This is a genomic window from Thermogemmatispora carboxidivorans (genome assembly GCF_000702505.1).
GTDB lineage: Bacteria > Chloroflexota > Ktedonobacteria > Ktedonobacterales > Ktedonobacteraceae > Thermogemmatispora > Thermogemmatispora carboxidivorans.
On record NZ_JNIM01000001.1, the window covers coordinates 3,456,342 to 3,687,027 of the forward strand.

182 protein-coding genes, 1 other RNA gene and 2 pseudogenes (1 of these 185 running past the window's edge) are annotated in these 230,686 nt (G+C 60.8%); 92 read left to right on the forward strand and 93 right to left on the reverse strand.

The genetic code is table 11. The features are described 5' to 3' along the window. The first annotated feature begins 205 nt into the window (after positions 1-205). Together tyrS and mtnP are read left to right on the forward strand one after the other, a co-directional pair. A complete protein-coding gene (gene tyrS / locus N688_RS13525; protein WP_052891498.1) occupies positions 206-1,462 on the forward strand; it encodes a tyrosine--tRNA ligase in 1,257 nt (418 codons plus the stop codon). A 123-nt stretch (positions 1,463-1,585) separates the two neighbouring features. Then, complete coding sequence (gene mtnP / locus N688_RS13530) at positions 1,586-2,458, forward strand: S-methyl-5'-thioadenosine phosphorylase (protein WP_052889771.1); 873 nt, start codon at positions 1,586-1,588, stop codon at positions 2,456-2,458. A 137-nt stretch (positions 2,459-2,595) separates the two neighbouring features. Here mtnP and N688_RS13535 read toward each other — a convergent pair whose 3' ends face one another. Both N688_RS13535 and N688_RS13540 read right to left on the reverse strand, forming a co-directional pair. After that, positions 2,596-4,062 carry an extracellular solute-binding protein gene (locus N688_RS13535; protein WP_052889772.1) on the reverse strand — a complete coding sequence of 489 codons (1,467 nt, stop codon included), beginning with the start codon at positions 4,060-4,062 and terminating at the stop codon, positions 2,596-2,598. A 19-nt stretch (positions 4,063-4,081) separates the two neighbouring features. Then, positions 4,082-6,331, reverse strand: a complete 2,250-nt coding sequence (locus N688_RS13540) for a TIR domain-containing protein (protein ID WP_081838835.1) — start codon at positions 6,329-6,331, stop codon at positions 4,082-4,084. 404 nt (positions 6,332-6,735) lie between these two features. Here N688_RS13540 and ffs point away from each other — a divergent pair. The 7 genes from ffs to N688_RS13570 all read left to right on the forward strand — a co-directional run bounded on the left by ffs (position 6,736) and on the right by N688_RS13570 (position 13,382). Next, positions 6,736-6,835: signal recognition particle sRNA small type (gene ffs / locus N688_RS22360), an RNA gene on the forward strand. A 324-nt stretch (positions 6,836-7,159) separates the two neighbouring features. Further along, the gene (gene dnaX, locus N688_RS13545) at positions 7,160-9,370 is read left to right on the forward strand and encodes a DNA polymerase III subunit gamma/tau (RefSeq protein WP_052889774.1); all 2,211 of its coding nucleotides are present in this window, start codon (positions 7,160-7,162) and stop codon (positions 9,368-9,370) included. 12 nt (positions 9,371-9,382) lie between these two features. Continuing rightward, positions 9,383-9,679, forward strand: coding sequence for a YbaB/EbfC family nucleoid-associated protein (locus N688_RS13550; RefSeq protein WP_052889775.1), 297 nt, complete (start codon positions 9,383-9,385; stop codon positions 9,677-9,679). A 3-nt stretch (positions 9,680-9,682) separates the two neighbouring features. Further along, positions 9,683-10,309 carry a recombination mediator RecR gene (gene recR, locus N688_RS13555; protein ID WP_052889776.1) on the forward strand — a complete coding sequence of 209 codons (627 nt, stop codon included), beginning with the start codon at positions 9,683-9,685 and terminating at the stop codon, positions 10,307-10,309. Between the two features lie 354 nt (positions 10,310-10,663). Beyond that, positions 10,664-11,776 (forward strand): recombinase RecA, encoded by a 1,113-nt coding sequence (recA, locus tag N688_RS13560; RefSeq protein WP_420341018.1) that lies wholly within the window; start codon positions 10,664-10,666, stop codon positions 11,774-11,776. A 449-nt stretch (positions 11,777-12,225) separates the two neighbouring features. Further along, a complete protein-coding gene (locus N688_RS13565) occupies positions 12,226-12,987 on the forward strand; it encodes a glucose 1-dehydrogenase (RefSeq protein ID WP_052889778.1) in 762 nt (253 codons plus the stop codon). Continuing rightward, the gene (locus N688_RS13570; protein WP_052889779.1) at positions 12,984-13,382 is read left to right on the forward strand and encodes a hypothetical protein; all 399 of its coding nucleotides are present in this window, start codon (positions 12,984-12,986) and stop codon (positions 13,380-13,382) included. Before N688_RS13565 ends, N688_RS13570 begins: the two co-directional genes overlap by 4 nt. A gap of 196 nt (positions 13,383-13,578) precedes the next feature. Here N688_RS13570 and N688_RS22860 read toward each other — a convergent pair whose 3' ends face one another. The 7 genes from N688_RS22860 to N688_RS13600 all read right to left on the reverse strand — a co-directional run bounded on the left by N688_RS22860 (position 13,579) and on the right by N688_RS13600 (position 19,805). Beyond that, complete coding sequence (locus N688_RS22860; protein ID WP_156025419.1) at positions 13,579-13,752, reverse strand: hypothetical protein; 174 nt, start codon at positions 13,750-13,752, stop codon at positions 13,579-13,581. A 107-nt stretch (positions 13,753-13,859) separates the two neighbouring features. Then, positions 13,860-14,891 (reverse strand): zinc-binding dehydrogenase, encoded by a 1,032-nt coding sequence (locus tag N688_RS13575; RefSeq protein WP_052889780.1) that lies wholly within the window; start codon positions 14,889-14,891, stop codon positions 13,860-13,862. Positions 14,892-15,207: 316 nt separating this feature from the next. Continuing rightward, complete coding sequence (locus N688_RS13580; RefSeq protein WP_052889781.1) at positions 15,208-16,035, reverse strand: sulfite exporter TauE/SafE family protein; 828 nt, start codon at positions 16,033-16,035, stop codon at positions 15,208-15,210. A 112-nt stretch (positions 16,036-16,147) separates the two neighbouring features. After that, entirely contained in the window at positions 16,148-16,648 is a 501-nt protein-coding gene (locus tag N688_RS13585) for a hypothetical protein (protein WP_052889782.1), read from the reverse strand. 83 nt (positions 16,649-16,731) lie between these two features. Beyond that, on the reverse strand, positions 16,732-17,916 hold the full coding sequence (gene sat / locus N688_RS13590) for a sulfate adenylyltransferase (protein ID WP_052889783.1): 1,185 nt from the start codon (positions 17,914-17,916) through the stop codon (positions 16,732-16,734). A 166-nt stretch (positions 17,917-18,082) separates the two neighbouring features. Further along, positions 18,083-18,679, reverse strand: a complete 597-nt coding sequence (cysC, locus tag N688_RS13595; RefSeq protein WP_052889784.1) for an adenylyl-sulfate kinase — start codon at positions 18,677-18,679, stop codon at positions 18,083-18,085. A 127-nt stretch (positions 18,680-18,806) separates the two neighbouring features. Beyond that, positions 18,807-19,805 (reverse strand): hypothetical protein, encoded by a 999-nt coding sequence (locus N688_RS13600; RefSeq protein WP_052889785.1) that lies wholly within the window; start codon positions 19,803-19,805, stop codon positions 18,807-18,809. Between the two features lie 496 nt (positions 19,806-20,301). On the opposite strand from N688_RS13600, the gene N688_RS13605 reads away from it, so the two are divergent. Together N688_RS13605 and N688_RS13610 are read left to right on the forward strand one after the other, a co-directional pair. Beyond that, a complete protein-coding gene (locus N688_RS13605; protein ID WP_052889786.1) occupies positions 20,302-20,547 on the forward strand; it encodes a hypothetical protein in 246 nt (81 codons plus the stop codon). A 622-nt stretch (positions 20,548-21,169) separates the two neighbouring features. Beyond that, positions 21,170-21,391: a hypothetical protein gene (locus tag N688_RS13610; RefSeq protein WP_052889787.1), complete on the forward strand. Its 222-nt coding sequence runs from the start codon at positions 21,170-21,172 to the stop codon at positions 21,389-21,391. A 287-nt stretch (positions 21,392-21,678) separates the two neighbouring features. Here the strand turns inward: N688_RS13610 and N688_RS13615 are convergent, their stop codons facing one another. From N688_RS13615 to nifS, 4 genes are all read right to left on the reverse strand, one after another. Continuing rightward, a complete protein-coding gene (locus N688_RS13615; RefSeq protein WP_202901923.1) occupies positions 21,679-22,524 on the reverse strand; it encodes a 2-oxoacid:ferredoxin oxidoreductase subunit beta in 846 nt (281 codons plus the stop codon). A gap of 2 nt (positions 22,525-22,526) precedes the next feature. Next, the gene (locus tag N688_RS13620) at positions 22,527-24,311 is read right to left on the reverse strand and encodes a 2-oxoacid:acceptor oxidoreductase subunit alpha (RefSeq protein WP_052889789.1); all 1,785 of its coding nucleotides are present in this window, start codon (positions 24,309-24,311) and stop codon (positions 22,527-22,529) included. 1,516 nt (positions 24,312-25,827) lie between these two features. Beyond that, complete coding sequence (locus N688_RS13625; RefSeq protein WP_052889790.1) at positions 25,828-27,000, reverse strand: aminotransferase class I/II-fold pyridoxal phosphate-dependent enzyme; 1,173 nt, start codon at positions 26,998-27,000, stop codon at positions 25,828-25,830. A gap of 354 nt (positions 27,001-27,354) precedes the next feature. Further along, complete coding sequence (gene nifS, locus N688_RS13630) at positions 27,355-28,509, reverse strand: cysteine desulfurase NifS (protein ID WP_052889791.1); 1,155 nt, start codon at positions 28,507-28,509, stop codon at positions 27,355-27,357. Between the two features lie 373 nt (positions 28,510-28,882). Between nifS and N688_RS13635 the strand changes: the two genes are divergently transcribed. Then, on the forward strand, positions 28,883-29,485 hold the full coding sequence (locus N688_RS13635; RefSeq protein ID WP_052889792.1) for a GNAT family N-acetyltransferase: 603 nt from the start codon (positions 28,883-28,885) through the stop codon (positions 29,483-29,485). A gap of 92 nt (positions 29,486-29,577) precedes the next feature. On the opposite strand, the gene N688_RS13640 is transcribed toward N688_RS13635, so the two are convergent. Both N688_RS13640 and larE read right to left on the reverse strand, forming a co-directional pair. Then, positions 29,578-30,333, reverse strand: a complete 756-nt coding sequence (locus N688_RS13640) for a hypothetical protein (protein ID WP_052889793.1) — start codon at positions 30,331-30,333, stop codon at positions 29,578-29,580. After that, positions 30,305-31,234 (reverse strand): ATP-dependent sacrificial sulfur transferase LarE, encoded by a 930-nt coding sequence (gene larE, locus N688_RS13645; RefSeq protein ID WP_052889794.1) that lies wholly within the window; start codon positions 31,232-31,234, stop codon positions 30,305-30,307. The genes N688_RS13640 and larE overlap by 29 nt, the downstream gene beginning before the upstream one ends. Before the next feature lie 224 nt (positions 31,235-31,458). On the opposite strand from larE, the gene mocA reads away from it, so the two are divergent. The 3 genes from mocA (at position 31,459) to N688_RS13660 (ending at position 33,900) form a co-directional block, all read left to right on the forward strand. After that, on the forward strand, positions 31,459-32,133 hold the full coding sequence (gene mocA, locus N688_RS13650; RefSeq protein WP_162179560.1) for a molybdenum cofactor cytidylyltransferase: 675 nt from the start codon (positions 31,459-31,461) through the stop codon (positions 32,131-32,133). 63 nt (positions 32,134-32,196) lie between these two features. Continuing rightward, positions 32,197-32,616 carry a tetratricopeptide repeat protein gene (locus N688_RS13655; protein ID WP_052889796.1) on the forward strand — a complete coding sequence of 140 codons (420 nt, stop codon included), beginning with the start codon at positions 32,197-32,199 and terminating at the stop codon, positions 32,614-32,616. 243 nt (positions 32,617-32,859) lie between these two features. Further along, positions 32,860-33,900, forward strand: a complete 1,041-nt coding sequence (locus N688_RS13660; protein ID WP_052889797.1) for an SIS domain-containing protein — start codon at positions 32,860-32,862, stop codon at positions 33,898-33,900. Positions 33,901-33,984: 84 nt separating this feature from the next. On the opposite strand, the gene nagA is transcribed toward N688_RS13660, so the two are convergent. The 4 genes from nagA to N688_RS13680 all read right to left on the reverse strand — a co-directional run bounded on the left by nagA (position 33,985) and on the right by N688_RS13680 (position 41,221). After that, positions 33,985-35,181 carry an N-acetylglucosamine-6-phosphate deacetylase gene (gene nagA / locus N688_RS13665; protein ID WP_052889798.1) on the reverse strand — a complete coding sequence of 399 codons (1,197 nt, stop codon included), beginning with the start codon at positions 35,179-35,181 and terminating at the stop codon, positions 33,985-33,987. 565 nt (positions 35,182-35,746) lie between these two features. Continuing rightward, positions 35,747-36,991 (reverse strand): NAD(P)/FAD-dependent oxidoreductase, encoded by a 1,245-nt coding sequence (locus N688_RS13670; protein ID WP_052889799.1) that lies wholly within the window; start codon positions 36,989-36,991, stop codon positions 35,747-35,749. Between the two features lie 364 nt (positions 36,992-37,355). After that, entirely contained in the window at positions 37,356-39,296 is a 1,941-nt protein-coding gene (locus N688_RS13675; RefSeq protein WP_052889800.1) for an ABC transporter ATP-binding protein, read from the reverse strand. Beyond that, complete coding sequence (locus tag N688_RS13680) at positions 39,293-41,221, reverse strand: ABC transporter ATP-binding protein (protein ID WP_052889801.1); 1,929 nt, start codon at positions 41,219-41,221, stop codon at positions 39,293-39,295. The genes N688_RS13675 and N688_RS13680 overlap by 4 nt, the downstream gene beginning before the upstream one ends. Positions 41,222-41,556: 335 nt before the next feature. On the opposite strand from N688_RS13680, the gene N688_RS13685 reads away from it, so the two are divergent. Further along, positions 41,557-42,570, forward strand: coding sequence for a helix-turn-helix transcriptional regulator (locus tag N688_RS13685; RefSeq protein WP_052889802.1), 1,014 nt, complete (start codon positions 41,557-41,559; stop codon positions 42,568-42,570). 64 nt (positions 42,571-42,634) lie between these two features. On the opposite strand, the gene N688_RS13690 is transcribed toward N688_RS13685, so the two are convergent. Then, entirely contained in the window at positions 42,635-43,267 is a 633-nt protein-coding gene (locus N688_RS13690) for an RNA polymerase sigma factor (protein ID WP_052889803.1), read from the reverse strand. 175 nt (positions 43,268-43,442) lie between these two features. Beyond that, positions 43,443-43,784, reverse strand: a complete 342-nt coding sequence (locus tag N688_RS13695; RefSeq protein ID WP_052889804.1) for a hypothetical protein — start codon at positions 43,782-43,784, stop codon at positions 43,443-43,445. Positions 43,785-44,166: 382 nt separating this feature from the next. On the opposite strand from N688_RS13695, the gene N688_RS13700 reads away from it, so the two are divergent. Then, positions 44,167-45,927 (forward strand): bifunctional lysylphosphatidylglycerol flippase/synthetase MprF, encoded by a 1,761-nt coding sequence (locus N688_RS13700; protein ID WP_052889805.1) that lies wholly within the window; start codon positions 44,167-44,169, stop codon positions 45,925-45,927. Between the two features lie 165 nt (positions 45,928-46,092). On the opposite strand, the gene N688_RS13705 is transcribed toward N688_RS13700, so the two are convergent. Beyond that, positions 46,093-47,010: a cytochrome c oxidase assembly protein gene (locus N688_RS13705; RefSeq protein ID WP_052889806.1), complete on the reverse strand. Its 918-nt coding sequence runs from the start codon at positions 47,008-47,010 to the stop codon at positions 46,093-46,095. Between the two features lie 224 nt (positions 47,011-47,234). On the opposite strand from N688_RS13705, the gene thiL reads away from it, so the two are divergent. Next, complete coding sequence (thiL, locus tag N688_RS13710) at positions 47,235-48,269, forward strand: thiamine-phosphate kinase (protein WP_052889807.1); 1,035 nt, start codon at positions 47,235-47,237, stop codon at positions 48,267-48,269. Here the strand turns inward: thiL and thiE are convergent, their stop codons facing one another. The 12 genes from thiE to N688_RS13775 form a co-directional block, all read right to left on the reverse strand. Further along, entirely contained in the window at positions 48,270-48,968 is a 699-nt protein-coding gene (gene thiE, locus N688_RS13715) for a thiamine phosphate synthase (RefSeq protein ID WP_052889808.1), read from the reverse strand. Then, entirely contained in the window at positions 48,968-49,804 is an 837-nt protein-coding gene (gene thiM, locus N688_RS13720; protein ID WP_052889809.1) for a hydroxyethylthiazole kinase, read from the reverse strand. The genes thiE and thiM overlap by 1 nt, the downstream gene beginning before the upstream one ends. After that, positions 49,804-50,631, reverse strand: coding sequence for a bifunctional hydroxymethylpyrimidine kinase/phosphomethylpyrimidine kinase (gene thiD, locus N688_RS13725; protein WP_052889810.1), 828 nt, complete (start codon positions 50,629-50,631; stop codon positions 49,804-49,806). The genes thiM and thiD overlap by 1 nt, the downstream gene beginning before the upstream one ends. Positions 50,632-50,700: 69 nt before the next feature. Further along, positions 50,701-51,405 carry a thiaminase II gene (tenA, locus tag N688_RS13730; protein WP_081838838.1) on the reverse strand — a complete coding sequence of 235 codons (705 nt, stop codon included), beginning with the start codon at positions 51,403-51,405 and terminating at the stop codon, positions 50,701-50,703. A 507-nt stretch (positions 51,406-51,912) separates the two neighbouring features. Next, positions 51,913-52,272: a hypothetical protein gene (locus N688_RS13740; protein ID WP_052889812.1), complete on the reverse strand. Its 360-nt coding sequence runs from the start codon at positions 52,270-52,272 to the stop codon at positions 51,913-51,915. A gap of 221 nt (positions 52,273-52,493) precedes the next feature. Continuing rightward, the gene (locus tag N688_RS13745) at positions 52,494-53,855 is read right to left on the reverse strand and encodes a DUF4331 domain-containing protein (RefSeq protein WP_052889813.1); all 1,362 of its coding nucleotides are present in this window, start codon (positions 53,853-53,855) and stop codon (positions 52,494-52,496) included. Between the two features lie 40 nt (positions 53,856-53,895). Further along, positions 53,896-54,204 carry a twin-arginine translocation signal domain-containing protein gene (locus tag N688_RS13750; RefSeq protein ID WP_162179561.1) on the reverse strand — a complete coding sequence of 103 codons (309 nt, stop codon included), beginning with the start codon at positions 54,202-54,204 and terminating at the stop codon, positions 53,896-53,898. A 175-nt stretch (positions 54,205-54,379) separates the two neighbouring features. Beyond that, positions 54,380-55,183: an SDR family NAD(P)-dependent oxidoreductase gene (locus tag N688_RS13755; RefSeq protein ID WP_052889815.1), complete on the reverse strand. Its 804-nt coding sequence runs from the start codon at positions 55,181-55,183 to the stop codon at positions 54,380-54,382. 18 nt (positions 55,184-55,201) lie between these two features. After that, a complete protein-coding gene (locus N688_RS13760) occupies positions 55,202-55,690 on the reverse strand; it encodes a hypothetical protein (protein ID WP_052889816.1) in 489 nt (162 codons plus the stop codon). Positions 55,691-55,750: 60 nt separating this feature from the next. Further along, positions 55,751-56,356: a TetR/AcrR family transcriptional regulator gene (locus tag N688_RS13765; RefSeq protein WP_052889817.1), complete on the reverse strand. Its 606-nt coding sequence runs from the start codon at positions 56,354-56,356 to the stop codon at positions 55,751-55,753. A 252-nt stretch (positions 56,357-56,608) separates the two neighbouring features. Further along, entirely contained in the window at positions 56,609-59,107 is a 2,499-nt protein-coding gene (locus N688_RS13770) for a DNA gyrase/topoisomerase IV subunit A (RefSeq protein WP_052889818.1), read from the reverse strand. A 57-nt stretch (positions 59,108-59,164) separates the two neighbouring features. Further along, entirely contained in the window at positions 59,165-61,342 is a 2,178-nt protein-coding gene (locus N688_RS13775; RefSeq protein ID WP_081838840.1) for a DNA gyrase/topoisomerase IV subunit B, read from the reverse strand. Positions 61,343-61,708: 366 nt separating this feature from the next. On the opposite strand from N688_RS13775, the gene N688_RS13780 reads away from it, so the two are divergent. The 3 genes from N688_RS13780 (at position 61,709) to N688_RS13790 (ending at position 65,197) form a co-directional block, all read left to right on the forward strand. Then, a complete protein-coding gene (locus N688_RS13780; protein ID WP_052889819.1) occupies positions 61,709-63,079 on the forward strand; it encodes a helix-turn-helix domain-containing protein in 1,371 nt (456 codons plus the stop codon). A 251-nt stretch (positions 63,080-63,330) separates the two neighbouring features. After that, entirely contained in the window at positions 63,331-64,065 is a 735-nt protein-coding gene (locus N688_RS13785; protein ID WP_052889820.1) for a zinc ribbon domain-containing protein, read from the forward strand. Positions 64,066-64,150: 85 nt separating this feature from the next. After that, positions 64,151-65,197 carry a YihY/virulence factor BrkB family protein gene (locus tag N688_RS13790; RefSeq protein WP_081838841.1) on the forward strand — a complete coding sequence of 349 codons (1,047 nt, stop codon included), beginning with the start codon at positions 64,151-64,153 and terminating at the stop codon, positions 65,195-65,197. Here N688_RS13790 and N688_RS13795 read toward each other — a convergent pair. From N688_RS13795 to N688_RS13810, 4 genes are all read right to left on the reverse strand, one after another. Further along, positions 65,163-65,477 (reverse strand): DUF3307 domain-containing protein, encoded by a 315-nt coding sequence (locus N688_RS13795; protein ID WP_052889822.1) that lies wholly within the window; start codon positions 65,475-65,477, stop codon positions 65,163-65,165. The genes N688_RS13790 and N688_RS13795 overlap by 35 nt on opposite strands. 114 nt (positions 65,478-65,591) lie before the next feature. Beyond that, positions 65,592-67,259, reverse strand: a complete 1,668-nt coding sequence (locus N688_RS13800; protein ID WP_052889823.1) for an O-antigen ligase family protein — start codon at positions 67,257-67,259, stop codon at positions 65,592-65,594. 318 nt (positions 67,260-67,577) lie between these two features. Continuing rightward, complete coding sequence (locus N688_RS13805) at positions 67,578-68,450, reverse strand: FTR1 family iron permease (RefSeq protein ID WP_052889824.1); 873 nt, start codon at positions 68,448-68,450, stop codon at positions 67,578-67,580. Between the two features lie 266 nt (positions 68,451-68,716). Beyond that, complete coding sequence (locus N688_RS13810; protein ID WP_052889825.1) at positions 68,717-69,421, reverse strand: metal-dependent transcriptional regulator; 705 nt, start codon at positions 69,419-69,421, stop codon at positions 68,717-68,719. 417 nt (positions 69,422-69,838) lie between these two features. Between N688_RS13810 and N688_RS13815 the strand changes: the two genes are divergently transcribed. The 10 genes from N688_RS13815 (at position 69,839) to aroF (ending at position 81,453) form a co-directional block, all read left to right on the forward strand. After that, complete coding sequence (locus tag N688_RS13815; protein ID WP_052889826.1) at positions 69,839-70,576, forward strand: histidine phosphatase family protein; 738 nt, start codon at positions 69,839-69,841, stop codon at positions 70,574-70,576. A 550-nt stretch (positions 70,577-71,126) separates the two neighbouring features. Next, the gene (gene trpS / locus N688_RS13820; protein ID WP_052889827.1) at positions 71,127-72,170 is read left to right on the forward strand and encodes a tryptophan--tRNA ligase; all 1,044 of its coding nucleotides are present in this window, start codon (positions 71,127-71,129) and stop codon (positions 72,168-72,170) included. A 77-nt stretch (positions 72,171-72,247) separates the two neighbouring features. Next, on the forward strand, positions 72,248-73,828 hold the full coding sequence (trpE, locus tag N688_RS13825; RefSeq protein ID WP_052889828.1) for an anthranilate synthase component I: 1,581 nt from the start codon (positions 72,248-72,250) through the stop codon (positions 73,826-73,828). A gap of 91 nt (positions 73,829-73,919) precedes the next feature. Beyond that, positions 73,920-74,483, forward strand: coding sequence for an anthranilate synthase component II (locus N688_RS13830; protein ID WP_052891501.1), 564 nt, complete (start codon positions 73,920-73,922; stop codon positions 74,481-74,483). A 133-nt stretch (positions 74,484-74,616) separates the two neighbouring features. Next, positions 74,617-75,672 carry an anthranilate phosphoribosyltransferase gene (gene trpD / locus N688_RS13835; RefSeq protein WP_052889829.1) on the forward strand — a complete coding sequence of 352 codons (1,056 nt, stop codon included), beginning with the start codon at positions 74,617-74,619 and terminating at the stop codon, positions 75,670-75,672. Between the two features lie 74 nt (positions 75,673-75,746). Next, positions 75,747-77,213 (forward strand): indole-3-glycerol phosphate synthase TrpC, encoded by a 1,467-nt coding sequence (gene trpC / locus N688_RS13840; RefSeq protein WP_052889830.1) that lies wholly within the window; start codon positions 75,747-75,749, stop codon positions 77,211-77,213. A 69-nt stretch (positions 77,214-77,282) separates the two neighbouring features. Beyond that, positions 77,283-78,545, forward strand: coding sequence for a tryptophan synthase subunit beta (gene trpB / locus N688_RS13845; protein WP_052889831.1), 1,263 nt, complete (start codon positions 77,283-77,285; stop codon positions 78,543-78,545). A gap of 20 nt (positions 78,546-78,565) precedes the next feature. After that, positions 78,566-79,450, forward strand: a complete 885-nt coding sequence (gene trpA, locus N688_RS13850; RefSeq protein WP_081838842.1) for a tryptophan synthase subunit alpha — start codon at positions 78,566-78,568, stop codon at positions 79,448-79,450. 143 nt (positions 79,451-79,593) lie between these two features. Then, the gene (gene aroH / locus N688_RS13855; RefSeq protein ID WP_052889832.1) at positions 79,594-79,971 is read left to right on the forward strand and encodes a chorismate mutase; all 378 of its coding nucleotides are present in this window, start codon (positions 79,594-79,596) and stop codon (positions 79,969-79,971) included. A gap of 405 nt (positions 79,972-80,376) precedes the next feature. Further along, the gene (gene aroF, locus N688_RS13865; protein WP_052889834.1) at positions 80,377-81,453 is read left to right on the forward strand and encodes a 3-deoxy-7-phosphoheptulonate synthase; all 1,077 of its coding nucleotides are present in this window, start codon (positions 80,377-80,379) and stop codon (positions 81,451-81,453) included. A 221-nt stretch (positions 81,454-81,674) separates the two neighbouring features. Here the strand turns inward: aroF and N688_RS13870 are convergent, their stop codons facing one another. Together N688_RS13870 and N688_RS13875 are read right to left on the reverse strand one after the other, a co-directional pair. Continuing rightward, positions 81,675-83,558 (reverse strand): alpha/beta hydrolase, encoded by a 1,884-nt coding sequence (locus N688_RS13870; protein ID WP_052889835.1) that lies wholly within the window; start codon positions 83,556-83,558, stop codon positions 81,675-81,677. Positions 83,559-83,665: 107 nt separating this feature from the next. After that, positions 83,666-84,169 carry a zinc ribbon domain-containing protein gene (locus N688_RS13875; protein ID WP_052889836.1) on the reverse strand — a complete coding sequence of 168 codons (504 nt, stop codon included), beginning with the start codon at positions 84,167-84,169 and terminating at the stop codon, positions 83,666-83,668. Positions 84,170-84,669: 500 nt separating this feature from the next. Here N688_RS13875 and N688_RS13880 point away from each other — a divergent pair, with 500 nt between their 5' ends. The 8 genes from N688_RS13880 (at position 84,670) to N688_RS13915 (ending at position 94,666) form a co-directional block, all read left to right on the forward strand. Further along, positions 84,670-86,502, forward strand: coding sequence for a DUF6585 family protein (locus tag N688_RS13880; RefSeq protein ID WP_052889837.1), 1,833 nt, complete (start codon positions 84,670-84,672; stop codon positions 86,500-86,502). Between the two features lie 147 nt (positions 86,503-86,649). Continuing rightward, positions 86,650-87,612 carry a hypothetical protein gene (locus N688_RS13885; protein WP_156025421.1) on the forward strand — a complete coding sequence of 321 codons (963 nt, stop codon included), beginning with the start codon at positions 86,650-86,652 and terminating at the stop codon, positions 87,610-87,612. A gap of 345 nt (positions 87,613-87,957) precedes the next feature. Next, positions 87,958-88,818 (forward strand): AAA family ATPase, encoded by an 861-nt coding sequence (locus N688_RS13890; RefSeq protein ID WP_052889839.1) that lies wholly within the window; start codon positions 87,958-87,960, stop codon positions 88,816-88,818. Positions 88,819-88,830: 12 nt separating this feature from the next. Next, positions 88,831-90,276, forward strand: coding sequence for a vWA domain-containing protein (locus N688_RS13895; protein ID WP_052889840.1), 1,446 nt, complete (start codon positions 88,831-88,833; stop codon positions 90,274-90,276). A gap of 102 nt (positions 90,277-90,378) precedes the next feature. Next, positions 90,379-90,696, forward strand: coding sequence for an XdhC family protein (locus N688_RS13900; protein ID WP_052889841.1), 318 nt, complete (start codon positions 90,379-90,381; stop codon positions 90,694-90,696). A gap of 87 nt (positions 90,697-90,783) precedes the next feature. Beyond that, positions 90,784-91,551, forward strand: a complete 768-nt coding sequence (locus N688_RS13905) for an XdhC family protein (RefSeq protein WP_052889842.1) — start codon at positions 90,784-90,786, stop codon at positions 91,549-91,551. Positions 91,552-91,690: 139 nt separating this feature from the next. After that, the gene (locus tag N688_RS13910) at positions 91,691-92,950 is read left to right on the forward strand and encodes an LCP family protein (RefSeq protein WP_052889843.1); all 1,260 of its coding nucleotides are present in this window, start codon (positions 91,691-91,693) and stop codon (positions 92,948-92,950) included. 273 nt (positions 92,951-93,223) lie between these two features. Beyond that, positions 93,224-94,666 carry a protein kinase domain-containing protein gene (locus N688_RS13915; protein ID WP_052889844.1) on the forward strand — a complete coding sequence of 481 codons (1,443 nt, stop codon included), beginning with the start codon at positions 93,224-93,226 and terminating at the stop codon, positions 94,664-94,666. A 72-nt stretch (positions 94,667-94,738) separates the two neighbouring features. On the opposite strand, the gene N688_RS13920 is transcribed toward N688_RS13915, so the two are convergent. Further along, positions 94,739-95,821, reverse strand: coding sequence for a homoserine dehydrogenase (locus N688_RS13920; RefSeq protein ID WP_052889845.1), 1,083 nt, complete (start codon positions 95,819-95,821; stop codon positions 94,739-94,741). A 244-nt stretch (positions 95,822-96,065) separates the two neighbouring features. Further along, positions 96,066-98,390 (reverse strand): murein biosynthesis integral membrane protein MurJ, encoded by a 2,325-nt coding sequence (gene murJ, locus N688_RS13925; protein WP_052889846.1) that lies wholly within the window; start codon positions 98,388-98,390, stop codon positions 96,066-96,068. Positions 98,391-98,795: 405 nt separating this feature from the next. Here murJ and N688_RS13930 point away from each other — a divergent pair, with 405 nt between their 5' ends. Then, positions 98,796-100,073, forward strand: coding sequence for a mannose-1-phosphate guanylyltransferase (locus N688_RS13930; protein WP_052889847.1), 1,278 nt, complete (start codon positions 98,796-98,798; stop codon positions 100,071-100,073). A 92-nt stretch (positions 100,074-100,165) separates the two neighbouring features. On the opposite strand, the gene N688_RS13935 is transcribed toward N688_RS13930, so the two are convergent. After that, the gene (locus N688_RS13935) at positions 100,166-100,540 is read right to left on the reverse strand and encodes a hypothetical protein (protein WP_156025422.1); all 375 of its coding nucleotides are present in this window, start codon (positions 100,538-100,540) and stop codon (positions 100,166-100,168) included. A 316-nt stretch (positions 100,541-100,856) separates the two neighbouring features. Between N688_RS13935 and ggt the strand changes: the two genes are divergently transcribed. Next, positions 100,857-102,524, forward strand: a complete 1,668-nt coding sequence (gene ggt, locus N688_RS13940; protein WP_052889849.1) for a gamma-glutamyltransferase — start codon at positions 100,857-100,859, stop codon at positions 102,522-102,524. 243 nt (positions 102,525-102,767) lie between these two features. Then, positions 102,768-104,567, forward strand: a complete 1,800-nt coding sequence (gene pepF, locus N688_RS13945) for an oligoendopeptidase F (protein WP_052889850.1) — start codon at positions 102,768-102,770, stop codon at positions 104,565-104,567. Positions 104,568-104,673: 106 nt separating this feature from the next. Here the strand turns inward: pepF and N688_RS13950 are convergent, their stop codons facing one another. Beyond that, positions 104,674-105,738 (reverse strand): alpha/beta fold hydrolase, encoded by a 1,065-nt coding sequence (locus N688_RS13950; RefSeq protein WP_052889851.1) that lies wholly within the window; start codon positions 105,736-105,738, stop codon positions 104,674-104,676. Positions 105,739-106,149: 411 nt separating this feature from the next. Here N688_RS13950 and N688_RS13955 point away from each other — a divergent pair, with 411 nt between their 5' ends. Next, the gene (locus N688_RS13955; protein WP_052889852.1) at positions 106,150-106,929 is read left to right on the forward strand and encodes a hypothetical protein; all 780 of its coding nucleotides are present in this window, start codon (positions 106,150-106,152) and stop codon (positions 106,927-106,929) included. A gap of 153 nt (positions 106,930-107,082) precedes the next feature. Here N688_RS13955 and N688_RS13960 read toward each other — a convergent pair whose 3' ends face one another. The 3 genes from N688_RS13960 to N688_RS13970 form a co-directional block, all read right to left on the reverse strand. Beyond that, positions 107,083-107,916 carry an endonuclease III domain-containing protein gene (locus N688_RS13960; RefSeq protein WP_202901926.1) on the reverse strand — a complete coding sequence of 278 codons (834 nt, stop codon included), beginning with the start codon at positions 107,914-107,916 and terminating at the stop codon, positions 107,083-107,085. A 129-nt stretch (positions 107,917-108,045) separates the two neighbouring features. Further along, positions 108,046-109,017 (reverse strand): thioredoxin-disulfide reductase, encoded by a 972-nt coding sequence (trxB, locus tag N688_RS13965; protein WP_052889853.1) that lies wholly within the window; start codon positions 109,015-109,017, stop codon positions 108,046-108,048. A 179-nt stretch (positions 109,018-109,196) separates the two neighbouring features. Next, positions 109,197-111,155, reverse strand: coding sequence for a glycoside hydrolase family 15 protein (locus N688_RS13970; RefSeq protein WP_081838843.1), 1,959 nt, complete (start codon positions 111,153-111,155; stop codon positions 109,197-109,199). A 577-nt stretch (positions 111,156-111,732) separates the two neighbouring features. On the opposite strand from N688_RS13970, the gene N688_RS13975 reads away from it, so the two are divergent. Beyond that, positions 111,733-112,074, forward strand: coding sequence for a hypothetical protein (locus N688_RS13975; RefSeq protein WP_052889854.1), 342 nt, complete (start codon positions 111,733-111,735; stop codon positions 112,072-112,074). A gap of 210 nt (positions 112,075-112,284) precedes the next feature. After that, positions 112,285-113,457, forward strand: a complete 1,173-nt coding sequence (locus tag N688_RS13980) for a DUF1786 domain-containing protein (protein ID WP_052889855.1) — start codon at positions 112,285-112,287, stop codon at positions 113,455-113,457. A gap of 144 nt (positions 113,458-113,601) precedes the next feature. Here N688_RS13980 and N688_RS13985 read toward each other — a convergent pair whose 3' ends face one another. Next, on the reverse strand, positions 113,602-114,168 hold the full coding sequence (locus N688_RS13985; protein WP_052889856.1) for a helix-turn-helix domain-containing protein: 567 nt from the start codon (positions 114,166-114,168) through the stop codon (positions 113,602-113,604). A gap of 406 nt (positions 114,169-114,574) precedes the next feature. Further along, positions 114,575-114,898 carry an SCP2 sterol-binding domain-containing protein gene (locus N688_RS13990; protein WP_052889857.1) on the reverse strand — a complete coding sequence of 108 codons (324 nt, stop codon included), beginning with the start codon at positions 114,896-114,898 and terminating at the stop codon, positions 114,575-114,577. A gap of 384 nt (positions 114,899-115,282) precedes the next feature. Here N688_RS13990 and N688_RS13995 point away from each other — a divergent pair, with 384 nt between their 5' ends. Continuing rightward, positions 115,283-115,792 (forward strand): 6-pyruvoyl trahydropterin synthase family protein, encoded by a 510-nt coding sequence (locus N688_RS13995; RefSeq protein ID WP_052889858.1) that lies wholly within the window; start codon positions 115,283-115,285, stop codon positions 115,790-115,792. A gap of 19 nt (positions 115,793-115,811) precedes the next feature. Here N688_RS13995 and N688_RS14000 read toward each other — a convergent pair whose 3' ends face one another. Then, positions 115,812-116,909 (reverse strand): patatin-like phospholipase family protein, encoded by a 1,098-nt coding sequence (locus N688_RS14000; protein ID WP_081838845.1) that lies wholly within the window; start codon positions 116,907-116,909, stop codon positions 115,812-115,814. A gap of 341 nt (positions 116,910-117,250) precedes the next feature. Between N688_RS14000 and N688_RS14010 the strand changes: the two genes are divergently transcribed. From N688_RS14010 to N688_RS14020, 3 genes are all read left to right on the forward strand, one after another. Beyond that, positions 117,251-117,958, forward strand: coding sequence for a hypothetical protein (locus N688_RS14010; protein ID WP_052889861.1), 708 nt, complete (start codon positions 117,251-117,253; stop codon positions 117,956-117,958). Between the two features lie 36 nt (positions 117,959-117,994). After that, positions 117,995-119,014 (forward strand): hypothetical protein, encoded by a 1,020-nt coding sequence (locus tag N688_RS14015; RefSeq protein WP_052889862.1) that lies wholly within the window; start codon positions 117,995-117,997, stop codon positions 119,012-119,014. Between the two features lie 146 nt (positions 119,015-119,160). Further along, positions 119,161-120,144, forward strand: coding sequence for an NAD-dependent epimerase/dehydratase family protein (locus tag N688_RS14020; protein WP_052889863.1), 984 nt, complete (start codon positions 119,161-119,163; stop codon positions 120,142-120,144). A 123-nt stretch (positions 120,145-120,267) separates the two neighbouring features. On the opposite strand, the gene N688_RS14025 is transcribed toward N688_RS14020, so the two are convergent. Then, positions 120,268-121,371, reverse strand: coding sequence for an aminopeptidase (locus N688_RS14025; protein ID WP_052889864.1), 1,104 nt, complete (start codon positions 121,369-121,371; stop codon positions 120,268-120,270). A gap of 243 nt (positions 121,372-121,614) precedes the next feature. On the opposite strand from N688_RS14025, the gene N688_RS22865 reads away from it, so the two are divergent. Beyond that, on the forward strand, positions 121,615-121,980 hold the full coding sequence (locus tag N688_RS22865) for a hypothetical protein (RefSeq protein WP_052889865.1): 366 nt from the start codon (positions 121,615-121,617) through the stop codon (positions 121,978-121,980). Between the two features lie 142 nt (positions 121,981-122,122). On the opposite strand, the gene N688_RS14035 is transcribed toward N688_RS22865, so the two are convergent. From N688_RS14035 to N688_RS24000, 7 genes and pseudogenes are all read right to left on the reverse strand, one after another. Next, the gene (locus tag N688_RS14035; protein ID WP_052889866.1) at positions 122,123-123,010 is read right to left on the reverse strand and encodes a class I SAM-dependent methyltransferase; all 888 of its coding nucleotides are present in this window, start codon (positions 123,008-123,010) and stop codon (positions 122,123-122,125) included. A 21-nt stretch (positions 123,011-123,031) separates the two neighbouring features. After that, the gene (locus tag N688_RS14040; RefSeq protein WP_052889867.1) at positions 123,032-123,922 is read right to left on the reverse strand and encodes a class I SAM-dependent methyltransferase; all 891 of its coding nucleotides are present in this window, start codon (positions 123,920-123,922) and stop codon (positions 123,032-123,034) included. Between the two features lie 21 nt (positions 123,923-123,943). Then, positions 123,944-124,834: a class I SAM-dependent methyltransferase gene (locus tag N688_RS14045; protein ID WP_052889868.1), complete on the reverse strand. Its 891-nt coding sequence runs from the start codon at positions 124,832-124,834 to the stop codon at positions 123,944-123,946. 21 nt (positions 124,835-124,855) lie between these two features. Then, the gene (locus N688_RS14050; protein WP_052889869.1) at positions 124,856-125,746 is read right to left on the reverse strand and encodes a class I SAM-dependent methyltransferase; all 891 of its coding nucleotides are present in this window, start codon (positions 125,744-125,746) and stop codon (positions 124,856-124,858) included. Between the two features lie 98 nt (positions 125,747-125,844). Beyond that, positions 125,845-126,231 (reverse strand): cupin domain-containing protein, encoded by a 387-nt coding sequence (locus tag N688_RS14055; RefSeq protein ID WP_052889870.1) that lies wholly within the window; start codon positions 126,229-126,231, stop codon positions 125,845-125,847. Between the two features lie 24 nt (positions 126,232-126,255). Next, entirely contained in the window at positions 126,256-127,353 is a 1,098-nt protein-coding gene (locus tag N688_RS23605; protein ID WP_052889871.1) for a hypothetical protein, read from the reverse strand. A 240-nt stretch (positions 127,354-127,593) separates the two neighbouring features. Then, positions 127,594-128,574: pseudogene (locus N688_RS24000) on the reverse strand (AfsR/SARP family transcriptional regulator); the annotation flags it as partial. A gap of 1,145 nt (positions 128,575-129,719) precedes the next feature. Between N688_RS24000 and N688_RS23870 the strand changes: the two are divergent. Beyond that, positions 129,720-130,316 carry a tetratricopeptide repeat protein gene (locus N688_RS23870; protein ID WP_156025423.1) on the forward strand — a complete coding sequence of 199 codons (597 nt, stop codon included), beginning with the start codon at positions 129,720-129,722 and terminating at the stop codon, positions 130,314-130,316. A 139-nt stretch (positions 130,317-130,455) separates the two neighbouring features. Here N688_RS23870 and N688_RS14070 read toward each other — a convergent pair whose 3' ends face one another. The 3 genes from N688_RS14070 to N688_RS14080 form a co-directional block, all read right to left on the reverse strand. Next, positions 130,456-131,325: an FAD binding domain-containing protein gene (locus N688_RS14070; protein WP_052889873.1), complete on the reverse strand. Its 870-nt coding sequence runs from the start codon at positions 131,323-131,325 to the stop codon at positions 130,456-130,458. Between the two features lie 150 nt (positions 131,326-131,475). Further along, entirely contained in the window at positions 131,476-133,830 is a 2,355-nt protein-coding gene (locus N688_RS14075) for a xanthine dehydrogenase family protein molybdopterin-binding subunit (protein WP_052889874.1), read from the reverse strand. Positions 133,831-134,176: 346 nt separating this feature from the next. Then, positions 134,177-134,683, reverse strand: coding sequence for a (2Fe-2S)-binding protein (locus N688_RS14080; protein WP_052889875.1), 507 nt, complete (start codon positions 134,681-134,683; stop codon positions 134,177-134,179). 680 nt (positions 134,684-135,363) lie between these two features. On the opposite strand from N688_RS14080, the gene pncB reads away from it, so the two are divergent. The 8 genes from pncB to N688_RS14120 all read left to right on the forward strand — a co-directional run bounded on the left by pncB (position 135,364) and on the right by N688_RS14120 (position 146,744). After that, complete coding sequence (gene pncB, locus N688_RS14085; protein WP_081838848.1) at positions 135,364-136,761, forward strand: nicotinate phosphoribosyltransferase; 1,398 nt, start codon at positions 135,364-135,366, stop codon at positions 136,759-136,761. A 198-nt stretch (positions 136,762-136,959) separates the two neighbouring features. Next, positions 136,960-137,772 carry a hypothetical protein gene (locus tag N688_RS14090; protein WP_052889877.1) on the forward strand — a complete coding sequence of 271 codons (813 nt, stop codon included), beginning with the start codon at positions 136,960-136,962 and terminating at the stop codon, positions 137,770-137,772. 152 nt (positions 137,773-137,924) lie between these two features. Then, positions 137,925-139,196, forward strand: coding sequence for a 3-keto-alpha-glucoside-1,2-lyase-like domain-containing protein (locus N688_RS14095; RefSeq protein WP_052889878.1), 1,272 nt, complete (start codon positions 137,925-137,927; stop codon positions 139,194-139,196). A 190-nt stretch (positions 139,197-139,386) separates the two neighbouring features. Then, positions 139,387-140,958 (forward strand): MiaB/RimO family radical SAM methylthiotransferase, encoded by a 1,572-nt coding sequence (locus tag N688_RS14100; RefSeq protein WP_052889879.1) that lies wholly within the window; start codon positions 139,387-139,389, stop codon positions 140,956-140,958. A 63-nt stretch (positions 140,959-141,021) separates the two neighbouring features. Beyond that, positions 141,022-141,837: a tetratricopeptide repeat protein gene (locus tag N688_RS14105; protein WP_052889880.1), complete on the forward strand. Its 816-nt coding sequence runs from the start codon at positions 141,022-141,024 to the stop codon at positions 141,835-141,837. A gap of 275 nt (positions 141,838-142,112) precedes the next feature. Next, positions 142,113-143,816, forward strand: coding sequence for a PucR family transcriptional regulator (locus tag N688_RS14110; protein ID WP_052889881.1), 1,704 nt, complete (start codon positions 142,113-142,115; stop codon positions 143,814-143,816). A 460-nt stretch (positions 143,817-144,276) separates the two neighbouring features. Further along, positions 144,277-145,050, forward strand: a complete 774-nt coding sequence (locus N688_RS14115) for a metallophosphoesterase family protein (protein WP_052889882.1) — start codon at positions 144,277-144,279, stop codon at positions 145,048-145,050. A gap of 68 nt (positions 145,051-145,118) precedes the next feature. Next, positions 145,119-146,744 carry a serine/threonine-protein kinase gene (locus N688_RS14120; protein WP_052889883.1) on the forward strand — a complete coding sequence of 542 codons (1,626 nt, stop codon included), beginning with the start codon at positions 145,119-145,121 and terminating at the stop codon, positions 146,742-146,744. A 70-nt stretch (positions 146,745-146,814) separates the two neighbouring features. Here N688_RS14120 and N688_RS22875 read toward each other — a convergent pair whose 3' ends face one another. Next, a complete protein-coding gene (locus tag N688_RS22875) occupies positions 146,815-147,087 on the reverse strand; it encodes a hypothetical protein (RefSeq protein WP_156025424.1) in 273 nt (90 codons plus the stop codon). A 399-nt stretch (positions 147,088-147,486) separates the two neighbouring features. Here N688_RS22875 and N688_RS14130 point away from each other — a divergent pair, with 399 nt between their 5' ends. Further along, entirely contained in the window at positions 147,487-149,304 is a 1,818-nt protein-coding gene (locus N688_RS14130) for a serine/threonine-protein kinase (protein ID WP_052889885.1), read from the forward strand. On the opposite strand, the gene N688_RS14135 is transcribed toward N688_RS14130, so the two are convergent. The 6 genes from N688_RS14135 to N688_RS14160 all read right to left on the reverse strand — a co-directional run bounded on the left by N688_RS14135 (position 149,258) and on the right by N688_RS14160 (position 158,011). After that, positions 149,258-150,397, reverse strand: coding sequence for an L-threonylcarbamoyladenylate synthase (locus N688_RS14135; protein ID WP_081838850.1), 1,140 nt, complete (start codon positions 150,395-150,397; stop codon positions 149,258-149,260). The two genes, N688_RS14130 and N688_RS14135, sit on opposite strands and share 47 nt — an antisense overlap. Positions 150,398-150,575: 178 nt before the next feature. After that, positions 150,576-151,094 (reverse strand): NUDIX hydrolase, encoded by a 519-nt coding sequence (locus N688_RS14140; protein ID WP_052889886.1) that lies wholly within the window; start codon positions 151,092-151,094, stop codon positions 150,576-150,578. Between the two features lie 239 nt (positions 151,095-151,333). Continuing rightward, positions 151,334-153,727, reverse strand: coding sequence for a protein kinase domain-containing protein (locus tag N688_RS14145; RefSeq protein WP_052889887.1), 2,394 nt, complete (start codon positions 153,725-153,727; stop codon positions 151,334-151,336). Positions 153,728-153,905: 178 nt separating this feature from the next. After that, positions 153,906-154,838: a DedA family protein gene (locus tag N688_RS14150; protein WP_052889888.1), complete on the reverse strand. Its 933-nt coding sequence runs from the start codon at positions 154,836-154,838 to the stop codon at positions 153,906-153,908. 91 nt (positions 154,839-154,929) lie between these two features. Continuing rightward, positions 154,930-156,711, reverse strand: coding sequence for an MptA/MptB family glycosyltransferase (locus N688_RS14155; RefSeq protein ID WP_052889889.1), 1,782 nt, complete (start codon positions 156,709-156,711; stop codon positions 154,930-154,932). A 133-nt stretch (positions 156,712-156,844) separates the two neighbouring features. Beyond that, on the reverse strand, positions 156,845-158,011 hold the full coding sequence (locus tag N688_RS14160) for a mannosyltransferase family protein (RefSeq protein ID WP_052889890.1): 1,167 nt from the start codon (positions 158,009-158,011) through the stop codon (positions 156,845-156,847). A gap of 968 nt (positions 158,012-158,979) precedes the next feature. Between N688_RS14160 and N688_RS14165 the strand changes: the two genes are divergently transcribed. From N688_RS14165 to N688_RS14205, 9 genes are all read left to right on the forward strand, one after another. After that, positions 158,980-160,614 carry a Na/Pi cotransporter family protein gene (locus N688_RS14165; protein ID WP_052889891.1) on the forward strand — a complete coding sequence of 545 codons (1,635 nt, stop codon included), beginning with the start codon at positions 158,980-158,982 and terminating at the stop codon, positions 160,612-160,614. A 429-nt stretch (positions 160,615-161,043) separates the two neighbouring features. Further along, complete coding sequence (cmr1, locus tag N688_RS14170; RefSeq protein WP_052889892.1) at positions 161,044-162,111, forward strand: type III-B CRISPR module RAMP protein Cmr1; 1,068 nt, start codon at positions 161,044-161,046, stop codon at positions 162,109-162,111. 21 nt (positions 162,112-162,132) lie between these two features. Beyond that, entirely contained in the window at positions 162,133-164,265 is a 2,133-nt protein-coding gene (cas10, locus tag N688_RS14175; RefSeq protein ID WP_052889893.1) for a type III-B CRISPR-associated protein Cas10/Cmr2, read from the forward strand. Then, positions 164,249-165,439 (forward strand): type III-B CRISPR module-associated Cmr3 family protein, encoded by a 1,191-nt coding sequence (locus N688_RS14180; protein WP_052889894.1) that lies wholly within the window; start codon positions 164,249-164,251, stop codon positions 165,437-165,439. The genes cas10 and N688_RS14180 overlap by 17 nt, the downstream gene beginning before the upstream one ends. 1 nt (position 165,440) lies before the next feature. After that, a complete protein-coding gene (gene cmr4 / locus N688_RS14185; RefSeq protein WP_052889895.1) occupies positions 165,441-166,412 on the forward strand; it encodes a type III-B CRISPR module RAMP protein Cmr4 in 972 nt (323 codons plus the stop codon). Positions 166,413-166,462: 50 nt separating this feature from the next. After that, the gene (gene cmr5 / locus N688_RS14190; protein ID WP_052889896.1) at positions 166,463-167,038 is read left to right on the forward strand and encodes a type III-B CRISPR module-associated protein Cmr5; all 576 of its coding nucleotides are present in this window, start codon (positions 166,463-166,465) and stop codon (positions 167,036-167,038) included. 294 nt (positions 167,039-167,332) lie between these two features. Further along, positions 167,333-168,403 carry a type III-B CRISPR module RAMP protein Cmr6 gene (gene cmr6 / locus N688_RS14195; protein WP_052889897.1) on the forward strand — a complete coding sequence of 357 codons (1,071 nt, stop codon included), beginning with the start codon at positions 167,333-167,335 and terminating at the stop codon, positions 168,401-168,403. Positions 168,404-168,846: 443 nt separating this feature from the next. Beyond that, on the forward strand, positions 168,847-170,601 hold the full coding sequence (locus N688_RS14200) for an aldehyde dehydrogenase family protein (RefSeq protein WP_081838854.1): 1,755 nt from the start codon (positions 168,847-168,849) through the stop codon (positions 170,599-170,601). Between the two features lie 335 nt (positions 170,602-170,936). After that, a complete protein-coding gene (locus N688_RS14205; protein WP_052889899.1) occupies positions 170,937-171,347 on the forward strand; it encodes a nuclear transport factor 2 family protein in 411 nt (136 codons plus the stop codon). 185 nt (positions 171,348-171,532) lie between these two features. On the opposite strand, the gene N688_RS14210 is transcribed toward N688_RS14205, so the two are convergent. Further along, positions 171,533-173,002 carry an outer membrane protein assembly factor BamB family protein gene (locus tag N688_RS14210; protein ID WP_052889900.1) on the reverse strand — a complete coding sequence of 490 codons (1,470 nt, stop codon included), beginning with the start codon at positions 173,000-173,002 and terminating at the stop codon, positions 171,533-171,535. Positions 173,003-173,562: 560 nt separating this feature from the next. Here N688_RS14210 and acs point away from each other — a divergent pair. Then, positions 173,563-175,503: an acetate--CoA ligase gene (gene acs / locus N688_RS14215; RefSeq protein ID WP_081838856.1), complete on the forward strand. Its 1,941-nt coding sequence runs from the start codon at positions 173,563-173,565 to the stop codon at positions 175,501-175,503. A gap of 140 nt (positions 175,504-175,643) precedes the next feature. Here the strand turns inward: acs and N688_RS14220 are convergent, their stop codons facing one another. Then, the gene (locus N688_RS14220; RefSeq protein ID WP_052891507.1) at positions 175,644-176,585 is read right to left on the reverse strand and encodes a U32 family peptidase; all 942 of its coding nucleotides are present in this window, start codon (positions 176,583-176,585) and stop codon (positions 175,644-175,646) included. A 107-nt stretch (positions 176,586-176,692) separates the two neighbouring features. After that, positions 176,693-178,234: a carboxylesterase/lipase family protein gene (locus N688_RS14225; protein ID WP_052889901.1), complete on the reverse strand. Its 1,542-nt coding sequence runs from the start codon at positions 178,232-178,234 to the stop codon at positions 176,693-176,695. 446 nt (positions 178,235-178,680) lie between these two features. On the opposite strand from N688_RS14225, the gene N688_RS14230 reads away from it, so the two are divergent. From N688_RS14230 to N688_RS14245, 5 genes and pseudogenes are all read left to right on the forward strand, one after another. Next, the gene (locus N688_RS14230) at positions 178,681-179,640 is read left to right on the forward strand and encodes an MBL fold metallo-hydrolase (protein WP_052889902.1); all 960 of its coding nucleotides are present in this window, start codon (positions 178,681-178,683) and stop codon (positions 179,638-179,640) included. Positions 179,641-179,859: 219 nt separating this feature from the next. Further along, positions 179,860-180,645, forward strand: a complete 786-nt coding sequence (locus N688_RS14235) for an SDR family NAD(P)-dependent oxidoreductase (RefSeq protein ID WP_052889903.1) — start codon at positions 179,860-179,862, stop codon at positions 180,643-180,645. Between the two features lie 305 nt (positions 180,646-180,950). Continuing rightward, positions 180,951-181,289 (forward strand): annotated as a pseudogene (locus tag N688_RS24005) (DUF1634 domain-containing protein); the annotation flags it as partial. An 87-nt stretch (positions 181,290-181,376) separates the two neighbouring features. Beyond that, positions 181,377-182,201: a sulfite exporter TauE/SafE family protein gene (locus tag N688_RS24010; protein ID WP_052891508.1), complete on the forward strand. Its 825-nt coding sequence runs from the start codon at positions 181,377-181,379 to the stop codon at positions 182,199-182,201. 384 nt (positions 182,202-182,585) lie between these two features. Further along, complete coding sequence (locus tag N688_RS14245; RefSeq protein WP_272945041.1) at positions 182,586-183,500, forward strand: DMT family transporter; 915 nt, start codon at positions 182,586-182,588, stop codon at positions 183,498-183,500. 228 nt (positions 183,501-183,728) lie between these two features. On the opposite strand, the gene N688_RS23200 is transcribed toward N688_RS14245, so the two are convergent. Together N688_RS23200 and N688_RS14255 are read right to left on the reverse strand one after the other, a co-directional pair. Next, a complete protein-coding gene (locus N688_RS23200; RefSeq protein WP_052889905.1) occupies positions 183,729-184,379 on the reverse strand; it encodes a hypothetical protein in 651 nt (216 codons plus the stop codon). A gap of 264 nt (positions 184,380-184,643) precedes the next feature. Then, on the reverse strand, positions 184,644-185,423 hold the full coding sequence (locus tag N688_RS14255) for a DeoR/GlpR family DNA-binding transcription regulator (protein WP_081838857.1): 780 nt from the start codon (positions 185,421-185,423) through the stop codon (positions 184,644-184,646). A 389-nt stretch (positions 185,424-185,812) separates the two neighbouring features. Between N688_RS14255 and N688_RS14260 the strand changes: the two genes are divergently transcribed. Next, positions 185,813-186,061, forward strand: a complete 249-nt coding sequence (locus N688_RS14260; RefSeq protein ID WP_052889906.1) for a hypothetical protein — start codon at positions 185,813-185,815, stop codon at positions 186,059-186,061. Positions 186,062-186,212: 151 nt separating this feature from the next. Here N688_RS14260 and N688_RS14265 read toward each other — a convergent pair whose 3' ends face one another. Next, positions 186,213-188,618 (reverse strand): heavy metal translocating P-type ATPase, encoded by a 2,406-nt coding sequence (locus N688_RS14265; RefSeq protein ID WP_081838858.1) that lies wholly within the window; start codon positions 188,616-188,618, stop codon positions 186,213-186,215. Between the two features lie 202 nt (positions 188,619-188,820). On the opposite strand from N688_RS14265, the gene N688_RS14270 reads away from it, so the two are divergent. The 6 genes from N688_RS14270 to N688_RS14295 all read left to right on the forward strand — a co-directional run bounded on the left by N688_RS14270 (position 188,821) and on the right by N688_RS14295 (position 195,504). Beyond that, positions 188,821-189,465: a hypothetical protein gene (locus tag N688_RS14270; protein WP_052889907.1), complete on the forward strand. Its 645-nt coding sequence runs from the start codon at positions 188,821-188,823 to the stop codon at positions 189,463-189,465. Between the two features lie 381 nt (positions 189,466-189,846). Then, positions 189,847-190,632, forward strand: a complete 786-nt coding sequence (locus N688_RS14275) for an electron transfer flavoprotein subunit beta/FixA family protein (protein ID WP_052889908.1) — start codon at positions 189,847-189,849, stop codon at positions 190,630-190,632. 14 nt (positions 190,633-190,646) lie between these two features. Further along, on the forward strand, positions 190,647-191,618 hold the full coding sequence (locus tag N688_RS14280; protein ID WP_052889909.1) for an electron transfer flavoprotein subunit alpha/FixB family protein: 972 nt from the start codon (positions 190,647-190,649) through the stop codon (positions 191,616-191,618). A gap of 145 nt (positions 191,619-191,763) precedes the next feature. Then, on the forward strand, positions 191,764-193,905 hold the full coding sequence (locus N688_RS14285; RefSeq protein ID WP_052889910.1) for a (Fe-S)-binding protein: 2,142 nt from the start codon (positions 191,764-191,766) through the stop codon (positions 193,903-193,905). A gap of 389 nt (positions 193,906-194,294) precedes the next feature. Continuing rightward, entirely contained in the window at positions 194,295-194,783 is a 489-nt protein-coding gene (locus N688_RS14290) for an Hsp20/alpha crystallin family protein (protein ID WP_052889911.1), read from the forward strand. 181 nt (positions 194,784-194,964) lie between these two features. After that, on the forward strand, positions 194,965-195,504 hold the full coding sequence (locus tag N688_RS14295) for a DoxX family protein (RefSeq protein ID WP_081838859.1): 540 nt from the start codon (positions 194,965-194,967) through the stop codon (positions 195,502-195,504). Between the two features lie 201 nt (positions 195,505-195,705). Here the strand turns inward: N688_RS14295 and N688_RS14300 are convergent, their stop codons facing one another. The 3 genes from N688_RS14300 to mutS form a co-directional block, all read right to left on the reverse strand. Beyond that, complete coding sequence (locus N688_RS14300) at positions 195,706-197,181, reverse strand: MFS transporter (RefSeq protein WP_052889912.1); 1,476 nt, start codon at positions 197,179-197,181, stop codon at positions 195,706-195,708. Between the two features lie 524 nt (positions 197,182-197,705). Further along, the gene (locus N688_RS14305) at positions 197,706-198,860 is read right to left on the reverse strand and encodes an acyl-CoA dehydrogenase (RefSeq protein ID WP_052889913.1); all 1,155 of its coding nucleotides are present in this window, start codon (positions 198,858-198,860) and stop codon (positions 197,706-197,708) included. Between the two features lie 170 nt (positions 198,861-199,030). Then, positions 199,031-201,847 carry a DNA mismatch repair protein MutS gene (mutS, locus tag N688_RS14310; RefSeq protein ID WP_052889914.1) on the reverse strand — a complete coding sequence of 939 codons (2,817 nt, stop codon included), beginning with the start codon at positions 201,845-201,847 and terminating at the stop codon, positions 199,031-199,033. A gap of 332 nt (positions 201,848-202,179) precedes the next feature. On the opposite strand from mutS, the gene N688_RS14315 reads away from it, so the two are divergent. Continuing rightward, positions 202,180-202,554 (forward strand): lipopolysaccharide assembly protein LapA domain-containing protein, encoded by a 375-nt coding sequence (locus tag N688_RS14315; protein WP_081838861.1) that lies wholly within the window; start codon positions 202,180-202,182, stop codon positions 202,552-202,554. A gap of 294 nt (positions 202,555-202,848) precedes the next feature. Here the strand turns inward: N688_RS14315 and N688_RS14320 are convergent, their stop codons facing one another. Then, positions 202,849-204,282 carry a hypothetical protein gene (locus N688_RS14320; RefSeq protein WP_052889916.1) on the reverse strand — a complete coding sequence of 478 codons (1,434 nt, stop codon included), beginning with the start codon at positions 204,280-204,282 and terminating at the stop codon, positions 202,849-202,851. Positions 204,283-204,330: 48 nt separating this feature from the next. Beyond that, on the reverse strand, positions 204,331-204,957 hold the full coding sequence (locus tag N688_RS14325) for a hypothetical protein (protein WP_162179563.1): 627 nt from the start codon (positions 204,955-204,957) through the stop codon (positions 204,331-204,333). 203 nt (positions 204,958-205,160) lie between these two features. On the opposite strand from N688_RS14325, the gene N688_RS14330 reads away from it, so the two are divergent. After that, positions 205,161-206,972: an MptA/MptB family glycosyltransferase gene (locus tag N688_RS14330; RefSeq protein ID WP_156025427.1), complete on the forward strand. Its 1,812-nt coding sequence runs from the start codon at positions 205,161-205,163 to the stop codon at positions 206,970-206,972. Between the two features lie 114 nt (positions 206,973-207,086). Here the strand turns inward: N688_RS14330 and N688_RS14335 are convergent, their stop codons facing one another. From N688_RS14335 to nusA, 10 genes are all read right to left on the reverse strand, one after another. Continuing rightward, the gene (locus N688_RS14335; protein WP_052889919.1) at positions 207,087-208,454 is read right to left on the reverse strand and encodes an FtsW/RodA/SpoVE family cell cycle protein; all 1,368 of its coding nucleotides are present in this window, start codon (positions 208,452-208,454) and stop codon (positions 207,087-207,089) included. Between the two features lie 199 nt (positions 208,455-208,653). Then, positions 208,654-209,100 carry an FHA domain-containing protein gene (locus tag N688_RS14340; RefSeq protein WP_052889920.1) on the reverse strand — a complete coding sequence of 149 codons (447 nt, stop codon included), beginning with the start codon at positions 209,098-209,100 and terminating at the stop codon, positions 208,654-208,656. 12 nt (positions 209,101-209,112) lie between these two features. Then, complete coding sequence (locus tag N688_RS14345; RefSeq protein ID WP_052889921.1) at positions 209,113-209,967, reverse strand: FhaA domain-containing protein; 855 nt, start codon at positions 209,965-209,967, stop codon at positions 209,113-209,115. 17 nt (positions 209,968-209,984) lie between these two features. After that, a complete protein-coding gene (locus N688_RS14350) occupies positions 209,985-210,923 on the reverse strand; it encodes a bifunctional riboflavin kinase/FAD synthetase (protein ID WP_052889922.1) in 939 nt (312 codons plus the stop codon). A 143-nt stretch (positions 210,924-211,066) separates the two neighbouring features. After that, positions 211,067-212,026: a tRNA pseudouridine(55) synthase TruB gene (truB, locus tag N688_RS14355; protein ID WP_052889923.1), complete on the reverse strand. Its 960-nt coding sequence runs from the start codon at positions 212,024-212,026 to the stop codon at positions 211,067-211,069. Further along, complete coding sequence (locus tag N688_RS14360) at positions 211,993-213,051, reverse strand: DHH family phosphoesterase (protein WP_052889924.1); 1,059 nt, start codon at positions 213,049-213,051, stop codon at positions 211,993-211,995. The genes truB and N688_RS14360 overlap by 34 nt, the downstream gene beginning before the upstream one ends. Continuing rightward, positions 213,048-213,491 (reverse strand): 30S ribosome-binding factor RbfA, encoded by a 444-nt coding sequence (gene rbfA / locus N688_RS14365; RefSeq protein WP_081838862.1) that lies wholly within the window; start codon positions 213,489-213,491, stop codon positions 213,048-213,050. The genes N688_RS14360 and rbfA overlap by 4 nt, the downstream gene beginning before the upstream one ends. A 21-nt stretch (positions 213,492-213,512) precedes the next feature. Then, the gene (gene infB, locus N688_RS14370; RefSeq protein ID WP_081838863.1) at positions 213,513-215,963 is read right to left on the reverse strand and encodes a translation initiation factor IF-2; all 2,451 of its coding nucleotides are present in this window, start codon (positions 215,961-215,963) and stop codon (positions 213,513-213,515) included. A 535-nt stretch (positions 215,964-216,498) separates the two neighbouring features. After that, positions 216,499-216,852, reverse strand: a complete 354-nt coding sequence (gene rnpM, locus N688_RS14380; protein WP_202901930.1) for an RNase P modulator RnpM — start codon at positions 216,850-216,852, stop codon at positions 216,499-216,501. A 255-nt stretch (positions 216,853-217,107) separates the two neighbouring features. Then, positions 217,108-218,268 (reverse strand): transcription termination factor NusA, encoded by a 1,161-nt coding sequence (nusA, locus tag N688_RS14385; protein WP_081838864.1) that lies wholly within the window; start codon positions 218,266-218,268, stop codon positions 217,108-217,110. A gap of 797 nt (positions 218,269-219,065) precedes the next feature. Here nusA and N688_RS14390 point away from each other — a divergent pair. Beyond that, on the forward strand, positions 219,066-220,010 hold the full coding sequence (locus tag N688_RS14390; RefSeq protein ID WP_052889926.1) for a cysteine hydrolase family protein: 945 nt from the start codon (positions 219,066-219,068) through the stop codon (positions 220,008-220,010). Between the two features lie 84 nt (positions 220,011-220,094). Here the strand turns inward: N688_RS14390 and N688_RS14395 are convergent, their stop codons facing one another. Further along, a complete protein-coding gene (locus N688_RS14395) occupies positions 220,095-220,772 on the reverse strand; it encodes an MEDS domain-containing protein (protein WP_052889927.1) in 678 nt (225 codons plus the stop codon). Positions 220,773-221,215: 443 nt separating this feature from the next. Between N688_RS14395 and N688_RS14405 the strand changes: the two genes are divergently transcribed. From N688_RS14405 to N688_RS14415, 3 genes are all read left to right on the forward strand, one after another. After that, positions 221,216-221,509 (forward strand): hypothetical protein, encoded by a 294-nt coding sequence (locus tag N688_RS14405; protein WP_052889929.1) that lies wholly within the window; start codon positions 221,216-221,218, stop codon positions 221,507-221,509. 590 nt (positions 221,510-222,099) lie between these two features. Beyond that, the gene (locus N688_RS14410; protein ID WP_052889930.1) at positions 222,100-223,212 is read left to right on the forward strand and encodes an alpha/beta hydrolase family protein; all 1,113 of its coding nucleotides are present in this window, start codon (positions 222,100-222,102) and stop codon (positions 223,210-223,212) included. Between the two features lie 31 nt (positions 223,213-223,243). Then, complete coding sequence (locus tag N688_RS14415) at positions 223,244-223,576, forward strand: hypothetical protein (RefSeq protein ID WP_052889931.1); 333 nt, start codon at positions 223,244-223,246, stop codon at positions 223,574-223,576. A 345-nt stretch (positions 223,577-223,921) separates the two neighbouring features. Here the strand turns inward: N688_RS14415 and N688_RS14420 are convergent, their stop codons facing one another. From N688_RS14420 to N688_RS14430, 3 genes are all read right to left on the reverse strand, one after another. Continuing rightward, positions 223,922-224,752 (reverse strand): phosphosulfolactate synthase, encoded by an 831-nt coding sequence (locus tag N688_RS14420; RefSeq protein ID WP_052889932.1) that lies wholly within the window; start codon positions 224,750-224,752, stop codon positions 223,922-223,924. Between the two features lie 168 nt (positions 224,753-224,920). Beyond that, positions 224,921-226,309, reverse strand: coding sequence for an MmgE/PrpD family protein (locus N688_RS14425; RefSeq protein WP_052889933.1), 1,389 nt, complete (start codon positions 226,307-226,309; stop codon positions 224,921-224,923). A 67-nt stretch (positions 226,310-226,376) separates the two neighbouring features. After that, positions 226,377-227,261: an IclR family transcriptional regulator gene (locus N688_RS14430; protein ID WP_052889934.1), complete on the reverse strand. Its 885-nt coding sequence runs from the start codon at positions 227,259-227,261 to the stop codon at positions 226,377-226,379. Between the two features lie 197 nt (positions 227,262-227,458). Between N688_RS14430 and N688_RS14435 the strand changes: the two genes are divergently transcribed. From N688_RS14435 to N688_RS14450, 4 genes are all read left to right on the forward strand, one after another. Further along, the gene (locus N688_RS14435; RefSeq protein WP_052889935.1) at positions 227,459-228,295 is read left to right on the forward strand and encodes a hypothetical protein; all 837 of its coding nucleotides are present in this window, start codon (positions 227,459-227,461) and stop codon (positions 228,293-228,295) included. A 233-nt stretch (positions 228,296-228,528) separates the two neighbouring features. Further along, entirely contained in the window at positions 228,529-229,296 is a 768-nt protein-coding gene (locus N688_RS14440; protein ID WP_052889936.1) for an ABC transporter ATP-binding protein, read from the forward strand. Positions 229,297-229,396: 100 nt separating this feature from the next. Continuing rightward, positions 229,397-230,359 (forward strand): ribokinase, encoded by a 963-nt coding sequence (locus N688_RS14445; RefSeq protein WP_081838866.1) that lies wholly within the window; start codon positions 229,397-229,399, stop codon positions 230,357-230,359. A 325-nt stretch (positions 230,360-230,684) separates the two neighbouring features. Next, positions 230,685-230,686, forward strand: partial view of a glycoside hydrolase family 10-like protein gene (locus N688_RS14450; RefSeq protein ID WP_162179564.1) — a 2-nt sliver only. The gene runs 1,657 nt beyond the window's last position; a 2-nt sliver of its 1,659-nt coding sequence is all that appears in the window; its start codon straddles the right edge of the window (only 2 of its three bases are visible, at positions 230,685-230,686); the stop codon falls past the right edge of the window.

The following is a 230,686-nucleotide window of genomic DNA, read 5'->3' on the forward strand; positions in this document are numbered from 1 at the left end:
GCCTGTCTCTCGTCTTAGAGTATAGCGCGCTCTGTATTAGAGCAACGTTTGCAATCTATAAGAATTCTGTTAGAAAAGTTGATAGTAGTCTTATCAAACTCAACCTCTCGACGCCACCCGCGCTTTCTGTTACAATGCAGGCAATACGCAAGTCATCTCATCTCACCAAATCAGTCAGAAGAGGAAGGGTGCAGAAGACGTGACGGTGAAGCACTCACCAGAGCCAGCTGAGATCGAGCGGGTGCTGAAGCGCGGCGTGGTACTGGTGGAGAAAGAGGAAGAGCTGCGGCGCCTGCTGCTGGAAGGCAACCGTGGGGAGCCGCTGCGGGTCAAGCTTGGCGTTGATCCCAGCCACTATGAGTTGACCATCGGGCATGCGGTGGTCTTTCGTAAGCTACGCCAGTTCCAGCGCCTGGGCCACAAGGCCGTGGTGGTGATCGGCGACTGGACGGCCCGCCTGGGCGATCCGAGCGGACGTGAGAACGCGCGCAAGCCGCTGAGCGCCGAGCAGGTCAAGGCCAATGCCGCTACCTATCTCGACCAGTTCTACCGCATCGTCGATAGCGAGCAGACCGAGGTACGCTGGCAGAGCGAATGGTTCGATCAGTTCACGCTGGCCGATGTCATGCGTCTGCTCAGCTACAAGACGGTAGCCCAGATGCTGGCCCGCGACGATTTCGCCAAGCGTTTCCACAGCGGCATCGAGATCTCTCTTTCGGAGCTGATGTATCCCCTCTTGCAGGGCTACGATTCAGTGGCGCTGCGCGCCGATGTGGAAATCGGCGGGACCGATCAGACCTTTAATTTGCTGGTGGGGCGTGAGCTGCAGCCAATCTTCGGCCAGTCCCCGCAGCAGATTCTCACGGTTCAGCTGATCGTGGGCCTGGATGGCCAGCTGAAGATGGGCAAATCGCTGAATAACTACATTGCCTTGACAGCTCCACCCAACGATATGTACGGCAAGCTGATGTCGCTGCCCGATCAGGCGATGAGGAGCTACTTTGAGACGCTGACCGATGTCCCCGACGAGGAGTTGGAAGAGATGAGCCGCAAGATGGCCGAGGGGACACTTAACCCAATGGTAGTCAAGCGCCGCATGGCCCGCGAAATCGTGAGCGAGTTCCACGGTCCCGAGGCCGCTCAGGCAGCGGAGGAAGCTTTTATTCGCCAGTTCTCCCAAAGACAGCTACCGGAGGAGATGCCCCAGTATCCGCTGACGGAGCCGGTCAATATTGTGAGCCTGCTGGTGGAGGCCAGGCTCGTTCCCAGTCGCAACGAGGCCCGTCGCCTGATCCAGCAGGGTGGCGTCAGCCTCTTCCCCCACGGCGCTACCAGTGAGGTCCAAAAGATCGAGACACCCGATTTCATGGTGCCTCCCAATGAGGGCGCCGTACTCAAAGTCGGCAAGTTGCGCTATCTGCGTATTACTTCGCCTTCTCCCTCTTCTTCAGTCCAGTCTTGAGAAAGTGCGAAGCGAAGATGGCGCGGGCCTGCCAGCACAGCCAGCGCTGGAAGGCTCAGGACCGACTCGACCTGACCTGACTTGACTTGATGATTTCTGCCTGCAAGGAGGAATGCGATCGCTATGCCACAGGCAACCATTGGGGTGATTGGCGGCAGTGGACTGTATCGTATGGAGGGAATGACCGATCTGGAAGAGGTGGCGGTAGAGACACCTTTTGGCCCCCCCAGCGATGTGATCACCATCGGCAAGCTGGAAGGGGTGCCAGTGGCCTTCCTGCCGCGCCACGGACGGGGCCATCGCCTCAGCCCCAGCGAGATCCCGGTGCGCGCTAATATCTGGGCCCTGAAGAGCCTGGGGGTGCAATGGGTGATCTCGGTGAGCGCAGTCGGTAGCTTGCGCGAGCACATTGCCCCCCGCGATTTGGTCGTTCCTAACCAGCTCTTCGATCGCACGAAGAGCCGCGTGAACTCCTTCTTCGAGGGTGGCCTGGTGGTTCATTGCACCTTCGCTGAGCCGTTCTGTCCCACGCTGAGCCAGCTCCTGCTGGAGACCGCCCGCGAACTCGGCGATGTGCGTGTCCATGAGGGCGGGACCTATGTCTGCATCGAGGGTCCCCTCTTCTCAACGAAGGCGGAGTCTCTGGCTTACCGCAGTTGGGGCATGGACATTATCGGCATGACAGCCTTGCCCGAGGCCAAGCTGGCCCGCGAGGCGGAGCTGTGCTATGCGACCCTGGCCTGTGTGACCGATTACGATTGCTGGCACGAGAGCGAAGAGTCGGTCTCGGTGGAGCTGGTGGTCCAGAATTTGAATGCGAATGTGACGAATGCGCAGCGCATCTTGCGCCGCCTGGTCAGTAAGATTCCTGCCGACCGCAGCACGGCGAGCTGTGATTGCTCCCAGGCGCTGGCTTCGGCCATCATTACCGACCGCGCCGTTATTCCCGAGGCAGTCCGCGAGAGGTATCGCCTGCTGATCGAGAAGTATCTGTAGCCAGCCAGTGGCTGCATTTGTTCGGAGCGCTCGCCTGCTTGCTTCGCTCTCTGTCCGACAGTCTGGCGCCAGCGAATCCTCTGGCAGCGCAGGCCGCGCTCCATCTTGCTCCCGACTTTCTGCTGATGTCTGAAACCCTAGCCAAGGAGGGCATGGAGATCTCTCTCTAGCAGGGCAATGGCTTCGGCAGGACTGTGCTCGCCCCGCAAGGCGCTGTAGACTGCTGTCTGCACAGCACTGGAAAATTGCGCGTACTGCGTCAGGCGCGGACGTAACTGCCCGCGCTCTTCAATCATTTCCCGCAGGCCGTTGTAGAAGGGCAGGTTGGCTTGCAGCTCAGGATCGTCATAAATGGCCTTCAGGACCGGCAGGTAGTTCTGGCTGCCGGCGAGGGCTTTCTGGGCGGAATCACATAGGAGCCAGCGAGCAAAGGTCAGGGCGGCTGCTTGCTCTCGCAGAGGGGTGTGAGCATTGATAGCCACCTGCCAGCCGCCGATACAGGGGCGGGTTGCTCCTGGCAGGGGATAGACAGCTACCTGGTGGGCATGAACCTGCGATCCCAGCCCACGGACATCGAGCTGGTTGTAGGCATAGGGCCAGTTGCGCATGAAGGCTGCAATCCCTTGATTGAAGTGAGCAATCGTCAACGGCTCATCCAGTCCCTGCATGCCTCCAGTACTCTCCAGGGACTGCAGCGGGGTAATGGCGCCCGGACCCTGGACCCACGAGACCATGTCCCTCAAGGCTTGCTCTAATTGATCTCGATAGCGCTCAACGACCACCTGATAGGCTGGCCGCCTGTCTTGCTGATCACTGCTCTCAGCGACCAGCTGAGCGCCGTAACCTGAAAAGACTTCCAGAGCATTGCAGACAAGCCCTTCATAGCGAGCGTTCTGCCAAAGATATCCCCAGCCTGGGAGAACAGCAGTGACGGACTGTTTGGCTTGCGCCTCGCGGGCCATCGCGCTGAGCTGCCTCCAGGATGAAGGCGGCAGGCTCTCGCCCGTAGCATAGGGAATATCGCTGCGACAGAAGAGCAGACCTACATCACTATGGAGAGGTAAGGCCCACAGCCGCCCTCCAGTAGTGGGATAGCTGGCAGCGGTAAGAGCCGTCTGTAGGTACTGCTCGCCATCGCTCTGACAAAGCAGCTCATCGAGAGAAACGAGCCAGTGCCGCTCTGCAAATTCGGCAGTATAGATGATATCGAGTGAGAAGACCTGCGGGGCCTCTCGACCCGCTTTGAGCTGCTGACGTAGCCACTGGTGATAGTCGTCAGTGCTGTTTTCTTGAGCCACTAAGGTGACTTGCACTCCAAAGCCTAACGCATTGAAGGTGTCAACCAGCGTTTTAAAGATCCCTTTGGGGTCCGGTTCAGAGGACCAGAAGATCTGCGTGGGTGAGGAGGAGTCGACTCCTCCCGTCGGCGAGCAGAGGGCAACCTGCGAGACACAGGTGCCCATGATCGGCTGGGAAACGTTACCGGAGATGCACGAGGAGAGCAGGGACCACGTCCCCCCAGCGAGCGCGGCCAAAAGCTGGCGCCGGCTCCAGCCTTGCTCGAGCTTCGCGCTCAGGCCCGGCAACTGCGGCAATTGCTTCATGGTTTGGCTCCTGCGAGAATTAGCTATAGCGCCCACTGATGAGCATTTCCTGCTCGGTATAGGGACCGGACTGGGCGGGAGACGGCCCAGGGACAATTTTGAGGACGAGCACCGCTTTATCGATGGGATAGCCATCGGGACCAAAAGCGATCTGACCACTGATCCCCTGCACCGGCAGCGCCGGGCTGATGCTCTTCAGCTCCTGCAGAAGCGTGCTCCCCGGCCCTTCCCTCTGGAAGGCGGTGAAGACCACAGTGAGCGCATCATAGGACAGAATCACTTCGCTCTCCTCGCGACTTTTGCCATAGGTGATTGGTCCTTCGCTCTGTCCCGGCGGGCTAAATTCGTTGAGATAGTCTGCAAAGAAGGCCGGCAGCCGTTTGTCAGGCAGGAAGTAACTATATTCATCGGGGTAGGCAAAGCTCACAAAATGCAGCCCGACCAGAGCCGCGCGATCTCTAGCTGAGAGGAGATCCACATAATGATAGAGGATGTCTGTCCCCAGGACGACCAGATGAGAAGAGCGCTGAGAGGCAAGGGCTTTCTGCAAAATGACAGCGCTGGGGGCCGCCCCAATAAAGACAAGTGCATCGTTCGTGCGCGTGATGAACTTGAGGCTATCTTGTATCCCCCCGGCAGAGTCACCGGTGTACGCCTGGGAAGGATAGACTTGCTGCTGACGATTGGTGAGGCTCTGCAGATCATGAGCCAGGGCCTGGGCAGAAGGTAGATTTTCATCATAGATGACATCAGGATTATGTGCTCCAATATGCTGCATATAGGCCACGAGGGCGGCGGCTTCGCTCTGGAGCGAGGGCACAACGCTGAAAAAGTTAGGGAGCAGGCCGCTCAGATCCGTCGGGACCGAAGCAACAATGGGAACCGGCATATTCGACAGCAGCTTCAGCAGGTCGCTGCTCATACCTTCCTGCACCACATCATCCCCTGCCAGCCCGAATGGCCAGCCAATCAATGCCAGAGCATCCAGCCCTTTCGCCAGGAGACACTTCTGAGTCAGCCTGGCAGCTTCCAGAGCCGTCTCAGCGCTATAGCCACTATTATCGATGAGAAGGACCAGCTTCATCCGATGCCCTTGATCGCTGTTATACTCCTCTTGATAGACGAACGCCCCCTGCAGAATAGCTCGACTTTGAAGGGCATCCTGCTGCGCATAGAGATCCCCTCGACGCGAGAAATGTACTCCCACCAGCAGGGAGAGATGCGGCTGAGAGAAGTAGAGCAGGTTCTCACTATAGATACCAGCTTCGGCATCTGTGGGATCAGTTCTACGAGCCAGCAGAAAGTAGGTCCGAGCCTGGCTCATACGGCCCGCTCTGAGGAGTGCCGCCGCCTGCAGCTTGGCGCTGACTGTCAGACCATTGCCCTGGTCAAAGACCGATTGCCCGACGCTGATCCCGACACAATCGCCAGCTACCAGCTCAGTAGTCAGCTCCACTGCGCCAGGCATACCTGTCCGGCTGCAGGCTGTAATCGTCGTAGCAATCTTGCCCGTGCGGATCTCAGTTGCCGGACGAGAGGTACGCAGAGCCAGATAGCCGATAGAGACGCTGCATATTAATAAGATGAAGAGAGCGAGCGGAGCCACCACCTTCCAGGCGGCGAACTGCCTCCAGCGCTTCCTGCTCTCCACAGGAAGGGCTGGTTGTATCTCAGCTGTAGCCCCAGATCCGCCTTCTACGGCAGCCGTCTGCTCGCGCGGCAAGACAGGCACCTGCGCCGATTTTTCTTCACGAGCAAACGCCGATACCCCACCTTGGAGCGACTGACGCGCTGGCCTGCGCTCGATCAGCATCCTGATCTCTTCGGAGATTTCTTTGAGCACCTTATCACGCTGAGACGCTTTCAGAGAGGCCAGCGCCTTCTCAGAGCGTGGCAAGAGCTGGCAACGTTCGAGCAACGGTATGCCTTGACGAGGAACTTCTCTGGCCAGAATGGGGATAAATCTCCAGTCGTTCGCCGGCAAGCGCTCCTCGATCAGCTGCAGTTCAAACCGATGATCTTGCAGAAAGTCGGGACCGATCAAGACAATGACGAGGTTCGCCTCCCCGATGCGCCGCCGCAACACAGCACGCCAGTCATGGCCAGCCGGCAACTCTTTAGGGAGATCACTCACGCTGATCTGGTTCGCAGAGAGGTGCTTGATCAACCGGCTGGCGAACTCCCTATCTTCCTGAGCATAGCAGAGGACAGGGCGAAGTGAAAGGGCAGCGGTAGACAACCCGGAGGATAAGCTTCCCTGATCTCCCATAGTAGGACCTCCGCAGCCTTGCAGCAGTACGCAGCGGTAGGCCGGCCCGGCAGCGGGTCAGCGCGGACGAGACATCCTTGATTCCAATATCTTTCATTGTACAAGAAGATCGTCTTATTTTCCATAGAGTCATGGTGAAGTTTACACTGTAACAGCGGCCAGCTCGCTCCTGGACTGAGCAGCAAGCAAACCAGCTCAGCAGCAGGGCAACGAGCACGCAAAGAGAGAAGCACCTCACGAACGGCCAGAGTCATGCCTCCCATGTTGGGACGCCACTCACCCACTATCAATCTTGACAAGAGTCCTGGGACAGGTGTACAATAAGCACTGGTCCGCGAAGGCAGATCCTGCAAGAGAGAACGAGCGGAACAGACCGGTTTTCTCCCCGCCCTGCCGCTCGGCGCAATTGGGTCCTGCGCGGCAGATGTCTGTGAACCCCGCCAGGTCCGTGAGGAAGCAACGGTAAATGGACCTCTCTGGGTGTCGCAGGGTTGCCTGATTGCGCTGAGCGGCAGGGCCGGGCGAAGGCCGGTTTTCTGTCTGTCTGGCGCTTCCGTCTGCCTCACACGCGCATCCGTTCTGTCCTTCGCCCGACGGCACCACCTCTACCGCTCCGCGGTATGTTGCCCTTGTCGGCGCGACGCGACATGACGTGCAGGCCCACCTGGCTGGTTCTTTGCTTCGATTTGGATCAGCACCAGCACCAGCACCACCAGGCCCGAATAGCCAGGCCAGAGCCGTTCTTGCTGGAATTTGTGAGAAGTATGCCCGGAGCGGCAGGCTGAGAGGTCGGTTGCAGAGGGGACGATCCGCACGAGGATACTGCATATGAGTTCACAGGCGCTTTATCGCAAGTGGCGTTCCCAGACCTTCGAGCAGATGGTTGGCCAGGAGGCCGTTGTCGAGACGCTGAAACACGCCCTCAGCAGCGGCAAGCTGGCCCACGCCTACCTGTTCACCGGGCCCCGCGGCACTGGCAAAACAACTACCGCCCGCCTGCTCGCGAAGACCATCAATTGCCAGCACCCCCGCAACGGCGAGCCCTGCAATGAGTGCCAGCAGTGCCGCGAGATTACCGCTGGAACCTCCTTCGACGTGATTGAGATCGATGCCGCCTCAAATCGCGGCATCGATAATATCCGCGAGCTACGTGAGAAGGTCATGGTCCGCCCTACCTCCGGCAGGTACAAGGTCTATGTCCTCGACGAGGCCCATATGCTGACGACCGAGGCCTTCAATGCCCTGCTGAAGACGCTGGAAGAGCCGCCGGAGCATGCAATCTTCGTGCTGGCAACCACCGATATGCATAAGATGCCGGCCACGGTAATCTCGCGCTGCCAGTGCTTCTATTTCAAGCGTTTCACAACTCGCCAAATTGTGGAGCACCTGCACTATATCGCCAGCCAGGAGGGGGTGACGCTGGAGAAGGGAGCCGCCGAGCTGATCGCGCGCGCCGCTGCTGGTGGGATGCGCGATGCCCTCAGCCTGCTGGATCAGGCGATTGCCTACTCGGGAGAGCGGGTCACGCTGGCTCAGGTGCAGGCGATGCTGGGCGTGGCCGACCCGCAGGCTATCGAGAAGCTGGTGCAGGCAGTGGCGGCAGGCGAGAGCGCTGCAGGTCTCCACCTGATCCATCAGTTGGCCGAGGATGGGGCCGACCTACGCCAGGTCAATGCCCAGGTGGTGGAGTACTGGCGCGCCCTCATGCTGGCCCGCGCCGGGGCCTCCCTGGCGGAGATTCTGGATCGCAGCGATGAAGAGATCCGCCAGATCCAGGAGCTGGCGCGCCATTTCTCGCTGGAGGAATTGACAGGCTTCGCCCGCATCTGCGCCCAGAACGAGCTGCTTCAGAAGGGCCTGGGGACACCTCAATTGGCTCTGGAACTGGCTTTCCTGGAATGCCTGGAGCTGCGCCGCCGCGCCCAAACGGGTGAGATCCTGCTGCCAGCCACTGGCTCCGCCGGGCAAAGCGCCATGTCGCCTGCCCCCTCTCCCAGCGCACGCCCAGCGTCGCCATCCCTTCCTGCAGGACGCAGTGAGGAAGAACGCGGCGAAGCCAGCCCGTTGCGCCCATTCTTACCCCCCTCGCGCTCGACGACAGCGGGCAGCGGGCCCTCCCGTCCCGAGGCCGGTCTCCCTCCTTCGTCTGCCGCTAGCAGTACTATAGGAACAGCCGCCCCAATGGGAACGGCAACGCCAGCCTCTGCACCAGCCTCAGCCACCGCCGCCAGCCGTCCCGGCTCCGGCGCTCGCCCGCTCTCTGGCGGCTCTCCGGCAGCAGCCTCAGCCAGCGGTGGAACGTTGACGCTGCAGCAGGTGCAACAGGCCTGGGAAACCATCCGGCGCCGCGTCAGTCAGAAGAACCACAAGGCCGCTTCCTGCCTCCAGGACTTCCACGTGGTGGCCGTAGAACAGCATGGCGGTCCGCCCATAGTGGTCATTCAGGCCGAGCATCAACCACACTTTGATTTTCTCAACCAGGGTAATCGCCATAAGCCGGTAGAGCAGGCTCTGGAGCTGCAATTTGGCATCAAATGCCTGGTACGTCTCTTGCCTCCAGGCCAACCAGCAGGTTCGCCCCTCTTTGGACGCGCCGTGCTGCGCCGTGATCTCGCGCCCCCGGTCAGCGCCAGCTCCCCCCAGGACCAGGGAGCGGAGGCCCCAGAGGCGGAGACAGAAAAGCCTCAGTCAAAGGCAGGTGGTCCCGAGGCTTCCAACCTCTCCCCCCTTGCCAGAAACGGCACGGTGACAGAAAATGAAAGAGGTGGCAGACCCGAGGCAGAGGAGGCTTCCATCGAGTATGCGGCGCCAGCAGGCCAGCCACCGGAGCCTCCTGCTCCCAGCCACCCTTCTACCATCGCCGAGAACCGACCCGAGCACGCAGCCCCGGCGACCAGCGAGCCTCGACCCCAGAGCAATGGCTCTTTGCCCCCGCCGGATGGATTGCGAGCGAGGGCAAGCAGCGACCCACGGGTGCAGGAGGTCATCAAGACCTTCAACGCGGAAATCGTCGACATCGACCTTGAAAATAGCGAGTGAGGAGCTTCTCTTATGAACATGCGAGAAATCATGAAGGCCCAGCAGCGTCTGCAGAAATTGCAGGAGGAACTCGAGCAGAGTCAGTTTAGTGGGAGTGCAGGAGGCGGCGCAGTCATGATCACTATGAAGGGCAACTACGAGATTATCGCCGTCAAAATCGATCCCGAGGCGGTCAATCCCGAAGACATCAGCGAGTTGGAGGGGATGCTGCTGGCGGCAGCCAGGGATGCCTTCGGCAAAGTGGCTGAGGCGCAACAGAAGATGTTCAGCACGCTCACAGGCGGCATCAAGATTCCGGGATTGTTCTAGGCCATGAGCGAGCTGGCTCCCCCTGTTGCGGCCCTCATCGAGGAGTTCTCAAAGCTGCCGGGCATTGGCATCAAGACTGCACAGCGCCTGACCTTTTATGTGCTGCGCAGCCCTGCCGATCAGGCACGCCGACTGGCCGAGGCCATTTTGCGTGTCAAGGAAAGCATCATTTACTGCTCGCACTGCTTCAATATCACGGAGCACGACCCCTGCAGCATCTGTGAAGATCCTCAGCGCGATCGCCAGCTGGTCTGCGTGGTCGAGGAGCCGCTGGATGTTCTGGCCCTGGAACGGACCGGGGCCTACAAAGGTCTCTACCACGTGCTACATGGCGCGCTCTCTCCCCTGGAAGGCATCGGGCCTGATAATCTGCGCATCAAAGAATTGCTCGAACGCATCAGACACGAGGAGATTCACGAGGTCGTGCTGGCCACCAACCCCAACTTCGAAGGCGAGTATACGGCTAATTACCTGGTCTCTCGCCTGAAAGAGCTAAAGCCAGAACTGGCCCCCCGCCAATTGAAAATCACGAGCCTGGCCCGCGGCTTGCCCATCGGCGGCGACCTGGAATATGCCGATGAGGGGACCTTGCGCCGCTCAATTGAGGGACGCCTCGATCTCGGCGCCTGAAGCAGGCCAACGCTTTCCGTTCCGCTCGCTTGTTGACTTTCTTTGACAGATGTTCTACACTCATGCTGACCTTGCTCTTTCTCTTCTAGCTCGCCCGAACCTGGAACGAGCCAGAACTAGCAGACGTCAACAGGGATCAGTGGAGAAGGAGGATACGAGCAGCACAGCAAGAGCAATTGCTCAGAGCGAAGAGGGAAGGAAGCCGCCTCTTCCGCTTTCTGACCCTCACGAGGGAAGATATTCTGTGAGAGCGAGAACAGCAGGAGGTCATTCGATGCTGCCCGCGATTACCTCTCACATGGCAGGGGCATCGGGCCGCTTGTGGTTGGATATAGCACGAAAGGTGGCACTATGATGACCAGGAAAGAGAAGATGAGCATCGCTTCGGGCACGAATAGTAGCGCCCCGGCCAGTGAGCGGGAGCGCGCGCTTGAACAGGCTGTCCAGCAGATCGAGCGTCGCTTTGGGAAAGGGGCCATTATGCGCCTGGGCGAAGCGGCTCACGCTCAGGTGGAGGCAATCCCCACGGGGTCGATTGCCCTCGATCTGGCAATCGGCGTGGGCGGCGTGCCTCGCGGTCGCATTACGGAGATCTATGGCCCGGAGTCTTCGGGAAAGACAACGCTCTGCCTGCATATCATCGCAAATGCTCAGCGCGCCGGCGGCTATGCCGCTTTTATCGATGCGGAGCATTCGCTCGATCCAGCCTACGCCGCTCGCTGCGGAGTGGATATCACCAATCTCTTGATCTCTCAGCCGGATTCGGGCGAGCAGGCCCTGGAGATTCTCGACGCTCTGGTCCGCAGTGGAGCCGTGGATGTGGTGGTAGTGGATTCGGTGGCCGCTTTGACTCCCCGCGCCGAGATCGAGGGCGAGATGGGCGATTCCCACGTCGGCCTCCAGGCCCGCCTGATGAGCCAGGCCATGCGTAAGCTGACGTCGGCTATCACGAATTCGAACGCGGCAATCATCTTTACGAACCAGCTGCGCGAAAAGGTGGGTGTGATGTTCGGCAACCCGGAAACCACTTCCGGTGGCCGCGCGCTGAAGTTCTATGCTTCGGTCCGCCTGGATATCCGCTCAACGGATACGATTAAGGTCGGCCAGGAAGTGATCGGTCGCCGTACCCGCGTGCGCGTGGTGAAGAATAAGGTGGCCCCTCCCTTTAAGGTGGCTGAGTTCGATATTATGTATAGCGAGGGTATTTCTCGCGAGGGCGGCCTGCTCGACCTGGGCCTGGAGATGGGCCTGGTGAAGAAGAGCGGCGCCTGGTTCACTGTGGGCGATATCCGCCTCGGTCAGGGCCGCGAGAACGCGAAGGAGTTCCTTCGCCAGAATACGGATGTGGCCCAGGCTCTGGAAGAGCAGATTCGCAGCAATATGCTGTCGTTCCGCGGCGGCGAGGCCGAGCCGCTGGAGGATGGCCACGCCGATGAATCTCCGGCAGAGGCGCTGGAGGAGCTTTGAGTCTCTCCCGGCGATGAGTGCATGAGGAAGATGAGGTGAGAAGCAGCTCGATCGGTCGGCTGACCTCAGCCCGAGAGCTATGCATGCCAACCGCTCTGCCGCCGTTCTCTCTTTGCGGCTGGCTCTCTGGCCTGGTCTGCTGTTCTGGTTCGCCTGCTCTCTCACCACACAGCACCAGAGTGGCGCGGGCGGCGAAAGCAGATGGGGCCGTCCGCGTTTTGCTGTTCCTGGCAGGCAGGCAGGCAGACTGAGAGACTGGGCAACCAGCTCTTACCTTGCCTATCTCCATTGCGCTTGTCGCTCGCCCGCCTTCCTGCCGGCCCGTTCCGCTCAACTGGCCCTGCTCTCTGCGACTGGCTGGTCGCCCGACCACGCCCGCCCTCTTGGGCAGAGGCAAGCGCGAGAAGAGCCAGCCAGTCAGTATGCAGTTTGTATGACGAGGAGGCTCTATGGGACAGGTTCGCTTCGACTTTAGCGGCGAGGTGGCGCTGATTACCGGTGGTTCCCGCGGTCTCGGCCTGGAGATCGCTGAAGCCTTCGGTCAGGCCGGCGCAACGGTGATCATTACGGCCCGTCGCGAGCAGTGGCTCGCGGAGGCAGAGCGCCACTTGAAGGAACAGGGAATCACGGTCTCCGCCCAGCTCTGCAACGTAGCCGAGGCTGAGGCCGTCGAAGCTCTGGTCCGCCAGAGTTTGGCCCTCTATGGGAAGATCGATGTGCTGGTCAATAACGCCGGCCAAACCTGGGGTGCGCCCGCTGAGGAGATGCCCCTGGAGCGCTGGCGCCAGGTGCTGGAGACGAATGTGACAGGAACGTTCTTGATGTCTCAGGCAGTCGGGCGCCATATGCTGGAACGCCAAAAAGGCTCGATCATTAATGTGGCTTCGATCGCTGGTCTGAGCGGCGAGCAGCTACGAACGGCGGGCTATAACGCCAGCAAGGCGGCGGTGATCAATCTGACGCGCTCGCTGGCTGTGGAGTGGAGCGGACGCGGGGTGCGCGTCAATGCGGTGGCCCCCGGGATGTTTCGCACCCGGATGACGGAGGCCGTCCTGGAACGGGCTGAGAGCTATATTGCGAGTACTACGCCAATGGGCCGCATTGGACAGCCGGGCGAGCTGGCTCCAGTCGTCCTCTTCCTGGCTTCCGAGGCGGCCAGCTATATCACTGGCCAGGTGCTGGCCGTGGATGGAGGGCGCAGCGCTCAGTGAGCGAGGAGCTGATTCTCCCAACGCTGCGCTGGCTGCCGGAGGCGAAGAGCTGGCAGCCTTTCCGCGGCCTTCAGCCCTGTGACTGGCCACCCGAGGTGGAACCCGAGCGCCTCCCTCGCCCGGCCTATGCAGTTGGGACACGCGTCTATTTCGAGTATGTCGGTCCCCGTCCCTGGGAGGGCGTCATTCAGCTGATCGAGCTGCCCGGCGGTCACTACCAGCCTTGGGAGGATCTCGCTGCGCTGATCGCCCGCCGCTACTATCGGTCCGCGGCGATCGTCTATCTGATCCAGGCTCGCGGCCACCTGCGCCTGGTACGTGCCCCGCGCATTCTCGGCCTCTCAACTGGGAGCGAGCTGCGTCCTTTGCTGGAACATGGCTATGAGGATTTCTGAGCCAGGCCAGGGCAGGATGCTGTCCGCCTCAAGGCACCTCACGCCCCTTCCTTCACAAATATGAGCCGCAGTGGGCAGCTGACCTGGTCCTTCTGACAGGGCTGCCCACTCGCTGTGCCTCTGGATAGGCTTCCTCTATGGGTCCTCTCACGCTGGCCGCTGCTCAATGGGCTGGCTGGCCGGCAAGAAGCTATCCTTAGCTTTCGTGCTCGCCCAGCAAGCGGCGCACAATGAGGAAGGTGATCAGGGCACTGATGACCGTGACCGCCAGGACCAGGATAATGGTTAGCCGCTGGTCCTGCTGCTCCTCCTCTGGCTGATCGACGATTTCGATGGGGCGGCTGCTCGCCTCACCTGTTGTCTGTGTCATGACACTGCTCCCTTCTGCTCTGCTTGCCTCTCTCTCTTTGGGCTGGTGAGGATCGGACTGCTCACTGTCCTCGCTCGCGCCTGTGGCACCCTGCCGCAGCTCCTTCCTCAATCGTTGGGAAGGATGACAAGCTTGCCAAATTGCTGGCGCTCCTCCATGAGGCGCTGGGCTTCGGCGATGGCGCTCAGGGGATAGGTGCCATGCACCACTGGTTTGAGCTGACCGCGCACCACGAGCTTGAGCACCTCGGCCAGGTCGTGGCGCGTGCCTCCATAGGAACCAATGAGAGCAATCTCTTTGATGAAAAGCAGCCAGACATTCGTTTCGGCCACATCGCCGCTGGTCGAGCCGCAGGTCACCAGGCGCCCCTTGCGCGCAAGGCAGGCGATGTCTTGCTGCCAGGTATCTTTGCCAATGTGATCGACGACAACATCGACGCCCCGCTTATTGGTGAGGCGTCGGATCTCCTGCACCAGGTCTGTCGTCCGATAGTTGATGACCTCGTCGGCCCCCAAAGCTCGCGCTCGCTCCAGTTTCTCGTCTGAGCTGGCGGTGGCAATGACCCGCGCTCCGCAGAGCTTGGCGATCTGAATGGCCGCGCTGCCAACGCCGCTGCCAGCAGCCTGGACGAGCACATCCTGGCCCGGCTGCAGCGGGGCCCGGCTGGTGAGCATGTGCCAGGCGGTGATGGTCGAGAGGGTCACCGCCGCGGCAGAGACGAAGTCGAGGCCCTCTGGCAAGGGAACGATGCTGGAGGCGGGCACACGCACATATTCCGCAAAGCCTCCTTGACTGGCCAGACCAATGATGTCACTGTTGAGACAGAGCACTTCTTCACCCGAGCGACAATACTCGCAGCGGCCACAGAAGAGGTACGGCGCCACTGCCACCCGCTGGCCTACGCTCAGCCCGCTCACGGCGTCCCCCAGAGCGTCAATCTCGCCAGCGATCTCCGAACCACAAATATGGGGCATCGGGGCTACTCTGGTTCTCCCACGGCGTGAGTGCAGATCAAGATGATTCACTCCGCAGGCCCGAACTTTGACAATGACGTCCTGGGGACCGGGCACCGGGTAGGGTACTTCTTCGATTTGCAGGACCTCCAGGCCACCGGTTTGGTGAAAGACTGCGGCTTTCATGTTGCCTCCCGTTGGCAAGAGATGGGTATTTGCTACGTATGCAAGCTATGATGTATTGTACCTCATTCTCTTGCTTTCGCCCAGATTGTGCGCATCTGGTAATGCCCGCTCTGCCAATCTCAGCAACTGCTCCCAGCCCGCCTGGAGGAAGACCGGCAGCACGCTGGCCCGTCTGTCAGCTTTGTTCGCCCCCAGGGGGAGCGCAGAGACGCAGAGAGAGAGGGAGGGAGGGAGGGAGGCACGGCAGTGGCGCTGGGCCTCCCTCCTCTGGGTTTTCTCCGCTACGTCGTCTGCAGCAGGGTTGTCGCCCGCTTTTTTAGATCAGCTTTAAACCTGAGACGGCCAGGACGATGGCCAGGACAGGATTGAGCACTTGATCGGGGATAAATTTACTGAGCTTGCTGCCAATGTAGACGCCGGGCAGAGAGCCGAGCAGGAGCAGGCCAACGATCTCCCAGTTAATCGAGCCGGAGCTCAGATAGCCCACCATGCCGGCTAGCAGGAGGAGAAAAGCCTGAAAGATGTCGGTGCCAACGAGCTTCTTTGGTCCCAATTCAGGATATAAGAAGGCCAGGGTGACGATAATCAGGGTGCCGCTGCCAACGGAGGTGAGTCCTACCAGGAAGCCAACAAAGGCCCCAGCCAGGATCAGGAGCACCCGCCGGTACCAGGATGGACGACCTGCCGCTTCTTCGCTCCCTTCACTTTGCCCCGCCTCTATGGCCGCCTTTTTGCGCTCGCGCGCTCTCCGCTCGGCATAGCGCAAGAGATAAGGTCGCGCTAGCAAAAGGACAGCAACCAGCACCAGCGTGTAGCCAATGGCATGGAGCAGAATGGTATTGATCAGGTGACCGTAGTGGGCGCGAATGTATTGCACAAGCAAGACGCTGACAAGAATGGCGGGCACACTTCCACAGGCCAGCCAGAGGGCGGCGCGAAAGTCGATCTGACGCTGACGCGCATGGATGATGGTGCCAAAGCCCTTGGTAATGGCCGAGTAGGTCACATCCGAGGTCACAGCCCATAACGGGGGAACACGGAAGAGCAGGATCATGATGGGAGCCAGAAGCGAGCCTCCCCCCATACCGGTGAGGCCGATGAGGAAACCGACCATCAGCCCTGCAAGCGATATGCGAAAATCCATCAATATACCTCCCACACAGGTAACTCAACCAACGCTCGATACCACGGATAGCCTGAACTATGCTGGCTGGATACCCTGCCCTACCCTGACAGAGAAGATATCTCGCTTCCCGTCAGCAAGATCCGGCGCCCGGCGCCCCAGGGATCTCTTGTAGGGTTGTCGCTTTGTCTTCTCTACCGATCAACCTGGCAGCAGACTGAGCGGCCCGCAGCCTCTCCTGATGGAAGATGAGAAGAGGCAGAGCCAGAGGAAGCAGCGAGAGAAGGGCAAGCTGCGGTAAGGCCTGCTGACTTCCTGGCTGCTCCAGTGGCGCCTGACCTTGTCGCCAGCGCTGACCCATAATGAGGAGCGCATACAGCAGGAGGGCCAGCTCGTTCAGGGCCACCCCCAGGAAAAAGCTGGCGCCGGCCAGCACCAGATAATGAGAGAGGGCCGGATGCCGCACTGTCAGCCGCCCGAGGAGCCAGAGGCCAGCGGCGGTGTAGCCACCAGTGGCCAGTACCAACTCTGCCAGAATGAGGCGGGCACCGTGGACGGCCATCTCTAGCGTCAGAAAGCGCCGCAGCGATGGCAGCCTGCGATCTCCATCCGAGTTCGATCTCGCTGCAAACATCTCTCTTTCCTCCGTCTCCTTGCTCCTGGCTCCTGACCGCTTGCTCCGCTCGATCACCCCCTTGTCAGGTGCCGGCCTGCGGGCTAGCGGCTGGCACCTTCCTCGCTCCGCTCGCGCATGGCCTCGATCAGAATGCGCGCCACTTCGGGCCGCGTGAATTCGTGCGGCGGCATCTGGCCAGCACGCAGCATCTGGCGCACTTTCGTGCCGCTGAGAATAACATGCTGGCTACTGTCATGAGGACAGGTTTTTGTCGAGGCCATGCCCTCACAGGCACGGCAATAAAAGGTATGGTCAAAGAAGAGCGGCGTGATGCCGAGCAGCTTCGCATCAAATTCGGCAAAGATGTGATGGGCATCGTAGGTTCCATAATAGTTGCCGACGCCGGCATGGTCACGCCCCACAATGAAGTGAGAGCAGCCGTAGTTCTTGCGCAGAATGGCGTGAAAGATCGCCTCACGTGGACCAGCGTAGCGCATGGCCGCCGGGAGCACACCGAGAATGACACGGTCGGCAGGATAGTAGTGCTCTAGCAGCACTTCGTAGCAGCGCATGCGCACAGCGGCGGGAATGTCATCGTCTTTGGTAACGCCGACCAGGGGGTGCAGATAGAGGCCATCGACGATTTCGAGAGCGCATTTCTGAATATATTCATGGGCCCGATGAACGGGATTGCGCGTCTGAAAACCGACGACGCGCCGCCAGCCACGCTCTTGAAAAAGGCGCCGCGCCTGCTGCGGCGTGTAGCGATAAGCGGCGAAGGTCTGCTCTGGCAACGTCAGGATACGCACGCGCCCCCCAAGGAGAACGTCGCCCTGCTGGTAGAGGGCTTTGACGCCGGGATGTGCCTCATCATCGGTGCGATAGACGCGCTGTGCCTCGCGCTGCTTGTCATAGCGATACTTTTCTTCAAGCGTCAGTATGGCCTGCGGCAGGCCACGCTCATCAACGAGAGCCACCTCGCTGCCCTCTTTGAGGGGCGCGGCCCGCTCAGGATCGGTGGCCAGGGTAATAGGAATGGTCCAGGGAAGGCCGTTGCTGAGGTGCATCTCTGCGACGACGCTCTCGTAGTCGGCCCGCGTCATGAAGCCGCGCAGGGGACTGTAGGCTCCCACAGCGAGCATTTCCAGGTCCGCCAGCTCGCGGGTCCCGACGGGCAACTGGGGCAGCCGGCGCGCCCGCTCGCTCAGCTCCTGGCTCTCGCTCTCGTCAACAAGGTTGATAACTAGCTCGCCCCCATGAGGGGCAATCAATCCATCCTCTGACATCTGCCGTTTTTCTCCTGCTGCTTGCTCTCTACTGCTACGCTCTCAAGACGGGTTGTCGCTCTCTTCCTGAGCGGCCCGGAGCCGCCTCCATCTCTGCTTTTGCCCTCCTTCCAGTGGAGCAGACCGGGCCAGCTCCCAGGGGGAGTGCTGGCTGCCCAGTCAAGGCTTAAGAGGCCAGGCTCTCGCCGGAGCGCCCCACCGGGACCGCCTCTTCTGCAAACTCTGGCTCCAGATAGCCCAGCTCGACCAGGCGGGCAAAGATGCGCGCCACGCTCTGCTCCAGCGCCTCGCGGTCCGTTTCAATGACCAGCTCGGGCTGCTCCGGCTCCTCGTAGGGATCATCAACCCCAGTGAAGTTTTTGATCTTGCCCTCGTCGACGAGACGGTAGAGACCCTTGACGTCGCGCGCACGGCAGACCTCCAGCGGACACTTGACGTAGATCTCGACAAAGCGCCCGATCTCGCGCCGCGCCCATTCGCGCGCCTCGCGATAGGGCGAAATGGCCGCCGAAATACAGATCACGCCGTTGCGCGTCAGCAGCTTGCAGACAAAGGCAATGCGCTTAATGTTGGTATCGCGGTCCTCGCGACTGAAACCCAGACCCTTGCTCAGATGGGTGCGTACCTCGTCGCCATCCAGCACCTCGACGTTGCGCCCCCGCGCCCGTAAGCGCTGCTCGACTGCGCGGGCCAGGGTGCTCTTGCCCGCACCAGAGAGACCGGTAAACCAGAGTGTAAAGCCGCTATTGCCATTCGTTGTCATGAGCCTCTGCTCTCTCCTTTTTTCTTGTTCGTCTTCTTGCTCTTCGTATTGTTGCCTCTGAGTGACCGCTGTCTCTGCTTGCGGATCAGGAAAGACTGCTACCGGGCCGGAGGCCAGGCGTGCCCTCCTACGCCTGGGTCCTGGCCCCTGTGAGCGATGGCTGAGACTCGCGGGCGACCTCTTGCAGGACGAGAGCCTCGTAGAGGCGCCACTCTGGATCGAACTGGATGGCGGTCAATTCGGCGGTACCGCTGCTGCCCGCACGCAGAACCACACGCGACCGCTTCCCATCAACCAAGACCCAGGTCTGCGAGCGCGGCTCATAGCTGCAGTCCTGGAGCCAGTCAGTATCGGCATCAACCACAGCCTCGATGCTGGCCCTGCTTCTAGGATGAGTCAGCCGGGCCAACAGCGCCCGCCCACCAACGGTATCGGCTACGGTGAAGTGCTCGGCATCCAGGATGCGCACCGAGTGAGGATGATCCAGCCCCTCCAGCACTGGCTGCCATTCACCGCTCTGGCGATCGATGGCGATCACCATCCCTTGATGGAAGAGCGAAGCTAAGATGGCCCCCGTGGGATGCTCCGCGACAGAGTTGACATGAGTGGTCTGACTGAGAGTGCCATATTTCTCTTGGCGATGGTCACGCGCCTTGTCAAGCTGCCGCAGGGACCCGGTAGGAGTATGGGTGAAACCGTGATCGGTGGCCCACCACTGCCACAGAACTTCACCTTCGCGGCTGACCTCTACTACGAGATCAAGACCGGTGCTGGCTACCAGATAGCCGCGCGCGCTGCGCGAGATGGAATGCAAGGCGTTGAACAGGGGCAGCGAGATCACGTCACGGCGCAGCTCGCGCAGCAGCGGATCGACTTCGTGAATGCTGGTGGCGGTGGTGACCAGAACGCCCCCATCGGCGGGCACCAGGCCCGCCGCCATGCTGAGCGGCAGTGTGCGCTCAATGTTTCCATCAACAACCAGGCTGAGAAGCCCCCCCAGGTCCTCGTTGGGCTTCTGCAGACTACCACGCACCGTCAACGGACAGGCAAGCTGCTGACCCGTGTCGGCCCAATGCTTTTTGAGAGCCGAGTGTTTGGTTGAGATGCAGCTGACGAGAAGGTTCATAACCGTGCTTCTCTCCCTTTCTGGCCCTGCTCAGCAAAGTCTCTCTCGGGCAAGGACCATGTGAACATGACGTCATGATGACCGATCATAACAAGCACAGGCGGGCCACCGCGATCAGCGTCTCCGGCGGAGCATGGGCACAAAGAGGACCGAACCAATGCCCGGCCTGACCCGGCTCGGTCCGGTCCCCTCTGGCACCATCGCCGCACGCACGCTTTGTTCTTCCGCCCCACCTTTTACGTTGCCCGCTTTGTTGATTTTGTCTATCAACAATGTCGAGTACATCCGTTGTTACTATACTACTGTAGAGGATCGCACCTTGTCAACCCTAGGGCCGCTAGAGCAGAGCAGGCCCAGCCGGCGAGCCAGCCCGGGCCTGGACCTTGACGCTGCGCCAGACACGCGCTATCATCGGAGAGGCTACCAGAGAGCTATGAGGAAAGTATCAACAGACTATCAAAAGATTGCAAAAGATTGGCAGGCGTAGAGACGGAAGATGTTGAACAAGCTACGGGGTCGCAATCTCGCTCATCCTGGCTGCCTGCTGGGGACGACGCTTGGGTTAACGCTCGGCCTGATTCTCGCGGCAGTTTTGGCGGCCAGCTTTAACGTGAATATCAATGTGGACCTGGCCATCTGGTTTGGCCTGACGGTAGTGCTGGGGGGAGTGGGCTGGATTATCGGTGATCGCCTCTCTTCGCGCTTTCCAGCTCTTGAAGAAGAGCAGCCGCCACGGACCTGATGGGGTCGCCCTCCGGCCCAGCGCTGCTTATCTGCTTGACCTCCTGGTCTCTCCTCTCACGAAGCGAAGGGCGGACTGGCCCGGCCCGCAGTCATACAGGCTCACTCAGGTCTCGCCGTGGTGGCAAGTGGGCAAACCAGTTACCGCCAGGCGGTCAGGCTGCAGCAGGCTAGCAGGGAGGCTGGCGCCTGGCGATATTTTGTGGTATAGTTGTTTCTAACTACAAGGATCTCTCGGTTCCACTGCGCCTACCAGAGGTGAGGCATCAGGCAGTGAGTGAACCGCCTTCCTTGCCAGCAAGCTGAGCAAAGCCGCTCCAGCGCTCGGGCAATGACGCACAGTGCGTATCGTCGTTGACCGGCTCCGTATCACTGTGGTACCGATCGATCGATCGATCGCTGTGGTAGCTCTGGTACCGTGGTGGCCTCCGTGGCGGCTCCTCCGCTGCCCATCCTGGCGGCTTCCCCGGCCCTGTTCGCCACCTGCCACTGACCACCGCTACGGGTCCGTCCCTTTTGTTTCGGTCCGATAATCTACTGCTTCTTGTCACCTTTTCCCCTTCATGCCAGAAACGATGCGTAGCAGTGACGTGTCTGCCCGACACGGTCCAGGAGGACAAGCGATGTCAAAGAATGAGTTCCATCAGCCCGTTTCTAGCGATTCGGCCCCTCGGGGCAGCCGCTGTGAATGGTGTGGTGAGCCAGCGGAGCGGCAGCTCACAGCCATTGGCGGCCTCTACCACAACGACGGCGGCCTCTTCTGTCGTCCCTGTGGTGAGAAGTTTATCCAGGCAGTGCTGAACTCGCTGCAGTTTCCCGGTCAGTTTGGTCTGAGCGCGCGCTAGCGAACGAACGAGTCGTTCGGGCCATCCTCAGGGCCACCCAGGCTAGCCCGGCCTGGCCTGTCTTGTCCACCCTTTACAGTACCACAGTCCGCCGTTCGCAGGCAGGGAAGGGTCTCTCACTTTTTCGTGGAGCCTTCGCCTGCTCCTTGCTCCCCATCCTTACCCTCAGTGGACTGCAGATAAAGAGGACGCGCCTGGCAGAATTTGAGCCGGCGCGTCCTCGGGCCATCCTTCTCCGCGCTGCTGGGAGCGGGAGCGAGCAAGCTCAGGCAGAGCGGGAGACAAGGCTAGGCGTAGCGCTGAATGTATTCCTCGATGCGGAACTCACGAGGTGCAACGACCTCACGGGCCACGCTTTCCATTGTTGGTCGCTCCTCGCGGTAGAAGAGGCCGATATACTGCTTCTCGCTGTCGAGAGCATATCCCAGGGCTTTGAGCCGGTTGCTCGGATCGTGCTCCTCCGGCAACGGCGCTACAGCGGCATCCCAGGCATCGAAGGTATTATAGAAGGTTGGGCAGGGGCTAAGCACATGCACGAAGGAGAAACCTCGATGCAGGGTAGCCTGCTCGATCAGGGCCGCCAGCTCCTTGGGGCGAGCGGAGTAGCCGCGGGCCACGAAGCTCACGTTCAGCGAGAGGGCGGTCGCGACCGGGTTAAACTGCGAGGCCAGCAGGCCATAGGGCGACGACTTCGTCTTGTGGCCATGCGGGGAGGTTGGCGAGGTCTGCCCTTTCGTCAGGCCATAGGTCTCGTTATCCATCACGATGGCCGTAATATCGATATTGCGCAGAGCGGCATGCACCAGATGGCCCACGCCGATGCTGAAGAAGTCGCCATCGCCCCCCACCGCAATCACTGTCAGGTCAGGGCGGGCCATCTTCAGGCCCTGGGCGACCGGGAGAGCGCGCCCGTGCACGCTATGAAAGCCGAAGGTGCGAATAAAATGGGGGAAGCGGCTGGAGCAGCCAATACCCGAGACAACCACCGTCTGATCGACCGGCAGCTTGAGGGCGGCCATGCTGCGCAGCGTCGCGTTGAGCACGCCAAAATCGCCGCAACCCGGACACCAGGTCGGCTTGACCTCGCTCTTGTAGTCCTTGAGCGTGAGCGTTGGAGTGGTTGACTGAACCACGGCTAACAAACCTCCTCAATGGCCCGCAGGATCTCGCCCGCGGTGAAGGGAATGCCCCCGAATTTATTGACACGAATCGGCTGCAGGCCATACCTGGCCCCGAGCAGATTGGCCAACTGGCCCGAGTAATTGCACTCAGGCACGATGACTGTCTTGACCGAGCTGATGAAGTTGCGAAGGGCGCGGTCGGGCAACGGCGAGAGAATGCGCAGGTGCAGCGAGGCCACCTTGTAGCCCTTGGCGCGGGCGCGGTCCACCGCTTCCTGAATGGCCCCCTCGGTTGATCCCCAGCCGATCAGCCCGATCTCAGCGTTGCTGTCCCCATACGGCTCCGGCTGTGGCAGCTCCTGGGCCGCTGTCTCCAGCTTGCGAAAGCGCTTCTGCATCATGGCGGTGTGGTCTTCCGGCTCATAGTCGGGATGACCATGCTCGTCGTGCTCCAGGCCGGTGGCCGAGTAGGGGATCGCCCCGGGGCCGGGGACAGTCATGGGTGAGATGCCGCTGGCGGTATAGGCATAGCGCGCGAAGCTGGCCGCCAGGGCTGCCGCCGCTTCGTGCTTGCCATTGCTGCTGGCGCCATTGGCACCATTGGCACCGTTGCTAGCCGCCTTGCCATACTCAAGGCGGCCCTCGATGGTAAAGGGCTGAAAGACGCTGCGGTCGACGCTCTCGACGCGGGCCGTCAGCGACTGATCCGTGAGGAAAATGACCGGCATCTGGTAGCGGTCAGCCATGTTGAAGGCCAGACCCATCAAAGTGTAACAGTCAGCGACGTTGGCTGGCGCCACGATCAGGCGCGGGGTGTCGCCGTGACCGCCGTAGAGGGCAAAGCTGAGGTCGGCCTGCTCCATCTTGGTAGGCATGCCCGTGCTGGGGCCGGCACGCTGGGCATCAACAATGACCGCTGGTAGCTCAGCCATCGAAGCCAGCCCGATCAGCTCGGTCATCAGGGAAAAACCGGGTCCCGAGGTCGCCGTCATGGCTCGCACACCTCCAAAGGAGGCCCCCAGGACCGCCGCCAGGGCGGCCATCTCGTCCTCCGCCTGCAGGAAGGCGCCTCCTACCTGCGGTAGCTCCTTGGCCAGCGCTTCCATGATATCGCTGGCCGGCGTAATCGGATAGCCCGCGAAGAAGCCACAGCCCGCCGCCAGGGCACCCGCTACGACCGCCTGGTTGCCGTTGAGGACAACTCGATCGGCCTTCTCTACAGGGCCAAGCTGGTAAGGGTCCCGCTTCTCGATCTTCTCACGAACATAGCGATAGGCGACGTCTAGCGCCAGGCGATTCTTCTCCATCAAGATGGGATTGGCCTTGCGGGATTTGGAAAGACGGGACTCGACTACCTGGAGCAGGGCCTCCAGCGGTGGCCCGAAGAGGCCAGCTATGGCCCCTAGCATGACCATGTTCTTGGTCTGAAAGAGCTGCACTTCCTTGCGCGCTAGCTCATTGAAGGGCACGGCATAGGTGATGAAGTCGTCGCTCTCGGGCGTAAAATCGCCAGGATCATAGACCAGTACTCCCCCCCGGCGCAAATCGCCAATATTGCGGTCGTAGGCCTCTTTGTTGAGACAGATCAGGACGTCCGCATAGTCCCCCATCGATTTCACCGGGCGATCGCTGATACGCACCTGGAACAGGCAGGGACCGCCCAGAATCTCCGCCGGAAAGGTGCGGAAGGTGAAGACGTGATAGCCCCAGCGCGCGGAGGCGAGCGCCAGGATGTCACCGCCCGAGATGGTCCCTTCGCCCGACTCGCCACCAATCCGAATCGTCACTTCATTCTCCATTGAATGCCCCCTCTAAAAATTCAACCGCGCCCTGTGCACAGAAATGGCGCGGCCTTAAAAAGCGCTCCCGGGATTCCACAGAGTGCTCGCAACTAACAGCGATCGCTCTCTGCTCTCGTTCCGGTCTGCGTCTGCTCGACTGCCTTGCACTCAAAACAGGGTGCTTTGCCGATGGCACGACTCCTGTGTTCACGATGCTGCTGCTTACTGCTGAATCCGCCAATGCACTCGTCGCTGACTGGCTTGGCCTGGCTTGCCCCCTCTCATTCATTGACCTTTATACCTTGAACGGGCAGCCAGCCTTTGCTGTCTCTACACTTTCGATATTATAGCACAATGTGGACCGTACGATGTATCGATCCGTGGCAATGCTGGTCCAAATGTCGCGGGGCCTTGTGGACTTTTCTGGCTTCTCCCTCTTCCCAGCGAATCCCAAGTATGTTACAATAATGGACGCAAGGGCCCATAGCTCAGCGGTTAGAGCAGCCGGCTCATAAGTGCGCCGCTGTGCTCTACCTGTCTCTGCTGCGCAGTGCAGCACCACTGGGACCTCTGTGGTTAAAGCCTGGCCTGACCCGATCCCGAAAGGGTTAGGGGACAGCAGCATGGCCAGAAAAGTACGGCTCGGGGAAAACTGCTTACCCCGCTCCGTGCAGCGAGGCCGTATATGGTGAGGAGGGACTTCCGAACCCGAGATGTGCCCGCTCAACCACCCGTGCGATGGCAGGATTGCGCACGTTGCCCGATTTGACGACCGTGGTTATGAGGGTCGTCAAGGGTCCCATCGGGCTGATGGTTGGTAGCCCGGCACGTCGTAAGGGCACCTACGTACGGACCGAGACAGGTAGGGAACTGCGGGATCACCTGCCAGGATACGGGCGGGCTTCCTACCCGCCAGCGCCAGGGTCGCTGGCACCACCCGTGTCCTCTGGTGACGGAGTGCCCATAGTACTCAAACGATCGGGGTAATGCCCGATACAGGGGGAAGGGGCACAGGGCGCTCTGGCTCACCATGACGGTGGCTCCCCAGCCACGGTCTGTGGCGAGAGAGCGCCTGGAGAGCCGTGTGCGCCGAAAGGCGCACGCACGGTTCGGGAAGAGATGACTTCGCTCAGCACTGGCTCGATCGCTCGCAAGCCAGTTGCGAGCCACGGTCGTCGGCTTCACCCGGTTGGTCCCTGGTTCGAATCCAGGTGGGCCCACTTTCATTCTGGCTTGCTGCCGTCTGGCAGCCGGCTTGCTCCGGCTGCTCTCCCATTCCGACCATGAGGAGGGCCGCCCCCTCTCTTCTTCTCTGACAGCGGCCTTAGATTGTGAGCGCTCTCCGGGCCCAGCTCCGCGACCTCTTTGGCCTTCCCTGAACACCTGCACGCAGCTACTAGGAGAGGATGAAGATACGATGGAGGAAGAAGAGAGCGGAACAGGTGAAAGCAGAGAAGGTGAACTATCACAAGGAAACGCCCAGACAGGGGACACGCCCCCAAAAAGGAGGGGCGTGGTCTGTACGACCCCACCCCTACTGGTGACGCTTCAGGAAGCGCTCCATACGCCGTAGCGCCTCTTCTAGCTGATCATAAGCGGCGCAGTAGGCAGAGCGCACATAGCCCTCTCCACAGGCCCCAAAGGAACTACCGGGTACGACGGCAACGCGCTCCTCTAGCAGGAGCTTTTCGGCAAATTCCTCGTCACGCATACCGGTCTGAGCCACACAGGAAAAAGCGTAGAAGGCCCCGCGCGGCTCACAGGTCGGCAGGCCAATGCGGTTCAGGCCGTCGACAAACATCCGGCGTCGCCGCGCGTATTCGGCGTGCATAACCTGGACATCTTCTTCACCGTGGCGCAGGGCCTCCAGAGCGGCGATCTGAGCAACGGTGCTGGCGCACATAATGGCGTATTGATGCACTTTCAGCATGGCCTCTAGCAGGGTGGCTGGAGCCGCTACGTAGCCAACGCGCCAGCCTGTCATCGCATAGGCTTTGGAGAAGCCATCGAGCAAGATGGTGCGCTCACGCATGCCCGGCAGCGACGCCATGCAGACATGCTCAGTGTCATAGACCAGGCGACTGTAGACTTCGTCGACAACTACGTAGAGGTCGTGCTCCAGGGCCAGACGCGCGATCCCTTCCAGCTCGGCCCGCGGAATGACAGCCCCCGTCGGATTGTTGGGGTTGCCAAGAAGAATTACTTTGGTGCGAGGCGTGATCAAAGGCGCGATTTCAGCGGCCCGTACGGCAAAGTCATAACGCGCATAGGTCGGAACCGGTACGACCACGCCTCCCGCAAAGAGAATAGCCGCCTCGTAGGCGACGTAGCCAGGGTCAAGCGAGATCACCTCATCGCCCGGATCAACCAGCGCACGCATCGCCAGATCAACCCCTTCGCTGACGCCTACGGTGATCAGGATCTCTCTCTGCGGCTCATAGTGCAGACCGTAGCGACGCTGCAACATCGCAGCGATCTCTTCGCGCAATTCAAGGGTTCCATAGTTCGACGTGTAGTGCGTCTCTCCACGTCTCAGGGCTTCAATGCCCGCCTGGCGAATATGTTCCGGCGTGACAAAATCAGGCTCGCCTACCCCGAGCGAGATCACATCCGGCATGCTGTTGATGATGTCGAAGAATTTGCGAATGCCGGAGGGTTTGACGGCCCGCACTCGCTGTGAGAGCGCTTCGCGTTTGAGTGTGTCCATAATCAGCTGCCTATCCCTTCTTGTGCACACATGGAGGCCAGAACTGGCAAGCAACGCCCGCGGTTGCCTGCTCACTCTCTGCCAGGATCATCTGCCAGGCGGATGATCCCGCAGGTGCCTTCGCTGTCAGCGTCCTGTTGCCTCTGCTGTTTCCACTGTAACATAAACGGGCCAAGGAGACAACGCCTCTCCGCTGGACCTGCCCCAGATGGTCAGGGGCGCCCAACGTTGTTCTCTCTGCTGGCTGGTCCGCTCGGCCCGCTCTCTGGCATGCTTCCACTCTGGCAGAGCGAGCACGGCGCCTTATCGGCTGCTTCTTCCTGCGCTCGCTCGTTGCCGGCAAGCCGCCAGGGCTTAGGTGGCCAGGCTACGCAGCTTCTCGACAATGCCGGGCAGAACAGCGAGGACGGTTTCGATGTCTTCTTCGCTGTTGTCCTTGCCCAGCGTCAGGCGCAGGCTGCCGCGCGCCCACTCAGGCGGCAGGCCAAGCGCCACCAGCACATGTGAGGGTTCCACCGAGCCAGAGGTGCAGGCGGAACCGGTCGAGGCGGCAATGTTGAGCAGGTCAAGGTTGAGAAGGATCGATTCGCCCTCGACTCCCTCAAAGCAGAAGCTGGCATTGTTGGCCAGGCGCTGCGTCGGATGGCCGGTCAGGCGACTGCCCGGGATACGGCCAAGGATGCCGTCGATCAGACGATCACGCATGGCCCGTAGCCGCGGCTGAACCTGCTCCAGCTCCTCGTAGGCCAGGCGTAGAGCAGTAGCTGCCCCAACGATGCCAGCCACGTTCTCGGTCCCAGCTCGCCGCCCGCGCTCCTGCGAACCTCCTTGCTGCTGCGGCAGCAGCCGCACCCCCTGGCGCACATACAGGATGCCTACGCCCTTCGGTCCATAGAATTTGTGGGCCGAGAGCGAGAGCAGGTCGGCGTTGAGCGCCTTGACGTCGAGCGACAAGGCCCCACCCGCCTGGACAGCGTCAATGTGGAAGGGGACCTTGCGCTGCCGACAGATGCGCCCGATCTCTTCCACTGGCTCGATGGTACCGATTTCGTTGTTGGCATACATGATGGAGACGAGCACGGTCTCATCGGTTATGGCTCGCCCCACAGCATCGGGGTCGACAAGACCATCCCCGTCAACCGGTAGATAGGTAACGTTGAAGCCAAAACGCTCTAGATAGTGACAGGTGTGCAGGACGGCATGATGCTCGATGGATGAGGTAATGATGTGCTTGCCTTTGTTTCGCGCGGCCAGGGCGACGCCTTTGATGGCCAGATTGTCGCTCTCTGAACCACAGCCGGTAAACACGACTTCGGTGGGCCGGCAGTTGAGCAGAGCGGCAATCTCTTCGCGTGCCCCGTCAATGGCTTGCATGGCCCGCCGCCCCAGGGTGTAGATGCTGCTGGCGTTGCCATAGTCGCTGGTGAGATAGGGCAGCATGGCCTCCAATACCCGCGGGTCAAGGGCAGTCGTGGCCGCATGGTCAAGATAAATGACTCGCTCTGGCATAGATGACGCCCGCTCTTCCTTCAGTTGAGTCTACGATGTCGGCCTCTCTCGCTCTACCATCGCCAGCCAGTCGCTAGCAAGCCGTAGGCTTGTGCGATGGTCGCTTTCATTGTATCATAGGGCTATTCCGCTTGGCTGTCGATGACAGTGGGCACCCCGACAGCAGCCTCGCGTGACCTGTCGGCCCCCATCTCTTGCTCCTCAGCTTCCGATGGGACGCGCCCCTTGTCCTGCTTCTCCACACCGTCACTACGCGGCTCTCCTGGCAATGGTCAGTCAGTGGCACAGATTGAAACAGATCGGCACAAGTGATGAGTGGAGCTTGAGCCAGCACTCTCGTTAGCTGAAAGATCTAAGAAAGGAGTAAGAGCCTATGCCAGAAAGAGAATTTATTACACTCATTCCCACCTTTGAGCAGCTAGAAGGGAATTTGGTGATCATACGCCCCTGGGAGGAGAGCGATGCCCCCGATCTCTTCGCAGCAGTTCAGGAGTCGCGCGAGCACTTGCGCCCCTGGCTACCTTGGGCCGACCAGTATCAGCGCATCGAGCAGAGCTATGAGTGGATCCACCATCAGCAGGCGAGCTGGCTGCTACGAACAGTGCTCTCCTGCGCAGTCAGAGAGAAGGCTGGTGGCAGGTTGCTTGGAGGACTCGGCATCCATCCCCACGACTGGCAACTTGGCATTTTTGAGATTGGCTATTGGTTGCGCCATGACGCGACTGGGCACGGCTACATGACGGAGGCCGTGCGTCTGGCTACCGAGTGCGCTTTCGAGCGCTGGCAAGCCAACCGCATTGTGATCCGTTGCGATGAGCGTAACGAGCGCAGCGCTGCTATCCCGCGCCGCCTGGGTTTCGTCTTTGAGGGCTGCCTGCGCAACGAGGCCCTCGCTCCCGACGGCCAGCTGCGCAATACGCTGGTCTTTGCTTTGACACCGGCGGACCACTGGCAGGCCAGCCAGTACAGTAAATGAGGAGCGGAGAGGGGTCGGCAGCGACCTCTCTCCTTCCGGCTGGGCCCCTCAGTACAGCTCAAGGCAATGCCGCGCACGATCGTCGCCCACCACTAGAGGCTGCCCCAGTTGTAGACGGTGTCCGGTTGCACGTGCGGACTGTTATAGGCCAGGGTGATGAGTTCGTGAGCCTGCAACTGGAGGCTGTGGAAGTCGCCTTGATAGGGCTTGCCATCGACATAGACACTCCAGCCGCTGGCCTGGTCGAGCTGGCTGGGAAAGCCGCTGCCCAGCTCAGCAAACTCGTTTTTCCAGATATCGAAGAACTGCCCGAGGGTAAAGCGTTCGTTCTGCGGCGCCTCAATATGAATAACGCCTGTGGTGTCATGAGTATGAAGCCAGTAGATGCAGTCGCTGGCGATGCCCGTGTTGGCCGGCAGCTGCACGGGCTGACCGTTGATGTAGATCGAGAGATGGGCGTGATAGTGTACAGCTACCTGCTCACTGGCATCGCAGTAGACTTGATCAACTGGCGGATAGGCGGCGTCAACAACTGGGCGCCCCTGGCTCTGCTGATTTTGAGCCTGACCCTGGGAGCCGGTCCGAATCAGGAAGTAGACCCCGCCTCCCAGAAGCAGGAGAAAGATGACGACGACGCCGACAGAGAGGAGCAGCTTGCGGAGCTGGGCTTGCTGATGCGCTCGCATGCGCTGCTGTTGCTCTCGCCGCCTGCGCTCCTCCCGCGCTTGCTTGATCGTTAGATCCTGCTTCCGCTCTCCCACCTGTGACCCTCCCTGTGGGCTGCCCGGACCGGCCCCCGCCGTGCGCCTCACAATACCGCTAGCCTGCTGAGCCTTCCTTTTGCTCATCGTTCTTCTCCTGATGACCCTCCATCGTCGGCCTCTTCTTCTTGAAGAAGCCCTCATTCAGGCTGCCGCTGCGAAAGCCGAGAAGATCGAGGGTGACATAGAGATAGCCGAGACGGCGCAGACCCTCCGTGACCTGGCGGCTCGTCTCCTCTTCGATCAGACGGGGCATGTCCTGCCGCTCGACCTCAATGCGGGCTACGACCCCGTGGTGGCGCACTCGAACCTGACGCAAACCAAGCTCGCGCAGGAGCTTCTCCGCCTGATAGACCTTCTGCAATGTCTCAATGTCGATGCGTGTCCCATAAGGAATGCGCGAGGAAAAGCAGGCCAGCGCAGGCTTATCCCAGACGGATAGACCCAGCCAGCGGGCCAGGGCCCGAATCTCGCTTTTGTGCAGCCCCGCCTCCAGTAAGGGACCACGCACGCCGAACTCGCGAGCCGCGCGCTGCCCTGGGCGAAAATCGCCCTCATCGTCTTTGTTAACCCCATAGGCTACATAGCGCAGGCCATGCTGCTGAGCCAGGGCCGTTAGATGAGTGAATAGCTCCGTTTTACAAAAATAGCAGCGATTAGGCTTGTTGGCGAGATAGCGCTCATCCTCAAGCTCATGGGTCTCAACGGTCAGCACTCGAATGCCCAGGTCACGCGCCAGTTGCAGCGCGGCCTCGCCCTCTTCAGGCGCATAGGCAGGCGAGAGCGCCAATGCGCCAAGCGCTCGCTCGCCGAGCTCGTCGTGGGCTACCTTCAAGAGCAAGGTGCTATCGACGCCGCCGGAGTAGGCCACCAGAACCGACTCCATCTTTCTCAGAATGGCCTGCAAGCGTTGATATTTCTCCAGTGTGGCGGCCCCAAGCTCAAGAGCCGGCACACGTTCATTCTTCGCCGAGGGAGTTGTGAGCATAGAACTGCTATTGTGCCTTTCTTGGATCTCCCACCCTGGGGGGAACGCCGGCGCTGGCCATCCTCCTGTCACTGGCAACGGGGTCAGCCGCGTTCCTCGCCGAGCTGTTGATGCTATACTATAGAGCAGTATTGTATTGAAGATCTCGGCTGCGCGCGGTCAAGTGCTATTATAGCATGGCCGACAAGCCTGAGCCGAACACCAGAGACTGCGAGGAGGCCATCGTGAGCGAAGAGCCAGTGTGCGCCGCCATTCTACTGGCTGCGGGCACTTCTAGCCGTATGGGTGGGGGCCGACATAAGTTGCTCTTGCCCCTGGCCGGGCGCCCGCTGGTGCGGCACAGCGTGGAGGCCATTCTGCGGTCGCAGGCCCGCCCCCTGGTGATTGTCCTGGGCCATCGCGCCGAGGAGGTGCGGGCGGCTCTGAGCGACTACGCGGCTCATCCGGCGATCGAGCTGGTCGTCAATCCCGCCTACGCTCAGGGGATGAGTACTTCGCTGCGCTGTGGCCTGCAAGCCCTGCAGGCTCGCACCGCCCGTCTAGGAGAGCCTGCGCCCGCCGGCGCCCTGATCTTTCTCGGTGATCAGCCCTTCATCTCTGCCGCGCTGATCGATCGGTTGATCGTCAGCTGGCGCAGCTCTGGCCGCCGCCTCACGGCTCCCAGCTATGGGGGGCGACGTGGCAATCCTGTGCTCTTTCCCTCAGACCTCTTCTCTGAGTTGGAGCAGGTGGCGGGCGATGAGGGCGGGCGCCGCGTGCTTGAGCGCCATCGTGCTGAGTTAGTTCTCGTCGAGATAGAGGAGGCGCTGGCTTTCCACGATGTTGATACCTGGGAGGCCTATCAGGCGGCCTTAGACGCTCAGTCAGGTGAGGGTGAGGAGAGCACCCCTCAGCACTAAGCTCCAGGAGCCGCCGTCAGTTCCAGTGGAACACGTGCCTGAGAAGGAGAAGGAGGGTAGCAGATGTGCAAGGAGTCCGACGAGCACACACAGTCCCAGGATTCAGCCCACGCGCAGGCAGCTTTCTGGCTGAGCTACGCCCGCGAGCTGTGGGGAGCGATTCGCTATCCCGAGGCTCTCGCTGCCGTCGAGCGGGCCTTAGCTCTGGCGCCCGCTGATCCCGCCGCCTGGTATCTGCGCGGCGCCTGTCTCTGCCTGCTGGCCCGCCACGAGGAGGCCCTGGCCTCTTTCGAGGAGGCCCTGCGTCGGGATCGATGCTATGTCCCCGCCTGGGATGGAAAAGCCTGGGCATTGGGCGTGCTCGGGCACCGCGCTGAGGCTCTGGCCGCCGTCGCTGAGGCTCTACGCCTCGATCCTGACTATCTGCCAGCCCGTCTGCGCAAGGCGCGTCTGGAGGCTACCGCCGGGGGCGAGACCGACTAAGCGACCGGCAAGAGGACGAAGCAGGCCGCTGGGCCGAGGGAAGATGGTGGGCAAGCGGCCCACAACGTGGTAGGATAGAGGCGAGGTGGCTGATGGCCGGGCGAAGCCTCGCCCGCCCGCGCCCTGAGTGAGCCAGCAAAGGAGGCTGGGCCACCGCCATGCCTGCCCGCAGGCAGGCCAGACCGCTTGACTCAGCGAGCTAGCTACCCGAATCCGACCACGAGCAAACGGAGAAGTATCTGCATGTCCTCATCATTGCTTGAGCAAGAGATCCGCAGCCAGCCCGAGGTCCTCGCCCGCCTGCTCGAACGGGAGCGCCCCCACGTCGAGGAGATTGTCGCCTCCTTGCCACCGTTCACTTATGTCCTGATCGCAGCCCGGGGATCATCGGACCACGCCGCACTCTACGCGAAATATGTCTGGGCGGCCCTGGCCGGCCATACTATTGCGCTGGCCACGCCCTCGCTTTATACCCTCTATGGCCGGCCCCCTCGCCTGGATGGGGCCCTGGTTGTTGGTATTTCACAGTCGGGTCAGTCGCCCGACATTGTCGCCGTGCTCGAAGAGGGCCGCCGGCAGGGTCGTCCGACGCTGGCTATTACCAATGATGCCAGCTCCCCATTGGCTCACGCCGCCGACCATGTGGTTGCGCTCCACGCTGGACCGGAGCGCAGCGTTGCCGCTACCAAGACCTATACCGCCCAGCTGACAGCGCTCGCCCTCTTCGCCGCCGCCTGGAGTCCCGAGCCAGCCAGCCAGTTGACTGCCTTAGAGGCCCTGCCTTCCGCCGTCGACCAGGTGCTGGCGCAATCCGCAGAAATCGCCCGCCTGGCTGAGCGCTACCGCTATATGGATCGCTGTGTGGTGATCGGGCGCGGCTTCAACTACGCCACGGCCTTTGAGCTGACGCTCAAGCTCAAAGAGCTGACTTATGTCATGGCTAATGCCTATTCTTCGGCGGACTTCCGCCACGGCCCGATTGCCACGGTCGACGCTGATCTGCCAGCCATCTTGATCATGCCGCGCGATGCAACCTACAGCGATATGCGCGAGCTGGCCGAGGAACTGGGACGCCGCGGCGCAGAGCTGCTGGTCATCTCGGAGGAAGGTGAGGCCCTGGCCCAGGCTCGCACCCCCTTGCCCCTGGTGAGTGGCCTCCCGGACTGGCTGAGTCCCGTGACGGCTATTGTCCCCGGGCAGATGCTGGCCCTCCATCTGGCCCTGACCCGCGGCTACAATCCTGACGTGCCGCGCGGCCTCCAGAAGGTCACGCTGACGCGCTAAGCCAACTCCCTCCCTTCACCCGCCTCACCTGACTAGACAAAGCAATGCCCCGGCGCTTCTCCGGGGCATCCTTTGTCTTGCCGTCTATTCTAGCAGGCGGGCCAGCCGTCCACGCCAGGACTCGCTGACGAAGGCCAGCCGCCCCCGGCAGAGAACCGCCTGCAGCGCGAGTGCCCGATCGAATATGAGGAGGTCGGCCTCGTAACCAGGCTGGAGCCGCCCCTTGCGCTCGCCGACGCCAGCGGCCAGGGCGGGATTGTAGGCCAGCATACGGGCAGCATCGCGCAAGGAGAAACCAAGCAGCTGCACGACGTTGCGTAAGGCCTGCTCCATCGTCAGCACGCTCCCCGTGATGGTGCCATCCGGCAGGCGCGCCGCCCCATCGATGACAGTGGCTCGCTGCCCTCCAAACTCAAAGGAGCGCTCCGGGCTGCCCGCCCCACAGAGAGCATCGGTAATCACCACGGTACGCTCCGGCCCCAGGGCTTTGACCAGCGCCTTCATGGCCGCGGGATGCACGTGCACCCCATCGGCGATCAGCTCGCCGCGTACATGACTCGCTTCAACCAGGGCGCCCAACGGCCCCGGCTCCCGATGATGGAGAGGGCGCATGGCGTTAAAACAGTGGGTGACATGACTCACTCCCAGGGCAAAGGCCCGCCGCGCTTGCTCGTAAGAAGCATCGGAATGCCCCAGGCTGACCGTAACCCCCGCCTCCAGGAAGCGGCGGATCATGGCCTCAGCGCCGGGCAGCTCGGGCGCCAGGGTCACCAGCCGGAGATGGCCGCGGGTCAGTTCCAGAATGCGCTCAGCCTCCGCCTCGCTGGGCTGGCGCAGCCACTCGGGCTGGTGCGCCCCCCGGCGCGCAATGTTGAGATATGGCCCCTCTAAATGGATACCCAGCGGCTCAGCTACCGGCTCCTGACTGGCCTCACAACGCTCAATGGCCTCTACCGCCGCCTTCAACTGCTCTGCCGGCAGAGTATATGGCACCCCAATCACCCCAATCAGAAAGGCCGTGGTCCCGCTGCCAGGGGCCCAACGGGCATAGGCGCAGATCTCGCTGGCATCCTCGCTGCTCAGATTGAAGCCGCCTCCCCCATGAGTATGCACATCGATGAAGCCCGGCAGCACAATGGCATCCTCAGCCTCGATAACTACGTCCGACTCCTCCCCTCCGCCCAGCCGCTCAATACGCCCATCGGCAATCGTCATGCTGCTGTCAGACAGCTCGGCCAATGCATCGACAAGATGCGCGCCTTGAAAGGTAAATCTGCCCAAATACGTACTCCTTCACTGGTTCAGCGATTTGACACTGGTATCTCACACTGTGGAGTACTCCCAGGAGAAGAGAACTTTTCTACCTGCGACCACAGTATTATATAAAACGCGAACACGCCTGCAATGAAAGGCATGTGTACGCGCTTGTACGCTCTTGCCACCTGGCGCACCGTCGCTCGCCGGCAGAATGCAGCCAGGTGGCTATGTGATCTATACAACTATTCATTTGTACCTCCAGGCACAAGAGTACCAGGAGATGAGCAACTTGGCAAGTCCATTCACCTGCTCTGGCTTCTGGAGAAAGCACGGAGTGCCCGTTAAGCAGCAGGGCGACGTCAGGGGTAATAGCAGTAGATCAAGGGAAACCGGCGGCTGGCCTATGGAGAGAGACAGCCCAGCATGAGAAGAGGGATCGGAGAGAGGCAACAGGCCCAGACGTCGGGCAGGGGCCTGGCTCATGACTGCCAGCGTAGAGACAACACGTGCCTGCCCGCCCGACGTCCTCACTTCAGCGAGGAATGCGCTCCTCTGCAGAGGGAGGCAAGAAGAGGCATACCGCGCCTCATCAGCGGCTCACTGCGGAGACCACCTGCTCGCCGGCGCGCTCGCCCAAGACCATCCCGGGCAGCATTCCCAGAGCGCCCAGTCCTTCGATAGCCAGGGCCGGGGCCACTGCTCCCACAGGATGCAACTCGGGGACCATCTGCGGTGTGACCTCCAGGTCCACAGCCCAGGTGTAGGCCGGTTCCTGCTCTGCCAGCTCGGGCAGCCAGTGATAGGTTAGCTCCTTGAGCCGGCAATGGTAATGGGCGTCATTGCGCGTGACCCCGGCGCGACCGTAGCGACCACCAGTCACGGTGAGCCGTCCCTCGCCCGCCCTGAAGTCCGCGTAAGTGTAGGGCAGGGCATCCCCAAAGACGGGGAAATCGGGTGGCAGCTCGGCGCGGAAGGCCAGCGCATAGAGACGCGCATTGGGGCGAGCGCCCGGGCCTACGGCCAGGATCAACCCTCGTGTCAGTAGCGTGCAGCCGTTGGCCAGATGCAGGCGCCAGCCACTTGCTCCGCCAGGCAGAGGTACCTCCTCGTAGGAGATCACTGGAGCGTTGCCGCGCAGTTCAACGCCAGCACGACGGGCGCGTCGCGCCAGATGCGCCAGCAGGGTCAGCGGATGCACGCGCGCCTCATCCGGCAGCCAGAGGGCCGCATAGACAGTGCGCACATTGAGTCGGCCCCCAGTGGCTTCCGCTACCTGGGCCGGGGTCCACAGCTCAGCGCGCAGGCCCATACGCAGCCGCAGATGGACCTCGCGCGCCAGGTTGCGCGCCCCGCTGATGGTCTCGGCCAGGCTTAGCGAACCAGTCAGATGCAGGGAGAGCAGCGAATCGGGAAGAGCTGCCTCTCTCATCAGCGAGAAGAGAACTTCGGTCGTGGCAGGCCAGAGGGCAAGCGCTGGATGCCCTGCAGGTAGGGTCGTCAGGTCAGCATTAATGCCAACGCTTAAGATGCCGGCATTGCGCCCACTCGTACCACACCCAATGAGCGCATTGCGCTCCAACACCAGGACACGCGCGCCCGCCCGTCGGGCACTCAGGGCCGCGCTTAAGCCGGCAACACCGGCCCCAATCACTACGACATCCAGCGGTTGGGCGGGAGGGCCTTCATCAACACTGTCCGGAAGGCGCAACTCTGCTCGGACAACAGGATCAAGGTCTTCCCACCAGGGGATAACAGATTGAGGAACAGGAGTGGTTGGCGGGACTACAGTCGTACGTCGATCAGGATCGGCTTCAGTCTGCGTTTCAACTCGCATAAAGCTCCTTTTCACAAGGGCAGTAGCGCGGCAGTACGTGACGAGATGCGCATCACCGTCCTCCCAAGGGCGGAGCAGCCCAAGCGAGACAACGACGGCGGCACGCTACAGCATGCCCTCTGAGGAGCAATGCGTCAGGAGCAACCAGGCTCATCCCGCAAGGTAGCCGGCTAGCGGAGGAGAAAAGCCGCGCGGCTCCTGGGCGATGGCGGTCCTGCACATCCCGGGCAGGCCACGCTACCACCTGACAACCATCCTATCTATGATTGATGATAAGAAGCTCTCCCCCGCTCTGTCAAGCCGGCACGGCCCGCGCAGCCTCCTGCTCAGCTCTTCCCTTCTCGTTGTACAGCTTTCACCTTTCTTATCGACCAATCTCGCTTGAGGAGACAGACCTTTCCTGCAGCTGATCTGGCGCATGATGTCGGGTAGTTTCAGCCCCTTCGGGGCTGGTGGTCTCGCGAAAGCCCATTGCATAGAGCCTGGCATAGACGCCGTTACGGGCCAGTAGCTCCTCGTGCCTACCCTGTTCGATCACCTGACCTTGCTGGAGCACGACGATCAGGTCCGCATTTTTGATGGTCGAGAGGCGATGAGCAATAACAATGGCCGTACGTCCCTGTAGCAGGCGCTGGAGCCCCTGCTGGACGATCATTTCGGTCACGGTGTCGATATTGGCCGTGGCCTCGTCCAGAATCAGGATGCGCGGATCAGCCAGCAGCGCCCGGGCAAAGGCGATCAGCTGCCGCTGGCCCATGCTCAGGTTGCGCCCACGCTCGCGAATCGGCGTCTCGTAGCCCTGGGGAAGACGTTCGACCAGGTCATGCAGGCCCACAGCCCGCGCCGCCGCTATGACCTCTTCATCGCTGGCTTCCAGCCGACCGTAGCGGATGTTCTCCTTGACGGTCCCCGTGAAGAGAAAGGGGTCCTGCGGCACGACGCCAATCTGCCGGCGCAGCGAGGACTGCGTGACGTCGCGTACATCATAGCCATCGATCAGGACGGCTCCCCCCTGGACATCGTAGAAGCGCGTGATCAGGCCAGCGATAGTCGTCTTGCCAGCTCCGGTCGGTCCGACAATCGCCACAGTCTGCCCCGGTTTGATGTGCAGATTTAGCCCGCGCAGCACCGTATAGCGGGGCGTGTAGCCAAAGGTGACGTCGCGAAATTCAATCTCTCCCCGAATCGGCGGCAGCTCACGGGCCTCCGGCCTGTCGGTAATCTCCACCGGAATGGAGAGGATCTGATAGATGCGCTCGGCAGCCACAGCAGCCCGCTGGAGCTGAGTGTATTGCATGCTCAGCTCCCGAATGGGATCAAAGAAGCGGTTAATGTACAGCGTAAAAGCAACGAGTACGCCAACCTGCAGGGACCCATGAGCGACTTCCATGCCGCCATAGACCACCACGAGGGCAATAGCAATTGCCGCCACGACCTCGACCAGCGGCAGCACGAGCGAGGAAATACGGTTCGCTTCCAGATTGGTATCGCGATTGTAGGCATTCAGCTCGTCGAATTCGCTGCGGTTGCGCCCTTCGCGCGCCAGGCTCTGGATGACGCGCATGCCTGAAATATTCTCTTGCAGTGTGGCATTGACAAGCGAGATGGCCGCTCGCGTGCGTCGGAAGGAGCGCTCGGCATGACGCGACCAGAAGGCGGCGATGATGAACATGACCGGCAGCACGGCGAAAGAGAGCAGGGCCAGCCAGGCATTCATGGCAAGCATGGCCCCGATGATGCCCACGAGGGCCACCAGCGAGCCGAGGATGGAGAGCAGACCGGAGCTGAGCATGCTTTCCAGCACATCAATGTCGCTTTGCAGGCGCGACATGACGCGCCCAATCTGGGTGCGATCGTAAAAGCTCAGCGAGAGCTGCTGCAAATGCTTGAACATGTCGGAGCTGAGCAGATAGAGCACCTGCTGCCCTGCCCAGGACATGGTCCAGATCTGCCAGTATTGGGCCTGCCACATCACCACGTTAACAAGCAAGAGCAGCAGGCAGACCAGGGCCAGGCCTCCCAGGTCGCCACGCGTAATGAAGTGGTCAATAGCCACTTCGATCAAATAGGGGTTGGCGAGGTTGGTCGCAGTGTAGATGAGCATCAGCAGGATGCTCAGGAGAGCCAGGCCCTTGTAGCGGGCGAGATAGGCCCCAAAGAGGCGAATGGAGCGCCAGTCAAAGCGGCGCGTCTCGCTTTCATCGGCACTGGCCAGCGTATTCTCCTCCCACAGGAGACGTCGCCGCCGCTCCAGATAGGCGCGACTGCTTTGGTGTCGCTCGGCTGACCGCCGTTGATCCTTCATCTCGTCCCTCCTCTCCGTGGACAACAGCTTTCTTGCGTCGCGGCCTGGAATGCCCTTTCCTGATCGACTTGAGCTGTGTTCGCCAGCTGGTCAGCAGGCTGCTGATGGCGATAGCGCTCCTCAAATTCTTCCTGCTCACGCAGCTGCAGGTCGTAGAGGCGGCGATAGAGGCCGTTGCGCGCCAGCAGGCTTTCATGGGTGCCGCGCTCGACAATGCGACCGCGCTCGAGCATGAGAATCTGATGGGCATGCTTGATGGTGCGCAGGCGCGAGGCCACTACGAAGGTGGTGCGTCCGCGCATCACCGCCTCCAGAGCCTGCTGAATCAGATATTCGGTCTCCATATCCACGCTGGAGGTCGAGTCGTCCAGAATGAGGATGCGCGGATTGAGGAGCAGGGTGCGCGCGATGGCAATACGCTGCTTCTGTCCCCCAGAGAGGGTCACGCCGCGCTCGCCCACCCAGGTATCATAGCCATTGGGCAGGCTGCAGATGAAGTCGTGAATGCGGGCAATCTTGGCGGCGGCGATGATCTGCTCCTCGCTGACCTCTTCGATGCCATAGGCAATGTTTTCGCGCAACGTCGCATTGAAGAGAAAGACGTCTTGCAGAACCAACCCTACCGAACGGCGCAGCGAGGCGAGTGTGATTTCACGCACATCCTGGTCATCGATGGTGATGCGCCCCGCACCGACATCGTAGAAGCGCGGGAGCAGATGCAACAGGGTGCTCTTGCCAGCTCCGGTGGCTCCGAGGATGGCGATGATCTCTCCTGGCCTGGCCTCGATCGAAATATCGTGCAGAACCTCCTGCCCACCGGCGTAGGCAAAGGCGACATGCTCGTAACGTACATGGCCGCGCACTTCCCGCAGCTCACGCGCTCCAGGTGCCTCTGTAATGGCGGGAGGGGTGTCGAGAATCTCGAAGATGCGCTCCGCCGAAGAGATGCCTCGCATGAACCAGGTCACCATAAAGCCCAGAGCGCGCGTCGGCGTGCCCAGCACCAGGACATACTGGGTCACAGCTACCAGGGTGCCCAGACTCAGCTGATGCCCAATCACCGCTACGCCCCCTACCCAGACGAGCAGCACCGTGATCAGGTTGAGAACCAGCACCATCAAGGGTTGATTCCAGGCCGAGAGCCGCATGGCTTCCAGATTGAGCTCGCGCAGCTTGCGATTCTGCCGATCGTACTTCTCGACCTCGAAAGGCTCACGGGCAAAAGATTTGACGACGCGCATGCCACTCAGACTCTCTTGCATAATAGTGCCAAGCACGCCGTTCTCTTGCTGAACCTTCTCCCAGAGCGGGCGCAGCCGCTTGCCTACCTGAACAGCCAGCACCATCAAGAGGGGAACGCTGATGAGCGTGATGAGAGCAAGAAAGATGTCGAGCTGGAGCAGCAGAATGGCCACGGCGCCAAAGGTGACAATCGCGACCAGGGCACGCAGCAAGCCCAAGGGGATAAAGTTGCGCACCCCCTCAATATCAACGGTCAGACGCGACATGAGCTGTCCCGTCTCAGCATCGTCGTGGAAGGAGAAGTCGAGCCGCTGCAGGTGGTCGTAGACCTGGTTGCGCAGGTCATAGGCAACCTGACAGGAAACGGCTTGCGAGAGATAGCTCTGGCCGTAGGAAAAGAAGCCACGCAGCGCGCTGATGAGCAGGATGGCAGCGGCGGCGAGCAAAAGACTGTGAAATTGCCCTCCGCGAATGCCTACGTCGATGACCCAGGCCAGCAACCAGGGCACCACAAGGGCCGCCACGGTGGCCAGGACCATCGAAACGACCGCCCCCAAGGAGGCAAGCCAGTAGGGCCTCAGCAGACCAATGATCCGTTTACAGATGCGCCAGTTGCTTCTCCACCATCCAATATCGATGAAAAAGAATGTTTTGGGCATCGATTCGGTAACGATCGCCGACATGAGAAGTGTTCCTTTCTGGTCTGGCAGGCATCAACAGCAATAGGTGAGGATTTCTATCGGACAGGGCCGCCAAGGGCCGCACCGCCTGATCAGGAGACTCGGGTGTGCTGTTCCTCCTGGAACAGTCTAGGTGCCTATAGCTGACAGCAAGGTGTCAGTCTTTCGCTCAATCGGGAAGGGGGGGGCGAAATTCACCGCGCCTGGGGAGAAGCCTGACGCTCTCAGCATTCGCTTAAAGCCAAGAAAGCGGTATATAGAGTATGAATCTATTTAAGTGTACGGAGTGTTCCGTATTATCCCTTGTCTTTTCAGAAGGACCGTTCCATACTAGAAGTATGCAGAAGATAGAGCGCTTGCTGGCGATTACTCTGCTCCTGCAAGCACGCGGGAAGATGACGGCCCAGCGCCTGGCGAGCATTCTGGGAGTCTCAGCACGCACCATCTATCGCGACATCGATGCCCTGTCGCTTGCGCACGTCCCCATTGCGATGGATTACGGCCCGGGGGGCGGTTACTATCTTACAGGCAACTACCATTTCGATGCGACCCTCTTTACGCGCGAGGAAGCGGTTTCGCTGGTGCTCGGCGTGGACATGGCCGGCAACTATAGCCTCTTTGCCGACGACGATGGCCTACACCGGGCCTTGTTTAAACTGGAGGCCGCCCTGCCGGAGGAGTATCGCGCCGATATTAAGGCGGCCCGCGAGCATATCTTGTTTGATACGACGGCCTGGGATGGCGATGGGACAACGAGCGCATTTTTGGAAACGATTCGTCATGCGGTGCTGACCGGGCGCCGTCTCGATCTGCTTTATCCCTGGACGACCCGCCAGGCGATGCCAGCACTGCGCTGGCTACGGGTCGATCCCTATGGCCTGGTCTATAAGGGGCTGACCTCACGTCAGATGCGCACCGGTGTCTGGTACCTGGTGGCCTTCTGCCACGCAAGTCAGCAGGTTGAGACCTTCCGCGTCGGCTATATTCAGGATCTGCGTGTTCGCCAGGAGCGGATTCAGCCACCACCGGATTTTGATTTGCAGACCTACTGGAAGGAGGCACGGGGCCATCTGGCCGAGGCTGAGCAGCCGCTGACGGTAACTTTGCGCGTTAAGGCAGCGGCACGCTACCGCTTACGCGGTAACTATACGGTGCTACGGGAGGAGGCTGATGGCAGTGTGCTGGTACGTGTGCCACAGGAGTCGCTACAGGAGGCTGTCGCTTACGTGCTCTCTCTTGGCAGCGAGGCCGTGGTGCTCAGTCCGACACGCCTGCGGGCAGCGGTGCTGACTACGGCAGAGCGGATTGCCGCGCTCTATCGCGAGGAGGTGAAGGACGCTTCGAATTTTTAGCTGCTCGATCGATCGGCTGGCAGCTCAGCCCGTCTACCTGGCAGGCCGCTTCCTCTCCGGCCTGTCAGGAGGGGGTGCCGGCTCGTACCTGTCCGCTGAGGGAGGCACGCAAGAGAGGCTTGGAACGCTGGAAATAGGTCTTGGCCGTGGCTTCGGGCATGCTGAGCGCCTGCCCTATCTCGGCAAAGCTCAGCTGGGCTGTGTAGCGCAGCAGCACAACCGCCCGAAAACGGGGCGGCAAACTGTGAATGGCCTCCAGGAGCAAGCGCCGGAGATCATGACGCTCGGCCAGCTCTTCGGGTAGGGGACGCCCGTCCGCGATGCTCTCCACGGCAACAGGTAGCTCTTCCCCTTCCTCTCCCCCACTCTCTAGCTCGGAAAAGGTCACCGCCCGCTTCCTCCTCAGCTCGTCAAGACAGCGGTTGCGCGCGACTTGAAAGAGCCAGGGCTTGAGAGGGACGCCCAAATGGAGGCCAGGCAGCGAGAGATAGAGCTGAAGTAGCACTTGCTGTAAAATATCACAGGCTTGATCGTAATCGCCTAGAAAGTGACAAATGAAGCTGAAGAGCGGGCCACTGTAGCGCTGGACGAGCGCTTCAAAGGCTTTTTCGTCTCCCTCCAGAGCACGCTGGGCCAGGTGGCCATCGCTTCCACGCTTTCCTCGCCAGAGGCTCTCTTGTTGCTGGTCTATTTGCATACACCATTGCCTCGCTTTCGTTCTTCCTGCTAAACAGGGTAGCCTCTCCTGCCAGAGATGACAAGCGCCGCAGCAGCGGATAAGCTCCACTGTAGGTTTCTCTAAGCAGAAACTAACCTTTGCCGGCTCAGCTTATCCCCCTGATCTGCCCGCTCCGCAGCAGGACCACCCAGGGCTAGGAACGCTCGCCCTTCTCTTTCGTCTGCCCGCCACGGCGCCCCGGCGCCAGTTCGGTGAGCAGAGCGGCTAGCTCCGGTAAACGCTGCTCTTCGAAGGCAATATCAGCCCCTGCCGGATAGGCCTTTAAGGCCGCTAGCAGGACGAGGGCCAGGGCCTCGTTGTCAAGCCGCAGCTGCTGCACTTCGCTCGCGTCACTCTCCCCGTCCCAGTAACGGAGATAGCCTAGCCGCTGCTCGTAGTGCTCCAGTCGATCGAGCAGATGAATCAGACTCCATTGCAGGGTAAGGCCGTCCCGCTTCGCCGCTTGCACCAGCCTGCTGAGAAGTGATAAGTTCATGTTCCCTCCTTTCTCTCTATTTCTCTGGCTGTTTCGTTTATACTAATCTTTTCTTTTATGCAGTATATTCTTAATCAGCATCTGATGCAAGCAAACAGACAGTACGAGCAAAGACCGATCGGCCAGGGAAGAGCTTTCCGGCTGGGTGCGCGCTCCAGAACTCCTAGCGACTGCAACTTTTCTCTCCGCTCCCACGTCTAACTCTAGCGGAAGGAAGAGAAGAACCTGAAAGGATTAAACCGACTCTCCTGGATATACCTCTCTCCAGGCGCCTTTCAGGTGGCTTACAGCTGGCCAGCATGGAAGCGGCCTGCTTTAGTTTTTCATGCAGAACAGGCAAATCGATCGCTCAGTCTAGAAGAGAAGTTGAAGAAGGAAGGTTATGTTAGGGGTTGTTTTTCCTCGCCGCATCGCTGCTCGCCGACAGCTTCGCCGCCTGAGTCGCCTGGGGATTGTCGCGGTGATTGGTCTGGTAGGGTTGGTTGACATGCTTTCTCTCTTTATGCCCGCTTTGGCCGCCTGGGATATTCTTCCCAATGCCTGGCTGGGTGCGTTCCCGGTCTCTCATCCGCACATCCATCCTTTGACGGCGGTGATAGGCTTCTTTCTGCTGATGCTCTCCTATGGTCTGGCGCGCGGCAAGCGCCAGGCCTGGCTGGTTACCCTGGTCTTGCTTCTGCTCTCGGCCTTATTGCTCCATCACCCTCATGGAGGCTTGTCGCTTCCTTCCCTCGTGGTTCTGGGGCTGACCGCGCTCTTGGGTTGCTGCTCCCCTCTCTTCCAGGCTCGTAGTGACCCTCCTTCGATCTTCCGCGGCTATCTGGCGCTGGCCCTGGGGTTGGGCATCGTCTTTTTCTATACGCTCGGCGGCTTCCTGACCCTCTACAGCGATTTCGAGCCGTTGATCGACCGCTGGGGCCTGGAAACGGTCCTTTTGGGGCTGCTGAGCCGTGCTCATCTCCATGTCCCTCGTGGGACGCCGGCTTTTCTTTTTGCGCGTGCGCTTCCGCTGCTGTGCATGAGTGCTGTGGGCTATGGGATGTGGCAGATTTTTCGCCCGGTGGCGGTGGCTTTGCTCTCGGAGAGCGAGGAACGCCAGCGCGTTGAGGAACTGGTCCGTCTCTACGGGCAGAATTCGATTTCCTATCATTTGCTGGTCGGTGAGAAGTCCTTTTTCTTTGGGGACTCAGGCCGGGCGGTGATTGGTTTTGTGCTCCAGGGAACGACGGCGGTGGTGGCCGGTGATCCTGTGGGGCCAGAGGCCGAGTTGCCTGAGCTGATCCGGCAGTTTTTGGCTTTCTGCGAACGCCAGGATTGGACACCAGTCTTCTGGCAGGTGCGGGCCGAGCTGGCCCCTTATTATCGCGCCGCCGGTCTGCATTTGCTGAAGATCGGTGAGGATGCCATTGTTGAGTTGCCCTTCTTTTCGCTTCAGGGCGGCGCGATGGCCAACCTGCGGACGAGTGCGCGCCGCGCTGAAAAGGCCGGGTTGACGGTGGTCTTCTATGAGGGACGTGTGACTTCCTCTGAGCATGTGACGCAAATGACCCGGATCTCCCGCGAGTGGCTCCAGCAGAAAGGCGGCACGGAGATGGGCTTTAGCATGAGCCGTTTCCATCCTTTTGAGACGTCCCCTCAGCTCTATGCCCTGGCCGTCGATCAAGCAGAGACAGTTCAGGCCTTTGTCTCCTTTGTGCCAATCTATGGACGCCGGGGCTGGGCCTTAGATCTGATGCGCCGCTCTTCTCAAGCGGTTCCTGGCACTATGGAGTTGCTACTGACGCGCTCGCTCTTTTTCCTGAAGGAGCAGGGGGCAGAGGTTGTCAGCCTGGGACTGGCCCCCTTGAGCAACTGCAATCAGGAGGAGGATGAGACGCTGCTGACAGCGAGCATCAGTTTCCTGACCGGGCGCCTCTCTGGCCTGACCGGTGGCCCCTCACTCCTGGCCTTTAAGAAGAAGTTCCAACCGCGCTGGGAGAGTCGCTATCTGGTCTATCCAGAGACGCTGAGTCTGCCTAAGGTGGGGCTGGCGCTCTACCGCGTCCATCAGCACGATGGCTCGCTGATGCTGGCTCTTCTGCGCTCGTTGCGTCCACACCTGCGCCCGCAAGGGGTGCCAGCCCTGAAACGCGGCAGCGCTTGAGCAGCCTCTTACGCTGGCTGGCCTCCCTCTCAGGAGATCAGTTCTGGAGAGAGCGCCAGCAGCGCAGGGCCGTGGAGCAGTGAGCTGGTTGAGGAGAGGAGAGGAGAGGCTCCAAGGTTTGTCAACCCTCAACCAGCTTGCTGCCAGGTCGCGCGCCCGCGCTGGTCACTCCGAGGATGTCGAGCCAGGCGCCGGCGCTGGCTGCTGCTTTTCTGACCAGGCTTGCTTGTGCTCTTCCGCCTCATATACCTGCTGCAGCTGCTGATCACGTATCCTGGCTTTCTCTTCAAGGGCGGCCAGCCAGCGAAAGAAGAGCGGTGTCATGACGATCAGGTCTACGAGGCCCGGCACGAGTAACATGGCCCCAGCCGCTTCCTGGTCGCTGAGTGGGGCCATGCGTGGATGCGGCTGTCGGGCATAGATGGGGTAGAAGATGGCTCCCGAGAAGACCAGCAGGAAGGCAAAGATATCAATTGGCTGGCCATCGAGAAAGGCGTAGAGCATCTGGGCCGGGTAGCTGAGACGTCGCTTTTCGTCTACAGGACCGAGCAGCGGCCACCAGTTGAGGCAGGCTAGCAGCAAGAGGAAGATCAGGGCGAGATCATAGAGTAGGGCTTGCTCGCTGGTTATGAGATAGAGCGGCGGCAGATGCCAGAGAAGGAAGAAGCCGTTATAGAGGAGAGAGGCAGGAAAGGGGCGCGTCAGCCAGCGCAGCAGAGCAGGCCCGTTGGTCCGCTCCTGACTCTCGCGCAAGTGGAGCCGCCCAACCAGAGCAGTCGGCAGCGCGAGCAAAAGGAGAGGGGCGCAGATGGTGCTCAGGACGATCACCTGCAGCATATGCATGAGAAAGAGCTGGTTCCGGGCCAGGCGATCGATGGGAGTCACCAGCACCACGAGCATGGCGACAATGGCGAAGAGGAAGGCCAGCAGGCGCCAGCGCGCCTGGCCGGGGTGCTCCTCGGGCTGAGGTTGGGGCTGCCGCAGCTCCCGCCAGAGAGCTGGCAAGTAGCCCAGGCAGAGCAGCAGTGCAGCAATGAGCGCTGCCATGTGCCCCTGCTCAAGCAGAGTAATGATCGCTTGCATAAGCTGTCTCTCCGTGCGGTAAGGCTGTAAAATAGAATAGCTGTTCTCTACCAGAGACTATAGCGCATCCTGGCCAGAGAGCGTACGCTCTCTCTCTTCTGCTGCCTGAGCTGCCTGTCAGGTTGCTGCCATTCTCGCTCGCTAGCGGTATCGGTAGCAGGGGAAGAGAGGAGCAGCGACAGACAACTGATGAACAGAGAGAAGCCTGGAGGTACTGCTCAGCGATGTCCGCTGCGTCCTGGAGCGAATTTGAGTTGATTGCCCGTCTAACTGCCGGCCTACCCTTGGGCGAGGAGGTGGTCGTTGGCGTTGGAGACGATTGCGCCGTCCTCGATCTTGGTGGTTCGCGACTCTTACTGTTGACCTGCGATAGCCAGGTCGAGGGAGTGCATTTTACGCTGCGCACTTCCTCGCCGGAGGAGGTCGGGCACAAGGCCCTGGCCATCAATCTCAGCGATATCGCGGCAATGGGTGGTGAGCCGCGCTATGCCCTGGTCTCTTTGCATGTGCCGCGCCATTGCCCGCTGGAGGTCCTGGAGGGTCTCTATGCCGGCCTGCGCCAGGAGGCGACTGCCGCTCGGACCTTGATTGTCGGCGGCAACGTTAGCGGCACCGGGGCTGCGGAGACGCTGGCGCTCGATATCACCTTACTTGGAGAGAGCGAGCGCGGGCGGGTACTGACCCGCGCCGGCGCCCGCGCTGGCGATACGATCTTCGTGACCGGGTCGCCAGGCGATTCGGCGGCTGGCCTGTATTCGCTGCTCGATCCAGACCATCCTTATCCTCCGGCGGCCTGCGAGCGGCTACGCGCCGCCCATCGTGTGCCGAAACCTCGCCTGGCCGAGGGGCGCCTGCTGAGTCAGCTCGGCCCCCAGATTGTAACGGCCCTTATCGATGTGAGCGATGGTCTGAGCGGCGATCTGGGCCATATTTGTGAGCGCAGCGGCGTGGGAGCCTGCATCGAGGTAGCACGCCTGCCCATCTCAGCGGAGCTACGAGCGCTGGCCGCGACCCTGGGGCGGGACCCGCTTGCCTGGGTACTGCATGGCGGCGAGGACTATGAGCTCCTCTTTACGGTCGCGCCGGGCTACGAGGAGGCTGTCCAGGCTCGTTTCGCCGCCGCGGGCGCGGCTCCCATCACCCCCATCGGCCAGGTTACGGAGGCAGCCAGCGGCCTCCGCCTGCGCTGGCCAGACGGGCGGGAGGAGCCGCTGCCAGTACAGAGTTGGGATCACTTCGCCTCGCCCGGCCAGCACTAGCTAGGTCGCTTCCCCGCTCAGGCCCGCCGCAGCTCGCGCTGTCTTGACCTGCTCGGCGATAGCCCGCGCGGCAGCGGCGATGTCCTCAGCGGCGACAACGGCAGTGATTACGGCAACGCCACAGGCACCCGCCGCTATGACTTCTGGAGCCTTGGCCGCCGTAATTCCGCCAATGGCAACCAGCGGCACTCGATAGCGGGCGCCAATCGCTCGCAGCAGCTCTGGGCCGATGGCCGGGCCAGCATCGGCCTTGCCGCGCGTTGGATAGATCGGGCCCACACCCAGGTAGTCCGCTCCTTGCGCTACCGCTTGCGCGGCCTCTTCGAGACTGCCCGCCGAGACGCCGAGGATGCGCCCGGGGCCGAGCAACTTGCGCGCCAGGGCGGCAGGCATGTCATCCTGCCCCACGTGAGCGCCGTCGGCCTCCACCGCCAGAGCCACATCAATACGGTCGTTGACAATCAGCAAAGCTCCATGACGACGGGTCAGCTCGCGCAACGCCAGGCCCTCCTCGACCAGAGTGCGCGTGGTTGCCTGCTTATCGCGCAGTTGGATAATCGTGGCTCCACCAGCCAGGGCCGCCGTGGCCACGGTCAGCATGTCACGCCCCCGCGACCACTGGCGATCGGTCAGGACGTGCAAGGCGAGGCGCGGAACCAGCTCTTCGCTCGTCAAGCCACAGGGGAATAGCTCCGCCATCAGCCGATCACCTTCACTTTCTGTCCACGACGGATGGTCTCCTCGTCAAGAGCGGCAATGGCATCGATCAGGTGAGAGCGGAAGGTACCTGGGCCAGCTGCCTTCTGAGCAGCCAACTCACCAGCCAGGCCCAGGGCGACGAGAGCGGCGATGCTGGCCTTCCAGGCATCCGCTTCGACGGCAAGAAAGGCCGCTACCAGAGCGGTGGCCATGCAGCCGCTACCGGTGATACTGGCAAGCCGGGGATGGCCGTTGTCGACGTAGGCCAGGCGCCGACCATCGCTGATGATGTCGCGCGCTCCAGTGATTGTCACGCAACAGTTAAACTGGCGCGCCGCCCGCTGGGCGACGCTTTCCCGCTCCTCGGATAGCGAGATCGACTCGACGCCGCGCGTTTCGCCCTCCACACCCAGCAAGGCCCCGATCTCGGAGGCGTTGCCGCGCAGAGCCGCAATGCGCAGCTCCCGCAGCAAGCGCAGGGCGCTCTCGGTGCGCAGGTGTGTGGCCCCGGCACCGACGGGATCAAGGACAATGGGGATCTGACGCTCGTTGGCTCTCCGTCCCGCCAGGAGCATGGCCTCAATCTGCTCCGGGGTGAGGGTGCCAATGTTGAGCACCAGAGCACCGGCAAGATTGACCATCTCTTCCACTTCTTCGCGCGCATGGGCCATCACTGGCAAGGCCCCTATGGCCAGCGTGACGTTGGCGGTGTCATTCATGACAACCATATTGGTAATGTGATGCACCAGAGGCTTACGGGTCCGAATGGCTCCTACCAGGGACGCCAGCCCTTCTCGCTCCTGTGCCCCGGTATATTCATCTTCTTGTCGCTGCATCAGCGTACCTCTTCCTTTTCCTTCTTGCTCTGCTTCCACTGCCAGAAGTGTTCGGTAGGCCCATGACCGCGCCCAAGACCTGGAGCCTGCCGAATAGCCTCGGTCACATAGCGTTTGGCTTCTGCCACGGCCTCTGCTACGGAGAGGCCCCGCGCCAGGAAGGCGGTGATGGCCGCCGAGAAGGTGCAACCGGTGCCGTGGGTATGGCGCGTCTCGATGCGCTCGGCACGCAATTCGCTGAAGCCGGTCCCGTCAAAATAGACGTCGATCGGGGCATCGAGGCGATGGCCTCCTTTGACAACCACGTGGCGCGCTCCGAGATCGTGAATGGCCCGGGCCGCCTCGCGCATCTCCTCTAGCGTCTCGATGTGCCGCCCAGTGAGCATCTCGGCCTCCGGCAGATTGGGCGTCACAACCTCCGCCAGAGGGAGCAGGACACCGCGCAGGGCCGCGACGGCCTCGGGCTGCAGCAGCGGGTCCCCGCTTTTGGCCGCCATAACAGGATCAACAACCAGACGCAGTTTCCAGTGAGCGACGCTGCGGGCGACAACTTCAATAATGGGGGCCGTCGCCAGCATGCCGGTCTTGGCAGCGTCGGCACCGATGTCTTCGAGCACGGCATCGATCTGGGCCTCCACCAGCTCCGGCGGCAGCTCGAAGGCGGCCCGCACTCCCAACGTGTTCTGGGCTGTGATGGCCGTGATGGCCGTGAGACCATAGACCTCCAGGGCGGCAAAGGTCTTGAGGTCGGCCTGAATGCCAGCCCCAGCGGAGGAATCCGAGCCGGCAATGGTCAACGCCCGTGGGTGTCGTTGCTCCTCACTCATAATCTCCCTCGCGCTTCTTTTGTCTTGATCATGCTTTCATACTCCGAAGGCACTCTCTGCCGTTAGCGCTCAGGCTGGCCACTGCTCTTGCCGCCAGGCCATTTCCCAGAAGAGCCATTCATAGCAGGTGCTGATGCGAAAGATCTCGTAGAGACGGGCCACGGCCTCCGCCGGCAGACGCTCAGCGTGCAGATCCAGGCGCTCGCGCAGCCAGCGCCCTACGGCATCGAATTCGGGATCGGCGTAGGTGCGCAGCCAATCGGCATAGGGATGCTCGGGAGCCGGCAGCTTGTTGCCTGTGAGATGGGTACCCACCTCGGCGTAGATCCAGGCACAGGGCAGCATGGAGGCGATGATCTCGGGAAGGGTCCCACTGGTGGCAACCGTCAGCAGATGGCGGGTGTAGGCGTAGTTAGTAGGCGCCATCGGCGTGGCTGCCATCTGCTCAGGCGTCAAGCCAAAGCGCTCGCCGTAACGGCGGTGCAGCTCCTGCTCGACGACGAGAGTGTTGAGCAGGAGACGGCCAAACTGCTCGATCTCAGCGTGATCCTCGCTGCGGGTCGCGGCAAAGGCGAAGCATTTGGCAAGGACGTCGAGAAAGAGGGCATCTTGCCGAATATAAAACTCGAAATTAGCCCGCGGTAGGGAACCGTCACCAAGGGCGACCACAAAGGGATGTTGCAGCTGGCGCTGCCACAGAGGGAGAACACTCTCACGCAGACGCGCGGAGAGACCGTTTCCCGCAGGCGTCGTGGTGGTTTCAGCGGCAGACATGACGACCTGACCTCCAGAAGGCGAACCGATCACGCAGGGGGAGAGCGTTCAGGCCAGGAATCGCCAATGAGGGGATGAATGGAGGAGAAGAAAACTATGACGGCTGCTGCCAGGGCCACAGTTTTCCAGATCACCCGCGTTCCCTTCGCTGGCATTACCCAGATCAGGTCGGTTCAGGGTCCCCCACACACTCCGGTGGTGTTCTCAGCCTGGCTGCACCAAGCTCCCCTAGCGAGTACAGATGCGTCGCCGAACGAGACGATCGCTCGCTCCAGGCGCAATCTCGGCCTTTGTCTCTTGCGCCTGGACCTTCCTCTTGCTGGCAGATGGCAACCAACCCGGTTCTTCGCTGTAGGCAGGCACACAGGCCAGCGGAACAGCTCACACTAACCGCCGCAGCAAGCACCGATCATCTTGACGCTTCTTCCACCGCCAATTATAGCCAAGCAGCAGCGAAAGTGCAATGCCGCCTTCTGGTGGCACTGGTTTCGCTTGGCAGCTTACCCACTATGACGGCATCAGTGGCCTGGGTGTGCTTGCCGGTTGCTGCTGTCGCCAATCGACCTCGTTGACGCAACCGCCTTTGATGGTCACCGTACCCGCCGCCTGGCCATCGAGGTTCCACAGGGTATAGATGCCGGCGGGCAGAGCCGCAAAGACGGCGGCGAAGAGCTGCTTGCCGTTGAAGTGTCGCTCCAATACTGCTGTGTGGGTACGCCGCTGCGGCTCCTGCACGGGACTCACCTCGATCTCTTGGCCGCGCAGCTCGGGATCAGTATAGAGGACCAGAGCCCCAACTTCGCCGCCAATCTCCAGCACCACTGGTTCGCTATGAACACGCTCAAAAAAAGACTGACTTTCCTCCATCTCTTCTCACCATCCCTCCCATCATCATTGCTATGGTGGATCTGTCACCAGTTACTGCGCTGACAGTGCCATGCTGTGGACCAGCCGGGCGCCTGGCTCGCCCGGCTCAGCCGAGCCATGAGGCTAGCCCCGGCTGCTGGCACAGGACAAGATGGGCGGCCAGCCACGCTCGGCGCCCGGCAGGCTGACCGGGGCCTCTCCCGGGCGGACCGCCCTGGCTTTCAGCTCGCCGGAACATCAAAGCCACTCTTGGGTGTGGCTAAATAAGGAAAGTGCTTTAAGTAGTTGGTACGCGGGGAAACACCGCCCGTGAGCTTGGAGACAGCGGCATCAGGCATGTACTGGTGATCAACGAGCGGATAGGTGGCGCCGGCCACGGCCCGCAGCTCAATGGTCACTACGTCGTCGAAGACGCGCCGCCCATTGGGGAAGCCGGCCAGGTCACCGCCGAGAATACCAAAGACGCTCGGCTTGCTGGCTGGCGGAATGGCCACATTCAGTCGCAGGAGGTCAGCGGGCTTCGGGCCGGTGAAGTTCTGGAAGCCGTCAATGAGGCCAGCAGGAATGCCTGTGAGCAGAATGGCTACCAGGTCGGCTCGCGGCGCCGTCAGTGCCTGCAGGTGAGGGAAGACACCAGGATAGAGGACGGGCAGCAGACGCGCTACTTCTGGATGCTCAACGTATTTGACAAAGGCAGTGTCATCTTTCGGGGCCAGGCGATTCCAGAGGTTTTTCTTGCCCAGGGGGACAATGACCTCGTTAAAGAGAGGATTACCCAGGCGCGAGACCTGCACCCAGGGTCCCGTATGGGTCGGCTCCTGCCCGCTATCGTGCAGGGTCACTTTCTGGCGACTGGCCGAGGCCCAGACCCCAATGACGGAGTGCGGGTTTTTATGATCGGTGGCCGCATAGCCCTCACGGGTCAGGCTGGATTTGGGCACCTGCAGCGCGATGCTGTGCACATTCAGATCTTTGGTAGCATCGACCCCCGGCTGCGGAGGCCGTGGGAAGAGATGCAGATTCTGTAACGGGCGAATGTCGAGCAGATCGAAAATAGCGCCCAGGTCGACATAGAAGCCTTCGTTGCGCTGACCGGCGAAGACCTGACCCCCACCCGGCAACTGATGAATGGCCGCTTTAGCCAGCTCTTCGTAGTTGGGGGTCGAGAGTGGCCCAATGTTGCAGGGCGGACAAGCCAGGTGGCGCCCCAGCACTCTGGTGGTGCCGCCCTCTTCGACGCGCGTCACCGTGTAGAACTGGCGCCGGTTCCAGTTGGGGCTGTCGAGCGCAGTGATTGGCCCCGTATTGTAGAGAAAGGTATCGGGATTGCGCACCTCCGTCTCAAAGCGAAATTGATAGGTGATATCGGCCAGAGCGTCACCATCGTTGTCAATGTGGATCTCGTAGAGGACGTCGTCGCCAAACTCGTAAAAGTTGGGGCCTCCGGCTGGCTCCTGAAGTGGAATGTAGTTGGCGATCAGCGTGACTGTCTCTGGCCTGTCTGGGCTGACAAAGGCATAGACGTCAGTGTTGTCAGCAACCGGATCTTTGGCAATCTCTGGGGCTTCGCGATGCGATGACATTGACCTTACCTCTCCTTCCTCTGCCACATGCAGGCGATAATCATGGCTGCGCGGCCCTCTTGAGGAGATGGGCGACCAGCTGCGGATCACGATAGGTGATCTCACGTGTGCCAGTCAGGATGCTCACCTCTCCCGTGCTCCGCTGGCGTACATGCAGCACCAGGGGCTCGGCGTTCTCTGAGACAGAGGCCAGGTCGGGAGCTGCTGCCCGGTCTGCGCCTACGACACCGGCTGCTGCTGGCTGCGCTTCGACCGGCTGCGCCACAGCAAAGGCCCCGACCAGGGCGCTTCCGGTGGCCACGCCGACGGAGGTCCGCTTGAGAAAACTGCGCCTTGTCATTCGCGGCATGGTTATCTCCTCACTTTGCCTTGCTGGTTCGTTCGGTTCGACCCCGCTGAGCGCCCGCTCCTCATAACTTGCTATCGTCATGAGGAGCAGGTAACAGCTCGTGCATATAACCGCTTCGCCTTTGAAGCCGGTTTGGTCTTTACCTCAGTATAGGGAGGGGCAGAATTCATCTCTATCAAGTAAGTGCCTCTCCTAACGGCATACTGGCACAGATGCGCTCGCTGAGCGACGGTAGCCAGCGCTCGAGCAGGAAGAGCAGACGGAGAGACCCAGCTAGAACCCGCTGCCTCTGACCAGCAGCAACGGCTCGCAAGAGCAGCTCTGCACAGCGTCCGGCCTCCATCTTCGTTCCATGCTCGTGCCAGCGCGGTAGGCGCTCTGGCGAGAGCTGCTGGCCTGCTCCGGTCGCCGTTGGCCCTGGGTAGATAGTGAGCAGACGGACACCGCTACGCCGGTACTCACGACGTAGCCCCGTCAACAGGGCATCACCAGCCGCCTTGCTGGCCGCATAGGCACTCGCCCAGGGAAAAGCCAGACGCGCCATCGGCGAGGAGACACTGACGATTGTCCCCTTTTCCTGCTGCTGCTCCATCAGGGGCAGAAGCTGCTGCAAGAGGAAGAAGAGACCGTAGAAATTGGTGGCCATCATCTCTTCCAGCTCCGCCCTGCTGATCGCCTTCAGCGGCCCGAGATACTCAATGCCGGCACAGTAGATGGCCAGATCAATGCGCCCCGTACGCTCCCAGACCCAGCTCAGCAGGTCCACCACCTGCTGACAATCGCGTACATCGATGGGACGAGTCAGAAGCCGGGCCGACACCCCCGCCTCACGCTCCAGCATAGCCAGGCGCTCCGGCGAGCGCGCCGCGGCGATCACCTGCGCGTCAGCGGCCAGCAGCCGGCGGACCAGGGCCGCGCCGATTCCTCCGCTGGCCCCCAAGACCAGCACGACCTTGCCTCGGAAGCTCGGCTTTTCCATGTCGCTTCTCCTTCCCAATCAACGGCCAGCAGCCAGGTCTAGCGGCCAGGCCAGCAGGCCGAAAGAAAGCACCAAGGCCCCAATGGAGAGCAGCACCAGCTCACGCCGCTCGCGCGCCCCGATGGCACTTCCCCCTTCGCCGGCGGCACCTTTCTCACGCCGCTGCCTCTCAAGCCAGTGCAGACGACGATCGATCGAGAGTTTGCGCAGGAGCGCCAGGGCACACAAAGCCGCCCCCGCACTCAGTAGGAGGTACTGGCCCTGGCCACTGAGCAGGGCCTGCCAGACAAACAGCCCAAGGAGGAGCAGCGCACAGCACAGCGCCAGCCCATTGAAACGGCCCCATATCTGCAAGCGCAACCGATCGCTCAGCTTGACCTCCAGAGCGGAACCGGCTTCCCTGAGCACGCGCAGCAGGGGCGGACGCACACAGACAGCCATGATCAGGCTCCCACCGGCCAGGATAGCCAGCAGGAGCCGTTCAACGAGGACCAGCCACAAGGTCATCTCAACACCTCATTAACATCGTTAACAAAAAGAACAAAGTTCACCATACTTCAAAAAAAATTAGCGTGCGGGAGCCTGTTCCCAGGAGCGCAGCAGATCGCGCACGGCCCGCGTCAGGAGTTGCTTAGCGCGGGGAGGGCCGCCGTAGATCAGGTGGGCCAGGGCGAGGCTCACCAGGCCATGCAAGGTTGCCCAGAGGATATCGACGGCGTCATCCAGGTTGCGCAAGGTCACGGAGCGGGCCAGGCTCCAGTCTGCCAGAGCCGACCGCACCAGGGCAAAGGTAGCTTTGGCCTCTTGCACGTTGTGCAAGCCGCCCTGACGCAGGCTAAACATCAGCTCATAGAGCGTCTGATTGCGCCAGACGAAGCCCCAATAAGCTGTAGCAATATGGAGCAGCCGCTCCTCGGGGTCCAGCACCCCAGCGACAGCCCGGCGTAGCTCCTCCAGCAGCTGGGCAAAGCCCTGCACCAGCAGCGTTTCTAGAATGGCCTCCTTATCCTCGAAATACTTATAGAGTGCGGAGGGGCTATACTCGATGCGCTCAGCCACCCGACGCACCGTCACAGCTTGCCAGCCCTCCTGCGTCGCAATCATCAGCGCCGCCTCCATAATCGCCTGGCGCATGGCCTCGCGCTCGCGCTCCCGCCTCTCCTTGCTGCCCACGCTGCGCCCTCCTTTCTTCTTTCACCAGGAAAGATAAACTAAGTTCACCAAAAAGTCAAGCGTTCTCTTTCAGAAGGATGGCGATCGACAAAATTGCAGGGCCCCTGCGGCTAACGGCAGCTCGCCGCTCCTGCAGGGGCCTTGTACGGCGGGAGGAGAGCTGATCAGCTTCGAATGGGGGATGTTCCAGGCTCCTGGCTCTCCTTGATTGCAGGCACCCGCCCAGTCATTGGTTCTGCCAGTCCCATTCCTTCAGCTCTCCTGGACGGACGGCAAGAGCACAGCGGCCAGCAATTGGCCCTCGACCAGGCGCTGGGCGGGTCCGCTGCGGCCCAGCAGGGGGATTTCCTGAGCGTATAGGACCCGCGTCTGTTCGCCTCTGTTCGCTCCTTCTGGGCGCCAGACGAAGAGCAGCTGATCCGTGGGCTGAACCAGCAGCGTTGTCAGCAGCTGATCGCCCGGAACGAGCGTCAGGCTGGCCACGCCTGCTGTTGCTCGTCCGCGCAAGGGCAGCTCCTCCAAGGCCAGCCGCTTCGCGTAGCCTTGCTCGCTGAGGAGGAGCAGGGCGATCTCTGTCGACACTCCTCCTGGCTGCTCCGGCTGCAGGCAGGCCGCGCTCACCAGGCGCGAGCCAGCGGCCAGAGTCATGGCCATCACTCCCTGACCACCGCGGCCCTGGGAGCGCAGACTCTCATCGGCAAAGCGCAGGGTCTGCCCGCTATCGCTACTCACCAGATACTCGCCGCCTGCCCGGACCACCAGGGCCGCAGCCACCGCGTCGCCTTCCGCCAGCTTCATATCTTGCAAGCCCTCTTCATCTACTGTGCGATACTCGCTCAGCGGTGACTTCTTCACCTTCCCCTGGCGGCTAAAGGTCACCAGATAGCGATCTTCCTCGTGTGCCGCTAGCGCGAAGAGCGCCACTGGCTCCTCTTCTGGATTGAGGGCCAGCAAACGAGCCAGTGGCTCACCGCGGGCCGAGCGCGTTGCCTGTGGCAGACGGAAAGCCGGCACCTGGAAGACGCGCCCACTGGAGGCAACGCAGAGCACAGCATCCTGTGAGTAGCCTGGTAGGATCTGGCGCAGCTGCTCGTCGCCACGCACCGGCCCATAACGCTCCGTCGAGCGCGCGCCATAGGTCCCAGGCGGCAGAGCCTTTACCGCCGCCGCGCGCGTCAGCACCAGCGTCAGGGGTGTCCGCTCATAGAGGGGCAGCACTTCGCGCACCGGCTCATCTACGCGCGCCTGGGCGTCCACGACCGTGCGGCGCCCATCGCCGAAGCGACGGATCAACTGCTGCATCTCTCGCTTGAGTTGCGTCACCAGTGCTCTTCGATCGTTCAAAAGGTGCTCCAGCTCAGCCACCCGCGCCTGCAGCTCTTCGCGCTCACGAATGTACTTCTGGGCGTCCAGGCGCGTCACCTGGGAGAGCGTCATCCCGGCGATCACCTCCGACTGGGCCGCCGTCAGCTGATAGCGCTCCTCGATGGCCCGGCGCGCCGCCGCCCGATCCTCGGCCTGCTGAAAGAGGCGCACGATCTCCTGAGCGTTGGCTGCGCCGATGATCAGTCCCTCCAAAACGTGCAAGCGCTCGCGGGCCTTGCGCAGCTGAAACTGCGCGCGGCGTGTCAGCACGTCGATCTGATGGGCATTCCAATAGTTGAGCAGCTCCAGCATGCCCACCTGGCGCGGCTGGCGCGCCGGCTGCATCGGCTCCCCGAAGAGAAAGACCATTTGGAAGGAGAGCGACACTTGCAGATCGGTCTCCTGATACAACTGCGTCAGCACGCGCGCCGGATCGGCATCTCTTCGCAGATCAAGGACAATGCGCGTGCCCTTCTCAGCGTCGCTCTCATCGCGCACATCGGGCAGCAGCCCCTCAACGCGCCCGGCATTGATGGCCTCAGCAATGGAGACCTTTACTCGATCGCGTCCCACCGGCGGAATCTGCACAACCACCAGCGAGCGGCTGCGGGGCGTCTCCTCAAGCCGTACCTCGGCTCGGATCACGATGCGTCCCTTGCCAGTGGTGAAGTAATCGCGAATGCCATCCAGGCCGATCACCCGCCCACCCTGGGAGAAATCTGGTCCCTGGATGATCGCCATCAGCTGCTCGACGCTCATTTCGGGCTGATCAAGCAGGGCGATACAGGCTCGCAGGACCTCGGCCAGATTATGGGGCGGAATATTGGTCGCCAGGCCAACGGCGATACCGCTGGAAGGATTAATCACGGGCGGCAGGCGCCCGGGCAAATAATCCGGCTCCAGGACCTTGGGGTCCTGCTTATAGGTCGGGTGCAGCGGCACCGTCTCGCACTCCAGATCGGCCATCAAGGCTTCGGCCAGCGGCGAGAGGCGCATCTCTGTATAGCGGTAGGCCGCGGGGGCATCGCCATCCTCGCTGCCCATATTCCCCTGGCCCTCGATCAAGGGATAGCGCATCGTAAAAGGCTGGGCCAGGCGCACGGCGGCCTCATAGACCGAGGCATCGCCATGCGGATGGTAGTTCCCCAGAATCAGCCCCACCACCTCAGCGCTCTTGACCGTCGGGCGGTCCGAGCGATAGCCGGCCTCGCGCATCCCGGTCAGAATACGGCGCTGCACCGGCTTGAGACCATCGCGGGCATCCGGCAGCGCGCGATCGGTCACCACCGACAGCCCGTAGGTGGCGAAGGCGCGCGCCAGCAGGACCGCGAAATCTTCCTCACGAATCGTCCCCTGCTCAACCGAACGATCAGACATGCGTGCCATACGTCTGCCTATCCTTTGCTCTGTCTCCGTCATCGACCGGTCCCTGTCTTCCTACCGCTAGACATCGATCTCTCTGATCTTGCGCGCGTGCTCAGCCAGAAAGCTGCGACGAGCCTCGGCATTGCGATCCTCCATCAATTCGGCCACCAGCTTCGAGGCCAGGACCGCATCTTCCAGCGTCACGCGCTTGAGCGTGCGCTGCGCCGGATCGAAGGTTGTATCCCGCAACTCCCGGGGATTCATCTCCCCCAATCCCTTATAGCGCTTGAACTCCAGGCCCTGAGCTTCGGGATGGGTCGCCAGAAATTGCTGACGCGCCTCGTCGTCGAGCAGCCAGACGACGCGCCCCCTATAGCGCACCGAGTAGAGCGGCGGGCAGGCAATGTAAACATGGCCACGCTCGATCAGCTCGCTAAACTCCTGATGGAACAGCGTCAGCAGCAGGCACTGAATATGCAAGCCATCGACATCGGCATCGGTCGCAATGATGATGCGCTGGAAGCGCAGCCTGGTAATATCGAAGGCATCGCGCGTCCCCGTGCCGAGGACATTAATGATGGTGCGAATCTCCTCGTTGCGGAGAATGCGCTCCAGATCGGCCTTGGCCACATTCAGGGGCTTCCCTTTCAGCTTGAGCACGGCCTGGTACTCCGAGAAGCGCCCCTGACCAGCGCTCCCTCCAGCGGAATCCCCCTCGACAATGAAGAGTTCAGCCCGCGCAGGATCGTTGGTATTACACTTGAGAAACTTGCGCGAAAGCGAGGTATCGATAAGTTCGCCATTCTTCTTCTCGCCGCTGCGCGCCAGCTCCTCGACCAGCTGAGCTTCGTTGCGAGCCTTTTGCATTTGTTGGATCTTCTTGATCCACTCTTTGCCGGCAGCAGAATTGCGCTCAAACCACTCCTTCAGTCCCTCATCGACGATCGAGCGCACAATGCCCTCAACCGGGGCATTGTTGAGGCGGTCCTTGGTCTGACCCTGAAACTGGGGGTTGCTGAGCTTGACCGAGATGACCGCATTGAGACCTTGTTGAATGACCTCGGGGCGGAAGCCCTCCTTGTCGCGGCTCTTGATGATCCCCCATTTGAGGGCGTAGTCATGGACCACGCGCGTCAGGGCCGCTTTGAAGCCAGTTTCATGGACGCCACCATCGCGCGTGCGCACGGCATTGGCGTAACTGAAGAGCGTCGTTTTAAAGCCGGTCGTCGGCTGTAGGGCTACCTCCACCTGGACGCCATCGCGCTCACCGGCAATGGCAATCACCTGCTTGAAGAGCGGCTGGCCACCCGCAGCACCCCCGGCGGCCAGGTCGCGCACGTAATCGGGCAGGCCCTCACGCGAATAAAAGAGATAGTTCACCTGCTGCCCACTGCTCTCATCCCAGAGATCGAGATGGAAAGCCACCCCGCGATTGAGATAGGCAGCGGCCTTCAACCGACTCTGGACCGCTTCGGGAGCGTAGTAGGCATCGGCGTCGAAGATGCTCCGGTCGTAGAGCCAGCAGAGCTGCGTCCCATGCAAGCGCGGATCACATGGAGTGATCTCATGGGGAAGCGCCAGGCCACGCTGGAAGCGCTGGCGAAACTGCTGTCCGTTGCGCCAGATGGTCAATTCCAGCTCTTCGGAGAGGGCATTAATCACGGTGGCCCCGACTCCGTGCAGGCCGCCAGCGGTCTTGTAGGCCCCTTCGGCAAATTTGCCGCCCGAGTGCGGCACGGTCATAATGACGGTCGCCGCCGGCAGCGTTCGGCCCTGATAGGTCATGGGATCAAAGGGCATGCCGCGCCCCTCGTCGCGCACCATCACCCGGCCATCGCGCTCGATGCGTACCCAGATATGGCGCCCATAGCCAGCCACGGCCTCATCTACAGCGTTATCGAGAGCCTCCCAGAGCAGATGCAACAGCCCAGAGGTTGAGGTCGAACCAATGTACATGCCAGGCCGATGACGAATAGCCGTCAGCCCTTCCAGCACCTGGATATTTGCCGCCGAGTAGCCAGCCGGATCACCGCCAGCCGAGCCTTCCCTGCTCCTTCCTCGGCCCCGCCCACGCCGCTCCCCATCCTGAAACGCTCCCTCCTGCTCTTCGACCTGCTCCGCCCGCGCGCCCGACGCTGGTTGCAGCTGCTCCTCGGTTTCTGTGTCAACTGTACCTACTGAAAAAAGTGAAAGTTGTCCGTCTATTCCTACAGGTTCCCCTGTAGGAACAGCGCTAGCCCGGGGGGAACGAGTCATCTGAGAAAGTTCCTCTCTTGCCTTTGCTGTTCTTGCCGAGACAGGATACAGCCTTGTTTGGGGAAAGTCAAGGGGGTTTTGGACCAAAAGTTCTAGCTCCCCTCCCCCCAGCCTTCGCCCGCTTCCCGGCACCAGTCTAGAAGAGGTGAAGGGAGAGCGGTTCCCGGTAAGAGCGGGGAAAGCAATGAGCACAGTCAGTACGATCAGCAGGTTGATTGAAATTTTGACCGTCATTGATTATAATCGTTTTACATTTAAAAGGGTGTCGCATTATGCCTGGCGACTCGCGCCAAGCGAGCTGTTCCCGGGCGAGGGCGGCAGAGCCGAGCATTGTGAGATTGATTACGGGAAGGACGGAAGGAACGTATGGCACGTCCAGCCAAGCGAGTATCTCCTGACACGCTAGGAGGGCGTATCCGCGCAGCACGGCAGAGCCTACGCCTCTCGCTGGCGGATGTCGCTGACGGTCGCTACAGTACCAGCCTGATCTCTCAAATCGAGCGCAACCGCGTCGAGCCTTCACCGGAGAGCCTGAGCTTCCTGGCCGAGCGGCTGAATCTGCCCCTGGACGATTTGATGGCCCTGGTCCAGCAGCAGCGGGAGTCAGAGGCCGAGGCCAATCGCTACAAGGAAAACGAGGAAAAACTGAATCACGCTCTTCGCTTGCTAGAGAGCAAACATGTGAAAGCAGCGATGGAATTGGTTATGACCATCAATATCGAGCATGCTCCTCCCTCGTTGCGCTGGCGGCTCTATGCTCTTAGGGGACAGTGCTTCTTTAGCCTGCGTCAGTTCGTGGAGGCCCAGCGGCAGTTTTTCCAGGCTGCCGCTCTGCGCCCCGAGCGGATTCCAACGGAGCAGGTGCATGAGGCTACCTTGCTCCATCTGCATCTGGCCGCTACCTGCCGTGAGCTGGGCTATCTCGACCTGGCCAACGATCACTATGAGACGGTGCTGAAGCTGATGCAACCAGAAACCCCCATCCACTACGTGGCCGAAGCTCACTGGGGGATCGCTCTGGTTTCGTTCGAGCGCGCCGATACCCACCGCGATGATCAGCAGTGGCCCGCTGAGTCCGAGCGACTGAAGTACCGCGCCCTCCACCATGCCGAGAACGCTCGTACGCTTTATCGCTCGATCGGCGATGAGATCAACGAGAGCTTACTGAGCTGCGAAATCGCGCTGATCTACCAGGGCCTGGGCCGTCTCGATGAGGCTCGCGCCTGTCTGCGTGAGGTACTGGAGAAGTGGCAGCCGCAAGTGGCCGCGACCCCACCCACAGCGAAGAATAGCCTGGAGGAGCGCCGTCAGAAGCGCGAGGCTAATGTGGTGGCGGCGGCAGCGGCCTATCTGGCGAGCCTTGAGCTGCAGTGTCAGCATTATGAGCTGGCCCTGGAGTACGTTCGCCAGGCTCACGAGGCGGCACGCAAAAGCTATACGCTGCGCCGCGCAGAGGCCTATCTGATCGAGGGCCAGATCCTTGAGGCATTAGAGCAAGAGCAGAATAGACCGATCAGCGGCGAGTCCGGGGCCGAGCGAGCTTTTCGCGCGGCTATCGAGGAGCTGAAGCCTACCGATCGTATGGCGGCCCTGATCCATGCTCACGATCTGCTGGGACGCCACTTGTTGAAGCGCGGCAGAATTAAGGAGGGCGAGTACGAGCTGGATGTGGCGCGTGCTCTGGCCCAGACACGCCGTCAGTGGCAGGAGCTGCTGGCGATCACCGATGAGCTGTGAGTAGGGCACGGCGCCAGGGGGAGATCCTCCGGCACCGCTCAACGCTCACTGGCGCAACTTCCTCCAGGCGCCAGTCGTAGATTCTGTAGCAAGGTCCAGCAGGAAGCGGGCGCTGGAGCTGCCCGGCTGACAGACTGGGCCGCGCGTCGTGACGGGCATCGTTCGTTCGATAGAAGCCAGAGCATACAGAGGATCAGCAGCAAGCAGTCTGCCCCTCCTGACTCTAGGGCGCGCATCACGGGGAGGTTCATATGCAGAAGCCAGTGACTGGACAGTATGAATGCCAGCATCGTTCGCTGCCAGTGCCGGGGCTGGATGCCTGGACTGCACGGGTCGATCGCCTGACGCTGTTGCCCAATGGACGCTTTGTGCTGTTCACTCAGGAGCGCTCGCGCCTGGCCCAGGCCGCTCAGAGCCTGCTGACCAGCTCAGGCACCGGCGCAGGGCCTGCTGTGAGCCAGTCACCCGCAGCGACGCGGCACGAGGGTCAGTACGTCTGCCAGGAGCGTCGGCTGCTGCTGCTCTTTGATGATGGGAACCGCCTGGAGGGCCAGTTTGCCTGGAATGGTGAGGGGGTACAGCTCGGACAGGACTTCTTCCAGAAGGTTTCTGACAACACGCTTTTCCCTCCTCCCCAGCGCCTCAAGCAGGAGATGGAGGAGTTGGCCAAGGGACTCAAGGTAGCCGCCACGCTGGGCAGTCTGGCTGTGAAGGCCGCCAAGGCCCTCCAGAGCACTCAAACGAGCAGCCCTGCTCAGCGCCCTCTGTCTTCACCGCCCTCTCCGACAGGCATGGGACCATCCGCTGCCCCTTCTGCCGCTCCACCACCTGCACCTCCAACAGCTCCCGGCTCGTTTCCCTCCCCCGCCGCTGATAGCCAGAGCCAGGCTGCGGCTGATAGTGAAACCTTTTTCTGTGACCAGTGCGGGGCCCGCGTGCGCCCAGGCAAGCGCTATTGCGGACAGTGCGGCTCCCTCCTGCCCTGACCCGGTCCGCGCTGCGCCGCGCTCTTGAAACAGAGAGGGCCTTTCTGGCGTGAATAGACTGGGAGCTTTTTGCTGGAGTTTGTAGATGACTATGACAACGGAAGGTGTCTCTGAAGGGAAGCAGCAGCATCGTACGAACCCAAGAGCCTCCAGCCATGCCAGATTGGAGAAGATCGTGCAGCGTGCTCAGGCGTTTTTTGTCAAGTTCAATAATGACTGGGTCATGAATCTGGCAGCAGCTCTGGCCTTCAACTTGCTGACCGCAATGGCCCCGCTGGCCGTGGCGCTGCTGGCCCTCCCGGGCCTGTTACTGGGCAAGGCCGAGGTCCGCATGTACCTCAGTCAGGTCATTCTCTCAATCTTTCCGCGGATGACGGCTTCGCCCGAGCTGATCGATGCCCTGCTGCGTCAGCTCAATCGCGTCTCCGGCCCCCTGGGCATCGTCTCTGTGCTGATCGCGCTCTTCACCGGCTCACGCCTCTTTGTTCTGCTCGAGGGCTGTTTCGGCATCATTTACCGACGGCGTCCACGTGCTCTGCTACAGCAGAACCTGATGGCCCTGGGCATGCTCTTGCTCTTCGCCGTACTGACTCCGCTGATGGTCCTGGCAGCCAGCCTGCCCGCCCTGGTTATCTCCTTCCTGAAGCAGACCCCGCTCGGTCAGGTACCCGGCAGCGGCTTCGCCTTTAGCCTGGGCGGCTTGCTGGGTGGCCTGGCGATCTCCTGGGTCTTCTTTCTGACGATCTATACCTTTGTGCCCAATCGACGCATCCGCTGGCGCTCAACCTGGCGCGGCGCCTTGCTGGCCGCCGTGCTGACCCAAATCTATCTGTCTCTCTTCTCCCTCTATGCCGCCCATTTTCTGAACGGCCTGGGTGGCCAGATCGGTTTTGCCATTATTCTGGTGACTTTCTTCTACTACTTCGCCGTGATTCTCTTGCTGGGCGCTGAGGTCAACGCTTTCTTTGGCGAGAAGATTCGCTCGGCCCCCGCCGACCTGGTGACGCTGGTGGCCGCCAGCTTCAGTCAAGAGGTCGCCACACCAGCTGAGCCAGCTCCAACCCCTACCCCCTCCAGCAGCCTGATTTCATCAGGGACTAGAGACCCACAAGAACAATCAGGACAATCGTGACGAGGTGCAGCAGCTGGTCGCCCCAGATGGAGGGGATCAGGTGGTAGCGCGCCTTGAGGGCATCAATGATCAGATGGGTGGTGAGGAGTAAAACAATGGCCAGCATGGAGGGATGGACAAAGAGGACGAAGACCGCGGTGTACGTGGCGCAGTGATAGAAGGCAACTTCCCAGCTCTTGCCTTTCTCCTGCGCCATCCAGCTGCTCTGGAAGGCGAAGTCGCCAACAAAATGGCAGGCTAGCCAGGTAAACAGCGTTGACAACAGACTAGTGATAACCATCGGCCATCCCCTCTGAGCTGAGCTAGAGCAACAGTGCTCACCTTTTCGATCTAGCCTAGTGCCAGAGGGGATGACCAGACTATGACCTGGCTCGCATCCCAGGAGTGAACTGGCTTACATTGCCCGTACAGAGGCGCTCTGGCTCCGCCAGGGCGTCTTTGACAGGACGCGCAACAGAAGCAGAGCCAGCACCAGTATCCAAAAGCAGAAAGCCAGGTCCTGCTCCAGCAGCGAGCTATCGACCATCCCCTGGATCAGGGCGGCCACCATCGCACCGCCAATGCCGAGCGTGCCCCAGACTAACCAGGGATCAGCCTCGGCCTGGCGATAGAGGTGCCCCAGAATACGGAAGAGGAGCCAGAAGAAGAGAACCAGGACCGCCAGGAAGGCCAGCAGGCCCACAATGCCAACGCTGACCCAGATTTGCAGGAAAATATTATGCGGATGAGAGAGGTCCGGCTCGTAGCGCAAGCCGGTGGGCTGATGCGTCTGTGGATCGGTGGTGATCCAGTAGTGATAGAGATTGGTGCTGTGGCAGACATTGTTCAGGCTATAATGACAGAGCCAGTTGTCAAGACCGTAGCCCGTGATAGGACTGTCTTTGATCATGTGAAGAGCGCTCTCCCACAGATAGAGACGCTTGGTGAGCGTGCCAATGCCCTGGGCGTTGGCATGTCGCTCCAGGAGGTAGCTGCTGATGTTGCTATGGAAGCAGAGGAGTCCAAGCCCGGCCAGGAGCGTCAGCCCCAGCCCACAGATCAGCAAGAGACGGCGATCGGCAATGGCACAGGCGATAAGAAAGATAACCGCTCCCGCACAGGCCGCCCAGGCACCGCCAGAGCGCGTGAGATAGAGGACAAAGACGAGAGGGAGACAGAGCGCAAGAGTCAAGAGGCGACAACGCCAGGAGGCCAGGAAGCCGCTGGTGGTCACACGCGGCATGAGCATCAGGGCGAGCCCCATCGGCAGGGTATAGTCAAAAAGCAGCCCCACGCTGTTGGCACTCCCATAGACAGTGTTGATGCGCGGGAGATCGCTGAGGCTGGCACCGTGGGCCAGCAGATCAAGATACTGCCCTATGCCGAGGAAGGCAATCAGCAAGCCAGTGGCGAAAAGCGCCAGCAACAGCCTGACCAGGTCCTGGCGTGTGCGTAGACAGCAGAGGGCTAGCAGGAGATAGACTAACGGATCAAAGACCTCTTCGCGGAAAGCCCGGAGCGCTACCGTACGGTTATAGGCGATGACAATGGAAAAGGCCGCGGCCCCCAAAAAGAGCAGGATCGGCCACAGAAAGGGACCCAGGCGGGCCCGCAGTTCGGACCAGGTCAGCCAGTAGGGCCAGCGCCGCCGCCACACCAGCGCCTGGATCACGATGACAGTAGCACAACTCCAGAGGGCAATCTCCGCGGCACTAAAGCTATAATGGCTAAAAACCGTCTTTTGTTGTAAATAGAGAGGGAGACTGAGCGGCAGGAGGGCGATGGCCATCGCTGGACGATACCAGCAGAGGATCATAAAGACGAAGAGGAAAGGCAGCGTCGCCAGCGGGGAGAGATGGAAGAATGGCCCCGATCCCAGATGGGAATTGCCCGCATAATAGTAGAGGGCCATCGAGAGCACCAGGCCAGCCTCCAGAAGACGATCAAGCCAGAAAGGCGATGGAGCGCGGTGAGCGAGAGTGCTGGCAGAGGGAGAGCTTGCCCCAGGCCCCCCCGCTTCAGCCAGCCTTTCTCGCTGGGCTTCGATCTCTGGTGCGTTGGAAGGAAATACTTTTTCGCTCATTTTTAGACAAAACCTTCTCTATATTCCGGGTTCTGCGTGCTCCCCATAGCTATACATCGATAGAAAGGGCCCATTCGTCGCACTGTAACCAACTGAGCTGGTCGGGAGCGCAAGAGGTAAGAGAACAAAGAGGCACCCCTGCTACTCGTCTGCTCGCTTCTGGCAGACAGGAGCAGGGGCAGCGAGTTCAACGCTCCCATTGTAGCATATGCGTGCCGGAAAGCAGCCGTCTACGCTAAGAATAGCCGACTCGGGTGAGCACGGTCCCCGCCGCAGCGTGGAGGAAACGAGCAAAGAGGGCGGCCAGGCTGTCGCCACTCAACGCGAGGCGCTTTGAGTAGCTGTTTCGGCAGGCAGGGTCTGCGACGGTTGCGCAGGGGACTGCGGGACAGGCTTGCGCGTCAGGCGCCAGAAGAGCGCCCCAAAGACGAGCAAGAAGGCAACATAGACGAAGGTCTGCAGCAGCGTTGGTGCATCGCTGTAGCCAAGCACGCCATGCAGCAAGCTGCCCAGTGTGCTCTCTTCGCTCAGCCAGCCGCTGCTATCCCAGAGCACTGCCGTTCCAAACGGCAACCAATGCAGCTCCTCCTGCATGGTTTGGACAGCATTGCCCAATAAGCCAGCAGCGAAAAAGAGCAAGAGCAGCCCCATGACCCGGAAAAAGCGACGATAGTCGAGGCGGTAGCCCAGACGATAGATCAGGAAGCAGAGGGCCACGGCCAGCGCCAGGCCAAGCAGCGCCCCCAGCATCAGTAGTGGAGCCTCGTGCGTCTGAAGAGCGAAGGCCAGGGTAAAGAAAGCTGTTTCCAGCCCCTCACGACCGACCGAGGTGAAGGCCAACAGCCCCAAAGCCAGACCTGAGCTGGCCATACTGGCCTTTGTCATCATCTCACGCTTCAAAGTGCGGCTATGGTGCTGCATCCAGAAGGTCATCGAGGTCAGAAGCACCACCGCCACCAGGTAGGCCACGGTCTCAAAGACCGCCTCAAACCAGGTGCCATCGTAGATGCGAACCGTGACATATAAGGCCAGTGCAGCGAGAAAAGAGCAGAGGACGGCCAGCACCACCCCGATCCAGACCGCGCGTGCCTGGCGCATCAGCTGTAACTGGCGCAGAGCTGCCAGAAGGATGCTTACAATCAGGCTGGCCTCAAGTCCCTCGCGTAGATAGAGAATGGTAGTCGCCAGCATCGAAGAGTACTTTCTCCACGTTTCGCTGACAGCGCAGCGAGCAAGTCAACGCTTTTCCTAATCCCTTCCGCCACGTTTCTAAATCCGAGCATTCTCCTCGGATATGAGTCTATTCAGATGATAGCACTCGCTGCAAGCCACGGTCAAGGGATGAGCCCGCTCGCTGTCCAGGCCAGCCAACCGCACCCGACCTCTTCCCCCTTCCCCCACCCCAGCCCTGAACAGGGCTGGGGACCATCCACCTCATGAGAGACGAACGAGCACTTCTAGCGGGTGACCCAGATCTTGGGCGCGATGGATTTCATGATGGCCACCTCACGCCCATCGACCATCAGGACAGCACTCTCTTCGCTATCGTCAGGATTGAGCTTGCGTCCCTGGGAAACCACGGTCAGGCGCGTGCCCGGCGTCAACCCGCGCTGGTGGAGGTAGAGGATCAGGGCCGATTCATCCTCAACCACCTCTGAAATGAGGAGAATCGTCGCCGTCTCGCCCGGGGCCAGGGTGGAAAGCCGCACGGCCCCACTGTCACTGAGATAGGTCCGCGCGTTGGGCACAAGGCCAGGGATGGGATTGCCATGCGGGCAGGTGGTTGGCTGCTTGAGGTTGAGAATGACTTGCTCCTCAAATTTGCCTGAGATGACGTGCTCCAGACGACAGGCTTCTTCATGGACCTGGTGCCACTCCATGCCCAGAAGATCGACCAGGAAGCGCTCAGCAAGCCGGTGACGCCGCAATACGGACTCGGCGATCCGATAACCCGCTTCGGTGAGACGTACCTGCCGCTTGCTGTCCATCTCTACGTATCCATCACGGACAAGCCGCTTAAGCGTCTCAGTCACCGTTGGAGGAGCCACGCCAAATTTCTGAGCTAACCTTGCTCCAATGACTGTCTCTCCCTCCATGCTCATGTTATAAATCGTTTCCAGGTATTCCTCGACAGTTTGACTCACTGATTCTGCGGTCTTCATGATCCTTCTGTTCCCTTTGCTGCTGGCCAAAGCTCGTGCAAATGGCGATACTACCCCGTATGCAGTATAGCATATCAAGCAGGCGGTGCCAAATCAACGGCTGCTCCCTGCCGGCGGACCAGGCCGGGCCGCCAGCGGGTGCCTCTGGCAACGATAGAGCATCATCGGTCTCTCTATCCATCTCCTTCTACCAGGATAGGGAGACAGGCAAGCCAGCGCTCCTGCCTGTTGCGTGGAGTAGCCTGAAGGTCCTGTCATAACCTCAGCTGCCGAATTTTGGACAGCAGCCTGCTTCGTGTGGTACGATGAGAGCGGGAGCTGCCTCCGTCGCCCTACCCTTCCACGGCGCTAAGGCGCGGCGGACCGGCTCGTCTGCGGTTCTTGTACCTTGTGAGGAGATTCTACCAAAAGGAGCGAATGAGTAGTAGTACAGTATTAACCAATACAATCTATCTCGTACGCCACGGAGAGAACCCAGCCAATCTGACTAAGGAATTTTCCTATCGCCTTGTTGATTATCCCCTGAATGCCAAGGGTCTGCTGCAAGCCAGGCAGACCGCCGATTTTTTTCGAGACCAGCCCATCGATGCCATCTACGCCTCACCGCTGAGGCGCGCGCGCCAGACCGCCGAGATCATTGCCGAGGCCCTGGCCCTGCCTGTGACCCTGCTAGAGGAATTCCGCGAGATTAATGTCGGCGATCTTGAGCGCCACCCCCCAACCATCGAGCAGTGGAAGCTCCACGACCAGATCATTGCCGATTGGTATAGTGGCAACTACCTGAGACGCTTTCCCGAGGGAGAGAACTTTCTGGAGCTCTTGCAGCGTATCCGCCAGGGCCTGCGCAAGGTCATCGCCGGCCAGGGCGGACGCCGCATCATTATCGCCGGGCACGGCGGCATGTTCACGGTACTGGTCAAGTCCCTCTGCTATAATGCGGATCGCGCGCCAATCTATCATGGGGCAATGAACAACTGCGCGATCACGGAAATCGAGCTGCATGCCTTCGAGGAGGTACTCGTCGGCAACCTGCGCCTCTGGGCCAGCACCGCTCACCTCTCCGGCCAGGCCGCCGAGCTGGTCCCCGGACAGCTCCAGTACGCCGAGAAGCCCTTGGCCTCACCGGTTTCCGAAGGGCTGTCTACTGCCCCTTGACAGAGCCTGACCCGGTCATCTATACTCTTACCTGGATACCAAGGCGATAACAACGACATACGATCAGCGACGAGCAGGAAGAGTATACGGCTCCGCTGCGCACCAGAGAGTCGGGAATGGTGGAAACCGATGCGGCAGCAGTCGTAGAATGGGCCTGTGAGCAGGAGTGCGAACCTCTCCAAGGAGAGTAGTAGCTGGCTCCCGGAGCGTCCCCCGTTATCGAGGACAGGGTATCAGAGTGTACCCGGCAACGAGGGACCTTGTCCGCTGTGGCCCGCACAGAATGCCCAGCGACACGGCGGCGGCAACCGCTTGCCCTCTCTAGCTTGCTGGAGAGAGGCCTACAAAGGGCGGGCGCCAGGGTCTGAAGAAGGGTGGTACCACGAAAGCTTCACGCTTCTCGTCCCTGTGACGAGAAGCGTTTTTTATTGGTTCGCTCCGTTCCACTCAGTCAGTCAGTCAGTACGCTCTGAGCCAGACCACGGGCCTCACCCCGGCAGTTGGACCAGTCACGAGGTGTGGCTCTCAGGCCCCGCTGGAGGTCTTTTGTATGACGACGATTGATCACGATCAACAGGTACAGACGAGCAGCAGCAGTGCACCACCGCTGAAGAAGCGCACCTTCTCCGGCATCCAACCAAGCGGCGATATCCACCTGGGCAACTACCTGGGGGCAATTCGCAATTGGGTACGAACCCAGACAGAATATGACAATATTTACTGTATTGTCGATCTGCATGCCATTACGCTGCCCATCGATCCCCAGGAGCTGCACCAGAATATTCGCCAGCTGGCTGCCATCTATCTGGCTTGCGGTCTCGATACGCGCTACTGCAAGCTTTTTGTACAGTCGCATGTGCGCCAGCATGCCGAGGCGAGCTGGATTCTGGGTTGCTTCACGCCGATGGGCTGGCTGAATCGCATGACCCAGTTCAAGGCCAAGGCCGGCGAGAACCAGGAGACGGTCGGGGCAGGTATCTACATGTATCCGGTGCTGATGGCCTGCGATATTCTGCTCTATCAGACGCACCTGGTTCCTGTCGGCGAGGACCAGCGCCAGCATCTGGAGCTGACGCGCGATCTGGCTCAGCGCTTCAATCATCTCTACCAGCAGGAGGTCTTTACGATCCCGGCGCCGCTCATCCGTGAGGTTGGGGCCCGCATCATGTCGCTCACCGATCCGACCCAGAAGATGAGCAAGACAAACCCTAACCCCAACTCGCGGATCAACCTGCTCGATGACCCGAAGACGATTAAGCAGAAGATCGCTCGGGCAACGACGGATTCGCTGCGCCTGATCCGCTTCGATCCCGAACGGCCCGGGATCAATAACCTGCTGACGATGTATCAGGCCCTGACGGAGCGATCGCGCGAGGAGATCGAGGCGGAGTTTGAGGGCAAAGGCTATGGCGAGCTGAAGGCACGCCTGACAGAGGCTGTGGTGGCTACGCTGGAGCCAATTCAGCGCCGCTACGAGGAGTATATGCGTGATCCAGCAGAGCTGGAGGCGATCTTGCAGGCCGGAGCCGACGCGGTACGCCCGATTGCCGAGGCGACCTTGCAGCACATGAAGAATGTGATCGGCCTCGGCTAGCCTCGGCTCAGGTTTCACACTCAGGCCGGCGGCGCCGCCGAGGCGCTCCGGGGAAGAAGGAGAAGAAGAGGCTGCCTATGTTTTCGCCATCTCTGGACGAAGTGCGTTCCTTGCGCCAGAAGCTGGAGGCCGAGGGGGAGATGACCAGCGGCAGGATTCCGCTGGTCCCCCTCTATCGCGATGTGCTGGCCGATACAGAGACGCCGGTTTCGGCTTACTGCAAGACAGCTCGCGGCCCCTATACGTTTCTGCTGGAGAGCGTGGAGGGCGGCGAGCGCATCGCTCGCTATTCGTTTATCGGCATCGATCCGTACCTGGTCTTGATCCAGGGTGAGCAGGAAGCCACGCTGCGCTATCTGAGCTATGAGGATGGAACTCAGCGCTGTCGCTCGCTGGTCCGCTTGCCTTCTTACGATCCACTCCGGCTGATTGAGCAGGAGCTGGGACGCTATCACCTGCTGAGACCGAGGCAAGAGGGCAATGATGCTTTGCCGCGCTTCTATGGCGGCGCCGTGGGATATCTGGCCTATGAGGTGGCTTCTCGCTTCGAGCGGCTCCCTGTGCCCTCCGCCGATGAGCTGGGCCTCCCCCTGGCTATTTTTAGCTTTACGGAGACGGTGCTGGCTTTCGACCATTTGAAGCATCGTCTGCGCGTGATTACGCACCTCCATCTCGACGCATCCGACCTGGAGGCGGAGTATAACCGCTGCCTGCAGACGATCGAGGGCGTGGTCGCTCGCCTGCAGGAGGAGCTGCGCTTGCCCGCCGAACCTGAGCCGATCTATACCGGGACGCCAACGGTGACCTCTAGCTTTACGCGCGAGCAGTATGAGGCGATGGTGCGCCGCGCCAAGGAGTACATCGCAGCGGGCGATATTTTTCAGGTGGTGCCTTCCCAACGCTTGCGCCGCCCGGTCAACGCCGCACCGTTTACGGTCTATCGAGCGCTGCGTACGATCAATCCCTCCCCGTATATGTTCTATCTCGATCTGGAGGACTTTGTGGTGCTCGGCGCTTCCCCTGAGTTGTTGGTGCGCGTCGAGGAGGGCGAGGTGACTATTCATCCGATTGCCGGCACTCGCCCCCGCGGTAGCGATCCTGAGAGCGATCGCCTGCTGGAGGAGGAGCTGCGCCGCGATCCCAAGGAGCGCGCTGAACATGTGATGCTGGTCGACCTGGGCCGCAACGATGTGGGCCGCGTCAGCCTGCCCGGTAGCGTTTCTGTGAGCCAGTTTATGGAGATCGAGCGCTATTCTCATGTGATGCACCTGGTCTCAAATGTGGTCGGGCGGCTGCGCCCCGAGCTGACTCCTTTCGACGCTTTGCGCGCTGGCTTTCCTGCCGGGACGGTGACCGGAGCGCCGAAGATTCGGGCAATGGAGATTATCAGTGAGTTGGAAGGGATGCGCCGCGGGGTCTACGCCGGCGCTGTCGGCTACTTCAGCCACTCGGGGAACCTGGATACGGCGATCGCTCTGCGTACTATGGTTATGAAGAACGGACATGCGTATATCCAGGCAGGCGGCGGCGTGGTGGCGGACTCCGATCCCGCCGCTGAGTACCAGGAAAGCATGAATAAGGCTCGCGCACTGCTGCGCGCTGTAGAGACGGCTGAGGAGATGGCTCGCACGCAACACCCTCGTTATGCTCACACCTGACCTGACCTACCGCCAGCCGGGCCGCCGCTTCCTTTGCCTGCGCTCGCTGACGCTGCCGGTCTCTGTCAGGAAGAGAGGAGAGGCGCAAGCAATGATCTTACTGATCGATAACTACGATAGCTTTACTTACAATCTTTATCAGTATCTCTCTGAGCTGGGGGCCGAGGTGCTGGTCCGGCGCAATGATCAGATGACGCTGGAGGAGATTGCCGCCCTGCAGCCAGAGCGCATTGTGATTTCGCCCGGCCCCTGTACTCCCAATGAGGCCGGTCTCTCGTGCGAGATCATTGCCACATTTGGGCCGCGCCTGCCGATTCTAGGCGTCTGCCTGGGCCATCAGGCCATCGGCCAGGTCTACGGTGGCCGCGTCATCCGCGCGCCAGAGCCGGTGCATGGGAAGACGAGCCTGATCTATCATCGTGGTCAGGGCTGTCTCCGTGATCTTCCCAATCCTTTCGAAGCTAATCGCTACCACAGCCTCATCGTCGAGCGCTCCTCTCTCCCGGCAGAGCTGGAGATTACCGCCGAGACGGCGGATGGCTTGATTATGGGCCTGCGCCACCGTCGCTATCCCGTCGAAGGGGTGCAGTTCCACCCCGAGTCGATTATGACAACGGTCGGCAAGGACCTGTTGCGCAACTTTCTCACTCGTTAAGCTCAGGCGCCCCGCCAGCCTTCGCGGCGCGTTGGCGGTTGGGCGTCTGGGTGAAGCTGCTGAGCCAGGCGCTCAGTCAGGTAGAAGACCAGCATTATGACAGGCTGGCTAGCACAGAAAAGAGGTGCTCCCGATGATTCGCGAAGCCATCGCGCAAGTTGTTGCCGGCGCTACGCTCAGCGAGGAGGAGGCGGCAGCGGTGATGGAGGAGATCATGTCGGGCGTGGCAACCCCCTCCCAGATGGGGGCTTTTCTGACCGCTCTGCGTATGCGTCCCGGAGGTGAGGCGCCCCAGGAGATCGCTGGCCTGGCGCGCGTGATGCGCGAGAAGGCGCTGCACGTCCACCTCCGTGAGGAGGTGGCCATCCGAGCGCTGGATACCTGTGGCACAGGCGGCGATGGAGCCGGTACCTTCAATTTTTCGACTGCGGCAGGCATCCTGGCTGCTGCCGCCGGGGCCCACGTGGCAAAGCACGGCAACCGCTCGGCGACGAGCCGCTGCGGCAGCGCCGATGTGCTGGAGGCCCTGGGTGTGCGCATCGATTTGGGACCAGAGGCAGTGGCGCGCAGCGTTCAGGAAACGGGCTTTGGCTTTATGTTTGCCCAGACCTACCACCCGGCCATGAAGCATGTCGGCCCAACGCGCCGCGAAATCGGTATTCGTACGGTCTTCAATATTCTCGGCCCGCTGACGAATCCGGCTGGCACTCGTTATCAGGTGCTGGGCGTGGCCGATGGCTCCCTGCTGCGCAAGATGGGGGAGGTCTTGCTCCTGCTGGGCTGCCGTCATGCGCTGATTATCCACGGCGAGGATGGCATTGATGAGTGTTCACTGGCGGCGCCTACGCGCGTCTGCGAGGTACGCGAAGGGGAGGAGCTGCGCGAGTATGTGATTACGCCCGAGGAGGCTGGCCTGACGCGCTGCAGCGATCGCCACCTCTTCCAGGGGGGCGATCCTCAGCAGAACGCGGAAATGCTACGCCGCTTGCTCAGTGGCAAGATCGATGGTCCGCTGGCCGACATGCTCTATTTGAACACGGCGGCGGCCCTGCTGGCGAATGAGTGCGTCTCTTCTCTGGCGGAAGGGGTCCGACTGGCACGCAGCACGGTGCGCGAGGGCCGGGCCAGGCGCAAGCTGGAGGAGGTCGTGGCTTGCTCGCAGTCGCTGGCCACCACCAGTGGCCTGTAGACCTGCTCCGCTGCTTTCCAGCGGCAAGCCAGATCAGACTACGGGGAAGGCAGAGACGAGGGAGGAGATGAGCGATGTTTCTTGAGCAGATTCTGGCCCGCACGCGCCTCGATTTGGAGGAGCGCCGGCGCCTGCTTCCTTTGGAGAGCCTGCAAGAGCGGGCAGCGGCCCAGCCCCCGGCGCGCGATTTCGCCACCGCCCTGCAGTCGAGTGCAAGCGAGCATGGGCTGCGGCTGATTGCTGAGATTAAGCGCGCCTCTCCCTCGAAGGGAGCGCTGGCGCCCGACCTTGATCCGGTGGCTCTGGCTCGCACTTACGAGGCTGCCGGGGCGGCAGCGATCTCGGTCCTGACCGAGCCGCATTTCTTTCTGGGCGCTCCCGAGCACCTGATAGCGGTTAAGGAGGCGGTGAGCCTGCCTGTCCTGCGCAAAGATTTCATCGTGGATGAGTACCAGGTCTATGAGGCGCGCGCCTGGGGCGCCGATGCGCTGCTGCTGATCTGCGCGGCCCTGAGCGCTGAGGAACTGGCGCGACTCCTGCAGCTCACGCGCCGACTTGGGATGGAGGCCCTGGTCGAGGTCCATAGCCCGGCGGAGGCAGAGATGGCCGTGGCCGCAGGGGCGCGCGTGATCGGGGTCAACAGCCGCGATCTGGTGACTTTCAGTATGAACCCGTTCTTGATTCGCGAGCTGCGCCGGCTGCTGCCTGCCGATTGCATTGTGGTAGCCGAGAGCGGGATTCATACGGAAGCCGATGCGCGCCGCTTGCGTCGCTACGATGTGCAGGCCATGCTGGTGGGCGAATCGCTGGTGAAGGCCGGCGATGTGCGCGGACAGATCAGCCGGCTGCTGCATGGGGCCAATCACGGTCTCCAGGTGAAGATCTGCGGCCTGCGTCGCCCGGAGGCCCTGCGGGCAGCTCTGGAGAGCGGCGCCGATTTGCTGGGCCTGATGTTCTACCCGCAGAGCAGACGCTATCTGGCACCGTCGCAGGCTCGGAACCTGCTGAGTGAGGCCGGCTATCTGGCTCTGGCCGAGCAGGGCCAGGCAGTGCCTGATCTGGTCGGGGTCTTTGTGAATGAGGAGAGCCAGCGGATCAATGAGCTGGCCGAGGAGTTGGGCCTGCACTTTGTGCAGTTGCATGGGGGGGAGTCGCCGGAGTTCTGCACCAGCCTGCAGCGCCCGGTCATCAAGGCGCTGCCGGTGCACGGTCCCAACTCCCCGGAGGAGGCGCGCCGCTATGCGGCGGTCGCCTGGCGGTTGCTGCTCGATACGCCCACGGCGAGCTATGGGGGCAGCGGTCAGATCCACGACTGGGAGCTGGCGCGGACGATCGCCGCTGAGACCCCGGTCTTGCTGGCCGGCGGCCTGACTCCCGCCAACGTTGTTGAGGCCATTGCTACCGTTCGACCCTGGGGCGTTGATGTGAGCAGCGGCGTTGAGAGCAACGGCGAAAAGGACCCGGATAAGATCCGCTCCTTTATTGAGGCCGTGCGCCAGCACAGCCAGCAGTTATCAGATCTCCAGGCCATCAGGCAGTGAAGAAAAAATCATGCTCTCACTGCAGAGTAATCTCATGTGCTATCAGTTCACCTAGCGAGATAGAAAGAGATGCAGCAACATCTAGAACAGCAGGAGCATAAGACGTCGGCAGCAGAGCCGTATCAGCATGGGGCCTATCCCGACGCTCGCGGGCGCTTCGGCCCCTATGGGGGCAGGTTTGTGCCAGAGAGCTTGATGCCCCTCCTGAGCGAGCTGGAGGCGGCCTATCGCGAGGCACGCCATGACCCAGCCTTTGAGGAGGAGCTGCAGGAGCTGCTGCGCTCGTTTGTGGGCCGCCCGACGCCGCTCTATTATGTGCCGCGCTTCTCGCAGTTGGTGGCCCCAGGCGTGCGCGTCTATCTGAAGCGCGAGGACCTGGCCCATACAGGGGCCCATAAGATCAATAATGCGCTGGGACAGGGCCTTCTGGCGAAACGCATGGGCAAGCGGCGCATCATCGCCGAGACAGGAGCCGGTCAGCATGGCGTGGCCACAGCGACGGTCTGCGCCATGCTGGGACTGGATTGCATTATCTACATGGGCGCCGAGGACATCGAACGCCAGTCGCTCAATGTCTTTCGCATGCGCCTGCTCGGCGCCGAGGTCCGCTCGGTTGAGAGCGGCAGCCGCACCCTCAAGGACGCCATCAATGAGGCGATCCGTGACTGGGTGACCAACGTCGAGACGACCTTTTATGTGATCGGCTCGGTGGTTGGACCCCATCCCTATCCCTTGATGGTGCGCGATTTCCAGTCGATCATCGGACGGGAGGCGCGCGAGCAGATTCTGCAGCTGGAGGGTCGCCTGCCCGACCTGATCGTGGCCTGCGTAGGCGGCGGGAGCAATGCGATGGGGATCTTCTACCCCTTCGCCGATGCGCCCGAGGTGCGTCTGCTCGGCGTTGAGGCGGGCGGCCAGGGCCTGGCTACGGGCCAGCATGCCGCCACCCTGGTGGCAGGCCGTCCGGGTGTACTCCACGGCGCCTTCAGTTATCTGCTCCAGAACGAGGATGGCCAGGTACTGGGAACGCACAGCATTTCCGCCGGCCTCGACTATCCCGGCGTCGGCCCAGAGCACAGCTATATGAAGGATACGGAGCGCGCCAGCTATGTGGCAGCCGATGATGCCCTGGCTCTGCGCGGCCTGCAGGCTCTGAGCCAGAGCGAGGGGATCATTCCCGCCCTGGAGCCAGCCCACGCCCTTGGTCACCTGCTAGAGATGGGCGCACAGGGCGAGCTGGCTCCTGGCAGTCTGGTCATTGTGAACCTCTCGGGACGCGGCGACAAGGATATGGCGACCGTGGCCCGGGAGTTAGCGGTCAAGATCTCATAACATGCTAGTCGAGCAGAACCATGCAACAATCACAGCAATCTGAGACAAGCGAGCGCCATAAGGGTGAGGCGCTGCCAGCTCAGCGCATTGGGCAGGCTTTTGCCCGGGCCAGCCGCGAGGGGCGCTGCGTGCTGATCCCTTACCTGATGTGCGGCTTCCCTTCGGTGGAGCAGAGCCTGGAGGCGATCCTAGCGGCCATCGAAGGCGGAGCCGATCTGATCGAGCTGGGCCTGCCTTTCAGCGATCCCCTGGCGGACGGTGCCACCATCCAGCACGCCAGCCATCAGGCGTTAGAGCAGGGTATCAATATGGCCGCCTGTCTGTCGATCGCGCGTCAGGTGGCGGCTCGGAGCAGCGTCCCTTTGATTCTCATGGGCTACTATAACCCGTTGCTGGCCTATGGCGTGCAGCGCTTCTGCCGCGAGGCTGCTGGCGCGGGCGCCTGTGGACTCATCATTCCCGATCTGCCGCCCGAGGAGGCAGGGCCGCTGCTGAAGGCCGCTCACGAGGAGGGGCTGGCGCTGATTTTCCTCGTGCCGCCGACGACGCCGGACGAGCGCATTGCTACTATTGTGCGCATCGCTGCCCAGGAGCCGCGCGGTTTTATCTACTGCGTCTCCCTCAGCGGGGTGACTGGTGCGCGCGCTAGCCTGCCGCCCCATCTGCAGAGCTTCATCGCCCGTGTCCGTCGGCAGAGTGCCCCTTATGGTCTTCCCTTAGCGGTCGGCTTTGGCGTCTCGCGCCCGGAGCACGTGGCGGAAATCGCAGGTTACGCCGATGGGGCGGTCGTTGGCAGCGCCCTGGTCAATCTGCTGGAGCGCCATGCCGCCGATAGGGCAGCCCAGCGGACGGCGGTCCGGGACTATATTCGCAGCTTGCGTGAACGCACTGCTCGTCTGCCCTGACGCCTAAAGGCGTTCGCCGCGCCTGGCGGAGCGCTTCACAGTGCTTGCGGCTACCCTTTACAATAGAAGGCGTGCCTGCTCGCCCCTCAGCGCTGAGCGCGAGAGCAGCAGCAGGTCGCCGCCATTCTTGCCATGAAAGGGTGATGGGCGTGTACTGTCGAGGCATCCGGGGCGCAACGACGGTCGAACGCAATGATCGTCAGGAGATTCTGGCCGCCACCGCCGAGCTGCTCCAGTTGATGGTGGAGTTGAATCAGATCCGGAGTGAGGATGTCGCCAGCGTTATTTTCAGCGTGACCGATGATCTGGATGCCGTCTATCCGGCTCAGGCCGCACGGGAACTCGGCTGGACCGAGGTCGCTTTGCTGTGCGTGCGGGAGATTCCAGTGCCGGGCAGCCTGCGCAAGTGCATTCGCATCCTGCTGCACGTCAATACTGAGCGTAGTCCCGCAGAGCTGCGCCATGTCTATCTGCGCGGCGCTGTGCAGCTGCGCCCAGAGTTCAGCGTCGAGCGCTCCTGAGCAGGCATCATTCGCAGGCGGCTCCAGCCAGGTCAGCCTGGGCAGGGGTGCTGGTCTGTTCATCCTTTCCATCTCTGCCTTGCTCTCTTTCCTCACTGGCTTCGATCATGACGACGATGGCGTCGCGATGGAGGAAGGGAAGCGCTGTGTGGCCAGGGCAGTTCCTCTTGCCGGTCGGCTGCTGAGAGCAGCAACCGGCGATCAGCCGATCCAGCCAACCAACTTACGAGCTAGCCAGCCGGTGGATCAGGCCAGGCTTTAATAACAGAGAGCAAACACACTGAGTTGACTACTGACTGAGCGGGAAGAAGCGCGGCCCGGTCAGGGACCCGCAGATGGGAACGCGCTTCTATCCAGATCTCGAAGCCTGCATATGTCTGCCGAAGAATGAAGGAGCCACGAGTCATGATCGTTGTAATGAAGCCTAACTGTAGTGAAGCTGCTATTGAGCACGTCCTGCGCTTTCTGGAGCAGGAGGGGTTCACTGGCCATCTCTCGCGCGGTGTGGAGCGCACAGTGATCGGTGTGATTGGCTCGGTCAACGTGCAGAATCCTCCCGGCAAGGGGATGATTACACCGGCCCTGGGCGAGGCTCTGGAGGCTTTTCCCGAGGTAGAGGGGGTCTTCCGGGTCTCGAAACCGTACAAACTGGCGAGTCGCGAATTTCATCCCGATGATACGGTTGTTGAGGTGCCGGTCGCCTGCGTGGCGGGCGGCACGGTCTCCATCGGCGGCCCCTCCGTGGTGATGATGGCCGGCCCCTGTACGGTAGAGAACGAGAAGCAGCTGATGACAACCGCCGAGGCTGTGCGCAAGGCGGGCGCAGTAATCTTGCGCGGCGGGGCCTTTAAGCCTTCAACCTCCCCCTACGGCTTCCGCGGCCTGGGTGAGGAGGGCCTCAAGCTCCTGGCCAAAGCCTCGCGCGAGTTTGGCATGGCCGTGGTGACCGAGGTTATGACGCCAACCGATGTGCCGCTGGTCTGCGAATATGCCGATATTCTGCAGATCGGTACGCGCAACATGCAGAACTATATGCTTCTCGATGAGGTCGGACGCACGAAGAAACCAGTGCTCCTGAAGCGGGGCATGGCGGCGACCATTGAGGAGTGGCTCCTGGCAGCTGAATATATTCTTTCTCAGGGCAATCGCGAGGTCATCCTCTGCGAGCGCGGTATTCGTACCTTTGAGAAGAGCACACGCAATACAATCGATCTGAGCGCAATCCCCCTGGTGAAACAGCTCTCGCATTTGCCGATGGTAGTCGACCCGAGCCAGGGGACAGGCCGGCGCGACCTGGTGGCGCCAATGACGCTGGCCGCTGTAGCTGCCGGCTGCGATGGCCTCTTGATCGAGGTTCATCCCAGTCCCGAGGTCGCGCTTAAGGACGGCGCTCAGTCGCTGACAACCGAGCAGTTCGCGGAGCTGATGCCGCGCGCAGAGGCGGTGGCCCAGGCCATCGGGCGTTCGTTCGTGACAGCTTAAGTAAGGTCCCTTCTCAGGTCCCTGGCTGACCAGGAGGAAGGAAGCACGGCCCGCGCCCTGAGCAGAGCCAGAGGCGACGAGGATCGGCTACCAGGATCAGAGGAGAGGGGGCTTTCTCCCGTTCTCAGGAGAGGCGCGGGGCGCGCTCGCGCTTTCAGCGGTTGCTGGAGCGTGCCCCACGCCTTTTTCGTTGGGCCTGAGACGATGGGCCTTATCGCCTCTCAGCTAAAGTTTGGTTCACCCATGCTGGAAATGCAGGAGCTGATCGGCTGGTCCTGGGGGTTGTCAAGGAATTGCTCCATGATCAGATTGGCACACGAGCCAGTTAGAAAGACACCGTGGCCAGTCCCCGGGAAGACAAAGAGGTAGCTGTGGCTGAGAGTCTTCTGAGCCATCAGAGCGTTGCTCGTCGGCGTGATTGGGTCGTACTCGCCGGAGAGAATCAGCGTCGGCAGACTGCTTGTGACGGGCTGCTTCTGCTCAGGCGGCACCGCCGGAACGTTCCAGAGCTGGCAGACCTGATAGTCGGCCCGCAGGCCATCCTGCATGCCAGGCTGCAGCTCGGGATGGAGCACGGCTACGGCTTTGTCCAGCTCTTGAGGAGAGGTGTAGCGCATGTCTTCGCCACACTCAACCGAGTAGTACATGCCATAGCTGACGTCATTGGCCAGGAGCAGCTCACCATAGGTTTCGGAGATCAGCGTATACTGACCATGATCAACCTCGCTAATGGCCCGCGGCAGGTCGGGGATAAAGCTGGTCACGTAGAGCGAGGTAAAGACCCACTGGGCGAAGCTATCGCCCGTCAGCAGCACAGGACCATACTGGAGATCATTGAAGGTCACCGGATGAGCGTTGAGACGATCGACCAGACGATAAAAGGTGGTGGCCAGATTGGGATAGCTCTCGTTGCAGAGGGCGTCTTTCTGGCAGCCGTTGAAGAGCGTGTCAAAGGCGTGCTGCATCGAGGCTGGCAAGGAGGTGAAGAGGTTGCTCTGCGTAGGAACGGTCGAATCGAGAATCACGCTACGCAGGTCCTGCGGGAAGAGCCGCATGACGGTGAGAGCCAGGCGCGTGCCGTAGGAGACGCCGTAGAGGTTCACCTGCCGATAGCCGAGGGCATGGATCAGATCGTGAACGTCCTGGGCGTCAGCGATAGTGGTGTAGGCACTCAGGTGGATGCCTTCGGCGGTGAGCCGATCGCGGCAGGAGCGCATGGCCTGTAGATATCCCGTATCATTGGCCTGGCGGCTGAGATTCTCATCCTTGGTGCTCCGGTTGAAGCTGTCCACTTCGCCACAGTAGAGCGAGGGCGAGGAGTAGCCCGTGCCACGCTGGTCAAAGAGAATGAAGGTGTGCCCCAGTGTCACGGCTTGCAAGTTCGCCTGACTGATGTAGGGGCCGAGTTCGCTCAGGGTGGCCCCTCCAGGCCCACCAGAGAGATATAGGAACGGGGCGGTATCAGTCTGGGTAGTGCTGGCTTTGAAGACGGCCACCGCCAGATGAATGGTGTTGCCCTGCGGCTGACTACGGTCTTCAGGGACAGTCAAGACTCCACACGTCACGTCCCTCCCCTGGACAATACCCATGCCAGGCTGAAAAGGGCAGGGACCCTGACGGAAACTGCCCGTGGTCACGGCACTTGCTTTGGCCGTTGGCTGCGGCTTCGTCACGCTGCTGCTCCCACGGACCACAAGCACAAGGGTTGCTAGCCCGCCGGCGAAGAGAACGAGGGCAATCAGCAGGACGAGAATAATAAAGCGCCAGGGACCTGGTGGACGCGACGGCACCATCGGCGGAACAGACGGCGCTTGATCCGTGATGAGCGGTGGCCCCTGTAGCCCAGGACTCATAGAGGGCGGTATGGGCCTCGCCCCACGCTCAGGCACCAGAGGCCCGTACGGCCCGCTGGCTACTCCAGGCCCAGCCGGCGGCGCTACGGGAGCAGCTGGCCCTTCACGAAAGAGCGGATAGATGATGTCGTTGCGCTCCTGGTAACGGAGACCGGGTGGCGAGTACTCGTAATAAGGAGCATCACTATAAGGTAGCTGGGCCTCGTCTCTCTCATGCGGCTCTTTCTCAAACGGTGAGGTCTGCTCTGTCATCAACACACCTTTCTAGCGCAGCCCGGCAAGGCTACCAGGCTCGTGGCTGAGTGAGTGAGCAGCAGGGACAAGCACGGCTCTGCTCTCTAAATGCCTCTCTCGCTTGCTCACGGGAAGTTGCTTTCGCTCCCCCCTCCCCCTCCCCACCCATCGACCTGACTTGCTCGCCAGGCAGCCTGCTCCTGCTGCAATTGGAGCAGTTCACGCTCAAGTTCAAAGATCTTTTGCTGAAGTAGCTGCTTTTGTTGCTGTGGTTGCATTAAGCGCAGATCTTCAATGGCCTTGTACCCCCAGCGCAGGAGACCCCGAGGCACAAAGGCGGCGCTCATATAGTATTGCGTGCGCACATTGGCGAGGTAGGCATTGAGCTGCCTCAGATCCAGCTTCAGCGCCCGCAACTGGAGGCGTAGCTGCTGAATGCGCTCACGATAGGGATCTTGCCGGCGGCCTCCCCGGCGCGGCTGCAGCCTGCGGCCTTTCTCCAACGGCCTGGCCAGCTCAGGACCTGGGGTCAACAGCTCCGCGACGTTGGCCCCTTCCAATGGCGCACCACACCAGGTGCAGAAACGAGTCCCAGCCGCCACGGCTGTACCGCAGCGAGAGCAGAACATGCTATCGTCTCCTCTATTTGTTTCAGTGTTTCATCGGCTCCAGGCCGGCATTGGCGGATTTCTGGTCTTCGATCAAGGTCATTATAGCAGATGCTGCCGCGAGGGGGAACAGCAAGCCGCCAAGGAGTCGCGGAGGAGATCACGCTGCTCGTGTCGCTCTCTTCTAATGAGTCCTTCTTTGCAAGATTATTGGATTGGCTTACCCTTTACCCGCTTTTCTCGGGCTGATTGACAGTTTTCGTGCCTCATACTATACTCCTTTAACAGATCTTTTCTGCAAAACACATGGCCGTCGTCTAGAGTCACAAGCTGGAACTTTCCAGGGACAGGGGCAACTATCGGCGCCTTTACCTCAAGTTGTGCCCTCCCAAGGAGGCACGACAGTCGCTTCTCCTTCCTCTTTTCGAGGTGCTCGCTTCACTCCGAGCACGGAGAGTCTCTGGTCTAGGCTTTGGTCGACCGCTGTCGCATTCTTGGTGAGAAAAAGGTAGCTATCAGCAATGCCGGCGACTGCGCTAACTCAACGCTTGCAGCACGAGCAGCTTTTACTCTATGAATATCAACTTGGCGAGCTTATCGCGGTCATTCACAATAGAAAAATGAAAGTATTATATTATGTACTTTTATATTATACAATTTTATGGCTTGTAATTTTATTTTTGATAATTCCACTAACTTATATTGTCTATCTAGTGCTGACTCACCTGTATCCAGATCCCAGCCAGGTGCCGGCAGCGTGGCATGGGATCTATCAGCTCATCACCTCTTTTTGGAGGGATGGGTGGACAAGCACTATCAATGTGCTACTGACACTCATCAATATATGTCATGTACTTTGGTTATACCAAGGGTCACAGCGGACCAGGCTGCTGGTGGGCACTCAGGGGCTGCTGCTGATCAAAGGCAAACGGAAGCAGGCCCTGCGTTGGAGCGAGGTCCAGGAGCTTCATACCCACAACGGGCTGGTAACCTCGCTGGTGAGCCAGACGGGGACGAAACTGAGCTGGAGCCCCTGGGTTCTCAGCTCTCCCAAGTCCAGCAATGCGCTGCTGATTGAACAGGTGAGCAATGCGCTGCTGCCGCAGCTGCGAGAGCGCTTCGCTGCTGGTCAGCGCCTGTTCTTTGGTGATATCGAGGTGGATCAGGCCGGGCTGCATAGCCAGGGTCATGAAAGTGTTCCCTGGACCAGGCTGGTCGATGCGCGTCTGGAAGGTGATCAGCTCTTCCTCTACTACGACGGCAATTGGCGCCTCTATCCGTCGGATAGGAGGCGAGCCCTGGCCGGCCAGGCGCCTCAAGAGCAGCGCGAAGCCACCGCCGAGCGCCTCACCTGGGAGAAGCTCATAACCCCCTTCGATCGTCCCAATCTGCCCCTGTTGGTGCGCCTGATTCAGGAGGTGCTGGGCCAGCAAGAAGCGAGCCAAGGGTCCGCCATCCCTCGCGAGCCGGAACCGGAACCGGCGCCACAGTCCGGCCCGGACAGCGTGCTTGTGATGGCGCTGGTCTCCGCGGAGCAGACAGCATCTCGCCAGCCGCAGCAGGCGGCTGCCGCTCGCGCCTGGCAACAGCGGAACCGCCGCTATATCATCCTGCTTGTGGTCATCCTCTTTGTCCTGCCCGTCGCCCTGACAGGTGCGCTAGTCGGCGGCCTGGTTCTTTTTCAGCAGCATCAAGAGGCCGTCCTGCGCGCCCAGATCAGCGTCCTGGCCCACCGCCCCTACTCTACCCGCGTTCCCGGGCAACACTGCGCCAGTGGCCCGGGCCGCTGGCTCGACGATCCTCCACCTTCGATCTTCCGCTGCCTGGCCGAGGGCTTAGAGATCATTCAGCCCAATACCTCTTACGAGGCTGGGACCTTCTTTTCTTTTGACCCAGAGGACCAGGACTACCGCGGTCTGACCGGCGATGTCTTCCCTGCTCACTATCAGATGCAGGTCAACGTGACCTTTGTGGAAGACCCTGCTGATGCCTGCGCCTCACTCTGGGTTCATGTCCAGAAGGATGGAGGACATCAGGAATTCGATGTCTGCGCCGACGGCTCCTGGCTCGCAGGACATTGCGACACCTCTTGCGAACATTTCACCTTGCTCGCCCGAGGAGCGCTGTCAGCCCCCGCCCCCTTCGCGACTATCTCCATAGAGGTATGGCCTGACGAGCAGCGGCTTTTCGTCGATAGCGCTTCCGTCACAACCATCTTCGATAGCATGTATCGGCGCACTGACTCGCTGGCCCTGCTGGTCTACAATGGGACACCAGACTCAACCCAGGAGGTCAGTGCAGTCTTTTCAGATTTCAGCAATATTCCTCTACCTTCTCCCTCTTCCGCAAGCTAGACTAAGCTCCAAAGGAACAGTCTTCCCTGGGTCCAGCTAGAGGCTAGACCCTCTCCGGCATTGAAAGCAAGGACGCTGGTCCTGGCAGTCAGGCTTTCACTGCTTCCCGCCGAGGGCAAAGCGCTTGTATGAAGGAGATCTACATCTATGCGTGATAGACCTCCCATTCAGCTCAGCCTGGAACAAGAACAGGTGCTTCAAGAAAATGGCCTGGGTCAGCCTCTACTACATGAAAAAGCTACCACGGCCACTTTTATCGTTTTCCTTTTATGTTTATTGGTAACTGTAACTCTAGCGATCCTACTAGCATTGACTTTTCTCATTCATTTTCTATCTACCCATTTTATATGGGAAGAGCTTGGATTTTGGCGATTTTTGCTCTCTTCTGAGCTGCTGGTGGAGGTCGCTAGCGACCTATGGAAACAGCCTCTGATCCCCCTCATCTTCGGAGGACTATTGTTACTAGAGCTGACAGGAGAAACGATCACTCTGGCTGCCCTCCTTCGCCTGGAGGTGCTGGTCTGCTCTCACGGTCTGCTCAAACAGCAAGGAAAGCTACAGGAGTTTCTCCTCTGGAAAGATGCGCGTGCTCTTTACACAACACATGGACAGGTCACCGGCGTCGGAGGATTAGAGCCAGAGGAGAAGCGAAGCAGTCAGGATCAAAATGGAGAACGCTCTGAGAGCAAGGCCGAGGATGAGGATGAAGATGGCATTTTCTCCTGGCCTCTCACTGAGGATCTGGGCCGAAGCCTTTCCTGGCCACTCAGCTTCTGTACGTATGAATTGAGCAATCACATAATCCATAAAATGGAAGAATATCTCTTACCCTTAATGAAGGAGCGGTTGGGAAGAGGCAAGCCGGTCGCTTTTCTCGTGGGCGACAAAGTCCTTGTCGTTGACCAGGAAGGCATACGGTATGAGGGGGAAGAGCCGGTTTTCTGGGCAGAACTGGGAGATCTGCGCTTGCAACGCAGAGGACAGCTCTGGCTGTTCCGTCATGGGCGCTGGCAGCGGTATCCTCGCCGCTGGAGCGCCTCGCAGGCAAACCTCCCCCTGCTAGTTCCTTTAGTCCGCAGCATTCTCGCAGAGCGGCGCCAGGGCGGTTAGCCTGGCCCGTAGCGGTCAGCACCCGGAGTCTGGCGCATGCCACCAGGGTCCAGCCTCTTCCTTGACGCTTTTCGCCTTTGCAACATACAATATGGTGTACCGCAACAGCAACCCGGCGCCTGTCTGCTCACTGGCTGATCACTGATCGATCACGTTGGCCGGTGAACAGCGGTGCCCTCTGATCAGTGGCCGCCCGTCGGTCACGTACGCCGCGTGCCTGCCTGTCTGCACGGCTCCATAGGCGGCATCAGAGGCTGATCGTTTGCTTATGGGAGGCTCTCGTTGAACCAGGAACAGCAGTCACTGGCACTTCCCTTTTCGTCAATCGAGGATGTGCAACGGGCAATGTTTGCCCGACGCTATGTTGCTGATCGCAGTCTGGCCACAGCAGTGTTCCTGGCCCTCAAGCGCCGCAAGCCGCTGCTGCTTGAAGGCGAGCCGGGCGTCGGCAAAACCGAGGTGGCCAAGGTCCTGGCCGATCTGCTGGAGACTCGCCTGATCCGCCTGCAGTGCTACGAAGGGATCGACATCAGCACGGCGGTCTATGAGTGGAACTATACGCGCCAGATGCTCTATATCCGCCTGATGGAGGCCAGCGGGACTACACGCCAGGAGGAGCTGAAGGAGATCTTCGGCCCCGACTTCTTGATCAAGCGCCCCCTGCTCCAGGCCATCGATTCCGCTAACGCCAAGGCCCCGGTCCTCCTCATCGATGAGCTAGACCGCAGCGACGAGGAGTTTGAGGCCTACTTGCTTGAGCTGCTCTCGGATTTCCAGATCACTATTCCTGAGATTGGCACGATCGCGGCCCAAGAGCCGCCAATTGTGGTGATCACGTCGAACCGCACACGTGAGATTCACGATGCCCTGCGGCGACGCTGCCTCTACTATTGGATCGATTATCCAACGCTGGAGAAGGAATATTCCATTGTGCTGGCGCGCATGCCGGAGGCACCCGAGTACCTGGCAAAGCAGGTCTGCGCCTTCGTGCGCGAACTGCGCGCGCTCGATCTGTTTAAGGCCCCCGGCGTTGCCGAAACACTGGATTGGATCGCTTCGCTGCTGGCGCTCAATCAGCTGGAGCTGGTTGAGGGAACAGTGCGCGATACGCTCGGCGCTCTGCTGAAGTATCAGGACGATGTGCTCAAGGTGGGCGGGAGCAATCTCGGCAAGCTGCTTGAGAAGGCCCGCAGCGCGAGCTTGTGACCGCAGGTGCCTATGGATGCCCACAATTTCGAGCGCCTTGACGATCTCTCGTTTTTCAACAGGGAAAGGACTGGTCCCTCTCCTGACACACCCAAGCCCGGACAGGACGGCCTCCGCCCCATCGCTGCCTCAGGTGCAGCGGCAGCCCTGACGCCTCCGCTCTCTCCCAGCGAGCTGGAACGCGGCGAGCGCTTGCTCTACCGCCTGACTGAGTTCGGCCACCTGCTCTGGGAATCGGGGATCGAGGTCGGTCCACAGCAGCTGCTCGATCTGGCTGAGACGCTCAACGAGATCGATATTACGAATCCAGGCGATTTCTACTATACGCTGAAATGCTCACTCCTGACCCGACACGAGCAGGAGACGCTCTTCGATCAGCTGTTCAATTACTACTGGCAGAGCCGCGATCGCCAGAATCGCCCGCCTGATCCAGGCCCGACCCGCCGCGACGATCGCCAGATTCGTCTGCCTCCCTCGGAGCGCAAGCGCCTGGCCGAGCACCTGAACGCCGATAGTCAGCAGCGCGAGCTGCGCATGGGCGAGCGTGAGAGCGAGCGTCGACGCCTGCTGGATGAGCAGGCCGGCGAGCATGAGGACGATCAGGCCCCTCCCCAGGGCACAGCCTACAGCGCCCTGGAGTTGCTGCGCAAGAAGGATTTCGAGTCTTTCACCTGGGAGGAGGTTCAGGAGGCCAAGCGCCTGATGGCCGAGATGCGCTGGAACCTGGGTCTGCGCCCAACGCGCCGCAAGCGTCCTGTGCGCAAAGGCGACTACCCCGATATGCGCCGCATCGTGCGACGCAATCTGAAGTACGGGGCAGAACTGCTTGAGCTGACCTGGCGCGAGAATAAGGAGAAGCCACGCCCCCTGGTGATTATCTGCGATATCAGCGGCTCGATGAGCCTCTACTCGCGCTTGCTACTTCACTTTATCCATACCATTTCGAATGGGCTGCTGAACGTCGAGGCCTTCGTCTTCGGCACGCGCCTGACGCGCATCACGCGCCAGCTGAAACGGCGCGACGTCGACGACGCGGTCCGCGAGGTCTCGCGCACGGTGCAGGACTGGTCGGGCGGAACGCGCATCGGCGAGGCACTGCATATGTTTAATCAGCAGTGGGCCAGGCGTGTTTTGGGCCGCGGCGCAGTGGTGCTGATCATTAGCGATGGCTGGGACCGCGGCGATGCCAACTTGCTGCGCGCCGAGATGGACCGCCTGCAGCATAGCTGTCATCGCTTGATCTGGCTGAATCCTTTACTCGGTTCGCCCGACTATCGCCCGCTGACGATCGGCATGAAGACGGCCCTGCCCTATATCGATGACTTTCTGCCAGCTCATAATCTCGATAGCCTGATTCATCTCGGTAAGCTGCTTGAGCGTATTGATGATCGGCGCCCGGCCCGCACGCCCGCGGCTCGCCGCGAGGCCGTGAAGGTCTGGCAACGCCCCACTTCGTAAGTCGGACGCCCTTCCCTCAGCCGCCTGCTCGCCAGAGGCAGCAGGCGTGCACGGTGGGCGCCGCTACAGACGCCGTCGAGTTTTTTTGCGGAGGTGTTCCCTATGCGCGATATTCTGCCGGATGTTGAGCGCTGGCGGGCGCGCGGCGAGCGCGTGGCCGTGGCTACGGTTGTCTCGGTAGCCGGTTCGGCTCCTCGCCGGCCCGGAGCCAAGCTGGCCGTCAGCGAGAAGGGAGAAATCAGCGGCTCCGTGAGCGGCGGCTGCGTGGAGCCAGCAGTGATCGAAACCGCTCTGCAGGTCATCAAGGACGGCAAGCCCCAGATGCTGGAGTTCGGCATCAGCGAGGAGGAGAACTTCGAACAGATCGGCCTGGCCTGCGGCGGGACGATCCATGTCTTCGTTGAGCGCCTCGACTGGTAGTGGATAGATGGCAAGCGAGCGGGAAGCGGGAGTACGGCGGAATGAGGCCTTTCCCGCGAGCTACGCTTGCATAGGAGTTGGCCCCTTATGAGTGGTCTCTATGAGGAACTAAAACAGCAAGTGGCGCAGGAGCGCGGCGTGGCTCTGGCCACGCTGGTGCGCTCCTCTTCCGGCCAGGGGATCGGTGCAAAGCTCCTGGTTTTCCCCGATAAGCGCTTTCATGGCTCCTTTGGCTTCCCGGAGTTGGAAGCGCGCGTTGTCGAAGACGCCGAGCAGGCGATTTGGATCGGAGAGCCAGGCACGCGACTCTATACTCTGGGAGAAGAGACCTTCGAGGTCTTTATCGAGGGTTTTCCTCCTCCTCCACGCTTGATTATCGTCGGCGCCGGCCATATCGCTATCCCTCTGACAACCTTCGCTCGAACGCTCGGCTACCGCGTGGTGGTGATCGATGCACGGGCGGCCTTCGCTACACGTGAGCGTTTCCCTCACGCCGACGAGCTGATCGTGGCCTGGCCCGACGAGGTTTTGGTCAGGATGGATCTCAATCCTTCGACGGCGGTCGCCATCCTGACGCACGATCCCAAGTTTGACGAGCCATCTCTTAAGGTGGTGCTCTCGCGCCCGGTCGGCTATGTCGGAGCCATCGGCAGCCGCAAGACCAGCCAGGAGCGCAACGAGCGCCTCAAGCAGCAAGGCTTGACCGACGAGCAGCTGAGTCGCATCCACGCGCCCATCGGCCTGAATATCGGGGCCAAGACCCCCGAAGAGATGGCCCTGGCAATTATGGCCGAGATCGTCGCCAGCCGCTATGGGAAAGATCGCTCAGCTATTCTGGACTGGTCCCGCAAATAGAATGTGTAACTTCCCGGCGGTCGCTACGTTTCTATCAGAGAAAGGGGGTTTGCCTGCTTCTCTGTAGGTAGGCTGTGCTAGGAGGAGAAAGGTGGCAGTGCTGCAACTACAGAAGCACTAGTCATGAGAAGGAAAGAAGATGCCGGACTATCCCTATGATCCGCATGAAGATCTGACAGAGCCAGTACCTCCATCTGCCCCGCCTCCCGCTCGCGGCGGCCAGGGGAAGTTGATCATAGGTGGCTTTCATAATGCAGCTGGGAACCAGACACAGGGCAGGCGCCAGCCACCACCTGGCTACCAGGGCTATCGAGGGGGAGTCTCCACTCCTCCGCGCCGACCTGGAACTGAGTCTTATCCGGGCAGCTACCCGGTAACAGCTACTCCCGCTCTTCGCCCACGCCGCTCTTTCCTGCGCCGGCGTGGCTGCGCCATCGGCTGCCTTTCTCTGCTGGTGGTGGTAGTGATCCTGGCGGGCTTCTCGATCTACGTGCTCCAGCGCGTCCTGGCTTTTGGCTCGGCCATCTCAACACAGGCCCCGCTGAGTACCCAAACAGGCTTTATGAGCACTTCAGATCGCGTCAACCTCCTGGTCATGGGCTTCGGCGGAGGCGACCATCCTGGCGCCTACTTGACCGACTCGATGGTGCTCATGAGCCTCATTCCTTCCACTCAGCATACGACGCTCATCTCGGTCCCACGCGATCTGTGGGTCCAGGTCCCTTCCGGCTCCGGCCACTACGGTAAGATTAATAGCGTCTACGAAGTGGCTTCGAATAATAACCAGGACCCCGTGGCGGGCGGCAACGCCGCCGCTCAGAAGATCTCGTTGATCACCGGTCTCAATGTCAAGTACTGGATGACGATCGACTTCAACGGCTTCCGCGACTTGATTAACGCTATCGGCGGCATCGATGTCTATGTCCCCGATTCGTTCACCGCCCTCTATCCAAAGAACGATGATCCGAACGTCGATGCAAGCTGGATCAAGGTGCATTTCTCCAAGGGTATGCAGCACATGGATGGCGAGACGGCTATCCGCTATGCCCGCGCCCGCGAGTCGCTGGACAATCCCGCCGAGGGGACCGATTTCGCTCGCTCTGCCCGCCAGATGATTATCATTAAAGCGGTGATCAGCAAGGTGAAGCAGTGGTCAACCTGGCCTCACCTCTTCGATGCGATGGATGCTTTGAAGCATACCATCTATACGAATATGTCCCTGACCGACCTCGGCCTCTTCTCGCTGAAGATGGATCTCAATCAGGCCCACCGCATCGGCCTGAGCAACCAGAATGTGTTGGTCGACTCTCAGTCAGCGGACGGGCAGTACATTCTGCTGCCGGCAAACAATAACTGGCAGCTCATTATTGACTACATTCGCAAAAATCTCTATAACTAGAGAGAGCACCATTCGCTGAGGCGGAAGGAGCAGCCCCGGGTAGACACTCTGTGGGCTGCTCCCCCGCCTGCCGGCGGTTCCGGCAGGCCAGGCCCAACGGCCAGAGCAACAGCACCACTCAGAAGGCGTATCCTCGCTGGCCTTTCTCCTCCGCCGGCTCTGACCGGGACAAAGAGGTCACAGGTATAAGCTGGCCTCCCCTGGCAGTCAGGCCAGCCTGGCACTAGAGCAAGCGCGAGCTATTGCAGAGAAGAGCAGAAGGGGCACAAGGTGATGACACAGCAGTTTTCTCGCCTGGTTGCTGGCGTCTATCGCATCGGGCAAGTCTTCACCCGCGCAGGCTCCACAGTCACCAGTTGTACAGCTTATAACCGCAATACGAACGATGTGGTGGGCTTGCATTTGCTCGCTCTGCCGCCGACCTCTGCCTTCGCTCCTCAACAGTTACAGAGTCTCTTTGCGCTGCTGGAGCGGCGCCGCCAGGTGCATTCACCAGCAGTGCTGCCTCTGCATACCTGGGGCCTCGATGGGTCATGGCTCTATCTGGTAACCGACCCGCCGCGTGGGGTTAGCCTGCGCTACCTGATGGACCATGAGCAGATCGATTTGCAGCGCGCGTTAGAGATCGTGCGCCAGCTTCTCAAGGGCGTTGAGGTGCTCCAGACTTACGGCTTTATGGGCCTGGATCTTCGTCCTTCTTTCATTACGGTGCAGGTCATTGAGTTCCGCGACTATGTCCAGCTCGACGACCTTGGTCTGCGCCCGCTCATCCACGCTCTGGGTCTGGGAGCCAGCCAGCAACCGGACGATATTGGCTTCTTCGATCCCCGCTATCTGGCGCCCGAGGAGCTTCAGGGGCAGCCGCCCGGCCCCTGGAGCGATGTCTACCATGCCGGCCTGCTGCTCTTCGAGCTGGTGGCCGGTCGCCAACCGTTCGTCGGGCGCACTGTTGCAGAAACCGCCTTTCTCCAGACCAGCGCTCCGCTCCCAAGTCTGGAACTGTACCATCATAATACGCCAAATGTGGTGCAGGCCCTGCTAGAGCATGCCCTGGCCAAGCAACCAACCCAACGCTTTGCTTCGGTCCAGGCTTTCTTGAATGCTCTCAACGCTATCCAGATGCCACCTCCCCCCGAGCGCGTCCCCGCCTTCGGCGAGATTACCCTGCTGGCAGGGGCCGAGCCGCCACCCTCTTCCGCGACTCGCGAGATAGCGGCCATAGAGACGGCTAACGATCCCTCCCTGGCCCAGACCCTCCTTCAGACCCCCCAGGGCAAGGCCAGCCTTCGCAGCGAGGACTCCGAGGAGGGCGTGCTAGCCTATCTCTGCTTTGAAGGGGGCGAGCGTCCGCTGCGCCTGCCGATCAGGGGACGCAATGTCGTTGTCGGACGAGCTGATCCACGCCGCCACTTGTATCCCGACCTCGACCTGACGCCCCTCGACTCCCAGATGGTGGTCTCGCGCCAGCACGCCCGTATCCACTTCGAAGAGACCTTCTTCTATATCGAGGATCTGAAAAGCCACAATGGAACCTGGCTGGGTGGGCTGCGCTTGAAGCCGCTCAAGGCCGAGCTGCTACAGCATGGCGACCATCTGCGCTTCGGCTCACTCGAATGCGTCTTCCGCGTGCCAGGCCAGCCCGACCCACCACGGCCCGGCCCCAGGTCCGAGCCACCAGCCAGGCCACCGCTCAAGCCAAAGCCGTCGGGCAGCTAGAGAGCGGAGAGGGAGCACGCTCTAGCGCAGCACAGGTCAGGCCCCCGTCCGCCGGCCCGTTCGCCAGGTTGGCTACGTTCGAGCGATAGCCAGCAGATCGGCAAGCAAACCCTGAGCCGTCTGGCGGCGACCTGCCCCGGGACCGATCACGGTCACAGAGTCAAGGGTGTCGCACTCAATCGTGAGGGCATTCATGACGCCTTCGACGCGAGCCAGAGGATGCTCCAGCGGGAGGGCCACAGGCTCCACTCGCGCCTCTACAGGCAGGGTCGGCGTCTGGACAGAGGGAGAGGCAGCGCTGACCTCCACTTTCTCGCGCAGGCGCAAGGAAGCCAACAGCTTGATGCGACGCCCCTGAGCCTGGGCGGCGCGGACCTCCTCCGGCGTCACTCCTGTGATACCGCGACGCTGCACCTGCTCGGCCCGTAGCGGTAGCCCGAAGACCAGGGCAGCCAGGATCAAGGTTTTGGCCAGGGAGTCATAGCCTTCCACATCCGCACTGGGATCAGCCTCGGCGTAGCCAAGGCGCTGAGCTTCAGCCAGGGCCTCCGCATAGCCACGCCCCTGGCTCATCGCCGTCAGAATATAGTTGGTGGTGCCATTGAGGATACCTGCGAGCGCGCGAACGCGAGCGCCGGCCAGTCCCTCCCGGAGTGTGCTCAGCACCGGGGTGCCAGCCATGACCGTGGCCTCCATACGCAACTGGACCCCCTTGCGCGCCGCTAAAGCCAGAAGCTCGTGAGCGGCCAGGGCCACCGGTCCCTTATTGGCCGTAATCACATGCATACCCTGCTCCAGTGCCTGGCGGATATGGCTTAAGCCCGGCTCTCCATCGCGCAGATTCGTCCCCGTTACCTCGACCAGGACATCGGCCCCAGTGGCCGCCAGCCCTTCGCGCACCGTCGGCCAGCGCTTCACTTCTGTCGCTGCATAGGCTGTCAGCGGCTGACCACTGCCCGCGACCCTGAGCAACTCCGCCTCATCCAGGCCCTCAGTCCGGGCCAGAAAGCCTGAGCGAGCCGTCGCCACCGCCACCAACCGAGCATCCAGACCATAGGCGGCTCGCAGCCAGTCCCGCTTCTCTCGCAGCAACTCGGCCAGCCCCTGGCCAACCGTGCCGAAACCAATGAGGGCAAGACGCAGTTCCTTTACCATTGCAGTCACACCCTGTCAACCTTTCTTGTTTGTTTGCTTGTCTGCTTGCTTGTCTGCTTGCCTCTTTGAACCGAGTGCCCTGGTTCCTGGTCTCGGCCCGCGCGAGTCGGCCAGCTTACGACCCTTCTCCCGCCGACCTCGCCCCTTGTGCAAGGCGATCGCTTGATAAGGGGATCAGCCTGCACCTGGGCGAGGGACAGAGGGAAGCCAGGCGGGACCCAGCGGAAGACCGCTGGCTGACCAACTAGATCCAGGACAGCTTGAAGCGCGCCAGCAGGCGTCGCAGGGGACCAAGCAGCTCGATCTGCCCATCGATCTTGAGCAGGCGCGCCGCTCGCAGATAGACCAGAATACCGACCGCCATCTCGATGAGCAGCTTCACCAGAGCGACCAGGACCTGGATCAGGCCCCCATGCGTAATCATCGGGCGCGTTGGATCGGTCGTATTCAGCAGGAAATCCAGCAGCAGGCGGACCAGGAAGACCGCCAGGCCCATCAGCCCGGTTGCTAAAAAGACCCGGCTCAAGAAGGCTCCCAGGTCGCGGGTGATCAGTCCACCGATGCGTTGATGGATCAGGCAGAGAAGGACCGTGGCCTCCAGCAGGCCAGCCACCGAGGTTGAGAGCGCCAAGGCTCCCATTCCCCAGGCTGCCCCCCACAGGCGGGCGAAAGCGTTGATCAACAAGAGACCGAGGGCAATCTTAAAGATAAACTGGCCAACACTCACAATCACTGGCGTCTTGCTATCGCGCAGGGCATAGAACGAGCGCGTTAGAATCTCGACCGCAGCCTGGCCGGCCAGACCAATGGCGAACATCGACAAGGGGATGGCCGTAATTTCGGCGCTCTCCAGACCAAAAGCGCCGTGTTGATAGAGCGTCTGAATAATGGGCAGCGCCAGCACAATCAAGCCCAGACTGGAAGGAATCGACAAGAAGAGGATGCCGCGCAAGGTCTCCATGACGATGCTGCGCGCCCGCTCCAACCGCCCGCGCGCGACATACTCGGCGATCGTCGGGAAAGCCGCCGTCGAAATGGCCATGCCAAAGATGCCCAGCGGCAGCAGCATCAGCGAAAAGCCGTAGTAGTACGCCGTGATAAAGCCAAGGAGCGTCTGCTGCCCAAGCGAGCCAGCGACCACCAGCGTTCCCAACAGCAGGATCAAAGCGCGATCGACAAAAGTCGTCGTTGAGAGCATCGCAGCATTGATAATGCGCGGGATCATCTGGCGACCGATTTGCTGAACGCCCGGATGACGCCAGTCAAAGGAGGGGCGGAAACGCATGCCGACGCGCGACAACCCAGGAATCTGAATACCAACCTGGAGTAAGGCCCCCAGGACTACGCCGGCACTGGCACAGTAGACGGCCACCATCGAATTGCGATGGCCAATCAGCGCCAGAAACATCCCCGGCAGCAGACCGACGATCAGGCCAACGTTATAGAGCACGGTCCCCAAGGCATAGAGCGTAAAGTGCTGCTGCGCGTTGAGAACCGCGCTGACGATGACCCCACTGCCGAGAATGACAGCCTGGAAGAGCATGATACGTGTTAAGGCTGTAATCAGACTCAGCTCGCCCGGGCTGACGTTGGGGTTATACAGCGGTACAATCTGATTGGCAAAGATGAAGCCGATCAGAGCAATAATTAACATAATAGTCGTGGCCAGCGTTAGAGCCGTATTGGCAACATGCCAGGCCGTCTTCTCGTCGCGATCGCTCACCATGTAGCGCGTAAAGACGGGAATGAAGGCTGAGCTGAGAGCACCGCCGGCCACAATGTTAAAGATCGTATCAGGCAAGAGAAAAGCCTGATAGAAGGCTCCAGAGGTCGGATCGGTTCCAAAGACAGCCGCAAACATCGAGGAGCGCAGCAACCCCAAGACGCGACTGGCCACAAAGGCACCAGTGAGAATGAAGGCCGCGTTCCGAACCTGCACGCGGCGGATCATCGCCGTATCCTGGGCCGATTCGGAAGCAGGCTGTAAAGCGGGAGCCGAAGGCGAAGCGGTAGCAGGCGCCACCGAGGCCGAAGCCGCCGGGCTGGCCACCAGCGGCTCCTGAACCTGAAGTTGGGCCTGAGCCTGCCCCTGACTCAGGCCACCACTGGCCCCACCAGCCTGATCGTCCAGGGTTGACGGGGAGAGCGGCGCCAGGTCACCCACGCGGCGCCTGAAGACCTTGCGCTGAATCAAATCGCTCAGATCCGGTTGCTGCACACGCCGCTGCTGCCGACGCAGACGCTCCTCGCGCAACTGCTGAAGGCGCGCCTGACGCAAGGCCGGCAACGGCTGCGATGGCTGCGGCACATTGGCGTAGAGATACTCCATCCCCTGCCCATAGCCCAGCGAGCCCCCCATATCCGGCAGATGCTGCTCGGGATACGAGCGCCCCGGCTGGGCCCCTACCCTACCACCAGAAGGCACCTGGGGAGGATAGACTGGCTGCTGCGGCGGGAGCGAGGCAGGTGGCAGATTCACCCCTGACGTTCCTGCGGCCCCTGCCCCCAGTTGCTCCTGATCATACTGCCAGCCATAATAAGGAGTTGGCTTGTTGCTTTCTTCTGCCATCCAGGTGCTATTCCTCTTTTTCGTGGATCACATACTGTTTCTTCCTGACAGTCCTGCCGTCGTTCTCGTGCGGCTTCTTTTAGAGAATAACAGGTTAGGCAGACAAGTCAAGCCCTTGAACTGAGCCATAGCGGGGACTTCCCCCAAATGGGGGAAGCTTCCCCTCTCCTCGCCCCTGGAGGCTCGCGTGGTAGAATTGTCCCCGGTAGGATGTGCCTTTCTTGAGAGCGCACTCGTTCTGTTGCTATGATAGGACATCTCCTTGAGCGAGCAGCAAGCAGATGGCGGCGGTTAGAGATGGCTCAGTGGCAAGCAAACTAGCTCTCTGGCCTCTTGCTTTCTTGTCGCTTGAATCGGCAAAGACCCCTGTGCGTGGGTACCATTCTGAGCAATCGAGGTAGATAGATGGAAGACTTACACGCTGTCATCCTGGCGGGCGGCAGCGGGACACGACTCTGGCCGCTGAGTACCCCCGAGTTTCCCAAGCAGTTCTTGCCTCTCCCGGGAGGCCGCAGTATGATTCAAGAGACGCTGGCGCGGGTGACCACCCTGGTGCCGCCAGAACGGGTCTGGGTGGTCACCGGGCGAGCCTTTAGTGAGCTGGTGCGCCAGCACCTGCCGGAGGTGCTTCCGGGACAGATCCTAGAGGAGCCGGTTGGGCGCAATACGGCTCCTGCCATTACCTGGGCAGCCTCTTTGCTGGCTCGTCGCTCCCCGCGAGCCGTGATGGCGGTCTTTCCCGCTGATCATGTGATCACGAAGCTGGAGCCGTTCCAGCGGGCGATCCGCTTCGGCTATCAGCTCGCTCAACGCGGCTACCTGGTAACCTGGGGCATTCGACCCACCGAGCCCGCCACTGGCTACGGGTATATCCGCTTCGCTTCCCCCGTGGCCGACGGCTACGGCCACCAGGCTTTCAGCGTGGAGCAGTTCGTCGAAAAGCCTGATCTGGCGACAGCTCAGCGCTATCTTCAGGACGGACACTACGTCTGGAATAGCGGTATGTTTATTTGGCAGGCTGCCACGATCCTGACAGAGGTCGGCCACCACCTGCCGGCTCTGGCAGAACAGATGACAGGCATTGTAGAGGCAACGGGCACACCCGCGGAGCGGAGCGTGTTGGCAGAACGCTGGCCCTCCCTGATCTCCATTTCGATCGACTACGGCGTGCTGGAGAAAACCGATCGGCTGGTGGTGATTCCGGTCGATATCGGCTGGAGCGATGTGGGAAACTGGGAGCAGTACGGGGCGCTCTACGATGCCGATGGCAACGGTCTACGCGGCGTCGGCCACCACTTTGCTCTTGGCAGCCAGAATGTCTTTGTCTACAATACGACGCAGCGGGAGATCTATACGATTGGCCTGGAGGATGTGATCGTGGTGGCCCTTGACGATAAGACTCTGATCTGCCATAAGAACCAGGTGCAGCGCGTGCGCGAGCTGGCCGAAGCCCAGCTGCTTCAACGTTCCAGCACAACCACTGCTCGCAACGGCCACCAGCCAGGACCAAGGCCCGCCTCCGCGCCCTCGTCCTTGCCGGCGGCCCCGACGGAGCAGAGCGGTTCCTCCCTCAGCCTCGACCTGGCAGCCACCGATTCCCCTCTCATGAGGCCAGAGGAAGTAGCACCAGGTGCAGACCTTGAGCTGGGGGGCTCCGCCGACCAGAGCCAGCCGACAAGCTGATCCCGCAGCCTCCCTTTCGGCTCCTTCTCCTTCTTTCGCTCCATCAGACCTATCTCGGGGCGGGGCCTCAGCCAACCTGGACTACCCCGCCCTTAGTCGCGCCGCTCGCCATATTCACGGTAGCGATAGCCACGGTAATAGCGATGGCGATGACGCCAGTGACGATAGGTCACCAGATGCCAGATGGTGAGCAGAACGGCGCCACCGATGATGGCCTGGGCCAGGGCAATCGGCTCACCGAAAATGGTCACTTCGCTGCCAATGCGAAAAGGCAGGAGAATGGCAATGAGGATGCCAATAAAGGCACAGAGGACAGCCCCTAGAATGCCATAGGGGAGACGCCAGCCAATGATCGTTTCCGCCACGATTCCAAGGAGTACAGCAAGAACGAAATAGATTAAGTGGGCCAGCGTCACGGTGAAGAGTGGTTGGGCGGCAAGGACGGCCAGAACTGCTGTTGATGACACGGTAGCCTCCTGGTTAGAGATGGCGCTCTTCAGCAGGCTCATGATAACGGGACAGGGCTGCTCCGTCAAGTCACCGTCCCTTTGCTTCGCAGAAGCGCTTGCCACCCCCCTCCTCCGCGCTATGCTATAATGGGTAGCAGGCAATGGGTCGGCCAGCGTTTCTCGACCGGTCGCCTGATGCTCTATTTGGCCTGTGCTCGTTCGTTTGCGAAGTGATGGTAGGTAAGCTTGCCTCGCCAACCAGGCTGGCTGATTGGCCTGCACAGAGCTTTAGCTGGTTGGTGAAGGCGCTCGGTGCGAAAGGCGATCTCCTGTCATGCTCTCCGATCAACCCGTCTTTGGCTCACATGCCATGATCTCCTGCGCTCATTACCTGGCGACCCGGGCAGGTTTGCAGGTGCTGGAGCGCGGCGGGAACGCCGTCGATGCCGCAGTCGCTGCCAACGCGGCAATGACGGTTGTCTATCCGTCAACCTGCTCAGCGGGCGGCGATGTTTTTATGCTGATCTGGGAGGCGCGCAGCCGACGTCTACATGCCCTCAACGGCAGCGGGCGCGCACCACGTGCCCTGACTCCCGAGTATTTCGCCGCCCACTCGCTGCGGGCGATTCCAGCGATCGGCCCGCTCCCGATTACGGTTCCGGGGGCAGTCGATGGCTGGTTCGAGGCCCTGGAGCGTTTTGGTCGGCTGCCGGTCGAGGAGGTCTTTGCTCCGGCCATAGCCTACGCTGAGGAGGGCTTTCCAGTCTCGTCGAAGCTGGCAGGCTGGCTGGAAAGGGCCGCCGAGACGGTGTTGCAGCGCTGGGAGGCGACGGCCCGCGTCTTTCTCCCTGGAGGCCGACCCCCAGGCTGCGGCGACATCGTGCGCCAGCCCGATCTGGCACGCACCTACCGCCTCCTCGCACGCGAGGGCCGCGAGGCGTTCTATCGCGGACCTCTAGCGCGGACGATCGTTGACTACGTGCAGCGCTGCGGCGGAGTGCTGAGCCTGGAGGACCTCGCTAGCCATCGTTCGGATTGGGTAACGCCGCTGTCAACAACCTATCGCGGCTACGAGGTCTTTGAGTTTCCTCCCAACTCGCAGGGCCTGACGGTCCTGGAGATGCTCAATATTCTGGAGGGCTATGACCTGAAGGCGCTCGGTTATCAAAGTCCTGAGACGCTGCACCTGATGATTGAGGCCAAGAAGCTGGCCTTTGCCGACCGCGATCGCTATCTCTCAGATCCGGCTTTTGTGGAGATTCCGGTAGAACGCTTGCTGAGCAAGGCATATGCGGAGCAACTGCGAGCACGCATCAATCCAGAGCGCGCTTCCTTCCATGTCGAGACAGTGAGCGAACCTGAGCGCGACGGCGATACAATGTATCTGTGCGTGGTTGATAGTGAGGGCAACGCTGTCTCGCTGATCCAGAGCCTTTTCTACAGCTGGGGCAGCGGGATCGTGGCCGGCGAGAGCGGGGTACTGCTGCACAACCGCGGTGCCTATTTCTCTCTGAACCCGCACCACGTGAACTATCTGCAACCAGGGAAGCGCACGATGCATACACTGACGCCAGCTCTGGTCTTGCGCTCCGGTGAGCCGTTTCTGGTATTAGGGACAATGGGGGCGGATGCCCAGCCACAGATTCATGTGCAGCTGCTGACGGCAGTGATCGACTTTGGGCTGAATATTCAGCAGGCGATTAACGCCCCACGCTGGCGCAGCGGCCTCTTGCTACAGCAGGGCGGACACCGACAGCTACTACAGGGACAGCAAGGCGCCCATCCAGTCGAGGAACGCGCGGCCAGCGAGGTGGTGGCCCTGGAGCAGCGCTTTTCAAATGCGGCGGCGCTGGGCCTGGAGGTGCTGGGCCACCGGGTGGCGACCTGGGGACCGTGGGAAGACGATATGGGCCATGCTCAGGCGATTCTGATTACGCCCGGCACCCAGGTGCTCCAGGGCGCAGCAGATCCACGCTGCGATGGCTTAGCCCTCGGCTGGTAGCTTTCTCCCTGGCCGGACAAGGTTGGCGCTGGCACACCAGCCTTGTCCCTGGCTCGCTCGCCCTGCGAGCAAACCCTGCTTTGCGTTTGCGCTCCCTGAGCTGGTACCCGTGCCCCGGCCCGGCGCGTTTGAGCCTGGCTCAGCTCTACCCTTCCTTCGCACTCACCACTACGCGCGTGTGCCAATTTTCTGTTACAATGAGAACACTTTCCTGAGTTTATGGTCCCTTTTTGAGGAGGCGAGATGCTGCAAACCTGGAAGAAACGTAGCGATATTCCTAAAGAGTATACGTGGAATTTGGAGAGTATCTTCGCAACTGATGAGACCTGGGAACGCGAGTATCAGGAGCTTCAGAAACAGCTGCCGGATCTGGAAGCCCTCAAGGGGAGACTGGCCCAGAGCGGCGAGGCTCTCCTGAGCGTGCTGCGCCAGCGCGACGAGTTCTTCGAACGGCTGGAGACGCTGCTGGTCTACGCTTCGATGCGTAAGGACGAGGATACCAGTAATAGCCACTACCAGGGGATGTACGACCGCGCCCTTCAGCTCTACGTGCGCGCGTCCACGGCAATCTCTTTTATTGAGCCGGAGATTTTGGCCGTACCCCAGGAGACGCTTGAGGGCTATCTGCGCGAAACTCCCGGCCTGGCCCTCTATGAGCATCAGCTGCACGACCTCAATCGTCAGCGCCCACATATCCGCTCCGCCGAGGTGGAGGCGGTGCTGGCCGCCGCCGGTGAGATGGCTGAGACGCCAGATGCGATCTTCACGATGATCGATAATGCCGATCTGCACCTGCCGACTATCCGCAATGAGCAGGGCGAGGAGGTGGAGCTGACCAAGGGGAACTACCTGGTCTATATCCGCAGTACGGATCGGCGCGTGCGTCAGGAGGCTTTCGAGGCGCTCCATGGGACCTTCCTCAAGCAGCGCAATACGATCGCCGCCACCCTGGCCGGACATATCAAGACGGATATGTTCTACACTCGACAGCGTGGCTATCGCTCGGGCCGCGAGCGCGCCCTGGCTCGCTACAATATCCCTGAGAGCGTCTACGATATGCTCATCGAGACGGTCAATGAGGAGCTGCCGCTGCTACACCGCTACCTGCGCCTGCGTAAGCGCATGCTTCAGCTCGATGAGCTGCATATGTACGATCTCTATGTCCCGATCGTTAAGGAGACGCTGCAAGAGATCTCCTACGAGCAAGCTCGCGATACGGTCATTGCTGCCCTCGCTCCTCTGGGGGAAGAGTACATCAGTGCCCTCAAGCAGGCTTTCAGCGAGCGCTGGATCGATGTCTTCGAGACGCCCGGCAAGCGCGGCGGCGCCTACAGCGGCGGCGCCTATCGGACACGCCCCTTCATCTTGCTCAATTTCCAGGGCAACCGCGATAGCATGTATACCCTGGCCCACGAGCTAGGGCACTCGCTGCACTCGTATTACACGCGCCGCCATCAGCCTTTCGTCTACGGGGACTACACGATCTTCGTGGCCGAGGTGGCCTCGACGTTGAATGAGACGCTGCTCACCGAGTACCTGCTCAAGACAACGGAGAGCCGCGAGGAGCGCCTGGCTATCCTCAATCATTCACTGGAGGATTTCCGCGGAACGCTCTACCGCCAGACGATGTTTGCCGAGTTCGAATATCAGCTGCATCAGTTTGCTGAGCAGGGTGAGCCGCTGACGGCGGATACGCTGAGTCGACTCTACCACCGCCTCAATGAGAAGTACTACGGGGCCGAGGTGGTCATCGATGACTTGATCGATATCGAGTGGGCCCGTATCCCCCACTTTTACTACAATTTCTACGTCTATCAGTATGCGACCGGCATCTCGGCAGCCTGCGCGCTGGCTCAGCAGATTCTGGAGCAGGGGGCGCCGGCGGTTGCTCGCTATCTGCAGTTCCTGCGCTCCGGCTCTTCGGACTATAGCATTGAGCTGCTGCGACAGGCCGGGGTTGATATGACGACGCCGGAGCCGGTGCGCCAGGCTTTGCGCCTCTTCGAGGCCCATCTCAGACAGATGGAGGAGCTGATCGGCTAGCCAGGAAGGCCGGCGCTCTGGCGGGCGCAACTCGCTGCGCTGCACCTGGGCGCCGCCAGGCCGCCCAAAACGGGCCGCCAGACGGCGCGCTGCTCCCTCTGCCCTGCTAGGGATGGGCGGCAATGAAGTCGCGCATGGCTTCTAAGACCTGCTGCGGCTGCTCAATATGCGGGGAGTGCCCACAGTTGGTTAGCTGGAGTTCGTGATAGCTTCCTCCCTGCTGGCGATAACGCTCCAGGAGCCACCGAATCTGGGTCTTCATGGGCTGGGGCGGATATTGCTCAGCCCCCGGCCAACCGGGGACGATGCCGAGCTGCCCAAGATAGCCGAGGTCGAAGAAGGAGGTGTCTGAGACGATCTGGTCGTCGGCGCCATGAATCCAGAGAATGGGCGGCTTGGGACTGAGATCAACCAGCGCCGCTTGATTGAGATAGGCGGGAGAGAGAGCATTGTTGACTCCCTGACGGCCAGGAGCAACATAGGGCCAGTTCGGCGACGGCAGGGAGTCGCCCGGATAGTTGCCAGGCCCGGTGCGCGTCGAGAGGATGGCGCTGACGTAGATCTCTTCGCGCTCGGGCGCCACACGGAACGGCGGCTTGAAGTAGAAGTTGTTCATAACGGCCCGCGGTGAGCCTTGCTCGGCACTGCGATCGCCAGCCGCAAGACGCTGCACGAATTCAGCGTTGGCGGTCCCGCCTCCGCTACCGGCAAAGTCCGGCCAGACCGGGCGCCCCTCGGCGTCGCGCGTTCCTCCAAAGCCAAAGGGCGAGCCGGTCGCCTCCAAAATGAGGCCGCGTAGCCGGCCAGGGTAGTCGATGGCATACTGCATGACTACATTGCCTCCGAGCGACCAACCGAGCAGGTGGAAGCCGCTCAGTCCCAGGGCATCCGCGAAACCAGCCAGGTCGTCCGAGAGATCGCGAACGCCACGAGTGGCATCGATCGGTAAGAGCTGGCTGTCGCCGTAGCCCCGCATGTCGGGCGCATAGACATGGTAACCAAGCGCTGCCAGGGCCAGCATGAGGTCCTGGAAGAACAGGGCTGAGGAACAGTTGCCGTGGACAAGGACAAGCGCCGGCCCTTCGCTCCCAGCTTCGAGATAGGCAATCTCCAGACGCTCTGTGCTGCAACGCCTCTGGCTGATCCCAGGCAGGAGGACTGAGGTGGGCATGGCTGTGATGGCCTCCTTTACTCCAAAATATGAAAGGTGAATCATCTATCAGTAAGCTTACCCCAGCCGGTACCCAAAATCAAGCAAGTCGCTTGGGGCTGGTGGGCACAAGCGCGTTGGCTTGTCTCTTTCTCCACGCAATGTTTGAGGTCGCAGTCCTGCTCCTGCTTACCTGGCCGCCCGTCAGTCCGGTGCGCTATCCATCCCTGGCCAGATGTGCTATACTTAAGTGCGAGCGACGGGCTTCGCGCTTGCGCTTATGTGCTATGGTATTTGGTAAGGGGAGTTCCTTCTTTCTTTCTTTCTTTCCAGGCTATTCAAAGAAGCAAGCTTCGCTCACTAAGAGCAACGTGGGCCGCTCCGGTTTCCGTTGCTTAGTGAGTGCGATCTGAAGCGAGGAACAGGAGCTGTATGGACAGGTCTCCTCAGACTGCCGGCTCGATTGCCGATGAAATTCACGCGACCTTGCTCGACGTTGAGGGCGAGGAAGGGGAAGAGCATATCCATACACCCGGGCCGAGCTATTGGCCACTGTTGTTGGCCGTGGCGGTGGCTGCGGTCTTCTTTGTGCTGCTCTTATTGAACAGCGCCCCCTTGCTCTCGCTCGGGCTGGCGCTGGTGGCAGGCATTTTTGTGATTGCCTTTATGGTCGGTTGGGGAATCGAGGACCCCTTCAAGTCTCTGCCGCCCATCTATGTGCCCGCGCCCGCTGAGGCGCGCGATCGCTCGCCTTTCAAGCTGGGTCTGGACGTGGTCGATGCCCGTGGCAGCTGGCTTGGAACCATTCAAGCCCGCTTCCCGACCTATCTGCTGGTTGAGCGTGGGCGCCTCTTCCCCAAGGTCTACTATGTGCCGCGTCAGGCGGTAACATCCCTGAGCGATGACGGTGTAGTGCAGCTGAATCTGAGCGAGGCGGATCTGCAGCGCATGGGTTACAATCGGGTGCCTGATGATCTCTATAGCGAGTCGCCCGAGCCAGATGTGCCGCGCGTGCGTGGTATCCCGCAATTCGGCAGGCTGCCGCTCTCTCCTGCTCAGACCGGTCATTATCTCTACGGCGCTCGCTGGCCCGGTATCAACACGGATGCCAAGAACTCGTACCATCTGGATGAGATCCAGCCCGACCCCAGCGAGTATGTAACTGAGGGCTATCCCGTTTTGAACCATGCCCCCGCAGGGAGCGGCAGCTAGTTCGCTCATCGCCCTCAACCCCTGTGTAAGCAAACCCTACGCCGGGCGACCGCTGTGGTCGCCCGGGTTTGTTTTGCGTGGGGAGAGCTATCCGCTTTACTCTCTCCCCTCAGCCGGAAGGAGGGGTGTCCCAGCTCCCTCCCTCCCTATCGGTCAGGTCCCTTCCGTTTGGCCTTCCTGCTGTACCTCCCGGCTCTGCTTGGGGCGCGCAGCCGCATAATAGAGGCAGAGATCACGGAGAAAGCACTGGTCACAACGCGGTCGTTGAAAGAAGCAGCGACGCTGGCCGTGCCAGACGAGACCTTTGTGGAAGTTGTAGATGGTGCGTGCATCGGACGGCAGCAGGGCTTGCAATACGGGCTGTGCTTGCTCGGGAGTGAGTCGGGGCGGGATGAGGCCCAGGCGGATAGAGATGCGATGGACGTGGGTGTCGACGGGGAGCACTGGCAGGCGGCAGCTAAAGAGGAGGACGCAGGCGGCAGTCTTGGGTCCGACGCCCTCGAAGCGACTGAGCCAGGCGAGACTTTCCTGGACAGGGAGGCTGCAGAGGAAGTCAAGATTGAGAACGCCGCGCTCAGCAGTGATCTGGCGCAGGATGGCCTGCAGGCGCGGCGCCTTGACTTCTGGCCAGTTGACGACGGCAATGGCTTGCTCCACGGCTGCCGTGGGAGCGTCACGTACCGCTGCCCAGCTCCCGAATTGCTGGCGCAGGCTCGCATAGGCGGCGGCTGTCTGTTCGTCGCGCGTGCGATGCGAAAGCAAGACATCGACGAGCTGGCTGAGTGGGTCCTTGCTGGACCAATCCGGCTCACCGTAGTGTTCGACCAGCCGCCGCGTGATCTCCTGAACCCGCAGGCACCGGGCAGCCTGGTCTTGACTCTGCTCCGCTACCCTCCGCTCCTCCAAATCTGGGGGCTGAGGCGTTTCGCCGAAGAGCGCCTGGCGGTAGAGCGCAGCCTGCTGGCTGCGCCGCTGCTTCTGCTTCACGGAAATTGGTCCTTTCTCGCTTCCTCGTTCGCTTGCCCCAGAAGCCTGGAGACGCTTAGGATAGGCCTGGCCGCCCGATCCAGAGGGAGCAACGGCCAGGCCAGGCGAGACGGCAGGCTATGAAGCTGGCTACTCGCCCGAGGTGAGGGCTTCCTGCTGGCTCGCCTCCTCGCCCTCGTGGGCCTGGCTCTCTAGCCAGCGCTCCAGATCGATGGCAGCCCGACAGCCGTCGCCGGCAGCAGTGACCGCCTGGCGATAGCGGCGATCCGTGACATCGCCAGCGGCAAAGACGCCCGGGATATTGGTCATGGTGTGCTCAACAGGGATAATGTAGCCCAGCTCATCCATCTGCAGCAGGCCACGGAAGAGGTCGGTATTCGGCTGATGGCCGATGGCCAGAAACAGCCCCTCGACGGCCAGTGTCTGCTCGTCGCCCGTCTTGACGTTGCGCAGGCGCAGGCCGGTCACTGAGTCCTCGCCTAGCACCTCGACCACTTCGCTATTCCAGATAAAGCTGATCTTGGGATTCTTCAAGGCGCGATCCTGCATGATCTTGCTGGCACGCAGGGTATCGCGACGGTGGATGACGGTCACATGGCTGGCGTAGCGCGTGAGGAAGAGGGCTTCCTCCATTGCAGTGTCACCCCCGCCGACCACGGCCACCTCTTTCTCTTTAAAGAAGAAGCCATCACAGGTGGCACAGGCGCTGACTCCGCGTCCCTGCAGACGCTGCTCGCTCGGCAGTCCCAACCATTTGGCACTGGCGCCGGTGGCAATGATCACTCCTCGGGCCAGGTAGCTGCCCGAATCGCTGGTAATCACAAAGGGGCGGCGACTGAAGTCGACAGCGGTCACATCTTCAGGCAGCATCTCAGCCCCGAAGCGCCTCGCCTGCTGCTCCATCTTCTCCATCAGGGTCGGCCCCAGAATACCTTCTTCAAAGCCGGGGTAGTTCTCGACCTCGCTGGTGAGCATTAATTGCCCACCGACCTGATAGCCTTGAAAGACCAGGACCGAGAGATTGGCGCGAGCCGCGTAAATGGCCGCTGTGTAACCCGCCGGCCCCGAGCCGATGATAATTGCGTCGTAGACCTTCGCCATAGACGATATGTACTCCGCTTCTGACAAACTTATCTCCCTGACCGTAGGAAGGAACGCGACAAGTTCACTTGTGAAAACACGAGAGGGAGGGTCTTTTATGCCCCTCTTCTCTCCAGCCCCGGCTCAGCCAGCCAGATAAGCCCCAGAGCAACCCGCCTCGCCTTGCTTCAGGCCAGACTTCAGAGACGCTCGGGCGGTAGCGACAGCCGCTCAGTATTGAGCCTTCCCTGGGCCCGATTGAGGGCAGCGTCGATGTTGGTGCAAGCCGTGATGAGCGAGAGATGGGTGAAAGCCTGGGGGAAGTTCCCCAGGGCTTCGCCACACAGCCCGACTTCTTCGGCATAGAGGCCAACATGGTTGCTGTAGGTGAGCATCTTCTCCAAGAGCAGGCGCGCCTCGTCGAGTCGCCCGCAGCGCGCCAGGACTTCGGCCAGCCAGAAGCTGCAAGGACTGAAGGTGCCTTCCTGACTCCCCAGGCCATCGTCGGCAGCCCGTCCAGGATCATAGCGGTGTACGAGAGAGTCGCTGGCCAGCTCGCGCTGAATGCGCTCGATGGTCCTGAGCATGCGCGGCTCGTTCGGTCCCGTGAACTTGACGATGGCCATGAGCAAGGCGCTGGCATCAACCGCCTCGCTTCCGTAATACTGGACAAAGCTCTGCCTGCGCTCGCTCCATCCCTTGTGCATAATCTGCTCATAAATGCGGGCACTGGTCTCCATCCACTCGACCATCGGCGCTGGCCAGCCACGGTGACGCGCCAGGCGCAAGGCTCGATCAAAGGCGACCCAGCTCATGACGCGCGAATGGACAAAGTGCTGGGGGCCACCGCGTACCTCCCAGATGCCTTCATCAGGGTCATCCCAGTGATGTTGCAGCCATTCCAGCAGGCGGCGGAGATTCTCCCAGAGATCGTACGAGATCGTGCTATAGCGATTGAAAATGTAGATGGCATCCATCAGCTCGCCATAGACATCGAGCTGCTGCTGCTTGTAGGCGGCGTTGCCGATGCGAACGGGGCGACTCTGGCGATAGCCCTCCAGGTGATCCAGGGTGTACTCAATCAGCTCCTGCTCGCCGTTGACGCCGTACATGGGCTGGAGCGAGCCGTTCTCTTTCAGCTCGTGGCAGCGTGCGTCAAGCCACTGCATGAAAGCCTCGGCTTCCTGGGTGAAGCCAAGAGTCAGCAGGCTATAGAGCGTAAAGGCAGCATCGCGCAGCCAGGTATAGCGATAGTCCCAGTTGCGAGCCCCACCGACCGTTTCGGGGAGGCTGGTCGTCGGCGCGGCCACAATAGCCCCCGTGGGGGCATAAGTGAGCAACTTGAGCACCAGGGCCGAGCGCTGCACCATCTCGCGCCAGCGCCCCTGGTATTGGCACTGGGAGAGCCAGCGCCGCCAGAAGCTGAGCGTGCGTTGAAAGGCTTCATGATAGCGACGCGATGAGACATGTTGTGGGCCAAGGTCGCCGCGCCTGGCGCTCTCGAGCAGGAAGTAGGCTGATTGGCCAGCATGCAGGGTAAACTCTGCGTGCACCCCCCCCTGTCCATCCTCGCTCAGCGATATCGTGCTGGCCAGCCCCAGGGACAGCCCATCGCTGTGGAACACTGCCCCCTCGGGCGAGAGATGGATGACGTGCCCGTCGCGGGCATAGTTGAAGGCGGGACGACAGACCAGCTCGAATTTGAGCGAGCCGCGCACCACGGTCACGGCACGATAGAGATGATGCTGATGCTCGGCGCTGCCGGGCACCTTCACCGGCATGAAGTCGGTGATCTCGCCTACTCCATCGACCGTGAGAAAGCGCGTCAGCAGAATGTTGGTCTCTGGAATATAGAGCTGCTTCTGCCCCATCGAGGCGTGATCGTGCGGCGGTGGCGCAATGCGAAAGAAGCCACCTTTTCGCGCATCGAGCAAGGCGCCAAAAACACTAGGGGAATCGAAGCGCGGAATACAGCACCAGTCGATCGAGCCGTTTTTGCCGACCAGGGCCACCGTATGCAGGTCTCCGATGATCGCATAGTCCTCAATAGGTAAATAGGTCGCTGGGCGACCATCTGCCGTTTTTGGCTGCTCAAGGCGACCTCGTGACCGCACGGGCGGTGCTGTCTCTCCTCCGTGGTGCGACTTTGCCTGTTCCATGCCAGAGTCCTTTCGCGCCATCATTGCTTTCTAGCGACAGGGTATGGTATACAGAGAAAGCTATGACTTCGCAGCGCCCAGCAGCGTCAGGCAGCCAGCCAGCGCTCCTGTAGCCCGGCAGAAAACTGCTTCGCTTCGCTGTCGGCGCGTCGCGCTTCCCTGTTGCTCTCTGCTGGTATGCATTGTACCACAGGGGAACAGCGGATCTGCTCAGGCTCAAGTCCTGGCCCAAGCACTTCTGAGACAGACTGGCGCCGCAAAGATGAAGAGCGAGCGGGCGACAACGTCGTGCCCCCTCGCTCGCTCGATCGGGAGAGGGACCGGTGTCAGCAAAGAGCAACATCATCGAGCACGGCAGGAACCTCTACCTTTATAAAGGGCAGAGCCGGGTCGATCTGCTTTTTTGATCTCTCTAGCAGAGCAAGGCTATTGGACGGGTGGAGCGGTCGCCAACACCAGGCCGGTAGCAGAGAGTCGAGCAGCTACTGCCTGGTCCGGCTGAGAGAAGAGAGGGCCTCTAGCAGGTAAGCAGACAAGCAAGCGAACAAGGAAGGAAGGAAGGAAGGAGAAGAGGAGCATGGCAGATCTGGCGTCCGTACCTGACTTTGAGATGGTAGCTACCTGTATCGCAGAGCGCTTTGAGCGCATGCGCCCCTTGATGAGTCAGTGGGCGGATCTGGCGCGCCTGGCAGTCCAGGGGCTGCCTCACGACCGGGCGCGTCTGGCCGAGCTGGAGCGCCGTCTTAATCAGCTACGTGCGGAACTGCGGACGTTTGTGCTGGTGGCGTCCGAGCATTTTTCCGATGGGCAGCTGGCTGCCTTGCGTAAACAGGCCCGCATGAGCAAATCGGCCTGGCGCTCTTTGAAGAAGGTCCGCCCGATCACCACGCGCTCCGGCTTCACACTGCTCAGTTTCTAGCTGGCCCGGCCCGGCAAGGATGCCGGCGCTCGCTCGCACGACGCGCTCTTTCCGACGCCGAGATGCTATACTGAATTGACGCGCCGCCTCTCTTCATGCGTCACGAGCAGCGCCAGGTTGCTCTACTCTCGTCCTTTTGTACAGTGGTGCGTTTCCTTTGGTTGTCCTTTCTTTCTAAGGAAGAGGGCAGAAAGGGGGCTCAGGTTTCGTATGGCACCTGCAGCAGCACGCGTGCTGGCGATCGATATCGGCACGGGAACACAGGATATCCTGCTCTTTGAAAGTGGCAGGACAATGGAAAATAATGTGAAGCTGGTAATGCCTTCGCCAACGGTGATTGTGGCCGAGCGCATTCGTCGGGCGACGGAGGCGGGCCGGCCTCTGCTGCTGACCGGGGTCACGATGGGCGGTGGCCCTTCGCACTGGGCAGCGCGCGACCATGCTCTGGCCGGCTATCCGGTGGCGGTGACCCCCGAGGCGGCGCGCACCTTTGACGATGATCTGAACGCGGTGGCGCAGATGGGCTTTGAGATCCTCAGTGAGGAGGAGGCCACCCGGCAGGCCCTGCGCCCGGATGTGGTCCATATTGAGCTGCAGGATCTGGATGCGCAGGCCATCGTCCAGGCTTTGCGCACTTTCGATGTTGATCCGCGAGTAGATGCCCTGGCCATCGCCGCCTTCGATCACGGGGCCGCTCCGCCGGGCTATAGCGATCGGCGCTTCCGTTTCGAGTTTCTGGAGCGCATGATCCGTCGCTCGCCAAGACCAGCCACCTTCGCCTATCTGGCAGACGAGATTCCTCCGGCACTGACCCGTCTGCAGGCGCTCAAAAGGAGCGTCGCCCGCTACGTGGAGTACAGCGGTTCCAGGCCGAATCTGCCGATACTCGTGATGGATACGGGAGCTGCGGCAGCATTGGGAGCCTTGGAAGATCCGCTGGTTCGCCAGCAGACCCAGAGCCTGCTGTGTAACATCGGCAATTTCCATACGCTGGCTTTCCACCTGGTGGAAGGGCGTATCGTCGGTCTTTTTGAGCACCATACCGGCGAGATCAGCCGGGCACGCCTGGAGGAGCTGCTGCAGAAGCTGGCCGCTGGCACACTGACCAATGATGAGGTCTTCGACGATAGCGGACACGGGGCTTTGGTGCTGGAGCCAGCACGCCCAGGCGCGTCGCCCACTTCCTCTTCGGAGCCGCCGTTTCTGGCGGTCACCGGTCCCCGCCGCGAGCTGCTGCGCGGCTCGGCACTGCCTCATTACGAGGCAGTACCGCATGGCGATATGATGCTGGCCGGTTGCTTTGGTCTGCTGCGCGCCCTGGCCGAGCGCGTGCCCGAGTTGGCCTCAGCGATCCGGCCCGCGCTATTGAACGAGAGGGGCTGACCCGTGGCAGACCAGATGGACAGCTCAAAGAAGGACCTGTAGCGCGCTGAGCAGAAGCGGTCTGACACGGAGGCAGACAGGCCAACTGGCGAGAGGAGGAGAAAAGGAAGGGGGAGGAAGAAAGAACAGGAGCGGAGAGCTGCATCAGGGAGTCAGACCACTCTCGGGAGTCTCGGCGCTGGAGGAGTGAGCGGATGCTTCGGCCTCTGAGGCTGGCGTGGGTAAAGGAATTGGCCCCTTGCTGCGCTGCCGACGACGGCTCCTGCGGCGAGGAGCGGCTTGCTCAGGGTCAGCATTGGGGTCGGCGCGTTGATCGAGGATGCGGGCCACTTTTTCGCGGATCAAGGTAATCTGGGAGTAGACGGCCTGGCGTGACTGCTGAAGCTTGCGGGCGATAGCGGAGGGGCGTTCACTATTGGCCAGATAGCGACAGATGGTAGCCTGTTTCTCTGTCAGATCGACATCGGGGTGAGAGAGCGCAGTCCGAGCCAGATCGACCAGTTCGCCATAGCGCCGGCGCTTATACTCATCGAGGTCCGCCGGAGAGAAGAGCCAGCGATCAACGACTCGTACGCCGGGGATGCGTCCGGCCTCTACAAGATGCATAAAGTGCCAGTAACTCAGATCGAGTTGTTTGGCGGCCTCGTGGGTAGTCAACATACCATTCAGATGCTGCAGGTTATAATGCAGTTCATCACTCCGCAGGGCCATCTTGGACGCCTTTCTCCACCTGGGATGCAGGTTATCTTGTCTTCGTCTCGCCTTCGTACGCTGGTGGTCAGCGCTAGCAAGCAGCAGGCAAGATACAGTTGCTCATGGTGAGTATACCATACCCAGGGAGGGTTAGCAAGGCATAAGGAAGGGAAGCCGCCTCGGGAGAACGGTGAGGCGAGCGCACGGACGAGGGCAGGAGAAGATCACAGAGCTGAGCAGCGCAGGAGGCGCTTATAGTGAAGAACACCTCGGGTCCATGAGAAGCCTCTCATGGGACCAAGGTGTCTCAGCCGGGAGACGCCGTGTGAATGAGCGCCTCTGCTCGTTGCGTTGCTCTGTTTTTTTTGGCTGCGCGCAGCGGACAGCGGCTTAGCTCAACCGGAAATAGAGCCGAAGCCTTCGCTTAGCGAGGCCGATTGAAGAGATTCTGCAGGCGCATCGCCAGCATCATATCGCCGCTGATCTTGATCTTGCCAGTCATGAAGGCAGTCGTGGGATCGAGCTTGCCCTCAACAATGGAGGCCCAGTCTTTATCACTGACCGTGAGGGTGATGTCGGGCTTCTCTACGCCGCCCTTGATCAGCTCGGCCTGACCATTCTCCACTTTGATAGCATAGACGCCGGGATCATCGCCAGTGATGTTCCACTGGAAGGTCTTATTCAGCCCACTCGCGGCTGACGGATTGACGTTCTGAACCATCGCATCGAAGATTTCAGCAGTTGTCATTGGTGCACTCCTTCTTTGCTCTTTCGCAGGGAGTTACCCTAACTGGCACTGGTTACAGTATAGCAATGGCCCACAAAGAATTCCAGGCAACTGGCTAACAAAAACGCTCGCTTGCCCAGGTGAATAGCTCACGCTCGGGTCTGGAGTAGGGGGCCAGTCCGAGGAGAGGGGGCAGAGCGTGCCTCTTGCCAGGGGCGGAGCTTAATGGTATCGTGTCCCTGGCTGGTCGACATATCCAGGGCGTGCAGCGGAGCGCCGGCCTCAGTGCAGGGCCGGGCAGGAGTAGCGCCAGCCTTGCAATCTGTCGCTGTTGCAACGGGCAGGACCCGCGACGGCGGGCCTGGCCTGTCGGCAGGGAGGGAGGGAAGACAAGAGAGATCCACTATGGCTAGTGCAAGTAGTTTTAAGGTGAAGGTGGAGGGCGGCTATCTCCAGTTTAGTGCCGCCCACTTCATTACCTACGGCGGGAAGTGCGAGCGCCTCCACGGCCACAATTATGGCGTCACCGTGGAGGCGGAGGGGACCCTCAACGAGGATCAGCTGGTCTTCGACTTCACGATCCTCAAGCGCCTGACGCGCGAGATCTGCCAGCGCCTCAACCATCGCTTCTTGCTGCCGATGAAGAATCCGCAGATCGAGCTGATTGCCTCCGCCGATGAGTGGGAGATCCGCTTTCGCGAGAAGCGCTACGTCTTCCCACGGTCCGACGTGGTGGAGCTGCCGATCGATAACTCAACCGCGGAGCGGCTGGCTGAGTATATCGCACAGGAGCTGCTGGAGGCCCTGGCGCCCTACAATACGTTGAATGTGCAGACACTAACGGTGGGCGTTTCGGAGGCTCCGACGCAGATGGCCTGCTACCGCCTCGATCTGCGGGGACGTCTGCCAGGCTGAGACGCAGCGCCGGGCTGGTTCAGGCTCTGGCCCCTGGACTTGCCTGCTCTGCGGGCAGCCCGGCAAAGAAGCGCTCTGCGGCGATCCGGCCCTGGCGATAGAGCGCCTCGATCTCGCCGCGACTCAGGTCGAAGCGCGTGGCCCCGATCTTGCCAACGGGGATGCTGATGGCGTGGATGGCTCCCATTCCACAAGCACGCTGCTCCAGGGCAAAGCGGTCATGGGCCGCAAGCATGGTCTCCAGGAGGGCCTGACTAAAGGCCACCAGGTTGCTCAGCGGCAGGAAGATCGGCTCCTCTGGCCGATCTGCGTCTTTATCATGACCATCCCCATCGTCCTGGCTGTCGCCCTCGCAGAGGCGAAAGCCCAACAGCGGGCGGGCCAGTTCCCCATCTGAGGGGAGCAGGGCGAAGAGGGGGAAGCCGCTGACGAGGCCGCCATCGACGATGTAGCTGAGTCCGCCATCGGGACGCTGGAGAGTGACTGGCACATAAAAGAAGGGGATGCTCGCACTCATGCGTACGGCCCGAGCAATGTCGAGCTGGTCGGGGTCGAGGCCATAGCAGGCGCGCTCGCTGTGCAGGTCTTGAGGCAGACGCAGCAGGCGCCGACGGCTGACGTCGGCAGCGACCACGGTCAGCCGATACGCCGGAGAGTAGTCGACCGCTGGCTCTTTTGCTGGAGGCAGACGCAGGTCGCCGAAGCAGCGCAGGCCACGGGCTTGTAGCAGCTCACGCATGAAATGCTCTAGCTCAACGCCTGTGTGGAGGCCGAGCTTGAAGAGCAGACGACTGACCTGGTGGAGATGCAGGCGGTCGTCGGCAGCATCGTCGGCAAAGCGACGATAGTCAATGGCTCCCATGATGGCATGTAGCTCGGCAGCACTGTAGCCAGCGGCAACCAGGGCGGCGATCATGGCACCGGCTGAGGTGCCCGCCAGACGGTACCAGCGATAGCCGCGCTCTTCAGCAACGGCTACGGCCCCGATGTGAGCCAGTGCCCGCATGCCACCACCTTCGAAGACGGCGTCGGCAACCAGAGCAGGGCGATGAGCCGGGCCGGAATTGGGAACACTCTGAGAGCGAGAAGCAAGAGGAGTGTCGGGAGTATTAGACATGTTGGGGAGGACCTCCAGAAGATGAGGTTGTTGTGCGCGCTCCAGGACGCGCTGGCGAGGAAAGAGGAATGGTTTGATCAGGAGAGCAGTTGTGTCTTCAGATGGACGCTCTCTAGAATAACTATACACTGATTTCAACAGAAAAGAAAAGTCTCTGGACGGGCACGAGTGCAGCGATGCTCTAGCCTTTCCATCCCGAGTATTACCAGAGTGCTATCTTAACGGTTTTTTTCTATGCAAGGCCCCCCAGGCCGTGATAGAATGGCAAACGCAGAATCGCGAGATCGCGCCCACTGCAGCCAGGGGAGTGTCTCACCCTCGACGAGCAGGCCCTGAAGCCAGTGTCTCTCTCGCAGGCTGACACTCACTGGGCTGCCGTCGCGCTGCAGATGCTGGTTGTGAGCGGAGTGAGACTATGGGATGGGCTTCGAGATCGTTTTCCCCGTGCGACGACGAAGACGACGATGGATAAGGTCTATTATCTTGATTTGCAGACCCTCCTGGACTATCTGCAGGGGCAATCTGCGATTCTCTCAACGACGGTGAGCGTCCCTTCTGTGCGCGGCACCTGCCAGGGCCTGGTTTTTGTGAAGGAGGGGACAGTACTGGAAAGCCTCATCCAGGGGCCGAATGGTACGCTGCTGGCAAGCGGGGCCAGGGCTTATGCACTGCTAAGCAGCCGCGATCAGTGGCAGGTGCGTATTCAGCCCGATGTCGAGCAGGTGCTGCGCTCCCTGGTAGGCCCCACTCTGCCCGAGCCGGAGCCGCGGCCAGGGCCAGGACCGAGGCCGACTCAGGCCGCGCTTCCTCCCGCCTCTCCTGTCTCGCCTCCTTCCCTCTCGCTGACGCCGGTCCCCCGACCGCTGCGCCCGCTCGACGCCCAGCTGCTGGCGGGCTTCAGCATGCGCCAGCGTTTCGTCTTGCGCCTGGTTTTTACGATGGTGAATGGCGAGCGCTCGGTCGAGCAGATCAAGGCACAGTTGAATCTCTCGTCGGCGGTGGTTGAGGAAGCGCTGATGACGCTGCGCACTCTGGGTGTGATCAGCTAAGCTCAACGCTGTAGCTTCGCTACGATGGAGGATGGTATGAATTCCCTGTTGGCCTGGTGGTTCCACCTGACGCTCCCCAGGCATCTGCCGGAAACAACGCCGGCTGAGCGTGAACGTGCCCGCTATGCTCGCTTAACCAGCACGTTCGCTCTGGTGATCGCCCCGCTCGGCCTGCTGGCTTTTATCTACGGAGCGCTGACTTCTCTGAATCCGATCGCTCCCTGGATCGAGGGCGTGGCTTGCTTCTGCGCTCTGGCCTCGCCTCTGCTGAACCGCTGGGGCTTTACCTATGCCGCCGCCTCCTTGCTCGTGCTGAACTCGATGATCAACTCGGTGGGAAACCTGATTACGAACCCTCTTGATCCGGTCTACGTGGGAATCTTCAGCGCGCTGGTGATCCCGGTGGTGCTTGCCGGGGCCTTGTTGCCCCCGGTGGCCTCCCTGCTGACAAGCTTCCTGAACAGCGCCGTTATCGTCGGCCTGACACTCTTCCAGCAGCATACGCCCGAGTACGATCGCTGGCTGCGCCTGGGTTATGGCTCCATTATGATCGCTTTGCCGATCGCCCTACAGCTGATCGTGGGTATCATCACCTATGTGATTATGCGCTATCTGATTGCGACGATTCGCCGCGCCGATCGGGCCGAGGAGATTATCGCTCTGCAAAAGGAGATTACAGAGTATCAGCGCCAGCGCGCTCAGGAGCAGCGCCAGCTTGAGGAGGGCATCGCTCAGATCGCTCAGGTCCATGCGGCGGTGGCCAATGGCAATCTTGAGGCCCGCGTGCCCACCGGTCAGGAGGGGGTCCTCTGGCAGATCGCTGTACCGCTCAATAATTTGTTAAACCATGCCCAGCAATGGAAGCGCAATTCCGATTTGCTGGAACAGACCTATACGTTGGCTCATCAGTTGGTGCGCTATTTGCAGCGCTGCCGCTTGCAGCAGACGCCGGCGGTCTTTACGCAACCAACTGGTACGCCTCTTGATCCTATTCTGCCAGAAATTCAGTACTTGAGCGAGAAGGCTAGCAGACCGAGCCGCACGTCGTCTCTGTAGTGAGCCGACGATGGTGGCTGGCTGGCTGGCTTCGCTCGCTCTGCGCGCCCGTGCGCCTGACTTCTGTCGGTGTGCCGTGGCGCGTTGCGATTCTTAGAGCTTGTTGGTTGCAGCTTGCTATTTAGCTGGAAGGAGTCTTTGCTTGTATGCGAGTCCTTGTGACGGGCGCTTTTGGCAATATCGGTTTTAGTACGGTGCAGGAGTTGCTGCGCCAGGGCCATACGGTCCGTTGCCTCGATCTGCGTACGAAAGGTAACGAGCAGAAGGCGTCACAGATTAGCCGTGAGGCGGGCGCGCGGGTGACGATCCAATGGGGCGATATCCGCTATCGTGAGGTGCTGGCTGAGGCAGTGCGCGATCAGGAGGTGGTAGTCCATCTGGCAGCCATTCTGCCGCCAGATATCTATGAAAAGCTAGAGCTGGCTTATGAGGTGAATGTGGAGGGGACGCGCAATGCGATTGAGGTGGCACGGCAGCAGCCCCGGCCTCCGCGCTTTCTCTTTGGTTCAAGCCTGGATGTGTTCGGCTACACGCAGGATCAGCCGCCGCCGCGCAAGGTGACCGATCCGGTCCAGGCAACCGACGATTATACGCGCCATAAGTTGGCAGGGGAGGCAATGCTGCAGCAGTCCGGCTTGACTTGGGCGATCTTCCGCTTCGCTGATGTGCCCCCCTTGGGACCGCGCCCGATCCATCCGATTATGTTCCGTATTCCTCTCGATACGCGCCTGGAGATGCTGCATACGTTCGATGCCGGGCTGGCGGTGGCCAATGCGGTGAGCAGTCACGAGGTCTGGGGGAAGATCTGGCTGATCGGCGGCGGCCCCTCTTGTCAGGTGCGCTATCGCGATTATTTGAACCGCATGCTGGAGGTGATGGGGATCGGTTCGCTGCCAGTGGAGGCTTTCGGCCACGAGCCGTACTGTACGGACTGGCTGGATACGAGTGAGAGTCAGCGGGTGCTGCGCTATCAGCGCCATTCCTTCGAGGAGATTATTCAGGATGTGGCAAAGTATGCGGCTCCGCCGGCCCCGGTGCGGGCGCTGATGCCGCTGCTGCGCCCGATGGTGCGCCGCCAGATGCTGAAGCTTTCTCCGTACTGGCAGAAGACCCAGGCTCCTTCGGCCTGAGTCGAGGGCTGAACAAGCTCCCGAAGCCGCTTGAGGCGCGTTTGCTGATTGCTCCCGTTGAGAAGAGCAGGCAGGCCAACGCGCCTCTGGCTGTTCTCGGGACCACATCGGGCAGGTCTGGCTTTAGATGAGGATGCGCCCGTCTTTCAGGAAGAGGGTGTCGTCAACCCAGACTTCGCCGCCCTTGCGCAGGTCGCAAATCATGTCCCAGTGCAGGGCCGAGCGGTTCTGTCCCCCTGCTTCGGGGTAGCTGGCCCCCAGGGCGAGGTGAATGGTGCCGCCGATTTTTTCGTCGAAGAGGATGTTGCGCGTGCTCCGCTGAATATTCCAGTTGTTGCCAAAGGCAAATTCCCCAGCAATACGCGCTCCGCTGTCGATATCAAGCATGCGCAGCAGATAGTCTTGTCCCTGGCGGGCGCTGGCTTCGACGACTTTGCCGCCGGCGAAGGCCAGGCGGATGCCTTCGACAAGGCGCCCGTCAACGGTACTGGGCAGGTCGAAGGTGATGGTGCCTTCGAGGCTGTCTTCGACGGGACTGGTGAAGATTTCGCCGCTGGGGAAGTTGCGCCGCCCGTCGCTGTTGATGAAGCGCCGCCCAACCACGGAAAGGGTCAGGTCGGTGCCTTCGCTGAGGACACGAATGCGCTCTTTCCCTTCAAGCCAGGCAACGAGACGCTGCTGTTGCTGCGAGAGGTCCCGCCAGCGGGCGGCAGGATCAGGATCGTTGAGAAAACAGGCTTCGAAGACGAATTCTTCGAATTCGCTCAGGGAGAGGCCGGCGTCCTGGGCATAGGCTTCGGTGGGATAAAGGGTCAGGCACCAGCGATAGCTGCCCCCTTGCTCGCGCTGCTGAAGGCGGTTTCTGATGGCTCCCTGGGCTTTGCGCCGTCTGGCCAGGCGGCCTGGGTCGAGAGTGGTAAGAGCGCTGGTGTTGCTCTCGGCTTCGATTCCCAGGCGAGCGGCAATGCGTTCGGCGAAACCTTCGAGGAGCAAGGGGGTGTTTTGTAGCTGGTCGTCGTTGCCTTCGCGTAGCAGTAGCTCCTCCAGTCTGTCCAGGTTGAGCAGGGACAGGGGATACGCTCCAGCGCGCAAAAGCTCTCGATAGACGTTCTCGATCAGGGGCGCGGCCAGGGGCGTGGATTGGATGGCGACAAGCTGACCTGGCTGCACCTGGAGGCAGTAGTCAACCAGGGTCCGCGCCCAACGGACCAGTCGAATGTCGTGCATGTGGCTTTCCTTTCTTCTTTTCCTCGCACACGTCTTGTTTCTGACTGATGATGATAGCATAAGGTCAGAAGACCAGCCAGCGCAGCCGAGCGCAATCTCTTGCCGATCCCAGTACTGCCGTTGGAAAGGCTTGGAAGATTACAATGGGGATTCGTCTCTCTTTAAGAGAGGAAGCTGTTTTCTGTCATGTCTGGCAACAGTGCTATTGTTGTTCTCAGAGCAGAAAGGAGCGGTAGAAACCAGATGAGCATTGCCATTGTAATTCTTGTGCTTGCCCTGATTTCCCTGGGACTGGCTGTCATCAGCAGCTTGCTGCAGCGACGGAGGCACGGCCCGGCGGCGTGTGCTGGTGTTGGGCGAGGCAGCACTCTGGAGGAGGAGGCGATCGAGACAGGGGGTGATCAGCCGGTCAGCGGCAGTGTGCATAGCCACCATCGCCATGCGCCGCATCCAGAGACATCGCTGCCGTCACATTCGTCGGGTTCTCACCATAGCGGTCATGCCGGCGGTCACTTCGGCGGTCATGCCGGTGGCCATTTCGGCGGTCATACTGGCGGTCACTTCGGCGGCCATTTCGGTGGGGACGCTGGTGGTCATCACGGCTTCTGAGTCTGCTCTGGGAAGGGGGAAGCGTTGAGGAACGCTTCCCCCTTGCTCAGGAGGTTCCTTTTTCGCTGATTCTGAATCGAGCCGAGCTGGTCGCCTTGCAGCCCACAGGAGAGGTTCTGCTGTCGCCACTGCCTGCCTGCCTCTAGCGGGGCTTGTGTCCCCAGACCGTCAGCAGTGTGTAGAGGCCACAAAAGTCTTCCTGCTGCACTTCTGCTGTCGCTTGCTGGGTCAGGTGCCTAAGCTCTTCGCTTGTAGCTACTCCCATTTTGATCAAGAATGGTTGGATCAGCTCCTGGAGCATCAGCCAGTCTTTGAGCATTGGATAGTAGCCTTCGGTCCCCATCGAACACTCAATGGCGCTGGCCCGCAGCTTCACCTCGCGAAAGCCGGCCTGGCGCACCAGCCGCGGCAGCACCGGCGTGATCCCAAAGTGGCGCCCGTCTGCCGAGAAGCTCTGGCCCGCCTTCTTGAAGGCCTCCGTCAGGAGAGCGTTGAAGCGCTCCGCAGCTGGGCTGTTCGTCAGGCCGGACTCGGACTCGGTGAGCCGGATCACCCCACCCGGCTTGAGCAGACGCCGACACTCGGCCAGCAGCTTCGGCCAGGCCCCCGGCAGCATGAAGCCTAACAGCAACCGCCCGTTGACCAGGTCAAAGGTGGCATCGGGGAAGGCCAGCGGCTCCATGATATTCATCACCTGAAAATGGGCGTTCTGCAGCCCCCGCGACCAGGCCTGCGCTCGCGCATACTCGATCACCGCCTGGCTGATGTCGACCCCGATCACTTCCACTTTGGGATAGGCAAAGGCGAGTTCTAAGGCCCAGCCTCCCGGGCCGCAGGCCAGGTCGAGGACGCGCCCCCCTTCGGGCAGCGGCGCCCCTTCTGGAAACTCCGGCAAGAGACCCCCCATTCCACGGGTCAGCATCTGGTCCTGATGCATCAGACGGGCCAGCTCACCCGCATTCTCCGAATCGATCACATAGGTGTTCTGGCCCTCTTCTGGCACGCTGTTCTTCTCGGCAGAGTCCATCATGCCTCTCTTCCTTGCTCTCCTCTAGTCCTGGGGCGCGTATCCCCAGACCGTCAGCAGCGAGTACAGCCCACAAAACTCCTCTTGCTGCATTTCCGCCAGCGCCTGCTGGCTGAGAAGTCGCAGCTCTTCTTGAGTGGCGATCCCCATCTTGATCAGAAACGGCTGACCCAGTTCGAGGCCCATCAAATAATCCTTGAAGACGGCATAATGGGCCTCAGTTCCCATTGACCACTCGACGGCGCTGGCCCGCAGCTTCACCTCGCGAAAGCCGGCCTGGCGCACCAATTTAGGCAGCACCGGGGTAATGCCCACCTGGCGCCCGTCTGCCGAGAAGCTTTGACCCGCCTTCTTGAGCGCCTCGCAGAACAGCGCATGCAGACGCTCCAAAGCTGGGCTGGTGGACAATGGTAGCTCCGCCTCTGTCAGCCGGATCACCCCGCCGGGCTTGAGCAGACGCCGACACTCGGCCAGCAGCTTCGGCCAGGCCCCCGGTAGCATGAAGCCTAACAGTAACCGCCCGTTGACCAGGTCAAAGGTGGCATCGGGGAAGGCCAGCGGCTGCATGACATTCATCACCTGAAAATGGGCGTTCTGCAGCCCCCGCGACCAGGCCTGCGCTCGCGCATACTCGATCACCGCCTGGCTGATGTCGACCCCGATCACTTCCACTTTGGGATAGGCAAAGGCGAGTTCTAAGGCCCAGCCTCCCGGGCCGCAGGCCAGGTCGAGGACGCGCCCCCCTTCGGGCAGCGGCGCCCCTTCTGGAAACTCCGGCAAGAGACCCCCCATTCCACGGGTCAGCATCTGGTCCTGATGCATCAGACGGGCCAGCTCACCCGCATTCTCCGAATCGATCACGTAGGTGTTCTGGCCCTCTTCTGGCACGCTGTTCTTCTCGGCAGAGTCCATCATGCCTCTCTTCCTTGCTCTCCTCTAGTCCTGGGGCGCGTATCCCCAGACCGTCAGCAGCGAGTACAGCCCACAAAACTCCTCTTGCTGCATCTCGGCTACAGCAAGCTGAGCCAGATGTTCTAGCTCCTGGGGGGTGCCCACCCCCATCTTGATCAGAAATGGCCGAATGAGTTCGAGCCCCATCAAATAATCCTTGAAGACCGGATAATGGGCCTCAGTTCCCATTGACCACTCGACGGCGCTGGCCCGCAGCTTCACCTCGCGAAAGCCGGCCTGACGCACCAATTTAGGCAGCACCGGCGTGATCCCAAAGTGGCGCCCGTCTGCCGAGAAGCTCTGACCCGCCTTCTTGAGCGCCTCACAGCAGAGTGCCTGGAAGCGCTCCAGTGCAGGGCTGGTCGTTAATGCTGGCTCGGCTTCGGTCAGCCGGATCACCCCACCCGGCTTGAGCAGACGCCGACACTCGGCCAGCAGCTTCGGCCAGGCCCCCGGCAGCATGAAGCCTAACAGTAACCGCCCGTTGACCAGGTCAAAGGTGGCATCGGGGAAGGCCAGCGGCTGCATGACATTCATCACCTGAAAATGGGCGTTCTGCAGCCCCCGCGACCAGGCCTGCGCTCGCGTATACTCGATCACCGCCTGGCTGATGTCGACCCCGATCACTTCCACTTTGGGATAAGCGAAGGCGAGTTCTAAGGCCCAGCCTCCCGGGCCGCAGGCCAGGTCGAGGACGCGCCCCCCTTCGGGCAGCGGTGCCCCTTCTGGAAACTCCGGCAAGAGACCCCCCATTCCACGGGTCAGCATCTGGTCCTGATGCATCAGACGGGCCAGCTCACCCGCATTCTCCGAATCGATCACGTAGGTGTTCTGGCCCTCTTCTGGCACGCTGTTCTTCTCGGCAGAGTCCATCATGCCTCTCTTCCTTGCTCTCCTCTAGTCCTGGGGCGCGTATCCCCAGACCGTCAGCAGCGAGTACAGCCCACAAAACTCCTCTTGCTGCATCTCGGCTACTGCCTGTTGCTCTAAGCGCTCTACATCGCTCTTATCGAGGCTCTCCATCTTCATCACAAAGGGCCTCATAAGTTCTAAGCCCATCAGCCAGTCTTTGAAGACCGGATAATGGGCTTCGGTTCCCATCGACCACTCGACGGCGCTGGCTCGCAGTCGCACGTTAGCAAAGCCCGCCTGCCTCACCAATTTAGGCAGCACCGGCGTGAGACCAACATGGCGCCCGTCTGCTGAGAAGCTCTGGCCCGCCTTCTTAAGAGCATCGCAGAGCAGTGCCTGATAGCGCTCCAGTGCAGGGCTGGTCGTCAACGTCAGCTCAGTTTCCGTCAGCCGGATCACTCCGCCAGGCTTGAGGAGGCGCCGACACTCGGCCAGCAGCTTCGGCCAGGCCCCCGGCAGCATAAAGCCAAAGAGCAGCCGCCCGTTGACCAGGTCAAAGGTGGCATCGGGGAAGGCCAGCGGCTGCATGACGTTCATCACTTGAAAGTGGGCGTTCTCCAGCCCACGCGACCAGGCTTGCGCGTTGGCGTATTCAATCACTGCCTGGCTGATGTCGACCCCGATCACTTCCACTTTGGGATAGGCGAAGGCCACTTCCAAGGCCCAGCCTCCCGGGCCGCAGGCCAGGTCGAGGACGCGCCCCCCTGCGGGCAGCGGTGCCCCTTCAGGAAACTCGGGGAAGAGGCCGCCCATGCCCGCGGTGAGGATGCGATCCTGCAGCATCAGGCGCGCTAACTCACCGGTATTCTCAGAGTCAATCAAGTAGGTGCTGCGGCTACTCTCCAGCTCTTTACGATGCTTCTCTTCAAGAGCCATCGCCGTTCTCCTCTGTTTACTCCCTTCTAGGCAGCGGAACACTGTTCCATTAGAATTTGCCTGACAACGATAGTGACGAGTCAGCTCGCGCCATTGCATTACGGCTGATCTACTTCGATGCCAAAGCAGAGAAAGCGTAGTGGAAGCGAGCCAGCATTTGTAATCTCATGAGGCAGCAGAGGAGGGACAAGTAGACAGTCTCCCTCTTTCACCGTGAGTGACTGCTCACCAAGCCTCATCTGGCCTTCCCCTTCCAGTAGATAAAATACCTCTTGCATCGTTTCATGGGCGTGGCTGTGGATCGTCTCGCCGGGAGCAACCTCCACCTCATTGACAAAACACAGGGTTGAGAGCGCCTCTTCACGGTAAAGAAGGACCCGCTTGAGTGCCCCATGACGGGTTGGCTCCAGCGGGACAGCCTCTCTCGCCCGTCTGAGAGGCTGCGGGTGTTTTTGAGTGGGCGAGGAATGGTTTTGACCGGTCATAATTGCTCTCCTCTCACAACGCTCTCAGAGCAACTGATAGCCTGCTGAGTAGGCGATCGTTTTCCCTTCTTGCAAGAGGGAGAGGAAGCCAGCATCGCCGAGCTGCAGGCGTTGCTCAGCTAGCCAGATGAGACGCGACAGCTTTCCCAAGAGGGTTGGATAGTGATCCTGAACTACAAGAATCAGGCGCTGGGCCTCCTCGATCGCTGCTGCAGGATCAAGCAGAATGAGACATTGAGCACGAGAAACTTGCATAACCAGGGACTCAAAGCCGGGCAGCTCGATACTCAGGCCGTCCCACTCTTGGAAAAGCTGGTATGCGAGACGTGCAGCTTGCTCCCGGCGAGCTAACGCCAGCGGTTTGTGCAGATGAAAAGCAAGACGCTTGTAGCCTTCCCCCTGCATATAGGTAACCTGATTGAGTGCTTTGGCTCGTTCACTGCCAGGAAGTGCAAGCACGCTGCTGCGAGCGGCGTCTAGCCGCTGTAACCACAAGTTCTCATCACCACGGGTAGCAGCGAGATGAGCATACTCACACAGGAAATGGGTCCAGAGGGGAGACAGCTCTTGCCCCTGAAGCAACTGGAGGCCTTCTTGACACGCCTGCTCAGCCTCTTCAAAACGCCAGAGCACACGCTGATGCCTCCCACGGCGAGCAAGCAACTGCGCAGCTTGAAGGCGCTCCTTGTCCTTCTTGAGATTGCCAGCACGTAGAAAACGCCCCTCCAGTTCATTGTAGAAGGCAATGAGCTGTGGAGCACGTTGGTACCAAGAAAGTACATACTCCAGAGCACACGCCATAAGTAACCCAAGGCGTAACTCCCAAGAGGCCATTGCCGTGTCATCGCGCAGGTCGGGAGCAGCTAGCCAACGCTCATAGAGACTTTGCGTTACAGTCAATACATATTGATGCTCTCCCTGCTGCAAAAGCTTTTCTAGAGAGTTCAAGAGCAGGTACAAGAGATCCAAATCAAGAGAAGCTTTTGAGAGGGCAACAGGCTGTCTTAGCTCCTTACTAGCCTGGAGAAGCTCGCTAGTCCCAACCGCTCCGGCCCCAAGGGCCACCACCATGCGCTGCAAGGCACGAAGTAATTCTCGTCGGGCATAGTCGAATGAAGGCATGTCCTGGCTCTCCTCTCTCACCCCTCGGAGGTGCTGAGATTCAACGCTAGCGGGCGCAGCTGAACAGGAGGATTGCCACGTGGAGGGCCCACCGAGGATAATTCCGGAGCGACCAGTCGGCAATTCGTCTGATCTCTGGTGTGCCTGGCTGGTCCGCAGCCGAAGATGAGGCCGAAGATGAGGCACTGCCAACCACCGCACCAGAGGACGCGCGCATAGGTAAGCCACAAGCTCTTCGGTCTGAGGCTCTGGACGGCGACCCGCTCGCCCTAGCGCTTCCTGCAGACGGCCATAAGTTATTTCAATTTCTTGATATGCTCCTCTCTCTCCTAATAGTTCCACAAGTAATCTAAAGACATCTTCATTTTCTGGCTGCCTTTCCAGGAGGAGGCGAAGATAGAGTTCAGCTTGAGCAATTCCCCCTTGATGCAGATAGCAGCGCACGAGTGCCTGAACGCACTGGCTCAGGAGGCCTTCGAGCAGTTCACGCCTTGCTTCCAGCCAGGGAGCATAGCAACCGGCCAGGAAGACACCCCGTCGCCCGAGCTGAAAGGCCCGTTCCCAACAGACTAAGGCTAAACCTGGCTCTCCGAAACGTTCAAAACGACTGGCCTGCTCCATATACCATAAAAATGCATCGACATCCAACCAGACAGTCGGATAGGGAGCTATACGATAGGCCCTGCTTACACCAGCCTGCTCTAACCAAAATAATCTATCAGGTTCAACTTCTGGCACTACAGACCTTAATAGACAGCGCAGGCGAGATGCCGTATCATCGAGCCGAGCCGCCGCCTTGCGAGGAGAATAGTCTCCAAAGAGCCACTCCTGCAGGTCTTCACGTGTGGCTAGCCGCTCCGGCTGGCACAACAAGGCAGCCAACAGCGCAAAAATATGCTGATAGCTGCTTAGGCTCTTTCTGCGAATCCCCTTCTGCTCTCCCTGAGAGAGGACACGACTGGACCACACCCGCCTAGGAGCCTGCTCCGGCCCTTGCACCGTCAACCGACCGAAGGTGCGTAGCACAAGCCAGGACTCCCTCCGCTTCTGTCCTACCGAGTCTCCCCTGGGCTGGACCTCGATGCCGTTCTTCTCTTCCATTCTGCGAGAGCCCTCCTCCAGGCACCTGGCAGTAAAACTGAACCTGGCCAGCTGTGATTTTCCTCTTCTGAAAAACCTTTTACACAAGAGTATATAAATGCTTTTTCTAAAGTATACCATCCATTCGCTTACGGCGCCAGATGCCGCACAGGCTCAAGAGAGAGTTCAGAGAAAGTCACAGCTGGCCACGAGATGTTACCAGAAAAGCTAGAGATGGGTATAAAGAACAGACAGCAGCGCACAAGAAGCTTACACGCCCAGGCTCCAGGCAGTGATAGCTTCTTCCTCTGGTACTCCCAGCTCCGTCATCCTGGGCTACTTGATCCGTGTCTGGAATGAACAACGCGAGACAATCTATAAACTTCGCTCCGTCGATCATCCTGAATACAGGTATATCATGATAACTACGGTAGCAAAAGCCATTCTCATAGCGTACTGGTGAACTGAGCATATGCTAGACTTTCATTGATCAGAAAAATTTTACATAAATGAAATTAAAACACCAGGAGGAACCGAGAGAAGAGACCCTGGAGCCAAGCTATCTTTGGCAGCAGGACGGCTTCAGAAGGTAGGAATACAGAAAGGAGAGCGGATCTATGCTTACAGCGAACCCTTGCCAGCCGCCAGATCACCAGTCGCCTCACCTGGTTGGCCTGAGAGACCAGGCCCAGATGAGCAACACCAGTCCCCAGTTCCGTGCAGCTTCATTGGCAGAAGAGAGCGACTATGCATCACAGTCCCACCACCTCGATTCTCTGACCAGGCTTGGCAGGCAGGCATTCCAACAGGGTCAGTTAGCAGAGGCATTGCGCATCTTCGAAGAAGCTTGGAAGCTAGCAGTATCTGCCCAGTTGCCAGCTGAGGCAGCAAGGCTACAGGGGTGGTGTGGCTTGATCTACCGCCGCTCCGGTCGCTCGCGACTGGCATTGCAAGCCTATCAGAACGCCCTATCTTTCTACAGAAGAGACCCTGATTCTCGCTGGTCTGCCTTCCTGATAAGCGAGATCGGTCAGGCGCTGCATCTACAAGGGCGCCTCTCAAAAGCTTTCCTTTACTGTCTGGTCGGCTTGCGCCTTCATCTCCAGCTTGCAGAACAGAGCCGGGGCAACGCTCTCGCGATAGGGATGAGTCACGCTGCGCTTGGTCTGGTCTGGCACTCCTTTCGAGAGCTTGCCCATGCCGAAAAACACTTTCACGCAGCCCTTACGTACTATCAGCAAGCTGCCTACCAACCAGGAATCGCTACCCTCTTCTATTATCAGGGGTTGATCGCTCTGGCCAAGACTCAGCTTAAACAAGCAGCAGAGCTATTCCAACAGGCGCACATGCTGGCAAGGGATTGCAAGGGCGATGAAGAAGTTGCCTTGCTCATCGAGCATGGCTTAGGCCGTCTTGCTGCCTGTAAAAAAAGCTGGCCAGAAGCGATAAGCCGTCTCCGCAACGTCTGTGAAGGCGCTCAACGCCTCCAGAATCGCTATCTCCAGGCACACAGCTTCTTGGAGATGGCCGGAGTGCTGCAGCACTCCGGCCAATATGCAGCGGCCAACCACTATTGTCTTCAGGCCCAAGCACTTGCCAGGCAAGAGGACTATCACCTGTTGTTGGCCCACAGTGAGATTCTATTAGGCGACCTTCTCATGACCCAGGGGCAAGTCGCTCAAGCTCTCGCTCACTACCGCGAAGGGTGCTCTTTGTCGGCCCTGACCGAGGCTCAGACGCATCTACAGGCCAGGCAGCGACTAATTGAAGGGCTGTCGTCTGTATCGCAGGGGTTTGGAAAGAGATCAGAAAAATTCTGCCAACAGCAGAAGCAGATCACTGGCTCCTCTTTGCTGGAGGGCCAGGCTGACGAAGGTTTGTGACTGAGATCAAGCCCTTACAATAAGAGGACCCTGAGCGGAGCCTGCTCGGGCTGGCCCGCCCAGGGTCCTCAAGTCCCGCGCCCAGCCAGTCGTGGACCAGTGGCGGGGGGACAGGAGTCGCCGTTTTAGATGCCGATGCTTAGCCGCGCGCGCGCTCGGCAGCCTTCAGAATAGCACGGCGCGCCATCACAGCGGCCATCTGCGCCCGATACTGCTTCGAACCGTGGATATCCTCCATCAGCTCCAGGCCCTCAGCGGCATGGCTGGCCGCCTCGGCCACCGTCGCCTCATCCAGCTGCTTGCCCACCAGGGCCGCCTCCACCGTCGAGGCCCGTGTCGGCATCGTCCCCGCCCCCGTAATCACCACACTGGCCGCCGTACAGGTGCCATCGGCCCCCAAGGTCACCACCGCCGCACAGCCGGCGACCGCGTAGTGCGACGCCTTATTGGCCAGCTTGGTATAGGCGCTGCCCGTGCGCGCCGGCGGCAGCGGGAAACGAATCTCCGTCACTATCTCGCCCGGCTCCAGGGCCGTCGTGAAGGTCCCCAGGAAGAAATCATCCGCCGCGACCGTTCGCTCCCCATTGGGGCCGCGCACACGAATCTCCGCCCTCAGCGCGCGCACCGCCCCCGGCATGTCCGCCGACGGATCAGCATGCGAAATACTGCCGCCGATCGTCCCCCGATTGCGCACCTGCGGATCACCGATCACCGAAGCACACTCGGGCAAGAGGGCAAAATGCCGGCGCAGGACCTCCGAACGCTCAATCGTCGCATAGGTCGTCAAAGCCCCGACCGCTACCGCTCCCTGCTCCTCTCGAATATAAGAAAGGCCAGGAATGCGGCCAATATCGATCAAGTGGGCAGGCTGGGCCAGGCGCAGCTTCATTGTCGGAAGCAGACTATGGCCTCCGGCCAGCAGCTTGGCATCATCACCGTACTGCGAGAGCAGGGCAATGGCCTCATCCACCGAGGTCGCAGGATGATACTCAAAAGCGGCAGGAATCATCAGACATCTCCTCCTCGCATCGTACGTCAAGGCAGAGGGCGTGCAGGCCAGCCAGCCGGATCAGGCGGCCCCTTGACCGGCCCGCACCCGCCCGCCCTGGCCTTCATCATCGACGTTCGTCAGGGCAAGAGCAGCAGCCACCAACGCGCTTTACGCCTGCGGCTGGGCCTGCTGCTGCTGGATAATCCGCCAGATGCGCTCAGGCGTCAACGGGATATCGACATGTGGCAGACCGAGCGCATCGGCCACCGCCGCGGCCACCGCTGGTGTCGCCGCGATGGTGCCGGCCTCGCCCACGCCCTTGACCCCGAGCGGATTATACGGTGTTGGCGTCACCGTATGATCCAGCTCAAAAGGCGGCAGCTCCGAAGCCAGCGGCATCGCATAGTCCATAAACGTCGACGTCAGCAACTGGCCATTCTCATCGTAGACCACGCCCTCAAAGAGCGCCTGCCCGACCCCCTGAACGATGCCCCCGTGGATCTGGCCCGCCACTAACAACGGATTCAACTGGCGCCCACAGTCATCGACGGCCACATAGCGCCTCAGATGCACCTCGCCCGTATCCTTATCGATCTCCACAACGCAGATATGCGTCCCGAACGGGAAGGTACAGGCTTCCGGCTCAAAGAAGACCGTCGTCTCCAGTCCCGGCTCAATCCCCGGTGGCAGCGTATTCGAGAAATTGGCCGCCGCCGCCACCTCAGCGAAAGTCACCGCCTTCTGCGGCGCCCCAGTCACCGAGAACCTGCCATCCTCCAGCGTCACATCCGCCGGGCTGGCCTCCAGCATATGGGCGGCAATCTGCTTCATCTTCTCCTTCAGCTTCTGCACCGCATTATAGACCGCCGTCCCGCCCACCGCCGTCGTTCGGCTGCCGTAGGTGCCGCGCCCCTCGGGCGTCGAATCGGTATCGCCGTGCAGCACCAGCACGCGCTCAATCGGAATGCCAAACTCATCGGCGGCAATCTGCGCAAAGGTCGTCTCCTCGCCCTGCCCATGCGGCGAAGCCCCCGTATAGATCAAGACATCGCCGCTCTGATCGACACGCACCCGCGCGCTCTCATACAGACCAAAGGGGGTCAAGCCCTTGGGACCAATGCCGCAGATCTCCACATAGGAAGAGATGCCGATCCCCATCAGCTTCCCCTGGGCCCGCAGCTGCGCCTGCTCGGCCCGCAGCTGCTGATAGCCGATCAACTGCATGGCCTTCTCTAGAGCCAGCTGATAGTTGCCGCTATCGTAGACCGTCCCGGTGGCCATCTTATGCGGGAACTGCTCCGGCTTCACAAAATTGATCATGCGCACCTCGGCAGGATCTTTGCCCAGGGCATGAGCCACCAGATCAACAGCTCGCTCCGCGATATAAGCCGCCTCGGGCCGACCCGCGCCGCGATAGGCATCGGTCGGAGCCTTATTGGTAAAGACAATATCGCAACTGCCATAGGCCACCGGGATATCGTAGCAGCCGCAGATCATCGGCAGCGTAAAGGCAATCGCGATCACATCCGTAAAGAACTGCAGGTAAGCGCCCAAGTCCGAGACCACATGGACCTTCAAGCCCGTGATCTTTCCCTCGCGGGTCGCCGCCACCTCCACATAATCGATCTGGTCGCGCCCGTGGATCGTCACCGCCAGATTCTCGCTGCGATCCTCGATCCACTTGACCGGGCGGCCCGTCTTCATGGCCGCAAAGGCAGCCAGGGCCTCTTCAGGATAAATATTGAGCTTGCAGCCAAAGCCACCACCGACCTCGGGCACAATCACCCGGACCTGATGCTGCGGCAGACCGAGCTGCTCGGCCAGGTAGTTGCGCAACAGGTGAGGAATCTGCGAAGAACTCCAGACAGTCAGCGTGCGATCCGCCTTGCGGAACTCCGCCACTACCCCGCGCGTCTCCATCGGCGAGGGAGCCAGCCGCTGATTAACTATGCGCTGCTTGACCACAACGCCGCCGTTGGCCTGGGTCTCGGCAAAGACACGGTCGATCTCATCGGTCGGGGGATGCACCGAGGCGGCCACATTCGTCCCAAACTCCTCATAGAGCAAAGGCGCATCGGGCTGAGCCGCCTTCTCAGGATCAACTACCGCCGGCAGCGGCTCGTAGTCGACCTCGATCAGATCGAGGGCATCGCGCGCCCCGTAACGGCTCTCGGCGATCACCACCGCCACCGGATCGCCGTAGAAACGGACCTTGCCCTCAGCCAGCGGCCCACGTCGGCCCATGCCATTGGTGATGTGCGGCGGCAACGGAGCCGCCACCGGGATAGAGCCAACTACCCCCTTGAGGTCCTGAGCCGTATAGACCGCCACCACGCCCGGAGCCTGCCTGGCTGCCTCCGTATTGATGCTGCGAATGCGCGCATGGCCATAAGGACTGCGTAAGACAGCCATGTAGAGCATGCCAGCGAGCTTGAGATCGTCGACGTAGGTCGCTTGACCGGTGATCAGACGGGGATCTTCGCGCCGCTTAATCGGCGTACCAACCAGTGCAGCAATACCCATAAGCAACCGTTCCTTTCTCCTCGTAACAGGCAACAGAGACGTCTAGAGGAGACCTGGCCAGTTCAACCCAGCCAACACAGCCCGCCTCGCCCCACGCGGAACGAAGAGGCGGACGGCCTGCAGACAGCGCTGTCTGAACCAGGTAAGCACGCTTCTTGTTGCTGGATGACTACGTGAACGCCAGTAACGACTGTCGAGCACCGCCGAACCTCGCTGGAGCAGCGCCAGCGCGGCTGGCTTTGCCGGGTCAAGGCAATGCATGGGGTTGAGAACCGGGCCGGGCCAGCCCGATAGCGGGACGCCGGCTCAGTGCAGCAGAAGAGAGGCCAGGAGAGCCTGACTGACGCTACTCGCTGGCACCGACGGGCTGCGAGACGCCAGCCTGCAGCTTCTCCGCCGCATACTGGACAGCCCGCACAATATTTTGATAGCCTGTGCAGCGGCAGATATTGCCCTCTAGACCCTTACGGATCTCCTCCTCGCTCGGCTTGGGGTTGGTCTTCAGCAACTGGTAGGCCGCCATGATCATGCCCGGCGTGCAGAAACCACACTGCAGCCCATGCTTCTCCCAAAAACCTTCCTGCAACGGATGCAGCTGTCCCTCCGGAGCCAGGCCCTCAATGGTCGTCACCTCACAGCCGTCCGCCTGCACGGCCAGCACAGTACAGGACTTGACCGCCTCACCATTGAGGAGCACGGTACAGGCCCCACACTGCGAGGTGTCACAGCCGATGTGCGTACCCGTCAGGTCCAGCACATCGCGCAAATAATGCACCAGCAACATGCGCGGTTCGATCTCTGAACGGTATTGCTGACCATTCACAGTCACCGTGATTTCGCGCTTCGTCGTCATTGGTGATACCCTCCATGTGGTCGGTTTCATCAGGCCCGTGAATGAGCTTCCGCCCTCAGTTCAGTATACAGGGGCCTGGAACAGCATAGGACCATAAGGGAACAGCTCGTGTCTGTGCATTGGACTGCAGCCAGAGAAGCGGATGGCCTGGGCGCATGAGCCATCGGCCCAGCCACAGGGCCGCAGGCGCTCAGATGCCCCCTCCTCGCTCGCAGACAACTCACTCCGGATGCTTGAGAGTCACGGGGAAAGGATCAACACAGGGCAGGCTCGCCAGATCGCTGCCCCCCTGCCCCTTCATCGTTGCGGCTTCTCCTTCCTTTCTCGCTCCTTACACACGCCCAGAGAGAACGACCTTTTGAGCACCTTGCACGCCCGAGTCGCTCACCGGCCCCACCCCACACCTGCGCCCGCTGAGGCTTGCACTGGACCGCAGGCCCGCAACCGCGGGAGAGAGCCAGGGCAGCTCCCTGCAGAGGCCACAACACGCTTCAGAGAAGCGCGCCAGACCGGTAAGAACTCGTTTCAACTGACAGATAGAGAGTAGCATACGAATGGGCTGAGTGTCAATCGACACCAGGCCCACAAAGCCGATTCCTTGCCCCTCCCCCGCTCGCTTGTGGTACAATATCCCTGATTTTTAATAGGGTACAAAGTACACTAACTGAGGAGGGCTTCCGATGCATCGCCGCGCCCCCAGTGTGCACCCGGGATTAATGACTGACATGTACCATCCAGACGCTGCCTATGTGAGCTGGCGCACCGGTCGCAACGGCCTGGCCACCTTTGACCTCTATACGCGCTCCGCCCCCTTCGGCGGCGCTTATCTACTCGTCGCCGGCCTGGAGGCCGCGCTCGAATTCGTTCAATCGTTCCGCTATACCGAAGAAGAGCTGACCTTTCTGGCGCGCATCCGCGACTATGACGCCGCCTTTCTGGACGAACTGGCCAATCTACGCTTCACTGGCGAGATCCTCGCTATGCCAGAAGGATCAATCGCCTTCCCCAACGAGCCGATTCTGCGGGTGACGGCACCGTTCCGCGAGGCGCTCCTGCTAGAGGCCGGCATCTTGCAGGCCATCAACCTGGCGACCCTGATCGCCACCAAGGCCTCGCGCATTGTCTACGCCGCCCAGCAGGGCCAGCCGCGCCGCGTGGCCGAGTTCGCTTTCCGCCGTGCCCAGGAGCCAATGACCGTGGCACGCGCGGCCTACATCGGCGGCTGCGCCAGCACTTCATTGCTGAACGCCGCCTATGAGTTCCGCCTGCCTGCGACTGGCACGGTCCCCCATGCTCTGATCGAGCTGTTCGACAGCGAGGAGGAGGCCTTTGAGGCCGTCGCCCAGGCTTACAACCGCTATACGCTGCTGCTGGATACCTACGATCCGCGCCGCGCTATTCACACGGCGATCGAGGTGGCCCTACGTGCTCAGGAGACCCTGGGTCATACGCTGGCCGCTGTGCGCATCGATAGCGGCGACCTGGTGGCCGATAGCCTCTATATCCGCGAGCAGCTTGATAAGGCGGATCTACAGCACGTACGCATCCTGGCCAGTGGCGACCTGGATGAGTGGAAGATTCTGGAGCTGCTGCAGGCCGGCGCCGCCATCGATGCCTTCGGCGTCGGCACAGCCCTGGGGAGCGGCTCCGGCTCGGTCGAACGTGGGATCGCCGGCGGCTCGCTCGGCGCGGTCTACAAGGAGGTCTGGTACGTCGACGAAAACGGCACGGAGTACCCCAAAGTCAAGCTGGCCAGCGAGAAATCGACCTGGCCAGGCAAGAAAGAGATCTATCGCCACCCCCAGTGGGAGGAGGACGTAGTGCAACTGGCCCATGAGCCAGCCCCAGTCGGCTACCATCGCCTGCTGAAGCCTGTGATGCGCAATGGCGAGGTCGTGCCCGGCAGTCTGCCCCCGCTATCAGAGATCCGTGAGCTGGCTCAGCAAAACCTGGCCTCCCTCCCCCAGAAGTATCGGGCTCTGACGGTGCAGGAGCCCTATCCCGTGCACTTCAGCGAGGGACTGCAGGTGCTGCGTCGTCAGGCGGCCCGCATCGTTGGCGTCGAACTGCCCGAGTAGAGCCAGCCAGCCTGCCAAGACATAAACAAACAGCCAGGCGGGCTGTCATCACGATGGCGGGCCGCCTGGCTAGGACCTGGCAGTAAGCGCTACTGCTCTCTCCTTCCGGTGGGGTATAATGCAGGGGAGCCAATCCTCACGAGGGGGCTGAGGGGATGGCGGGAGACGGGATCATTGATCAGGAAAGAGGGGGAGAGCATGGCCGAGAGCGCCATCGAGCCGCCAGAGCAGGCAGCCTGCCAGGAGGCAGCGCCGGTAGAGGGGTCGTCGACAACGGCGAGAGACCTGGGAAGCGAGCAAGCAGAGACGGTCGTGTGGACGCCAGGCTTTATTGTGGTTTTCGCCCTGACGCTCGGCCTGGGCCTGAGCGCAGAGTCTCTCTTGACCAACGGCTGGCAGGCCTACCACTACAGCGGTAACTGGCCCCAGCTTGCTCATCTCGGGGCTTTGTTGCTGCTGTGGCTTGTGCTGCTGGTGCGCGGGCGCACGACCTGGGTACGGCTGGGGGCGATCTTCGGCTGCCTGTGGGCCTGCTTTGAGGGCCTCAATCTGCTCTTTAATTTGCGCGCCCAGCCGGGGGCGGTCGCCTATTTGAATGCTTCGGGCAATCTCTCCTTGCTGGGCATGTACCTCTGCTTCGCCACGGAGCAGGCGCGGGCCCCTCGCTGGGACACCTGGTTCTTCGCCCTGGCTCTGGTGGGAGGAAGCTGTATCGTCCTGACCGATTACCTGCTGACCGCCGCCGACCAGCGCTCTTCGGTGACGGTCGCCAACGCCATCGCCGCCCTGGCCCTTTGGCTGGCGCTGCTGATCTGGTGGCTGCGCCCCGTTTGCTGGCGCCTCCATCCAGGGCCAACCTTCCTCTGTGGGCTTCTCCCCCTCATCATCCTTCTCCTCTCTATTCCCGGGATCACCAACAGCTTCAATAATCTTTTCTTTCTGCAAGTAGCGGATCTCTCCTTGCTCCTGGGCGGCCTACGGATTCTGCAGGCTCAGCGCGTTCGTTCCTGAGAGATTCCGCAGACTAGCCAGCCACTTCCGGCTTGCCCGACCGTTTTGGAAGGAGAGAGCGCCGTGAGGAGGCAGCAAACGCAAACGTTTCGCGCCACGCCTGCCCGGAGGGCGTGCACTCAGCAGGAGGTAACCAGGAGGTAACAGGCAAGATGTCCCTACAGTCTGAGCCACAGCGGGCCGACGATCTCTATGCCACCCTGGCCATTAGCGCAGAGGAGGCCAGAACCGGCACCAGCCGCATGCTCACTCTCCCCGACGGGCGCCAGCTCCCGCTGACGCTCCCGGCGGGTGTGCAATCAGGCCAGCGTCTTAGCGTTGCCAACCAGGGACGGCGTCGAGAAGACGGCAGCTACGGCTCGCTCCAGCTCACGATCATCGTGCTGCCCGGGCCACCCCTGGGCGGACCAGGCGGACCCTCCTCAGAGGAAGAGGTCCCCACCCAGCTTGCCAGCGATCGGCTCCAGTCAGCGGCTCCTGCCGCGCTCGTCTCCTCTTCCTCAACGATGGGGCAGACGGCGCCCCCACCTCCCCATACGCCGGGGCCCCTTCCACCGATCTCGTCGTCTCCATCGCTCGCCCAGCAGTGGTCGGCCCCGGCTCAGGGCAAGGGTACCAACCCGCGCCGTCGCCTCTGGCTGATCGCGACCGTGGTCATCTTGCTCATAGTGATCAGCAGCGCGGTTCTGCTGGGCCTGCATCAGCAGCAACAGACCCAGGAGCAGGCCCGCGCAACAGCCACCAGCCTCGCCGCTACCGCCTCTGTAGCGACCAAGCAGGCAGGTATTAAGGCCAGCGCTGTGGCTCAGGCCACGGCTGACGCCCAGGCAACCGCTTCGGTCATCGCCGCCTATCCCAATCCCTACCCTTCGGGTGGCAGCAAGCTGGTACTCTACGCCCCCTTGAGCGATGCGCGCAACAGCATCGGCTGGGAAACCGGTGTCCATTGCATCTTCCGCTCCGGGGCCTATCACGTCGTGAGCCAGGACCCCCGCTACTTCGATCACTGCAGCAATGGCATGAGCTACAGCGACTTCACGCTCGAAGTCGAGATGACCATCGTGGCTGGGGATCAGGGCGGGCTGCTTTTCCGGGGAGCAGATATCGATAACGACCACTATTATCTCTTCCAGGTCGGCACCACCGGCATCTATGCGCTTTTCGCCTACACCGGCGGCGACGATGTCGATGAGCTGACGCGCGGGATCGCCCTGAACTACCAGCGCGGCCTCGGCCAGACCAATCTCCTGGCACTCGTGGCTCGCGGCAACAGTCTGACCCTCTATCTCAATCACGATCCCGTGGTGCAAATCAGCGACGGACACTATCGGGCCGGACAGCTGGCCCTGCTGGCTGTGCCACTCGTCGATGGCGGACAACCAACAGATGTGGCCTATCGCCATCTCAAAGTCTGGACTTTCTAAATCCCATGTGAATGGTGTATAATACCCAGCCAGGAAAAAGAGACTGATCCGGAAAGCAGGGCTACCAGCCAACCAGCCAGCCAGCTAACACAGGGTAGGCAGGTAGAGGCGAGAGAAGCAGCCAGAGGATGCGAAGAACCGAAAGAAGCATGCATGTAAAGCCTTGAGGCTCGGAGAGGGACGATCCATCATGACCACAACTGCCACCATTCCCAAGGGGAAGTACCACATCTGGACGGTCGGCTGTCAGATGAATCAGGCCGACTCGCAGCGCATTCAGAGCATGCTTGATGAACTGGGGTGGGAAGAGGCGAGCCTGGAGCAGGCTAATTTGGTCGTACTCAATACCTGCAGCGTGCGCCAGGCCCCCGAGGAGAAGGCCCATAATCTGCTGGTGCGCCTCAAGCAGATGAAGGAACGGCGCAGCGATCTGCTGATCGCTCTGATGGGCTGCATGATCGGCAACCAAAAGACCATCGACGAGCTGACGCGCCGCTATCCCCATATCGATCTGCTCTTCAAGGTAGAGCAGGCCGATATCCTGCCGCGCTTCCTCGAAGAGCGCTGGACGCCTATCTCCGGAGCGGGCTGCCTGGATATCGAATATCAGGATGAGAGCGGCCAGCTGCATCAGCTCCAGCCGCTGTCGTGGGAAGCGGAGGCGGAGGAGCCCTCCCGCCAGAGCCAGCCGACGCCGACCATCGCCACCTCGCTCAACCGCAGCGGGCAGCGCACGGTCCTGCCAATGGCGATCACGCCACGCCCCGGCGAGCGCGTGGCCCATTATCCGACGAAGATCGAGGCGCGCTATGTGGCGCCTACCGCCTGGCTGCCGGTGATCTTGGGCTGCAATAAGGTCTGCACCTACTGCATCGTCCCCTACCGCCGGGGCCGGGAGCGGAGTCGGCCACTGGAGGAGGTCTACGCTGAGGCCCAGTCGTTGGTGGCCAAGGGCGCCCGCGAGCTGACGCTGCTCGGCCAGACCATCGAAGCCTACGGCCTCGATCTGCCCGGTCAGCCCGATCTGGCCGACTTGATGGAGAAGCTGAGCGAGATCAACGGCCTCAAGCGCATCCGCTTCATGACCTCCTACCCGCGTCACATGACGGATCGCATGATCCAGCGCATGGCGGCCCTGCCCAAGGTCTGCGAGCATGTCAATATTCCTGTGCAGTCGGGCGATGACGCCGTGCTGCGCCGCATGAAGCGCGGCTATACCATAGCCGAGTACCGCGAGCTGATCGCCAGGCTGCGCGCCTGGTGGCCCGGCGTGACGCTCTCGACGGATGTCATCGTCGGCTTCTGCGGCGAGAGCGAGGAGGAGTTTCAGCATACGCTCGACCTGCTGGAGGAGATCCGCTTCGATGTGGTTCACGTGGCCGCCTACTCACCTCGCCCGGGCACGGTGGCGGCCCGCTGGTCCGACGATGTGCCGCTGGTTGAGAAGAAGCGCCGGCTGCACGCCGTTGAGGAACTGCAGGCCCGCATTGCGCTGGAGCTGAATGAGCAGTACGTGGGACGAGTGGAGGAGGTGCTGATCGAGGAGAGCAATACGCTGCATGGCCGCCGTCAGTGGAAGGGCCGCAACCGCGGCAATAAGCTGGTCTACTTCCCTCCCGCTGATGACGAAGGACATCTGTCCTTCCACGATGGACGCGAGGCGGGCGTCGATCTGGAGGCGCTGCACCCCGGCGACCTGGTGCAGGTGCGCATCGAGCGCGCTACGGCCTGGTCCTTGCAGGGTTGCGCCGTTGCGGTATAATAGGCGGGCCAGGCCCTGGCCCGCGGCATTTCGCAATTCGTTCGTAGATGGAGGTGGCTTCTGATGACGCAAGCGCTATCGGCGGAGGAGAAGGCCCGGCTGAAGAAGCAGTGGACGGAGCTGGCCATTCAGCAGGCCCTGGCTAGCCAGTGGCAGGAAGCGGTAGTCACGAATAAGAATATCTTGAACCTCTTCCCAAATGAGGCCGAGGCCTACAATCGCCTGGGCAAGGCCTACCGCGAGCTGGGTATGTACGCCGAGGCCCGCGAGGCCTACTCACAGACGCTCAAGCTCAATCCCAATAACACGATCGCGCGCAAGAATCTGGAACAGCTCGCTTTGATCCAGGAGGATCAGGCCCGCGTCAATGCCGCCACTGTCGCTATCGACCCGGTGATCTTCAATGAGGAGCCAGGCAAGCGGACGACCACCGACCTGCTCAACCTGGCCGAACCCCAGGTGCTTGCCCGCGTCAGCACTGGCGAGAAGGTCCAGCTTGAGCGCGACGGCCATGCGATCTACGTGCACTCCGCTACAGGTGAGCGAATCGGCCAGATTGAGCCGCGGCTGGCTAACCGCCTGATCACCTTGATGGAGCACGGCAATCGCTATGAGGCCGCGATCTCAACACTGGATAACAACCACGTCCGCGTGGTGATCAGCGAGTCCTATCAGCACCCGAGCATGGTGGGTACGGTGAGCTTCCCGGCTCAGGCCGGTGGCGAACTCGTCAGACCGTACACCAAGGACAGTATGCTGCGCTACGACCGCGATGAGGAGGATGAGCTGCTCAGCGAGGACGAGTACTACGAGGGCACTGAGGATAGCGATGAGTACGGCGACCTCGATTTCGAGTCTGGCAGCGATGTCGAGGAGTAAAAAAAGGAGAGCAAGCCCGGTCACCGGTCGCCGTTCCCGCGATTTCTGCTCTTAATCCGTGAATCTCTTCTATTATCATCTCTTGCAAGAAAACGCTGATCTGGAAAGAGGTCCTGCTCGCTATGAATAAGCGTAAACGAGTCGCTCAGCGCAAACATCGTATGAAGGAGAAGAAACTCAGGGAGAAGCGCAAGGCTCAGCGAGCCAGCGCGAGTGCGGCTGCGAATACGGCGCGGCGGTAACGCCGCGCTTCCCTGTTGTATGGAGGCGCTGCGATGACTAGCCCGTCCCCCACTTCGGCGGCGACGGTGCGCAACGTGTTAACCTTGCTCGCTTCCCGCGATGCCCAGCTGGTGGCCGGCGCCGAGGGGCTGGAGCGTCGCGTGACCTGGGCCTTGCGCATGCGCGCCCGCCTGCCGGCTTTTGAGAGTATCCGTGGCGGTGAGTTGGCTCTGCTGAGTTTGACCCAGTTGCGCCGCCTCGATGAGACGCTGCCCCATCTGCTGCAGACGCTACATCGGGAGGGGATCGCGGCGGTGGCTGTGGCCGCCCCTTCGATTGAGGCCCTCGGCCCAGAGGCGGTGGCTGTGGCCAATCGCTTGCACCTTCCGCTGATCTACCTGCCGGCCTCGGCTCCCTTGGAGGAGATTGTACGCGAGGTGATTACCTTCGTGGCCAGCTTCCGCAGCGAGCTCGAGCGTCGCGCTACGGAGGTGGCTCACCAGCTGATGCAGCTCAGCGTACAGGGCGTCGGTATCCAGGGCCTCTGTGAGTATCTGGCGCGCGTGACCGGCAAGTGGGTGGTGGTCCAGGACGCGGACTACTCGTCTCGCTGGCAGGTGGCTCCTCCCGCCGCCCAGCCAGAAGGCATGCTCCCTATCAGTCTGCCTCCTCTCCAGGACGAGGACGCCCTCCGCCAGGAGGGCCTGGCGCGCGTCGTGGTCCCGATTTTGATCCGCCACGAGATCGTCGGCTACCTCTCCTTGATTGGCCGAGAGCAGACCTTCGATTATCAGGAACGCCTCCTGCTCGGCCAGGTCTCCCCTATTCTGGCCCTGGAGTTTGTGCGCGAGCGCGAGCGCAGCGAGGTGGAGAGCCGCTATCAGCTGGAGGCTTTTTTCGATGTGGTGCAGGGCAACTACCAGCAGCCGGAGGAGATGCAGGCCCGCGCTCGCTTGCTGGGCCACGATCTGACTCCTCCCCAGGTGGTGGTGGTCTTCGAGCTGTCTCCCCAGCAGGCAGCTCCCCTGGCCGGAACCATCGCCGCCGGCTGGAGCCGCCGCGTGCGCGAGGAACTCTTGCGCTCCTGGCCCTCAGCCTGGGTGGTCACGGAGCAGCAGCGTGTGACGGCTTTGCTGCCACTCAGCGACCTGCGCACGGGGGGCAGCGATTCGCGCTCCGATCATGAGCTGGAACAGGCCCTTTTCTCGCGCCTGGAGCGGGTACATGGCCGGATTCAGCAAAGCACCAATTTTCTGAAGGGAGAAAGCGCCTCCGCTGGCAGCTCTCGCCCCCCAACGCGCCATGAGAGCGATCCCCCCTATTCGGTGGGCGTCGGGCGCATCGCTCAGCAGATCCAGGGTATCGGACAGTCCATGCGGGAGGCTCAGCAGGCCCTGGAGATCGGGCGCCGCCTCTTCGGCGAGGGCCGCCTCCATTCGTTCGCTCGCCTCGGAATCTACCGCCTCCTCTTCCACCTCTATGGCCACGAGGAGCTGACGGCTTTCTACCGCGAGACGCTCGGCCCTCTGCTGGAACATGACAGCCGCGGCGGCGAGCTCATCGAGACACTGGAGTGCTTTTTCCGCTGTAATGGCAATCTCAGCGAGGCAGCACGCGCTATGCATATGCACCGCAATTCGCTGCTCTATCGCCTGGAACGCATCGAGGAATTGCTCGGCCAGTCCCTTGAGGATTCAGAGCTGCGCCTCTCTTTGCAGATCGCGCTGAAAATCCGCTATATGCTCCAGGAACACTAAGCTTTACTTCCAACCAATTTTTTTCATAACCTTCTTCGCCTCATGCACTTGTTCGCGCTCTTCCGTGTCAGGTGTCTCTCCTCACCCCGGCAGGAATCTCAGCCATAGCCCGATAGTCTGGAATAGCTACCAGACAGCTACCGATGTGCTATCCTTTACAGAGATGTACCATTGTGATATGCCTGACCGAGGCGAGATCGAGCAGGACCGCCGCACCGCGCCGCTGGGTGCACAGGATTTTTCGGGGGCGCTGGTCGGGCTTCCCGCCAGGTGGTGAGAAGAGTAGAAACCAGCCAGGGCTACCCTCCTCTCGCAAGTGATCGCTGTCGCGTCGCAGCCGGCACATTGCTACTTTCTCTGATCGCATCATCGGTTCTGCTTTCTGGTAAAAGCTGCGTTCTTCTCTAGAGAAGACCTTGAGTTGACTGAACTGAGCTACAGCGAAGAGAGGACTTCTGGCATGCGCATTGCGATTTTGTCGGATATTCATGGCAACCCGATTGCGCTGGAGGCTGTGCTGGCCGATGTCCAGAGGCAGGGGCCAATCGATGAGTACTGGATTCTGGGCGACCTGGTTGCCATTGGCTATGATCCCGTGGCCGTGTTGGAACGGGTGACGAAGCTGCCACGGGTGCGTTTTACGCGCGGGAATACCGATCGCTATGTGGTGAGCGATGAGCTGCCCATCTCGATCGAGCAGATTCGGGCGCAGGGCCGCCTTGAACTGTTGCCCAAGCTGCTGAGCACGGTGAAGAGTTTTGCCTGGACCAAGGGCTATTTGACGGCTACGGGCTGGCTGGATTGGTTGGGCCGCCTCCCCCTGGAGCAGCGGCTGACCTTGCCCGATGGGACACGCTTGCTCGGGGTACATGCAGCCCCCGGTACCGACGATGGCCCCGGCATCCATCCCCGTTTAAGCGAGGCCGAGCTGGAGGCCCTGGTGAAGGAGTGCAATGCCGATCTGATCTGTGTTGGCCATACCCATATCCCGCTTGATCGTACGGTGTCCGGGGTGCGCGTGGTGAATCTGGGAAGCGTGAGCAATCCGGTGACGCCAGAGCTGGTGGCCAGCTATGCCATTGTGAAGGCCAATAATAGCGGTTACCAGCTTCAGCTACGGCGCGTTCCTTATGATCGGGAGGCTGTGATGGAGGCAATCCGGCGCGCTCGTCATCCGGCGAGCGATTATCTGCTGGGTTTTATGCGCGGGGAGTTTGTGGCAAAGCAGGGCTAGCCGCGGCTGGCCTGCCCAGCTCCCACCCTGGATAGGGAGCTGATCACCACTATGCAGGAAGAGGAGCAATGACCGACTACAGCGGCCTGCAGTTCGGCCATTATCGCCTGGATCACTTACTCGGGGCCGGCAGTTTTGCCCAGGTCTATCTGGCTACCCATGTGCACTTGCAGACCCAGGTCGCGGTCAAGGTGTTGCACGCAGCGCTCGGCCCCGAGGCAGTCGAGCAGTTCCGCCGCGAGGCGCGGACGATTGCCGCTCTGGTGCATCCGCATATTGTGCGCGTCCTCGACTTTGGGCTGCATGAGGGACACCTGCCCTATCTGGTGATGGACTATCTGCCCGGCGGCTCGCTGCGCCAGCGCTTCCCGCGTGGGAGCCGTCTGCCGCTGGCGCTGGCTCTGAGCTACGTGCGCCAGGCGGCGGAGGCGCTGCAGTATGCTCACGAGCGACGCATCGTTCATCGGGATGTGAAGCCGGAGAATATGCTGCTGGGTGAGGATGGTCTGCTGCGGTTGGCGGATTTCGGCATTGCGACTATCCTGGAGACAACGGGGTCGCTGAGCCACTCTGTGAACGGCTTGGCTGGCAGTCAGGATCTGGCGGGGACAGTGCTCTATATGGCGCCGGAGCAGATTCAGGCCCACCCACGCCCGGAGAGTGATCAGTATGCGCTGGCGGTGGTGCTCTATGAGTGGCTCTCTGGAGCACCTCCTTTTACAGGCAGCTTTGCCGAGGTAGCGGTGCGCCATTGCACGGTGCTGCCCCCATCGCTGCGCGCTCGGGCACCGGAGGTGCCTGCAGCGGTGGAGGAGGTCATTCTGCGGGCTTTGGCCAAGGATTGGCGCGCCCGCTTCCCTTCGGTGCGCGCTTTCGCGGAGGCGTTGGAGCAGGTCAGCGGGGTGGCTGTGCTCATGGCCGGCGCCAGCGCGCCGCTGTCTTTGCCGGCGTCGGGGGGAGGCCTCCTTTCAGCTGGGAGCGCCGCGGCCCTGCCAACGGAGCAGGCTCCCGCTGCTTTTTCGTATTATGCTGAGACAGGGGCACCTCCGCCGCGCCTGCCTCCACCTCCAATGGCCCTGAATTATTTGCCACTGGTGCGTGGTCCAGTCGGATCGAAGCAGCTTCTCTATCTGGCTATCTATGCTGTTGTGTTGATTGTGCCGTTCTTGCCGTTGTTGTTCCTGCGCCCACCTTTGCAGACGCTGGGCCTGCCGCTCTGGCTCTATACGGCGATCGGCGGCTCGCTGGTGGGCAGCGGCACATTGCTGGCTGGGGCACTGTGGGGAAGCTGGCGCGGGGCGCTGGTGAATGGGGTCTATGCGCTCTTTCTGGCGACGATGAGTCTGACAGGGCATTGGTTGTCATTTTCTCCATTTCTGCTCATGCCTCCGATAGCGGCGCTGCTGACTGGCTGGATTTATGAGCGCCGTACGCTACGAGGCGTGGGGCGGGCGCTCTTAGCTTTGCTGCCAGGCGCTTTGCTGCTGGTGCTGGGGCCGCTGCTGGGCAATCTGATGGGGAAGACAGGCATGGCCGAGGCCACGCTCGCCTTGCTGGTGACGTTGGCCTCGTTGATCCCTGGTCTGACGAATGGGCTGTTGTGGAGTGTGCTGGCGTCCCTGCTGGTGATGCTCCTGGTCGGCACAACGGTTGAGATGGCCTTGCAACGATGGCTAGAACGCCAACAGGGCTGAGTGCCCAGGGAGAAGGGGACCACTGTTCTGCTCCTGCTTCCGGCCTACGCCCGTCTCTCCTTCTGCCCCCTCACCACACCGGCAGCTCTAACCCCAGATAGGCCATCGCTTCCTCCCTCCTGTAGACGTGCAGCCACAGCCTTCCCTCCTCCAGCTCCTCCACCCTCGCCCCCGGCGTCCCCTCCAGCCGCTCTCTCCCCCAACGCTCCACTACCTCCGCACTGTACAGGTTCTCCCTGTACAGATACTTGATCTCCACGCACTCATCCTCTCCCCGCGGCAAGGACCGCTCCGTCTCCTCCACTAGATATACCACCAGCGGCCTCCAGTACCGATAGAGCAACAGAGGAAGAACACTTTGCCAGGCTTGTCGCATCAAAAAAAATTGTATCTCTTACTTAGAGGTATTCTATAACCACAGAGGGGGAAAAGAAAGAGGAAGATCATGAGATACTATCTATATCTGGCCTCTGGAACATGGGAAGCGCTACCCAAGCAAGGAATGGCTTCAACAGCTCGGGCACGTCCTCCAGCTGGAGGGAGAAGATAAATCCACTCTGGAGCTATTCACACAAATGATAGAAATGCTCTCGTGATAATGGAATAACGCTGACTAAGGTGGGATGGTGCCCCGCTATCATTATGAAACGATATCCTACTGCTAAATAGGCAACTTGACAGTGAAGATGAGAAGTTGATACACTACTGGCGGGATGGGCTTTCAGCAGGAGGGAAACGAGCAATGACTGATTACAGCGGTCTGCAGCTGGGGCACTACCACCTGGAACGCTTGCTAGGTCAGGGTTCCTTTGCTCAGGTCTACCTGGCCACTCACCTTCACCTGGGCACGCAGGCAGCGATCAAGATTCTGAACCAGGTGGCCAATCAGGAGGCGATCGAGCAGTTCCGCCGTGAGGCGCGAACCATTGCCGCCCTGGTCCATCCACATATTGTGCGCGTCCTCGACTTTGGCCTGCACGAAGGGCACCTCCCCTATCTGGTAATGGACTACCTTCCCGGCGGCTCACTGCGCCAGCGCCATCCAGCCGGCTGCCGGCTACCGCTCCTGGTGGCTCTGGACTACACGCGCCAGATCGCCGAGGCGCTGCACTACGCTCATGAGGCTCGCTTCGTCCACCGCGATGTCAAACCCGAGAACATGCTGGTTGGCCGCGACGGCGGTGTGCTGCTCGCAGACTTTGGCATTGCGACCATCGCCTCCAGCACTCGCCTGCAAAGCACTCGGGATCTGGCGGGGACAGTGACCTACATGGCCCCCGAGCAGATTCAGGGCTATCCTCGCCCAGAGAGCGATCAGTACGCGCTGGCCGTGGTCCTTTATGAGTGGCTGGTCGGTGCTCCCCCCTTTGCTGGTAGCTTTAACGAGATCGCGGCTCAACATTGCATGGCGCCGGTGCCCTCGCTCCGCCAGTATGTGCCAGAGATTCCGCCGGATATCGAAGTGGCCATTCAGCGCGCTCTGGCCAAGGATTGGCGCGCGCGCTTCTCCAGCGTGAAGGAGTTCGCCACCGCCCTGGAAGAGACCACGATCGAGACCATGCGTGGCTCCGCTATTGACAGGTTTCTCTCTTCCCCCGCATCGCTGATGGCCTCTGGAATCATTCCAACGGAGAGCGTGCCTCTCAGGCTTCCGCCCCCAACCAGTCTTCAGCAGGAGACTACCCCTTACCTTCTACCCCCAGGTCACCTTTCTTCCCCCTCCCCCGCATCTCGCCCCACACCGTCCCACGGTCGAGGTAAGTCAGAAGCCCGCCTTTCCCGGGACAGCCGGACACCGCGCCAGGCGCGCCGGCCTTCACGCTCAGCCGCCATGATGGTTCCCTCGCCCGCCTCTGCTGCCAGCTGGGTCCCGCGGTCGCTGCCTCCGCCGCCTTTCCCTCTCAACTACCTGCCGCTCACACGCGGCAAAGCCACACTACGTCAGGTCGTCGGCATGCTGCTCTACGTGCTGCTGGCCCTCGATCTTACCCTACCACTTTTCTTGTTGGCTTACCTGTCTCCTTCTACGACCAGGACTGCACCGGCCTGGGCCGTGATCACTCTGGTGGCTATGCTATTGCTGTTACCGGCCATCCCTACCCTGGCAGGGAAAATCTTCGGAAGCTGGCGCGGCGCCCTGGTGAGCAGCCTTCTCGCCGCAGCGCTCTGGGGCCTCAATAGCCTCTTGCTAGCAAACCGCTTTTTCCCAAGCACCTGGCAGAGCGCCGTCGCCCTGGCCGGCGGGCCCCTGGCGTCTGTTTTCACCGGCTGGCTAGCCCGGCGCTCTCACTTCCGGTCCTTTGGCCAGGCCTGGCGCTCTCACTTCGGCGGTTTGCTGATCATGCTCGCCACGCTCACTATCGGTCTTTTCTCCAGTCCCTCTTTTACCCAGCCGTCGTCACAGTCGAGCCAACTGGCCGAGGCGTATCTCAGCCTGTACTGCTGCATTTTTCCCATCTGGCTGCTACTAACCGCGACCTGCGGGATGTTGCTAGAAATGCTGCTTCAGAAGCTCACCGAACTCCTTCAGTCGCGCCTGCGGAGGGATCAACCCGGATAATCCGCCCACCCGCCGCACGTCGCAGGCGGTCCTGTATCGCCAGCCCCAGGCCCACGGGTCGAAAGCTGCGACAGAGAATGACGTCGACAGCCGCCTCCTCCAGCGCGCGCAGGATCGCAAAGAGGGCCGCCGCCACCTTCTCCGGCTCCTCCAGCGAGGCTGGCGCACGCACCAGCGCCCCACCTTCCTCACAAGGGCGCAGCGCCTCTCTATCCTCAGTCGCCGCCAGGATACCAACCCGCTCGCCACGCTCCAGGCGACGCAGCGCCTCCGCCACAAGGGCCGCACGCTGAGCCTCATCTTCTCCCTCGAAGAGCAGCAGAGGCGCCGTCGGCGAATAGTGCACAAGCAATTGACCAGGCGAGCGCTGAGCCTGTCCCTCCTCGCGCTCGCGTTTGTCAGAAGCCGTGGTCCGCGGCGGCAGAGGTGGCTCTATCTCCGGCAGCACCTTGCGCAGAGCCTCCAGGCTGGTGCCACCGGGGCGCAAGATACGCGGCACCGATGAGCAGAGATCAACGACCGTCGACTCAACGCCGACCGGGGTCGGACCGCCATCTAGAATGAGGGGTACACGCCCACTAAGATCCGCCAGCGCGTGCTGGGCCGTCGTCGGGCTGACATGTTTGAAGCGGTTGGCGCTGGGCGCGGCGATGGGTCTGCCGGCAGCCCGAATGAGCGCACGCGCTACGGGATGGCTCGGCATGCGCACGGCCACCGTCTCCAGGCCCGCTGTAACCAGCCGCGGCACCTGCTCGCCACGCGGCAGAATCAGCGTCAATGGCCCCGGCCAGAACGCTTCGGCCAGCCGCTGCGCGCGTTCCGGAACAGCGGCAGCCACCCGCTCTAGCTCTTCTACCTGTGCTATATGAACAATCAGCGGATCAGTCAACGGTCGACCCTTGGCGGCAAAGATCCGGCGGGCTGCCTCTTCCCGCAAAGCGTCGCCACCCAGACCGTAGACGGTCTCGGTTGGGAAGACCACCAGTTCGCCTGCGCGCAGCAGCGCCGCCGCTCGCTCAATGACTGCGGCCTCGGGCTGCCGCGCATCAACAGGGACCACCTCAGTAGAGACTGCCTTGATATCGTCTGCCATGAGTACCTGAGCAACCACCTTCTTGATAGAAGTCAGTGCTGGCTTCATTACCCACAACCAATAAGGAAAGAGCCAGCTAACATGCTCAATGTGCCGTGCCGTTGGACAAGGCGCATGCCCCCCTGATACTACGAGCCATACCGCCGACTGCCGGCGACGAGGCCGATCAGAAGGCAGGCTAGCGCCCTCGCCCAGGCTTCAGCTCCCGCTTTGACTCTGGCCCTTGCCCATCGCTTGGCTGACTGGCGAGAAAACGCTCATAGTCGGCGAAGATAGCCCGCGTGCCTTCGCCCAGGCGGCGCAGGGCCTCTTCACGCTCCAGCCAGAGCGGCTCCCCCTCCATGCTCGCCCGCAGCTGGCCGCCGATCACCTCGCCGCAGACGACCGCCGTCAGCGAACTCATCTGCGTCAGGGAAGCACTCACTAACCAATAGCAGCCGATAATACTCTGCACCCGAATGCGCAGGCCCGTCTCCTCCTCACACTCGCGCACCGCCGCCTCGAAAGGCGTCTCGCGCCAGCGCATAAAGCCACCTGGAAAGCTCCAGGTGCCGCGGGCCGTGCGTACTACCAGAAAGCGCCCCTCGCTCTCAACGACCACATTGACCGCTCCAAGCGGCGGCAAGTTGCCCACAAGCAGAACATTGAGCAGATTGAAACAGATGCTCGCGATGGCCTTGAGCAGGCTATAGACCACAGGTTACCTCTCCTCCCATCAGCCAATGTGCTATGGTTCCCATTGTACCCCATGTGGGAAGAGGAGGCCCTACCTCATCCAGTCCAGCCCTATGCTCCAGACCAGCAGCACCAGCGGCAGCCTGAGTACCCTTCACCAGACAAAAAAGCCCGACCGGGATACTCCCGATCGGGGACAAGTGTGCAGGCAGGCCAGCGTCCTGGACAAGGAGGCTGGTGCACCGGAGTCGCGCCCCCTGCCTACATGCTGCTCTGACCGTTGGAGATGGAGCGCTCCTGCTGGAGCTGCTGAGCCTCTTCCCAGCTCTGGCAGACAATCAGCTCGTGGTCACCAAGGCGAATCCGATCACCGGAGCGGAGCACCTGGCTCCCCCTCTGCTCCAGACGCTGGCCGTTGATAAAGACTCCCTCGGCGTTATCGCCGTCTTGAATAAGCAGCTCAGTTCCTGCTCGCCGCAGAAAGGCATGGCGACGCGAGACCCGGCGATCTCCCTCCAGCAGAATACCGCTATCGCCGGCCCGCCCGATGCTGATCTCAGCAGCGGCAAGCTCCACAATAGTGGCCTGGCGGCCAGCCGTCGCCGGCGGCAAGACCAGAATATAGGCGGGAGCTGCAACAAGAGGCGCTCCCTCAGCAGAGGCTGGCGCTGGTTCCCTCCGCACTTTCTCCCGTTCCTCTTCCAGTCGTCCCGGCTCGCCTTCCTGATGCTCCTCCTCTCCACCATCCCTGGCTGCCGATGCCTCCTCACAAGCTTCTTTTGCCTGAGTTCCATTGGCAGCGAGCAGCGGCGGGGCAGCGTCTGCGATCGCAGCCACCTCAGCAGCCTTCTGCTGTCCTTGGGCCTCCGACACAGAGTCCGCCGCTGATCGTCCATGTAGACCCGAAAGCACTTCAAGCAGAGAGACCTCAACGGGAGACTGCGGCGGCAGCTCCACAGCCACAGGCGGCACGATCGCAGCTTCGGCCTCACGCTGGCTAACTCGCTCCTGCCCTGCGACGACGGTCACTGCGATCTCCGGCGCAAGAGCCGCAGCCTCAGTCGCCGCAGAGGCAGCAGCCTGACCTGCTCTATCGGAGATCGACACGTCTGGGCCTGGGGAGCGGGTCGCCTGGAGCAGCGTCTCAAAATAGGTCAGCGCAGAGCCAGAGGGAGAAAAGTCGCCTGTCTGCCTGGTGGTGATCTCGCCCGGTACCACTTCTGCCCCTCTTTCATCCTCGGGGCCAGTGGTAGGCGGTGCCGTCCCCTGTTCCGGCTGAACCGGAGCCGTCTCCTCGCCCGAGGTCAGTGGCTCAGCAGCCGGCCCATCTTCCTCGCCAGCTATCACCTGGGGCTGCTCCGCTCTCCCCTCCGCCTCCTGCTGCGACTGCGGCAAGGGCGGGAGCGAGCGTCCAGCATCGCCCGACGCTGGCAACCCATCATCGGTGAGCGAGGTCCCAATTGTGGCCTGCATCTCCGCCACAGGAAGCGCTGCGGCGAGCCGTTGCCCAGATTGCTCGGCGGCAGCGACCTCGTCCTCCTGGGTAGTTGCTCGTTCTAGCGAGACAGCGCGTACCTCCGCATGCTCAGCAGACATACCCTCCTCCGGCAATCCAGCCTCAGCCAGCCCTTCAGGAGCAGTCACCGGAAGCGGGGTAGCCAGCACCTCAGCGACCGCCCCTCTGTCCTCGCCCGTTACCATCGCTGCTGCAACTTCAGACTGATTCGCAGGAGGTCGCTCCACCTTGCCAACATCAAGCGCAGCTCCCTGCTCCTCCCGCTCTGGCGGAGAGGAGAGCGGTACTGCTGGGCGCGGAGCCGCCTGCTGCAGCGCCTCGGCGAAGGCCAGCACTGAAGGATAGCGATCCTCGGGATAGACCGAGAGTGCGCGGCGAATTACCCCTTCAATCTCCACCGGTATCTGTGGATTCAGCGATAGAAGCGATGGAAACGACTCGCTCAGCTTGGCCTGCGCGATCTCCTCGGGCAACCCCAAATAGGGAGGGCGCCCGGTGATCCACGTATAGACAATCACCGCCAGCGCGAACTGATCGCTAGCCTGCGTCGCTCGTCCGCCGAGCTGCTCTGGAGCCGCCGTCACCGGCAAGATCGGACGCTGCAGCCGCCCGAAGCGACGCACAAAGTGAGTCAGGCCCACGTCGGCCAGCATGAACGGCGCATAGTCCGACGCTCCCTCCACATTTGGCCCACGCAGCACCATAATATTTGTCAGGCTCAGCCCCCCATGCAGATAGCCGGCATGATGCACATGCTGCAGCGCCTGCGCCAACTGCTGCGTGTAGCTTACCACCGCCGACAACTCCAGCGGCGGACTAAACCACAAGCGTCCATCACTATTCAGGAGCGAGCCACTGCTGAACAAGCGCCGCGCCACATACAAATTGCCATGTAGCTCCCCATAATCGAGTACTGGAGCCAGATAGCGGTGAGTCAGCTGACTGATCCCCTGCATCTCGCGGAAAAACTGCCGCCGCGCTGCATCCGAGAGCGGCGCCCAGGGATGCAACAGCTTCAGTACCACCTTTCGCAGCAGCAGCGTATCCTCCGCCTCATAGCTCTCACCTGCTACTCCGCTGCCAAGGAGCCTGATCACGCGATAGCGTTCGAACCTCTGGCCTTCTCGCAATGCCGGCATAGGCGACCTCGCTTTTTCCCCAGATAGCATCTGTTGCTATTGTAGCATGTTACTGCTGGCAGACAGCAAAGCAGTAGTACTAAATCGGGGAACCTGCCAGGTAGGAGGAAAACCGCAGGACTATCCTCAACCTCCTCCAAGATGAGGAGACACAAGGAGCACCTGCCCCCAAGAGAACTTAGCAATCTTCGCGCTCTACCGTCGCCCTCCCATCGTTCTGCCCCCAGGAAGCTGCCGCCTCTTCACCTGAAGCAGGCGTTTCAGGATCAGCTCCGGCGGAGGCCTCCAAGGGAGCCGAGGCGTTCTCTGTCCGCGAGGCCGCCGCGAGCGCTCTCTCCCGCTGCTCAAGAGGGGCAACCTCATCACTACGGCTCTCTTCCTCCTGATGACCCTGAACGCGAGCCGTCTGCCGCTGCCGGACCAGGCGAGCGCGGCGCAGGCGATAGAGCAGCAGGGCCACCAGGCCAACGACAACCAGCGCCAGCGCTCCGGCCCAGCTAATGGCCCGTGCCAGATGCTCGACAGCCGCAAAATTGTCGTGAAAGACGCGCCCGGCAAAGTAGCCAAGCAGTCCGAAAACGGTCGCCCAGAGCACGCCACCGGCTGCGTTGTAGATCAGGAAGGTCTGCCAACGCATCCGATTGACACCGGCCAGAAAGGCCGCCCAGGCCCGCAGCACGGCGATAAAACGCCCGAAGAAAACTGTTTTGTCTCCGTGACGAGCAAAGAACTGTTCAGCGCGATCCAGATGCTCAGGCTTAAGAAAGATATACCGCCCGAAGCGCTCAACCAGCGGCCTGCCGCCGTGACGTCCGAGCAAATATCCTAAATTATCGCCCACAATGGCCCCCAGCGCGGCACAGGCGATGACAAGAGGAATTTGCAACTGGCGATCGACCCCCGCCAGAAACGAGGCCAGCAAGAGCATGGTCTCCCCAGGAAAGGGAATGCCCGAGCTTTCAATCATAATAAAGAGGGCCACTGCGGGATAGCCCCAAACATGGAGTGCATCCTGTAGCGTCTGCAGAGAGATCAGGGCAGCGACGACCCCCAAAACCAGGGTTGACCTGCTGGCAAGACTTACCAGCGCCAGGCGCGACCACCAGAACATGCATCCTCCTTCGCTTCTGCGGCTTCCTCACACATCAAACAAACGACCGTGTACCGGGCCAGTATACGCCGTGGTCCGGCTCAAGACAACTTCAAGAGCCGGACAGGGGTCGCTGGAAACCACCTTGAGTGCCCTGCCGTTGGCCCCACCACCAGCCTCCCAGCCAGGTCAGCCCAAAGGCCAGAAGCGGAGGGGCAACAGCGCTGAGGCCCATCCAGCCAATCCAGCCACCACCCGCCGGCATGTAGCCACGAGAGAAATAAACGGCAAAGGCCGAGAGGGAGAAAGCCAGCACAAAGACTTGTAAAGCATACTCCAGCGCTGCTGAGCTTCCACGTTCCGGCAAGGCGGGCGGAGCCAACGCGACAAGCCAGACCAGGTACCAGGGGAAAAACCAGGGAGTCACCAGAAAGATTGCCCCCATCGTCAGCAGCGCCCCCAGCGCCCAGCGCTCTAGCCGCGGTTGCTCCCAGAGCAGCCACAGGGCCACTCCCAGAGCCATCAGCAGGGCCAGCCCCTGCAGCAGATTCCAGGTACTTCGCTGTCCTAAGAGGTCGAGCATCTGCCCTGTCCAGCCCCCCAGCGGCTGCCGATGATAATACCTCCACTCCTGGATGGCGCGCAGGATCGAAAATTGACCCAGATCACGACTCGTCGAGGGCGGGGCCAGCAGGCTGACGACGATGTCATGGAGACTGTGACCGAGCCAGAAGGGAAGATAGGCCAGCCCTACCAGCAAGACCATGCAGCCAAGCGCCAGGAGCAACCGGGTGAGCGCCGGTCTCCAGCGCAGGCGCAGCGCCAGCAGCAGCTGCCGGCTCCCGTCGCGCTGCAGAGTACGGAAGAGCAGCAGGCACAGGAAGAGCAGCACCCCAAGCAAGGCTGTAAACTTGATGAGGACTGCCAGCAGCATAGCCACCAGGGCCGGCAACCAGTAGCGTACGCGCTCTAGACGGCGGCCCTCGGGATCAGCACAGCAGCAGCCTAGCAGCAGACAGGTCATCATCAAGACATCGTTATGGGCTCCCAGCGCACTCTCAATGAGCATCAGGGGATTGAGACCATAGAGCACAGCCCCTAGTGTGATCACGCGCTGTGAGCGACCCAGGGCTCGCAGCAGACGGACGATCAGCCCCATATTGAGCAGGTGCGCCCCCAGCGCCAGAAGACGAAAAGCCAGCACATAAGCCGGCGCATTGCCTCCCAGGAGCCAGCTCAGGGCCGCACAGACCATCAGCCAGAGCGGACCATAGGCCGCTACGGCGGTCTTCCAGTCGTCCAGCGAGGTCAGAGGATCACCCGGGAAGGCAGAGAGCGGCACAAAGTAGGGATTGGCTCCATGCGCTACCATGACCCGGCCATAGCCGGCATAGACAAAGATATCGTGCGAGAGCATCCCAGGCGCCACCACCAGTATTCCCCCACTGACAAGGAGCACTCCGCCCACGAGCCACAGCACCCCCCGGCGACGACCCGCCGTGGTGGCCAGCCTCCAGCTCAGCCACAACAGGGCCAGATAGAGCACAAAGAGGACGATAACCAGAACATGAAAGGTGAGATCGGCTCTATCCACAAAAGGCAAGAAACGCGCAAGGGCGTCCGCCAGCCTGGCAGGCAACCACAGTCCCAAGGGCCTGAGCGCTCTCCCCGGGAGCTGACCGGCGATCGGATGCCCAGCCAGCTGCTCCAGGGAGGCAATGGCCGCTGCGACGATAGCCAGATAACAAGCAAGGAGCAGAGCGACGCCCAAGAACCCCAGGCCGGCCCGCGGCGGTTTCGCACGCCCTACCCGCTCCTTGATTGGATTGTTGTATGTCAACAGCGTCTCTGTCATAGATTGCGTCGTGAGTAGACTGAAACTGTAGATAGACAAACAACCGCCTGCTGCCAGGATTCGCGCAGAACCAGAGCAGCAGGACGGCTACCAGAAACTCGCTTCGCCGACCGCTCACCACACCTTGCTCATACCGTTCTCATACCGTTCTCACACCGTTCCCATACCGTTCTCATACCATCCAGAAGCCCTGGATGAAAACGATGGTCAGGGTGGCCAGCAGCGGCGGGAAGATCAAGGTGATCGCCTGATGAAGGCGCCGATGCTCGCAGGCCAGGGCCGCCAGAGTCATGAAGCCTGGGAACATCTCCAGAACAAAGCGCTGGTTAGAGATCAGCGAGTCGGGCTGATTGATGCTTGGCTCTACCAAATAGAGTAGCAGCAGGGCCACCATCCAGAGCGTATAGCTGAAGCGCAAACGACGCCAGCCCAGCACCGCCAGGACGATAAAGCCCAGGGTGGCACTGAGATCGAGTACGAGATGGACCGAGAAGAGCGAGCCGGCAGGCTGCAGCCAGAATAGCTCTACCAGCGCCTTCCAGATGCCTTCCCAGGGCCAGACGGTGCGATGGGACCAGCGATATTGTACTGCCGCGAAGCTGAAAGGTGAATGGAAGAGATGCCAGCAATAGAGACAATAGACGGCAGTACCCAGCGGAATTAGCACTACTGGTAGCGTTCGTAGGATGAACGAACGCCATTCACCCCGCTCTGGAAGCAGCCCGAGGCTGTTGCGAGCGGCCCAGGCTTCCCAGAGGAAGGGCAATACAAGTAAGATGCCCGGCGAGCGAGTCAGGGAAGCCAGCATGCCCAGCAGCCCGGCCAGCCACCAGCGTCGTCGGCGTAAGGCCAGGAAGCAGCCAGTTACCAATAGCAAAAAGAGCGATTCATTATAGGCGGCAAAGAAGAAGAAGGCCGTCGGGAAAATACAGAGGTAGAGCAGCGTACGACGGCTGACTTGATCGCCCAGGGCCTCGCTGGCAAGCTGATAGAGCGTGAATAAAGCGCCGAGCAGAGCGAGATTGCTGATGAGCATGCCAAAGAGGAGATACCCGTGATTTCCCACGAGATGGGCACAGATAGTCATCAAGAGAGGGAAAAGAGGAAAGAAAGCACTGTCAAAAGGACTACGATAGCCAAACTGAGCAATCTCCACGTAGTGTACGGCATCCCAGCGCTTCCACGACATGGCCGCCGCCACCAGGCTCACCGGTGGCGCTATATACTGCGGTGGTCGCGGACCATTGAGCAGCGTGTAGGCGAAATAGGTGACCAGGATGAGCGCGATGCGGGTCAGGATAAAGAGCCAGAGAATGTCGGCGGTTGGCGCACGTTTCATAGAAAGTGCTCTTTTCTCCTTCTGTATAGCAGATTACAGGATTACTCTTCTCCTGCTGTCTTTCTCCGCTTCCTTGCTGAGGTTCACTGGTATAACGAACAACCTATGCAGATAGTCAAAAAAGGAAGCCTTTCTTACCATGTAGGCGATGCTCAAAACCCCCATAACAGGTGCACTCTCGATCAAAGAGATACTATTTCAACGGTATTTATTCTATACAAAAATAAAAATTTTTTCTTTCTACATCTTCCAAAGATTTCTTATCGGATACTTCTTTCTAAGCAATTCTCAGAAAAATACCTATTATATACCATTATCTGAACTTATCCTTTATCTTCCTTGTTCCTTGAGATGCTCTGACAAATAGAGAGGCTGACTGATCAGGTGAGCTAGCGAGGGAAGGCCCGAATCCCTGTTTCTAAACGATCTCAGTTCCGCCAACTGGCAGAGAGCGGAGAAACAGTCTGGCCCGCCAGCGCCAATCTACTTATAACCTGCGCTGCTTGGGCGCTAGAAACGTACGCTTCCCTCTCAGCTTCGCCGCTTCCTCTTGCGATCGTCGTCTCCGCATGCTATAGTGTATTTAACATTCTCTTAACATAAGGTTAATATCAGCTTAACACTTCCCCAGCCACAGCACAGCCGGGCAGCGCCGCCCGTGTGGGCACAGCGGGCCAGGGCATCAGGTGGGCCTCAGAGCTACTGGCACCAGGCAGAGCATGCCTTCAGAGCAGAGCAGCCGGACACAGCGACGAGCACAAGGGTCGGTCATGGCGCGCCCGCGCCGCTCCAGACAGCATCACGTGCAGAAGGTGAGTCCACAGCCCACCTTTCGATCTGCTAGTTTATCTGCTTATCCACGCTTGCGCCATCAGAGCGGCGCCTGCCAGTGTGAGCAATTGCCTGCTTGTAGGCTATCCAGGTTATTTTACTAAACTCAAGCAATGGGAGGGGAGAGAGAGCAAGCAATGGCAACGACAAGCAATCCGACAATGGTTGTGGGCCTGTTACTGGGCGGGGCCCTATTACTGCTCTACGGCCTGCGCCTCCTGTCGGAGGCGATGCAGCGCGCAGCCGGTCCGCGCCTGCAGAAGGCCACAATGGCGCTAGCACAGCGCTCTTTCATGGCTTTCGGCGTTGGCGTCATCGTGACGGCCCTGACACAGAGTTCGAGCGCGACCTCCTCGCTGCTGGTAGAGCTGGTGAACGCCGAGCTGGTTCCACTGACAACGGCCTTCGTCATGATCTTGGGCACTAATGTCGGCTCCACGCTGGTCGTGCAATTGCTTGCTTTCCATGTGGCCGACTATGCCATTCCCATTGCCGGAGCAGGGGCCGCCCTGGGACTGCTGACCCAGCATAAGCCCCAGCGCGACCTGGGTCAGGCGGCCTTCGGCTTTGGGGTGATCTTGCTCGGGCTGGCGGCGCTGCAGGCCGGCAGTGCCCCGATTGCGGCCAGCCCTGTTACCGCCGAGGTATTGCGCGCTTTGATGGGGGCCCCCCTGGTTCTGGCACTGTTGGGCCTGCTCCTGGCTCTGGCCTTCGCTTCGAGCGCGGCGGCCATCGGCCTGGTGCTGGTCTTGACGGCTAGCGGCGCGCTCTCTGTCTTTGCCGCTCTGGCCCTGCTCTTCGGGGCTAACATCGGCTCAACGCTGACGGCTCTGCTGACAGCCATCAGTCGCCCGTCGGTCACAGGTCGCCGCCTGGCCTTGCTGCACACGGGCACGAAGTCGCTGGGAGCAGCCATTGCTCTGGCTCTGCTGCAGCCGCTGACCAGCCTGCTGGCTCAGCTCGGACTGGAACCTGCCTGGCAGGTAGCCCTGACCCATCTGGTCTTCAATCTGGCCCTGGCCACGGTCTTTGTTCCGCTGGCCGCCCCAGTCACACGCCTGGTGACCGCGCTCTTGCCAGAAGAGGAGAATCATTACGAGCAGCCGCCAGGGCCACGCTATCTTGATCCTGAGGCCCTGGCTTCGCCGGCGGTCGCCCTGGGTCAGGCAACGCGCGAGGTGCTACGCATGGCCGATATTGTGACGGAGATGCTGCGCCTGTCAATGCTGGCCTTCGAGAAATCGGATGCCCGTGTGCCGGAGCGCATCAATGAGCTGGATGACCAGCTCGATCACCTCAATGCAGCCATTAAGCGCTATCTGACGCAGCTCGATGAGAGTCGCCTGACCCGCGAGCAGGTCCAGCGCGAGCTGGCGCTCCTCTATATCATTACCGATCTTGAGGCGATCGGCGATATCATCGATCGACAGATGATGCGCCTGGCACGCCGCAAGCAGCGCCGCCAGGTTGCTTTCTCTGAGGAGGGCTGGCAGGACCTGCTCAATTATCACGATGAGGTGACGGAGGCTCTGGAGCAGGCCCTGGCTGCTCTGGCTGCCCAGGATACTTCGCTGGCCAATGAGTTCTTTGTGCGTAAGGCGGAGCTGAGTAAGATGAAGCGCCAGCTTCATCTACGCCACGTGCGCCGCTTACAGAGCGGCCTCTCTCCAAGCTGGGAGTCGAGCGCTATTCACCTTGATCTCTTGAACGCTCTGAGTCGCGTGCTGTCCCATGCATCGAACATTGCGCATGCAGTGCGCGGCGACCTCTGAAAGAGATAGTTCCTTCTCCCTTCTCTCTGGCTGGCGGAGCGGCAACGGTCAGCCCGGCCCGGACAGAGCTGTCCTTGCTGCTCCGCCACGCTCCTCTCCTGCCGCATTGGGCTTCTACTAGCAGCAACCTACTCCGATCCTTCTCCCTTTCACTCTTCGTTTTTCCATGCAAAATCAATCCGGCAGGCTTTACACAAGAAAGGTCGATAATACAAGCGAATAGTCCTTTTCAGCTAGTCGTTAGCAATTCGTCTAACAAGGGAGTAGTCTCCCGACAGAGGGAGATGTCTTCACATTCCGCATTCATCAAAGGTTGTGAGGAAGTTCATAGCTTCTGAGGTGGCAAGGCTGTAGTGTAAAGGCTATCATCAGGCAAAGAGAGTGCAGACTCTCCTCTACGATTCTTTATCATAAAGTGAGTTTTAGCCAATGTTAAAAGCAACGTTTGAGATCGAGGTCACAACCCCGCTCTTTCTGGCAGGAGCCAATCAGGCAGAGGCAGAGCTGCGCCCTCCTTCGCTCCGTGGAGCTATGCGCTACTGGTATCGGGCACTGATTGGCGGGACTACCGGAGGTAACCTGGATAAGGTGCGCCGGCGCGAGGCGCAGGTGTTCGGTGAGACTGAGTACGGGTCGCCAATCAGGGTGCTGATCAGTCATGGTGATACGCTAAAGATTAAAGGATCAGCTGAAAGTTTCAAGCTTCACCAATTAAAAAAGGGAAAAAAAGATCTCTCTCAGGTCCTCGCACTCGTCTCCGGTGAGGAATACCTCCTCTGGCCAGCCTTAATTAGTGGCAAAAGAAGCTATTACGACGTAGGGAGCAGGTTTTCTTGCCACCTTTCTATCGCTAACCGCGCTCATGGCCAGGATCATCCTTCCAATGAAGACCTTCTGCTCGAGGCCATTGCCTCTCTCTGGCTCCTAACCAACCTTGGCGGACTGGGCGCGCGCTCTCGCCGCTGCGCTGGCAGCCTGCTGATTACCAACTTTGACCTCGGCCAGAGTGGCCTTTTGCCAGGCGACCTTACAAAGGCTTTTGAGCGGGCTAGCTCTATCTCGGATTTACAAGACAAAATTACCCTGGGCATAAATTCTTTCAAGAAAATTCTATCCAACAGCGATAATGATCGGAAAGCAGCTTTTTCTAATACCAGATTCGATATAATACATCCAAGCAAATGCTCAATATACATCATCTCTCACAAAAAAGATTCATGGATCAGTCATAAAGATGCTCTAGAACACATAGGAAATACATTAAGGGGATATTATCACAGGCCGGAGCAATCCAGAAAGGAAGCGTTCTCACACCCTCTCGCTACTGTCAGAAAAGGGCGCAAAACTTCGCCTTTGCACCTGCATATCACAGCTCTAGAGAAGGAATATGTCTGCGTCGCTACGCTCTTTCACCATAATCAGGTGAAAAACTACTCTCATGATGTGATTCTTAAGTTCTTAGAACATTTCAAACTGACACCCATTGCTTTCTCATAGATGAAGGAGAAGGGCCTGCTTATGACTCAATCTTACATGCTCATCTTCGCCCTGGGGCCGGTGCAGTCATTCATCGCCCAGGCGCGCAAGACGCGCGATCTCTGGCTGGGCAGCTTCCTGCTCTCGCGCCTGATGGAGGCGGCCCTCGCCACTGTGCCAGAGGAAGCGCGGGTCTTCCCGACTGACTCGCGCATTGACCGCAGGCGCTGGGTACCCGATCTGCCCAATCGCTACGTCGCGGTCTTCTCTCCAACGGCGACCCAGCCTGACCCCCTGGCAGTGGCCCGCCAAACGGCTGAGCAGAGCGAGCGAGCAGTTTACGCCACCTGGCAGCAGATCTGCAGCGAGGTCTACCAGCAGCTCTTTGGCGGCAATGGCGCTGGTAGGGAACATGACGAGATACTACGTGCCATCTGGGAGCGCCAGACCAATCCTCAAAATCTTTTCGAAATTTACTGGGTCATTGTCGCCAACACCGATGGTCAGGGCGCCACGCTGGAGTATGGAGCCTGGTTTAAACGCGCTTCCCAGGCACTCGATGCCCGCAAGAGCCTGCGCGATTTTGCCGCCCAGGATGAGCCTGGCGAGAAGAGCACCCTCTCCGGCGAGCGCGAGGCTTTGCATACCCGGGAAGGCAACCGACAGGAGATCAGAGAGTTTTGGACACAGGTAGCGGACAAACCGGGGGTTTCGGCCAAGGACCTTGCCTCGGATGGCTCTGAACGTCTGGACGCCATCGATACGGTGAAGCGCTTCGCTCTGCTCTCAAAGAGCCTCCTCTCAGGTCCCAGGGATGGCTCTCAGGCGCCGAAACAGGGCCTGGATTTTCCTTCAACCAGCACGATGGCCGCCGCAACCTTTATTGAGCGGCTGTTACCCTCCCAGCCATCCCAGCACTCTCAGCAAGCACCCAGCAGAGAAATTGAGGAGGCCGCGAAGCGCTGGCAAGAGATTACTGCGCGCCTGAAGAGGGAAAAGCCCCATCTGGCTCTTCCTTATCTGGAACAGAAAGCCCAGCAGGCTACCTACTCCTGGCTCAAGGATGTTGACGGCGAGTGTGCTTTTGTCGAAACTTTTACCGCCCAGCGGCTGCGCACGAATTACCGCGCCCTGGTCGAATCGCAGCCGCGGCGCTCTCGCAGCGAATGGGTCATCGAGGACCCAAGCTATCTCAGCAGGGCCCACGAAGTACTGAGAGAGCTTTACCGGCTCATCGGTGCGCCAAGTCCTTACTACGCCTTGCTGCAGATGGATGGCGATCAGATGGGCACCATTATCGGCGAGGTCCAGAGCCAGGAAGATCACCGTACCATCAGTGGCGCGCTCTCGACCTTCGCGCGTAAGGAGGTTCCCCGCATCGTCGAGGACGAGCGCCCCGGCAAACTGATCTACGCCGGCGGCGATGATGTGCTGGCCTTCGCACCGCTGGCGCAGATCTTCGCTATGGCTTCAGCTCTGCAGCAGACCTATCGCGAGATCGTCGGGTCGAGCGTACAAACGGTCTCCAACGGGACGAGAACGGCTACGGTCAGTATGGGCATCGCCATCGCGCATCACCTGATGCCGCTGACACTGGTACGCCGGATGGCACGCGAGGCTGAGGAGCAAGCGAAACAGCGCTATGGCCGCAATGCCCTGGTGGTGACGATCCTTTGGCGCTCCGGTACCACGCTCTCCGCCGGCTGTCGCTGGAGCTATCCTTTCTCGGAGAGTGGTTGGTTGACGATGCTCCCGCTGCAAATTTTTCAACATGGAGTGAACCTTTTTGCTGAGGATATGCTCTCGCCACGCTGCCTGGAGATTCTCACAAGGGAGCTGCCAGGGCTAGAGGGCCTGCCAGAGGAAGCACGCTGCAGTGAGATCGCGCGTGTACTGAACCGTCAGAACACTACTACCCTGCAGTCCACCAGGAAGCCATCGCAGAGCCTGGCCCACGACAAGACACTGCAAGACATTGCCAGCACCGAATCGTTCACCAGGTTCATGCCTGATGCCCTGGCCTATGCCCTGGTCCGTCTCGCAGCTCTCATGGAAAAGAGTCACCCTGGCGCCTTCTCCGGCCCCGACAACTCCGGCCTGAAGGAGGTTCTGAACTGGCTGCAGATTCTGGCATTTCTCGCGAGGGAGACAGGAAAGAATGTATCTCTTCATTGAGCCGCATGAGACGCTCCTCTTTCGCAGCGGGCGCCCTTTCGACGCGGGCGAGGTGGGCTTTGCGGAATCGCTCTTCCCACCTACCCCCGAAACGCTGCAGGGGTCGCTGCGGGAGCTGATCGCCCGCCACTGGGACCAGCGCAAGAGCCTGCCCGAGCTCCTGCGCGATCCAGCGCTGACAGCCCTGATCGGTAACCAGACAGGCTACGGTCGTCTGCGCATCAGGCTGATCGCGCTTGCACGCCGTCAGAGGGCGCCGAACGGCGCTCAGCGCTTTGAGCTGCTCTATCCTATGCCCGCCCATTTGCTGCGCGGACCTGGGCCACAAGGCCAGCCAACCCGCCTACTGCGCTTGAAACCGGCCTCGCCCGCCGGAGTCTCGACGAACCTTCCCCAGGGGTTGCAACTGCTCTATCCTCAAGGCCAGGAGCAAGAGCAACCACTCGGCAAAAGCAGCCGGTTACGAGGCTGGCTGACGGCACCGGGTCTGGAGGCGGCGCTGCGCCCCGATGGTCAGCTGACCGACGCCATGTTTGTCCCCGCCAGCGAGATCTATGAGGAAGAGCCGCGCACGGGAATCGCTCGCCAGGAGCGCACACGTACGACCGAGGAGGGCATGCTCTATACCATCTACGCTGTGCGCTTGCGGCCCGGCTATGGCTTTATGGTCAATCTGCGCCTGGCTCAGACAGCCGATCCTCTCAGCGATCAGTTGCTACCTGACGAGCAAACCGCTTCGCTCTTGCGCCTGCCCCTGCCCCCAGCGCACTTCGCCCATACTCTGGGTGGCGAGAGCCGTCCTGTGACCGTCTGGCTGATTGATCCCCAGGCTACACCGGTGCGGGCCGCCGCACCTCAGACGCCAGATCACCTGAGCGGGCAGCGGCTCCTGCTTTATCTGGCCACCCCAGCGATCTTCGGAAAGGGCTGGCAACCGGAGCGCTGGCCCGCAGATCTCGGCGCGCCTATTGCTGCGGCTATCGGTGGCTACCAGTGGATCGGCGGGTGGCAGATGAACCCCAGCCATCACGGTGGTCAGAGCAAGATGGCCCGACGCTGCGTTCCTGCAGGAAGCGTCTACTTCTTTGACAAGAAAACAGATGGAGATCTCTATCAGCTAACAGATATTGGCAAAGAAAGAGGATACGGTACGATTCTTAAAGGAGCCTGGTGAAATGATTACAGCAACGAGCATGATGTACATCTATACAGAAACGCCTTTGCATGCCGGCGTGGGTAGTGGCCTGAGCAGTGTTGAGTTACCGATCCAGCGCGAGCGCCATACCCAGTACCCCATGATCCAGGGCAGCAGCATCAAAGGGAAACTGCGCGCCCTGATCGCCGATCAGTGCGGCAGCAACGCCGACAGGCGGGTCAGGGCGCTTTTTGGCCACGAGCGCGAAACTCAAGAGACAGACCGGCTTCACGCCGGGGCCTTGATTGTCGGCGATGCCCGCATCCTGCTCTTTCCCGTGCGCTCTCTCCAGGGAGTTTTCGCCTACACCACGTCTTTCGACATCCTGGAACGCTTCAGAAAGGATCTTACCCACATCCACCAGGAGCAGACTTTTCCGCAGTTGCCGCCGACCCGACTGAAGAATGGCCAGGCGCTTGTGACTGAGCAATCAGAGATGATCACCCCTCAAAGCGGCCCCGGCTTGCTGCTGGAAGAGTTTAGCTTCGAGGTGAGCAGGAGCAAACAGGTGACCAGCGTAGCGCACTGGCTGGCAGAGCACGCCCTCCCCTTTGACGGCTATTGGGCAGACAAGCTGCAGTCTTCGCTGGTCGTTCTCTCCGACAACGATTTTCGCGACTTCGTGCTCTACTCAACCGAGCTGATCACGCGCATCGCCCTTAATCAGAGTACGAAGACAGTCGAAGAGCGCGCCCTCTGGACAGAGGAACATCTGCCTGCGGATACCCTGCTCTACGCTCCTATCTACGCGACCAACGAACGACGCCCCATTGAGAAGGACCAAGAGCCACGTCATGGCCTGGAACTGCTCCAAGAGGCCCAGGCCCTCAGTCAGCAGCAGGCTGGCCCCTACCTGCAGCTCGGCGGCGACGAGACCGTAGGGCGAGGCTTCGTCAAGGTGCGCTGGAGTCCTCCAGTCCCGCTCACTGGCTCCGCTACAGGCAGGCCCTAAGCTATCGTCCTTTTTCTTAGAAAAAGATAACAACATAATAGGTGAATTAAATGATAGAAGAGAAACAACCCATACGGCGTCTGTTAGAACAAGAGCGCGGCAGGTTCGCCTGGAGCTGTATTCAAGAGATAAAGAGTCTCCCTTCAGCAGAGCTGCAGGCCGAATATCGCACGCGAGCCTTGACCTTTAACCAGATGGTGCAGATCAACGGCCTGGGGGCTACCCTGGGTTTTCTCAGAGCAAAAGCGATTGAAGAGAAGAAGAAGAAGAAGACAGCTGATCAGAAGGCATCTCCAGATCAGCCTTCGGCGGAGAGCACTCAGCAAAATCAGCAAAGACAGCTAAAATCTTATGGTTACCTGCTGAAGCATCTTACCGAGTGGATGGCCAAGCGTGGGTTTATTCCCCCCATCGAAAAGAAGAGCGAGAGGTGGGAGGACGAAACGCAAGGTGACCAGGACAAGCAAGTGAACGCCCTCCTGCTCTGGATCATTCAGGAGGCCAGCAGCAACGATTACCGCCGCGCAACAACCGAGTGTCTGGCCTTCGGCGACTGGTTGCGCCGCTTCGCCGAGGCCGAGCTGGAGAAAGAGGAGAGCAAGCAGTCTGCCGAGTCCGGGCAGTAGGAACGGAGAAGTGAGACGATGAGCCACCCACAGCACCGAGAATCAGGCTACGCGAGAAGGCAACAGCATCCCCCGAGAGGACCCAGCAGCCGCGATAGCCACACAACAGCGCAGGACGAGACACCGCTTTATCCATTGCCGCCGCGAGCTACAGAGTTGCTCAAAGCAGCGCTCCACAGAGAGAATAGAGGATCAGGCTCGTCGCAGGAAGTCGAAGCCAATCCTTCTGCTCAGAAAGGGAAGCCCGGCTCGTCCCAGCAAGATCAGTCCTCCTCACAGAGGGGAGACTACCCCGTGCTAGCCTGCCCCAACCTGGGGCTGCAGCTTCACCGCTACATTCCCAGCAGGGTTCTTCAGCTCTCGCTAGACCCCGATCGCAACGCGTCCCCAGCGGAGCGCCAGCGGTGGTTGCAGGCCCTGGCCCAAGGCTACCAACCCGACCGGGACCTCGCCACTGGCCTGTATCAGCGCTGGCAGGCATTCATCCACGCCTTAGAGGCCCGTCATTTCGAGGCCGAGATCGACTGGCGTATGGTCGTTGGCCTGGGCGGCAACTCTGTGTTGGAGACCGATCTGACCCTGCACCGCAACTACAGCCTGCCCATCATTCCCGGCAGTGCCCTTAAAGGTCTGACGCGCAACTACGCCACTCAAGAGGACTGGGAGGTCACCATCCTCGATGAGCAAGGCCAGCCCAGGCAGAGAAAGAAAGCAGAAGCTGATCTGAACCGTCTTTTCGGCATCCTTGATCAGGCCGGCAGCGTCATCTTTTTCGACGCCATGCCACTCAAAGGAGAGGCCAGGCTGGAACTGGACGTCATGACGCCCCACTATCCCGACTATTACCAGAAGAACAGGCCGCCCAGCAACGATCAGCAGCCAGTGCCAATCACCTTCCTCACCGTGGCTAAGACCACCTTTACCTTCGCCATCGCCCCACGTACTCCCACACCTGGCAACCGCGCCGATGCCGCCCTCGCTCTGGCCCTGCTCAAGCAGGCCCTGGCTGACTATGGCATCGGTGGCAAGACCAGCGCCGGCTACGGCTACTTCCACCAGGTAACCAACACGTCGGCCCACAACAGCGCCGACCCCGCTGACCCCCAGGAAGAGGAAGGCGAGGGTCTGGAGGAAGCGCGAGCCAAAGCCAGGGAACTGGCAGCCCTCACCCCCGAAGAGCTTCAACGGAGAGGAAGCCAGGATCTTCTGAGAAGCTTGACGCACATGCGCTCGTCTGCCGCACAACATCTGCTGGCCCGAGAGATCGAGCAGATTCACCGCCAGAAAGGGGTCGACCTTCAGAGGAAAGTCGCACTTTCCAACTATATCAAACAATTGCTACAACAGGAGAATACTAACCGATGAGCGCCACTATGACCAGGAGCCAGCTCACCATCTCCCCCATTGCCGACGGCCCACTAGTTCACGAGGACGACAGGCAATGATCGCTACCGCCTGATCCGTTCTCAGATTGAGCATTTCAAAGCGCCGCGGAGCCTCGATGTAGCTCAACTCAATGCCCCTGGCCGGTCGAGCCAGCCCCAGCCAGGGGTGCACCCCTCGCTAGCAGGGCTTTCTGCCCGCCTCGACTCTACAAGAAGAGGAAATACACTGAGACGGAAAAGCTGCAAGCAGCCGTGAAAAGAAAGCAAGAAAACCACATACACATCTTGCAAACAGATTAGCTTTCTTATTTACTCACTCCCTCATTATCCCCCCTCCTCCCCTTGTGCTGGCCTGTCACATACTGTAGAATGGCTCGTGTTAGTGGGTAGAGTGAGCCATGCTTTCGAATGGAGGTATAGTTTATGAGCACCAGCAGCACCCGACACGGCTCCCCTCACTTCCCCACCGTGAGTGGCAGTATTGCCCCATCCACGCAGCAGGACATGGATGCGGCTGTGCAGGCGCTGCAGGCCCACAAAGACCACTGGGTCGCAGTGCCGGTGCGCGAGCGCATTGCCATCTTAGAGCAGCTCCTCAGCAACTTCGTGGCCATCGCCCCGCGCTGGGTTGAAGCCAGCCTCAAAGCCAAAGGTCTCGCCCCCGACGAACCTGCGGCCAGCGAAGAGTGGGGGGCAGGCGTCTTACCAGTCATCAACAACCTGCGCCAGCTCCGGCAGTCGTTGCTTGACATCGAGCGCTACGGCCATCCCCGGATTCCCGGCCCGGTGCTGACCATGCCCAACGGCCAGGTAGCCGCCCGTGTCTTTCCCCAGAGCGCCTACGACCGCCTCTTTTTTATGGGCCTCACCGCGGAGATCTGGATGGAACCGGGGGTCAGCATCAGTGAGCTTCCACGTACCCAGGCTCTCATCTACCAGGACCGTCAACACAACGGGAAAGTGGCACTCGTGCTGGGCGCCGGCAACGTCGCCAGCATTGGGCCGATGGATATTCTTTACAAACTCTTCGTCGAAGATCAGGTTGTCCTGTTCAAAGCCAATCCGGTAAACGCCTATCTTGGGCCGCTCCTGAGTGAGGCCTTCCGCCCCCTGATCGATCGCGACTTCTTGCGCCTGGTCTACGGCGGCGCCGAAGAAGGGGCCTACCTCTGCCAGCATCCGGGCGTCGAGGAGATTCACATCACTGGCTCCGACAAAACCTACGAGGCCATTGTCTTCGGCCTCGGTCCTGAAGGGGCCCGGCGCAAAGCCGCCCGCCAACCTCTGATCAGCAAACGAGTCACGGGCGAGCTAGGCAATGTCAGCCCATTCATCGTCGTCCCCGGCCCCTGGACGGCGCGCGATCTCGCTTATCAGGCCGCCCACATCGTTAGCTCTTTAACCAATAATGCCGGCTTCAACTGCAACGCTACGCGCGTGCTGATTCAGCATGCCGGCTGGGAACAGCGGCCCGAGCTGCTCAATGCTATCCGGCGTCTCTTGCAGACCGTTCCTCCACGCCTGGCCTACTATCCCGGCGCCGGCGAGCGCCAACGCGCCTTCGTCTCCGACCATCCCGAGGCCGAGCTGTATGGACAGACCAGCGATGGGCGGCTCCCCTGGACCCTCATTACCGGCCTCGATCCCGAGCGCGAGGGCGATATCTGCTATACTACCGAAGCTTTCTGCGGCCTCTTCGCCGAGACCACCCTGGCCGCCGAAAGCATCGCCGACTACATCGATCAAGCCGTGGCTTTCGCCAATGAACGGCTCTGGGGCACCCTCAACGCCACCCTGATCGTCCACCCCGAGTCGCTGAAGACTCCCGCCATCGCCCACGCCGTCGAACGCGCCGTCGCCAACCTGCGCTATGGTACCGTTGGCGTCAACTACTGGGCCGGCATCGGCTTCGCCCTGGCCGCGACTACCTGGGGCGCTTTCCCCGGCCATGACAGCTACGATATCCAGTCTGGCATTGGCGTGGTCCACAATACCCTGATGTTCTCCCGCGCTCAGAAATCTGTCCTGCGCGGCCCCTTCCGCAGCACACCTACCCCGCTTTGGTTTGTGACTGAGGGGCGCAAGGCCCTCAAGACCTTTCCCAAATTGATCGAGTTTCTGGCCGCACCTTCACCGACGAAGCTCCCGGCCATTCTGCTCTCAGCCACCGTCGGCTGAGCCATCAGACAGACGGCTTCTCGCGGCGCTCGCTGGCTCGGCCAGCTCCGGCCAGCCCAGCGAGCACGCCCGGCCTGAGCCGTCGCTCGCGGCAGCGTTGCCCTTCCTACGCGACGAGTCGGTTGTGTCTTCTGTTGAGAATGGACACCATAAGCGTTCAGAGAGGCTAGCGCCTGTTTTATGACCGGAAATGTCACCTTTTTCTTTATCACCGACGTACCAGGAAAAGGATGACCATTGCGCTCTGGCTAACCAGGCAGCCTCTCAGGGAAGAGAGATGTCCTGTCTGAGATGTGCCAATCACAAGAATTTCATAAGGAGGAGGAGATCTTTACATGAGTAAGGCAGCAACGCTAGTGGCGCTTGCCTCGGCTCTGGAACAAAAGGATTATCAGCAAGCTGCCGCCTATCTCGCTGACCACTTCGTGTATTACGGAACTGGCACGCAGCATCTCAGCAAACCTCAATTTCTGGAGCTGCTGCAAGCGCTTCAGAGCGCTCTTCCCACCTTACGCTTCCACCTGCAACATTTGTGCGAGACAGGGAATCGCGTGACCGCTCATCTGCAGTTTGCCATCCTGCCCGTCCAATCCTTCCCCTCCGAAGGAGGTGAGCCGCTGGAGGCCGGACTGGAGTGCACTTTTGAGGGGACCGTTATCACGGGCCTTCGCGTCAAAGCCCCACCCCAGCAGAGAGCTGCGGAGGAGACGCTGCGTGCGCTAGAAGCCGCGCTTCGCCAGAGCTAAGGGAGTGCGTTGCAGGACGGTGTCGGCAACGCAAGCCGCACCAGGCCACACCAGCGGAGGAAACTGGGGCCACTGCAGTGCCGGAGCTTCCTCCGCCCCATCAGGCCGGCCTGGCCCCAGGCTCGTGTACGTTGCGTTTTGTCTCCCCCGGTCGCTCTCTTCTTCTCTTTTCCCTTCTTTGAGACTCAGGCAATGCCGACCGCGACCACTCCGCTCATCGTGCCAATAAGCAGGGTACGCCCCATCAGTGTCGGCGTGGCAAAACGCGAGGTTGGCTCAATCGAGAGACGAGCGCGGACCGCCCCCGTCTGACGATTGAGAGCATAGAGCGCCCCCGTGCGATCTACGACATAGACGGTATTGCCGCCCACAATGGGCGAGCCGTTGATGTTCGCCGGCGCCTGCCAGCCACGGACCATGCGCGGACCGCCGGCGATCGTCACCTGGAGCACACCGAGCGAACAGGGGAGATAGATGACATTGTCAACGCGCGCCGCCCCACCATAGGCATCGCAGAGCCGCTGCTCCTGAAGCTGTCCCCCCACTCCCCCTAGAGCGTTGGCGCGCAGGAGATAGGCAATACCCGATTTTCCAGCAATGAAGAGCAAGCCATTGGGTAGCAGGACCGGCCCCAAGGAGCTGAGGTCGAGATCGGCGGCGTTATCGCTGGCCCACTGGGTCGGCGCAAAGCCATCCTCAAGCTGGAGCGTGGGGGAGAGACGCAGCACTGAGTCACTATGATCCCAGTCACCCGAGGTGACAGCGCCATTGCCTACCGAGACATAGATGTTGCCTGACGCCGCAACCGCCGGACCGGCAGGGGCCCAGATACCACCCTCACGGGGCGTGGGAACAGTAAAGGTAAGCATGGCCGCTTGCGGATTGGTCGTCGGCACCGCCACAACACGCCCACGATAGTCGCCGCAGTCGCCGTAGAGTCCTCCATAAGCAATATAGATACGCCCGTTGGCCAGAGCCAGGGCGGCGCGCTGCTGGTGGACTTGCGGATCAGCACCCGGTGGGTCGACGCTGCGACTGAATTTGAGGACTCCACTGTCAGCGTCAACGCCAACAAGCATGTGCCGCGGCCCACTCACTTCGGCTACGGCAAAGATGAGGTTGGTGGCAGGATCATAGACCGGGGTACCGGTGATGCCCAGGGGATCGATATTGCCACAGGGCAGAGCCGCCAGCGGTACGGGCGTCCCAACCCTGGTGTGCCAGAGCACATTGCCATTGCTCGCATTCAGGGCATAGAGGGAGTCACCTTCGGTCGCGACAATTACACGCCCATGCACGACGAGGGGCTCGGCATAGACCGCCCCGTCCAGGTGGGTGGTCCAGAGCGAGACCAGGCGAACCGGATCAGGGACGCCGGCGATGTAGCCGCTGCGGGTGTTGTCTCGATGGTAGGTGGTCCAGTCGCTCCCTCCCCCCGTCACCGCGGCGCTGGCCGTCGGCGTGGGCAAGGGCAAGGACGGCGAAGAGGCAACCGTCGGGGTGGCAGTCCCCCCCGTCGTATTCCCACCGCAGGCAGCAAGCAGACAGAGAAGCAGTGCTACCAGCAGCAACCGCCCAGGTTTCCAGGGCCAGGTTCTTTCTCCTCTCAGTTCATAGACGTCTCTTTCCCGATCTGCGCTTCCTGTTGTGGACATGGATCTTTCTCCTTGCTGCGAGAGTGCTCTCATGGAGCACTTCCTTTTAACATCCGCCAATAGTACATCATTTCTCGACTTTATTCAGGCACCAACATATAGAAATCTATCTTTTATGATTCTCAAAACAGCAATGTATCCCATCGTTCCCACGCGGCAGAGCCAGTACTTTCGCGCAGGTAGGTAGAAGCAACCCTTGACGCAGGCAAGCAAATATGCTACCATGCATAACGTATCGCAGTGCGATAGGTTGCGCGATACAGTATCACACGGCGGAATACCTGGAGTGACAGGACCTCGTCGTTCCTCTCCATCTGTATCACGCGCGGGAGTTGGCCCTTTAACGGTGCCTGGCATGGCCCCGGGTCAGGGTGCGCAACCTGGCTCGCCAGGCAATAGACCGGTAGAGGGTCGTTTTTTAACCGCTCGCGTGTGGCGCGTCGCGACTCTGGCCCTTCTCAATCAGCTTGCAGCACGTCGTTTCTTCTTCTTCTTCAACCCCACTCCATCGCCGTCGGTGGCGATGGCAGCAAGCGTCAGACAGAAAGGACAAAGCAGTCATGAGCAACCTCGGCTTTGAGAACACCGACACCATCCTGATGGAGGAGCGGCTCTTTCCCCCATCCCCCGAAGTCGTCGAGCGGGCCAACATCATGGCCTACATGAAGTCCAAGGGCTTTGACAACTACGAGGACTTCTATCGGTGGTCGCTGGAGCATCGCGAGGAGTTCTGGAACGATATGGCGCGGGAACTGCACTGGTTCCAGCCCTGGCAGACGACCTTCCAGTGGACCGAGAAGCCCTTCTTCCAGTGGTTCGTTGGCGGCAAGTTCAATATCGTCTACAACTGCCTTGACCGCTACATGCAAACCGCCACGCGCCAGAAGGTGGCCTACTACTGGGAGGCCGACGATGGCTCCAGCCGCACTTTGACGTACGAGGACCTGTATGTGCTGACCAATCGCCTGGCGAAGGCCCTCCAGAACCTCGGTGTCAAGAAAGGCGACCGCGTTGCTATTTACATGCCTGTCACTCCCGAGCTGGTCGCCGCTATGCTGGCCACGACCCGCCTGGGCGCCGTCCACACGGTAGTCTTCGGTGGCTTCGCCGCGAGCGCTCTGGAGGAACGCATCAACGATGCCCGTGCTAAGGTGCTCATCACTGTCGATACGGCCCATCGCGGGGGCAAGCTGATTGAGTATAAGAAGATCTGCGATGAGGCGCTTGCCAATACTCCCACAATCGAGAAGGTGATCGTCTTCAAGCGCGAGGGCACTGAGGTCCCGATGCAGGCCGGGCGCGATCTCTTTGCCGATGAGCTGCTCCAGGATATCCCCAACGACACGGTGGTGCCGTGCGAGGAGATGGATAGCGAGGATCTCCTCTACATCCTCTATACGAGCGGCAGCACCGGCAAGCCCAAGGGCGTGGTTCACGTCCACGGCGGCTACGCGGTCGGCGTCTACACCACGACAAAGTTCGTCTTCGACCTCAAGCCCGACGACGTCTATTGGTGTACCGCCGATATCGGCTGGGTGACCGGCCACAGCTACATCGTCTATGGTCCCCTGCTGAACGGCGCCACCGGCGTCCTCTTCGAGAGCACGCCGCAGTATCCCGCCCCCGATCGCTACTGGAGCGTGGTCGAGAAGTATAAGGTGACGATCATCTACACTTCGCCCACAGCGATCCGTGGCCTGATGCGCTTCGGCGAGGAGTGGCCGGCCAAGCACGACCTGTCCAGCCTGCGTATCCTGGGCACGGTCGGCGAGCCGATCAATCCCGAAGCCTGGATGTGGTATCGCCACAACATCGGGCGCGATGCGCTGCCAGTCATGGATACCTGGTGGCAGACGGAGACGGGCGCCATCCTGATCAGCCCAACGGTGATCTTGCCGCTGAAGCCGGGGAGCGCCACCCGTCCCTTGCCGACCATCGACGCGGCAGTGGTTGATAAGGACGGGAACCCGGTCGAGACGGGCAAGGGCGGTTTCTTGATTATTCGCCATCCCTGGCCGTCGATGATGCGCACGATCTACGGCGATCCGGCTCGCTATCGCACCTATTGGGAGACAATCCCCGATGTCTACTTCGCGGGTGACGCTGCCACCGTCGATGAGATCGGCTACTTCCGCATCCAGGGCCGCGTCGACGATGTAATCAAGGTGGCCGGCCACCGCCTGGGTTCGATGGAGATCGAGTCAAGCCTGGTGAGCCATCCGGCTGTGGCCGAGGCCGCTGCGATCGGTAAGCCCGATCCAGTCAAGGGCGAGCATATCAAGGTCTTTGTGATCTTGAAGGCCGGCAACGAGCCGTCGGAGGCGATGGTTCAGGAACTGAAGCAGCACGTCCGCACGAACGTCGGTCCGATCGCCGTCCCCGATGAGATCGAGTTTGTGACGGCACTGCCCAAGACCCGCTCCGGCAAGATTATGCGCCGCGTTCTGCGTGCCCGCGAGCTGGGCCAGCCGCTGGGCGACGTGACGACGCTGGAGGGCTAGCTGCTCTGCTTGAACGCCAACGGTTCAGGGATACACTTGCCTGAGCAGGCGGAATCGCCCTCTAAAGGAGAGCGACCGGGTACTACTACGACATGACCCGGTCGCTCTTTTTTGGCCGACGGTGGTGGTGCGGCAGCTGGCTAATCTGCGGCAGGTGGCTCGGGTATGCCCAGCCCCGGCGCGCGCAGTTCGGAAGTGGTAGCTTCGGGATAGTAGCGCTGCAAGAGTTCCAGACCAATGCTGGCCCGCCGCACGCGCTCGCGCGAGAGGGCGACTACGGTAGCTTCCAGATGGCTGCCGCTGGGATAGACATCGGGGGCATTGCGCAGGCCGAATTTGAGATAGACCGGGGCGGCCACCCGCACCAGCTCGGCGATTTCGTAGTGACGCACAAAGCCACCGAAGTCGTCGGGAGCTTCGACATAGACATCCAGTGGCATGTCAGTCGCTTGCCGAATGGCCGCCAGCTGCGCCAGCGAGAGATCGGTGGGCGTGTTCAAGGTGGTGCCGCCAAGCCGCTCCATGACATGCGCCGCCGCCGGGTTAGCGGTGCCGATCTGGACCGAGAGCTTGAAGACGAAGTCTGGAGGTAGCTCGCCGGCCTTCTTCATTTCCCCGGCCACCCACAGCAGGCCCTCGTCGGCTATCAGCACCGAGCGGATGCCCAGGAGAGCGGCACGACGGATGTCTTCCAGGGCGTAGAGGAGCTGGTCCATGCCGCGCTGTCTGGCTCCAAGATTGCGCCCTGAACGACTGGCGAACTGGGCTCCTGTGTCCCAGCCAGCCCGCGGCCCGACAAAGAGGCTGACTTCAATCCCCATCTCGTGCCCCAGACGAGCCATCGCTTGCATTTCGTCGCTGCGTAGCAACATGATGCCGCTCCCCTGCGAGACCCGATGGATGCGCACCCCATATTCACGGGCCGCCTGACGCACGGCCTCCAGGGCCGCCGGCCCCTCAACACTGGGAATCTCAACACGATACTGGGCCCCGTCGGGGAAACGTTTGGAGGAGGTGGGCAGATCGTGGGCGTCTCCCGTCGGCAGACCCAGCCGCCGCAAGAAGGCACGCGTCTCCTGCATCAACTCAGCCATTGTTCTCCGCTCCTGTCTTGTACTGCTCGCTCTCTCTATCAGACAGATGAGATTGCTGGCCTCCTGCTTTTTGCCCCGTTGCCTCGGCCTATTCGCTATTCGGATAGACCACGCACGGGAAGGCCCTCCCAGGCCCGCCGCAGCTCGCCGCCAGGATCGTTCTTCAGGCAACAGGTGAGATCAAAGAGCATTGTGGCCCGCTGCTCGGGGGTGTACGCAGGCCAGTCCGGCAAACCAGGCGCTACGGGCACACCGTCGCGCGCGAAGGCTAGCCAGGCACTACTCATCTTAGCAGCCAGCTCCTGTAACTCCGGCGTGAGACCAGCAGTGGCACCCAGGAAGCGCCGGGCCGGCTCGAGGTTGTCGAAGACAAAGGGGATCTCCAGGGCATGACAGGATTTGAGCTTGCCATCGAGGACCGGGGTCTCCCAGGTGAAAAGATACATGTAGACAGGTGCCGCCCCCTGAGCTGCTTTACGCTCGGCCAGGCGAATGGAGTTGATGCGCATCATGGCATCGCTCAGGAGAGCTACATACCGCTCCGCCGGCGTCCGCTCGGGATAGGCGCCGACATAAGCCGCCAGCAGGCGCTCAGCAGCTTCTTTGTCTCTGAGCAGCAGCTGGACCCGCTGACGCAGCCCCTCCTCGTCAAGGGCGCTAAGCTGAGTATCCCCTAGCAGGAAGAGGGTCGCTTCATCTTTATTGGTGCCAATGATGAGCGGGACTTGCGCGGAGATGGCCGGCGCCTGGGGATCAAAGGGATGCTGCGGCAGAATCTGGCCGTCGACGACCGGCCCCCAGGGACCCAGCGCATTGGAATTGACAGCGCCGTTGACTTCGATGATGTGCTGCATTGGGATCTCATGCAGCTGCTCTCTGTTGGCAGACGAGATGCCCAGAGCTTGAAGCAGGCGCTCGGCACGCTCAGTGGCCTTTTCGCGCGTGGCCATGCGCAGGGCTGGCCCGCTTTGGACAATGGCCCGCCGGAAGAGGCCGGCGGCAGACGGCATGGCCATCAGGACGCAAACCTTGGCCCCACCGCCCGATTCGCCGAAAAGGGTAACGTTCTGCGGATCACCGCCAAAAGCTTCAATGTTATCCCGCACCCACTCCAGAGCTGCGATGAGATCGAGCATGCCGACATTGCCAGACTCGGCGTAGTCATCACCGAGCAGATCAGCCAGATGCAGGTAGCCAAACGGCCCCAGCCGGTGATTGACAGTGACGACAACGACATCGCCGCGCCGCGCGAGGTTGGTGCCACGATAAAAGGCTGCCGAGCCAGACCCCATGCTAAAGCCACCACCGTGACACCAGAAGAGCACGGGACGTTTGCGGCCATCAGCGATTGCCGGCGTCCAGACGTTCAGGAAGAGGCAGTCCTCACTCTCTTCTTCGCGCCCGCCCTCGCCAATGATAGCCCGTAGGCGTTTCATCCCTTCGGGCGGCTGCGGGCAGGCCGGGCCATACTTGAGGACATCACGGACCCCAACCCAGGGTTCCGGCTTCGTCGGCGGGCGGAAGCGGTTGCGCCCCCCCGTCGGCCCACCATAGGGAATGCCCTTGAAGGTTGCAATGTCATGGATGGTGGCCCCTCTGACTTTCCCAGCAGAGGTTTCGACAATGAGATCAGCCATCGCTTAATTTGCTCCCTTTCGTTGGTCTGGCAGCGTGCTCTCGCTAAGCTGCACTCTTTTCTTCCCGTCTCGGCTCTCTGGCCTCTGGCCCGGCCCGGCCTGACATGAGTCAAGCCAACCCGATAGGCGTCGCTCCTCCTTCCAGGTATCCATCAATCAATCAATCAAACAAAGGATAGTGATCGTGCTGCCATTGTCCCTCACCAGGGTCAAGCAAGGAGAAAGGCAAAGAGAGACCGGTGCAGCACGCTTGTTTGAGAGGGGCTGACTGGGCAAGAGGTAGTGAAGATGGATACATTGAGTAGCGGTACTTGTCTGATGTACCATTAGAACATGCCGACCTCTCATCTTCTGACGACTGTCATGCGGTGTGGTAGCCCTGCCACAGGAACTATACGTTACGTGGCCATTGAACGTCAAGCCGCGTCAAGAAATGGAGGAAGGTCATGGAGATTGTACCTGGCATTCACCGCCAGGAAGCCTACATCGGCAAGAAGCTGATGGCCCATCACTTGATCGTTGGCGAGCGCTCGCTGCTGGTCGATGCAGGTACGCCCGAGCTAGCGCGTGAGGTGCTTATTCCCTGGCTCGCGGAGCAGCTAGGCGATCCCGCCCGCCTGGATATGATCCTGGTGACGCATGGGGATGTCGACCACTTCGGCGGCCTGGAGACGCTGCGCTCCGCCTGCCCACGAGCGTTGACGCTGGTGCCCGCTCTCGATCGGCACTGGATCGAGGACACAGAGGCAATCTTCCGCGAGCGCTACGATGCCTACCATGCCGATCATGGCCTGACCTATGCCCCGGAGATGACGCAGATGCTGCGCTCCTGGCAAGGAAAGCCAATTCCGACGGCGCTCGGCCTGACCGGCGGCGAGGACATCCGTTGCGGGCCTGAGCTGGTGCTCCAGGTGCTCCACGTGCCCGGCCATACGCCAGGCCATCTGATGCTGTGGGAACCCCGCCGGCGCGTGGCACTTATCGGCGATGCCCTCAACGGCGCTACCCAGATCGATCGCGATGGCGTTCCGACGGCTCCTCCTCCCTATACCGATCGCGATATCTACCTGACCTCGATCCAGACAATCGCCTCGCTGCAACCAGCGATCCTGCTCACCGGTCATTTCCCAATCATGCGCGACCAGGAGGTGACCACCTTTCTGCAGGCGAGCCGCGATTTTGTCCTGCGCACCGATGCCGTGTTGGCGCGCCTGCTGGCCGAGGCCACAGAGCCGTTGACGCTCGCTCGCCTGATTGAGCTGACCGATCCTTTGCTCGGCCCCTTTGGCTTTCCACCCGACCTGGAGTATGCCCTGGAGGCACATATGCGCTGGCTAGAGCGCTACGAGCGCGTGCGCCGCCTCCAGCACGAAGGGGTTGTCGCCTGGGAGGCCATTCGAGGCTGAGCCTCCTCGCTGACCCCTTTTTCCGAGTGTGCTTCCCCACCGCCGCATGACAGAAGCGAGAGCAGAGAGAGTGAGTAGCCACCGTGATCGAGCCTGAGCCTGGCTCAGCAACCTCCACTGGCCTGCTTGCCCTGTTCAGGAGCAGGCTGCAGAGAACAATGCTGTTACAGTCCCTTCCTCAGCCCGAGGGAAGGGAGGAAAAGGAAGAGGAGCGAAGCTATGGGAATGCTTTCCGGTCGCCTGGCATTGGTCACCGGTGCCGGCATGGGCATCGGCCAGGGCATTGCTGTCGAGCTGGCGCGCCAGGGCGCCAGCGTTGGTATCCACTATGCTCATAGCGAAGAGGGGGCCCGCGAAACGCTGACGCGCATTGAAGCGCTGGGCGGCAAAGCGGTCGCCGTCAAAGGCAATCTGGCCCACGTAGCCGACTGCCGCCGCGTCGTCGATGCAGCAGCCGAGGCCCTGGGCGGCCTGGACATTTTGGTCAATAACGCTGGAGTCACCCGAGCCGATGATTTTCTCAAAATAAGCGAGGAGACCTACAACGAAGTCTTCGACCTCAATATGCGCGGCTACTTCTTCTGCGCTCAACAGGCCGTACCCTACATGCTCAAGCGTGGCGGCGGCTCAATCGTGAACATCACTTCAATTCATGGCTACGCTGGTTTTCCACGCCATTCAGCCTACGCAGCTACCAAGGGGGCCATCATTGCCTTCACACGCGAGCTGGCCATCGAACTGGCTCCCCAGCGCATTCGTGTCAATGCTGTCGGCCCCGGCATCATCGAGGTACCGCGCTATTTCTCCATCCCAGGCTATACCCGCGAGCTGGGCAATACCCTGGTGCCCTGGGGGCGCGTCGGCCACCCCGAAGATATCGGGCCGGCAGTCGCTTTTCTCGTCTCGGATGCCGCCGATTTCATTACAGGCCAGGTGCTCTATGTCGATGGCGGCACCACCGCCCGTATGGGGCTATGGTGGGATCAGGGGGATAGCCCTCAGTAGCTGACTGAGTCGGAGTTTTCAGCGCTGGTACCCAACGCGGAACAACCGCAGGCGCCAGCGCTGAGTCTGAGATTGAAGAGATGGCATTTTTACAAAAAGTGACCTATAGTTCATAGAGGGGAGAGAAAGACAGCCAGCCCATCTCGCTGAACTGCTCAGTACGACGGAGGGCTGGCCTGTCGTCTCCAGCCCGACCTACTTACTGATGACCACAGGAGAGACAGGAGAGCATGACCCATAAGGACACAGGGCCGCTGCCAACTACCCAAGTGGAACAGCGGCAGCCTGCGAGCGTGGCAGCAGCAATGGCAGCCCGTGCTATTGATGCTCAGGCCGCGACCATTATCGGTTGGATTCTTCAGGGCGGCGTCCTGGTGAGCGCCGCCGTTATTTTGACTGGGGTTGTCTGGCTCTTTCTGCAGCCCGGCGGCCCAGGGACAACGAGTGTGGCCCGGTTTCCTCACTCGCTTCCCGATCTGCTGGCTGGTCTGCTCCAATGGCAAGCCCCTGCGCTCATTGTGCTTGGTCTGGTCTTGTTGATCGCCACACCAGTACTACGTGTTGCCACCTCGATAATCGCCTTCGCGCTCGAGCGCGACCTTCGCTATGTACTGATCACACTGGTCGTCCTTCTGATCTTGCTCTATAGCCTCTTCTTTGGCGACCGGGGCACCAGTAGCACCCATCTCAGTAGCCTGGCCCATTTCCACTTTTCCGCCCTCGTCTTCGCCTTGATTTTCTGCGGCTCAGTCGTTGCTGGCCTCCTCGGTTCCCTGATTGGTCTGGGTGGCGGCGTTCTGATCGTGCCTTTGCTGACGCTGGCTTTTGGGTTGCCGATCAGTTTCGCCATCGGAGCCAGCATCATCTCGGTGATCGCCACCTCCAGCGGCGCGGCAGCAGCTTACGTGCGCGACCGCATCACGAATATGCGCGTGGGCATGTTTTTGGAGCTAGCCACTACTACAGGAGCCATCAGCGGCGCTTTTCTGGCCGGACTGCTCGCTCCGGGCATCCTCGGGGTCATCTTCGGCATCATCCTGCTACTCTCGGCTCTGCCCACGCTCTTCAAAATGGGCGAAGAGCTACCCTCGGACGTGCAGAACGATTGGCTAGCTACCCATCTGAGTCTGGCAAGCAGCTACCCTGATGAGCATCTCGGGCACGAGGTTAGCTATCAGGTGACACGTACGCCCTTGGGCCTGATTCTCATGTATGTGGCTGGAGTCATCTCGGGCCTGCTGGGCATCGGGAGTGGCGCCTTTAAGGTGCTGGCTATGGATGTCGTGATGCGCCTGCCCCTGAAGGTCTCAACAACTACGAGCAACTTTATGATCGGCGTGACGGCAGCGGCGAGCGCCGGCATCTATTTTGCCCGCGGCGATATTCCTCCACTGGTGGCCGCCCCGGTGGCCTTGGGCATCCTTCTCGGGGCCCTGATTGGCTCTCGCTTGCTCTCGCACCTCAGTAACCGCGTTATCCGTTTGGTCTTTTTGCCAGTGATTGTGGCAACCGCGGTGGAGATGATCCTCCACGGCCTGGGGATCGGAGGGATCTAGCGGCAGTCGCACAGATCGCTATCACCGAGTCTATGCGGGTGATCCAATCAAGGGCACAGCTCCATTGCACTGATCTGTGGCACCTTCGCTGGGCTGTGCCCTTGATTTTCTGCCAGGTTCTATGGCATGATTGCTGATGATTATAACCAGGTTTCTATTCAAGCGGAGCACAGTACAGCATATGGTTGCTAGAGCCGGCTTTCACCCACAGATTCGCCCTCCCTGTTCTCTCTGCGCTTGCTGCTCTCGCTAAGCGGCGGTCTGTTTGACCAACTGTCCAGCTCAGCGAGTTCCCACTACTGGTAGTGCAAGCCACGGATGTGTGGTCTTGCAGCCTCACTATGCTGTCTTTAAGCAAGCGATGAGGATGAAGGAAAGGTTACTGTGCACGTTTCTCCCCCACCAACGACACGCCAGGACCGCAGCAGACGGAGTCTGGCAGGTTTAGCCCCACTGGGAGCCTCTTGCCTCTGGGGAGGCATGTACGTAGTGAGTCGCGCCAGCTTTGGCGCTATTCCTCCGGTGACGCTAGGATTGCTGCGCCTTCTCTTGGGAGGCGCCGCCCTCTGGCTGGTACTGCGCCTGGCCGGTCATCGGGAGCCTCTACCGCGCCAGGAACGCTGGCGCCTGCCATTGCTCGGCTTGTGCATCGCCGCCACTATTACCACACAGTTTGTCGGAACCGATCTGGCCAGCGCCCATGATGGAGCGCTGTTGACCACAATCACGCCTCTTTTTATTGTACCGCTGGCCTGGCTCTTGCTGGGCGAGCGCCCGCAATGGCGCGTCGTTGCCGGTACCACGCTGGCTCTGGTCGGAGTGGTAATCATCGTTGGCAGCGAGCAGGGGAGCAGCTCAAGCGCGCAGGCTCGCTCGTTGCTCATCGGCGATGGACTGCTGATTATCTCGGCCTTCTGCTGGGCCTTGTTCACCGTTCTCGGGACGCCGCTGGTCCGCAAACACTCGGCTTTGGTGGTCACAACCTACGGGACGCTCTGGAGCCTGGTCTTTTTTGCTCCGCTGGCCCTGTGGGAGCTGAGCCAGCACCCCTCGCTTTCTCTTTCGCCTGGCGTTCTGGCCAGTGTGCTCTACCTGGGATTGGGAGCAACAGCTCTCGCCTGGTTTCTCTGGTACCGCGGTGTCGAACGGCTGCCCGCTGGAGTGGCAGCGATCTTTTTCTTCGCCCAGCCGCTGGTCGGCGGCCTGCTGAGCGCACTTGTGCTACAGGAAGCCCTGGGGCCAGGCTTCTGGCTCGGTGGCCTGGTGCTGGCGTTGGGAATCATGCTGGCCTCGCTCTGAGTCAGAACGGCCAGGCTGCCTCTTCCAGCGAGGGGCCAGGCCATCCCCTCTCTAACAAGCTGCTCGTGCTCTCGACAGGCGGTCGTTCCACATTCACACTGCTCGCAAGAGAGGAGGAGCGCCAGCCTATGGCGGTGACAGGCGCTCCCCTCTGGTCTCTTTTTCTCCGCAGAGCTGCTGCCAGCCTGGGCATATATCGCCATATATAGAAGTAAAGAGCAAACAGGACTAATCGGCCTGACCTCCCTGCCGTGCGCTGAGCAACGTGGTGATTTGGGCCAATGCCTCCATAATGCGCCCCTCTAATGCTGCCATATCCTCTTTAATGCGCCCCTCTAACGCCGCCATATCCTCTTTAATGCGCTCTTCCAGACGCTCCATGCGCTCTTCCAGACGCTCCATGCGCCCTTCCAGACGCTCCACACGCTCTTCCAGACGCTCCATGCGCCCTTCCAGACGCTCCACACGCTCTTCCAGACGCTCCATGCGCCCTTCCAGACGCTCCACACGCTCTTCCAGACGCTCCATGCGCCCTTCCAGACGCTCCACGCGCCCTTCCAGACGCTCCATGCGCCCTTCCAGCCCGACCATGCGCCCTTCCAGACCGGCCATACGGTTCTCCAGGCTACCAGTGCGCATCTCTAGCAGAGCCGTTCGCTCCTGCACAACGCGCACCTCATCGCGGGTCGCCACCACCAGCGCCTCCAGGCGCTGAAACCGGACCTCGCTCTGATGCTCGCTGTGTAGCTGATACTCGGCCAGCTGTCGAAAACTCACCTGCATATCGGTAGCCAGTCCCCTGACATCGGCACTAAGCACAGCAATGGCATGCTCCTGGGCACGGACGCGATTGACCAGCCAGGACCGCTCTAGCGACATCCTCCGTCTAGCTCCCTTCTCTCAAAATAGATGGCTTGGTCACCACATCGGTCCTGGCCAATACTACCAGAACCGTGAGAAGAGGATAACAGATCCAGGCACCAAAAGCAAGTTCTCCAAAAGGATATCTTCATATTTCTTTCTGATACACAAGAAAGAAAGGAATGGAACCAAACACAGATCGTTTGCTTCCATTACAAGCAGGCAACGTAGTTGAATGCGACAGAGACCGGGGAAGCACTTAGGCAGCCCAAAGCGCCGAGGCTAGGCGAGAATGACCTCGAGTCCCAACTCGCGTAGACGAGTCAGCGTCTCGCTATCCAGTCCGCTGTCCGTGATAATAGTATCGATGGTGCTTAATGGCGCCACTGCTGTTAGCATCACCTTCCCAAATTTGCTATGATCAGCTACCACAATGCGCCGTCGTGCCCGCTCAATCATCGCCTGCTTTGTGCCGGCCTCCTCAAAATTGAACTCGGTCAGCCCATGCTCGATCGTAATACCACCAACAGCGATGAAGGCTTTATCAACCTGGAAACTGCGCAGCGTCCGCTCGGCTAGATGGCCGACCAGCGACAGCTCGCTCGGGCGCAGCTTCCCTCCCACGACGATGACTTGAATCGCCGACTGATTGGCCAACTCCAAAGCCGCCCGCAGATTCGTCACCAGCACCGTCAGATTGCGCTTTCCCTTGAGCGCCCGCGCGATCTCGAGCGTTGTGGTCCCCACATCAAGAATCAGGCTCTCCCCATCGTTGATCAACTCCACTGCGCGCGCCGCGATGCGCCTCTTCTCCTCAGCATGCTCGGTCTCGCGCGCACTAAACGGCGGTTCATAGCTAGCTCCGCGCAGGCTAATGGCTCCTCCATGTACCCGTCTAATCAACCCTTGCTCTTCCAGCTCCTGCAAATCCCTGACCACTGTAATGCCAGAGACGGCAAAGCGCTGCGCCAGATCGCGTACCGAGGCAACCCCACTGGAATCAATAATTTCAAATATCTTTCTGCGACGTTCTTGAGCAATGATCTTATTTTCCTTCTTCATTCAGCACATGCTCCCTCAGTTTGCTCATCCTCACACGAGCTCGCCCACTGAGCAGACCGGCAAGCAAGGTCAGTCATCAGCCCCTTTCCCCGTCCGCGCCCGACCTCCTTCTCACGCCCTACCGAGCATTGTACCATGTCCCAGGCCATCCCCAGGAGCTGTTGAGCCAGTACGCCCCCTTAACGGGTAACCAAACTACCAAGGCCACGCTCCCTCTTCTACAAAGGGAGAAGGGCAGCAAGATAAAAAAAGCTGCCAGAGCGTTCCCCTTACCTAGAGTAGCATCTGGCGGCGTCTTTAGAGCAGAGTACCAATCGCCGGAGACTTCTTGACCTCCGGCGAAGCGCGTACTGCTCTCTGAAAGAGTCGCGTCGAGAAGAGGAGAAGACATGGCTAAAGTTGATATTCATGAGACGACAAAAGCTGCTCGTGATGTGCAAGAGCAGTATTTTCGGACCACTGATCGCCTGCCCGGCGAGATGTGGTACTGGGCTGCTCTGGTCTCGATCATTACCTCGGCAGTGCTGTTCATAAGCGGTAAGCGTGATTGGGGGCTGTTCGTCGGTCAGTGGCCGCCAGCTTTCCTGCTCTTCGGCATTTTCCATAAGCTGCTGCGCCCGTCCCGCAGCCAGTTCTAAGGCCAAACGGCCAGCATCCCCCATCGCTTTCGCGCCGTTGGTAGCGGGCGGAAGAAGGAGAGCCTTCGGCCACAACAGTCGACAGCCGCCTTTTCCGGCTCCGACCGCGCTCCCCCAGTCTGATCGCGCATCCTTCTTCCGCCTCTCGCTTCTAGCGCTCGCTCACCCACCGCTCAAAGCGGCGCAAACGGAGGGCATTCGCGACCACGGAGACCGAGGAGAGCGCCATCGCCGCCGCCGCAAAGATCGGCGCCTGCTCCTTAAGGAAAGGAATCAGAGGGGAGAGAATCGCTGTCGGAATGAGCACACTATTATAAGCAAAGGCCCAGAACAGGTTTTGCTTGATGGTCCGCAGCGTCGCTCGTGACAGGGATAGCGCGGTGGCCAGGCTGCGCAGATTCCCTTTGACCAGGACAATATCAGCCGTTTCCAGGGCAATATCGCTGCCGTTACCCATCGCAATCCCAACATCAGCCTGAGCCAGCGCTGGCGCATCATTGATCCCATCGCCCGCCACAGCGACGGTCAGCCCCTGCTGCTGCAGGCGGCGTACCTCTTCCGCTTTCTCCTCCGGCAGCAGGCCAGCACGCACCCGCTCACCAGGGATGCCAACCTGAGCGGCGATGACCTGGGCTGTCCGCGGGTGATCGCCGCTGACAAGCCAGAGCTGCAGCCCTTGGGCCTGCAGTTGGCGCACCGCCTCAGCCGAGCCTGGTTTCAAAGTATCAGCCAGCGCCAGCAGGCCCGCCAGCCGACCAGCCACAGCCACGAGCATCACAGTGCTCCCTTGCTGCTCCAGCCGCTCCAACTCGGGGCGCACTTCCGCCAGCTCCAGGCCACGCTCCTCCAACAAGCGCGGCCCACCGATCAAGACCTCTTGCCCTTCTAGTACGGCCTCCAGACCCCGACCGGGCAGGGCTGTCAGCTGCTCCGGCCTGCGTTTCAGAGAGAGGCCACGCTGACGAGCTGCCTCTACAACGGCCCGCGCGAGCGGATGCTCCGAGCCTTGCTCAACCTCAGCAGCTAGACACAACAAGCTCGCTTCGTTCCAGGGAGCCAGAGCCAACAAACCAGTGAGCTGCGGCCTGCCGCGTGTCAGGGTACCCGTCTTATCAAAGAGCAGCGCCTGCACTGCCTGAATACGTTCCAGGCTCTCGCCTCCCTTGATCAGGATACCTTGCTCAGCTCCCACACCGGTACCCACCATGATGGCCGTAGGTGTTGCCAGCCCCAAGGCGCAGGGACAGGCCACCACCAGCACGGCCACCGCCGCGATCAAGGCCCTGACCCAGTCCACGCTCCCCCCCCCACTCATGGTTCCCACCAGGCCCCAACCGAGAAAGGTCAGCAGGGCAATAACAAGCACCGCCGGCACAAACACGCCCGCCACACGGTCGGCCAGGCGCTGCACAGGAGCTTTTCCGCCCTGAGCCTGCTCAACGAGACGAATGATATTGGCCAACAGGGTATCGGCGCCAACGCGCGTGGCTCGCATGGTCAAGAGGCCGTCCTGGTTGATGGTAGCCCCAATCAGCGGCTCGCCCTCCCCTTTCTCGACAGGCAGGCTCTCCCCGGTGACCATCGACTCATCGACCGTCGAGTGACCAGCCACGACCAGGCCATCGACGGGGATGCGCTCGCCCGGGCGCACGACAAGCAGGTCGCCCGGCTTGACTTCGGCAATCGGTACCTCGCGCTCCTGACCATCGCGCAGTAGATGAGCGCTACGCGGCTGCAGCCCGATCAGACGACGAATAGCCTGCCCGGCCTCGCCTCTGGCCCGCGCCTCCAGGTAGCGCCCCAGGTAAATGAGTGTGATGATAAGGGCCGCCGTGTCGTAAAAGGTCGGTTCATCAGCTAGCTGCGGGACCAGCGTGGCTACCAGGCTGAGAAGGTAAGCCGCCGTTGAGCCAGCCGAGATGAGCGTGTCCATAGTGGCCGCCCCATGCCGCAGGTTCTTGAGAGCGTTACGGTGGAATTCCCAGCCGACCACCGCCCAGACAGGCGTCGTGAGCAGCAACAGGAGATAGTTCTCCCCCGGGAAGCGGTCCATGAAGAACATGCTGAGGACAACGACAGGCAGCGAGAGAGCAATCGCCATGAGCAGCAGCCACAGCCGACGCCGGTCCGCCCTCCGCTGACCCTCAGCCAATCCCGAGGCCGCCGACAGCCCCTGGTCACTCTCGCCCTGGCTCAGAGCACTCACCCCTTCAGGACGCGCCTCTAGCCTCTCCTCAGCCTCAGCTTCCCTGGCTGCCTGCGCCAGGAGCGGCAGCGCTTCATAGCCCAGTTGCTCAACTTTCTCGACCATCAGCGCCAGGCTAACCTCTCCAGGATCATAAAGCACTCTAGCCTTCTCTGTGGCAAAGTTAACGCTGGCCTCCTTGACGCCCGGCAAGCGCTGCAGGCCCCGCTCAATGCGCCTGGCACAAGAGGCACAGCTCATGCCCTCCAGTGCCAGTGTTACCGAGGCCATCTGCTCAGGCTCGCCGTGCCCTCCGCTGCTCCGTTCTATGCTGCTCTGCGGTCCGCCAGGACCAGACAGATAGGTTGCCATATTCTGCATCTCCTTGTGTCCATCACTCGGTGCCAACCCATACCCCCCCGGTAGGGGTCCAATAGAGAGGATAGCGCAAGAAGGGATACTTGTCAAGTGCGCCGTAGCTCTGATCTGCTGGCTTTACTCAGCCAGTACTGTGCTATAATGGAGAGCCAAGAGTCAGCAAAGCATGTTTCATCAGCCCATAAGAGGGAGAAGCATGAGCGTCCCTTCAAGCAGCCAGGAGGGTGCAGCGCGCCGCATTCTCCGTCGCTTTCACGGCCTACAAGCCCATCTGGAGCCGGGGGAAGAGCCGCTAGAGAGCCGACCTGTTATTTGGCACAGTCAGCAGCACGGCAGCGTCGCCTGCGACGTCATCCTCACCAACCGGCGTCTGCTCGGCTATTATCAGGTCCGCTTTCCCCGCCGGCGCCTTTTCCTGGAGGCTATTCCTCTCGCGGAGGTCACAGCCATCACGCTGCGCAGTCCCCAGAGCAAGCCGCTGCTGCACGAACTGCTCATCAGCTCTGAGGAAGGTGTTGTCCTGCTGCGGGCCCCTCGCCGCGTGATTGAGGGCCTCTACGACTCCCTGCATCGCCTCGGAGCAGAGACCGGCCCAGAGCCAGAACTGGCCGGGGCAGAGCCAGCAAGAGCGCCCTCGCCTCGCTTCGACCGCCAGCGGCTCGCCCGCTCCGCAGAGCACTCACCCGCGGGCATCGCGCTGATCTTCGCCTGCGGTCTCATCCTTGAAATCATCGCCATCTTTCTCTGGCTCACCACGGGTAGCCTGGCCACCAGCCTGCCCCCCTTTGGGGCCGGCCTGCTGGCAGTGCTTACGGCCATTCTCGTCTATCGCCAGCGTTGAGCCGAGCCGCATCAGCTTAGCCGGGAGGGGCCTCTTTGGCCCTTGCTTCCTTTGTTAGCTGGGAGAGCATTGGCCGTTAGCCAGCAACGTTGACACGTTCTTTTTACGACAGGTACAATACAAAGGGCCTGGTAAATACAGCGATTGGCCTGCTCGTTCTATCCATAGCGAGAGAATCTGTGCAGACGTAAGGCGCCCGGGGCAGTCCTCTCTTCTGACGAACGCAGACAGCACACGGCCCTTTTCCGACGGAGAATGGCAAAGAAAGCAAAGAAGGCGTTGCCGTTCTTCTTTGCAGAGAAGGCGCTATATTACGCAGTTGTAGGCTGTCTTGTGTCTTGCGCCTTTGCTCGCACATAGGTAAGATGAGGCAACAACGCAATGAAGATCTTCGTCTGTGTAAAGCAGATTCCAGACCCCAACACCGTCGAAAGCAAGCTTGATCCTGCCACAAAACGACTGGTGCGCACCGGGGTCTCGCTGGTGCTTGACCCGGGGGACGAGACAACGATCGCGGCTGCGATCAAGCTGCGCGATAGTCTCGGCAACAGCGAGCTGACAGCGATCAGTATGGGCCCAGCCAGTGCCCAGGAGGCCCTGCGGCGCGCCTTGGCGATGGGCGTTGACCGCGCCATCCTGATCAGCGATCCGGCTCTGGCTGGTTCGGATGTGTTGGGCACGGCGCGAACGCTGGCCGCTGCCCTCAAGCGCGAGAATCCCGATCTGATCTTCTGCTCAACCGAGAGCACGGATGGCTACACCGGCATGGTGCCCGGGGCGATCGCCGAGTTTCTGGGCCTGCCCCAGCTCACCTTTGCGCGCGAGATCACCGTCGAGGGAAGCAAAGCCGTGATCAAGCGCGTCACGCAGACCGGCTATGAGGTGGTCGAGAGTCCTTTGCCCGCCGTGGTGACCATTGCCAGCGGCTCTTTCGAGGCGATCTATCCGACGATGAAGGGGATTATGAGCGCGCGCAAGAAGCCCTTCAGTCAGTTGAGCCTGAGCGACCTCGGGCTGGAGTCATCGCAGGTCGGAGAGGCCGGCGCCCGCGAGCAGATCCTCTCCATCGGAAAGGCTGAGGCCCGCGCCGCCGGGCAGATTATTAAGGATGAGGGCAACGCTGCCGAGATCATTGCCGACTTCTTGCAGCGTCACCAGTTGCTCTAGGAGGAGTGCAGGTTATGGCAAAAACGATCTGGGTCCTGGTCGAAATCGAGGATGGCCGGCCAGCTCGCTCGTCTCTTGAGGTGCTCAGTAAGGCAGCCCATCTGGGTCGCGCCGAGGCGATTGTGCTCGGTTCCGCCGCCGCGACGGTGGCCCCCTCCCTGGGCGAGTTTGGCGCTGAAAAGGTCTACGTCCACGCCGATCCTACTTACGATACCTACCTGACGCTCCCCGCCGTCGATACCATCAGCGACTTGCTGCAGCGGCAGCAGCCCGATCTTCTGCTCTTCCCCACCACCTACGATGTCCGCGATATCGCTGCTCGTTTGAGTGCCCGCCACAATCTGGGCCTGATCACGGATGCTACGGACCTCCGCTACGAGGGCGAGCACCTGGAGGTGACGGTCCCCTGGGGCGGCGAGAATGTCGTGGTCGCTACCCATCCGTATCAGGGAACGGGGATCGTACTGGCACGTCCAAAAGCTTTCTCGGTGGAGCGCTTCGAGGGCCGCCAGGCCGAGATCGAGCAGCTCTCGGTGACACTGCGGTCCGAGTCTCAGCAGATGAAGATTCTCGACCGTGTGGAGGTCCAGAGCGATGGCCCCGCCCTGGAGGATGCCAGCATCATTGTGAGCGGAGGCCGCGGCCTGGGGAAGCCCGAGAATTACCACCTGGTCGAGGAGCTGGCGACCGTGCTCGGCGGAGCACCGGGCGCAACACGAGCTATCGTCGATGCCGGCTGGCTTCCCTACAGCTATCAGATCGGACAGACCGGCAAGACGGTCAAGCCAACCCTCTATATCGCTTGCGGCATCAGCGGCGCAATCCAGCATCTGGCCGGCATGAAAGGCTCGAAGTATATCATCGCCATCAATAAGGATGAGCACGCGCCGATCTTCTCAGTGGCCGATTTGGGCATCGTCGGCGACGTGCTGACGATCCTGCCCCAGCTGATCGAGGAAGTGAAGCGGCGTAAAGCCCAGCTCTAGCGTGCTTACGCTCGCTCGTTCTCGCTGACGCACAAGCAGGCAAGAAGCAGCATACTACTGCGGTGGGGCACGGCTGCCGCTGCAAAGCAGCAAGCAGGCAGGTAGGCAGGGCGACGGGGCCCCGCCGCCTTTAAGGGAGGTTGTCATGGCACCCCCTGCCATTTCTCCAACCGGTGGGTGGATCGGGACGACGATCTTCGTGCTCGTTTTCCTGGCGGCGCTGACAGTCTTCGGCCTGCGCGCCGGGCAGCTGGTGACGCTGCTGGCCAAGGCTCGCCGCGAGGATCGCACCGATCATCTGGAGGAGCGCATCGGCGATTTCCTGCTGGTGGTGCTCGGTCAGAGCGGCGTTCTGCGCGATCCGATCCCCGGCTTGGCACACTTTTTTACGTTCTGGGGCTTCATCATTATTCAGTTCGGGCTGCTGAATCTGATCCTGGGGGCCTTCAACGGTTCGCTTCCGCTGATCGGCCACGATCATACCTTCGCAGCCCTGCTCGATCTCTTTGTGCTTTTCGTGCTGGTTTCGCTGATTGTCTTCGCGATCCGGCGCGGTATCGTGCGTCCCCGACAGCTATCAAGCCGCCTGCATGGCCCGTGGGACGGCTTTATTATCCTGGGCCTCATTTTCTTGGTCCTGCTGACCCTGGCCCTGGTTGAGACCTTCGGCTTTGCCGCCAGCCACGGCGAGGAGTGGTCTCTGATCGGCTCCTGGCTCGGTCCCTCCTTCTACGGCCTGGGTACGGCCACGAACGTGGTCCTCTACCGCGTCTTCTGGTGGGCCCACATCCTGACGGTGCTGGGCTTTCTGGTCTATCTACCAGGATCGAAGCATTTGCACCTGATGGCTACGCCTTTCAATGTCTTCTTCCGTAACTATGGTCCCCGCGGCGCGCTGCCGCTGCTGGAGAACCTGGAGGAACGCGAGGACTACGGGGTCTCTAAGGCGGAGCAGTTTACCTGGAAGCAGCTACTGGATGGCTACGCCTGTACAGAGTGCGGTCGCTGCAATACGGTCTGCCCAGCGACGAATACCGGTAAGCCGCTGCTCCCCAAGGAGATCATCCTGGGCGTCAAGGAGTCACTGCTGGATCGCCGCCATGAGATCGTGGGTGAGCCGAACCTTTTCCAGAAGCTGCCGCTGGCCGATGTGCGCAGCAACGGCCATGAGGAGATTCAGCCACTCGTGGGCGGGGTGATCAGTAAAGAGGCGCTCTGGGCCTGCACTACCTGCGGCGCTTGTATGGAGATCTGCCCGGTCTCGATTGAGCATGTGCCCAAGATTGTGGATATGCGACGCTCTCTGGTGATGGAGGAGAGCGATTTCCCTCCCGAGGTGACGTCGCTGTTCAATAATATTGAGCGCAATGGCAATCCGTGGGAGATCAGTAACGATCGCCGCGCGGAGTGGGCCGCGGGCCTGGGTGTGCCGCTGATGGCGGAAAATCCCGATGCCGAGGTGCTCTATTGGGTCGGCTGCATGGGGTCTTTCGATCAGCGGAACCGCAAGGTGGCTACAGCGCTGGTGAAGATTCTGAAGGCCGCCAGGGTGAATTTCGCCATCCTCGGCCCCGAGGAGTCCTGCACAGGCGACCCGGCTCGCCGCATCGGCAATGAGTACCTCTGGCAGATGATGGCTCAGCAGAATATTGAGGTGCTCAATAGCTATGGCTTTAATACGGCTCAGACGGAGTCTGAGACTGCTCACAATGGCCACGGCCATAACGGCCAGACCACTCGCCCACGGACCATCATTACGGCTTGCCCACACTGCTTCAATACGATTAAGAATGAGTATCCGCAGCTCGGTGGCCACTATGAGGTGATCCACCATAGCGTTTTCATCGACCGCTTGATCAGGGAGGGCCGCCTGCAGCTCCCCGCCGGCTTCGATCAGCGTAAGCTGACCTACCATGACCCCTGCTATGTTGGCCGCTATAATGGGGTCTACGATGAGCCGCGCCGCGTGTTGACGGTGCTCAATAGCAATGGAGTCACGGAGATGCGCCGCAACCGCAATAAGAGTTTCTGCTGCGGCGGCGGCGGCGGTCGCGCCTGGATGGAGGAGCGCCTCGGTAAGCGGGTTAATCAGACGCGCGTCAATGAGGCCCTGGAGACAGAGGCCGAGGTGCTGGCAGCAGCTTGCCCTTTCTGCATCATGATGTTTGAGGATGGCGTGAAGGGCGTGGAGGCGGAGGAGCGCCTCCAGGTCGAGGATATCGCGGAGATCGTGGCCCGCGCCCTGGAGGAAGCCGCTACGCCCGCTACAGCCCACGCCGGTCAGTAGCTCTCGTCTCTGTCTTTTCAGTCCCTTTCATTGATTCTCTCTCCTCCATTGTCTCTCCTGGAGGCGCCCCGGTTGACTGCACCGGGACGCCTCCTTTTCTTTCTAGAGGAGACTGTTAGAGTTGTGTTAGAAGATTGTCAGAAAACCGTTATATGACTTGACATTTTTTGTTAGATTGGCTATACTATGGTCGGACGAACGAAAGAGCGGGTGCCGGCGGACGCTGGAAGCGGTTGCCAGAGCGGTGACTGGACTGAGCTGGCGCCTATCCATGCGGCTCCGCCCGGCAGATGAAGTGACGGTCCATGCGGTTGGGTTGGTCGTGGGGGGAAGGTGTGAGGCTTCGTCTCAGAAGGAGTCAGATGCGGGTTAGTACGGAGGTGTGAGCGATGACAACACTGCTGCCGTTTGATCCTTTTCGCGAGGCTCTGAGCCTGCGCAAGGCGATCGATCAGCTCTTTGAGCAGAGCTTTGTCCGTACCGGTTGGCCGCTGGTGGGTCGCCAGGGTCCCTTTGCGCTGCTGGATGCTTACGAGACGGAGCAAGGGTATCGGGTCCGCATGCTGGTCCCCGGTGTGAAGCCGGAGGATCTGGATGTGAGTATTCAGCAGAATACGCTGACGCTCAAGGGCCAGCTGCCGGCCTTCGTTGGCTCCGATGCGCAGGTGCACTGGCTGGCTCAGGAGATCACGCCTGGCCACTTCGAGCGCAGCTTCTCGTTTCCTAAGCCCATCGATGCCGATCACGTGGAATGCACCTACGAGCACGGTGTGCTGACACTCTGGTTGCCTATTAGGGAGGAGAGCCGCCCGAAGCGCATCAGTGTACACAGCGGCTCCGATCAGCCGCTAACGGTCGAGTCGAGCCTCGCCCGATGATCGCTCGTTCACTCATTGGCTGGGATAGAGGGCAGGCAGGGGCCGCGGGCGATTGATCTCTGGCGCGACGACTCGCGGCTCCTGTTGCCCGGGGAAGCAACTTGGCTCTTTAGATGGGGCATCTGCTGGGTCTGATCTAACGCCACCTGGATATCTCAGGACAGGAAAGGAGGAGAGGACCATGAACGCGCTTCTCGCCACCGGTCTCTTGCTGTTGCGTCTGACGCTTGGTCTCATTATCATGGCTCATGGTGCTCAAAAGCTGTTCGGTCTGTTTGGCGGTCATGGGCTGCGTGGCACGCAGGAGATGATGAACAGGCTGGGTCTGCAGCCAGCTCCGTTCTGGGCCTGGGTCGTGGCACTGGGTGAGTTTGGTGGCGGTTTGCTGGTGGCGCTGGGCCTGTTGACGCCTCTGGCGGTCTTGCTCCCAATAGGCTCGATGCTAGTGGCCATCGCCAGGGTGCACTGGGCTAAGGGCTTCTGGAACAGTCAGGGCGGCTTTGAGTTCAATCTGGCCTTGCTGATGATGGGTGTGGTGCTCGGCCTGACGGGCGCTGGTAGCTTCTCACTGGATCAGCTGCTCAACTTCGCCCCACCTCAGCCGCTGACCTTCTTGATCGGACTGATCGGGCTGGTCGTGCTGCTGCTGATCCTGATCCCGCTGGGCAATATGCTGGCCCGACGTTCACAGGAGCCGGCTCAGGGCGCGGCCCAGTCCTGATCAGCACAGACCGGTAATCCGCGAGTCTCTGGGAGACTGCCGGGCAGGAGGAAAGAGAAGATGCCTGCCCGGCATAAGCTTTTTGTGGACAGAAGCAGGGGGCCTCACTGGCTCGTTCTCGCTGGATAGTGAGGCTCCCTGTTTGGACACTGTGCTGCGGACCGGGCCGGACCAGCGATGCTGCTCGGGTCTGCCGCTTACTTACTCCTGGCGCTCGGAGGCTGTGGGTTGTAGCGGCGCGCCGGCGAGACCCGTCAGCTGGGGACCTTTGCCGGCCCGTACCAGTGAGCAGGCTACGGCCAGCACACAGATCAGGGCTGAAGCCAGAAAGGCGTGATCCATCGCGGCGGTAAAAGCCTGGGCCATAGTTGGCGCCAGATGCCCGACAGTCCCTAAAAAGACACTGGCCACAAGGGCTGGTGGCATGGAGACGGCGGCTACGTCCAGGGCGACGGCGAAGCTGAAGATCATGCCCACGTTGCGCAGAGTGTTGAGAGTGGCAGAGGCGACGCTCAGGTGGCTGCGCGGGGCAGCACTCATGGCGGTGCTGGTGTTCGGTGACCAGAAGAAGGAACCGCCAATGCCCATCAAGGCCAGAATGAGGGCCAGTTGCCAGTAGGGCGTGGTCGGCGTCAGCAGTCCCAGCAGCACCAGGGCAAGCGCCTGGATCACCAGGCCGATGGTGGCCGGTATGGCTCCCCCGATCCGATCGGCCCAACGTCCCCCAAGTGGCCCCACCAACGAAATGCAGAGAGGTAGCGGGAGAATGAGCAAGGCCGCTACCAGCGGCGGGTAGCCACGGACGCCCTGCAGATAGAAGATGACGAGAAAGTTGACCGCGAAGACGGCCAGCGATTGGAGCATGGCCGCCAGAATCGAGAATGCATAGAGGCGGTTGCTGAAGAGCTGCAGGTTCAACATGGGAAAGGTATAGTGACGCTCGCGCCAGAGGAAGGCCAGCAGGGCCATCAGGCCAATGAGGAGGAGAGCCACAATGAGCGGCGAGCGCCAGCCAACGCTGATGCCTTCCAGAAGGCCAAAGAGGAGACCCACTAGACCGATGCAGAAGAGCAGGGCACCGAGGATGTCAAAAGGCTCTCGCTGCTGACGCGGAGCAATCTCGTGCAGGAGAAAATAAGCGGCGAGCATCCCTATCAGACCAACCGGCAGATTGACCAGGAAGATCCAGCGCCAGCTGGCCAGCGAGAGGATGAGACCACCAAGGACAGGACCAAGCACACTGCCAGCCCCCCAGGTAATGGAGTTAAAGCCCATCGCTGTGCCACGCTCGCCCGGCGGAAAAACTTCGGTGATGATGGCCATTGCATTAGCATTGAGCATGGCCCCCCCGGCTCCCTGGAGAACCCGGGCCGCGATCAGAAAGAGGTCGTTGGGAGCCAGACCGCAGAGGACAGAGCCAATGGTGAAGACCAGAAAGCCCAGATTATAGAGGCGGACGCGGCCAAACATGTCCGCCATTCTGCCGAAGGAGAGCAGCAGTACGGTGCTGATCAGCAAATAGCTGGTAATCACCCAGGTCATGCGCACCAGGTCAGAATGGAGATCCTGCAACATGGCCGGCAGGGCAAGAATGACAATGGTCGAGTCAATGGCAACCATTAAGGAGCCAAGGGTGACAACCGAGAGCGCGATCCATTTGTATTGGAGCTTTTTCATGGTGCAAGGCCCATCTCTCATCAGGTCTGCCAATCAGACACTGGCGGGCCTTCGGGGACATTCCAGCCGCAGATAGTGCTCGATACTCCTCACTGCTGGCTTGATAAGCGTAACTGGCTGGCCTAGCGGCTACGTTGCTGGCACTTGCTTGAGAGCTGCTGGCGGCGGCTTGCCCACTGTGCTGCCCGCCCGATGCCGGGTGCTGCGAAGGAGCGTCAGATTGCCCATCGGACGGCGCCCCTCCTACCCACCTCCTTCATGATAGCACAAAGCGATCGCAGATTGTCGATCACATCGCTCGTTTTTTGAGATATTTGCTTGCAGAGCACCTTTTGTCTGGAAACTTGAGGGTTCTCTGATGATGAAGCCCGTGAGCTGCTGCGAGTGCTGTGCTGTACGGAGTTCCGCGCCGGTTCCGCCTTTTGCCAGGAGAGGCGCAGCCCTGGATCAGGCTTCCACTGTTGCAGCCGCGCCTCTCCCTGAAGAAAAAGCAGGCGCTGATCGCTCTCTGTTGCCGGCCTCACCTAGGCCGAGGCTTGCGTCAGCAACTCGCGCGCAATCACCAGGCGTTGAATCTGATTGGTTCCCTCATAGATCTGGGTGATCTTGGCGTCGCGCAGCATTCGCTCTGCCGGATACTCCTTCATGTACCCATAGCCTCCCAGGATCTGGATAGCGTCGCTGGTCACCTCCATCGCGATATCCGAGGCGAACATCTTGGCCATCGACGAGTACATCGTAAAGCGCTCCTCGCCGCGATCGATCAGCTCCGCCACATTGTAGACCAGCAAGCGCGCCGCCTCGACCTTGGTAGCCATGTCGGCCAGCATAAACTGAATGCCCTGGTTTTCAGCGATCGGACGCCCGAACTGCACCCGCTGTTTGGAATAAGAGACAGCCAGATCCAGCGCACCCTGAGCGATGCCTACCGCCTGGGCCCCGATGCCGGGCCGCGTGCGATCCAGAGTGCGCATGGCAATGCGGAAGCCATCGCCCTCGCGCCCGATCAGGTTCTCTGCCGGCACCTCACAATCATTAAAGATCAGCTCCGCCGTCTGCGAGCCTTTGATCCCCATTTTATCTTCAACGCGCCCTACCGCGAAGCCCGGAAAATCCCGTTCTACAATGAAAGCGCTGATGCCGCGCGTCCCCGCCTGCGGATCAGTCAGAGCAAAGACCGTGTTGACCTGAGCCAGGCCTCCATTCGTGATGAAGCGCTTCGAGCCATTGAGTATGTAGCGGTCCCCTTTGCGCACCGCTACCGTGTGCATCGCCGCCGCATCCGAACCAGAGCCGGCCTCTGTCAGGCCGAAGGCCGCCAGCCACTCGCCGCGCGCCAGCGGCGGTAGATACTTGCGCTTCTGCTCTTCGCTGCCGGCCAGCAGAATCGGCATGGCTCCCAGCTGCTGCACTGCCAGCAGCAGGCCCGTTGTGGCACAGCAGCGCGACAGCTCTTCAATCGCGCGTACCACTGCCAGCTTCGTCGAGCCGAGGCCACCGTATTCCACGGGGAAGGGCATGGCATAAATATCCTGCTGCGCCAACAGCTCTTTCATATCCCAGGGGAATTCCCCCGTGCGATCTATCTCCGCCGCGCGCGGCGCCACACGCTCGGTTGCAATCTCGCGAATAGCCGCAATCAGCTCCTCTTCTTCGGGAGAGAGATGAGAAACCGCCATAGACGATGCTCCTTTGCTGGATATCGACTAGAGACAAAGAAGGCACAGGACACAACCATTGTGTTTTGGAATATACCACAGAGAGGCCGTCCTCGTGCCAGATGGACCAGACTCCCTCTCCCGCCGAAGAGGGGCCGGGCAGCCGCGGCCCCGCTCTATGCGACAGGGGCTCAGCCCTCACGGCGCGCCCGCTGTTGTAGCTCGTAGAGCTTGCTGATAGCCTCGATCGGTGTCAGGCTCTCGATATCCAGGGTCTTCAGCTCTTCAAGGATCGGATGCGGCTCAGCGGCGAAGAGCGTCATCTGCCAGCCCAAGGGCATGGTCATATCCTTCATGGCCTTGCGTCGCGCCTGGGCCTCGCCCTTGCGCTCCAATTCCGCCAGGATCTCCTGAGCCCGATGGATGACCGGGCGCGGAATGCCGGCTAGCTCCGCCACATGTACCCCATAGCTGCGATCGGCTCCTCCCGGGACAATCTTACGCAGAAAGACGATACGGCCCTCCTCCTCACTGACGGCCACATTAAAGCAGCGAATGCGCGGCAGGACGCGCGCCACCTCCACCAGCTCGTGATAGTGCGTGGCGAAGAGCGTCCGCGCCCCACAGCGCTTATTGTTATGCAGATACTCGACGACTGCCCGCGCGATGGCCAGGCCATCGTAGGTGCTGGTGCCGCGCCCGATCTCATCGAGAATCACCAGGCTACGCGGGGTGGCATGGTGTAAAATATTGGCCGTCTCCACCATCTCGACCATAAAGGTACTCTGGCCCGTCGCCAGATCGTCCTGAGCCCCAATGCGCGTAAAGATGCGGTCCACAATGCCAATGGTGGCCGCCTGGGCCGGCACATAACTGCCGATCTGGGCCATGAGGGTAATCAGAGCCACCTGGCGCAGATAGGTGGATTTTCCGGCCATATTCGGCCCGGTGATAATAAGAATCTGGGCCTCGTGATTCGAGAGCTCCGCATCGTTGGGGATAAAAGGCACGTCCGGCTGAGCCTGCTCGACAACCGGGTGACGCCCGGCAACGATGCGAATGGTATCGCCGTCGTTCAGCTCGGGCCGGCAATAGTTGTTGCGCGCCGCCACTTCGGCCAGACTGAGATAGACGTCGATTTCGGCCAGGGCGTGGGCCGTGGCCAGCACCCGCTCAGCGCCTTGTGCGGCGATCTCCGCCCGGATCTGGGCGAACAGCTCGCTCTCTAGCTTGTTGATGCGCTCACGCGCATTGAGGATGGTCGCCTCGTACTCCTTTAGCTCCGGCGTCACAAAACGCTCGCTGTTGGTCAGGGTCTGGCGCCGCTGGTAGTCAGCAGGCACACGCTGCTTGTGAGCATTGGAGACTTCGATGAAATAGCCGGTGTTTTTGTTGTACCCTACCTTGAGGGAGCTGATGCCCGTTCGGGCGCGCTCGCGCTGCTCCAGACGCTCTAACCAGCGCTGCCCATCCTGAGAGATCGCGCGCAACTGATCAAGTTCTTCGCTGAAGCCAGGCCGAATGATCCCCCCTTCGGAGATGCTGGCCGGTGGCTCCGGCACAATAGCACGCTCAATGAGCGTGATGAGATCTTCGGTATCGGCTAGCCGCAGCAGTAAGGTTGCCAGCGAGGGCATCGAGCGCAGCGCTGCCGCTCCCTCCTCATCGGCGGTCAGGTCGGCACGAATCTCCGACGCCCCGCGCAGGCTGCTCGCCAGGGCGATAAGGTCGCGCGGACCAGCGATGCGTTGGCGTACACGATTGATCAGGCGCTCGACGTCACCGATCTTCTTGAGGATCTCGCCCAGGCGCGCCCGCAATAGTGGGGCCGCCAATAGCTCCGCGACTACCTCCTGGCGCTGGCGCAACGCGGAGAGATCCAGCAGCGGCTGACCGAGCCAGCGGCGCAACAGGCGCCCGCCCATTGGGGTGCGCGTGCGATCGAGTACCCAGAGCAGCGAGCCTTTGAGGGTGCCGCTACGACCACTCTCGAAGAGTTCCAGGTTGCGCCGCGTGTGGGGATCAAGGGTCATAAAGTTGGCGATCGAGTAGGTCTCTAGGGCGGTGAGCTGGGGTACGATCTCCTTCTGCGTCTCTTGTACGTAGGCTAGAACAGCCCCAGCGGCGCGGATGGCCAGCGGCAGCCTTTCGCAGCCAAAGCCCTCTAGAGAGACGACGCCAAAGTGAGTCTGCAGGCGATGGCGCGCGTCGGCCTCACTGAAGAAGCGGGCATCGTAGGGGGTGACATGGCCGGCCAGCCCTTTAAAGAGACGCGCCAGAGAAGCGAAATCCTCGTCGTCGTCTTCCTCCAGCTCGTCCTGCTCACCCAACAGGGCCGCCGCCCCGTCGGGATCACCATTGCTTCCAAGGCGGGGAAGCGGCTTTTCGCTCATCACTGCCGCCAGCCAGCGCCGCTTGCGATTGCTTTGCTGCCCATAGTGGGCCTCCACCAGGACCTCTGCCGGCGCGATGCGCGCCATCTCCTGCTGCAAGGTCAGCTCCGGCTCACTGGTTGCAATCTGTGTCGCGGCGAATTCGCCCGTGGTGATATCCACATAGGCTACTCCAACGGCGTTGCGCCCCATGACCGCCGCCGCCAGAAAGTTATTGCGCTTGGCTGCCAGCATAGCCGGCTCAACCACGGTTCCCGGCGTCACAATGCGCGTCACCTCGCGCTCTACCAGTCCCCGCGAGAGGGCAGGATCGCTGACCTGCTCGCAGACAGCCACCCGGTAGCCCTTGCTCACCAGACGAGCAATGTAGCTCTCGGCGGCCTGATGCGGCACCCCAGCCATCGGAGCCTTCTCTCCACGGCCAAAGTCGCGCCGCGTCAGGGCAATCTCCAGCTCCCGGGCCACGATCTCGGCGTCCTCGTCAAACATCTCATAGAAGTCGCCCATGCGGAAAAAAAGGATGGTGTCGGGATAGCGCTCTTTGATGGCGAGATATTGAGACCGGATCGGACTATGGTTGCTCTGCTGCTCTCTCTCGTACTCCTCAAATAGCACGGTTCACCTCTCCCAGAGACTCTTGGCGTGATGCTTAGTTTACCCCGAATCTGCCGCTTTGTAAAAGCGTTCTAGCCATCCTGCTGCTCATGAGCACGCCTAGCTGTTCAGTCCTACCCGGTTGCCAGCACGATCAGCTTTTGCATATACTTTGAACATCCCCGTGTGGGCTGGAGGAACTACGTCGCGAGGCCCGGCTCTTCCTGGCGCGGCCCTTCCTCCTATCTCGCTTGCTCGCTCGTAAGCGAGGTAAGCTCATCAATGAGCGTCAAGATGCCGGCTATATGTAACCATGAGCACGCATCGATAGATCTGCTGTTGAACGGTGCACCATGATGACTGCAAACGGGTCTCCATTGAGCGACGTCGAGCTGTCACTCTTCTCCTGGCACCTCCACATTCCGCTCCCGCTGGGAGTGCTGCTTTTGCTTTCGTTCCTCTTGGGCGCACTGGTCTTCTATGTGATCGCAGTTCTGGCTTCGCTCAGGGAGCGGCGAGAGCTGGAGCAACTGCGCAAGCGTGTGGCCGAACTTGAGCGAGAGAAGGCGGCAGCCCTGCAAGCGGCGCGCATTCCTTCTGGCCCGCTCCCGCAGGTGCCCCCGGTTGTGCCAATGCCCGGTATCCCAGGTCTGCCTGGCCTCGGCACGCCCCCTGGTCCCGGCCATCATCCTGGCCCCCCTGCCGGTTATCCGCCTGGAGGCTATTAAGGCGAGGGCTGCTCTGCTTCGCTTCGCCTCGCCTTGCGGGTCCACGGGTGGCCGGGTATGTTCTCCTTTTCCCTGGCGTAGGCGAGACGCTCCCTCCCGCCAGACATTCGGCCAGTAGCCAGTGACCAGGGCCAATTAGCAGGGCAGAGCAAGCTCCGCTCCTGCACAGTCGCTATAACAAAAGGACGGGCTTCCGCTTCCCGTCCCGAGGGACCTTTTTTCTTCTCTTGCCCTGCCTCCTCGATCTGGCCTGGCTGCTTGACCAGGAAGGGCAGTAGGCAAGATGCCAGCTGATCAATCAAGCTCGACACTATGCCGGCCAAAAATGCGCTGCCAGAAACGCAGCTCTGCCGCCGCATCTTCCTCCTCTCCTCCGACGCCAACCGTTCCGTTGGGATTACTCGCCCCTTCACCCTTGACAGCCTCGGGCCCGGCTTGCTTCTGCTCCTCTGCCTGCAGCGGCTCTGACTCTTCCACGTTAGCAAGAGGCACGGCCCCAGTCTCAGCCGCAGCAGGGCTGTCCTCGGCCTCCACCTCAGTAGCAACCTCCGATAGCGCTGACTCCTCTCCATCGTTCTTGCATGCTGGCTCAACAGCGACCTCATCTGCTGAGTTGGAGAGGCTGGCCGTCTCCATGACAGGCTGGTCCTCGCCTTCGGGCCAGATCACTTCCTCCGCCGCCGAGGCAGCTTCGGGGGAACCGGCAGCGCTAAACTCGTAGAATGCCTCCGCCGGAGCGCGATCTGTCTCTTGCTCCAGGGAAGGAATCGCGCTCCCCACTGACCCCTCTTCATCAGTCGCGTTCTGCTTCTCCTGGGAGGCCGTTGTTGCCTCGTTTACAGCGCTGCCAGCATACTCACGAATGGCCAGCTCTGCCAGAGAAGAGGAGGGCTGCGCAAGGGCGGCTTCGTTGACTGGCGTCTCAGGCTTCTCGCCGGACAGGGATGCCTCGACAGTGCTCTCCAGCGCCTCCACTTCCGGCGCTGCCGCTTCCTGCTCGTCCGGCTCCTCTGCCGCCACGGCTTCTCTCGTCAGCTCGGCCTCTGTGGCCTGGCGAATCTCTTCATCAGAAAGGGGAACCACCTCCGCAGGAGTCACCTGCTCGGATGCCGAAGACTCCACCGCCGGAGATTCAGCCCCATCGACCCCCACCACCTCCGCTGGCGCAATTGCAGGCAGACTTCCAGCAGTGACCTCCTCGGAGAACAGACGGCGCAGGAATTCGTCTTCGCTGAGCCCATTGCCAAGGTCCCCCTCTTCGCTCTCCGCCAGGGCCTCGCATCCACCTCCAGCCTGAGTCACAGTCTCCGTCGCCAGCGTCGCCCCCTCCTCGATCGAATCGAGCCAGTCATAAGCTCCCTCCAGAGCATGCTCGCACCAGCGCGTATAATCGCCGTCAAAGAGACCTAGTCGCTGACAGGTCTCAAGTCGACGAAACATGGCTTGCAACCATTCCTCGCCACGTTCGCAGAGACGATCAAGCAGGACAACATCGCTGACCCCCGACGCGCGCAGGGTCGTCAGCAGGTTCAACACTGCCTCGGGGGGCTGAAGCTGACGCAGGCGCTCGGCGTTCTGCTCAATTTGCTGACGCAGGGCCTGGATCTCCGCCTGCAATACGGCCAGACGCTGCTCGGCTAACCAGAGCTGATAGCCGGCATAGAACTCCTCGATGTCACGCCGGCTCAGGCGGCTGTAGAGATGCAGCAACTGCTCGCTGTTGTTCATCTTGGTATCCTCAAGCAGAGCACGGGGCCAGCCAGTTGGCAGGAGCCTTCACTCCTGGGTTGGGCCCTCTCCCAAAGTGGGGGTCTGGGACGAAGATGACGAGGGGGAAATGCGACCCCAGCGCTCCAACCAGCGCTGTACCAGGCGATTGGTGCGTATCCGCTCTTCATCGATGGGACCAGGGCGCCGATCTTTACCCGAGGAGATGGTCAGGCGATGGAGCCACTCAGGTAGCTCAAGTTCCTGCAACTTCACTGGCCATCCCAGCTGAGCCAGGCTCTCCGGCTGAGGAGCCGAAAGCCCACTGCCGCGCTGCTCAGGTCCTACGGCAGGCAATGGCGCCTGCGCAGAGGTAGGGGCAGGGGCAGGGCCAAGGCTTCCAGTCGTCTCGCTCGTGTGACGCCCTGGCAAAGCCCCCGAACCAGTAGAGGAGGACGGCGAGAGATTCACACGCGCCTGCTGACCCCGCTGCTGCTCCTCCTCCCCCAGCGCGCTCAGCAGAAGACGTACTAGCTGATTCTCTGGCCGCGGCTGCGCTCGCTCTAGCTGGCTGAGATGCTCTAACAAAGAGGCTCGCTCAGCTTCCAGCGCCTCCAGTTTCCGTCTGAGGCTCTGCTCCGTCTCCTGACAGAGTAGCCATTGCTGGTACTGGCCCATCGTACTTGCTCTGCTCACAGCAGTCGCTTGAATGGCACGCGGCTCCCTTCTGCCAAAGTATACCATGCCTGGCCCCCACGAACAAGCGGCACTTTACACGAGACCGTATACTATGTTTAGGTATTTATACTTACCGATAGGTAAAAATACTGGTACTGGTCCTGTTGGGACAGGACCAGGGCGTGGATAGCACACAGATCACGGCGGGGGTACCTTTCCAGATGACATACCCAACAACTCCTTTAGCTCAAGGCTATACAAAAAAAGAATCCGGGCTGACAGAGCCTTCTTCAGAATCGCTACCTGTCTTCTTTGTGCTGCTGCTAGGGATGGCCCTGATGGTCCTTGGCCTCATCCTCCCTCTGCGTGCACTCTACTTCTACCAGGCTTTTCCTGGCTCGTGGGTGGAGCACTGGCTACTCCTGCCAACGCGCCTGCTCTTCCCCCACCAGCCACTCGTCTCGCCGCGTCATCTCCTTGACGCCCAGACCCTGCACAATGTTCCGCTGAACTGGCACGACCTGCTCGCCCTCGGCGGCGGGCTGGCCCTGGTCTGCCTCCTCTATCTGCTAGCCCTGCGCGCCTTGCCACCCTTGGTCTCCTACCGTTTTATCCTCTTATCAACGGCTTTCCTCGGCTTCATTTTAGTATTATATCCTGCTCTGACTTCACAAGACGTTTTCTCGTACATTACGTATGCCCGCATAGGCGTAATTTACCATCTCAATCCCCTAACCACTCTACCCGTTGCCATCTCTCAGGACCCGATCTATCAATATATCTTTTGGACCACTCAACCTTCGGCCTATGGCCCGACCTGGATCGCCTGCACCAGCCTGCTCCAATGGCTGGCATTACAGCTGCACCACAGCAGCGTCTGGAGCATGGTGCTGCTCCTTCGCCTCTTCGGCCTGGCCATGCACCTTGGTGCCACCATTCTTCTCTGGAGTGGCAGCGGCCTGGCGCTTGCGCCACAGGAGGTCTCATCTCCACGCCTTCGCCTGGCCCGTCTCACCGCTACCCTGGCCCTGGCCTGGAATCCCCTCCTCCTCCTGGAAGCCTGCGTCAACGCTCACAACGATGCCACCATTCTCCTCCTCATCATGCTAGCCTGCTGGCTCCTTCTCCGCTGGCAGCGTCGCCAGCAACTGCCCTGGCTGCTGGCGGCCACCCTGTCTCTGGCCCTGGCCGCCTGTCTCAAAATTACCTTCATCGTCATCTTCCCCGGGCTGCTCCTCTTCCTTCTGGCCCGCGAGGAGCGGCGTTCTTTCTGGCCGCGCCTGCGTCTACCAGCAGCCATACTCTTGACCTATGTGAGCTGCATCGTACTGCTCTATTGGCCGTTCTGGCACCACGGCGCAGTGCTGCGTCTCCTCCAGGTCAACCCCAGTGCCTCGATGGCCCGCAATACGCTATATGAATTTTTAGTGCATCTTTATGCCACAATTGCCCACATCCGCTTAATCCAGGTTAATCCAAACACAGGGTCCCAACCGGAGATCGTAGCCCACACGATCGCCAGTCTGCTCTTTGTTCTCGCCTACGGTGGCCTCTGCCTTCACGTCTTGCGACGGCCTGCCTCCATTCGTTCGCTCTCCGCGCTCTTCGCCTGGATGGCCCTGGCCTGGCTCCTCTTCTGCTGCATTGGCTCCACCTGGTTCTGGCCGTGGTATCTGGTGAGCTGGGTTGGCCTGAGCCTGCTTGCGCTGGTGAGCGACAAAGGCTGGCAAGCCCTGCTCCGCTCGCGCGCCTTCGCCGTTACGGCGGCCTTGACCGCTTTCTGCATGCTTTCAATTTACGCTGGCTATATCTGGGGGATGGAGCGCACTGGGCTTCCCTTCTTACCTGGCTTACAAATCAGCTGGTTGCGCGGTCTGTGGGGCTGGTCCTTCCTGCTCCTGGTCGTCCCGCTGGCGCTGGCCCAGCGCCGACGCCAGCGGACCTGGTCGACGCTGGCAGCGCAGCCGTTGCCACTGCCAGGCCAGGGGCAAGGGAGCGAGAAGCAACGGCGGGGGCGTCTGCCAGTCTCCTGAGTTCCAGGCCCGGATTCCGGCGCGCCTCTGTCTCTGCCCGCTCAGGCGGCGCGCCGGCTCCAGCCCAGTCTGGCACCTGACCAGAGCCAGCGAGGGAAGGGGAGGCCTCGCCAGCTAAGCCAGTCCTTCGCGCTCCAGAGCGCTATTGTGGGAGATACGCAGAAGAATGCCGACAATGATATAGTTAGCAATCACCGAGCTACCGCCGTAGCTCAGGAAGGGCAAGGGAATACCAGTGAGAGGAAGCAACTTGATGTTGCCAGCGGCAATAATCAGGGTCTGCAGCGCAAAGATCGAGGTCAGGCCCGCCGCCAGGAGCTGGTTAAAAGGATCGCGGGACTCCATAGCAATGCGGTAGCCACGGTAAATCAGCAGTAGATAGAGGCCAATGAGAGCCAGCAAACCCGCCAGTCCCAACTCCTCGCCCAAGGCAGTCAGGACCATATCCGACTCCACTACCGGAACGATGGTCGGATGACCCAGGCCAAGGCCGGCGCCGAGAATGCCACCGCTGGAGAGCGTGATCAATCCCTGGACGACCTGGAACCCCTTATTCTCCGCAAAATCCGTCTGGGCCTCGGTCCAGCGCTGCCAATTGACCACATCAAAGCCAACTACCGCAAAGCGATTCCGCACATAGCTGAAGAGGGAATAGCCAATGAAGGCCAGGAGGGCAAACAGCAGCAACCCAAAGAAGACGTAGGACTTCTTTTGCGAGCTGAGATAGATCATGCAGAGGAAGAGGCTGTAGATCAAGAGGGCCAGCCCCAACTCGCGCACCACCAGGAAGAGCAACAGAGCAATCCCCAACATCATAAACACGGGGCCGAGCTGGCGCAACGGGGGCAGACGGAAGGGACCAAAGCGTGGCCCTTTCCCAGCCAGAATATCGCGATTCTCGCTCAGATAGGCCGCAAAGAAAATGACAATGCAGATCTTGAGCAACTCTGAAGGCTGGAAGGCAAAAGGACCCAACTTGAGCTGGTCATGCGTCGGGCTGTCGAGATTCTTTACATGGAAGGTATTGACCAGGGTCACGCAGACCAGAAAGAGGCCAAGCACAGCCCAGGTATATTTGTAGCGCTCCAGCCACTGCATGCGCCGCAAGCCGAAGAGGGTGACCATACACATGATAATGCCCAGCATCACCCAGATCAGCTGCTGCGTCCCCAACGTGGAACGATTGATATCGGGGCCGATGCGCATCGCCATCAGAACCCCCAGGCCGCTGAGCAATCCCACCAGCGGCAGAAGCATCTGATCGGCTCGCGAGAAAAAGAAACTCAGGATGATGTTGACTGTCAGAAACAGGGCGATCAGACCCAGAATAGGGATCAGCCCCTGGACCGGCGGCAAATTGCGCGTGCTCAGAGAGGAGGTCTGATCACGATTGGCAAGTAAGAGCTGGGTCATGCCCAGCAGCAAAATCAGAAACGGGATAATGAATAATCCCAGTTCTTTCCAGCGATAGCGAAACGTCATTGCAGCCAGACCTTTCACTGTCAGCAAGTCTCGGCAAACCGGAGCGCGCCGAGCCACATCCAACGGAACCCTAGCTAGCGAGCATGCAAGCCACCACCGAAGCTGACCAGTCAGCCAGATCGCAGCCCCCCAGCAGGCCCCCAAGCGCTCAACTGAGCTAGCCGGCGAGGCTCAGGGAGGGAAGAGCAGGCCCTGCGAGCTAGGGCGTGAGCTTAAAAGAGACCGGCCCGATCTGGATCAGATCACCAGGCCGGGCAGGCAACGGCTCACGGGCCGGTTTGCTATTCAGAAAGGTGCCATTGACGCTACCGGCATCCTGGACATACCAGACGCCATTGCGATACCAGAGCCGCGTATGCTCGGCAGAAATAAAGGGGTAGGGCAGCTGGATCGTGTTGGTCGGCCCACGCCCAATGATTGTCTGTGGCATCAGGTCAAAGCGCGTCCCCGGCAGCAGATTGCTGGGGCCACTGTCAACTACCACCAGATGCCCGACCACCGGCGGCGTGCGTGCCTCCACCTCGCTTCCCATTGCCGCCGTCTTGCGCAGATCACGGGAGATCGTCAGCACAACCTGCATCAAAAAGAGGTAGAGAAGGATGAGCAGCAAGATCCTCAATATCAATAAAAAGACATCCAAAGGCATGAGTCAGTGTCCCTACCTTCGCTCGAAGTAGAAATCGTAGCTTCCAATGGTGAAACGATCACCGCTGCGCAGGGTATGCTGCCGTACCCCGGGCATCCCATTCACCGTAATGCCGTTTGTACTACCGAGATCGAAGAGCATAAACTGTCCATTGGGCTGATATTTGATTTGCGCATGGTAGCGAGAGACGCGCTTATCTTCCACAATAATATCGTTATTGAGCTGTCTGCCGATATTGACGACTGGCTTCTCGATGCGATAGACCTGCTGGCCCTGTGGCACGCGAATAGTCAGCCAGGCCTGGGGCATTGGGGGAGCGGGACGTGCTGTAGCCAGGCCACTCATCGACGAGCCGGCGGGGACATCGATGCCAGGCAAGAGTTGGCCAGACTGCAACTGGGCCCGCAGCTGCGCAAGCTGCTCAGCGCTCAGCGCCTGGGTCTCCATCACCTCGCCGTCGACGCTGGGATCGCCGGTGCGATGCTGCCGGTCGACCAGCTCCGCTTCGATGCGCACCAGGCCGGGGCGCAAGCTACTGTCGGTATGGAGGCGCAGCACCGGATTAGAGCGCAGAGTATAGTGTCGTTGGCGAGCCAGATTCACCAGATCCTCCTGCCACTCTCGGACCAGAATCGCCTGGCTGGGAGCGAAACGCTGATGGTCCTTGATACTCAGATAAATATCGTAGACGTTTGGTGCCAGCAGGCGATCCACCCCCTGGAAGACGTTATCCTCCATTGCCCGCTCCAGCTTGCGGGCCACCTCCACCGGCTCCAATCGCGAAGGGAAGAGAAAAGCAAACGGCCCCTCGATCAGCCGCTGCATAAAAGCTTCAAACCGTGAGAGTGGATTCTGGCGCGTTTTCACCCTGGCTCACGCTCCCTTTATAGAATCTGCCGAACCTGCTCCACATCGGCGGCCATCTGCGCCTTCAAAGCTTCTATACTGTCAAAACGCCGCTCATCGCGTAACCGGGCGATGAATTCTACGAGAATGCGCTTGCCGTAGAGATCAAGCTCGACATCCAGCAGGTACGCCTCCACCAGTGGGCGCTCGCTGGGGAAATTGGGACGAATCCCGACGCTGACCGCACTCTTATAGACGTGAGGAGAAGAAAACACGTCACTCATTCCCACCTCCTCCACCGCCACCCGCGCCGCGTAGATGCCATTGGCTGGCAGCAGGCGATAAGGTTCTGGCACAATATTGGCCGTTGGGAATCCCAACAGCCTGCCACGATGATCGCCGTGTACCACGATGCCGCTCAAGAGCAATGGATGTCCAAGCAGCTCGGCGGCCTCGCCGATGCGACCTGTGCTGACGAGCGCGCGAATCTCTGTACTACTCACGCGCACCCCACGAATCTCCTCTAGTGGGAGCGCGTGGATCACCAGCCCATGCTCTGCGCCATAGTCTTGCAGGAAGGCAATATTTCCCTCACGATTGTGTCCCAGGCTGAAGTTTTCGCCTACCACAAGCCCTTTCAAGTCAAAGGCTGCGCGCAGCTCATCGAGAAACTGGCGAGCCGACATGGCTGCCACCTGCGGCGTAAACTGCACCACAATGGAGTCCTCTACCCCGCCATAGCGCCGGGCCAGCGCCAGTTTCTCCTCCAGCGAGGTCAGGCACTGGAGGGGCACATGGGGCCGCACGACCGCCAGCGTATGCGGTTCAAAGGTCAGCAGTACCGGTTTACTGCCCAGGGTCGCCGCCAATGCTCGCAGCTCATGGAGCAGGCGCTGGTGTCCTCTATGAATGCCATCGAAGTTCCCGATGGTAATGACGATTGGTTCGTGCGCGGTTACGGTGGTTTGATAATTCATAATGAATAGTGGTGGCCCTTTACGTTCTGCTCAGTGTCGCACCCGCAGCGGGCGTCTTAATAGTATCACAGCTCTAGTGGTCAGGCAACAATCGCGCGCTTTCTTAACCAGCCTGGGGGAATTGCCCGCCGTCGCCGTCCCGCTCAAGAGCGTCGTTCGGGTCCAAAGACCCGCATCGGCTGCCAGAGCTGCTGCTCCGGCTTCCAGGCAGCTAAGGCCCAGGTTCGCCCCTGCTCGTCGCAGATGCGCGCCAGTCGCGGCTCTTCTTCCTGCAGGGAAGCGGTCGCGCGCCAGCCAGGGCCCGTGACCCGGGAAGGCCAGAGGCCAGCCTCTGGCCCAGGGGCGCGAAAGCTGTTCCCATGCAGGACCCGCTGCAGGGTTCTGGCATCGACGACGAGCGCCGGGTAATGCTGGAGAGCAATATCCAGCGGCAGAAGATAGCGCTCAAGCTGACCGCTCTCCGCTGCCTCGGCCAGCTGCTCCAGGGTGATGCTCTCCTGCAGAATCAAAGGTCCGCTGCGCGTCCGTAGCAAGGCGCTCAGATAGGCCCCACAGCCGAGGCGCTGGCCCAGGTCGTGGGCCAGCGAACGAATATAGGTTCCCTTGCTGCACTCGATCTCAAGCTGGAGCCGCGGCTTTTCCCAGGCGAGGAGGACAAGGCGCTCGATCACGACAGGCCGAGCCTCCAGCTTGAGGCTTTCGCCAGCCCGGGCGCGACGATAGGCCGGCTCCCCCTGGAGCTTGATCGCCGAGTAAGGTGGAGGGACCTGCAGCTGCGGTCCGAGAAAGGCGCGCAGGACTCCCTCAAGCTGCTCACGGGTGAAATCTGGCACTGGCTGCATGCTCAGAATTCGCCCCTCGCGATCATAGGTGTCGGTCTCTCCTCCCAGAACAATCTCAGCCTGATAGGCTTTACCGCTCTCGCTGAGATAGTCGGCCACGCGCGTGGCGAGGCCGACGCAGATGGGTAGCACCCCACGAGCAAGTGGGTCCAGCGTTCCCGCATGGCCCACACGCCGCTGGTGCAGGAGACGGCGCACGCGCGCCACAACATCGTGCGAGGTGAGACCTACGGGCTTGTTGATGTTGAGGATGCCGTCCATTGCTCCTTTCCCCGCCGTAGCTCGTCTTCCAGCCTGGCCACAACAAAGGGAATCGCCTGCTCCAACGGCAGATCAAGCGCAGCACCAGCGGCACGGGCATGGCCACCGCCACGCCCCAGGCGCTGGCAGATCTCTGCAGCGTTATAGGGAGCCGCACAGCGCAAGCTCAGGCGGGTCGTGCCCGGGTCGCCGTAGCTCTTGAAGAAAGCCGCGATTTTCACCCCTTCGATATCACGGAGCAGGCCGGCCAGATTGTCATCCATCTCTGGCAAGGCTCCGGTCTCGGCCAGGGTGGCATCGCTGGCCCAGGACCAGATCAGCTGCCCATCACAGGCCGTCTGCGCTTGCAGCAGGACCCTGGCGCGTAGGCGCTCCTGGGCCAGCGGATGCGTCCGAAAGACGGCCTGAGCGATTGGCTCGGGCGAGGCCCCGGCTCGCAGCAGCAGGGCCGCCGCCTCCAACGTCCGAGACGTGGTGCTAGGGAATTGGAACGAGCCAGTATCGGTCATCAAGCCTGTCAGCAAACAGAGCGCCGCCTCCGGCGTCAGTGGCAGCTGAGCCTGCTGTTGGAAGAGGACCAGCAGCTCCGCCGTAGCTGCCGCCGTTGGATCGATGATCGTCACCTGCCCACAGCCCGCACTGCTGATGTGGTGATCAATGTTGAGCAGCGGGACCTGCTCCAGGAAGGAGCGATGGCGCTCGTAGAGGCTACCAAAACGCGGCAGTTCTCCAGCATCAAGCGCTATCACGAGATCGAAATCCTCATCCCCCAGGTCCTGCTGAAAGCGCTCCTGAGCAGGAAGGAAGGAGAAAGCCCGCGGTGGCGGGTCGGCACAGCAGGGCACTGCGCCCTTGCCCAGAGCCCAGAGCATATGCGCCAGTCCCAGGGCGGAGCCAAGACAGTCCCCATCGGGATGCTCATGGGCCAACAGGGCTACGCGCCGGGCCGGACGCAGCAAGGCCACCGCGCGCGCCACCTGGTCCGCTGGTAGCTGAGACGCCAGAGCAGTCGCAGATGTGCTCATTCCGCCTCCATTGAATCAGAGGTCTGACCTTGCTGTTCTTCAGCGTCCGGCTGAGCGGAAAGGGCCGCCTGAGATCCTTGCTGCTGCTGAGCATGTTCTTGCTCGATCTGCTTGATAAGCTCCATGACCTGGGCCCCTTTTTCCAGAGAGAGATCCAGCTTGAAGACCAGCTCAGGTACATGGCGCAGCACCAGACGGCCCGCCAGCTCATGGCGCAGGAAGCCGGTCGCGCGCTTGAGGGCGGCCATCGTATTGTGGCGTTCCTCATCGCTGCCCAGCACGCTGACATAGACCTTGGCGTGGGCCAGATCACCGCTGACCTCTACTCGCGTAATGCTGACAAAGCCGATGCGCGGGTCCTTCATGCGCGTGCGTAGCAGATCGCTGAGTTCCTCGGCAATCAACTCACCCAGCTTTTCCTGGCGATACAGGTTTGGCATGACCTATCCCCTTCCTGGGCCTCAATCCTTTTCCTGCCTGAAGGCTTCAATGATATCGCCAACTTGCACGCTACTGAAGCCTTCAATGATCATACCACATTCATAACCGGAGGCCACTTCACGCACATCATCTTTGCCGCGCCGCAACGAGGCTACGCGACTCTCGTGCACCTTCGCTCCGTTACGCAGCACGCGCACCTGTGAAGCGCGGGTAATCTTGCCATCCGTGACGCGGCAGCCGGCGATCACGGTATTCTTGCCGCTGCGGAAGAGCTGCAGCACCTCGGCATGGCCCTCGACCACCTCGTGATAGGTTGGCTCCAGGAGGCCCTTGAGAGCGGCCTCGATGTCCTCGATCAGCTGGTAGATCACATCATAATAGCGGATCTCGACGCCCTCTTTCTGAGCCTGGCGTAGAGCGGCGTTATCGGCCTTGACGTTGAAGCCGATAATGATGGCGCCGGAGGCGGCAGCCAGATGGACATCGGTCTCAGTGATATTGCCAACGCCCTCGTGGATCAGGTGCAGCTTGATCTTCTCCTCGCCCAGCTTGAGCAAGGCATTCTTGATAGCCTCGACCGTGCCCTGAACATCGCATTTGAGGACGATATTCAGCTCTTTGGCCTTTCCTTCCTGCATCTGCATATAGAGGGTATCGAGGCTGACATGTCCTGGTAAGCTGTTCTCGGCCCGGCGCTGCTCAGCGATCTCTGCGGCGCGCTGCTTGGCCGTGCGCTCGTCAGACACGACTTCGAGGCGATCGCCAGGCTGTGGTACCTCTGGCAGGCCAAGGATACTCACCGGCGTGCTGGGAGGCGCCTTCTGAATGCGCTTGCCACGGTCGTTGAACATAGCGCGTACCTTGCCAGCCAGAGGCCCGACGACAATATAGTCGCCCATCTTGAGGGTCCCTTCCTGGACCAGGATAGTGGCCATGGGACCGGTGCTCTTCTCCAGCTTGGCTTCGATGACGACGCCTACAGCCGGGCGGTTCGGATTCGCCCGCAGGTCCTGCATCTCAGCAACGAGCAGGATCATCTCTAACAGCTCGTCGATGCCAGCCCCCGTGCGGGCCGAGATAGGCACGCAGACCGTGTCGCCGCCGTAGTCCTCGACGATCACGCCGATCTCAGCAAGCTGCTGTTTGACCAGGTCAGGGTTGGCCGTCGGCTTGTCGACCTTGTTGATGGCGATGATGACCGGCACATTGGCTGCGCGAGCGTGATCAATGGCCTCACGGGTCTGCGGCATCACCCCATCATCAGCCGCGACGACAATGACAGCAATGTGGGTAACTTGGGCCCCACGCGCGCGCATGGCGGTAAAAGCCTCGTGGCCAGGCGTATCGAGGAAGGTGATCTTTTTCCCCTTGACTTCCACCTGGTAGGCCCCAATATGCTGAGTGATACCACCAGCCTCTTCGGCAGCCACACGGGTTTTACGGATCATGTCGAGCAGGGTGGTTTTCCCGTGATCAACATGGCCCATAATGGTGACCACCGGAGGAATAGGGACAGTATTCTTGTCTTCGCGCGCCGCTTGCAAGACGGCGCTGGTCGGCAGCGCTCCCTGCTGCAGGCTGGTGCTCGTCGGCGAGATGACCTGCGGCGTCGGCTCAAAGCCTAGATCGCGCGCTACCAGGGCAGCCTGCTCGTAATCGACAACCTGGTTAATGCTGGCAAAGATGTGATGTTTGATCAGATGACGGATGATCTCCGTAGGCGTCGCATGCAGAAGCTCGGCCAGGTCTCTGACGACAATCTGCGGCGGAATAGCCACAGGACCAGTCGGGGGCTTCTCCCTGACGACGCTGCCATGCCGTTCATGACTGCGCTGAGCCGAGGAGCCAGGCCGTCCTCCGCCACCAGGACGGGGACGAGCGCCAGGCCGCGAGGCCGATGAGGCCGGCGCCGGGGCATGAGTGCCAGCCCCCCCTCCAGCTGTGGGACCCACCCCTGCGTGCCCACCACCACGAGTGGCAGTGGCCCCCCCAGACAGTCCACCACCACGAGAAGCCCCCCCAGATACTCCACCACCGAAAGCTCCTCCTCCCGCCGTTGATCTGCCCACTCCCCCACCCGCGGGCGAAGAAGATCGCTGGAACTGCGATCCTCCTCCGGGCCGCTGACTTCGCTGACCGTTCCCCGGCCCTGGCCGTTGGGCCTGAACGGGCGCAGCCCCGGCCCCACTCTGCTGCGACGGCTGCACTGCACCGCCGCCATGTTGCTGGTGCTGCTGGTGCTGCTGGTGCTGCTGGTGCTGCTGGTGCTGCGGCTGACTGCGCGCCGGAGGAGCACCCGCCGGCGGCGCATTACGGCGCTGAGCACCTTGAGCGCCTGGCTTGGTCGAACGTTCCTGACCGCCCTGTGTGGCGTTCTCAGTCTTCGGGCGAGTGCCGGTAGTACGGCTGCGCGTCGTCGCTGCCTTCGCCTGCTCGTTGGTATTCGTGGTTGATTCAGATGTATTTCTCATGAAGAAGACTCCCTTCTATCGAGAATGATGCGCCACAATTGGCGGTGGAGACCTCTCTTCACAGCCACAACAAAGGACTGTCACCTTCCCTTCCACAAAGGCAGGCGCCATTCAGCTGAAGGGAGGAGACAGCCCTCGCTAATGCAGGCCAGGCATGTTTGTCTCAGTCTGCGCACTCTGGCGTAGTTGCTGCTATGGTTATCCTAGCATAGCCCTTGCTCCGCAAACATTGGCGCACCACGTCTGCCCTGTAGACGAGGGGCTGTGTCTCTGTAAAGAAGAGTCAAGATTGCGTGACACATACAACAATGATCACAAGGAAAGCGCTCACTGGCTTCCCGTTTCCCCGTCCTGGACACGGTAACAAAGGATTCAGAAAGCTGCGAACTTTTCTTCAGTATAGCCTACTCGCTGGACCCTTGCAACCCGCTACGGTTGAGCCTCTAGCCAATTTTCTCCCTGACCCTGTCGCCCTGTCCTGCCATGTGCCAGCTGAAACAGGACAGGAGGCCAGAGGAGCCAGGAGCCTGGGCCCTCACGGCACGGGCCTGGCAAGGCCACTGGGAGGTTGCTCCTCGCGTGGCAACGTGGCCAGGTACTCCTCCAGCGCTGCCCGATCCTCGGCAGAGAGCGGCTGCTCAAATTCGTGCTCTAACAGGCAGCGATCGCCCGCCTTTTTCACTCTGAGCGCCTTTTGCCAGCAGGAATAGCGAGCGCAGAGATAAGCGCCGCGCCCGGACTTCTTACTGGTTGGGTCGAGGAGAATTCGCCCCTCGGGTGTGCGCACAATGCGCAATAGCTCACGCTTTGGCCTGGTCTCGCGGCAGGCAATACAGGTACGCAGCGGAACGTGTTTCTGGCGCCCTCCCTTAGCGGCTTTGGCCATCATGAGATACTACTCCTCCCCTTTCTTCTCAAGAGACTGCTCAGTGATGCTTGCCAGCCTCAGCCACGGAGAGGCCTCGGACAGGCTTGCCGCAGCCCATCCCTGCCTCCTCACCCCCCTAGCTGGACCTACTTTCTGACTTACCTACCCAAGGGAAGGCCAGATGACAGCCTGCCGAGAGTGGAGAAGAGAAGGCCGACAGACAGACAGACAGACAGACAGACAAGGTGAAGGTGCCGGAGGCAAGTGAGCAGCCCTTTAGCGATATCTCCCGCCGCGTGACGAGGAGGAGCGCCTGCCACCGTCATGGCGTCCTCGCTCACGGCGAGCGCTGACGGACGAGATCGCTTCTGCTACAGCTTCCTCATAGACCTCGCCCTCGGCAGGCTTGACCACATCGACGCGCCAGCCAGTGAGCTTGGCAGCCAGGCGCGCGTTCTGCCCATCTTTACCGATGGCGAGCGAGAGCTGCTTCTCGGCAACCACCACCTGGGCGGTACGTTCGGCCTCCCGCAGTTCGACACGCAGAGGTTTCACAGGGCTGAGAGCATTCGCCACGAAGGTCGCCGGGTCGGGGCTCCACAGGATAATATCAATCTTCTCATCGCTTAGCTCGCGCACAATATTATTGATGCGCGATCCCCGTACCCCGACACAGGAGCCGATGGGGTCCAGGCCCTCCTGGTGAGCCACCACCGCCACTTTGGTCCGGCTGCCCGGCTCGCGGGCAATAGCCTTGATCTCGACCATACCCTCGTAAATCTCGGGCACCTCGGCCTCGAAGAGGCGCCGCACCAGGTCGCGATGGGAACGCGAGGCGACAATCTGCAAGAGCCGCCCCTGGACACGACGCACATCGACAATGTAGACACGCAACCGCTGGCCAACCCGATAGTGCTCGCTAGGAACCTCTTCGCTGAAGGGCATCAAGCCCTCGACCTTATCAACGCGGTCAAGATCGAAGTCGAGCACCCATCCCCGCGCCGGATCACGGCGCGTGATCGTTCCCAGCCGGATCTCGCCCACCCACTCTTTGAGCTGCTCATAGAGATGCTCATGCTCGGCCTCGCGAATGCGCTGCAGGATCACCTGCTTGGCCGTCTGGGTAGGAATGCGCTCGAAGATGTGCGATGAGTCCACTTCAATCGTTTGCCCCAGGGCGGCCTTCGGTATGAGGCGCTGGGCCTCCGCCAGCGAGATTTCCTCGTTGGGATCTTTGACCTGGGCAACCACTCGCTTGGTGGTCCAAACGTGGACCTCGCCGTTCTTGTCCACCTCGATGCGCACGTTGTCCCCGCCCCCGAAGCTCTTGCGGTAGGCTGATAAGAGGGCATTGGCCACGGTCTCCATGACCACTTCGCGGGGCAATCCTTTTTCGGCAATCAACTGCGCAATAGCAGCCTGAAATTCGCTTCTCATGATGCCTTCTCCCTCCCGCTCGCTGGTCGCCCAGTAGACACTTACTGCAAGTTGTTCGAGTGCAAAGAAAAAGTCCCTGGCAAGCAGAAAAGTGGGGGGCCCCCACTTTTCTCAAGGTTCCTCTATGTTCTGTCAATTACCCCACGACAGAAATCGGGGCTTGCCCGCAGCTTCATCAGCCCGGGCTTCGGGGCTGATTGACAACAGCCCTCTCTCCAGGATAGAGCAGGCGGCAGGATTGACCCCTCCCCTCCCTCTCCCCTGCGTCAGGCGAGACGAAGCCGTTACTGACCCGCGGCCAGTGCCTTTAGCCTCACCAGCATGAGGAGAGCATGAGAGGGTCCCAAGCGTCAATCCCTCGCGGACAACAAGCAAGGAGACGCATTTCTCCCCGCCTCAAGCTTGAGGTCCCTAGCGGCCCATCCTCATAGTATTATATCATGTTATCTTTTTCAACGCAAGGCAGGGCGAAGAGCTTGCGATTCGTTTCCCCGCCTCTTGATTTTTCTCTCAAGACAGGCTATACTCTAAATGATTATTTAGTGTAGATTTGACACTTTCTCTGTCTCTCTGATCCGGCGAGCGCCTGGCTGGCCAGCGGGAGGAGGGGTCTTCTTCCCCTCTCCAGGCCACGGGCCAGCTTCGTCTCGCCTCGCGCTCGCTGCGTTGCCGTTCTAGACGCGGGCAGTAGGCCCAGACAGGGCAGGTCGCCCCTGTGGCCGGTCACCGCTCCTGGGGTCGCGCTCTGCCTCGCGGCCTCTGCCTCGCGACGTTGGTCTGGATGAGGGAGTCTACTGATGAGTGAACGATCTCTGGCTCCAGCACGTTTTGATCCACAGGATGCCTTCAGAGGCCCTTATGCCGCCCGCATCGCCGAGTTCAGCGAGGCCGGGCGTCAGGCGGGCCTGGCTCCCGCCAGCACGGACCGCGAGCGCATCGCGCTGGTGCTGGTTGATTATCAGCATGATTTTGTTGATCCCAGTGGCACGCTCTCAGTCCCTGGTGCCCAGGAGGATGTTGCGCGCCTGCTGACCTGGTTTTACGCTCACGCCGATCGGATTACCACGATTTATGCTTCGCTGGATACGCACTTGCCTTTCCAGATCTTCTATTCTCCCTGGTGGCAGAACCCGCAGACGGGCGAGCATCCCGCTCCGTTTACAACAATCACTAGCGAGGATGTCCAGGCAGGTCGCTGGCTCCCCCTCCGTGAACCTGAGTGGTCACGTCACTATGTGCAGGCCCTGCGCCAGCAGGCCCGCAAGGAGCTGATGATCTGGCCCTACCATACGATGCAGGGCACGCTGGGCCATATGCTGGTGGCCCCCCTTAGCGAGGCCCTGGCCTGGCACAGCACAGCCCGTCAGACTCAGCCTCACTATATTGTGAAGGGCCTGACTCTGCGGACGGAGTTTTATGGCATCTTCGGCGCCGAGGTGCCCGATCCTTCCGACCCTTCTAGCCAGCTCAATACTTCCCTGCTGGAAACGATTATGCAGCATGATCGCGTCTTCCTGGCCGGCGAGGCCAAGTCTCACTGTGTGCTGGAGAGTGGTCGTCAGCTTGTTCAGCACTTCAGTCAGCGGCCCGATGTGCTCCAACGTCTCTATGTGCTGCACGACTGCACCAGCTCTGTCCAGCATCCTACGATCGATTTCGAGGCCCTGGCTGAGGAGGAGCTGGCACGCTGGGAACGCCTGGGGGTCCACCTGGTGCGCAGTGCCGACGGGCTGCCGGCGTGAGAGAATAAGGGGGCGAGTCAACTCGCGTACCTCAGCACGCTCCGGTGTGGCCTGGCATGGCTCATTGTTGCTCGCCTTCACTCGCTAGTCTCGCCCGCCCCCACGCTCTGGCGATCCCGGCTCTTTTTTCTCTTTCTCCCGATGCATCCGCAGAATCTTGATCATGTACTGCTCGGAGTTCAAATAGTAGGGATTGCGCCGGATGAATTTGCCTACGACGGAGATAGGATGAAGCTTGAGCATCTCCACCACAAGGCTGGGCAACAATTTCCCGTAATCGTAATGCATCAGGGCGATGATGGGCCGGTTCTGAAAGGTAAAGACCGCATCACAGAGGGCCTCGTATTTTAAGAGCTGCTCGGGCGTGGCCAGCTCCCCAGCCAGCCAGGTCATGTCGATCGAGATTCTTACTGCTTTCCAGCCATCACGCAGGGCCTGCGTAATAAAGGTCTGGTGCGTGGATAATAAAAAATAAGGATCAAACCGCTTCCCGTTCGAGAGAAACGGCTCCCGATCGGTGGAGAGGATGAGCTGCCCTTTGGCAATTAAGTCGTCTACGTCAAGCTGCAGCTTCACCAGCTCTTCACGTAACTCTTGCACCTGCGCCGGCGCCGCCGCGAAGAGGCACTTCTCCGATGCGACAATCCCCGCACGTAGCAGCCGGGCTGTAACCCCGGCGATCTCTGTCACTTTGCTGTAGAGCTGACAGATGTGCGAGCTGTATGGAATACGCTCTGACTTGCCATCAACACTCAGGTCCATGCCTATCTCCACACAATGCCGATTCTTAACCAGCTTGCCACCATTAAGCATATCACACCGGAGCGGGATTAGCACATATAGAAGCGTCCACTATTCAGTCAAGAGTAGGAAAGCTCTCCCCAACCCCTCCCATCCTCTTCTTCCTTGCTTGCTTGCTGCTCCCGCCCGATGCCCTTGGTCTTTCTCCTGAAATATTGTACGCAGCTCTGCGACCAGTTGCAGCAGTGGAGCGCTTTCTCCGCGGATCTGTCGCGCCTGGGCCAGTACGGCTTTGCTGGCGGTCGCTTGCTGCGGCTCCCTCATTGATTTCATACTTTATACTATTGGGTGAACGCCTGCCCCGCTCCTCTGCCTGCCCAGAGAGACGAGGTATGGCGCTTGTTCTCGCCTTCTCTTCTCTCGCTTCTATTTTTGCTGGACCTGGTGAAAGGAAGACGACTACGATGCAAGGCACGATTCGTAAGTACCGTATCGATAGCGGTAAGGTGATTACTGTGATCCGGCGCATTCAGGAGGATCTGGTCCCTCTGGTGCGCCGCTTGCCCGGCTTCATGGGCTTCTATGTGCTGAATCGCGAGGACCAGCTGGTGACGATCATTCTCTCGACCGATCCGCGCCAGCTTCGCGAGGCCGATGAGGTGGCTTCCACCTGGATGGGTACGCTGGGTAGCTCCGTGGTGCTCGTCTCGCAAGAGGTGATTACTGGCTCGGTGGTGGTTGAGGCCGCTGCGGACTGAGCAGTTGCTTGGCCGGGAGGGGCGGAGCGTGATGCGTGGTGTGGGCTTTCTCCGGGCAAGTGGGATGGCTCGACGAGAGGATGGGCAGCCGGGTCAAGCCTTGGCTGCCAGGCTCGTTCTGCCCGGAGAAGAAACTGGGCACGCTGTTGCTTGTGGGTGGCCTTTTTCGTTTGAGACTATGAAGTGCGCTGTCGTTCCTGCTTCTGCTTCAGAGGGAGGCGGCCATGTCTATGAGGCCCCCACTACTCCCGCAGCTTTTTGGCTGCCGCTCATTGGCCCGGTCCCCGATCTGGCTTGTGAGTCGCCTCAGTTCGCCACTGTCGTTGTTTTACGCCTGGTCAGGGGGCCGGCCCTTCCCCGCAAGGGCCGGGGGTCTTCCAGTAAGACCAGGGAGCGGGTTGACTTGTGCCCAATCGGAGGCCTCTTCTACTCCCGTGCCCCGGCCTCCAGACAGCCAGCCAGCCGCGACGGCCTCTCCATCCTCCAGAGACTTCGCAGAGCCTGCTCTTTCGCCCGCCTCTTCCCCCCAACCACCCCGTAGAAGGTCAGCCCTCGGACCTCGCCTAGCTCAGGGCTGGCTGGTGACCCTGATGCTGCTCGGTCTCTTGCTTTCACTCACTCCCTGGGGACGGGCCGCCCTGCGCACAGGGCTGCTGCTGCCAGCTCTGCTGAGTGTTTCGCAAGGACCTGCCTACTCGCTCTTCGGCGAACCAATCCGCTTTACTCGTACCACTCTCTCTTCCGCCGCTACTGGTCTTGTGTATGTGGATCTGTATGCCCCTACTGATTCCTCTCCTGTGTTTCCAGGAGGCCGCCAGGCTGTGGTGGTCATCGCTGGTCTGGGTGATAATCGCGCCGATGTCCAGCTGGTGAACTTTGCACGCTCGCTGGCGAGCGATGGGATGGTGGTAGCCATTGTTGGGACGCCAGCCTTGTTTGACTTTGTGCTCCGTCGTGCGGATAGCGCTGCGGTGGTGCAGGTCTTTGAGCTGCTGGCCCGGCGCTCCGATGTCGACCCTTCACACATCGGTTTGGTCGGCTTCAGCGCTGGCAATGCTCTGGCGTGCTTCGCGGCTGCTGATCCGCGTATTCGCCGTCAGGTGGCCTTTGTGCTCTCCTTCGGCGGCTTCTTTGAGGCTACAACGCTGCTACAGGCTATCGCTACTCATCAGCTACAGGTTGATGGTCGAACACAGTCGTGGACACCGTACTATGTACCTCTGCAGGCGCTGGCTCACACGCTGGGCACTATTCTCCCTGCTCACGAGGCTGCTCTTTTGCGCTCCGCTTTCGCTCAGAACGGCAGACCGCTGACTGCGACGGAGCTGAAGCAGCTCTCTCCCAGTACTCGCGCAGCCTACCATCTGTTGGCCGGCGATCAGCCAGGGCAGGTGACGGAGAATCTGGCCGCCCTCTCTCCACAGATGCGGGCGTTGCTCGCTCAGCTTTCACCGGCGAGCGTGGTGACTGCAATCGCGGCTCCGATCTTCTTGCTGCACGACCGCAGCGATGCCTATGTCCCGTTTACGGAGACACGCGCCTTTGCTAGCGCCCTCCAGCGCCTGCATCATCCCTACGATATGGCCGAGTTTGGCATTTTTCAGCACGTTGAGGTGCGAAGTGGCCTCAGTCCGCTGCAAGTGCTTGGCGATAGCAGTCGCCTGGCAACCATTGTCTGGAAGATTACGCTCGTCGGCTCGTGAGAGAGACAGAGGCAGAGGAGGTTTGCGTACGATGACGCTCTGGCTGGCACTGGCTTTGACTGGTCTCTGGCTGCTGATCGGGCTGTTCTGCGGTCTGCTGGGCTGCGTGGCTCACCCGCGTTGGCGTCAGGCTGGCTGGCGCTTCTGGTTGTTGCTCTTGGGGCTGGCAATGGCCGGAGCAGTGCTTTCGGCCTGGCCAGCGATCTGGCTGCTGGGAAGGCTGGCAGCGAGCGCGCTGGCGCTCGGCTGCTCTGCGCTGGTGACGCTGGCAGTGCCCCCCTGGTTAACCTCTCATTTCACGCTCGCTGCTGCTGGGAAGCAGAGACCTCCCAAGGAGAGGCAGCCCCAGGAGCCTGCTGGCTGAAGATGGAGGGAGCGGGCGACGAGAAGGCCTGTCCGGCACTCCTCTCCTGCCAGGTCGCCCGCTCGGCTCGTTCTCCTCTTTCTTTTGCCTCCTTCCGAAAACGGTAATAGCAGATGTCTTCTTCCTGACTACTCCGCTGGCAGCCTGGAGAAGACGGTGCTTCCGCCTTCAGGGCGCTCTGCTATGATTTCCAAGGAGCGAGCAGGTACGTGACGGTAACCGCAGAGGGCAAGGCCACCCAACCTTTCAAAGAAGGAGGGCTGACATCGTCTAGCCCGCTGCAGATGAGTCTCTGCCTCTGCCGCCGCTCAGCAGTCAGGCGGCGGGCGCAGACAGGTACAGGCTTCAGAATTGGTCGCCTTTGTAGGTAAGGATGCGACCCCAGACGCTCTTCGTGCCCCAGATACCCGAGCGCAGGCACTCCAGCTGCACGATCTGGCTGTGATCGACGAAGAGGTTGACCTCGGGACCGTAGTTTTTGATGTACCAGGTGAAGACCTCGGGGTCGGCGGCCTCGAACATTACTTTCTCAAGACCGAGCTCGGCGATGATTCTGGCTACGGCATCGGTTCGCCAGGTCTTGACGTTCTCCGTGATCCCCTCGGACTCGATCATGATCATGTAGGCCCCTGCCTCCAGGAAGCGCCTGGCCTGAGTAATGGCCCACCCCACGTCACGTGTTCCCTCGGCCTCCAGCTCCTCAACGCTGGTCGCCCCACCAGCGCCGAATTGGATGCCCACCTCGGGCTTGGCCTTGAGACCCTCCTTCTGGACCTTCTCTACCAGGCGCAGCCAGTCATCAATGGGGATGGTAATGAAGCCACCGGAGATCTCAATAATGTCAAAGCCCAGATCGCGGCACTCTTTAATATAGCGATCCACTGCTTGCGCCCCTTGGGTGAGGACATACTCGATGAAACCGCCGGTCGAGACCAGCACATTGTAGCGGTGGGCGGTCTCGTTCAGCTCGCGTACCGCCTTGGGCGGCATCAGGGTGAACGAGCCGCCGGCGTACTTGAGCGAGTCGACGTACTCGCCCATTGTCTCCAGCACGTCCTCCAGGTAGCGCTTCCCCATCGCCGTGTAGTAGGGGCCGCGAATCTCCGTAATACCGCGCGTCCGCGGCTTGCTCTGCCGCTCATTCATGCGTAAGAAGGTAAAACCACGCTCTGCCATTGTCTCCCTCCTTGTCTGATCGCTCGCTGACTACTGCCTGGCAGGTTTGCTGGCCTGCCACGAGGGCTAGCGCGGCACAGGTGAGCCGCAGCGCAGGCCAGCACACCAGGCCAGTCTTCTGACTGGTTTTCTGGCTGCTGGCCTGCCTGGCCTGGCGCTCGGCACGCGTTAGAGGGCTGGCCCGCCAGAGGCCGGCAGGCGGACCTGAGCCAATAAGGCCGTGAGCTGGCGCACTGGCACCTCATCCAGATGCTGCACTGTCTCAGCAATGGAGCGCCGCAGCTCGCCGTCGGTGGCGGGTGCTGCCAGACTCTCAAACTTCTCCAGGGCCTGCTCCCAGCTCAACGGGCGGCTGTAGAAGCCCGGATAGTCGGCAATGTCCAGATCATAGCGCCGCCCATCGGTCAGCAGAACCCGGATGCGACAAGGCATCTCGGCAGGGAAGCGAGCGCTGAGATCGTCAGCGGGCCGCACCTCGATCTTGCGCAGCAGGGTCTGCACATCGCTGGCTGCGATGCGCTCGGGGCGATACTGCTCGGGGGTCACCTTGCCATCGAGCAGGGCCACCGCCACCATGTAGTGGAGACTATGATCAGCCTCCTCCTTGGTGCGCACAATGCGCTTGTCTCCCTCTTCTCCGCCGCCAATAATATGATAGGCGACATCGAAGGTCTCGATCTCGATGCGCTCGATCTGATCGGCGCGCAATTGATGCTGCGCGCGTAGCTGGAGAATACCCTCCAGGGTCGGCTGAGAATGGAACTCAGCATTGTACTTTTTGATGCTGGTACGCCGGACAATCTCCAGATCTTCGCGCGACCAGTCGATCGTAAAGCGTCCGGCGATGCTCTCCATAAAGCCCTTATTCCCTTCGAAGACCTCAGCCGGCCCGGTCATGCCACGCATTGCCAGGAACGTGGCGTGAGTCGCAGCATGGGCGACCGCCGGGTAAGCCATGCCTTTCCAATGGGAGATGCTCCCCGTGCGGGTGACGCGCAGGGCATTGTAGGCGGTACCGCTGATGGCAATGGCATTGGCCGTACGCTGGGCATCGAGGCCCAGGGCGCGCGAGACGCCAGCTGCCACGGCATAGGTACCCTCGACGGTATGGTCAAAGCCCTTCGCTCGGACCGGCGCCACTTCTGACAGCCGGCACTGCACTTGATAGGCCACCGCCAGGGCCGTCAAGAGGTCCTTGCCACCGCGATCAGCATATTCGCTGGCCGCCAGGACAGCCCCCAGATTATCGCTGGGATGGCAGCTCTCCCCTTTGGCAATAAAGGTATCGTTATAGTCGAGATAGCGCACCAGAGCGGCATTGTAGAAAGCCGCCCGGTCGGGCGCCGTGCGGCCTCCCGCAATCAAGGTCGACAGCGGATTGCCCCCGAAGTCTTTGATCTGCTCGCGCAAAATAGCCAGAGGTCGCCCCTCCAGGGCCCCAATGGCACACCCCAGCGAGTCGAGCACGCGAATCTTTAACTCACGGCGCGCCTCCGCCGAGAGATCCTCATAGCTGCTGCGTACCACAAAGTTCGCTAGCTCTTCAACGAGCGTCATGGTTGCTGACCTCCTTCCCAATGCCAGTACTCTCAAAAAGAGTGACTGGTTTCATCTGCGCCTTCACTCAAGGGTTGGGCGACTCAGCGCCGACACCGTTGTGGCGCTGGTAACGCTGTTCTTGCCGCTCTGAGCCTGCCATACTGGCAAGGCCAAGGCCGGCGGCACTGGCGGTATGCCCCATATCGTAGGAGGCACGTCGCGCGGCTTCACAGACCAGGGGGATCGCGCGCTCCCGTTGCTCTGGCCCGAGACGCGCGGCGGGCGCGACAAGTGTCAGGGCCGCCACTACCTGGCCACTCCGATCAAAGATGGGCGCAGCCAGGCCCGCCACTCCGGCAACCCGCTCTCCTTCACTGTAGGCCCACCCCTGGCGCCGCACCCTCTCCAGCTCGGCCCAAAAGACTCCCTCATCCCAACTCCTTTCGCCAGCCGTCCGCTCGCTGTCAAAGCGCTCGCGGCTGGCACGTGCCAGCGCCAGGCGGTCTTCATCAGGGAGCCAGGCCAGCAAGACCTTACCGGCAGCACCACGATGGAGTGGCAGCGGGGCCCCAATCTCGGCAAAGGGACGCAAATTGTGGGGGCTGCGCACCACCTCGATGACAACCCTGGTCTCGTGCTGGCGAATGTGCAGCTCGGCATTCTCCCCCGTCTGGCCGTTGAGCCAGGTGAGGTGGGGCAGGGCCTGCCTGCGTACGTCAATGCTTTCAGCAACTAGCAAGCCAAGACGCAGCAGAGTCAGCCCTAAACGAAAGCGTGAGCCTTCTTTCATGAGTAGCCCATGCTCGGCAAGGGCCTGAGCCAGCCGATAGACAGTTGGAAGCGGTAGCCCGGTCCTCTCGGCAATCTCCTGGGGCAGAAGAGCGCTCTCCCCCCGCGGAAAGGCCTCTAGAATGGCCATCGCCTTGTCCAAGACCCCTACCCGTGTCGCATGCGCCTCCTCTGAGGGCATTCCTTCAGCGCCTCCTTTCCATATAGTGGAATATCATCCACATAATGGACAATTTAGTATAGCACGGGACGGCTGGCCTGTCAAATGGAGCGCAGTCGCGATCTCTCGACGCTGGCGTCGCCCCTTTGCTATAATGGGGCCGGTAAGGGCAGACCTGAGTGGCGATATCGCCTGCAAGCAGCAGAAGGAGCATCGTGATGAGCATTCTGGAAAGCATTCAGCATGGGCTGGAAAAGGCAGCCCAGCAAGCAGCTCGCCTGGCCCGTATTCAACAGCTGCAGCTGGTGCTGAATGATCTGAGCTACAAGGCCAGTCTGGAGCACCGGACGCTGTCCAACCAGGTTATGGAATTGTATTTCAACGGGAAGCTGAGCCAGGGCGAGCTGGTGCCACTCTGTCAGAATCTCGCCACCCTGGAGCAGCACATCAAAGAAATCCAGCAGGAGCTGGAGCGCCTGCATGGCGAGGGACAGGAAGAGGCGGGCGGCGCGCCCGCGGCAGCGTCAGAGCCGCTGCCCGCTGGTCCTTCGGCCAGTAGCCCAGCTTCCCCTGCGGCCTATCCGGCGTATTCTCCGCCATTTCCCCCAGTAGCGACCTATCCCGTCGGCGGGCCGGTCGCCTACCCGCCACCATTAGCTACGCCCACGGCAACAGGACCTGTACCCACCCCCGGTTATGCCCCACCGGGTTTCGCTCCCCCAATGGGGGGCCTTCCCGCTGCAGCCGCTGTGCCTACCAGCGACGGGACCACCGTCGTGGCCCCTCCGCCAGGGCCTGAGAGTGCAGCTATGCCAGCTTCTGGCCCCGATCCCGCCACCGCCACAACTCCCGCCGTGCAGGTGGTGCCCTCAACCGCTCCCGGCCTAGGAGGCCCTCCAGCGCCACCGACGCCGACAGTTGTTCCGCCATTGGGGGCCTTGCCGGAAAGTGCTCTGAGAGCAGCCCCAGCAGGACAGCCCTGGCCCACCTCTGTCGCAAATCCAGAAGAGGCAGCCAGACCCGGCTCTTCTCCGCGAGAGCCTCACCAGCCGTAGCTGGCGCAGCAGTCAGCAGGCTGGCCCTACCAGACCATACCAGACCACGCCGGTGGCGGCCCTCCACCCCCGGTCAGTGAGAGGAGGCAATCCTTGCCGCTCGTGACGCCTGCCCTTGCGTTTGAGGCCGGCCCGCGCTACACTGACTGAGTGAGAAAGCCCTGCCCTCTTCTCTTCCAGGAGCGAGAGCAAGCAAGAGAGTGAGCAGCCTGCAAGTGAGAAGGAAAAGGAGCATGTCCAGCAAGGAGATTCTCAGCTTACCAGGACAAGAGGAGCTGATTGTCGAGGCTATCGACGTGCGTAAGGACTACGGAGAAGGGGCGCTCAGGGTCCAGGCACTGCGCGGGATTAGCCTCCAAATCCGCCGGGGCGAGGTTGTCGCTATTATGGGGCCAAGCGGTTGCGGGAAGACAACGCTGCTGAATTGCCTCAGTGGTCTGGATCGGGCCACCTCTGGCACTATTCGCATTGCAGGCCAGGATATTCAGGAATTAACGGATAATGAGCTGACTACCTTTCGCGCTCGCTCAATGGGCTTTATCTTCCAGAACTACAATCTGTTGCCAGTGTTGACGGCTCTGGAGAATATCGAATTGCCGCTGCTGGTGAGTGGAGTGCCAGCTCGTGAAGCCCGCGCGCGGGCCCTGGCCAGTATCGAGGAGGTCGGACTGAGCCGCTGGGCCCGCCATCGCCCGGCTGAGATGAGCGGCGGACAGTGCCAGCGAGTGGCGATCGCTCGCGCTCTGGCCACTCGCCCGGCTATCGTCTGGGCCGATGAGCCAACGGGAGCGCTGGACAGCGAGGCCAGTCAAGAGATCCTTGACTTGATGCTCTCGCTCAATCGCGACCAAGGACTGACTTTTGTCTGGGTCTCGCACGCCCTGGAGGTCGCACGTCGGGCCCAGCGCTTGATCACGATGCGCGATGGACGCATCGAAGACGATCGTTCGCTCGTCGCTTCCCATGCCGACGAAGCCTGGCTTTGCGATCAACCCGACTGAGACAGCATTTACATCTTGCACGCCTGTCCTCTATAATAGAGAGGTCTTTCGACACGCAGGCAGGCCGGCAAGCGGCCAAAGGGATTGAGGGGGTCCTCCTATGGGTAGAGTCATTGTTCTTGGCAGCCTGATGACCGACCTGGTAGCCCGCGCACCTCGCTTCCCCTTCCCCGGGGAGTCCTTGATCGGTGAGGAGTTCGCGATGTTCATCGGCGGCAAAGGCTTCAATCAAGCGGTAACCGCTGCTCGCCTCGGCGCTCAGACAAGCCTGATCGGCAATGTCGGCCAGGATGCCTTCGGCGATGCCTTCTTCCCCGCACTGGCCGCCGAAGGCGTCGATTGCACCTACGTCAGCCGCGATACAACTACTGGTACAGGCGTAGGCTGCGTGACGGTGGCGACCGAGATCGGCCAGAATGCGATCGTCGCTCTGCCACGCGCGAATTTGACTCTGTCGGCGGAGACGGTGCGACAGGCGATGGAGGCATTGCTCAGCTCGGGAGAGGCAGCCGCTATGACTCCGCCCGGCGTTTTTCTGACTCAGTGCGAGACAAGCATCGAGACCATCGTTACGGCCTTGCTCCAGGCACACGAGGCCGGCTTCGTGACCATCCTTAACGCCGCTCCCATCCCCCAGGAAATACTGCCCGCCGAGCTTTTCAGGCTGGTGGATATTCTGGTGGTGAATGAGATCGAGGCCAGTTTCCTGGCCGGCCTGACCGTCGATACGGCGATGACAGCGAAAACTGCAGCCGAACGCTTGCTAGAGCGCGGCCCTGAGCATGTGATTATTACGCTGGGGGCACTGGGCGCAACCTGGTGCACACATGGCGAGAATGGCGCGCCACCTTTCCATCGCTGGCAGCGCGCTTTTAATGTGCAGCAGATCGATCCGACTGGCGCCGGCGACGCCTTCTGCGGAGCTTTGGCCGCTCGCCTTTCAATGGGCGCCCCCCTCGAGGAGGCACTCCGCTGGGCCAACGCCGCAGGCGCTATCACGGTGACACGCAAGGGCGCTTTGCCTTCTCTGCCTACACGGACTGAGGTCGAAGCTCTGCTGTAGCGTCCACCTTCGCCCTCTATTTCTATTTCCTTCCTTGCCGGCTCCCTTGGCAGCCAGCCTTTGAGCACGACAGCAACCGGCTCGCATTTCTCCGCGCCTGGCTTCTCTCTAGCCCTTTTTCTTTCAACTTCTCTTGCCCCTCGGCCTGCTTTCTGTCTCTCTTTAGCTAATGATTTCGATATAGATCCTTATATTATTGAATTGAAGAAGTTGATTTTACAATCAGCAAGAAGTGCGCTACAATACCCCTGCATATTGCTACTATTGTCTACATCAATCTCAGCGTAGAAGGGAGAGGCAGCAAATGGGCAAAGGTGGGAGTGGCTT

Excerpts from the sequence above, each read along its gene's own strand:
- mtnP (WP_052889771.1), top strand. The coding sequence starts at position 1,586 with ATGCCACAGGCAACCATTGGGGTGATTGGCGGCAGTGGACTGTATCGT.
- N688_RS13535 (WP_052889772.1), bottom strand. The coding sequence starts at position 4,062 with ATGAAGCAATTGCCGCAGTTGCCGGGCCTGAGCGCGAAGCTCGAGCAA.
- N688_RS13540 (WP_081838835.1), bottom strand. The coding sequence starts at position 6,331 with ATGGGAGATCAGGGAAGCTTATCCTCCGGGTTGTCTACCGCTGCCCTT.
- dnaX (WP_052889774.1), top strand. The coding sequence starts at position 7,160 with ATGAGTTCACAGGCGCTTTATCGCAAGTGGCGTTCCCAGACCTTCGAG.
- N688_RS13550 (WP_052889775.1), top strand. The coding sequence starts at position 9,383 with ATGAACATGCGAGAAATCATGAAGGCCCAGCAGCGTCTGCAGAAATTG.
- recR (WP_052889776.1), top strand. The coding sequence starts at position 9,683 with ATGAGCGAGCTGGCTCCCCCTGTTGCGGCCCTCATCGAGGAGTTCTCA.
- recA (WP_420341018.1), top strand. The coding sequence starts at position 10,664 with ATGACCAGGAAAGAGAAGATGAGCATCGCTTCGGGCACGAATAGTAGC.
- N688_RS13565 (WP_052889778.1), top strand. The coding sequence starts at position 12,226 with ATGGGACAGGTTCGCTTCGACTTTAGCGGCGAGGTGGCGCTGATTACC.
- N688_RS22860 (WP_156025419.1), bottom strand. The coding sequence starts at position 13,752 with ATGACACAGACAACAGGTGAGGCGAGCAGCCGCCCCATCGAAATCGTC.
- N688_RS13575 (WP_052889780.1), bottom strand. The coding sequence starts at position 14,891 with ATGAAAGCCGCAGTCTTTCACCAAACCGGTGGCCTGGAGGTCCTGCAA.
- N688_RS13580 (WP_052889781.1), bottom strand. The coding sequence starts at position 16,035 with ATGGATTTTCGCATATCGCTTGCAGGGCTGATGGTCGGTTTCCTCATC.
- N688_RS13585 (WP_052889782.1), bottom strand. The coding sequence starts at position 16,648 with ATGTTTGCAGCGAGATCGAACTCGGATGGAGATCGCAGGCTGCCATCG.
- sat (WP_052889783.1), bottom strand. The coding sequence starts at position 17,916 with ATGTCAGAGGATGGATTGATTGCCCCTCATGGGGGCGAGCTAGTTATC.
- cysC (WP_052889784.1), bottom strand. The coding sequence starts at position 18,679 with ATGACAACGAATGGCAATAGCGGCTTTACACTCTGGTTTACCGGTCTC.
- N688_RS13600 (WP_052889785.1), bottom strand. The coding sequence starts at position 19,805 with ATGAACCTTCTCGTCAGCTGCATCTCAACCAAACACTCGGCTCTCAAA.
- N688_RS13605 (WP_052889786.1), top strand. The coding sequence starts at position 20,302 with ATGTTGAACAAGCTACGGGGTCGCAATCTCGCTCATCCTGGCTGCCTG.
- N688_RS13610 (WP_052889787.1), top strand. The coding sequence starts at position 21,170 with ATGTCAAAGAATGAGTTCCATCAGCCCGTTTCTAGCGATTCGGCCCCT.
- N688_RS13620 (WP_052889789.1), bottom strand. The coding sequence starts at position 24,311 with ATGGAGAATGAAGTGACGATTCGGATTGGTGGCGAGTCGGGCGAAGGG.
- N688_RS13625 (WP_052889790.1), bottom strand. The coding sequence starts at position 27,000 with ATGGACACACTCAAACGCGAAGCGCTCTCACAGCGAGTGCGGGCCGTC.
- nifS (WP_052889791.1), bottom strand. The coding sequence starts at position 28,509 with ATGCCAGAGCGAGTCATTTATCTTGACCATGCGGCCACGACTGCCCTT.
- N688_RS13635 (WP_052889792.1), top strand. The coding sequence starts at position 28,883 with ATGCCAGAAAGAGAATTTATTACACTCATTCCCACCTTTGAGCAGCTA.
- N688_RS13640 (WP_052889793.1), bottom strand. The coding sequence starts at position 30,333 with ATGAGCAAAAGGAAGGCTCAGCAGGCTAGCGGTATTGTGAGGCGCACG.
- larE (WP_052889794.1), bottom strand. The coding sequence starts at position 31,234 with ATGCTCACAACTCCCTCGGCGAAGAATGAACGTGTGCCGGCTCTTGAG.
- N688_RS13655 (WP_052889796.1), top strand. The coding sequence starts at position 32,197 with ATGTGCAAGGAGTCCGACGAGCACACACAGTCCCAGGATTCAGCCCAC.
- N688_RS13660 (WP_052889797.1), top strand. The coding sequence starts at position 32,860 with ATGTCCTCATCATTGCTTGAGCAAGAGATCCGCAGCCAGCCCGAGGTC.
- N688_RS13670 (WP_052889799.1), bottom strand. The coding sequence starts at position 36,991 with ATGCGAGTTGAAACGCAGACTGAAGCCGATCCTGATCGACGTACGACT.
- N688_RS13675 (WP_052889800.1), bottom strand. The coding sequence starts at position 39,296 with ATGAAGGATCAACGGCGGTCAGCCGAGCGACACCAAAGCAGTCGCGCC.
- N688_RS13680 (WP_052889801.1), bottom strand. The coding sequence starts at position 41,221 with ATGTCGGCGATCGTTACCGAATCGATGCCCAAAACATTCTTTTTCATC.
- N688_RS13685 (WP_052889802.1), top strand. The coding sequence starts at position 41,557 with ATGCAGAAGATAGAGCGCTTGCTGGCGATTACTCTGCTCCTGCAAGCA.
- N688_RS13690 (WP_052889803.1), bottom strand. The coding sequence starts at position 43,267 with ATGCAAATAGACCAGCAACAAGAGAGCCTCTGGCGAGGAAAGCGTGGA.
- N688_RS13695 (WP_052889804.1), bottom strand. The coding sequence starts at position 43,784 with ATGAACTTATCACTTCTCAGCAGGCTGGTGCAAGCGGCGAAGCGGGAC.
- N688_RS13700 (WP_052889805.1), top strand. The coding sequence starts at position 44,167 with ATGTTAGGGGTTGTTTTTCCTCGCCGCATCGCTGCTCGCCGACAGCTT.
- N688_RS13705 (WP_052889806.1), bottom strand. The coding sequence starts at position 47,010 with ATGCAAGCGATCATTACTCTGCTTGAGCAGGGGCACATGGCAGCGCTC.
- thiL (WP_052889807.1), top strand. The coding sequence starts at position 47,235 with ATGTCCGCTGCGTCCTGGAGCGAATTTGAGTTGATTGCCCGTCTAACT.
- thiE (WP_052889808.1), bottom strand. The coding sequence starts at position 48,968 with ATGGCGGAGCTATTCCCCTGTGGCTTGACGAGCGAAGAGCTGGTTCCG.
- thiM (WP_052889809.1), bottom strand. The coding sequence starts at position 49,804 with ATGCAGCGACAAGAAGATGAATATACCGGGGCACAGGAGCGAGAAGGG.
- thiD (WP_052889810.1), bottom strand. The coding sequence starts at position 50,631 with ATGAGTGAGGAGCAACGACACCCACGGGCGTTGACCATTGCCGGCTCG.
- tenA (WP_081838838.1), bottom strand. The coding sequence starts at position 51,405 with ATGTCTGCCGCTGAAACCACCACGACGCCTGCGGGAAACGGTCTCTCC.
- N688_RS13740 (WP_052889812.1), bottom strand. The coding sequence starts at position 52,272 with ATGGAGGAAAGTCAGTCTTTTTTTGAGCGTGTTCATAGCGAACCAGTG.
- N688_RS13745 (WP_052889813.1), bottom strand. The coding sequence starts at position 53,855 with ATGTCATCGCATCGCGAAGCCCCAGAGATTGCCAAAGATCCGGTTGCT.
- N688_RS13750 (WP_162179561.1), bottom strand. The coding sequence starts at position 54,204 with ATGCCGCGAATGACAAGGCGCAGTTTTCTCAAGCGGACCTCCGTCGGC.
- N688_RS13755 (WP_052889815.1), bottom strand. The coding sequence starts at position 55,183 with ATGGAAAAGCCGAGCTTCCGAGGCAAGGTCGTGCTGGTCTTGGGGGCC.
- N688_RS13760 (WP_052889816.1), bottom strand. The coding sequence starts at position 55,690 with ATGACCTTGTGGCTGGTCCTCGTTGAACGGCTCCTGCTGGCTATCCTG.
- N688_RS13770 (WP_052889818.1), bottom strand. The coding sequence starts at position 59,107 with ATGGCACGCATGTCTGATCGTTCGGTTGAGCAGGGGACGATTCGTGAG.
- N688_RS13775 (WP_081838840.1), bottom strand. The coding sequence starts at position 61,342 with ATGACTCGTTCCCCCCGGGCTAGCGCTGTTCCTACAGGGGAACCTGTA.
- N688_RS13780 (WP_052889819.1), top strand. The coding sequence starts at position 61,709 with ATGGCACGTCCAGCCAAGCGAGTATCTCCTGACACGCTAGGAGGGCGT.
- N688_RS13785 (WP_052889820.1), top strand. The coding sequence starts at position 63,331 with ATGCAGAAGCCAGTGACTGGACAGTATGAATGCCAGCATCGTTCGCTG.
- N688_RS13790 (WP_081838841.1), top strand. The coding sequence starts at position 64,151 with ATGACTATGACAACGGAAGGTGTCTCTGAAGGGAAGCAGCAGCATCGT.
- N688_RS13795 (WP_052889822.1), bottom strand. The coding sequence starts at position 65,477 with ATGGTTATCACTAGTCTGTTGTCAACGCTGTTTACCTGGCTAGCCTGC.
- N688_RS13800 (WP_052889823.1), bottom strand. The coding sequence starts at position 67,259 with ATGAGCGAAAAAGTATTTCCTTCCAACGCACCAGAGATCGAAGCCCAG.
- N688_RS13805 (WP_052889824.1), bottom strand. The coding sequence starts at position 68,450 with ATGCTGGCGACTACCATTCTCTATCTACGCGAGGGACTTGAGGCCAGC.
- N688_RS13810 (WP_052889825.1), bottom strand. The coding sequence starts at position 69,421 with ATGAAGACCGCAGAATCAGTGAGTCAAACTGTCGAGGAATACCTGGAA.
- N688_RS13815 (WP_052889826.1), top strand. The coding sequence starts at position 69,839 with ATGAGTAGTAGTACAGTATTAACCAATACAATCTATCTCGTACGCCAC.
- trpS (WP_052889827.1), top strand. The coding sequence starts at position 71,127 with ATGACGACGATTGATCACGATCAACAGGTACAGACGAGCAGCAGCAGT.
- trpE (WP_052889828.1), top strand. The coding sequence starts at position 72,248 with ATGTTTTCGCCATCTCTGGACGAAGTGCGTTCCTTGCGCCAGAAGCTG.
- N688_RS13830 (WP_052891501.1), top strand. The coding sequence starts at position 73,920 with ATGATCTTACTGATCGATAACTACGATAGCTTTACTTACAATCTTTAT.
- trpD (WP_052889829.1), top strand. The coding sequence starts at position 74,617 with ATGATTCGCGAAGCCATCGCGCAAGTTGTTGCCGGCGCTACGCTCAGC.
- trpC (WP_052889830.1), top strand. The coding sequence starts at position 75,747 with ATGTTTCTTGAGCAGATTCTGGCCCGCACGCGCCTCGATTTGGAGGAG.
- trpB (WP_052889831.1), top strand. The coding sequence starts at position 77,283 with ATGCAGCAACATCTAGAACAGCAGGAGCATAAGACGTCGGCAGCAGAG.
- trpA (WP_081838842.1), top strand. The coding sequence starts at position 78,566 with ATGCAACAATCACAGCAATCTGAGACAAGCGAGCGCCATAAGGGTGAG.
- aroH (WP_052889832.1), top strand. The coding sequence starts at position 79,594 with ATGGGCGTGTACTGTCGAGGCATCCGGGGCGCAACGACGGTCGAACGC.
- aroF (WP_052889834.1), top strand. The coding sequence starts at position 80,377 with ATGATCGTTGTAATGAAGCCTAACTGTAGTGAAGCTGCTATTGAGCAC.
- N688_RS13870 (WP_052889835.1), bottom strand. The coding sequence starts at position 83,558 with ATGACAGAGCAGACCTCACCGTTTGAGAAAGAGCCGCATGAGAGAGAC.
- N688_RS13875 (WP_052889836.1), bottom strand. The coding sequence starts at position 84,169 with ATGTTCTGCTCTCGCTGCGGTACAGCCGTGGCGGCTGGGACTCGTTTC.
- N688_RS13880 (WP_052889837.1), top strand. The coding sequence starts at position 84,670 with ATGCCGGCGACTGCGCTAACTCAACGCTTGCAGCACGAGCAGCTTTTA.
- N688_RS13885 (WP_156025421.1), top strand. The coding sequence starts at position 86,650 with ATGCGTGATAGACCTCCCATTCAGCTCAGCCTGGAACAAGAACAGGTG.
- N688_RS13890 (WP_052889839.1), top strand. The coding sequence starts at position 87,958 with ATGTTTGCCCGACGCTATGTTGCTGATCGCAGTCTGGCCACAGCAGTG.
- N688_RS13895 (WP_052889840.1), top strand. The coding sequence starts at position 88,831 with ATGGATGCCCACAATTTCGAGCGCCTTGACGATCTCTCGTTTTTCAAC.
- N688_RS13900 (WP_052889841.1), top strand. The coding sequence starts at position 90,379 with ATGCGCGATATTCTGCCGGATGTTGAGCGCTGGCGGGCGCGCGGCGAG.
- N688_RS13905 (WP_052889842.1), top strand. The coding sequence starts at position 90,784 with ATGAGTGGTCTCTATGAGGAACTAAAACAGCAAGTGGCGCAGGAGCGC.
- N688_RS13910 (WP_052889843.1), top strand. The coding sequence starts at position 91,691 with ATGCCGGACTATCCCTATGATCCGCATGAAGATCTGACAGAGCCAGTA.
- N688_RS13915 (WP_052889844.1), top strand. The coding sequence starts at position 93,224 with ATGACACAGCAGTTTTCTCGCCTGGTTGCTGGCGTCTATCGCATCGGG.
- N688_RS13920 (WP_052889845.1), bottom strand. The coding sequence starts at position 95,821 with ATGGTAAAGGAACTGCGTCTTGCCCTCATTGGTTTCGGCACGGTTGGC.
- murJ (WP_052889846.1), bottom strand. The coding sequence starts at position 98,390 with ATGGCAGAAGAAAGCAACAAGCCAACTCCTTATTATGGCTGGCAGTAT.
- N688_RS13930 (WP_052889847.1), top strand. The coding sequence starts at position 98,796 with ATGGAAGACTTACACGCTGTCATCCTGGCGGGCGGCAGCGGGACACGA.
- ggt (WP_052889849.1), top strand. The coding sequence starts at position 100,857 with ATGCTCTCCGATCAACCCGTCTTTGGCTCACATGCCATGATCTCCTGC.
- pepF (WP_052889850.1), top strand. The coding sequence starts at position 102,768 with ATGCTGCAAACCTGGAAGAAACGTAGCGATATTCCTAAAGAGTATACG.
- N688_RS13950 (WP_052889851.1), bottom strand. The coding sequence starts at position 105,738 with ATGCCCACCTCAGTCCTCCTGCCTGGGATCAGCCAGAGGCGTTGCAGC.
- N688_RS13955 (WP_052889852.1), top strand. The coding sequence starts at position 106,150 with ATGGACAGGTCTCCTCAGACTGCCGGCTCGATTGCCGATGAAATTCAC.
- trxB (WP_052889853.1), bottom strand. The coding sequence starts at position 109,017 with ATGGCGAAGGTCTACGACGCAATTATCATCGGCTCGGGGCCGGCGGGT.
- N688_RS13970 (WP_081838843.1), bottom strand. The coding sequence starts at position 111,155 with ATGGAACAGGCAAAGTCGCACCACGGAGGAGAGACAGCACCGCCCGTG.
- N688_RS13975 (WP_052889854.1), top strand. The coding sequence starts at position 111,733 with ATGGCAGATCTGGCGTCCGTACCTGACTTTGAGATGGTAGCTACCTGT.
- N688_RS13980 (WP_052889855.1), top strand. The coding sequence starts at position 112,285 with ATGGCACCTGCAGCAGCACGCGTGCTGGCGATCGATATCGGCACGGGA.
- N688_RS13985 (WP_052889856.1), bottom strand. The coding sequence starts at position 114,168 with ATGGCCCTGCGGAGTGATGAACTGCATTATAACCTGCAGCATCTGAAT.
- N688_RS13990 (WP_052889857.1), bottom strand. The coding sequence starts at position 114,898 with ATGACAACTGCTGAAATCTTCGATGCGATGGTTCAGAACGTCAATCCG.
- N688_RS13995 (WP_052889858.1), top strand. The coding sequence starts at position 115,283 with ATGGCTAGTGCAAGTAGTTTTAAGGTGAAGGTGGAGGGCGGCTATCTC.
- N688_RS14000 (WP_081838845.1), bottom strand. The coding sequence starts at position 116,909 with ATGTCTAATACTCCCGACACTCCTCTTGCTTCTCGCTCTCAGAGTGTT.
- N688_RS14015 (WP_052889862.1), top strand. The coding sequence starts at position 117,995 with ATGAATTCCCTGTTGGCCTGGTGGTTCCACCTGACGCTCCCCAGGCAT.
- N688_RS14020 (WP_052889863.1), top strand. The coding sequence starts at position 119,161 with ATGCGAGTCCTTGTGACGGGCGCTTTTGGCAATATCGGTTTTAGTACG.
- N688_RS14025 (WP_052889864.1), bottom strand. The coding sequence starts at position 121,371 with ATGCACGACATTCGACTGGTCCGTTGGGCGCGGACCCTGGTTGACTAC.
- N688_RS22865 (WP_052889865.1), top strand. The coding sequence starts at position 121,615 with ATGAGCATTGCCATTGTAATTCTTGTGCTTGCCCTGATTTCCCTGGGA.
- N688_RS14035 (WP_052889866.1), bottom strand. The coding sequence starts at position 123,010 with ATGATGGACTCTGCCGAGAAGAACAGCGTGCCAGAAGAGGGCCAGAAC.
- N688_RS14040 (WP_052889867.1), bottom strand. The coding sequence starts at position 123,922 with ATGATGGACTCTGCCGAGAAGAACAGCGTGCCAGAAGAGGGCCAGAAC.
- N688_RS14045 (WP_052889868.1), bottom strand. The coding sequence starts at position 124,834 with ATGATGGACTCTGCCGAGAAGAACAGCGTGCCAGAAGAGGGCCAGAAC.
- N688_RS14050 (WP_052889869.1), bottom strand. The coding sequence starts at position 125,746 with ATGGCTCTTGAAGAGAAGCATCGTAAAGAGCTGGAGAGTAGCCGCAGC.
- N688_RS14055 (WP_052889870.1), bottom strand. The coding sequence starts at position 126,231 with ATGACCGGTCAAAACCATTCCTCGCCCACTCAAAAACACCCGCAGCCT.
- N688_RS23605 (WP_052889871.1), bottom strand. The coding sequence starts at position 127,353 with ATGCCTTCATTCGACTATGCCCGACGAGAATTACTTCGTGCCTTGCAG.
- N688_RS14070 (WP_052889873.1), bottom strand. The coding sequence starts at position 131,325 with ATGATTCCTGCCGCTTTTGAGTATCATCCTGCGACCTCGGTGGATGAG.
- N688_RS14075 (WP_052889874.1), bottom strand. The coding sequence starts at position 133,830 with ATGGGTATTGCTGCACTGGTTGGTACGCCGATTAAGCGGCGCGAAGAT.
- N688_RS14080 (WP_052889875.1), bottom strand. The coding sequence starts at position 134,683 with ATGACGACGAAGCGCGAAATCACGGTGACTGTGAATGGTCAGCAATAC.
- pncB (WP_081838848.1), top strand. The coding sequence starts at position 135,364 with ATGCATCGCCGCGCCCCCAGTGTGCACCCGGGATTAATGACTGACATG.
- N688_RS14090 (WP_052889877.1), top strand. The coding sequence starts at position 136,960 with ATGGCCGAGAGCGCCATCGAGCCGCCAGAGCAGGCAGCCTGCCAGGAG.
- N688_RS14095 (WP_052889878.1), top strand. The coding sequence starts at position 137,925 with ATGTCCCTACAGTCTGAGCCACAGCGGGCCGACGATCTCTATGCCACC.
- N688_RS14100 (WP_052889879.1), top strand. The coding sequence starts at position 139,387 with ATGACCACAACTGCCACCATTCCCAAGGGGAAGTACCACATCTGGACG.
- N688_RS14105 (WP_052889880.1), top strand. The coding sequence starts at position 141,022 with ATGACGCAAGCGCTATCGGCGGAGGAGAAGGCCCGGCTGAAGAAGCAG.
- N688_RS14110 (WP_052889881.1), top strand. The coding sequence starts at position 142,113 with ATGACTAGCCCGTCCCCCACTTCGGCGGCGACGGTGCGCAACGTGTTA.
- N688_RS14115 (WP_052889882.1), top strand. The coding sequence starts at position 144,277 with ATGCGCATTGCGATTTTGTCGGATATTCATGGCAACCCGATTGCGCTG.
- N688_RS14120 (WP_052889883.1), top strand. The coding sequence starts at position 145,119 with ATGACCGACTACAGCGGCCTGCAGTTCGGCCATTATCGCCTGGATCAC.
- N688_RS14130 (WP_052889885.1), top strand. The coding sequence starts at position 147,487 with ATGACTGATTACAGCGGTCTGCAGCTGGGGCACTACCACCTGGAACGC.
- N688_RS14135 (WP_081838850.1), bottom strand. The coding sequence starts at position 150,397 with ATGGCAGACGATATCAAGGCAGTCTCTACTGAGGTGGTCCCTGTTGAT.
- N688_RS14145 (WP_052889887.1), bottom strand. The coding sequence starts at position 153,727 with ATGCCGGCATTGCGAGAAGGCCAGAGGTTCGAACGCTATCGCGTGATC.
- N688_RS14150 (WP_052889888.1), bottom strand. The coding sequence starts at position 154,838 with ATGTTCTGGTGGTCGCGCCTGGCGCTGGTAAGTCTTGCCAGCAGGTCA.
- N688_RS14160 (WP_052889890.1), bottom strand. The coding sequence starts at position 158,011 with ATGAAACGTGCGCCAACCGCCGACATTCTCTGGCTCTTTATCCTGACC.
- N688_RS14165 (WP_052889891.1), top strand. The coding sequence starts at position 158,980 with ATGGCAACGACAAGCAATCCGACAATGGTTGTGGGCCTGTTACTGGGC.
- cmr1 (WP_052889892.1), top strand. The coding sequence starts at position 161,044 with ATGTTAAAAGCAACGTTTGAGATCGAGGTCACAACCCCGCTCTTTCTG.
- cas10 (WP_052889893.1), top strand. The coding sequence starts at position 162,133 with ATGACTCAATCTTACATGCTCATCTTCGCCCTGGGGCCGGTGCAGTCA.
- N688_RS14180 (WP_052889894.1), top strand. The coding sequence starts at position 164,249 with ATGTATCTCTTCATTGAGCCGCATGAGACGCTCCTCTTTCGCAGCGGG.
- cmr4 (WP_052889895.1), top strand. The coding sequence starts at position 165,441 with ATGATTACAGCAACGAGCATGATGTACATCTATACAGAAACGCCTTTG.
- cmr5 (WP_052889896.1), top strand. The coding sequence starts at position 166,463 with ATGATAGAAGAGAAACAACCCATACGGCGTCTGTTAGAACAAGAGCGC.
- N688_RS14200 (WP_081838854.1), top strand. The coding sequence starts at position 168,847 with ATGAGCACCAGCAGCACCCGACACGGCTCCCCTCACTTCCCCACCGTG.
- N688_RS14205 (WP_052889899.1), top strand. The coding sequence starts at position 170,937 with ATGAGTAAGGCAGCAACGCTAGTGGCGCTTGCCTCGGCTCTGGAACAA.
- N688_RS14210 (WP_052889900.1), bottom strand. The coding sequence starts at position 173,002 with ATGTCCACAACAGGAAGCGCAGATCGGGAAAGAGACGTCTATGAACTG.
- acs (WP_081838856.1), top strand. The coding sequence starts at position 173,563 with ATGAGCAACCTCGGCTTTGAGAACACCGACACCATCCTGATGGAGGAG.
- N688_RS14220 (WP_052891507.1), bottom strand. The coding sequence starts at position 176,585 with ATGCAGGAGACGCGTGCCTTCTTGCGGCGGCTGGGTCTGCCGACGGGA.
- N688_RS14225 (WP_052889901.1), bottom strand. The coding sequence starts at position 178,234 with ATGGCTGATCTCATTGTCGAAACCTCTGCTGGGAAAGTCAGAGGGGCC.
- N688_RS14230 (WP_052889902.1), top strand. The coding sequence starts at position 178,681 with ATGGAGATTGTACCTGGCATTCACCGCCAGGAAGCCTACATCGGCAAG.
- N688_RS14235 (WP_052889903.1), top strand. The coding sequence starts at position 179,860 with ATGGGAATGCTTTCCGGTCGCCTGGCATTGGTCACCGGTGCCGGCATG.
- N688_RS23200 (WP_052889905.1), bottom strand. The coding sequence starts at position 184,379 with ATGTCGCTAGAGCGGTCCTGGCTGGTCAATCGCGTCCGTGCCCAGGAG.
- N688_RS14255 (WP_081838857.1), bottom strand. The coding sequence starts at position 185,423 with ATGAAGAAGGAAAATAAGATCATTGCTCAAGAACGTCGCAGAAAGATA.
- N688_RS14260 (WP_052889906.1), top strand. The coding sequence starts at position 185,813 with ATGGCTAAAGTTGATATTCATGAGACGACAAAAGCTGCTCGTGATGTG.
- N688_RS14265 (WP_081838858.1), bottom strand. The coding sequence starts at position 188,618 with ATGGCAACCTATCTGTCTGGTCCTGGCGGACCGCAGAGCAGCATAGAA.
- N688_RS14270 (WP_052889907.1), top strand. The coding sequence starts at position 188,821 with ATGAGCGTCCCTTCAAGCAGCCAGGAGGGTGCAGCGCGCCGCATTCTC.
- N688_RS14275 (WP_052889908.1), top strand. The coding sequence starts at position 189,847 with ATGAAGATCTTCGTCTGTGTAAAGCAGATTCCAGACCCCAACACCGTC.
- N688_RS14280 (WP_052889909.1), top strand. The coding sequence starts at position 190,647 with ATGGCAAAAACGATCTGGGTCCTGGTCGAAATCGAGGATGGCCGGCCA.
- N688_RS14285 (WP_052889910.1), top strand. The coding sequence starts at position 191,764 with ATGGCACCCCCTGCCATTTCTCCAACCGGTGGGTGGATCGGGACGACG.
- N688_RS14290 (WP_052889911.1), top strand. The coding sequence starts at position 194,295 with ATGACAACACTGCTGCCGTTTGATCCTTTTCGCGAGGCTCTGAGCCTG.
- N688_RS14295 (WP_081838859.1), top strand. The coding sequence starts at position 194,965 with ATGAACGCGCTTCTCGCCACCGGTCTCTTGCTGTTGCGTCTGACGCTT.
- N688_RS14300 (WP_052889912.1), bottom strand. The coding sequence starts at position 197,181 with ATGAAAAAGCTCCAATACAAATGGATCGCGCTCTCGGTTGTCACCCTT.
- N688_RS14305 (WP_052889913.1), bottom strand. The coding sequence starts at position 198,860 with ATGGCGGTTTCTCATCTCTCTCCCGAAGAAGAGGAGCTGATTGCGGCT.
- N688_RS14315 (WP_081838861.1), top strand. The coding sequence starts at position 202,180 with ATGATGACTGCAAACGGGTCTCCATTGAGCGACGTCGAGCTGTCACTC.
- N688_RS14320 (WP_052889916.1), bottom strand. The coding sequence starts at position 204,282 with ATGAACAACAGCGAGCAGTTGCTGCATCTCTACAGCCGCCTGAGCCGG.
- N688_RS14330 (WP_156025427.1), top strand. The coding sequence starts at position 205,161 with ATGACATACCCAACAACTCCTTTAGCTCAAGGCTATACAAAAAAAGAA.
- N688_RS14335 (WP_052889919.1), bottom strand. The coding sequence starts at position 208,454 with ATGACGTTTCGCTATCGCTGGAAAGAACTGGGATTATTCATTATCCCG.
- N688_RS14340 (WP_052889920.1), bottom strand. The coding sequence starts at position 209,100 with ATGCCTTTGGATGTCTTTTTATTGATATTGAGGATCTTGCTGCTCATC.
- N688_RS14350 (WP_052889922.1), bottom strand. The coding sequence starts at position 210,923 with ATGAATTATCAAACCACCGTAACCGCGCACGAACCAATCGTCATTACC.
- truB (WP_052889923.1), bottom strand. The coding sequence starts at position 212,026 with ATGGACGGCATCCTCAACATCAACAAGCCCGTAGGTCTCACCTCGCAC.
- N688_RS14360 (WP_052889924.1), bottom strand. The coding sequence starts at position 213,051 with ATGAGCACATCTGCGACTGCTCTGGCGTCTCAGCTACCAGCGGACCAG.
- rbfA (WP_081838862.1), bottom strand. The coding sequence starts at position 213,491 with ATGCCAAACCTGTATCGCCAGGAAAAGCTGGGTGAGTTGATTGCCGAG.
- infB (WP_081838863.1), bottom strand. The coding sequence starts at position 215,963 with ATGAGAAATACATCTGAATCAACCACGAATACCAACGAGCAGGCGAAG.
- rnpM (WP_202901930.1), bottom strand. The coding sequence starts at position 216,852 with ATGATGGCCAAAGCCGCTAAGGGAGGGCGCCAGAAACACGTTCCGCTG.
- nusA (WP_081838864.1), bottom strand. The coding sequence starts at position 218,268 with ATGAGAAGCGAATTTCAGGCTGCTATTGCGCAGTTGATTGCCGAAAAA.
- N688_RS14390 (WP_052889926.1), top strand. The coding sequence starts at position 219,066 with ATGAGTGAACGATCTCTGGCTCCAGCACGTTTTGATCCACAGGATGCC.
- N688_RS14395 (WP_052889927.1), bottom strand. The coding sequence starts at position 220,772 with ATGGACCTGAGTGTTGATGGCAAGTCAGAGCGTATTCCATACAGCTCG.
- N688_RS14405 (WP_052889929.1), top strand. The coding sequence starts at position 221,216 with ATGCAAGGCACGATTCGTAAGTACCGTATCGATAGCGGTAAGGTGATT.
- N688_RS14410 (WP_052889930.1), top strand. The coding sequence starts at position 222,100 with ATGCTGCTCGGTCTCTTGCTTTCACTCACTCCCTGGGGACGGGCCGCC.
- N688_RS14415 (WP_052889931.1), top strand. The coding sequence starts at position 223,244 with ATGACGCTCTGGCTGGCACTGGCTTTGACTGGTCTCTGGCTGCTGATC.
- N688_RS14420 (WP_052889932.1), bottom strand. The coding sequence starts at position 224,752 with ATGGCAGAGCGTGGTTTTACCTTCTTACGCATGAATGAGCGGCAGAGC.
- N688_RS14425 (WP_052889933.1), bottom strand. The coding sequence starts at position 226,309 with ATGACGCTCGTTGAAGAGCTAGCGAACTTTGTGGTACGCAGCAGCTAT.
- N688_RS14430 (WP_052889934.1), bottom strand. The coding sequence starts at position 227,261 with ATGCCCTCAGAGGAGGCGCATGCGACACGGGTAGGGGTCTTGGACAAG.
- N688_RS14435 (WP_052889935.1), top strand. The coding sequence starts at position 227,459 with ATGAGCATTCTGGAAAGCATTCAGCATGGGCTGGAAAAGGCAGCCCAG.
- N688_RS14440 (WP_052889936.1), top strand. The coding sequence starts at position 228,529 with ATGTCCAGCAAGGAGATTCTCAGCTTACCAGGACAAGAGGAGCTGATT.
- N688_RS14445 (WP_081838866.1), top strand. The coding sequence starts at position 229,397 with ATGGGTAGAGTCATTGTTCTTGGCAGCCTGATGACCGACCTGGTAGCC.